Source organism: Arenibacter sp. S6351L, assembly GCF_023016025.1.
Taxonomy (GTDB): domain Bacteria; phylum Bacteroidota; class Bacteroidia; order Flavobacteriales; family Flavobacteriaceae; genus Arenibacter; species Arenibacter algicola_B.
Map to the genome: position 1 here is coordinate 1 of NZ_JALKBB010000001.1, position 230686 is coordinate 230686.

A 230686-nucleotide genomic window follows, 5' to 3' on the forward strand; every position below is an offset into this window, starting at 1 on the left:
GCACCGTCCTGTACAAAGGCATAGGTATACCCACCGTTCCCGCCAGTGGCTTGTACGGTCACCTGTGCGCCGATGTTACAGTTGGCATTGATATTTTTGGTCACTGTCAGGTCTAGGTCCGCCGCTGGCGATACAATGGTCACGGTGTTCGTGGTATCATCGCAGAAGGGGGTATCCGTAGCGGTAATTACCACATAGAAGTTCCCTGCAGGCAATCCTGATATACTGAGCACACCTGGTGCCACACCGGTATTTGTAATGGTGGTTGTAGTTCCATTGCTATTGAATACCTCATAGGAGTAGTTTCCGGTATAGTTGGTTACTTCTATTTCCATAACCCCATCGGAATCCCCAAAACAGGTAACCGGGGTAATGGCCGTGGCCACCACCTCTATAATGTCGTATGGAGCAATATTATAAGGAGCTGTGGTGAAATAACAACCGGTCACATTATCGGTCACCCTAAAGGTATAGTCCCCTGGTGTGGTCAATGTAAAGTCGGCCGTTTGGCTCACCAAGCTCTGTGTCGGGGCACTTCCCGTTGGCAAAAGCTCAAAGGTAAAGTCGCCCGAACCTCCCGTAACCGTCACCCTGGCCACCTCGTCATTGTTACAGGTAATGGCAGTCTGCTGACCAACGGTAACGGCTGTAATGGTGGGTAAAGGGTTTATGGTTATAGTATCGGTATCTGTACAACCGTTGGCATCACGTACTGTTACGGTGAAATTTTGAACTGCACCGGTATCGTTGATGTTAAAGGTATTGGTAGTAAAGAAGTTTACGCCATTTATGCTGTATGTATAAGGTGCTGTTCCAGTTGTTGGAATATCTGCTGTTATTACAGCTTGGGCTACAGAATTATCTGCGGCACAGGCAAAACTGGTGGCAGTTGCGTTGGCCACTAATGCACTAGGCTCATTGATAGTAAATGGAATATCTGTTTTACATAATCTAGCAGATGTGATCCTTACAATGTAATCGCCCTGATCTAATCCGGTAAATACGTTGGAAAACTGTGGGAGCAAAGTTTGTGGAATAGTTCCAGTACTGTCGAATAATTGATAGGTATAGGGTGGATTATCCATGCCCGGATCCAGTGTTACCACTATGGAGCCATCACTGGCACCATGGCAACTTATGTCATTTATTTCCCCAATGGCAGCAACTACGGCTGTAGGTACCTCCAAGGTGATATCGATAAATGAATCACAACCGGTAGCTAAATTGTCATAAACGTAAATTCTATAAGTTCCTGGGGTAAGGTTAGAGAAAGTATCTGGAATCTGTTTTGGTCTAATGATATTGTCCGAGGTATCCCTAAGCTCATATCTGTAATTGAATAGTGATCCGCCATATGCTTTTACCTTAATCTCACCATCATCCTGCAACAAGGCATTACACGATGGGGTTACCACAACTTCGGCCGACAGGGAGGTTGGGGTGTAAATATCTATATTTTCGATATTGCCACAACCATTGGCATCCCTTATTTCTACGGTATGGTTTCCTGAACTTAGTCCTGTGAAATCATAAGTTGCCGGGGCACCTGTAAAGGTCACTGCCTGAAATGCTCCTCCATCCAAACTTAGGAAATAAGGTTGCATGCCAGGGGTGTCCAAGGTAACTTGGATGGTAAAATTACCTTCGGTTGTAGCACATTGATCTGGTACAGTAAGACTAATTAACGGTGTGGGGTCTAAGTCAACGGTAACTAAATCTGATTGAATACAGTTGTTAGCATCTTTAACATATACAATATAATCACCATTTTCAACATTAGTGGATGTTGCCGAAATCCATCCAGCAGAAGCTGCTGTTGGTGCTGGATTTCCGTTCAATAAATACTGAAATTGATAAGGTGCTGTGCCAAATTTTACATTGGTTGTTATCACACCTGCATTTAGATTACAGTTATCATTCACAGGTGATGAAGCTGTAAATTGCATTAAATTAGGTGATTCAGTTATAGTAAAATTGTCTGAAGCAGCTGTACAACCTGGAAAAGTACCTCCTACTTCTGTGAACAATATATAATATACACCAGGAGCCAAGGTAGCAAAGTTGTTGACGCTTACTCCAGTTCCAACATTAGGAGGATTAACAGGAGATGAACCGCTATAGCCGGCACTTACGTTCGATTGCGCGTTAAATATCTCATAAGAAACATTCGTAGCATCTGCGGCATAATTGTCAAAACTAAAACTAACATTACCATCTGCATTTCCTTTACATGTTACATTTGCAATGTTATCAATGTTGGATGTTAAGTTAGAAGGAGTATCAATTGGGGTATCTGCAGTTTCGAAGTAATGACACATGGTGACGTTGTCGTAAACTACAAAAGTGTAGGTAACTCCTGGTATTAAACCTGTAAAAGTAGCTGTATCACCGCCTACTGAATCTGGACCTTGATAAGAAGATGAATATGGGGCTGAGTATGAATCAAGGATTCCAAATTCATAATCTCCACTACCAACGGCGGAAGCAACAGTAACGATAGCAGTTCCTCCCATAGCGCAGTTAGCGGTTAATGTTGATACATCAATGTCTAAGTCGTTTGGCGGGGAAGCTATGATTTCCGATTCCACGGAAAAACAACCATTCGCATCTTCAATAACAATTTGGTAGATACCAAATTCTAGTATATTAAAAGTATAGTCTTCGGCTGCTGTAGTAGTATAGCTGTCGGAATAACCATTGTTGCCTCTAAGATAATAAGTATATTCAGGGACTCCACCTGATACATTTGTAACCGTTATGGATCCTGCATCTGTTCCACCGCCTGCGTTACAGGTTATTGGAACAATGGTAGGAGGATCATAAGTTATTGGGGTTGGCTCATTAATGGTTATGGATCCCGTAAATTCACATTGTTTGTCGTCTTTTACAATATAGTTATAAGTACCAGCTGTTAAATTGGAATAAATTCTATTACTTGTGTAGGCACTTCCCTCAAAGCTTATTTCATAGGGTGCTGTTCCAAAATTGGTATCAATTGTAATAGTGACTTCACCATCACTACCTCCGTTACAAGTAACATCTTTTGCGATAGCACTCGCTTGAGGGGTCGTTACAGGCGTTACGGTAACGGTGTTACTCTCTGTAATACAACCCTGGGAATCGGTTATTCTAAACCTGTAGGTTCCAGCGCTTGGGGTCGTATAAGGAAATCCACCTGCATAGGCCGCATAAGCTCCACCGTTAAAGGCTACTTCATAGGTAAAGGCAGGATAACCTCCGTTAACGCTCACATTGATTTCAGCATTTGTACTAACGGAACAATCCAGGTCTTTGGTTAAAACTGCATTAGCTGTAAGCTCCGGTTCAATGGTAAATTGAACGGTATCTGTACACCCATTACTATCAATTACATTAAAGTCATAGGTAGCAGGTGTTAAGTCCACAAACGTATTGGAGGTTTGGGTAGGACCTGCGTTCAAACTGTAATAATAAGGAGCCAGCCCACCTGAAGCACCAACAACAATAGTTGCTAAGCCCGTGGAGGTATAGCATAAAGTGGACGCAGCAGTATCAATACTGGCTACTGGATTGGTAGGGGTAACAATATCAAAGGTATCTGTTACGGTACATCCACCGGCATCGGTAACGCTGATAATATAAGTGCCATCCTGACTTAAGCCGCCAAATGTATTTCCTCCCTGTGGTCCCAAAACAACAGTATCTGGTTGCTCAATTTGATATGTATATCCTCCCCATCCGTCTGTTGCGGTAATGGTTACCGATCCATCTGCGTCACATGTCTTTGGTGTTAAAACAAAGGTAAATGCCAAGGGGTCTGCAGGTTCGTTTACGGTCACAATGGCCGTATCGGTACAATTGGTGGTATCGTCCGTAACGGTAATGGTATAATCCCCGGCCAAAAGACCGCTAAAGTTCAATGGGTTGGTGTTTATTCCGGATTGTGGGGCAATGGCTGTTGGTCCTGTTACGGTAAAGCTATAATTGCCACTAAATCCGGTTATATTGTATTGTATGGCTCCATCCGAACTTCCCTGACAGGATACGTTCTGTGTCAAAGTACCCAGCACATTTATCTTGGCAACAGGGTTTAGGGTGTAGTTTTCGTCATATGAACATCCTTTGGCGTCAGTAATTCTAAACGTATAGGTGTCGGGAGCAAGTCCTGTAAATATACCTGTTGCATTGGAAGCGACTGCGACTGCCGGTGCAATAATTTCATAAGTGATTGCACCGCTACCTCCGGTTGGAGTTAGGGTGATATCAGAAGTCTCTGCTGGACAGTTGGCAGCCGTGGCACTGAATGAAATGTTTGTTGGTGGCGTTAACGGATCAATGGTTATAGGCCTAGTGGCGGTACATCCATTGGCATCCTTAACGGTAAGCGTATAATTTCCGTCCTTAAGTCCGGAAAAACTATTAGCTCCAAAATTAATGCCGTCTATACTATACGTATATGGAGAAGTGCCGCCAATTACGTTTTGGGCCTCCACACTGGCATCCTGTAGACAGGTATATTCTTGGATTATAGCTGCATCAAAAGTGATAGCTGCTGGCTCTCCCACGGTAACCAAATTGGTTACGGTACATTCCTTGGCGTCCTGAACAGTATAGGAGTAAGTTCCTGCTGCAAGGCCGGAATAAGTAGTATTGTTGCTAAGTCCTCCTCCATCAAAATTTACCAGATAAGGTGCCGTTCCAAAATTGTTATCCACTACAATTTCCACAACGCCATCACTACTTCCATTACAGCTTACATCGGTCACTGTTTCAGAGGCCTGTGGGCTGCTGGTAGGATCTATCGTAATCTCTGTTGTTTGGACAGTACAGCCTTCGTTGTCCGTAATTTCGAAGACATAGATTCCGGCTGTGGTTGCGGTGTAGTTAAAGGTGGTCACTCCGGCGCCCAAGGCAGTTGAAGCTCCATATCCCGCAGCATCAACATCTACTTTGTAACTATAATCTGGGTAACCTCCATTTATGATAATATCTATTATCGCATCAGGAGAAGTGGTACAATCCAATTCTTTTGTGACAGCGCTTGATACACTAAGCTGTGGCGCAATAGTTATAATATTTGTAGTAACATTACAACCATAGGCATCACGAACTTCAACGGAATAAGCCCCTGGCGCAAGATTGTTAAATACATTTCCATTTTGTGCCGGTGCGCCGTTAAGACTATAAGTATAAGGAGCAATTCCCCCAGCAGCAGTTGCGGTAAGGCTAACTCCTGTTCCGGGAACGTAACAAAGGTCTGTGGTTGCAGCCAAAGTTGCTGTAGGACTTGTGGGTGCAACTATATCAAAGGTATCTGTTACGGTACATCCACCGGCATCGGTAACGCTGATAATATAAGTGCCATTCTGACTTAAGCTGCCAAATGAATTGCTTCCCTGTGGTCCCAAAACAACAGTATCTGGTTGCTCAATTTGGTATGTATATCCTCCCCATCCGTCTGTTGCGGTAATGGTTACCGATCCATCTGCGTCACATGTCTTTGGTGTTAAAACAAAGGTAAACGCCAAGGGGTCTGCAGGCTCGTTTACGGTCACAGTGGCCGTATCGGTACAATTGGTGGTATCGTCAGTAACGGTAAGGGTATAATCCCCTGCCAAAAGACCGCTAAAGTTTAATGGGTTGGTATTTATTCCAGATTGTGGGGCAATGGCTGTTGGTCCTGTTACGGTAAAGCTATAATTGCCACTAAATCCGGATATATTGTATTGTATGGCTCCATCGGCACTTCCCTGGCAGGATACATTCTGGGTCAAAGTGCCCAATGCATCTATTTTTATTACTGGGTTAACCGTATAGTTTTCGTCGTACGAGCATCCTTTGGCATCTGTAACCCTAAAGGTATAAGTGTCCGGAATAAGATTATTAAATACTCCTGTTGCATTTGTTGCTATAGAGGCTGCAGGGGCAATGATTTCATAGGTGATAGCTCCACTTCCTCCTATTGCGGTTAAGGTGACATTTGATGTCTCGGACGGACAGTTGGCCGCGGTACTACTAAAAGTAATATCGGTTGGTGGATCTAAGGCTGGAACATTTACGGGAATGGCCGCAAAAGTACATCCACTGGCGTCACGAACGGTGATCGTATAATCTCCATCGGTAAGTCCGGTAAAGGTATCCCCAGCAACAAAATTTATTCCGTCTATACTAAAAGTATATCCAGGTGTTCCCCCAGTTATATTTTGGGCTTGTATACTGGCAGTTTGCAGACAGGTATATGGTTGTGTTAATACGGCATCCGCAGTAATGGCATTGGGCGCCGTTAAGGTTGCGCTACCGTTAAAAGTACAACCTTTACTGTCCCGAACTATATAATTATATGTTCCCGAAGCAAGTCCGGAGTATGTGGTCTGATTGCTAAGCCCTGCACCATTGAAGTTTACCTGATAAGGTGCAGTTCCAAAGTTGGGATCTATAACAATTTCAACACTACCGTTCCCGGCACCATCACAATTTGGATCCGTAATATTATTTGTTGCTACAGGATTGGTAATGGGATCCACAACAATAGTGGTTTGTGCTGTACAGCCTTCACTATCTGTAATTAGGAAGGTGAAGCTGCCATCAACGGCCGTGTTATAAGTTATGGTATTACCAACTATAGCGGTACTTGTTCCACCGTTTATTTGATAGCTATATGAGGCATATCCACCATTTATGGTAATATCAATTATTGCTTCAGGAGAGACAGAACAATCCAATTCTTTAGTAATAACATTGGACACTGTCAGCTGTGGCTCTATGGTTATTGTATTTGTAGTAACATTACAACCATAGGCATCACGTACTTCAACGGAATAGGCCCCTGGCGCAAGATTGTTAAAGACATTTCCATTTTGTGCCGGTGCGCCGTTAAGGCTATAGGTATAGGGTGCAATTCCACCTGCTGCTGCTGCAGTAAGGCTAACTCCCGTACCAGGAACATAACATAGGTCCGTTGTGGCGTCTAAAGTTGCAGTAGGATTTGCCGGGGCTAAAAGATCAAAGGTGTCGGTAACCGTACATCCTCCGGCATCGGTAACACTAATGGTATAGGTGCCTGTTTGATTAAGACCTGAAAATACATTGCTTCCCTGAGGGCCTAAATTGCTATTATCGGGCTGTTCAAGTTCATAGGAGTATCCTCCCCACCCATTGGTTGCAGTAATGGTAACCGATCCATCGGCGCTACAAGTTAAAGGAGTTGTGCTAAAGGTAATTCCTAAGGCTGTTGCCGGTTCACTTACAGTAATCGTGTTGGTATCGGTACAGTTAGTAGTTTCATCGGTAACTACTATGGTATAATCGCCAGCTACCAGACCGGTTAAATTAATTGTGCTGGCAGACTGTCCGGTAATTGCGGTTGCGCCATTAACAGAATAGCTATAGGTAGTGCTAAAATCGTTTATTTCAAAGTCTATGGCTCCATCGGCATTTCCTATACAGCTTACGTTGTTGATCAAAGTACCAACAGCGGTAATAGGATCAACTGGAGTAATGGTGTAGGTTTCGTCATAGGTACAACCCTTACTATCTGTAACCCTAAAGGTGTAGGTGTCCGGATCAAGGTTATTAAAGGTTGCCGTTTTACCAGCTATGGAATTTGATGCAATGGCCGATGGGGCAATTATCTCTATGGTCAATGGGTCAATACCGTTTACCGCCGTTACAGTAACATTGGATGTTTGTGTAGGGCAGTTTGGTGCTGTTGAGGTAAAGGTGAGGTCTGTTGGCTCATCAAGCGGATCAATTACTATGGTATTGGTAACAAAGGTACAAAGTGTTGCATCCCTAATTGTAATACTATAACTTCCACTCGTAAGATTGCTAAATGTTTCCGCACCTGGGCCCGAAACAAAGTTCACCCCGTCAATACTATAAGCATAGGGAGCAGTTCCACCAGTAACATTTTGTGCCTCTATGATACCTTCCTGCAAACAGGTATAGTCCTGTATTAAGGTCGCATTCCCCGAAATACCGTCGGTAGGACCGCTTATAGTGAAATTTTCTATATAGTCACAACTAACGGCTCCTTTTGTCTGTGTCAAGGTTACCGTATAATCGCCCTGGGGTAAATCGGTAAAGGTACCCGAAGCGTTGGATACTATTGTGTTATCGGGGTAAGTTAGTTTATAGGAAATTGTATAGCCATTGCTATTACTGACATTTACTGAAAAAGATCCATCATTGGCGCCAAAACAACTTTCATCCATTACTGTAGTTGTATATTCTACGGACGGAGCTATGGTTATGGTAGCTATGTTGGAAAAGGCAATACAGTTATTGCCATCTACAACAACGAATCCATAATCACCTTCTTCCCCTACACTGAAGGTAAAATCGGCGTCATTTTGATAAGCGGATGGAGGAATTGCTGCAACACTTGCATAAAGTGGAACACCGTTCTTACTCCAAATGGCGTAGTTATAGGCAGGATTGGGAAATCCGCCTGTAGTGGTCAGGGTAATTATTCCATCTTCACAACCAATGTTAGCGGTGGTAGCCGCGGTTAATACGGGGTCTGGAATTCTTGCCACTGTTACGTTTTGGGAATCCAAACAACCATCATCGGTTCTGGTAATTATGATATAATCTCCAGGATTTAAGTTTTCAAAAGAATAATTGTTGTCCGGCTGGGCGGTTTCATTGTCCAGTAGGGTACCTTGTCCCCCATTTGAACCGTCATCAATACGAATTTCATACTCATAATTGGCTTCTGCATTCAATGCCTGTATATTGATACTTCCCAGGTCATTACAGTTGGCAGGGGTGGAAGTAATATCGACCTGAAAATCCCTATCCCTGATACCTATGTCCGGGGTGCTGAATTCACAGGAACCATCTATTGGTTCCCCTGTAGTATTATCCAATTGCATAATTCCGACTCTATAAGCGCCATTGGTGTTAATGGTAAAGCTTGGGCCGTTATTGGCGCTATAAGGGACTACTATGGTGTTATTGGCAACATCATAAAGTTGATAACCATATCCCAAACCTAGATTGGTAATGGTGATATTTCCCGGGGTGGTACAAATAATATCGTTGGCATTGTACTGTACATCCAAATTGTTCTGGAAGACGTTAAAATAAAAGCGGCTAAAACAGCCATTCTGGTAATTGATTACCAATCTGAATTTTCCGGCAGAATTTGCTGTAAAGCTAGTACCAATAGACACCTGGTTCCAAGTACAGGTAGCATTTTTATTACCACAATCATCTCCGGCATCTGTACAACTACCCTCAACCAACTGTTCCCAAACCATGCTCTGGGCATCTGTAATATTAACTTGGATTAACTGAGTGTCGTTTACGCCACATAAGAATATCTTGGGTAACGGACTTCCATCAACGGAACAGTTAACAATTTCGCCCTGTACATCATTGGTAGGATCGGCATCATTGTTACTGTTATTGAAAAAATCAACAATAGGGTTTGTTTGCGTGGTACCAAAACGTTCTACGGTGAGTATCTCCTTAAAGCCCTTACAGGGGTCGGCTACAATTTTGTCTACAATATAGGTTCCAACGGCATTGACCATTAAAGTACTAGGGTCATTATCCGAATCCCCATCGGTTATTACAGTATCGGAGGCATCCAACTGTTGGTTTCCATTTTCATCCTTATACCATATATAATGGTCAAAGCCATTGCCGGCATCCAAAAGTACTTGATCCCCACAAAGTTGAACGGTTCTGGCAAAGTTACAATCGTCCAAATCATCCAATAAAAAGTTGGTGGCACCAGGAGTTACAAATCCACAATTATCAAAATCCGTAACACTGGGATCATCACTTATAACATTGTTATTTAATACCCCTCGATAAGTAGAATAAGCTAGGTTTTGGATAAGATCTGAACAGGCATCTATAAAGTCGTAACAGTTTTCTGCAACCTTAACGCGCATACGGATAGCATACTGTGGATCGTTTTTCTCCACCAAGTTGTTTGGAATGGAAAACAGAACCGTACGGGTAGGTTCGTCATAGGTATAGGTAACACCCGCCGGTAAGGTAAATCCTGATTCAATCAAGGTTACATTTATAGGTAGGATATCCTTGATCGTATAGCTGTCTCCATCATCATTTCCCACATTTTGGAATTCCAATACATAATCTAGGGTCTGTCCTAGATTTACCCCTTGCCCGGTTATATCATTTCCGGCAATATCTTCAACCCTTTTTATCAAATTCATTATGGGCTCAATAATTTCAACATCAAAAGAGGTGAAGAAGATATCGTATTTGTCTTGTGAAGAACTCGCCCTTAAGGTTGCCCCTGTTTCGTTGTTGGGAATAACGCCGTTAAGTGGATTGTTGATGTTAAAAAAGTCTACATCCCAACCCAGTGTATTTATGGAGTTGGGGGTTCTGTCCATCACTATGGCATTCGCCCTGGTAATATTACTATTAAAGAAGTTATTGGTAGGGTTTACCGTGTTCCCTAATGGGGTATATGTTAAGTTAGAGTTGGCCTTTATGGAAAGTCCGTCACCACCTATTCTGTTATCCCCTTCCAAGGTACCAACACCCAATTGTGCAATTACGGGAAATGGTGCTGGGAGCGTGGTAAATCCGTTTACCGGAATATCTACAGTTTCCCCTGATTTAATGCCGGCATATCCGTCAAAAGTGGTAATATATTTTCCTGGTAAATTGGGATCTTCAAAAACTACGACCATTTTCCAACCTCCGGAAACACCTCCGGAAATACTGCTTCCCGAGCTGGCCCTTATGTTGGCGGCAAAATATTCCCCATTGGGGTTGGCCATCCCGGCAACAATAGATGTAACATCTTTATAACAGGCGTATGGGCTGTAATAGCCAAAATCGGCATCCCCTGCGCCGTCAAATAATATTTCATCTGCAGTTAAGTCTTGATAAGCACCACCAGGGATTTTAAATTTAAGTGAGTTAAAGCCTGTCCTGTTGTTTGAACTGAAAACAGCAGACCAATATAGACCAGCATAGCGGACTTTGGCACAATCAGGATTGGGAACCGTTAGAATTGCGCTACTTGAACTAAAGGTGGACGCATCGCCATCGATATCAATGTATTGCATATCGAGGTCGTCATTATATTCAGAGGAATTTCCTGTTTCATTGTAGGGGTCATTTGGGGAAACAAAAGAATTTACCCAAACATATTTCCATTCTCTACATTCCCCCTTTTTATTTACTTTAACACATTGGTAGTCCCAATATCCATTGGCTTGCCTATTGACGATATTGTTTGCTATAAAGGTTATATCACCACGGAGTTCATTTTCATAACGAACGTCAAAAGTGTTTTTTACCTGTGAATAGGCAGAGATGACGCCTAATAGTAAAAAACAAGTTAACAGTAATTTTTTAATATTTTTTGATCCCATCAGGTAAATTAGTTTGGTATGGTATTCATTATTTAGGTTCTCAGGCCATTAATAATGTTTACTTTGAATGGGAGGTTTTTGGAAATTAAATTTTAGTTGTTGAAAAACTTCTTGATAAGTTTCTGAAAACCTGACATTCATAACAAATATTAATCTTAATACTGAGCTGGGAAATTTAATGTTGTAGCAGCGCTATATTCTGTTGTGAAACTCTTTTATAGTATGGTTAGCCATCTTTATAAAAGCAGCTTGTAAGAATGTAGTTATGAAGGAACTATCTATTATTACTAGTTAATGCCTAGCGTAGCTGGGATCAAAAATGACATAATGGATACTGTAGTATATCACAGTAGTGATAGCTATACCTTGGGGAGGTAAATTTTTAAGAATCCGTTTGTTGTCAAACGCAACAAACATTATTTCATCGCATTCACCCAAATAAGCTAGGGAATTTGGTAATTATTGAAAATGATTGGGAATGGAATTCAATAGCCCGGAATAAAAAGGGCACTACCTTATCAATCATTTAGCCGTGTAAGCTAGGCTTTTTCGGGAAGGTTCATCAAGTAACTTGGTATTGTATTTTTTCCGAAACTTACTAATCGTTTTTAGGGCATTGTTCGCAATCCGAAGTTTAATCTGATAGTTACCTGAATTGACCGGTTAATATATTTTTTAAGAGAAAGTTGAATTAGGTCATTTGATTTGGTGTTACCCGCATGATCCACATTTTATCGGTGTAAGTATCGTTTATCTTAGAGTAATAGGAAACCAATGCATTGTTCCAGGATTCGTGTCTCTTAAGATATACATATCTATAGTTATTTTCGGGGTTTATAAAATAACTGGCACTTAATCCTTGGGCATTCAACATTTTCACAAATTTATTGGCATTATTTGCATTGGCAAATACATTGGCAATGATGTAATAACCAGTTCCCAGACCATTTATCTTGTACACTTTGGCCGTAGGATCATTGGAGGTTACATTGTCTTTAACCACAACATTTTTCTGAAGTTTGTCCAGGGCATATTGTGTTGATTTTTCCTTGATCTTGTTTACGTTATCCACATAGGCCTTATCGGCATCAGTGTAGCGGGTGTTGTCCACATTCATAATCCACATATCCTTGGAATAGGTACCATTGATGTTGGATTTATGGGCGGCCAGTGCCTCTTGCCAGGTATCATACCTTTCTAGATAAACATATTTAAGACCATTGTTGGCATTTTCGAAATAGTCTGCCCTAACTCCGTTATTGGCAAGTTCCGTTACAAATTTATTGAGATACTTTTCACCTTTATAGACATTGGCTACAACATAGTAGCCGTCGGCTACCCCATCCAAATTCCTGAATTTTCTACTCTTAATATTATTTTGTTGGGCTACCCTTGTAAACTCGTCCTGTTCGGTGTCTTCACTTTTTACTTTTGGGGTAATTTTGGTTTCAACAGTCCTAGTGGCTATAGCATCCTTGGGTTTGGCCACAGGATTTATAACGTTCGGTTTATTTTCTGTTGGGTTGGGCTTGGAATTATTGACCAAGCCTCCGTTTTCATTATTAACGAGATACATTTTCTTGGCTTTTTCCTCAATGTCCGGACGCTTGCCCTGGGTTTCTTCGCGTACCATTTTCATTACCATTTCAAACCTGCGTTCCAAATCTTTCTGACGGTTGGTTTCTGATGAATCTTGACGGAACATTAACTCGGCCAAAATTTCATCATTTTCCGCCAAAGCTTTCTTTAGTTTTTCTATTTCCAGTTGTTGTGCGGTAAGGGTATCTTCCTGTTCTTCTTCATTTTCCGCAAGTTCCTCATAACCTTCTTCCAACATTACACGATCTTCTGTAAGATTTGGGGTTATGGAGTAGGCAAAGGATATCTCATGTGTTAATCCAAAATTGTCAAAATTGTTGGACAGGCCTTTTTCCATGGTATACCCTAAAGAGAGCCTGCGGTTTATGTTAAATCCAATACCGGCAGAAGCGCCATAGAAACTATCATATCCACCTTGTAGCCAACCTAATTTGGGCAAGTCCAGGATAAGACTACCACCTAGGACTATCTCTTCGGTTCCAATTTTACGTACTCGTGCCAGGGGCATTAAACGACCTGCTTCAAAAATGCCGGTACCGTTTTCAAACTGATGGGTATATTGTAAATGTCCGGAGAAGGTTTTATCGCCAAATTCGGTTATTGTCTCACTGGTCTTTAAATTATAGTCAAATAGGTTTTCAGCGAATACTCCAAAATCAAACTGGCCAAAAGAAATATTGAATCCTGGTTGAAAGGACAAAAGATTGGAATCCTGTAGCCCGTTTAAAGCGGGGTCATTGGGATCCAAGGCATTGGCTCTGTTCCTATCAAATCCACTGTTGTAATAAGCTAGGTTTGCTCCAAAGGTAAAATTGCTCTTATCACTTAATTTAATGCCATAGGCATAGTTGGCCATAACGCCGTAGTTGGATATTAGTCCTTCCCTTTGTGTATATAGGCTTAGTCCCAAACCACTGCGGTCATTGACACGACCACTGTAACTTAAGAAATAGTCTTGGTTGTTATCGTTAAAAGATACCGATTGGTTTCTGTGTAATAGATTTATATATGATTTGTCTTCCCTTACCGTAGAAAAGGTGGGGTTAATTAGAAATCTATTGAATTTTAGGAGGTTCTGTGAGGGAACATCGTAAGAAACAAACGGACTCTCTTCCTGCCCGGTAACCTTGGTTAGGCAGAGTAATAGAAAGATGATATATAAATAGTTTTTCTTAAACATGGTGCATTATCGTATTACTGTAATAGTACCTTTCTTTAAAGTTTCCTTGGCATTTTTAATGGTATAATAAAATACCATATTTTGTTTCGGGAATTTCATAGAAGCTTCCGGCCAGTTATTCTTGTATTGGTTCTGGCTAAGTACTTCCTCTCCTTTGTCGTTATAGATAATAACTGAAATATTGGGGTCTTTAGTATATGTATTCGGAATAATCCATTGGTCGTTGTAGCCGTCACCATTTGCAGTGATTACATTTGGGATACCAAAAGTGTCTTGATAGGAGGCAGAAAATGTTTTGGAAACCTCGCAATTGTTAACGGTTGCAGTTACCATATAACTTCCTTCCTGAGTAATGGAAACGGTGTCCGTATCACTCAACATAACGTTGTTTTGGTCGTACCATTTATAGCTTGTGGCCCCACTGGCAGAAATTATTTTGCTGCCGCCTTCGGGAAATACCACCTCGTTATTGGTTATGCTAAGGGCTATCAAGGAGTCGTCCAAAGGAGAAACAATGATCTCATTGGATCTAAGATCACAACCGTTTTTCTGTACTATTAGTTGATAGGTGCCTGGTGCGGTAACCGATAATGATTCGCTTACGGTATTTAAATTTACGCCATCTTTAAACCAATCAAAGCTTTCACCCGTTAGTGTTGTGGTTGTTGAAATGTCTATTGTCTCGCTGGAATTACATATTACTGTACCAGTGGATGATATTGTTAATGTTTCGTTGGTCAACAAACGTACAGGTAGTGCATTGGAAGTAGAAGTAAAACTGTCCAAGGTTCCTATAACTTTATATTCCCCGTTTTCACTAGTATTCGTTAAGCTGATATTACTTCCATTGGCAGAGGCAATGTTGGCTCCGTCCCTAGTCCACTGGTAGGAGAAATTGCTTTTTAAATCTGCGGTTACATTGGTTTTGGAACCATCCGATAGTACGGCGTTAATAGTACTTATTTCAATAGCTACGCTTGTATTAATACAATCGGTATATTCTGTAGTATAGTTGGTAATTAGCTCAAAGGAATCAGGGTTTACCACTGTTGTAGTTTCCGTGTTCTTGATGGCAGAGGTACAGGCACCACCACTTAATGTTACTTCTGCGTAGTAATTGCCGACAGCATTTGCTACATAGGAACTATTTGTTGCCCCCGCAATGATGGTGTTATCCTTATACCATTGGTAGGTTACGGATGCGGCATCGGAAGAAGCAGTTAAATTGGCAGTTGCTCCTGGTAAGATGACCATATTGGCCGGGTTGTCCCTAGAGACAGTAAAAAGACCGGCATTGGTAATGCTTACGCTGTTGGAGGTTTCTGTACAAATACCATCTCCCTGTATCTTTACAGAATAGTCACCTGGAAAATTGGGGTCATTTGTATCTATGGAATAGGTATAGGCACCTAGGGTGCTTGGTTGAATAATTGTTGTTCCCTTGTACCAGGTGTAGGCAAGGTCCGGATAGTTCATATTGGCCTCAAGTGGCGCATAACTTTGACCTGAACACAATGCAGTTTCGGCCGGTGGGTTCAGTGCCAAGCCTACGCTTGTACCAATTTCAACCTCAATGGAGAGCGACTGTGTATTGGCGGATCCTGAACAGGTGGAACCGTAATCCAGTTCTACAACGTAATAACCACTTTCCGAAACTTCAATGGATGATCCGCTTCCGCTGCTGGTGAAGGGTGATGTATTTTTATACCAATTATACCGATAAGTTTCTGGGTTGGGTACATTGTATACTTCCAAGGTAGTAGTTCCCCCGTTGCATAGTTGTATTTTCTGTGCAGGAGGAGCTCCTGAGTCGCCCACTTCTCTAATGGCGAGCGTAGAGTTGAAATCTATATAGTACATTTCAAAGGCTTCTGAAACAGGGCTTGTTTTGGCAGGACTGGTACTTCTTACCCTAAATCTGTAGGCATCTCCCCTTGTATCCGTGGGCAGTGCAAATGAAAATTCAAAGTCGAAGTCCGAATTCTTGTCCGCTACCCTGGCCAATTCCTTGGGACTCCCAAAGGAACCAGTGGCATCGGATAATTCCAATACAAATTCATTGTCACTGTTTACAGTAGGAAGCCAGGTGAAATTTATGTAGTATTCGTTAAAGGTTGCAGATGCACAGGCAGCGGTCCAAACTGAGTTGCCCGCTAAATTTGGGTTGTCAGCAGGAGTAGGTTTGTTCAGAGTCTGTGCTGAAATTGAGCTTGCACCCAACAGCATCAATGTTAGAACGAAAATTAGTAGGTTATTTTTTTTGTTCGGGTTCATGAGATGTTGTAGTTAGGGGTTACTACCAGCTTTTATTGTTGATAATTGTCAGATAACTTTTTTCAAGATTTGGCAATACATTGAGTTACAAAGTATTCAACTACAAATATGTTATATAATTATAATACAGGAAATTTAAAGTTGTAAGGGTATTTAAATCTGTTGTGAAACCCACTTTATTGTATGGTATACGTATTTTATCATCGGCCTTACCTGCATTTTCCCTACATTTGCGCATCAAAAAGGAGAATATGAGTGAAGCATTAAAATCGCTAAATTTTATTGAGCATATCGTTGAGGAGGATTTAGGAAACGGCTTTCCCAAGGATAAACTGAGATTTAGATTTCCACCCGAGCCCAATGGGTATCTTCATATTGGACATGCGAGCTCAATTTGCCTTAATTTCGGTTTAGGGTTGAGGTATGGGGCTCCGGTTAATTTACGTTTTGATGATACTAACCCGGCCAAGGAGGAACAAGAGTATGTTGATGCCATTAAGGAGGATGTAAAATGGCTTGGTTATGAATGGGACACGGAATGTTTTGCTTCGGATTACTTTCAACAGCTTCATGACTGGGCGATTGAGTTAATAAAAACGGGTAAGGCTTATGTAGATAGCCAAACTTCTGAGGATATTGCCGTCCAAAAGGGAACTCCCACGGAGGCGGGAACACCAAGCCCGTACCGGAACCGTTCCGTAGAGGAGAATCTACAGTTGTTTCAAGGGATGAAGGATGGCAAGTTTAAGGAAGGGGAGCATGTCCTAAGAGCAAAAGTGGATATGTCTTCTTCAAATATGTTGATGCGCGATCCTATTATGTACCGTATTTTGTACAGGGCTCACCACAGAACAAATACCGATTGGTGTATTTATCCTATGTACGATTGGACACATGGGGAGAGCGACTATATTGAGCAGGTTTCCCATTCGTTGTGTACGCTGGAATTTGCTATGCACCGGGAGCTATATGATTGGTTTTTGGACCAAGTGGTAGATAAAAATTTGGTACGGCCCAAACAAAGGGAGTTCGCCAGGAGAAATTTTAGCCATACCGTTGTAAGTAAGCGCAAGTTGCTTCAATTGGTAGAACAAGGCTTCGTGAAAGGTTGGGACGATCCCAGAATGCCTACAATTTCAGGACTGAGAAGAAGGGGCTATACTCCGGAATCCATCAGAAATTTTGCAGATACCATTGGTATTGCTAAAAGGGACAACGTTGTGGATGTTTCCTTGTTGGAATTTCATGTACGGGAACATTTGAATAAAATTGCTCCTAGGGTTATGGGCGTTTTAAATCCTTTGAAGGTTGTTTTGACCAATTACCCCGAAGGGGAGGAGGAATGGCTGGAAGCGGAAAATAACCCTGAGGATGAGGAAGCGGGGTATAGACAACTACCATTTTCAAGGGAATTGTATATTGAACAGGAAGATTTTAAGGAAGAGGCAAATAGAAAATTCTTTAGACTAAAGCTCGGTGGCGAGGTGCGTTTAAAGAATGGCTATATTATAAAGGCCGATTCCTGCACTAAAGATACCGATGGGAATATTATTGAGGTACAATGTACTTATGACCCTAAGAGTAAGAGTGGAAGCGGTTCGGAAGAGAGCCTAAGAAAAGTTAAGGGAACTTTGCATTGGGTTTCTGCCAAGCATGCCCTTAAGGCCGAAGTGAGGTTGTATGATCGTCTTTTTACGGATGAAACACCGGATGCACACAAGGACAAGAATTTCTTGGATTTTATTAACCCTGATTCCTTGCAGATTATTTCGGCTTTTGTTGAACCAAGTTTGGCCGATGCTAAAATTGGGGAGAGGTTTCAATTTCAACGCATGGGTTATTTTAATATTGATCTGGATAGCAAACCTGAGAAATTGGTTTTTAATAGAACGGTAGGTCTAAGGGATACTTGGGCCAAAATTCAAGAGAAAAACTAGTATAAATTAAGTTTATACATTTTGATATAACAATTGGTGTTTTCTATAAAAATTGAAGGCCACAGCTTGCGAATGCTGTGGTTTTTTTTTGGACCAAGGTAATTCCATAACAATTGGTATTTTGAGTTGCTGTAGGGCCTTTAATTAGTTTTTGGTTGGAATATTATCGATTTGGGCAGTTTGAATCAAAAGTTTGATGGATAGCGTCAATCAGTGATCTTTCTTTCCTTTAATTTTGAGTTTTACGTCCTTAGGAAAATTTCAGTGCTGAGAATTTCAATTTTAGAAATTTCCAAGGGGCATCTTAATTTATATTAATAACAATAAAAAAAATATTTATGTCAAACGATAGTGGAAATACTTTATTAGCATTATTAACAGGTGCTGCCATAGGTGCAGGAATTGGAATTTTGTATGCACCCGATAAAGGGACCAAAACTAGAAAAAAGATCAAGAAGAAGGCCATGGAGACAACCGATGATCTAACTAGTAGAATATCCCATGCCAAGGAAGAGCTTACCAAAACGGCGGAGGCCAAGAAAGTGGATTTTGAGCAAAAGTTGGAAGAGACGATTTCCAATATGAGCTACAAAGCAGATGACATAATAACTGCCTTGGAAAAGAAGTTGGCCGATCTTAAGAATAAGAATGCACAACTGCAAAAATAAGAGAGCATTATATGGCCTTAGAGGAAATTAGGGAAAATCTTTCTGAAGTTGATAGTGATATTCGGTCCTATTTAGAAAATACCGGGGAGTATTATAAACTCCAGGGGTTTAAAATAGGTATGCGGACTATGACCTCCTTTGCCAAGATGTTGATGTTGGGAAGTATTGCCTTGCTTGCTTTATTTATGCTGTCTTTCGCCGCGGCATATGGCATTGGGCTGTGGTTGGAAAACACTTTTTTGGGATTTTTGTTCGTGGGTCTGTTTTATATTTTTATTGCAATTATATTTTATTTGTATAGAGATATATTGGACAAACCTATGTTAAAGAAGTTTTCAGAATATTATTTTGATTGATGAGTTATGACAAAGCAGGTTTTTACTTCTTTTGAGGAAATAGATCAAAGGTTGACTATTTTAAAATTACAGAGGGAAATTGACAAGGAGCAGTTACGACTGCACGTCAATAGGACAAAGGCTAATTTTTATCCCACAAATTTGTTGGGTGGGCTTAGTGGAATTGCCCAGAAATTAATTATCTCCTTTGTGGCAAAGAAAATATTAAAAAGATTTAGCTAATTCCCTTTTTTCGGCTAAATAGAAAATCCTTTTACCATTTGCTTTAAACAAATCGTAAAAGGATTTTTATATAATGTGCTATTTAGACTATTTGGGGTCTTTCTTTTTATTTTGCGTTTTCATGGATTCGCCTATCATGTTACTGGCAGTAAAGGAGGCCACCATATTGTTTAGCATGTCGCTTCCGGCCTGTGGCGAATTCGGCAACAGTATTAAATTGGTGTTGGTAGCTTCCCCAATAGATTGTAGGGTATCATAATGTTGGGTAACTACAATGAGGGCAGAGGCTTCTTGGGAGTTTATACCCACTTTGTTCAATACCTCTACAGATTCCTCCAATCCACGTGCAATTTCCCTACGTTGATCGGCAATTCCTTGTCCTTGCAATCTTTTGCTTTCAGCTTCTGCCTTGGCCTTTTCAACGATTAGTATACGTGCCGCATCACCTTCAAACTGTGCTGCAATTTTTTCCCTTTCGGAGGCATTAATACGGTTCATGGCTTCTTTTACCTGTGCGTCCGGGTCAATATCCGTTACCAAGGTCTTTATAATATCATAGCCATAATCCAACATGGCATCTTGAAGCTCTGTTTTTACAGCTATGGCGATGTCGTCCTTTTTTACGAAAACATCATCCAACTTCATTTTAGGAACTTCGGCACGGACAACATCGAACACGTAGGAGGTTATTTGATCATGTGGATATTCCAATTGATAAAAGGCTTCATATACTTTGTTCTTTAGAACAACATATTGGACGGATATTTTAAGTTTTACAAATACATCGTCCAAAGTTTTGGTCTCAACAATGACATCCAATTGTTGAATTTTAAGCCCAACACGGGCTACAATGCGGTCTACCAGCGGAATTTTCATTCCTAAACCGGAAGTTCTCACGCTATTGAATTTCCCAAAGCGCTCAATAATAACTGCGGTTTGTTGCTTAACAGTAAAGAAAGAAGAAAAAAGAACTACAAAACCGAAAAGTAATAACGGTATAAGTAAAAATGAACCCATGATTTAGTGTTTAAGATTAGCTAATGAATTTACAAAAGACTTTGTAGATATGTGACAATTTTGTTAAATATGTTACAAATCTGATGATATACACTAAAATAGTGCTCTACTTATTTACTAAATAGATATTGGGCAGTCTTCTAAACTCGCTATTTTAAAGCGCTGCTATGGCCGTTTTTATTCTATTAATACAATCCGTTTTTCCTATTAGGGCCATAATGTCGAAAATATGTGGCCCCTTCATTTCACCAACAATAACCAAGCGTAGTGGTGGCATCACTTTTCCAAAGGATAGGTCATTTTCAGAAATCCATTGTTTTACTTGGGTTTCAAGATTTTTCGATTCAAAGTTAGCTGTACCTTCCAATAGGGATAGCAATTGGGTCATAATGGCAGCGGTATCTTCTTTCCACTGCTTTTTAACGGCTTTTTCATCATATTGAGTGGGAGCCAAAAAGAAGTAGTTTCCCAATTCCCAAAAATCGTTAACAAAAGTAGCGCGTTCCTTAATCAAGGAAACTACTTGCTTTACATAGTCTGCGTTATTCTTGTCCTCAGGCAAATTCAATTCCTTATTTCTAAGGTTCAACATAAATGCATTGGCTAGATCAGCATCGTCCTGGGTTTGCATGTAGTGCTGATTATACCATTTGGTTTTGTCTGGGTCAAAGCGTGCTCCCGATTTGTTTACTCTTTCCAAGCTGAAGGCGGAAACTAGTTCCTCAAGGGAGAATATCTCCTGTTCCGTACCGGGATTCCAGCCCAATAAGGCCAAGAAGTTGGTGACGGCTTCCGAAAAATACCCTGCCTCTCTGTATCCGACAGAATCGTTCCATGTAAGTGGAAAAACGGGAAAACCCATTTTCTCCCCATCACGTTTGCTAAGTTTTCCTTTGCCCACAGGTTTCATTATTAGAGGTAAATGGGCAAATTGGGGCGCTTCCCATCCAAAGGCATCGTATAGTTGCTGGTGGAGTGCCAAAGATGGCAACCATTCTTCACCGCGAATAACATGTGTAATGTCCATTAAATGGTCATCTACAATATTGGCCAAATGGTAGGTGGGCATGCCATCACTCTTAAACAATACCTTATCGTCCAAGGTATTGGTATCTATTTTAATATCGCCCCTTATTATATCGGTTAAATGTAATTCGGCATCTTGAGGTGTTTTAAAGCGTATAACATAATCTTCCCCAGCTTGTATTTTTGCATTTGTTTCCTCTGGGCTCAGGGCCAAAGAGTTGGAAAGCTTTAGTCTGTTGTGATAATTGTATATAAATGTTTTACCTTTTTCTTCATGGTCCTTTCTGTGAAAATCCAATTTTTCGCTGGTATCGAAGGCGTAATAGGCATGGCCTTTTTCAATAAGAATATCGGCATATTTTTTATATAGATCTTTTCTATCGCTTTGTCTGTAGGGCCCGTATCCACCATCTTTACCCGGGCCTTCATTGTAAGGTATATTACACCAATTTAAGGCATCTATAATATATTGTTCTGCCCCTTCAACATAACGATTTTGGTCTGTGTCCTCAATTCTTAGAATAAAGTCGCCCTTATGCTTTTTGGCGAATAAATAATTGAATAAAGCGGTTCTAACACCGCCAATATGTAAAGGTCCTGTTGGACTGGGAGCAAAGCGAACTCTTACTTTTTTGGTCATGAAGTATTATTTTTGCGCAAAGATACATAAAGCGTTCTATTTGGGGATTCGGTTTAAGGTCCTTTGGGACTAGGTGGCTTTTTTGTACCTTGGTTATAAAATGATCTATTTTGGATAATTATAGTAATATTTTAGAAAAGCTTAATTCCTTTATTGCAAAGTTCTATACCAAGATGTTGCTTAAGGGTGTGCTTCTTTTTTTGGCCTTTGGAGTGCTTTTCTTTTTGGTAATATTGGGAATAGAATATTTTTTGTGGTTGAATTCCGTTGGGAGGTTGGTGCTTTTGGTGCTGTTTGTCGGGGTTGAATTGTACCTTGTTTGGAAATTTATTATCACTCCATTATCCTTCTTATTAAGATGGAAACGAGGTTTAAGTAATAAGGAGGCTTCGCTTCTAATTGGAAGGCATTTTCCTGAGGTGGACGATAAGCTTTTTAACCTTTTGGATTTGGCGGATAGTAATTCTAAGTCTGAGTTGTTGTTGGCAAGTATACAACAGCGATCCACGGATTTGAGTGTAGTTCCTTTTGTTAAGGCTATTGATCTTAAAGATAATATAGGATACGCCAAATATTTATTGCTTCCTCTTTTTGTTTTTGGTATAATCTGGGTTTCTGGTGATGTAGTTTCGTATTTCAGTTCCTATAAAAGAGTGGTTAACTATGATCTTGCCTATGAACCGCCGGCACCTTTTACATTTAAACTTATTTCTTCTAATTTGGATGTTCTGGAGGGCGAGTCTTTAATGGTTTCAGTGACTACAGAAGGACGTATCAAGCCCGAAGGTGTGTCTATAGTAGTTAATGGCGAAGAGTTTCTCCTGCAGGTTAAGGATGGGTTTTACCAATATGTATTTACGCCGCCCTTGGAGAGTACTGCATTTTATTTTGTGGCGAATGGTTTTAGGTCTAGGGAGTATTTTTTAAATGTACTCGCTGCTCCTAGTATAGTAGATTTTGATATGATACTGGATTATCCTGAATATACCAAAAAGAATGATGAAGTGATAAGAAGTACTGGGAATGCTGTTTTTCCTGAAGGTACACGTGTTTCTTGGAGGATGAAGACTAGAACGACCGATGAGGTACTTTTTCATGTGGGGGATAGTGTTGAGAATTTTGATAGGGCGGGGGATACGTTTAGTTTTGATAAACGTATTTTTTCCGATTTAGATTATGAATTGTCTATTTCCAATGCTAACATTGATAACTACGAGAGTTTGGGATATCGCTTCATGGTGGTCAGGGATGCTTATCCCAGTGTACGGGTAGATCAGGTTCTAGATTCCTTAAATCCTAATTTGTCCTATTACGTAGGGGAGGCAACGGATGATTACCAATTGAGAACTGTGAGGTTGGTTTATTATAATAAAGGGCAGGATAATAAAAGGGTTTTGGTCCTGTCCAACCCTAATACCAATTATAATAAGTTTTATTACACCTTTCCTTCGGGCATGGATTTGGTGGAAGGTAAGACTTATGATTTCTATTTTGAAGTAGAGGATAATGACGCTATCCACCAGGGTAAAGTCACTAAAAGTCAGGTGTTTAGTTCCTCTTTGTTAAGTGCTAAACAGTTGAAAGAGAAGGAGTTGGAATTCCAAAAATCAATTTTAAAGAATTTGGATAGATCTTTGGAAATGTCAAAGGAGCAACAGAAGAGCTTAAAGGAGATTAACAGGCAGGAAAGGGAAAATAGTGTACTAAGCTTTTCAGATCAGAATCGGATTAAAGATTTCATAAAGCAGCAGGAGATCCAGGAGGATTTAATGAAGAAATTTAGTGGGCAATTGAAGGATAATCTTAAGAAGGCTGAAGAGGACAGTAAATTGAAAAAATTGTTGGAGGAGAGGTTGGAAAGGCAGGAACTGGAGGCAAGGAAGAATGAAAAGTTATTGGAGGAGTTGAATAAGTTGGCAGAAAAATTGGACAAAGATGAATTGGCCAAACGGTTGGAAGAGCTTGGAAAAAAGCAGAGGAATGCAGATCGTAATTTGGAACAGTTGTTAGAACTCACCAAGAGGTATTATGTGCAACAGAAGGCAGAACAGTTGGGTGATGAATTGGATAGGTTGTCCAAGGAGCAGAAAGCTTTGGTTGAGAAGGATTTGGGATTGGAATTGGAGCAAAGGAAACAGGATAGTTTAAGTTCCAAGTTTGAAGAAATTAGTAAGGAGGTGGAGGAATTGACGAAGGATATTGCTCGTTTAAGGAAACCTATGGATTTAAAGGTGGATATGGGCAAGGTGGAAGAGGTAAAGAAGGATCAAAAGGATGCTATGGAGGAGCTTTCCAAACAGTCTAGTGGCGATAAGTCCTCTTCTGATAAGGTTAAATCCAAACAAAAGTCTGCTGCCAAAAAAATGAAAGAACTTTCTGAAGATTTGATGTCTGCTGCTTCCGGTGGTGGAGGTGGTTCTTCTACTGCTGAGGATGCTGAGATGTTAAGGCAATTGTTGGATAATTTAATTACTTTCTCTTTTAAGCAGGAGGGATTGTATAAGAGCTTGGGTCAATCTGAAATGTCCGGTTCTTTAAATACCGCTAGTATTAAAAAGCAGCAGGAATTAAGGGAATTGTTTGGGCATGTGGACGATAGTTTGTTTGCTCTATCCTTGAGGCAGGCGGAACTTTCTGAATTTGTTAATGAGCAAATTACCGAAGTGTATTATAATTTGGATAAGGCCTTGGAGAGTATGGCAGAAAGTGAAATGTATCAAGGTGCTTCTTATCAAAAGTATGTTCTGAACGCTTCTAATAGCCTTAGTGAGTTTTTGGCCAATGTCCTGGAAAATTTGCAAGAAAGCATGAGTCCAAGTTCTGGGAAGGGGCAGGGAGAAGGCTTTCAATTGCCCGATATTATTATGGGACAGGAAAAGTTAGGTGAGAAAATGGGGGAAATGGGTAAGAAGGGAAAAGAAGGAGGTAGTCAAGGTGAAGGTAAGGAAGGTAAAGGGAGTGGGGAAAAGCAGGGAAAGGATGGTAGTAAGGGTAGTGATGGTGATGGTCAAGGTGGTGAGGAAGGCAGTAAAGGTGAGGATGGAAAGGGTAAAGGATCTGGTGGGTCTAAATCCGGTGGAGATGGAATGGGAACCCAAGGTGGCCCAGGAGGTAACCAAAGCGGACCTAGTGAGGAGGAATTGAAGGAAATCTATGAAATTTACAAGGAACAACAATATATACGTGAACAATTGGAGAGTCAATTGAAGAATCTTATTAATAGTGACGATCGTAGGTTAGGAGAAAAATTGGTTCAACAAATGGAGGATTTTCAGAACGATTTATTGAGAAATGGGGTTACCCAGCAAACAGTGAATAAGATGAACAACATTAATCGTGAAATGTTGAAATTGGACAATGCGGCCATGAAGCAGGGGAAGACCAAGGAAAGGGAAAGCAACAATAGTTATGATTCCTTTGAGAACCCTATTCTTACTAGGCCCTCAATATTAGATAATTATCGCAATGATGTGGAGATTTTAAATAGACAAGCATTACCTTTGCAGCAAAATTTTCAGATAAGGGTTAAGGAATATTTTAAAATTGATGATTGATTTTCACTATGAGACGGATTTTAGCATAGATGCTGAAACCAAGTTTGCCGATTGGATTAGTAGGATAGTGCTTTCTGAGGACGAAAGTTATAGTCAATTGGATTTTATTTTTTGCGATGATGAATATCTTCTAAAGATAAACCAAGACTATCTTAATCATGACACCTATACTGATATTATTACTTTTCCTTATGAGGATAGTAATGGAATAGCAGGTGACATCTTTATTTCTGTTGAACGTGTCAGGGATAATGCTTCTGAGTATGGTGTTGATTTTGATACTGAATTAAAACGAGTCATGGCTCATGGGGTGTTGCATCTTATAGGGTTTGGTGACAAGAGTGAAGAGGAGGCCTCGCAAATGAGGTTAAAGGAAGACGAAAAAATTAAATTGTTCCACGTGGAACATTGAAAAGTTATGTTTGAAAAGGAATATGATGTTATAGTGGTTGGTGCAGGTCATGCTGGAGCGGAAGCTGCTGCTGCTGCCGCCAATTTGGGTTCTAAAACCTTGTTGGTTACTATGAACTTGCAGACTATTGGACAGATGTCTTGTAATCCTGCCATGGGTGGAATTGCTAAGGGACAAATTGTTCGGGAGATAGATGCTCTTGGCGGATATAGTGGTATTGTTAGCGACAAGAGTGCCATACAGTTTAAAATGCTTAATAAAAGCAAAGGTCCAGCCATGTGGAGTCCTAGGACTCAAAATGACAGAATGCGGTTTGCTGAGGAATGGCGTATGGCCTTGGAGAATACTCCAAATGTTGATTTTTATCAGGAAATGGTTTCTGGTCTTTTAGTAGAAAATGGTCGTGCTGTTGGGGTGAAGACCTCTTTAGGAATTGACATTAGGTCCAAGTCCGTTGTTCTTACTAATGGAACTTTCTTAAATGGCTTAATTCATATAGGAGACAAACAATTTGGTGGTGGTAGAGCCGGGGAAAAAGCAGCAATTGGAATTACTGAACAATTGGTGGAGTTAGGATTTGAAAGTGGAAGAATGAAGACTGGAACACCCCCTAGGGTGGACGGGAGATCTTTGGATTATTCGGTTATGATTCCGCAACCTGGTGATCTAATCCCTGAAAAATTTTCCTATTCCGATACCAAGGCATTGTCCCATCAACGGGATTGTTATATGACCCATACAAGTCTTTTGGTGCACGATTTACTACGGGAAGGTTTTGATCGTTCTCCGATGTTCAACGGTAGGATTAAGAGTTTGGGGCCAAGATATTGTCCCTCTATTGAAGATAAGATCAATAGGTTTGCAGATAAGGATAGTCATCAGCTTTTTGTTGAACCTGAGGGTTGGAACACGGTAGAGGTTTATGTAAATGGTTTTTCAACTTCGCTTCCTGAGGATGTTCAGTATAAAGCTTTAAAATCTGTAAAAGGGTTTGAGAATGTAAAATTCTTTAGGCCTGGATATGCCATCGAATATGATTATTTTCCACCAACACAATTGAAGCATACCTTAGAAACCAAGCTTATTGAGAATCTTTATTTTGCAGGTCAAATTAATGGAACTACAGGGTATGAGGAGGCTGCTTCCCAAGGATTAATGGCTGGGATAAATGCTCATTTAAAAATAAATGAAAAGGAGGCTTTTATACTGAATAGGGATGAAGCTTACATTGGGGTATTGGTAGATGATCTTATTACAAAGGGTACGGAGGAGCCATATCGTATGTTTACTTCTAGGGCAGAATATAGGACGCTTTTGCGACAGGATAATGCTGATTTAAGACTTACACCTAGAAGTTTTGAAATGGGATTGGCTAAGAAGGATAGGTTGGAAAAGATGGAGGAGAAGGAGCGTAAATCAACTGCTTTTGTAGAATTTTTTAGGGAAACCAGTTTTAAGCCAGAAGAGATTAATCCTATTTTAGAGGAGTTGGATTCGTCAACTGTAAAGCAACCGGATAAGATGTTTAAAGTGTTTTCAAGACCCAAAGTAACCATGGAGCACATGATGCAATTGGAAGGCGTTTCTGAATTTGTTTCAGATAACAATTTGGATAGGGAGGTACTGGAACAGGCAGAAATTCAGGTTAAATATTCTGGGTATATTGCCAAGGAAAAGAACAATGCGGATAAATTGCAGCGACTGGAAAATATCAAAATTCCAAAGGGGTTTGATTATAGTAAGTTAAAATCACTTTCCTATGAGGCTCGGGAAAAGCTGAAGGCAATACAGCCAGTTACTATATCCCAAGCCTCTAGAATTAGTGGAGTTTCTCCTAGCGATATAAGCGTTTTACTGGTCTATATGGGCCGATAAATTTCTACTGGAATCTAAATGTTCCACGTGGAACATTTGTAAAGTACAGTCTGCTTTAGGACTATTTTAAAGCTTCGATTTTTGGATTTTAGAGAGAAGGTGTTTGCCGATTGATTTAGGCAAACACCTTTTTTATTTCCTGGTTTATGTTGTAGTCGGGTTACAAAGTTTCATAAATCTTTAAACAGGCAAAGGAATTTTGTGCTTAAAAATTCAAAGCCTTGTTATGCGGATTCTTGGGCAGCCTAGTTCTTATTTGTGGAATAAAATAGCGCATGAGGATTTGTGAATTTTTATTGATTTTGATTTTATGGTTTATTATTTTCTATGTATTAAAATTAAATTCTGACTTCAAGTTAGCTTTAAATTAATGGAGAAGATTAAATATGAGATTGTTTTTTTAGATCATGGGAATTTTAATCGGTTAGAATTATTCTGTAATTATTTGCAATTTATTTAACTGATAAATATAGATTGGTTGAATTTGGAGGTTACTTATAATTTAGAGTCTTATCATGTTTTTCGGGCTAGGGTAGGGCAGTCATTAAAACTAAAATCTTCCTATGATTTCACTTTCATGGACTACTGTTTTAAAGTATCTTCGTAGTTTATGAAAATTGTAATTATTCGCTTATCAAAACCATGAAATTTTATTTAGAAGCCAAGGACTATACACTCACAGGTGAGTCGTTTAAACTATTGCATGATCCTGTGCTGGATATGTTGGTTACTGAACCTCAACCGGAAAATCTTGAGAAATATTATGAAAGTGAAAATTATATTTCCCATACGGATTCTAAGAAATCCTTGGTGGATAAAATTTATCAAACAGTAAAGGGTTATAATCTAAAAAGTAAGCTTTCACTTATTGATTGCTATGTTTCTGTTGAAAAAACATTGCTTGATGTAGGAGCAGGTACTGGTGATTTTTTGGCCGTAGCTAAGAAATGTGGCTGGGAAGTTACAGGGGTTGAACCCAATGAATTGGCAAGGCTTAAAGCAAAGGAAAAAGGTGTAGAGCTATTGGAGGATATGAACTCTCTTCCTGCGGGTCAGAAATTTGATGTTATAACCCTTTGGCATGTTTTGGAGCATTTGCCAAATCTGGATGAACAGATTAGCAAGTTGGTAGGACTCCTATCTGATTCGGGAACGCTTATTGTTGCTGTTCCTAATTTCAAATCTTATGATGCGGCTTACTACAAACAATTTTGGGCAGCGTTCGATGTACCGAGACACCTTTGGCATTTTTCTAGAAATAGTGTTCAGAGGATCTTTGGGAATCATGGTATGAAAGTGGTAAATATTAAGCCAATGATGTTTGATGCTTTTTATGTTTCTCTGCTTTCTGAAAAGTATAAGACGGGGAGACAGAATTTTGTAAAGGCGCTTTGGTCTGGATTTAAGTCTAATTTGTTTGCATTTAAGTCCAAAGAGTATTCTTCCCTGATATATATAATTAAAAGGCCTAATACTGGTTTTAAGAGGTTCTGAGCAGGTTTAACCCGTGTTGCCTTCTCCTAGTATTGCCTTTTTTAGAAAGGCCCTGATAGTCTTATTGACCGCTTCATTTATGATAGACAATATTTATAAGTATGTAATGTGATATAGGTTTTGTTTATAGATAATAAAAAATGGTTTTCCAGTTCACTATTCTAAGAACAAGGGAGGTGTTCACCTAAAATCTTGTGTTATAATGTTTGACAACAATTTTTGACTTATTCTAAAAAACCTTTTCTATTTTTGCCCAAATTTAAATTAAAGAGAAAATGAAAAAATTAGTTTTGGCGCTGGTGTTTATCGGAACAATATCTTGCCAACAAGAAAAGATAGCTTTCGTTGATAATGTAAAGTTGATGGATACTTATCAAGAGAAAATTGATATTGAAGCTAAATTTAAAACGAGAACTGAAACTTTTGGTAAAAAGAGGGATAGCATTTCCCAAGCTTTTCAAGTGGAGGCCCAAGCATTCCAGGCTAAGGCTCAAAAAATGGCACAAGCCAAGGCGCAAGAAGAGTATGGTCAGTTGCAACAACGTAGTCAGTTTATAGGTCAACAGTTGCAACAGGAAGAGCAGCAATTGCAGATGCAGGGTCAAACGGAGATGGATAGCTTGGTATCTAGGGTAAAAAAGGAAATCAAAGCTTATGGGGAATCAAATGGCTATTCCTTTATTCTGACCGGAGGAGACGGGGGTAGTGTTCTTTACGGTAAAGAGGCACATAACGTTACCGACGCCATCGTTAAAATATTGAACGATAACTACAAGAAGTAATATATCATTCAATTGTCCTTAAGGACTATATTTCATGAAAAACCCTTCGGAATTAATTCCGAAGGGTTTTTTGTTACAGCAAGAATGTGCTTAGTATCTAATTATTTGCGTTTCCAAAGGCCTAATAAGCCATTTCTACAATTTTAGCTACATCGGAGGGGGAGAGAGCTTTATGCTCACCTAGGCCCAACCAACCTCTATCTGTAAATCTATTTGAAATGACTTTTGCGCTTCCATCAAATTCCTTCGTATAATCGGAAAGCTTGGTTTTTATTCCCAATTCATGAAAAAAGGACTCCGTTTTTTCAATACCCAAATTGGCTTTTTCCTCCAAAGTTCCTTCTGTGATATTCCAAACTCGCTCTGCATATTGGGCCAATTTTTCCTTTTTACCGTCAAAATTATAGCGATAATGACTTGGGGCAATCACGGCCAAAGTTCTGGCATGATCTATACCGTAGAGCGCCGTTAATTCATGCCCAATGGCATGCACTGCCCAGTCGGTAGGTACACCCAAGGGCAATAGACCGTTAAGGGCCATGGTGCAGCTCCACATGAAATTGGATGCCGCTGTATAATCCTTGGGATTTTTAATTATAATGGGTGCCACCTCTATCAAGGTCTGTAAAACACTCTCTGCCATGCGATCTTGAAGGGAGGCTCCTATGGGATAGGTCATATATTGCTCCAGTACATGGGTAAAGGCATCTGCTATTCCATTTGCTAATTGGCGCTCTGGAATTGAGGCTATTACTTGTGGATCTAGAATGGAAAATACAGGGAACAATCCAGGTCCGCCCATGGCCAACTTTTCCTTGGTTTCTGCCCTGGTAATCACCGCTCCTGAATTCATTTCAGAACCGGTTGCAGGTAAGGTCAGGACAGTTCCAAAAGGTAGACCTTCCAATGTTGGTGTTTTTTGTGTTAATAGATCCCAAGGAGTGTCACCTTTATAAAGTGCAGCTGCGGATAATAATTTGGTGCCGTCTATAACAGAACCTCCACCTACCGCAAGCAAAAAAGTAATATTCTCGGATTTTATTAACTGCAGGGCACGCAATAGAGTTTCATATTCCGGATTTGCGGGAATACCCCCAAATTCGATCACCTCAAAATTTTGCAATGTTTTTTTTACCTGGTCGTAAATACCATTTTTTTTAATGCTTCCTCCCCCATATAGCATTAATATTTTGGCATTGGTGGGAATTTCTTCGGTCAAGTTTTCTATTTGTCCTTTTCCAAACAAGATTTTAGTCGGATTTTTATATTTGAAATTATTCATATTGATAGCGTATAATGTTTAACATATATTTAAATACAGTGCAAAGATACAAGAAAATGAATGTTCATTCACTTTTTGATTGACTTTAACAAAACTATAAGATTAAGGACTTTAGGTTCTTTACAAAAACGGAATGTTGAATTTCATTTTCCAAAAATTGCTTAAGATGATCAAGGTTTATGGGTAAAGAATCCATTTGTTCAATAATTGCAAAATAGGTAAGTCCAGGCCTATATTTTTCAATTGGAACCACCTTAGGAAACTCTCCTTTGGTGTTTGGTGCCCCATTAATTTTAATTTTCTTTAAACTGAGGAGTCGGTTACCAACAATTCAACCATTATCAGCCGACCTTTTTCTGTCCTAAGGTGATATTATAATTTGATGTTTTTTAATGGCCTGTATTGAATGAGTAGACCGTTGAGTTGTTCTTAAATATAATTATAGGGTAGGTTTTTAACATAAAAAGCTTGCTAATTGAAGTAATTATCTGACAATTTGGTTTGCGCTATGAAATTTATGTTAAATTTTGTCGTATTACCTGATATTTCGATAGGTTCATCGTATTTTCGCATCCAATCCCCCTTAACATTTTTTTAAGAGCAATGTTGAAGCGAGTTTTTTGCTTTGATTTGGCTTTCAAGTACTTATTGAAGCGTTTACGTTTTAGTAGGATTTTTTTAACAAATTATTCAATATTAACCCCACAAACATTTATGAATTATGAAAACAAAAATTACTCTATTTTTATTAATTAACATTATTTTTTTCTATCAGGCCTACGCCCAGTGTACAGGTGTCGATTTTGAAGAAAGAAATGGAATTGCCATTTTGGAAATGGAAGCCAAATTGGCAGGTAGCTGGCGCAAGGAGTCAGTTCCGGATGCGTCTGCAAATTCGGCTATAGTATATAGGGGTAGTGACTCATTTGGAGCACCCGGTAGTTCTGTCATAACGTATAGTGTAAGGATTAATTCTCCGGGAACTTATAGGTTTATTTGGAGGAATAAAATCGGTGTAATCGCTAGTTCTAATCCCTCCACCGAACATAACGATTCCTGGTTGAAAATCAATGCCTCAGATTTTTATGGTTTAAAAGGCTCACATAGGGTTTACCCAGGGGGGTCAGGTAAATCTCCAGTCGCTAATGGCGCTACATCTGGTGGATATTTTAAAATTTTCACCAATGTTATTAATTGGAGTTGGTCTACTCAGACCAGTGATCACGATGATCATTTTATATATGCAACTTTTAATCAAGCTGGTGTTTATTCCATTCAAGTATCCGGTAGATCTTCCGGACATTCCATTGATAGAATGGTTCTGTACAAAGAGAGTAGCTATTCTGCATCCAGTGCCCAAAACTTATCCACTGCTCAGACAAATTGTAGTGGAGGTTCTACCCCTCCAACAACTCCTACCCCTCCAACAACACCACCGGCGAACAACACTTCACCAACTGTGAGTTTCTCGAACATCACTAACGGACAGAATTTTTCAGTAGGCAGTAGTTTATCTGTTGGGCTATCTGCAAATGATTCTGATGGAAGTATTTCCAAATATCAAATTTTTGTGAATAACACCCTAGTAGATACAGATGGGGCAAGTTACTCGCCCTATTTGCTTAGCGCGTTAACAGCAGGAAGCTATGCCGTAAAAGCCACAGTTACAGATAACAGTGGTGCAAGTACCTCGGCAACGGTTAACTTCACCGTGGGAGGAAGTACGACCCCTCCTCCTTCTCCAACCCCACCTGCAGGAAATAATCCACCTTCTGTTAGTTTTACTAATATCACCAATGGTCAGAATTTTGCTGTTAACAGCAATTTATCGGTGGGGTTAACGGCCAGTGATTCTGATGGTAGTATATCAAAGTATCAAATTTTTGTGAACAATTCATTAGTTGATACGGACGGATCATCATATACACCTCATCTGCTTAGCCAGTTAAGTGCCGGAAGCTACGCCATAAAGGCCACGGTTACCGATAATAGTGGTGCGATTACTTCGGCTACAGTAAATATTACTGTTGGCGGTAGTTCACCCGTACCTCCAACTCCAACCCCAACTCCTCCAACGGGTGGAAATAATGCTCCTTCTGTTGGCTTTACTACCTTATATAATGGGCAGCAAGTTACTCCAGGAAGTACAGTTTCTGTTGGAGTAAATGCTAGCGATACGGATGGAAGTATTGTTAAATATCAAATTTATGTAAACGGCATATTGGTGGATACGGATGGAGCTAGTTTTACACCTCATCACATAGTAGGAATTGCAGCTGGTAATCATGAGATAAAAGTGGTTGTGACCAACAATTCTGGGGCTACAGCTTCAAGTACAATAGTTATTGTAGCTGGTTCTGGGACACCAACAACACCCACCAATCCAACACCCACACCTTCTGCTATAAGCTTTAATTTAATCAATGCCTCCTCTAATGCAAGTATTGGTCCGCTTTCCAACGGTACCTCCCTGAGCTCAAATGATGCCCAAGGGGTTAATGTTAGGGCTAATGCACCAACAAATACTCAAAGTGTTGTCTTTACCCTTTCGGGTGCATTGTCTAGAAGCTGGACAGAATCTGCCGCGCCTTATGCTTTATTTGGTGATACAAATGGGGATTACGTTTCTGCTAACCTGCCTAACGGATCCTATAGTTTGAAAGCTGTTGCGTATTCGGGCAGTAATGGCTCTGGAAGTATTATTGCCAATACAACAATTAATTTTTCAATAGCTGCTAGCTCTGGGCTTACAGCTAAAACTATTGCCTACCCTAACCCTGTTAAAAGTGATGGCAGAATTAGTCTTAAATTACCTACAGGTACTTCAGGAGAATATACCTATTATGTGACCAATGCGATTGGTATTCAATTGGAACAGGGAGAGTTTACAACATCGCAATCACAAACCGATGTTGACTTGCAACTTTCCAATTTGGGAAGACAAATACCAGGAGTTTATTACTTGACACTTGTTTCTTCAGTTTCAAAACAGACTATTCCCATAGTACGGGAGTAAAAAATAGACATAAGTTAACTTATAAAATCAGCTTCAAATTGAAGCTGATTTTTTTTTGATTTCAGTACTTCTGTATTGCAATATGCAGAGTCCCTTCCTCAGATAACCAACCAATTAGTTTAATTTGCAATAAACAGATATTGTTATGGCCAATTCTTGTAATGAAATGGTTCGGCAATCGACCAAGCAATTCTAGGATTTTATTGTATGTTTATGAAATAACAAGAGCAATGCCCGAAACCTTAAAAATATTTACAACTGCAATTTTGGTGTTTGCCAATTCCTCTGAGGAGGAATTGAAACATAAGGCCATCCCCAAGGGTAGTGTATTATTTCAAGGGTTAACGGAACATGCAATAAGTACTGCAAAAAAAACAGGACTTCCTTATTTTCTTCTAACCGAAAAGGAGCAATACGGAAACTCTTTTGGAGAGAGGTTTGTAAATGCCATCAAATCCATTTTCGATAAGGGATTTGATAATGTCATTACCATAGGCAACGATACCCCCCAATTAAAGGTTTCCGATATCGTGAAAGCTTCGGGAAACCTGAGTGCAAATAAGTTTGTTTTGGGACCATCAAGTGACGGAGGATTTTATTTAATGGGACTACATAAATCTCAGTTTGATACCAAGGCTTTTGTTGAATTGCCTTGGAAAACCAATACACTTGCCAAAAAAATAACAACGGTAATTGAATCTTCCAACGTACGTGTAATTCAACTTCGAGTCTTGTTGGACTTGGATACTAATGCAGATTTAAAGAGGATTCTAAAAGGACTAAATAATGGTAGAGGAAAGATCTTTCAAATAATCCTTTCATTAGTTACATCGACCCAAAAAATTATTCTTCAGGCTTATATTCCATTAAGCTTTAGACTTAACAGCACTTATTTTAATAAGGGCTCCCCTTTCCACTTCATTAACTAGTATTGGTTAAGGAAATCAATTTCCAAATCACTTTCGACCTTATCGTTCATAATTTATATAACGGGACTCTACATTTGTATTGTTACTTACTATTGCAATATAATATTGCTGTAATGGAAGTGGGCCTAAAACGTTTTTAATCACTAACAACGGAAATCCTAACAACGAGTGGTTTCCAAAAAAATAACTATAATAAAAAATATATAATGGCAGATTCTTATTATGACCCGGCAGATTTACGCAAGTTTGGAAATATAACCGAATGGAGCGAGGAACTTGGGACCAAATTCTTCGATTACTACGGAAAAGTATTTGAGGAAGGAGCCCTTAGTGCTAGGGAAAAATCTCTAATCGCTTTGGCAGTGGCCCATGTGGTAAAGTGTCCCTATTGCATTGATGCCTATACCAAAGACGGTTTGCAAAAAGGAATAACCAAGGAGGAGATGATGGAAGCGGTACACGCAGGTGCGGCTATAGAAAGTGGCGCTACATTAGTACATGGAGTTCAAATGATGAATAAATACAATAAGCTATCCATGTAATTTAAGTGGCATTGCTACTAATCTCTTAAGTTTTTTTCTAGCGAGAATTTTGTAGGCTTTTGGGCTAAAATGCCACAAGTTTTGTAATCTTTTGAGGTGATGCCCTATTAACAAATGAATACTCAGTAAAAATGGCAACAAAATCTTTAAAGGCAAGGCACAATGCCCTTGTCACAGATAATAAACAATTGGAAATCCTTGAAGGCGGTATTTTCGAAAATGGGGAATTGCCCTTTTTTAAGGATAAAATTGCACAAATAGGGCAGTTTCCATTGCGCCCAAAAAAATTGGAAATCCTACAGATCAATGTTGGTTATATGTGCAACCAGGTTTGTGAACACTGTCATGTGGATGCAGGTCCTGATAGAAAGGAAATAATGACCAGGGAAACCATGGAGCAATGTTTGGAGGTTATTCGCAATACAGGTGCCCATACCTTGGATCTAACAGGTGGTGCCCCGGAAATGAATCCAAACTTTAGGTGGTTTGTGGAAGAGGCCGCCAAAGCGGGGATAAAGGATTTTATTGTACGCTCCAATCTTACCATAATTAGGGCGAACAAGAAATATTATGACCTTCCCCAATTTTTTAAGAAACACAATATCCACGTGATTTCCTCTATGCCACATTACACTCGTGGAAAGACAGACAAACAGCGGGGAGAAGGAGTGTTCGACAAGTCGATCAAAGCACTTCAGGAATTGAATGCCGTAGGATATGGTATGCCGGATAGTTCGTTGAGATTGGATCTGGTCTATAATCCGTCCGGTGCTTTTTTACCTGGAGATCAGGTAGCTATGGAGCGCGACTTTAAAAAGGCGCTTATCGAGGATTTTGAAATTCAGTTCCATAATCTCTTTGCCATTACAAATCTACCTATAGCTCGTTTTTTGGATTATTTGATCGCTTCTGGGAATTATGAAGATTATATGTATTCCCTAGTAGACGCCTATAATCCTTCGGCCGTTGCCAATGTAATGTGCACCAATACCATTTCAGTGAGTTGGGATGGATGGTTGTACGATTGCGACTTCAATCAGATGTTAGGCCTTAAAGTGGCTAGCAAAATTAAACACATTAAGGACTATAACGAAGAGGTTCTTACAGATAGGAACATCATAGTTTCGCAGCACTGTTTTGGGTGTACGGCAGGGGCGGGGAGTAGTTGTCAAGGGTCTGTTACTTAGAATCCATCCCATTTTTATGCTTAAAAGTCAATTTATAAATTAAATATAAATGGACCATTCGGTTTGTACCGGTTAAAGATTGTCCTTAAGATTGCTTTTTTTGTGTATTTTATCGATTTAAAGTTATTTTCAGCTTTATTTTTTAAATAAAAGTCCATAATTAGAGTTAGGGTAACAGACTTATAGGTCTGTTTATAGAAAACCAAATCTTATGGACAAACAATTGAAACGCATGGCTACCATGCAACGCATACAAACTACCGGCTTGGAAATTTTTTACCAAAAGGGCTATCATAATACCAGTATTGACGATATTTTAAAGGAACTCTCCCTCTCTAAAGGTGCGTTTTACTACCATTTTCAATCCAAGGAAGAATTTTTCATTAGTATTGTGCAAAACCTATTATTTAGAAAGGTTTATAGCAGTCTGATAGAACCCATTGAAGGTCAGGAAGATCCCTTGAATAAGATTGTAGCCTGTTTTGATGATGCATTGGAAACTGCAGAGCATAACTTTCTGGATTACGGATTTGTTTTGAGTAATTTTATTACCGAATTTAACGGGAAGAACCCTGATATAATGAATTACCTTCAGGACATTTTGAAAGTGTGGGAAGTTAATTTGGTAACTGCCCTTCAAAAGGGAAAAACGGATGGATATGTAGACCGGCATATAGATAGTGAAGCCGTGGCTACTTACCTAATTTCGTCCTATATCGGGATAAGGACCTTAATGGTTGAAGGTAATAGTAAAATGTTGCGATATAAGTATATTCAACAGCTTCGTCAATACTTTAAATTAATAGAGTACAAAGAGCCGGCATAGTTTGTTGTTTTCAGAAGCGACTAGATCCCGCTGCTCAAAATCACCCGACTAATTATCGTGATAATTGACCATTTATAATTTCCTCAATTTTGGAAAGAACATCCTCCGGTACAATGGTGCGCATTACATTTTCATACCCAGGGGGGTATTTTTTTCCATAGACCGAGGTGGGGATCAATGGAAATTGCTCCCTATCCGCCAACAATGCATTTTGTGGATCTTGTTTAAATGGATAGAATCCCGCATACGGATGGGTAACACCCCATAAAGTTAGGGTAGGGACTCCAAATAATGCTGCTAAATGGGCATTGCCACTATCCATGGCCAACATTAGATTTAACTGTGAGATTAATGCCAACTCCTCCTTGAAGGTCAATTTACCCACCAGATTGATACTATTCTCGTAAATACTATCCCATTTATCCAATATGATTTTTTCCCTTTTCCCTCCACCAAATAACAAAATTTTGTAGCCACCGGTTTCGTTAAGGATATGAACTACCTTTTCCATCAAATCCAAAGGATACATTTTGCCGTCAAAGGCTGCAAAAGGAGCAATGCCTAGCCATTTTCGTTCTTTGCCCTTCACCAATTCCATTGTGGAAGGGGCTATGGCCCTTTTAGGCAGTGGACTTGCATTTTCCAAATCTATGGGCATGCCCAGTTTCCCAAAAACATCTGCATAGCGTTGGTGGGTAGTTTTTAAGGGTTCAAAAACCTTATGGGACAAGGAGGTCAATGCTTTCTTTTCTGCTCTGCCCTTATCCACTTGGACAAACGGAATAGATCCCAGCCTAAAATACTGTCTAAGGATGTTGCTGCGCAGCACATTGTGCAGATCGGCAACCATATCTGTGTTTAGACATTTAAGTTCCTTATAGAGCTTCCAAAGGCCAAATATGCCTTTGTGCTTGCCTTTTACATCCGCTTCATATACGGTTACATTTTTGACTTCAGAAAAAAGAGGGCTAAAAAACGCTCTGGTAAGCACGGTAACTTTAACGTTGGGATATTGTTTCAACAAGGCCGATATTACAGGAACGGTCATGGCTACGTCTCCCATGGCTGACAATCGAATTACCAGAATATGTATTCCTTCCCCATCCGAAAAGGCGGGTTTTCCTGTACTATTTTTAGAGGTCTCCGTAGAGGTAATTGGAATTTCGGGCGCTATTTCCATTTATATATTCGATGATCCCTTAAAAAAGGGATGGCAAATTTTGGCGTTAGGGGGTTTTTCGGAGAACAGGATTTAGTTCATTATCATTGTACATTTTCATCTGCTTGTACACTTTCATGTATTTTTTGCCAGATTCAATATCCGCTAATAATTGATCTATAGCAGAGCAAAGGTCTTTCTTTTGTTCCAAAAGGACATTCAGTTTATTTTGGCATTTTTGGACATGATCTTGGGTGGCATCCGTTCTATTAACTTCTTCCTGCATATGATATATTTTCAGGGCCAAAATGGAAAGTCGGTCTATGGCCCAAGCGGGACTTTCCGTATTTATTGTGGCATTTTTATCTTTTTCTACCGATTGGTATTTATTTAGGAAGTAACTATCAATAAATTCTACCAGGTCCGTCCTATCCTGATTACTGGCATCAATCTGCCTTTTTAATTTTAACGCGGCCACCGGTTCAATATTGGGGTCACGTATAATGTCTTCATAATGCCATTGCACAGTATCTATCCAATTTTTACGGTATAGGAGATGGGATATATCGTCCTTTGGATAGGGGTTGTGGAACTCTTGGGATACATCATCTTTTTGATGATATTTTTCGATGCTTTCTTCAAATATTCTAAAGGCAAAATCGCTGAACATAATGACAATATTTTACGGCAAAGATACCGTTTATTTAAAAAACGGATTTTATTTATTAAGGGCTGTTTCTTGCTATTCCTTTTACCTATTTATTTTTGTTAAGGAAGATACTTTATTGGGTACTAATTACAGATTGGCAAAAGACCTCTGCCAAGTGTTATTTTACTTCATTAGGGCATTGGTCAGGAATACTATAAAGGGAACTATAACGGATGCCATTAACACAATTTCTCGGACACTATCCTTTTTTATAGACTGGACATAAGTGGTTATAAAAACCACTGCGGGGAAAAAAGTAATTAAAATAGGGTGGGTGTCTGGGGCGGATTTCAAAACTTTCACCAGCAAGCCAATAAAAAATAAAAGGACTATAAGGCGCATTGTCACTATTTTCCCTACTCCTACACTACCCAGTTTTAAAAAAGCTAAAAAACCGCAAAGCAAAACTATGGATACATAAAGAAATAAAAGAGTACTATTACTCCAGTCATAGAAATAAACGGCATTGAACTGAAAATCGAAATAATAATGATTCCATAAAAAATCCATATTGTTGCTCAAAGCCAGAACTGCCAACATAATTAGAACCATAGCAATTATTGCAGCGAATGGGACCAACCAATTTTTAATATTTTTTGGTTCATAAAAGTATATGGCAACAATGACGACCACGAGATACAATAGAGCCCAGTCATAGAATAAACTAGCTATCATTATCCAAAAAGTGGCATCGAAAATTTTTAATTTAATGTTTTTTAGACTACGGAAACTCAGGATTCTACGGATGGAGAGCAATAAAAAAAAACTACAGAGAATGGCATTGGGGTCTATAAGCACTTCCGGGAAAAGTACAATTAACAGGGTGTAAAATAGGATCGCCAAGGAATTTCCTCCAGTGATCTTATTTCTTAAGGCAATAAAATTAACCACAAAAATACTGAACGATAAGAACCCCAGAATCGCTGTTTGACCCAATAATTGTTCTGGTGAATAGGATTTTTGGAATATAAAAAAATGGACAAACCAGTAGAAAAAAAATAGGAATACCAGAAGTATTATATAATTTATTGGTTTTGTTCTTCCAAAAATGCTTGAAATCATCCTAGGTTTTTATATTTTTGCATGGTAAATATAATTAAGATGGATTCATTTTTTTACGGTATCGAGGATTTATTTGTAAATGTGCTTTTTGCTCCGTTCGACGCTTTGCGCGCTATGGAGAATTGGTGGGGGGCAAATACACTAAATTGGATTTTTATGCTTATCGGCGCTGCAGCCTTCGTTTATTGGATGTTGGAGTTGAAAAAATACAATGATAGCGGCGAAGAAAATAAGGACGCTACAGCTCATTCTTACTTATAGTATAATTTAAGGATAAGATTAATAGTTCAATAACTTCGAGGGTTCTAAAGAAATAGAGGATTTTCAGCCTAATTGGTAAGGTATTTCACACGGGTTTATATACCATGTGATGTATTAATCTAATTACCAATCTTAGTGTTTTACCTTTTATATTCGTTGTGTTTTTAATGTTGTAGCCCGCATAATCATTTTAGTATGTATACATGTATGATATTGTAATACATTATTACTTTCCAATAATGGTTTTTTGAGGCCATACCCAAAATGTAATTTTGATATAATTGGAATTCTATCATGAATAGGATATTTACGTAAAGATTCCAATTATATAGGATAAACTTAATTTAAAAACAATTCAGTCATTACCTTTCCAGGTCTATCAGGCATTGGAAAGCCTAATAATTCTGCGATTGTGCTTGGGATGTCAATTAATTCTCGTTTTATATCTATTACCGTGTTTTGTTTGAAATCCGGACCATGAGCATAAAATAGAATATGTCTACAGCCGTCACAATCATCACCATGTGAACTGAATCCTCCCAAATCATCTAGGTGTCGACCGTGGTCATTTGTGATAAATAAGCTTGTCTTACCCTGGTAAAAGGGATTATTTTCAAGGAATTGCCAAATTTGGTATATATATTCATCAGATGCCCTTAAGCCATCTAAATAGTCGTTCCAATTACCGGTGTGACCCGAGAAATCAGGTTCTCTTAGATTTATTAAGGTTAATTGTGGCTGGTCCTTAGATAATATTTCCGAAATCTTTTCAAATGTTACAGCATCTTCCCGGTAACCACTTCCTAGCCCATTTACACCACAATTTGTGTTAGGTTGATATTTATTTTTCCAATTAGAATCTACACAATTATTTAGGACTTCCAATTTATCCTTGCTGGAAATCATCCATGTAGAGGCTGCGTTAACATTTTTTGCTTTTCTAAAATTTTGAAATATTGATGAATATTTTGGAATTTCCTTCCCGCTATTATTTAGATCCTGGTAATGTCCAGTGGTAATAGCGGCGTGACCCGATATTGTCCAAGTAGGACCATTGTTGTAAAAGCTTGTATTTATTATTCCTTTGGATGCAAGTTGGCCGGAGATCTTAGGGATATATTGTTGCGTAATGTCCCCCCATGTTTCGGAGTAACGGGCCCCGTCCATTATTATTACAACAACGTTTTTTGTTTTATAGTTGTTTTGAGGGTAAATAGGAGTTGAATCATCTGTTTCAATAGAGGAATTAGAGCAGGCGGTAAAAACAATGAACAGCAATATAGTTGGCAGAAATCGATAGGCTAAATTCATTATTGGTTCGATTTTAATTGCATTTACAACGCTATAAAACAATTTACTTTTCCTCATTAACAATTCGAATACATTAAAATGTAGAATGCTATTATAAATTAAACGGTTTTACCCATTTATTATTTTTAGCATTAGTGTTTAATATAAGCAATGTCTAAATTTACTTAAAATTAAGCATGAATCAACAAATAGGAATTCGAAAAGTCTTAAAGATCGAATCCTAGGTCTTTACGATAGTACATCTTGTTGAAATGTAGCTTCTCCATGTTTTTATAGGATTTCTTCAGTGCTTCCTTATAGTTGGAACCATAAGAGGTAACTGCCAAAACCCTGCCGCCATTGGTCAAGACCCTGCCTTCTTTTAATTCGGTTCCGGCATGGAATACCACGGCATCTTCTATAGCATCAAAACCTGTTATTTCCATTCCCTTCCCATAAGCTTCCGGATAACCACCTGATACCGCCATTACTGTAGTAGCGGCGCGCTCATCTATTTCCAGGGCGATGCTATCCAAGCTTTGGTTTGCAACGGCTTCAAAAACTTCGACCAAATCATTTTTTATTCTTGGTATTACCACTTCGGTTTCAGGATCGCCCATTCGTACGTTGTATTCAATTACTTTTGGTTCGTCCCCTACTTTTATCAAACCAATGAACACAAATCCCTTATAAGGCAGATTATCCAATTTAAAGCCCTCTACGGTTGGTTTTACGATTCGCTCAAGTACTTTATCCATGAAAACCTTATCTGCGAAAGGAACTGGGGAAATGGCCCCCATACCCCCTGTATTCAATCCAGTATCGCCTTCTCCAATTCTTTTATAATCTTTTGCGGTAGGCAGGACTTTAAATCCTTTTCCATCAGTCAGCACAAAACAACTCAGTTCAATACCATCCAAAAATTCTTCAATGACCACAGTAGTACTGGCAGCTCCAAATTTGGAGTCGATCAACATGGTTTTCAGTTCGGCCTTGGCTTCCTGTAGGTCATTTAAAATCAATACTCCTTTCCCTGCAGCAAGTCCGTCCGCTTTTAAAACATACGGTGGTTTAAGGGTTTCCAAAAAAGCGTATCCTTTTTTCAAGGTTGCGGCGGTGAAACTTTCGTAGGCCGCGGTAGGGATGTTATGGCGCATCATAAACTCCTTGGCAAACTGCTTGCTTCCTTCCAGGGTAGCTGCTGCTTTTTGTGGGCCTATGACGGGGATATCTTTTAAATCGGTATCGTTGAGGAAAAAATCGTGCACCCCGTTCACCAATGGATCCTCGGGGCCTACAATGACCATTTCGATATTTTCCGAAAGCACACATTTTTTAATAGCTTCAAAATCGTTTACACCAATGGGTACATTTTGTGCTATGGCAGCGGTTCCCGCATTTCCGGGAGCCACATAAAGATTTTTAAGTTTTGGACTTTGCTTTAGCTTCCAAGCTAAGGTATGTTCGCGCCCTCCGGCACCAAGGATCAGGATGTTCATTCTTAAAAAATTTCCCCAAAAATACGGTTTGAAATGGATATAGGGTATACTTCTATTAAAATATATGGCACTATCAGTAATATTAAGGCCTAAAAAAACCCACCTAAAAGGGTGGGCTTGTTCTATTTTTTATTACGATCCGAAAAATCACGATGTTCAGTTTTTCTGAGTTCTTCCGAGGTAAGTGTCTTAAAGTAATCCCAAGTTTTCTTCATGCCTTCCTTTCTACTCACCTTAGGTTCCCAGCCTAAAATTTCTTTTGCTTTTGAAATATCGGGTTGACGCTGCATTGGGTCATCCTGAGGCAAAGGTTTGTATATTATTTTTTGGTCCGTTCCAGTTAAATTGATGATTTCTTCCGCAAACTCCTTGATGGTAATTTCATGTGGATTGCCAATGTTCACTGGAAGTGAATAGTTGCTCATCAATAGTCTATAAATCCCTTCAATTTCATCATCGACAAAACAGAAAGAACGGGTTTGGGAACCATCCCCAAATACCGTTAAATCTTCACCACGTAGAGCCTGTCCCATGAAAGCGGGAATAACCCTACCGTCATTCAATCTCATTCTAGGTCCATAGGTGTTAAAAATCCTAACAATTCGGGTTTCAACACCATGAAATCTATGGTAAGCCATGGTAATGGATTCCTGAAAACGTTTGGCTTCGTCATAGACCCCACGGGGCCCAATGGTATTTACATTACCATAGTACTCTTCTGTCTGGGGATGAACCAAGGGATCACCGTATATTTCAGAGGTAGAGGCAATAAGAATCCTAGCCTGTTTTTCCTTGGCCAATCCCAATAAATTGTGGGTTCCCAAGGCTCCTACCTTAAGGGTTTGAATAGGAATTTTTAAATAGTCGATTGGACTTGCTGGGGAGGCAAAATGCAAAATGTAATCCAACTCTCCCGGTATATGGACGAATTTCGTAACATCATGATGTTGAAATTCGAATTGCTCTAAAGGGAATAGATGTTCAATATTCTTTAGGTCGCCCGTGATCAGGTTATCCATGCCAATAACATAGAAACCTTCTTTAATCATCCTGTCGCAAAGGTGTGATCCTAGAAATCCGGCAGCGCCCGTTATAAGTACTTTTTTCATCTAATAGTTATTTTATGGTAAGATTGACAACAGACAAATTTAGAGGAATAAGGCAATGTTAAAAATAATTATGGTTTAATAACCAAAATATTGGGGTAAAGTGTGGTAAAACCATTAAAGCATTACAGATACGACCAATTAACTTAACCAGACAATATTAATTTTACAGTATTGTTTTATTTCTCAATATGCTTTTTTCTCTCCAGATATTGCATTCAGGACTGTTTGAACAATTATTTTAAGATCCATGAATAAGGACCAGTTTTCGATATAGAAAATATCAAATTTGGTTCGGTTTAAAATATCGATATCCGTTTCTATTTCACCTCTATATCCTCTTACCTGTGCCAAACCGGTGATTCCTGGTTTAACGAAGTGCCGTAGCATATATTTATCTACTTTATTGGCGAATTCATTGGTGTGTTTAACCATATGGGGTCTTGGACCAACAACGGACATATTTCCAAATAGGACATTGTAAAACTGAGGAAGTTCATCAATACTTGTTCTGCGGATAAATTTGCCCACCTTGGTAGTACGCATATCATTTTTAACAGCCATAAGGCTATCTGCATGTTCATTGGGGGCCATGGACCTAAATTTATAACAATAGAATTCCTTGTTGTCAATTCCATTCCTTTTTTGTCTAAAATATATAGGTCCTTTGGTTTCCAATCTAATAATTAGCGCTATTATAGGGGCCAACCATGAAAGAATACCAACAACCACTATTAATGAAAATACAATATCGAAACCTCTTTTTAGGGCAGAATTTAAGGGATTGTGAAGGGGAATGTCCCTTAGCGATAAGATTGGTATATAATCGTAGTATTCAAAGGTTAGTTTTTTGGAGAAAATGTTCTTATTGTCTGGTATAAATTTCAGGGTTTTTAAATTATTATCGGCAAAGTTGATGAATTCGGTTATTTGATTGTTCTTTAGTTCTGAAACTGAGCAATAAATTTCGTCGATATTATTCTCCACTATGTAAACGAACGTCTTATAGATATCAAAAAAGGGGTCAGAAGGGCAGAACTGTTTCATAAAATGATACCCGTACTCCCGACGATCTTTAAAAACGTCGATTAATTGATCGGTTTTTTTGTTCTTTCCAATGACCACTACATTTCTCATGTTCCCTTTTATCCTTTCCCGGTATTTCATTAAAAGGATATAGTTTAGGAACTTAATGGTAAATATGGCCAGCCCAACAAAAACAAAATATTCCCCTAGAGCCAATCGGCTCATATTGGGTTGCTTAAAGAAGCCAATAAAGGCATATAATATTAGAAAGAAAAAGACGAATTGGTTGAACAAAAGTTTTAGAAGGTATGATACTTTAGTGTATCTATAAACCACGTAAAAGTTATTTTTAAAAGACAGTATAATCCAAGCCAAGGTCAGATAGCTGTGAAATAGAATGGGATACTCAAAGTTTATCGGCAGAATGTAGGCAAAGACATTAATTACCAATAAATCCACCGTGTAGGATATGGGGGTAATGAGACTGGAATAACGGTGTTTTTTGGAAAACATTAATTATATGCCGTGTATTTGATATTGTAAGCTGATTACAAAGATAATTTTAAAAACTAATAAACTGATACAACTTAACTAAAGACTCAATTTTCAAAAAGTTCTTTTCTACTTTTGACGGAAAAATGGTCGACTTAATTTTTTGAGAAAGCCTCTTTTAATACCAATCGAATGAATTGGGTATTTCCTATCAGATAACGTTTCCACATCCGCTGGGGTTCTTGTGCGAACCTGTAGAACCATTCTAGGCCTACTTTTTGCATCCAAATTGGAGCGCGTTTTACCTTTCCGGCTATCACATCAAAACTGCCACCTACCCCCATTACGAAATTAACTTTTTGCAACAAGCCTTTATTTTCATACAGAAAATTTTCTTTTGTAGGAGAACTGATAGCCACAAACAAAATATTGGCACCGCTTTCCCCGATTTCTCGTGCTATGGATTCTTCTTCTTCCTTTTTAAAATATCCATTCCTATAACCAGCAATAATATTAGGAGAAAATTGATCTGAATAAATATCTACTACTTTTTTGACTACCTCCTCTTGTGCCCCAAAGAAAAATATTTTATATTTTTTTTGGTGAGCCAATTGCACTAGGTTTACCATCAGGTCTATTCCTGCAACACGCTCTTTCAAGGGTTTTCCTAGGACTTTGGAAGCCCATACCACTGCTTGGCCATCAGCATTGATTAGATCACTTTGATTCACGCTTTGACGCAATTTCAAATCGTTTTGCATGGCCACTATTTTTCCGGCATTTACTACTACGTGGTGCAATTGGTTTCCTTCAGAAATTGTATTGTCTACAATCTGTATTGTCTCCCGCATGGAAAGGTTGTGAATGGAAGTATTAAGAATGTTGATTACCTTCATCTAAGTCGAATTCTAATAAATAATAACTAAATGCGTAAAACATCCATGACTGTGCCCAACGAATGTAAGGAATCTTCGAAGTTACCCATTTCTTTTTTTGGTAGTAAAAATAACCTTTGGATGATTGCATATTTTTAGTTGTCCAAAGCAGTACCCTATCCGCCAATTCCCTATTTTCATGTAAAATGCCTAATTTGCTTAAGGTAACAATAAGTTGCGCGGGGGCATGGATATCTATGGGAAAGGTTTTGTTATTGTAGTATTTAGATACCCCTTCCTCTGTAAAAAAGGTATTCAAATAGTATATTAAACCTTTTTTAATATATTTTTCAAAGGTTTGATCACCCGATACAACTTGATACCTAAATATACACTCTAAGTTATAGCCGGTATGGAAATTATCAATCCATTGATGGAAAGGTAAAGTACCGTATGACCATGCTCCCTCCTTTGTCTGTCTTTTACAAACATATGATACTACTTTTTTAGCTGTATCCAATAAATTATCATCTTCGGTATAAGGATAGATCAAGGACAATAATTTAGCACCTAATAAACCGGCATTATAAACTTGAGTACTATCCAAGGGTGAATAAGAGAAAGTAAAATCTCCCTCCTCATCATAAGTTCTATTCAGATCTTTTAAAATAAATTCGGAACAGCTTAGAGCCGTATCCAATAGTTCTTTTCTATTAGTTAATTTATAGGCTTCAATAAGGGCTTCTCCAATAAATGACGTAGCGACTACCGTGGGTGTATACTTAGGTTGGAAAAATGCTCTAGCTTGCCAGTCAAAATTATATCCCCAACAGGCTCCTGCATAACCACTGGTTTTTAATTCGAGGATTTTGGTAGATAAAAAATTTATCTTTTCAAGATATTCCTCCTTCGGTTCAGTTTTATATAGATTACAGTAACCCGTTAAAAACAATCCTAGCCCTTTTGGATTATAGTCCTTTTTAATTCCAAACAAGGGTCTAAAATTAATAGGGTTCCTTTTAAAAAGTTGGATCCAAGCCAATCTCAAAAAGCTGGATTTCCCAAACGGTGTCCTCTGAATTATCCAACTATTGAGACCGTCATAAGGATCCCAGCCTTGAAACTTTTCAAATTCGCAGAAGTCTTTGAGTTTGTTAAAACTGGATTTAAAAGCCTTATTTTTCATTTGTACTATTAATACCTATAGGGTGGGATAAAAAAACATAAAAAAAGATAAAAAACACTACCCCCTGTTGTCGTGCCAATAAATCCTCAGTAATAAAAAATATGGAACAGATAGCAAGAAAAAGAAGAAATACATAATTACGTGCTTTCTGAGTAAATGGCAAATATAAAATTAAAATTAAAAGCATAAGTCCGATTGTGCCATTTGCACTAAGGGTATACAAATACTGGTTATGGGAAGAATATCGTTCTCCTGCACAATAGAAAAATTCATTTTTCACGTATTGATCATAGAGGGCATTTTTATAATCCCCATTGCTCACACCCAAGATTGGGGCATTTTTGAAAACATCTATAGAAGTCTTCCATTTGGCCAAACGTAAATTTAAGGCATTTCTTTCATCTTTTTTATCTGTTATTTTAAATTCAGTATGCTTAAATTTTTCTATTTTGGGATAATGAAAAGGATTCTTTATATAAAATATACTCATTAAGCATAACATTATGAAGGTACTTGCGATCAATGCTTTTCTGCTTCCATTTAGGATTTGAAGTATAAACAGATAAAAAATCAACAAAAAGACAATTATACCAATAAAGGAGTTTAGAAGAAAGATATTAAGGCTGGATAGGGCTGTAATTAGGCCCCATAAAATGTATCTTCTATTTTTGAAATACAAGTCATAAGCGAAAACAAGGCCTAAATTTAAAAACAAAGAAACATAGGTCGGATGCCAGTCCTTAAATACCCTGGTTAAGCCGTAATAAGTAAATTTATTGTAAATCGAAGGAGTCAAGAAGATTTCCATTTCCCTTGAAGCCAAATAATCTATAATGGCATATAAGTTTGCAAATAGAATGCAAGCAATTAGGGAGAAAATAAAACATTTTTTTATGTTGGAAACCATTTTGTAGGTCAACTTTACTCCAATGAAGGAAAGCGGTATTAGGAGATAGGAGATATTTCGTCCAATGAATTTAAATTGGCCGGTAACATTATTGGTGTAAACCAATCCAATCAAAAAAAGCGCAAAAAAGGCAAACAACAATATGGTGCCTTTCGGAATTTCATTTAAAGCGTTATATCCCTTAACGAAAAAGAGCCAATTCACAAATAGTAGTGCCACAATAATTCCTTCCAAATTATAGAATCCCGAAGGAATTATCGCAGCTAGTACTGATAGCAGCACATAGTGAATAGAGAATGCCTTTTTTTGTTTACAGTCTATCATCAATTTTTTGTGGCAACCCAGTTTTTAAACTATCCTGAATCTTAAATGTAACCAGGGTAGTGTTATAAATAGATTCAAAGCTTATAGGACTATTCTTTTCCGAAGTTAACGCATCGATAAACGCCAGTATTTCCTGCTTATGTCCTTTGCCAGCCAACTTTAATTTTTCAACCTTATTTCCACTATGGAAAACCCCATCTCTAAAATCATTGATAATTCCAACTTTCCCAGCACAAAATACCTCTATATGTTCTTTTGGCAAGGATTTATCACCATTGGCCACATATATTAGATTTCCAATGGAACCGTCACTAAACTTCACCAAAACGTTAATATTATCAGTAACCGTAATTAATGAATTTTCTGAAGTAATACAATCAGCAAAAACAGAAACAGGTTTTGCATCGGTGAAGAATTGCATTAAATCTATGAAATGGCACATTTCTCCAACTATTCTTCCTCCCCCTACGTCCTCTAATTGTGTCCAATGATCTTTTGGGATAAAACCGGCATTGATCCTAATATTGATCACGAAGGGCTCATCGGCTCCTTTAAAGCGTTTTTTAATTTCTTGGGCAATTGGGGAGAACCTTCGGTTAAATCCAACCATTAGCCTGGAAGTACTCCCGTTATATACCTTTTTAACCTCTTCCAGCTCTGCATAATTCATGGCAAGAGGCTTTTCTACAAAAATGTGTTTTTTCGCCTGAACTCCTTCAATAACGTATTTTGCATGTGAATTGTGAGGGGTAGCGATAAATATGGTATTGATTTCAGAATTGGAAAACACATCGGCCGCTTCGGAAGAAGCTTTATTGAATCCAAACTTTTCGGCCACATTCTTTGCTGTGATACCTTTGGTTGTAACTACAGTATCCAGTGAGCCATGCCCCGTTTTTACGTAGGGAATCAAATAACTCTGCGCAAAACTTCCTGCCCCTATAAAGCCAGCATTAATTTTGGATATAGGTGTAGCATTTAAATTATAAATTGTTTTTAATTTATCTTCATTATCATCGTATTTAAGCAGAATACCTATATGGGGTTCCTTTATTTTTCCCAATACTATATCATATGCCTTTTCAGCCTCTGCAATATCAAACACATGGGTAATTAGTGGTTTGAGATTAATGGTTTTTCTAGCCAATAATTGTAAAAATGCTTCCATGTTCCGTTGTTCGGTCCAACGTACATAGGCATAGGGATAATCGATTCCTTCTTCTTCATAACTTACGTCGTATCTTCCAGGACCGTAAGAACAAGAAAGTTTTAATTCCAGCTCTTTTCTATAGAAGTGCGGGTCTCTTGGGATATCCATTTTAACGGCACCAACAACTATTACTTTTCCTTTTTTCTTTGTAATTTCTGCTGAGAGCTCTATTGGGTCGTTTGTGGGAGCAGCGGCAGTAATAATAACACTGTCAAACCCATGTCCTTTTGTGAAATTTTCAACGGCTGCCATTAAATTTGCTTCATACCTGAGCATAGATACCATGGCTCCATTCTCCTTGGATATTTCTACCAGTTTTGGAGATAAGTCTATCCCAAATACATTGCATCCATTGGCGTTTAAAAGCTGACAGGTAATTTGCCCTAAAAGTCCTAAACCAATAACACAAATATTTTCGCCTAAGGTTGGGTTTGCTTGTCTCACCCCTTGCAACGCTATAGCCCCAAGTGTGGTAAAACTAGCCTCTTCAAAGGTTACACCATCGGGTATTTTGGCTACTAAATTTTGAGGGATTGCCACCACTTCTGCATGGGAGGCGTAATCTTGACCTGCACAGGCGACCCTATCTCCTGGTTTAAATACACCTTTTGTATCCATAGTTGCGTGTACCACGCCAGACGTACTATATCCTAGAGCCTTTAAGGAGTCTAATTTGGTTTTAACCTTATCAAGTGTGGCTTTCAAACCTTCCTTTTTAATATTTTGAAGCACTTGTGCTACCAAATCTGGACGTTGTCTGGCCTTCCCTAATAAATTAGCTTTTCCAACACTCACTGTACTTCTTTCTGTTCCTGCACTTATTAGTGAAAACTTATTCTCGACCAACACGGTACCTTTAGAAAGTGATGGTACAGGTACATCATCTACAAACAGTTCTCCAGTTTTAAAATTTTGTATGACTTGTTTCATTTATTAATTGGTCTTAATTATATTCATTTAACATTTTACTTATGGCATCCTTGCAGTCAAAATGGTTGGTAGTATTCTTAAACATTTCGGACACATATAAAGTCGTTAATGCTGTTTTTATTAAATCATTTATACTATAACGGAATTCAGTTTTATTATGATAAAGTTCCATAACATGTCTGTACATTTCATCATGCCCTTTGCTACGGAGGATTTTATTAAAATTCTCCTTTCTCCCATTGTTATGGATTATATATGTTCTTAAATAATCATCTATAAAATATGATTCATCTTTTGTTCTAATTTCTATTTTTTCCTGAACTCCCCTAAGAGCATTACCTTTATCAGAAACTGTAAGATTGACCAATGAGCCATTACTGTAAAGAATTGAGGTAGTGAAGGTTTCATCTTTGGTGTTGCTTTTTAGCATTGTAATTTCGGCGGGTATTTCATCTTCTAACCAATAATTACATAAATCAATCCAATGCGTTAAATTACCCGTTATTCTTGTTCCCTGATTTTGCCAAAAATACCAATGATTTTCACTAATTAAAATTTCTTTTACAGAAATATTGATAATAGCCCTTTGTCCATTAAGCCTTTTCTTTATTATTTGATTTATTTTTATGAATCTTCTATTGTACCCTATTTCAATATTTGCTCCTTTTCTATAAAGGTTTGCCAAATTCGTAATGTCTTTTAAAGTAACACAAGGGGGCTTTTCTATAAATATTAAACTTTTTGGATTTTGATGGTATATTTCTTCTGCAATTCGGGTGTGATCAGAATGATAGGTTGCAATAATGGCCATTGGTTTTGAGACTTTCCTCAAAACATGATAGCTGTCTTGAGGTACAATGCCATTATAACTATAACCATACTTTTTTTTATAAAATGATGAAATATTTGCAACGTAATCAACGCAAAATATTTTTTCAAGTTTTTTTATGTTAGGTGCTATATATACCCTAGAATAATCCCCAAGTCCATAGATAAATACTCCTTTTGCAAATATGGTCTCTTCAGAAAACAAAGGTGGCAATTCTTTGATTGCTAGTTGAATTGTTTTATTTGTGCTTAAGGTATTATCGTAATAAGGTAAAAATTGATTGAACATGTTATCTGGTGTATTCGATGCTTTTGGTTCATCATCCCACTCTATAAAATTATTTTTAACGATAAAATCATCAATATTTTCCGACGTTTGAGTACTATAATTTATATATATTTTGTCCTTATATTTTAGTCTTATAGTTGTATGGTATTTATTGAAAACAAATTGTTTGTCTCTTTTTGAATTAATTTTGGCAAAAGTTCTCGAAATACCTTCCGCCATAACAAAAAAAACTAATTTCCTAATTTTATTTTCAACTGCTGGGCGGTCATTGGATTGATTGATTTTGGATTGTTGCACTTCAATTATTTCATCGTAGACCAAATCGCTTAACTTATGAATCTCAATCATTGATTTTTTTGTTAATTATAGTCATAAAAATTTTATGAATATTTTTGTTAAATATTGATGCTGTATATCTTTCATTAAATCGATCAACACAGTTTTTGCTTAATGTTTTTAAATACTCTTTATCACTTAAAAGTGAAATTATTTTCATAGCTAATTGTTCGGGGTCGTTTTTCTGTATTATAATTCCGGTTTCATCATCGATGATTTCTGGTATTGCCCCCTCATTAGTTGTTATTACTGGTAATCCATTTTGTAATGCTTCCAATATAACCAATGGGAATGCATCGTTTAATGTAGGATGAACGAATATTTTTGTATTTTCCAGGAAGATGCTTTTCTCTTTTCCCAATTTTTTTCCATGGATAATCACATTTTGTTCTAGTTTATACTTTACAATTAAGCGTTTAACTTCTCCTAAAATTTGATTATTGACCGTATCGCCTACTACATTAACCTTTATGGTCGGGATTTGGTCTTTAACCAGTTTTATAGCCTGCAATAAGACAAATATTCCTTTGGATGGAAATAGATTGGACAAAAATAGTACATCATCTTTTTTTTCGGTAACAGGAAATGTTTGAATAGGATATTGATTTATAATACCATTGGGTAAAACATATATGGTCACATTTTTTAATTGCAAAGGGTGTAATTCACGTCTTACGAGGCCATCTGAAAGGTGTATTATTACGGAATTATTAAATACCCATTTATATATATTTATGACGAATGGATTTTTCTGGAGGTTATCGGATATTCCCTTACCATGCAAATGATATATAGGTTTAATCCTCAATAATTTAATTATAAAAACAAAAATTAGATCTCTGTAAAAAGTGTTATTTGCAGGTGATATGGTAAAGTATACAAATTGTGGTTTGATTTTAACTCCCTTCAACAAAAGTTCAAAGGCTATTTTTAATGTTCTTAAAACTTTTTTCAGATTGAGTTTTGATAATGTCGTAAGGTCTTCAGAAAATTTTAATTCTACGACATCCTTTAGGTATTCCTCATCAAATATTGATAAATTAAATATATGTTTATTGATAACGGACACTCCATGAACTGGAGGTGGAAACTGTATCAAAAAAAGAATTTTAGGCTTTTGATTTTCCATAAAATATATAGGTAAAATAAATGAGCCAAAAGCAAATTGCGGAATGGGGAACCTCTAGGATTACGTTAAAGGAGACCCATGCGATTAATCCAAATAGTGCATAGAAAAGAAATAGTTCCTCCCTGTCCTTGCTTTTGGGGATTATAAAAATTTGTTTTAAAAAGTTCTTTAAAGGGGAAAGTATTAAAAAAGCAGGAAGCAAGCCTATGTGATGTACTATGGTTAAAAATGAATTATGTGGAGGGGTAACCCATCTTTCAAATTCGTTATTAACGCCTGTAAGCATAAAAGTAGAGTTGATCTTATCTGCTAAAGTTTGGGCAAATTCAATGGTCATATAAGGCAACCCAAAACCATTCCCGAAAATCAAATAGTTTTTTGAAACCGAAGTTTCTAGAATATGATTCCAATACATTAATCGCCAACTTGCATTTGCATCTGTAAATTGGGGCAACTGTAATAAAAGCACCATAACAACGCCCAACACTCCAAGTGTTATGAACCTTATTTTTGGAGAAAATGAAATATAAAAATGTACGAGCACTATGGCAAACACTGCGAAAAATGAAGATGAATGCCCTAACAAAGCCGAAGTTAATAAGGTAAGGGAAAGTAATGCAATTTTTTTAAGTCCTTTGTAATACACTAATACATATCCACCGTATATTATAATCCCCATGACCCCAACTGCGGACAAATAGGAGAATCCTTTTAAAGGCGAGTAATTTGGTATTGTAATATAGAGGTAAGCAAAATATAGTAATTGAAGAATTATGGAAATCTTAGCTAGTTTTTTGATAAAGTTTATCGCAGCGATAATGTTCTCTTTTTTTTGAAATACCTTATTAGCTATAATATAGGAACAGGTAAGGTAAAAAAAAAGAAAGAATTGTCTCATAATCAATACAAAATATACTCCTTTCCATTTTAGAAACGTTACAGAATATATTAAATAAAGCAGTGCCAAAAGAATCAGTAAAAAAATGGAGGGAAATTTTGTTCGCAACGAGCTTTTATGAATAGAAAATAACGTCGCGACCACCAATAGAAAATCGTGTATAAAAATGGGCTCGATTACGGCCATTTTTGAAAATTTCCTATCAAAAAGCAAAAGTGCAATTATTAAAAAAATGAAAATTGCACTTTCAGGTTGTCTAATTATTTTTATTTTCCCTATTTCCAAACTCTATTATCCTAAATTACGGAACATTTCATTTAGTTCCTCTCTAAATTGTTTAACCTTCCTCTTCAATTGTAATCTAATTTCAGTATCGTTTATTAAGATTGCTTCAATATTTTTCGTTAATTCTTTACTTTTTAAATGGTTAATATCGTGAACGAAATTTTCAAATCCTAGCATTTTCATAACTCCTTGGGTTTTAAAGCCCTGATACCGGATAGCGATGATTGGTGTTCCTGCATTTGCAGCCAAAATACAAGAGTGGAGCCTAGTACCAATTAGCATTTTGCACTTTGCATATACCCCGACCATTTCATTTGCATTAAAATCATCTTTTAATACCAACGAATTGACACCTTTTATATTTAATTTTTTCTGTACAAGATAAATAAGATCTAAATCACTTTTACCATGATGTTTTACTGTTACTTGAGGTACAAAAACAGGAAATAAGTTGAATTTTTTAAAGGCTATTTCAATTGAGAGAACAAGGTTATGAATATATTTTTCTTTGGCATTTTTAGGATTCTTGTTTTCGGGAAACGTCCAATTTACAACCGTAACCCCCAATATCTCTTTCTCTTTTGTAATACTCAAATCAATATGAACATCCTTTTTCTCGATAAAGAAGGCACAATCCGGTACCAACGTAATATTTTTTAGTCTATACTTGTTAAGCAGCTTTAGGGACAATTCTTCCCTTACAACAACCTGATTGCATAAGGCAATATACTTCATGGCATATTTTTCACTTTTTCTACTGGCAAAACTACCTATGCTTTGGCCTAAGACCACAATTTGTTTTCCTAATTTGTAGGCAACACTTATAGGTTGTAGTGTACGCCATAAAAAAAGATTGCCTCTTAAATCTTCTTTATCATTAAATATAAACTGCCCACCTTTAACAATTACCAAATCTGCACTTTTAAGTAAACTGTATGCCTTATACTGCCTTCCTCCAAAAATTTTTCCTATAATTCCATATTTGGAAATTAGGAGTTGAAAATAATCTTTGCACAACCTTATGGCTGCAATGGCATTTACCATAATAGACGTTTCTCCACCTATATACGGTGTTGGCAAAATCCCTTGGATTATCTTAATATCATTTGTTTTCATTTTTCTATTATGATGCCAAAAGTGAGAATCTTTTTCTCTAAAGGTTGATAAAAGAGTAATTCGTGCATTAGGATAAAATTCTTTTAAACCATCAACTGTAGCCTGGGTAATTGCCAAGTCACCTTTATTGGAATCGGAATAACCATGTGTAATTACAATATTTTTTTTGCTCATAATCCTGTTTTTGGTCAAAAAAACAGAAACATCAATGTAATCAAGTTACCTCATAGTTATATTTGATTTTATAATGTAATTATATAATTAACTAATTCACATGGGCGTAACCTTAATTTAACATATAAAGACATGACAAATTTTTTTAATTTCAATGGCCTACTTTACTAAGTTAGGTGCATTCTTTAAAGCTTCATTAATTATATGCCCAACCTTATTTTTGACTTTAAAAACGCCAGCCTGTTCAAGCATTATTTGATAATCCTTAAAATAAATTTGTTCAAAAAGCATTATGTTTTTTGCGTCTTTAGCTAATTTTTTACTTGTTCTATCGTTCAAATAAATAAATTCGTTTAATGGGGCACTTTTAACGCCTGTTTCCGTTGATAATGGGAGGTAATGAACTGGTTGCCATGGCGGAGTAATTCTCCTTTTGAATTTTAGTTTATGCTTGGAAATATATTCAGGATCCAAAAGTGGAATATTATAAGAATAGATTCTGATGGGTCTAAGGTATGGATATACATAACCATGATTATCAATAATGGCAAGATCATCGGACCAAATATTGTTTTTGGACATATCCTTTAATATGGCATTCGTTTTTCCTGTTCCTCTCCACCCCATAAGGACATCAACTTTTCCATCTTTATAGATTGAAGAGGCATGGACAAATGTTGCGTTACAATTCAAAAGTAATAGTTGAAGAAGTGGTTCTATAATTTCATCCGTTATGTGTCTTCCTGGAGTTGTTCTTTTAAAGGGTATTCTACCTCTTTTAACTTTTGTGGGTATACCCACCGTTAAAGATTTTTCCGAATCCCGAATAAAATAATGCCCACTTTTTAAAACCAAAGTATTCTCGTCATAAAAGGCGTCTTTACCTAATTCTACAGTTTTTTTAATTTTGGGAATTACATCACTAACATTAATTTTTAAATGGTATTTTGGAGCTTCAATGGTATTGTCGAAGTTATGGTATATCATGTTTAAAAACGACTCACAGGAACTATTTACGGTTCCATAAACGGAAACATTTATTCTTTGAGCTACTGAAAATTCTTTTATTAACTTCATGCCAATTTTTTTAATTGATTAATTGCTATATCTACATTTTCTATTCCCTCGGCAATACTCAAGGTGAAAAACTTCAATTTATCACTTAGATTAAGATTTTGCTTTTCAAGCCAAATAGGATCTGTTTCCGTAATGTAGTTGATTCCCTCTTTTTCATGTTCGTTTATTTCGTTAATTATCATCTGCATATTTATGGCGTTAAGATTATTTAAGGAATTTTCGGCACCTCTTTTAAGATGAATTATAAAATCGGCCTTACCCTCGTATATATCCGGTCTTCCACTAATGGATCTATTGTAAAAAGTTGTCTTAAACCTTTTTGGTCTGCCGCTGCGAAATGGTTCTTCTATTGTTCGAATAATATTTCCATTTATAAAACAGTAATTGTCAGATAGTACATTAACATTATTTTTTCTTGTCAAATTTAGTATTAATGTAGATTTCCCAATTTTGCTTCCTGCTACAATAACAAAAGTTTTCTTATTGTACATAAATGAACTTGCATGCATTAAGGAGAAACCATCCTTTTGTGCATTATATTCCAAGGGTTCTATAATAGACTTTCGAATAATAGACATATAAAGTTCGGGAATGCCAACGACACTACCCCTATTTACAATAAATTTATACATACTTCTGACACAGGCCCTAGGAATATTTATTTTGGTAATTCTAGTTCTAACCAATTTTTCGGTTATAATTCTTTGGTATGAAAAAAGAGTTGTCTTAACTACTTCAACATTCTTACTTGGCCTATCAAATTCTACCAGCACAGTTTTTTTTGAGGGTTTAATTTCGCTAATTGACCAGTTTTTGAATAGTAATTTAATATAAAAAGACATTAATATTCCTCCCTTTACATGGATTTCTATATTGCCACTGCTCCATTGTGTTGAAAATATTCCTTTATATATACTCATGATTCCTTCAATTTAAAATAGATCAATACAGATATTCCATAAACCGAAAGTGCAAAAAAGTAAGAATAGAGTTGTGGGCCTAACAAATATTTGGACCCAATAAAAATTATAGTCAATAGGCCTAAGGGTAAAAGATGTTTCATTCTATCCGTTATGAAATTCTTTTCATTTAGGGATTTGATGTTTAAAATTGACAAGGTAATTTCACCGATCAACACTGAAATAGAGATATATGCCGGATTGTGTTTCATGAAAACTGAAAATAGTATGCCGGATATTACAGTAAGAAGCGCAGCGATAATTAAATTCCAACTATATGCCTTGTCTTGTTTTTGCAACAATAATCTGGTCCCTGAACTAGTCGTAAAAGATGATAGGAATCCTGCTAATCCAAGTATAATAAAAGTCGTGGTGTAGGATGAATATCTTTCACTAAATAGCAGTGATATTATTGCATTGGGATAAAAAAGCAATGTGTTAAAAAATACTAACCCGGCGACCATAGCAAAGGAGTCAACTTTAAGGGAAACGGAATCTTCCATAAGTTCTTTGAAAAATGTCTGTACAATAATTCTTCTTACTCCTTTGAAAATCATGTAAAATTTTAAAGCAATATAGGCAATGGCTATAGCCTCGTCATCATTAAAATATGATACCACATTGATTATACCAATACCAATAAAAAACATTGAAAAGCTGGCAATGCCTATGTCAATATTACCTAAATACTTTTTTAAACTCTTGAATTTAGGTCTTACAAAGTAATTGACCTTTAACGTAAAGGACACTAATAGTCCTGTAATAAAATATGAGAAAACAATACTTGTTACAAATAGGAATACAATATTATTGGTAAAATAAACTGATGCAATTACTAGAACAATCGATGGAATCAGGACTCTTATTAAAGATACAAAAGCACCCATAATCGGCATTCCTCTTCCGTACAGTGCATAATCGGCATTCAAAGCAATAATTGGAGCGAAAAAAAACACATAGTTTTTGGTATAAATATAACCTGATAAACCTACAACTATTAAAATGATCGAAAGAGTTACCCTTGCTGATTGTGCCTCAATCAACTCGGTTTTCCAATTCTCTAGCAAGGCAATATCCCTGGTTGACGATAATTGAAGCCCAAAGGCAATAATTGCAACAATAAGCAAAGTTAAAGAGTCAATTTCCCCTATCAAGGCAATAGTATCGTTTTGGATATATTTTGCTATATACTTTAAAGAAAGTAAGGTAGTTAAATGCCCAAGCCCTGTTAAAGAGGCTATTATTAATAGTCTTTTAATCATTTAATACACCACAAAAATCCAATACCATTTTGTCTTTTTTCAATTTTAATGTTTTAAATTCTTTATGGGCTACCAAAAACACAATAATGTCGGCTTTTTCAGCTGCGTCCTGATAAGAAGTAAGTTTAAAGACCTTATGTTCATGTATATTAGGCTCTACAATGAAATACTCCTCATTGTTGGCATTTTGTAGCACTTTTTGGGCAATATATTTTGCAGGAGATTCCCGTAAATCATCAATATTTGGCTTAAAGGCCAAACCCATAATGGCAATGCTTGGTTTTCTGCCTTGTTGTAGTTCAAATTGCAATTTGGCTGTTTGCACCTTTTCGGCGCACCAAAAGGATTTGTAGTTATTTATTTCCCTGGCTTTTCCAATAATTTGGGATTCCATGGGATATTCTGCAACGATAAAATAGGGATCTACCGCAATACAATGGCCCCCTACACCACAACCTGGTTGTAATATGTTCACCCTAGGATGTTTGTTGGCCAATGCAATTAATTCCCATACATTAATGTCGGCCTTATCACAGATAAGTGATAATTCGTTGGCAAAGGCAATTTGTACATCCCTGGAAGAATTTTCTACCAATTTGCACATTTCGGCCGTACGGGCGTTTGTTTTATGTAATTCTCCTTTAATAAATCGTTTATAAAAAGCCACTGCCTTTTCTGTGGAAGCCTGGTTAACACCACCTATAACCCTATCATTATGCACTAATTCATACATGACATTTCCAGGCAAAACCCGTTCGGGACAATAAGCTATAAATAATTTTCCTTCCAATTCTGGGCGTTGGCTATATATCAGTCCCATCATTTTTTCAGTGGTACCCACTGGAGAGGTAGATTCTATAATATACAGATCATTTTCTTTCAATAAAGGCAAAACAGCCTTGGTGGCAGCTTCTACAAATGAAATATCCGGTTCGTTTTTTCCTTTGAAAGGTGTAGGCACTACAATTAGGTAGGTATTGGCCTCCTTGGGGGAAATGGCCGCCTTTAAAAAGCCTCCTTTTACGGCATTGGCGACTGCCAAGTCCAACTCCGGTTCAATAATATGAATTTTTCCAGCATTTATAGTTTCCACCACCTTTGGATTAATGTCCACACCATGGACATGGGTGTTATTTTGGGCTATTAGTGCCGCTGTAGGGAGGCCAATATAGCCTAAACCCATCATTACTACTTCTGGTTTGTTCATATTAGAATTGTCTTGTTTCAAATGTGTATTTTGTCCTTTTGGATTTTAAACCTTTTTAAACTTGGCTCGGTCAATGCCTTTCCTATTAATAATTTAAGTGTTCTGTTCCGTTTTTAGTAGTAAATTTAACCTCAAAATATGGTCAACAATCCTTGTACAGGCTTTTCCGTCCCCATATGGATTATGTAATTTGCCCATTCTCTCATAAGCTTCGGTGTTGTTTAGAAGTTTGGAGGCCTCCTCAACAATTTTCCCTTTATCAGTGCCTACCAAAACTACGGTTCCAGCATTTACGGCTTCTGGACGCTCCGTAGTGTCCCGCATTACCAAAACGGGTTTACCCAAACTAGGTGCTTCTTCCTGTACTCCGCCACTATCGGTAATGATTAGATAGGATTTTTCCATCAGCCACACAAAGGCAGGATAGGAGAGGGGCGCAATTAGTGAAATATTATTGATATTTGCCAGAAGTTCATATACGGGCTTTTGTACATTTGGGTTTAGATGTACCGGATATACGATTTGTGTATCTGGATTTTCTAGGGCAATTTGTTTTAATGCTTCGCAAATGTTTATGAAACCTTGACCGTGATTTTCCCTTCTATGACCAGTAACTAATATCAATCTTTTATTGTCATCCAAAATAGTTTTTAACTGAGCAACCTCTGAATCCCTAAAAGTGTTGTTATTTACCTTGTTTACACTAAATAATAGGGCATCGATTACTGTATTTCCTGTTATAATAATACTTTTTCCCTGTTTATTCTCGCGTATCAAATTGTCCCTTGAGGTTGTCGTAGGCGCAAAATGTAAGTTGCTCAATACTCCAGTAACACTTCTGTTCATCTCCTCAGGGAATGGGGACTGCATGTTAAAGGTTCTTAGACCAGCTTCGATATGGCATACTTGCGCGCCCGCATAAAAAGCAGCCAAACTGGTAGCCATAGTTGTTGTTGTATCCCCATGAACATACACGTAATGGGGTTGAAACGCCTCTAAAACCGGTTTTAAGTTGGTGATTATATCGGCCGTAAGAGTAAATAAATTTTGATTGGGCTTCATTAGATCCAAGTCAAAATCTGGAATAATTTCAAAGAAATCCAATACTTGGTCCAACATTTCCCTGTGTTGTGCTGTAATACAGACTTTGGTCTCAAAATTATCTGGAAATTTTAGAAACTCTTTTACCAAAGGTGCCATTTTGATGGCTTCTGGCCGGGTACCAAAAATTATTAAGTTTTTTATTTTCATTCTTATAAATGATTTTAGCTACACACTTTGTAACACACTAAATTTCGGTCGGTTGGCAAAACTACGATAATTATTGTCCTTAACAATATTTGTAGTATTTTTCAATCCGTTTTCTTCAATTATGTTCTGTGCAAATCCAAACCAACTCATAGCTTGTCCGTCTGTATAGTGGTAAATGCCGTATTGCTCATTTTTATTCCGTATTAAATCCAATATGTATTTGGCTAGATTTGAGGCATTGGTCGGACAGCCCATTTCCTTGTCGGTAATACGTAATTCCCCCCCCTTTATTGCCTTTTCCAAAATGGTTTTGTAAAAGTTGTTACCAAATGTTTTGTGATACAACCAAGAGGTACGGACAATAAAATACTTGTCCAATATTTCCTGGATGTACTTTTCCCCCTCCCATTTTGAACGGCCGTATTCGTTGATGGGGTTGGGCAGGTCAAATACAGTATAAGGGGAGCCTTTTTCTCCGTCAAAGACATAGTCTGTAGAAATGTGTATTAGCGTTACTTTGTATCTACTACAGACTAGAGCTAGATCTTTAACAGCCTCTGCATTCACTTTAAAGGCCATTTCCGGGCTTTTCTCCGCATGTTCAACGTTGGTATAGGCGGCACAATTTATACAGTAGTCAAAATTGCCGTTTTCTATTATTTTATCCACTTGCACATAGTCCGTAATGTCCAAGGCTTCGGAATTGGCAAACACAAATACTAATTGTGGATACTCCATAGCTATGTCCTGAATACTAAGACCCAATTGTCCGGATGCTCCGGTAACCAGAATCCGTTTTATAGGTGTAAATCTTTCCATAGGGGCAATTGTAGGTCTTTTGGGGAAATAATCAAATCCATTCCCTTTGTTTCCCAATCTATTTTTAAATCGGGGTCGTTGTATTTAATACCCCTTTCAGCATCTTTGCAGTAATGGGAGTCACATTTATAGGAAAAAATTACATCATCTGTCATGGCCAAGAATCCATGTGCCATACCTTTTGGTATAAAAATTGATTTCTTGTTTTCCGATGATAATTTTAGTGTAAAATGCTGGCCAAATGTGATGCTTTCCTTTCTAAGATCTACAATAACATCTAACACCTCCCCTTTTAATACCTGCACTAATTTTGCTTGGGAATGTACTCCAGTTTGATAGTGCAAGCCTCTCAAAACTCGTTTTTTGGAAACTGAAATATTATCTTGAATAAAATTTATTGACTTGCCAATGGCTTGATCCAGAATGGTTTTATGATAGGATTCAAAAAATAACCCTCTCTCATCCACATGAATCTTGGGCTTTAAAATAAAACAGCCTTTTAGCTTTGTCTCTGTAATTTTCAATGTTTCTATTATTATGTTGTTATCCGGTTATGGAGTTATGTTGTATTTTTTAAATCGGTTGAACGGTGATACAGTTATACGGTTATTCCCTAATCAGACCAATCAGATATTTGCCATAGCCACTTTTTAATAAGGGTTTTGCCAACTCCCGAAGTTGTTCTTTAGAAATATACCCCATGGTATATGCTACTTCTTCTATAGACCCTATTTTAAGTCCCTGCCTGTCTTCAATGACCTCAACAAATTGGGAGGCCTGCATTAGGGAGGCAAAGGTACCCGTGTCCAACCAGGCCGTTCCCCGATCTAAAATACTCACCTTTAACTTTCCTTTTTCCAAATAGGCTTTGTTGATATCGGTTATTTCCAGTTCCCCTCTTTTGCTCGGTTTTATTTTTTTGGCAATGGCGACTACCTCATTATCGTAAAAATATATGCCAGGAACAGCATAATTGGATTTTGGATTAGTCGGTTTTTCCTCTATACTTATGGCCTTTCCTTCCTCATTAAACTCCACTACTCCATAACGTTCCGGATCCTGTACGTGGTAACCATAGATAATTCCACCATCCGGATCATTATTAGCTTGTAGTAGATCAGCCAGACCGGACCCATAAAAAATGTTATCGCCCAAAACCAGGGCTACTTTATCCTTTCCAAGGAATTCTTCGCCTATGATAAACGCCTCTGCCAATCCATTGGGATTCTCTTGAGAAGCAAATTTAAAATTGCAACCCAATTGGGATCCGTCGCCCAAAAGAGTTCTAAACTGGTCTTGGTCTTGGTATGTGGTTATGATCAAGATTTCCCTGATACCAGCTGACATTAGGGTGGCTAAAGGGTAATAGATCATCGGTTTGTCATATATGGGCATCAGCTGTTTGCTCATTGCCAAGGTAATGGGATATAATCTAGTTCCTGAGCCTCCTGCCAATATAATGCCTTTCATGATTTTGTGGTTATATAAGTTATGCAGTTAAAATGATATGGAGTTATCTTGTGAAAAGGTTATCGAGTTCAGTGTTTTCTACTTCATAACAGCGTAACTCCATCACCCCAAAACTTTATCACATTATTTATACTGTTTTTCATAATATTCTTGATACTTGCCCGAAGTTACGCTATTTAACCACGGTCCATTGGTCAAATACCAATCAATTGTCTTTGCTAGGCCTTCTTCAAAGGTAACGGAAGGTTCCCATCCTAATTCCTTCTTTATTTTAGATGCATCAATGGCATACCGTAGATCGTGACCTGGCCTGTCCTTGACATAAGTGATGAGTTTTTCACTTTCTCCAGCGGGCCTTCCCAATTTTTGGTCCATTTGCTTGCATAGCAATTTTACCAAATCGATATTCTTCCATTCATTAAAACCGCCAATATTATACGTTTCGGTATTTTTTCCGTTGTGAAATATTAAGTCGATTGCTCTTGCATGGTCCAACACATATAACCAATCCCTTGTGTAATTACCATCTCCATACACGGGTAAGGGTTGTTTTATGATGATATTGTTTAAAAATAATGGAATCAATTTTTCGGGAAACTGATTTGGGCCATAATTGTTGGAACAATTGCTGATTAAATAAGGTAGTCCATAGGTTTCCCCATAGGCCCTAACAAAATGATCCGAGCTCGCTTTTGAGGCTGAATAGGGAGAACTAGGATTGTAGGCCGTGGTTTCCGAAAACAATCCAGTGTTGCCTAAAGAACCATAGACTTCGTCCGTACTTATATGGTAGAATCGTTTGCCTCGAAAATCTTTTTCCCAGATGGATTTCGCTGCGCTCAAAAGATTTACCGTTCCCAGGACGTTCGTTTTTACAAAGGCCAAGGGGCCGGTTATTGATCTATCCACATGCGACTCTGCTGCTAAATGAACAACACCCTGAAATTGATACTTTATAAAAAGAGCATTAATAAAATCGGTATCGCATATATTTCCTTTAATAAAGGTATAATTGCGAGATGACTCTATATCCTTTAAATTCTCTAGATTACCGGCATAGGTTAGTGTATCCAAATTAAATACATGATAATTTGGATAGGAGTTTACCAATCTTCTAACCACATGGGAACCAATAAAACCGGCCCCACCGGTAACCAAGATATTCATGGATTATTCTTTTTTATAGTTCTTCAAATAAGTGTTTAAATCTAACAGACTTAATATTAATAAGGTAATCGCAATGAATCCGAGTGGAATCCAAAATTTATAACTATTGAAAATTCCTTTTACTTCAACACCCCTTCTAGGGAAGGCAGAGATTACATTTAGAATACTGGATTTATTGGCCCGTTCTTCATTGAGCAATACCAAGTTTTCTTTTAACTTATCCACTTGGTTGATCAAGGCCAATTCTTTGTTTTCCTGGCCTCCGTTTTCCCCTAAACTAATATTGGTACCCTGCTGTGGTTTTTCAGCTTCTTTTTCCATCACACGCTTGTAAAGATGTTGTAAGGAATCTACCTCCATTAATTGCTTTTTGTATAGGCTGTCCTGAAGGCTTATATTTTGGTCACTAATACTTTGTTGCAACTGAAAATATTCATTTCGGGAAATCGATTTGATAATTGACGGCTGTATAGCTTTGGCAACGGTGCTATTTGTTGCCGTAACAGATATGGTGTGGAATCTTGCATCCATGGAGTTGAAATTTTTCAAATAATTCTCCATGTCGATGGCCTTTTTGGTAGTCGAATCCAAACTACGCACAAATTTATCGAATAATTGTACCTTTTGGTTTTCGTCCGAATAGGACTCCACTACAAACTTTTTTAATTTTGAAGCTTCGGAGACACTAACATCCAAAGCCTCTGCCAAGGCGGTGGAGTCTTCTGCCTCCGCCAATTCATTGTAGAAATTTACGTTGTTGTACAATTGTTGAACACTGTTAAAATTAGGTTCAACTACCATCGTGGAAATAAATTTAGGCTCTTTTATCATGTCTAGGTATATGCCTAAGGCTAATCCAACTACAGCTGCAACCACAAATTTTATAAAATGTTTTTGTAAAAAAAGCAGGAACAGGATAATCGTATGGAAAATACCTCTAAAAATATTACCTATAAAACGGAAAAATTTCTTAAAACCATTTCCAATTAATTGAAACAGTTGCCCCAAATCTACTTCATCCGAAGAAGAGGAGCTGCTATTTGTCGGTTGTTGATTAGCCATAAACTAGGAATTAAATATTTGTGTTAGTATTTTATCGGTTATTAAATAGGTGGGTTTTACCCCTGTGGTCCCCAAACCACCGGATGCCAAGGTGCTCCCTGTTTCCAAAGGGTTATCGGAAGCATAATAGGCATAACGTACTTTAACATCTTCCCTAATGCTCTTTCTAATTTTGGATGCGGATTGTATTGCCTTCTGATAATGCACCCCTTCCATTTCCAACCCAATTACGTTCCAAGTGGATTCATGAAAGAATTTTAGGATGTCCCTATTTTGCAAAGAGGTTCCCAATACAGTCACCATGGCTCCTTGTAAAACTTTTAGTCCGTTGCCTTCAAAATCCTCTTTTCGTAATTCATTTACGAAGGGGTAATTGTCTGCGGTTCCTTCAAAAATATGGGCATCGGGAATCATTATATCCCCTTTTCCGCCTTCCAGAATTCCTGCTTTTCCCATAATGGTAATGGAGGTCACATTTAAAAATACCTCTTGGTTTTTTTTAATCTTGTATGGTTTCAGCAATTCATCAATGGTTTCATAAGCTTGCTCCCCAAAAGCGTAATCCATAACAAAGATAACAGGTTTTTCATTTTCTGGACAGTTTGTTGGCAATTGGTAACAACAGGCGTCTTTGCCCAATTTGGCCATGTCAAAAATTTGTATATCTATATTGGTGCCAGAAACGTCATCAATGGCGATCATCCCGTTCTTTTTCGCTTGGGCAATTACCTTTTCCCTTAAACCGGAATTTTTGGGAATGCTCAAAGCCTCATATATCTCCAATTTTGTCTTTCCTGCCAAGGTTTTGGACAATGCTTTTTTGGCGAACAATGAATTCATTACGCTGTGCATATTGGCACTTATGATATGGATGGGACGTTCCATAAGTCCGTTTTCCTTTAATGCCTCTTTAATCCTGTTGGCCCAACGTTCCCCATGAATGTGATGTCCCAAGCGCTCCCGTAACATGGGACTAAAGGTAATAGCTCTTTTGTTCCCTGTGGTTTCTTCCTCAATGGCCAGTTTGCCCAACCAATAGATAATCTTTAAAAAACGTTCCGGATCTGAAGCTGTTGAGAGTTTTTTGTGAATCCCCATTACCTCAATAAACGGTCTTCCCAAAACATTGGCCATATGTATTAGGGCGACTTCCCTTTCCCTTTGGCTAAGTTCCTCTTTGTTAGCAGCCTGTTCCAATTTTACCCAATCCCTTATAGTTTTGTCCGTGTCTTCTATAAGGACCTTTTTGCTAAGTTTCTCGGATTCGATGAACAAAAAGGTAAGATGGGTTAGTATATCGTAAATATCCGATCTGCCACGGGTAATCTCAATGTTCATCTGTTCATCATCTATCCTGTAACAGTTTCTCCGTCTTTTGGGTGGAATAATAGGCTTAAATTGGGAACCGGCATAGCCTTCATCCGAGGTGAGGTTTATAAACCGGCATTGTTCTATGCCTTCCGGCAATCTTTCCAAAACATACAACAGCCCATTAAGTTCTGCTTTTTCCTCAGCAATGGAACCGTATATTTCTGGGCGTAGTTGTAAAAGAGATTGTCTTAAGGTTGCTCCGGAAACACCTGACGGCTTGTAAAATCCACGGTTGAAAAGATGCCGCATTGTTATGTACAAGCGTTCAATGGCATTGGTGGAATCTTGTGCCCTAGTAGTGTTAACGGATTTACTCATAAGCAGATTTCGTGCAAAACTACAATTTATATTGTTTATTTTATTTCCGGTAGAGCTTTTCTCAGATTTCTTCCTAACGCTAAAATTATAAATTTAGACTTTTAGGTAATCAATAATTGTAAATATTAAAAAATAATGGCTGGTTTTATTATGAGTTCTTTATTTTAGACCAGCTTCTTAATCCATCGGCTACTTTTCGGTCATTGGATAAGCGCTGTACTTTGTTCTGACCTCCCAACTTTCCAATAGACTTCATAAATTCTTGAAATCCATCTTTTTTTATTTCGGTAATTTTTAAAGTTTGGAGAATTTTACCTTCAATTAAATCGAAATAATAAGTGTTTTGCTGCTGCAAAGCCTTATCCAAGATGCTGATGAATTTTTTAATGTCTGATGGGGGATGTTCAAATTCGATCAGCCATTCGTGATATGGAAGTTCTTTTTCTTCCGGATTAATTTGTGGGGCTACTGTAAATTCGTTTATGCTGGCATCTGTTCCCTCTATAGCCTGTTTCATTGCTTCTTCCACTTCCTTACCTATAACATGTTCCCCAAAGGCGGAGATAAAATGTTTAATTCTTCCGGAAACGATGATTTTAAAGGGCTTCAATGAAATAAACTGAACGGTATCCCCAAGATTGTAAGCCCATAAACCGGCGTTGGTAGATATGATCATTACGTAATTTACTCCCAGTTCAACATCGTTGAGGGTAATACGTTTGGGGTTTTCCACAAAGAATTCATCGGCCTTGACAAACTCATAGAAGATGCCCGAATTCAATAACAAAAGCATTCCATTTTCCTTTTGGGAATTTTGGTAGGCGAAAAATCCTTCACTGGCGGGGAATAGTTCTATACTGTCTACGCGTCGCCCGATGAGGTTCTCAAATTTTGCACGATAGGGCTCGTAGTTAACCCCTCCATAAATGAATAGCTGAAAATTTTTGAATAGATCTCCTATTTTTTTGTCCGTTTTCTTGTTCAGCTTTTCAAAATACATTTGAACCCAAGAGGGTATTCCCGCAATAACCGTCATATCCTGGTTGACCGTTTCCTCTACAATTTTATTTACTTTAGTGTCCCAATCTTCCAAGCAATTGGTTTCCCAGCTGGGCAATCTGTTTTTTTGGAGATAATTGGGAACATAATGGGCAGATATCCCCGATAATCTTCCGATTTTAATCCCATTTTTTTCGTTCATTTCGGGACTTCCCTGAAGAAAAATCATTTTTCCATCCACAAAATCTGCATTGCCCGTTTCATGAATATAATTTAGAATGGCATTTCGCGATGCTTCAACTTGGTACTTAATGGATTCATGGGTAATGGGAATGTATTTAACCCCAGAAGTGGTCCCGGAGGTTTTTGCGAAATAGGCAGGTTTATCCGGCCATAATACATCTCTCTGACCAGCTACCACCTTCTCCACATATCCCTTTAATTCTTCATAGTCCCTAATGGGGACGTTTTCAACAAATTGGGAATGGGTTTTTATCTGCGAAAAATTGTGATCCTTACCAAAGTCGGTATTGTTGGCTGTAGCTATGAGCGATTGGAATATCTTTTCCTGGGTTTGAATGGGATTATTTACCCATTCGGCAGTTTTTTTCGCGATTTTCTTGGCAAATATTTTTGCTGCAAATGATTTTAAACTCATTTGAAATTATTTAAAATCTATAAAATTTAATGGATCTATCGGGCTACCGTTGCTCCATAGCTCAAAGTGTAGGTGTGGTCCTGTGGTCAACTCCCCTGTATTTCCTACCGAAGCAATGACCTCTCCAGATCTCACTACATCACCCTGCCCCTTGTTTAAGGATCCATTGTGCTTGTAAACGCTTAATAGTCCGTCCATATGCTCCAAGATAATTACATAACCGGTTTCCGCTGTCCATTCGGCAAAAATTACGGTACCGTTGGCTACTGCCTTTATGGGACTGTCCATGGGAGCAACCACATCTACGGCAAAATGCTTGTTTTCGGTATTAAATTCTTGGGATATTGTTCCGGATAGGGGAGAAAAAAGTACCTGCCCGGGATTGTTAATGTTTCTTTCAAACAAATTGTATTTATCCTCCAAAGCTACCTGTTCCCTCAATAAGGAATCTTCCTTGATCGGAGTTAGATCTATAGTAGAAGGATCCAGTTTATACTGGTCGAATAGGGAGTCCCTATTAATTTCATTATTTTCGACATCACCCCTTAGTACTTTTCTTATATTTTCTAAATACCTGTTGGTATAATTTAGTGTAGCAACTAAAGAATCAGTCCTATAGGTAAGTTCGGTGGCTTGTCGCTTTAATTTAGTGGAAGAGTATCCCGGAATATATTCGCGCAATGGTGTAAAGGCTATTAGCAATATGGTGAATCCAATCAACCCAATAATGAACAGAGATCCAGTTACAAAAACATTCATCCTGCTCAGCTTAAATGAAATTTTTTCCTCAAAGGTACTTTCATTCAAAATCACCAGACGATACTTGTGTAAAAGTTTCTGCTTAATTTCCTTTCTTTTCTTTACCTTTTTGGCCATAATGAACAAAGATAGGGTTAGTATTTAACTTTAATTCCTTTATTGTAGATTTTGATTTCCCACAATTTTTTCACTGCAAAAGTATCTATTAGGAAAATATATTCTAAATTAGAATAATTAAAATATATTATAGACGTTAAAATTAACAGCATTCTAACATCTTTTTTAGTACCTTTGTTATTCTTAAATTATTATACCATGATAACTTTAAATACATTCTTAGCCATTGGGCCAATGCAAATCGCCTTGGTTGTGGCCATCGTCCTACTATTATTTGGAGGTAAAAAAATTCCGGAATTAATGCGTGGATTGGGAAGCGGCATTAAAGAATTTAAAGATGCTTCCAAGGAAGATGATAAATTGGAAGAGAAAAAGGAAAAATAGTTCATATTTTAAATATTTACAAAGAACATCTGCCATAGTGCAGGTGTTTTTTTGTTTATACACTGACCAAATTCACATTTCTTTTCAATCAATGCCGCTTGAAGGACTTGATAAGTGGATAATTTAATGCCCGAAATTTCTTGTAAAATATATAGCTGATCTATCGTGTAAGGGATGTCCCATTTTATTTCTTCATAAAAAGGAAAAATACCAATTGGAATTTTGGTTATACTTCCCAACTATATTTGTAGCGCTTGATTACCAAATCTTTAGTCTTAAAAAATGGGTCAACAATAGATGGAAACGGAACTAATTTATAATTTTCTTCTGTTTATTCGTGTTTAATATGCTGTGGTTTTTCCCGTTGAAAGCTAAATAAATCTCTGTAAATGGCTATTACACCATTGAAAACAGAGGATTCACAACAAATTATTTTTTCACGGCACTAACCGCTCTAGTTTTAGCGTTGGTAATAAAATATAAGGTATTTGTAATTCACTAGGGAAGTTAATTATGAATTTTACAAATGCCGCTATATTATTTGAATATTGGACCCCCAAGATTTTTTAATAGAATAAACATGAAACAACTTCTAACAGCCTGCTTGCTCCTTTTTGCTATTATTGGCAGTGCCCAAGGAATAAGGAATAACGTTGCCTCCGTTATGGATAAACGGTATTCCAATATAGATATAAGCGCCGGTAATGGATCCAATTCTTCCAACATTAGGGTTACCCCTGAATTTTTTAGAAAGAGGGCTGCTGCAAATCGTATAAAAAGCAGGACTTTTAAAAATATTAAAGGGGCAGATGAAGGCTTTTATATTGTCTCTGGTGTATTTTCCGATTTAGGAAATGCTCAAAATTTGGCTCAAAATTTAAAAAGAAAAGGTTTTGCAGCAGGTTATATTAGTAACCCCAGTAATGGTCTTAACTACGTCTATTTAAGTAGGTATGATACATTGGATAGCGCTATAGCTGCTTGCAATTCCAAGTTGAATGGTACCTATACTGATCCATTTTGGCTAATGAATGTGGATAATGGTGGTACATCAAAAAAGATAGGGATAAACGGCAATGGTACTGTTTCAAATTTGCCTTTACCTAATATAGCTTTGGACAAGAATTCAGATCAAGCGGTAAAGGATTATCCGAAAGGGGTTAGAGCTCTGGATCAAGATGAAAAACCCGAGCCAAAGACCAATAATACTGCGCCCAAGGAGGAATTATCCGTTGAAGAGGTTACTTATGAAATGCTAAGTCCTATTGCGGAGGAACCAATGGTAAAGAATAAAGAAAGGGGAAACAGTTTAAATGAAAATTTAAACCCCAATGCTGCAAGGCTTATAAATAAAGCTGATCAATATTTTGATAAAATGTGGTATGCTGAAGCTGCCGAACTATACGAGGAAGCACTTAAAAAAGACTCCAATAATTATTCCCTTGAAATACTTCAAAAGGCAGGAGATTCCCATTATTACAATACGAATATGGAAAGGGCCTATTATTATTACAATATCATATTTGAAAGATATGAAGAAGAAGTGTCGCCCGACCAAATTTTTAAATATGCCCATACCTTAAAGGGGACCGGTAAATATTCCAAATCCAAGAGAATGATGCGTCTCTATGACAAGGAGGTTCAAAAAGGTAATGTAGGTTCTAAAATGGATTTTAATGCAAGCCAAAAGGAAGCCGTCCTAGACAATATTCTTAATATGGAACTTAAATTTGGACTTAAAAACTTGGCAGTAAATACTAAGTATTCAGAGTTTTCGCCTATGTTTTACAATGATGACGAAATCGTATTTGCATCCGCTAAAGACTCCTCCATTTTTAATACCAGACGGTATAAATGGAATAATCAACCTTATTTGGATCTATACGTCTCCAAAGTAAATAAGGAATCCCAAGACCTTAAGGAAGCAATTAGGTTTTCGAAAAAAATAAATTCCAAGTATCACGAAGCTTCAGTAACCTTTACCCCGGATAATTCAACCATGTATTTCACAAGAAATAATTATGGTAAAAAACTAAAAAGGGACAAAAATGGGGTCAATCATTTAAAAATATATGTTTCCAATAAAGTTGATGGAGAATGGACCGAAGCTGAAGAAGTGCCCTTTAACAGCGATGATTATTCTACCGGGCATCCAGCATTAAGTCCGGATGGGAAAAAACTCTATTTTGTTTCGGATATGCCGGGAACCATTGGGGATACCGATATTTTTGTGGTAGATGTTTTGGATAATGGAAGTTACTCGGAGCCCAAAAATTTAGGTCCTGGTATTAATACGGAGCAGAAGGAAATGTTTCCATTTATCAATGATAAGAAGTTATACTTCGCTTCCAATGGCCATGTTGGACTAGGAGGATTGGATGTTTTTGAAGTGGCTTATGATGAGGAAGGTTTTAAAGAGGTAACCAATATGGGTCAGCCAATTAACAGTAATAAGGATGATTTTTCCTATATCGTAAATGAAGAAAACCAAAAAGGATATTTTGCCTCCAATAGACGTGGAGGTAAAGGGGATGATGATATTTATTCCTTTGAAAGACTCGTACTTGAAGAAGTAGTTAAGAATGCCATTTCGGGTGTAGTTACCGAGTTGATTACCGGCGATTTAATGCCCAAGGCCCTGGTCACCCTCTTGGATGAGAATAATATTAAATTAAAGGAAATGGTTACGGAAGATGACGGTTCCTTTGTCTTTGAAGATTTGGATTCCAATACCAAATACACGATCAAAACAACTAGGAGCGAATTCTTTGAAAATGTAGTTACAGCCGAAACCAAGAAAAATGAGGTGGTAAATGTGGATATTACCATGAAAAAGCTAAAAGAGCTCATTGTAATTGAAGACGGGATTAAAAAGCTTAAGACCGATATGATTTTCTTCGATTTTGATAAATCCTACATAAGAAAGGACGCATCGTTGGAACTTGATAAATTGGTGGAAGTGATGACCGAGTATAAGGATATGGTAATAAAGATTGAATCCCATACCGATTCCCGAGGTCCTGATGTCTACAATAAATATCTATCGGACAAAAGAGCCAAGTCTACGAAGGCCTATCTTATTTCCAAAGGCATTTCTGCAGACCGTATTGAAAGTGCCATTGGTTATGGTGAGGAGCGTTTGATCAACGAATGTGGAAATGGAGTTCGTTGTAGCAGGGAGAAACACGAACTTAATAGGCGTTCAGAATTTATAATTGTAAAGATGTAATTTCAAGACATACCCTAAATCAATAGGGTTATAGCCGCCTTTCCTTTATGGACAAGGCGGTTTTTTTATACTTTCAATTCAACAAATATACTGTTGAGTATTATTTTTGACTTAACCAAATTCCCGAGCTAGACCGTGCGAAGTCCATTTAGTAGATGTTTTTAATATTATACGGAGGACTTATCATAATGTAAGTGTTTGCCATATTAAGACTTTTTTTGAACATGTAGAAATCTATTGCTGTATATAGTTGTATCCCTTTGGTTCTAAGGTTGTGCTTAGTGGGTATGGCAGCCAACGTAGAAGTTATAATAAATAGTCAAATCCGTTTTCACAACGTTTAAGGGTCTATTTACAACAAAAAAGTCCGATGAAATACCTAATCGTTATATTTTGAGTTATATAAGTCTAATAACCAACCATATAACCAAACCAAATATTATGAAAAACGTTCTATTAGTTAGAGAAATTTATTTAGAGGCATTTAGAAACCTAGGTCACGCTTTTGTTAAATCCTTTTTTAAGGTGATGAGCTGGTTTTGTTTTGCTAGTTTCTTAATCGTACTCTATGCCTTTATATTCAGAATTACTACGGGCTTTGCATTTGATTAAAACCATAAAAACCAACCAAACCAGAAAACGCCCTCAAGGGCGTTTTTTTGTTTCCTATAGGCCTTCTTATCCCTTGCTTTGGCTTAGACCAATTTGAGAAGCGGGGTTCAAAGCTATTTTGATGCGTTTTATCGGTGTTTGTATTATTATGCGGTGCAAGTTTATGTCAAAAAAAATAGGGCCCGTAAAAGGGCCCTATACAGTATATTTATTTTTTACAATGTCATTATTTACTGTCCGAGAACTTCACTGTTTTTAAAATGGCTTCAAGCTGGAACATATCGTCCCTTTTTTCAGTAGCTGGAGCAAAAACAAAACCTTCAATGACCACTTTCCTATTGTTTTTGTCGTCGTTGATGATATAGGTAAGAAAAGGTCCCGCCATGGGATATCCGTTTATCTCCCATATGCCCTTAACTTCGGCAGCCTTTCTATTGGCAACTTCCACGGGGAAAACATAAGGAGCAAAGGCTTTTTCGGTCATCATATAGGTTATTTTTCCAGGTACATCGGGCCCCGGAATATATTGTTTTCCTATAGAATCCCGCATGGCCACAATATCCTTAACAAAGGTGGAGTCGTTTTTAAAATAATCATTGGGAATATCATATGCTATAATATTCATACTCCCTTTTTGAATCTGTCTATCGATCCATATAAAATTGTTCTCCTGCTTTCCTACCTTATAAATAGAGGGTAGGGACAGGGTTATGCCCAACTTATCGTTCAATACTGTTTCTTTACTAAGTGATTTTAAGAAACGCTTTTGTGACTCCTGGATTTCTACCTCCTTAAAAGCTTTGATAATCTCATCGGCTTTAGCATCCAAATTTGAAATAATTTCTTCATCCGTTCTTCCCTTGATGACACCAACTTTTTGGGGAGTGGCATAAACATCGGTTTTAATGTGGGCAAGGCTCAATGTATCTTTTTCAACAAAAAGCACCGAACGGGTTTGTAAAATGGTGCCAGAGAAGACTTTTTGGGGCATTTGATTGATAGTGAACAGGGGCTCCTCCCAAGAAAGGCCCAGAACAGGCGCTGCAAAATGCTGTCTTACCCGGTCCCCAACTTTCCCTTCCCATAGTTCATTGTCCATTACAACCGCCAAGGAATTTATGGCACCGATGGACTCTGGCAGATATTTCTTTTTCTCTTTTTCTTCACAAGAGACAATGATCAAAGAAAGTAATAATACTACTGCGGTAATTTTTTTCATATAGTTATTTATTTACGAAGAACAATCGCACAATTTTAACTTTGTGCCCGGTTTTATGTCATTACCACTAATACCGTTCCATTTTCGTAAATTATCTATACTAATTCCAGGATATTTTTTAGAAATGGTCCAAAGGGAGTCCCCACTTTTAACCGTATGTACCTTATTACCCGCCGCAGCCACTGAATTTGTTGAGCTCTTGCTGGTATTTGTTGAGCTTATCGATGATGGAATTTTTCTTGGATAAATAGTTAATCTTTGACCTATTCTAAGGTTGTTGCTTCGTAGACCGTTCCAATTTTTAATTTGGCTAACACCTACTCCGTACCTTTCTGCAATCTTTCCCAAGAAGTCGCCACTGCGAACCTTGTATGTAATTTGGTCTTTAGACTGTACTATTTGTGGTAAGGGCTCTTCTTTGGATTTTAGTTGATTCTGTACATGGGCATAGATTGCCTCCTCATTGGCGACAAATTTCCCCAATGCATCCACTGGGAGCCGCAGGGCATAATTCTTATCCTTGACATAGGGAATTACCTTTAACTTGTAAGCAGGATTCAAAAACATCAATTCCTCTTCGCTAACATCTACCAATTCCGAAATTTGATTAAAGGTAATAGTGCTCTTCACATGTATGGTATCGGTCTCAAAATAAGGACGATCAGTGACTTGTCTTGTAAATCCATGTTCTTCCGCATATTCAAAAATATACATGGTAGCCAAAAATGCCGGTACATATCCCGCTGTCTCCCTGGGAAGGTTTCTTCTTATATTCCAGTAATTCTTGTAGCCCCCAGATCTTCTTATAGCCTTGTTTACGTTACCAGGCCCAGAATTATATGCCGCTAGAGCCAAATCCCAATCGTTAAAAATACCATGTAGTTTTTTAAGATATAAACTGGCTGCCTTGGTAGAATTAATGGGATCGCTGCGTTCATCCACATAACTGCTTACATCCAAATCGTACATTTTCCCGGTACCGTACATAAATTGCCACAAACCGGTGGCGCCGACCCGCGAACGGGCTCTCGGATTTAGTGCAGATTCAACAATGGCCAAATATTTAAGTTCCAAGGGTACATTTTGATTGTCCAACTCCTGTTCGAACAAGGGGAAATAAAACTGGCTAATAGTCAACATTCTGCTCATCATATCCCTTTTACGGGTAAGAAAGTATCGTATTACATTTTCCAACGAGGGATTGTAAACAATGTTAAAGGGTGTTTTTTGATTTAGGAGCTTCAGTCTGGCCTTTAAGGTGTCCGTATCTACATTGAAATGATAAACAGAATCTATTTCCAGGGCAGTTATGTCCTGATAAATGGAATCGAATAAAGAGGAACTGTCGTACAATTCCTTCATCCATAGGCTATCGAACTTGGCAGTTTCTGGACGGTCCTTTAAATCATATTTTTTCTGACCTTTCACCAAAAGCAACGGATTGTCCTGAATATCATCCTTGGCTTCCATTGTTTCCATCTGCTCAACACCTTCCATATCCATGGCCGTAGTATCCACTGTAATTTCTTGTGTCTTCAAGACATTAAGGCCTTGCTTCGCAGCGGGTATTGAGTCAAATTCCTGTGCTACGCCTGTAACAAAGAAACCCATAGACAAGACTCCCAATAATATATATCTGGATGTATTCATAAGGTTTGTTTTTTTAAGCGGGGCAGACTAAAATCGTGATTTTTTTCTAAACTTTAAAATTTAATTTTTAAAAGCTGACCAAAAAACAGATAACCCATATTAAATAACGTCTTATTTATGCCAATATTGCTGCTATTCCGGGAAGGGTTTTGCCTTCAAGGCTTTCCAACATGGCTCCTCCGCCAGTGGAAACATAGCTTACCTTGTTTTCAAAACCAAATTGCTTGACCGCGGCAACAGAATCTCCGCCACCCACTAATGAAAAGGCACCTTTTTTTGTTGCTTCATCAATATAATTACCAATGGCAATAGTACCCTTGGCAAAGCTATCCATTTCAAAAACTCCAATAGGACCATTCCATAAAATGGTTTTCGATTTTAAGATTACCTCCTTAAATATTTCCAAGGTTTTGGGCCCTGCGTCCAAACCTTGCCAACCATCTGGAATCTCGTTGGAGTTGACCACTTTGGTGTTGGCATTGTTGTTAAAGTCGTCCGCTGCCAAAACATCTACTGGAATATGCACTTCTACTCCTTTTTTCTTGGCTTTGTCAAGAATTTCCAAGGCCAATTCCATTTTATCATCTTCACAGATAGAATTTCCAACCTTTCCTCCTTTGGCCTTAACAAAGGTATAAGTCATTCCACCACCAATAATAAGATGGTCTACCTTATCCAAAATGTTTTCGATGATCGTAATTTTTGAAGACACCTTTGCACCTCCCAAAATTGCGGTCACAGGTTTTTCTCCTGTTCGCATTACTTTTTCTATGGCTTCTATTTCTTTGGCCAACAAGAACCCAAAACATTTCTTTTCTGGAAAAAATTGGGCAACTATGGTAGTAGAGGCATGTGCTCTATGTGCAGTTCCAAAGGCGTCATTTACATAAATGTCCCCTAGTTTGGATAATTGTTCAGCGAAGTTTTTATCTCCTTTTTCCTCTTCGGCGTGAAACCTTAGGTTTTCCAACAAAAGAACTTCACCACTCTTTAATTCGGCCACAGCCTTTTCTGCTACTGGACCGATGCTTTCAGTTGCAAATTTAACCTTTACCCCAAGTACTTCGGATACCTTGTTACAGATATGCTTTAGTGATAAATCAGGATTTACTTTTCCGTCGGGTCTTCCTAAATGACTCATTAGTACGGCACTTCCGCCATCTTCCAGTACTTTAATGATAGTAGGCTTTGCAGCTTCAATTCTATTGTCGTCGGTTACATTAAAATCCGCATCCAATGGAACATTAAAATCTACCCTTATTAATGCTTTTTTACCTTTAAAATTAAAATCGTTGATGGTTTTCATTTGCCACTTTTTTTTAGAGAGTGACAAATGTAAAGATTTATAGGTAGTGTTTAAAGAGACTATTCCATTTATTTGCATGTCTTATGGCACAATGTTGATTTTAGAATTGTAAATAGTTGCATGTCAGGCAAAATGTGAAGTGGTATTTAGAAATGTCATGGCGTTTATTCCTATAATTTCCAAAGACCGTGCAGCAAGTAAATTTCGGATAAAAACCGCTATATTTGGGCCATGCTATTCAAGGATATTTTAGGACTTTCCCATATAAAGAATCATCTGGTATCCAGTGCCGATGCAGGTCGTATACCCCATGCCCAATTATTCGTTGGCCCAGAGGGCTGTGGTACTTTGCCCATGGCTTTGTGTTATGTGCAGTACTTGCTTTGTGGCAACAGTGAGGGCGAAAATATTAACGGCAATAGCGCCTGCAACACCAAATTTAACTCCTTGGCCCATCCGGATGTGCATTTTGCTTTTCCGGTATCCAATTCGGACAAAGTAAAAAGTCATGCCGTTAGTGATCATTATTTGGAGGAATGGCGCCAATTTATAAAGGAGCAGCCCTATGGAAATCTTTTTGATTGGTATAAATTAATAGGGATTGAAAATAAACAGGGACAGATCGGTGTGGATGAGGCTCAGGATGTGGTAAAGAAACTTTCCCTGAAATCATACGAAGGTGGATATAAGGCCCTCATTATTTGGATGGCCGAAAAAATGAATACCTCTACCGCCAACAAACTTCTGAAATTGATTGAGGAACCACCGGACAAAACGGTATTGATTTTAATTGCTGAAGATGAAGAACAAATTATTCAGACGATACGATCTAGGTGCCAAATATTGCATTTTCCCCGGCTGGCGGAAGAAGCCATTTCACAGGCCCTGATAGACAGGGGGGTTTCCAAGGAGGATGCCCATAGAATATCGCATGAAGCCAACGGCAATTTTAATAAGGCCCTCGATTTCATGAACAACGATTCCGAAGATTTGGTATTTGAGAAGTGGTTTGTGCAATGGGTCAGAAGCGCCTTTAAGGCCAAGGGCAACAAGGCCGCGATCCACGATCTTATTTCTTGGAGCGATGTGGTGGCAAAGACCGGTAGGGAGACCCAGAAAAAGTTCTTGAATTATTGCATGTCCGTCATGAGGCAGGCCCTTTTGATCAATTACAATACCCACGAATTGGCATTTATGAGGATTCATGTAGAGGGATTTCAATTAGAAAAGTTTGCGCCATTTATACATGAAAATAATATAGTTCCCATTGTGAAGGAATTGGAGGACGCTATTTATCACATTGAAAGGAATGGTAATTCCAAACTAATATTGATGGATTTATCTATAAAATTAACGCGATTATTACACAAAAAAGCCGCGTAAAGGAATTGTATAATCTTAAAGACATTAACATGGACAACGTATTGACCTATCCTACAGAATTACTTCTTCTTCTTTTTCTAATTATAACTTTTCTTCAAAGTGCATTGGATAAAATCCTGGACTGGAAGGGCAATTTATCATGGTTAAAAAGTCATTTTTCCCAAACGCCTTTTAAGAATATGGTACCCTTATTATTAGGTACGGTAATGGTAACGGAAATTGTGGCAGGGATTCTGTGTACAGTAGGATTTTATTTGCTCATGGCTCAAGGGGATGGCTCTATTGCCTTGGCCGGTGCTATTCTTGCATGTCTGGCCTTGTTGATGTTGCTATTGGGTCAGCGTATGGCAAAGGATTACGATGGGGCTAGAACCATAGCCATATATTTTATGCCGGCTATTTTCCTGGTGTTTTTGTTGCATTCCTAAAAAATTAAGGGCCAAGGGTTTCTTGTCTTGCCTATGCCAACACAGAATACAAAGCTATACCAATAAGCTGGGTTTATTTCTTTCATTTGGGCTACAGTTTCCTTTCATTTCCGGAAAAGTAAATAATTATAATGATTGAGCCGAACATACTGTACGGTCGGTTTTTTGCGCCAAAACGATGTGGTAATGAAATTAAAAATCCGATTTATGGAACTAATGGGTCGATTAAAAGTGGAAATTTATCAAAATCGGCCTGGCCAGAGCCGGCTTACCAACTGGCTAGTTTGTAGAACAGTATTTATTTCTAATTGAATTTTTTATAGTTTGGGCTGTTATAGGTAATTTTGAGCTAATGTTTGGCAGGGAAATTCCTGTTATAAAACGGCTATGATAAACTGGGACTGAAATGGATTTATCGGAAATTAAATCAAAATCGGTTGGACTGGTATTGTCCGGAGGGGGTGTAAAGGGTATGGCCCATATAGGGATGATCCAAGCCCTAAAAGAATTTGGCATTAGTACCCGGGCCGTTTCTGGCACCAGTGTTGGGGCCTTGGTCGGGGCCTTGTATGCCAACGGCAATTCTGTTTCGGAAATGCTACAGTTCTTTAAGGAAACACCTCTTTTCCGCTATCATTTTATGACGATTTTAAAGCCCGGCCTTCTGGATACAGAAAGGTATTTTGATCTTTTAGCGAGATATTTTCCCGGAAATGCCTTTGAGTCCTTGCAGCGCAAGCTTTATGTAGTGGCTACCGACTTGCAAAAAGGGGATGAAAAAATATTTTCTGAAGGGGAATTAATTAAACCTTTGTTGGCTTCTGCGGCATTGCCACCTGTTTTTAGTCCAGTGGCTATCAATGGCCGCTTATATGCCGATGGAGGTATAATGAACAATTTCCCCTATGATGAGGTTGCCGTTACATCAGATTTTGTGATTGGGAGTAATGTTTCCGGGATCAAGGAAATTCCTAAAGATGGAATAAAATCGTCCTTGCAGTTGGCCAATAGGACCACCTCTTTAATGATTTATGCCATTAACAGGAATAAAGTGAATAAATGTGACCTATTATTTGAGCCCAAAGCCTTGGAACTGATTGGAATATTGGACAAAAAAGGTATTGAAAAAGCCTATACCATTGGTTACGAACATGCCTCAAGAGTAATGGAACAGGTATTTAAGCAGTCTTAGTCGACTATTTAGTGCGGACCTGGAATTAAGCAAACAACCCTAAGTATTTACACATCGTCATAATCTACTGTTAGAGTAGGGGTTGTGGGGTGCGCCTGACAAGTCAGGATCAATCCTTCGGCAATTTCACTATCCGTTAAAATTTGGTTTTTTACCATGTCGGCCTTTCCTTCCTTGATACGGGCAATGCAACTACTACATACTCCCCCTTGACAGGAATATGGAGCATCTATATTCTCTTTTAAAACGGCATCCAGTACCAAGGTACCTTTGTCCATGGATATGGAGAATTCCTCATCGTCCACAATAACGGTAAGTTGGGTTTTCCCTTCCAATTTTTCAGGAAGCTCATCCTTTATTTCAGTGGAGGTAAACAATTCAAAATGAATCTTATCCTCAGAGATGCCCTTTTCCTTTAAATTTTCGGTCACCAACTGTATCATTGCCTCCGGACCACACAGATAGTAATCGTTAAACTCTAGATTTTTATGCTTGTTTTTAAGCACGTAATTCACCGTGGAGGCTTCTATACGTCCAAAAATGGATTCGTCCTCTTGGGTTTGACTCAAAATAAAATAGACATGAAACCTATTGGTATATTCCAACTGAAGCTTAACCAAATCAGTATAGAACATGGTTTCCTTATAGGATTTATTCCCATAGACCAACACAAAATTGTTTTTGGAATTGGATTCCAATACGGTTCTGGCAATACTCATTATCGGAGTAATACCGCTACCCGCGGCAAAGGCCACGATGTTTTTTGGATTCGGAGAGGGTTTAAAAACAAATCGGCCTTCCGGTGGCATTACCTCCAATACATCCCCTACCTTAAGTTTGTTGTGTGCAAAATCTGAAAATCCGCCCTTGTCCACTTTCTTTACACCAATCGTAATGCCCTCACACTTGGGAGAGGAACTAATAGAATAGGCCCTTCGCAATTCCTTGCCCTTTATTTCCTTTTTAATGGTGATGTACTGACCTGCCGTAAAGGCAAAGGTCTGAATCAGTTCTTTAGGAATAGCAAAAGTTATTGCAACTGAGTTTGGGGTAAGCGGTTTAATTTTTTGAACGGTAAGCGAATGAAAGTGGGCCATATTAAATCTTTGATGCAAAATTAAGCAAAGCAGGGAGGATTTAAAACGGGAAATTAAAAAAATACCAGCTGTTTGTAACAAATACCCTAAATTAGGCACTAATCTATCAGGTTTAACTATCCCAAAGCATGTTAAAGCACTTTCTTACGCTTGAATGGAAATCCTTTTTTAGATCTGCCTCTTTTAAAGCCAATCTTGCCATAAAGATTTTTATGGTTTTTGGGGCACTTTATTTTATGGCCGTATTCCTGGGTCTTGGAATAGGGGCTTTTTATATTATTGAAAAGCAAGGTTGGGGAGACCCCCTTTTGGTAGTTAATGGGTTCCTGATTTATTATTTGGTGGGAGATCTATATATCCGTTACATGCTTCAGAAAATGCCGATTACCAATATTAAGCCTTTGCTCTACCTTCCTATTAACAAAAGTAAGATAGTGGGGTATTCCTTGGGGAAAACGGTAGTTTCATTTTTTAATTGGTCGCATGCCTTTTTCTTTGTGCCTTTTTCTGTAGTACTATTGGTAGAGGGTTACTCGCCCATAGGTGTCATTGGTTGGCATTTGGGAATCATGGCGCTCTTTTTCTGCAATAATTTCATAAACGTACTGGTCAATAATAAAGACAATGTTTTTTATATGCTGCTGGGCCTTTTTTCTGTCCTAGGAATTTGCCAGTATTATGAACTTTTCAATATAACAACCTATACCTCCCCCTTTTTTAATATACTTTATAAGCTACCTTGGATGGCCTTTCTAACGTGGGGGTTGCTAATAGCACTGGCAACTTCTGCTTTTACCTATTTTAAAAGCAATATGTATCTGGATGCCGGGTTGGCAGGAAAGAAATCTATGGCCAAAACGGAGGACTATGCCTGGTTGAACCGTTTTGGGAACTTGGGCACTTTTCTAAAAAACGATATAAAATTGATCAGGAGGAACAAGCGGTCCAAAACCTCAGTAATCATGAGTTTTTTCTTTATTTTTTATGGACTGTTCTTTTTTACCGGTGCTGTAGAGGCTTACGATGGTCCAGTTTGGAAGATATTTGCAGGTATTTTTATTTCCGGAGGGTTCTTATTCAGTTTTGGTCAGTTCGTGCCCAGTTGGGACAGCGCCTACTATCCTTTAATGATGAGTCAGAATATTAGTTATAGGGAGTATTTAACTTCCAAATGGTATTTGATAATTATAGCTACCGCGGCAAGTACTATTCTAGCCTCCTTCTATTTATATTTTGGGTGGGATGCCTATTTGGCCGTGATTGTAGGGGCCATTTACAATATTGGCGTTAATTCCTATTTGGTTCTATGGGGTGGCGCCTATATTAAAACACCCATAGATTTAACATCCAATAAAAAAGCGTTTGGGGACAAGCAGGCTTTTAATTCAAAAACCTTGTTGTTGACATTACCTAAGCTAATATTGCCTTTGGGAGTTTATGCATTGGGCCATTATCTAATTAGTCCAACTGCGGGCTATATTTTTGTTGGGATGGCGGGGATTATCGGATTTGGATTTAAAAATAGAGTATTTGCTCTGATAGAAGGCATCTACAAAAAAGAAAAATATAAGACCATAGCGGCATACAAACAAAAAGCATAAAAGGATATATCTATGATTTCAGTCCAAAGTTTAACTAAAAAGTACGGGGAATCCATTGTTCTAAATATTGAAAATTTGGAAATTCCAAAAGGGCAAAGCTTTGGTTTGGTTGGAAATAATGGAGCTGGGAAGACTACTTTTTTTAGTTTAATGCTCGATTTAATTCAGCCGACTACCGGACATATCGTTAATAACGGGGTGCAGGTAGATTCCAGTGAGGAATGGAAACCTTTTACATCAGCTTTTATTGATGAAACATTTTTGATTGGATATTTGACCCCAGAGGAATATTTCTATTTTATCGGGGAACTAAGAGGCCGGAACAAGGCCGATGTAGATGCGCTTCTGGAGAGGTTCAAGGATTTTTTTCACGATGAAATTTTAGGTCAGAAAAAATACTTGAGGGACTTGTCCAAGGGAAATCAGAAGAAGGCCGGTATTGTTGCCTCTTTCATTGGTGATCCCGAAGTAATTATATTGGACGAACCTTTTGCCAACTTGGATCCAACCACCCAGATTAAGCTAAAAGGTATTATTAAGGATTTGGCGGCAAGCAATGAAGTTACCGTTTTGGTTTCCAGTCATGACCTTATTCATGTTACTGAGGTTTGCGAGCGGATTGTTGTGCTTAATAAGGGAGAGTTGGTAAGGGATATACAGACTTCTACGGAAACCCTTAAAGAGTTGGAAGTTTTTTTTGGAGGATAAATTGTTTTGGAGTCCATGACGGTGTTATGGATCAAGGCTATTTTCCCTATTTTTATTTAATATGGTTTCGTGCTCGTTTTATGATTGGCAAAAAGAAGTTGTTGTTTTTGCCAAGAATTTTGCCCCTGATCATTTCATTGGCTAGGTTAGGAATTATCCAATAACTAAAAATAATGCAGCTTTTGTCGACCAACTACATAATAATCCGGTCGTTTTTAAGTTAAGGATACGTACGAATACATAGAATTTTGAAGCTTCGCAATAGACTTATATTTTCAGTTGTTTTTGGAGGATTGGTTTTTAATGCCTGTTCCACCAAGAAAGATGCCTTTTTAAACCGTAATTGGCACGCCCTAAATACCAAGTATAATACCTTGTACAATGGTAACATTGCCTTTGAGGAAGGGCGAGAGGGTCTCAATGCCGTTTATCAGGATAATTATTGGGAAATTTTGCCCGTGGAAAGACTGGAGGTCACTGAAGATATAAAGCTGGATTCCGAAGACAACAATCCAAATTTCCTGATTGCAGAGGAAAAGGCCACCAAAGCCATACAAAAACACAGTATGGATATTAAGTATGAGGAGCGCAATCCCCAGACCGATGAGGCTTTTTTGCTTTTGGGCAAGGCCAGGTATTTTGACCAGCGTTATATGCCTGCCTTGGAATCCTTCAATTATATCCTAAATAAATATACACAGAGCGATAAGCTTAACGAGGCAACCATTTGGAGGGAAAAGGTTAATATTCGTTTAGAAAATGAAGAGCTTGCCCTAAAGAATTTAAAGCGTTTAATTAAGCAGGAATATTTAAGTGACCAAGAATATGCAGATGCCCGTGCCATGATGGGTCAGGCTTACATCAACCTTAAAATTCAGGATACCGCCATTCAGCAGTTAAAGATTGCATCGGTATACACCAAAAAAAATCCAGAAAAAGGCCGCTACTTGTATATTATTGGTCAATTGTACAATGAATTGGGGTATAAGGACAGTGCCAATTATGCCTTCGATAAGGTCATCGATCTAAATAGAAAATCGCCCAGGGTATATATGATCAATGCCCATTTACAAAAAATTCAGAACACCGAACTTACCGATGACAATAGGGAGGAGATGTACGAGTATCTTACGGAATTGGAGGAAGACCGGGAAAATAGGCCCTTCCTGAATAAAATATACCGTCAGGTGGCAGAATTCCATTTGGCAAATAAATCCGATAGCCTGGCCTTGGTGTATTATAACAAATCCTTGAGGGCCACCCAGAATATGCCCCAATTGAACGCCCTGAACTATGAGAATTTGGCAATTTATAATTTTGACCAGAATGAATACAAACCTTCCGGGGCTTATTATGACAGTGTATTGCAAAATTTAAATGAAAATACCAAGAAGTACAGGGAGGTTAAAAAGAAACTGGATAATCTGGAAGATGTTATTAAATATGAGGAGGTAGTACAGTACACGGATAGTGTAATTACCTTATATGAGTTTTCAATTGATGATAGGATATCCTATTTTGAGAAGTATATAGCCGAATTAAAATCAGTTGCTGAAAAAGAAAGAAAGAAAGAGGAAACTATGGCCAATGCCGGCTTTGCCGCCTTCAGTAAAACAAAGGGAGGAAAGGAGAACAAGGGCAAGTTTTATTTTTATAACATAACCACATTGGGTTATGGCAAGAACGATTTTAAGACTAGATGGGGGAAGAGAACCCTGGAAGATGACTGGCGCTGGTCTAACAAATCCAAAGCGCAAAATCTGGAGGTAAATGGTGAAAATCCGTCCAATACGGCAGCCAATAATGTTGCTGCAGTTGGGGAAGAGGAAAAATACAGCGTAGAGTTCTACCTTGGTCAAATACCTACAGACCCATTGCTGATAGACAGCTTAAGGACCGAGCGTAACTTCGCCAATTATCAATTGGGCTTGATCTATAAGGAAAAATTTAAGGAAAACCTTTTGGCTGCCGGTAAATTGGAGAGTGTCCTTAAATCTAATCCGGAGGAAAGACTAATAATTCCATCAAAATACAACCTGTACAAGATATACGAAGAGTCTGGAAGTTCGTTGGCAACGGATATGAAATATGACATTATTAGAAACCATCCCGAATCCAGATATGCAGAAATCCTTTTAAACCCACAGGCCGTTTTAACGGGAAGTGCCGATAGTCCGGATGCCAAGTACCAACGCCTGTACAAGATGTTCCAAAATCAGGAATTTTTACAAGTAATTACAGGGGCCGAAGAAAACATCAGTAAATATACCGGTGACCCCATTGTTCCAAAATTTGAAATGTTGAAGGCCAATGCCATTGGTAGGTTACAAGGGTTTGAGGATTTTAAGGAGGCATTGAATTATGTGGCCTTGAACTATCCCAATAATCCCGAAGGAAAAAAGGCGCAGAGCATGGTGGCGGAACAATTGCCAAAGTTGGAACCCAAGGTGTTTTCTACTGAAACTGAATCTACAGGTACAGGAAATTGGAAGGTGGTGTTTCCACTTAAAATTAGGGACGATAAAAAGGCCCTTAGGCTCAAGGAACTTTTAGAAAAATCCATTGAGGATCTAAGGTATAAGAATGTGGTCTCCAAGGATATCTATAATCTGGAGGATCAATTTGTAGTGGTTCATGGCTTTAAATCCAAGGACTTCGCTCTAGGCTATGCAGAATTGATAAAAAACAATAAGGATTACCGTATCGATGATGAGAATTTCGTAATTTTATCCAACAACTATAAAATAATTCAAGTACATAAGAATATAGCAGATTATAAAGCGCAACAGTAAACCCCAAAACCTTAGCAAAATGTTTTCAGATAACAAAAAACCTCGTGTTATGACAGAATTAGGCGGACAACCCAACAGAATTGAAAAAAACACCAAAATCAAAGGTGACATTGTCTCCGAAGCCGATTTTCGAATTGATGGAAAATTGGATGGTAACGTAAAAACTTCAGGAAAAGTGGTCATTGGAATCGATGGTTATATTCATGGTAAAGTGGAGTGTGTCAATGCTGATATTGAAGGTAATTTTAATGGAGAGTTAATCGTAGCCGACCTCTTATCCTTAAAGTCTTCTGCTGTAATTGAGGGCACTGTCATAGTATCCAAATTGGCGGTTGAGCCCGGTGCCACCTTCAACGCGTCCTGTACCATGAAGGGCAAGGAAGGAAAAGGGGCTGTAAATAGCCCAACAAAACATTCAGCAACCACCAATGAGCCAGCAAAAGCCTCCTAAAAATAATAATGGTTTAAAAAATGCGGCAATCCTTACAGGTGTTGCCATTGAAATGGGCGGAATAATTTTTTTGGCTGCCCAGGGAGGAAAGTGGTTGGATGAATATTTTGAAATGGAGTCCAAGACCTTTGTTATAGTGCTTACTCTACTAGGAGTGGCCGTTGCTATTTATTTGGTTTTGCAGCAATTGAAACGCATAAAGTATTAATGTCCAAGAATAAATTCCTTTTTTCCTTTTACTTTTCCTTGGTACTTTTGAGCCTGTTGGTTTTCTGCCTTCACCTCTTTATACTTTATTTGTTCGGATTTCCTTTATTGGACCATATGATCGTTTTGGCCTATTTGCTCAATGTGGTTCTGGCCTTGATCATATTTTCGGTACTGTACTGGTTTCGGGAGAAATGGAGAGATCAGATAGGATTTCTTTTTTTAGGGGGAAGCATGCTCAAGTTTTTATTTTTCTTTCTCGTTTTTTATCCCTTCTATAATGCAGATGGGAACATGGAATCTTTGGAGTTTACCACTTTTTTTGTTCCCTATTTGGTGTGCCTTCTTTTGGAGACATTCTTTACTGCCAGAATGCTAAATAGTTAGCTTCAATTTTGTTTTCCATATTACTTTTAAGTTATGGTCCAAAATAAACCGATTAATGCTTTTTTCTTTTTGAGATAAAAGCGTACATTTGCACGGATTTTTTGAGACCGATATTTTAAGCGATATGCAAAAACCATTTTACGTCAAAGTTCTTTTAGTTGTTACACTTCTTCTGGGTATCAATGCTTTCGCACAAGAAAAGGACCATTCGTCCAGCGAGGAAAAAGGAAGCCTAAAAACCGAAATCAAGGAATTTATTGGACATCACTTGTTGGATTCCCATGATTTCACTCTTTTTACCATAGATGAGGAAAAAAATGAACACGTAGGTTTTCCGCTACCCGTAATTTTATGGGATAACGGTCTAAAGGTGTTCTCATCTGCCAAATTTCACCATGGGGAATCTGTGGCGGAAGTGGATGGGAATTATTATGCCCTATACCACGGCAAAATAGTGAAGACCGATGCAGAAGGAACCATCAACTACGATGAAGATCATCATGCAACCAATGTAAAACCGTTGGATTTTTCCATTACAAAGAATGTTGTTTTTATATTTTTGGTTTCGGCCTTAATGTTGTTTATGTTCGGCAGAATGGCCAAGTCATACAAAACCAATGCTATGCCCAAAGGCATAGGCCGTATGTTGGAGCCTATTATTCTTTATATACGTGATGATATTGCTATTCCAAACATTGGGAAGAAACACTATAAGAAATACATGAGTTATTTGTTGACTGTGTTTTTCTTTATCTGGATCATTAACCTTTTGGGGCTTACCCCACTTGGTGTAAACGTTACCAACAATATTGCGGTAACCTTTGCTTTGGCCATCCTTACTTATTTGATTACCACCTTTACCGCTAATAAGAATTACTGGAAGCATATTTTCTGGATGCCGGATGTACCTGTTTTTATGAAGGTTGTTTTGGCACCGATTGAGCTTTTGGGAACTTTTATAAAGCCCTTCTCCCTTATGATTCGTTTGTATGCGAACATTACGGCGGGTCACGTGGTCTTAATGAGTATTTTGGGAATGATGTTTATCTTCAAAAACTGGATCGGAAGTCCATTGTCATTTGGTTTGGCATTTGCACTTTCTTTGTTGGAGTTGTTGGTAGCGGCCTTACAGGCCTATATATTTACGATGTTGTCCGCCCTGTATTTTGGTTCGGCCGTTGAAGAACATCACGATCACTAAGAGTAGAATGTTTAATAATTAATTATATATATTATGGAAATCCCAACTATTGTAGGAGCTGGTTTGATCGTTATCGGTGCTGGTTTAGGTATTGGTAAAATTGGTGGTTCTGCTATGGATGCCATTGCACGTCAGCCAGAGGCTTCAGGTAAGATTCAAACAGCAATGTTGATTGCTGCTGCACTTATCGAAGGTATTGGTTTTGCTGCGCTTTTCGCATCTTAGTCAAACAAAATAAGGAACGGCTATAACGGTTGGTTATAGCTGTTCCTTACAATTAAAAATTAAACGTTTACATTTCATATATTAGGACATGGAAAAATTAATAGAGCAGTTTTCATTTGGATTGTTTTTTTGGCAATTGTTATTATTTATAGCAGTGCTTTTATTGTTGCGTAAGTTTGCGTGGAAACCTATTCTTGATGCCGTTGAGGATCGTGAGTCTGGTATTAAAGACGCATTGGCTGCAGCAGAAAACGCCAAAAAGGAAATGCAAAATGTTACTGCCGATAGCGAACGTCTTTTACAGGAGGCAAGGGTAGAACGTGAGGCTATGATCAAAGAGGCCCGTGAAATGAAGGAGAAAATCGTTACGGATGCAAAGGACTTGGCGCAGGCCGAGGCCGATAAAATGATCAAGCAGGCGCAACTTGCCATTGAAAGTGAAAAGAAAGCAGCCGTAGCCGATATAAAGAACGAAGTGGCTACCCTATCCTTGGAGATTGCGGAAAAAGTAATTAAAGGACAGTTTTCCGATAAGGCCAAACAAATGAAGTTGGTCGAAGAAATGATCGGGGACATTAAGCTAAATTAGGAATAGGGATATGAACGAAGCTAGAGCAGCCGTACGTTACGCAAAGGCAATATTGGATCTGGCGGTAGATAATAAAGCTACCGAACAGGTGGAGAAGGATTTCCGTAGTATACTATCTACTATTGCTGATAGCAATGAACTTCAGGAAATGTTGGGGAGCCCTGTTTTAAAAGGCGAACTTAAAAAGAAGGCCTTATCCGAAATCTTCAGTGGAAGCAATAGCGTTACTGAGGGACTTATTTCCACATTAGTGGATAACAAGAGAATTTCAATTCTGAACGATGTTGCCGAGAAGTTCATCATTTTGAATGAGGCTCGTAAAGGTCAGGGTGTAGCTTTGGTAACCACCGCGGTTCCTTTAAGCGCCGATCTGGAGAAAAAGATATTGGGCAAGGTTGTTGAACTTACCGGAAATGAATCTACTATTGAGAACAAAGTGGATGACAGCATTATCGGAGGGTTTATTTTGCGTGTTGGGGATTTGCAGTATGATGCAAGCATAGCCAACAAATTAAGTAATTTGAAAAGAGAGTTTACAAATAGTCTATAAATAATTTTTTTGGACGATGTTGGGTTTCAATGTGGTCCTAATCTTATATCTATAACAAATGGCAGGAGTAAAAGCCGCTGAAGTATCAGCAATATTAAAGAAGCAGTTATCGGGGTTTGAAGCATCAGCTTCATTAAACGAGGTAGGTACCGTTCTACAAGTAGGTGATGGTATCGCTAGGGTTTATGGATTATCTAACGTCCAATACGGAGAATTGGTAGAATTTGAAGGTGGACTTCAGGGGATCGTTCTAAACTTGGAAGAGGATAACGTTGGTGTGGTATTGTTGAGCCCATCCAGAAATATTAAGGAAGGTTCTGTTGTAAAACGTACCCAGACCATTGCCTCCATTAAAGTTGGTGAAGGAATTATAGGTCGTGTTGTGGATACATTGGGAGCGCCAATAGATGGTAAGGGACCAATAACTGGGGATTTATATGAATTGCCATTGGAGCGTAAGGCACCTGGGGTTATTTTCCGTCAGCCGGTGACAGAGCCATTGCAAACTGGAATAAAGGCTATCGATGCCATGATTCCTGTTGGTAGGGGTCAGCGTGAGTTGGTTATTGGTGACCGTCAGACGGGTAAGACTACCGTTTGTGTGGATACCATTTTGAATCAAAAAGAATTTTACGATGCAGGGGAACCTGTATATTGTATATATGTTGCCATTGGCCAAAAGGCCTCTACGGTAGCAAACATTGCAAAAACTTTGGAAGATGCAGGGGCTTTGGCCTATACTACCATTGTAGCTGCAAATGCTTCCGACCCTGCTTCCATGCAGGTATATGCTCCCTTTGCAGGAGCTGCCATCGGTGAATATTTTAGGGATACTGGTAGACCAGCTTTGATTATCTATGATGATTTGTCAAAACAAGCAGTTGCCTATCGTGAGATATCTTTATTGTTAAGACGCCCACCGGGACGTGAGGCTTATCCTGGGGATGTATTTTACCTTCACTCCAGATTATTGGAGCGTGCTGCAAAAGTTATTGCAGATGATACTATAGCAAAGAATATGAACGATTTGCCAGAGGTATTGAAACCAATGGTAAAAGGTGGTGGATCTTTAACGGCTTTGCCTATTATCGAAACTCAGGCTGGGGATGTTTCCGCTTATATTCCTACCAACGTAATTTCTATTACGGATGGTCAGATTTTCTTGACCCAAGATCTTTTCAACCAAGGGGTTCGTCCTGCGATCAACGTAGGTATTTCAGTATCTCGTGTTGGGGGTAATGCCCAGATAAAGTCAATGAAAAAGGTAGCAGGTACCTTAAAATTGGATCAGGCACAATTCCGTGAATTGGAAGCTTTTGCCAAGTTCGGTTCAGATTTGGATGCCGCTACGTTGAATGTTATTGAAAAAGGACGTAGAAACGTTGAAATTCTTAAACAGGCACAGAACGATCCTTTTACTGTTGAAGATCAGGTGGCTATTATTTATGCAGGTTCCAAGAACTTGTTGAACAAGGTTCCTGTAGAGAAAATAAAAGAGTTTGAAAGGGACTATCTAGAGTTTTTGAATGCCAAGCATAGAGGAATTTTGGATCAGCTTAAGGCAGGAAAGTTAACAGATGAGGTAATAGATGTTTTGAGCTCTGTAGCCAAAGATCTATCCGCTAAATATTAATAAAGTATTTTCTCTGTCTTCTTGCGTCAAGAAGACAGAGAAAATTGAATAAATAAATGTCTAACACAGTATTCCTCTACTTGGGGAGCTTAAGTGGAGCCTATGGCCAATTTAAAAGAAATACGTAATAGAATTGCTTCGGTATCTTCAACGATGCAGATTACCAGTGCCATGAAAATGGTTTCTGCCGCTAAGTTGAAGAAGGCTCAGGATGCCATTACCGCAATGCGTCCATATTCCGATAAATTGTCGGAGCTTTTGCAAAGTCTTAGCGCAAGTCTAGATGCCGATTCCGGAAGCAAGTTTGCCGATAATCGTGAAGTAAAAAAGGTTTTGATCGTTGCCATAACCTCTAACCGGGGTTTATGTGGTGCCTTTAATACGAACATTTTAAAACAAAGCGTTCTTTTGGCCAACAGCACCTATGCTGGTAAACAGGTAGATTTTGTTGCCATTGGTAAAAAGGCCAATGATATTTTAAAGAAAAAGAACAAGGTTATTGCAAACCACAGTGCGGTTTTTGATGATTTGACCTTTGATAATGTGGCGGCCATTGCCGAGGATTTAATGGATCTGTTTACCACAGGGGCATACGATAAGATTGAAATTGTATATAACAAATTCAAGAATGCTGCTACACAAATAGTAATGACAGAGCAATTTTTGCCAATCGTTCCTATAGAAGGTGATGCCAATTCGGTGGCTGATTATATTTTTGAACCTTCCAAGGCGGAGATTGTGGAACAATTGATCCCAAAATCATTAAAAACCCAGTTGTACAAAGGGGTGCGCGATTCCTTTGCTAGTGAACATGGTGCTCGTATGACCGCTATGCACAAGGCAACGGACAACGCAACTGACTTAAGAAATCAGCTGAAACTTACATATAACAAAGCAAGACAAGCTGCCATCACCGGCGAAATTTTAGAGATTGTTGGTGGAGCGGAAGCGTTGAACAACTAAATGTTATTATTAGTCCTATCATTATTGATAGGTTTCAGAATATAGAACCCCACATTATTGTGGGGTTTTTATATTTATGGAGTTATTTGTCGCATAAGCTAATTTACTAACTTTGCCCGCATCGATTAAATGCCTAATTTTAAAGCTAATTCATAGATTTCTTTGAATCCACTTAAAAAACTATTTAAACAGACGTTTATCTATGGCTTAGCTACGGTCTTGCCCCGGATGCTATCGTTTCTTTTAACGCCTTTATATGTCACTGTTCTACCCACGGATGAATACGGGGAGGTTTCCATTATTTTTGCCTGGTTTGCTATTTTTAATGTGTTATTGGCTTATGGCATGGAAACGGCCTTTTTTCGTTTTTACAACGATACATCCCTAAATAAGAAAACAGTTGTTACCACTTCTTTAATTTCTATTGGGGCCTCTTCCTTTATTTTCATGCTCCTAGCTTTTATGTTTAAGGGGTCTATTTCATCAATAAGTGATATTGATCCACAATTTATCTCTTATGCGATATTGATTCTTGTACTGGATGCTTTGGTGATCATTCCATTTTCCTGGCTAAGGGCCAATGAAAAGCCTATGCGCTATGCCTTGGTCAAGATTGCAAATGTGGTAATTAACCTAGGCTTGAATTGTTTTTTCTTATTGATTCTTCCAATTCTTGCAGAAAGCAATCCAAATGCGTTTTTAAGTGGTCTTTACAAGCCTAACTTTGAAATCTCCTACATATTTATCTCTATGTTGATTGCTAGTGGCACAACCCTCCTTTTGATGTTGCGTCTCTATTTAAGAAGACCCTACGTATTCGATAGGTTTATATGGACCAACATGATGAAATACGCTGCTCCTGTTTTAGTAGCGGGTATTGCATTTACCATCAATGAAGTGTTTGATCGAATTATGTTGGATTGGCTCTTGCCAAACGATATTGCCGAGAGTGAGATTGGTAAATATTCTGCCTGCTACAAACTTACCTTATTCATGACGCTATTTGCCACGGCCTTTAGGATGGGTATAGAACCCTTTTTCTTTAGTCACTCCAAAAGTGATAACCCACAAAGGGCCTATGCGCAGATTACCAACTATTTTGTAATCCTTGGAAGCGTTATTTTACTTTCCGTTGTGGTCTATGCAGATGTCCTTAAACTATTCATTGTCCCCAATTCGGATTATTGGGAGGCCATGTCTGTAGTACCCATAATTATTTTGGCCAGTTTTTGTTTGGGAATCTACCACAACCTATCGGTATGGTACAAAGTAACCGACCGTACCAAGTTTGGAGCATATATTTCTTTGATCGGTGCCACGCTTACAATAATTATCAATTTTGCCTTTATTCCCTATTTTGGATATGTGGCCTCTGCCGTAGCAACTTTGGTAGCCTATGCATCTATGGTAATACTGTCCTTCTTTTTTGGCAGAATGTATTACCCTATACCATACAACCACAGAAAAATAATTTTCTACCTAGTGGTTTCCATCTCGTTTTCCATGCTATCTTTTTACGTTTTCGATCGTAATTTGATTATTGGCAGTATATTTTTCATTATATTTTTGGGCATGGTATATAGGCTTGAAAGTGATAAACTAAAACAAATATTTCTACGAAAATGACTATAAAAATCATCAATAAATCGGTACATCCCTTACCTAGCTACGAAACCTTGGCTTCTGCCGGGATGGATCTAAGGGCCAATCTTACAGAATCTATTGTATTGCAACCCATGGATAGAACCATTGTAAAGACTGGACTTTTCCTGGAGCTTCCAATTGGTTTTGAGGCGCAGGTTAGACCACGAAGCGGGTTGGCGGCGAAAAAAGGAATTACCGTTTTAAATGCTCCTGGCACGGTTGATGCTGATTACAGGGGGGAAGTAGGGGTAATATTGATAAATCTTTCCACCGAAGCTTTCACTATAGAAAATGGTGAACGTATTGCCCAATTGGTCATTGCCAAGCACGAAAGGGCGGAGTGGGACTTGGTTGAACAGCTTTCCGAAACCTCTAGGGGCGCAGGGGGATTTGGTAGTACCGGTGTAAAATAAAACCCCGGGATAAACAGGGAGGACTCTGGCATAATCACTAATTTTATGGAGGTTTTTAATGGTCTTTTTATTTTAAGATAGGAATCTATCGGAATAAAAGTGATTTTAAGGCAATCCAATGTTGAATTTTAAGTTGTTTAGGGCTTAAGGTCTGTTTTCCTATAAGAGTAAAATTGTAATATGAGAGGGAGGGTCTATATATTTATTTTTGCCCTGGGGTTATTTTTAATTCCAAGACCTAGTTGTGCCCAAGAAAATGAAATTAGGGAAGAAGAGAGTGCGGAGGTTTTTTTGGAGGAATATACCGATGAGTTTCAGGAGAAATTCTTTGAGGCATTAAAGCAAAAGGGAATTGAAAACTACGATAGGGCCGTTAATCTCCTTTTGGAATGTAAACAGTTAGACCCTAATAATTCCGTTTTGGACCATGAACTGTCCAAGGCCTATTTGGCTTCCAAACAAGTGGTTTTGGCACAGCAATACGGCATTTCAGCTTTGAATGCCAGACCGGATAATTTTTGGGTATTAAATACCTTGGTAGATATTACCCAGCGCCAAGGGTTGGGCCTAGAGGTGGTAAAGGATAAGATCCCTTACAATAATACCAAACTCCAGGAAAATCTGGCCGTAATCTATTTTAAACAGGAAAATTTTGAAAGCGCCCTGAAAATACTTAACGGTATGAAAAGCTCTGTATTTTCCAAGGATCTTACCTCAAGAATAAACAATTCCATCAAGAACAGGGAAAACACTGAAGTTCAGAAGGATACGATTATTGTAGAAGTTCAAAAGGAAAGCCCTATGGAAAATTATGTATCCAATATTTCCGGCTTTTTGGTAAAGAGCGACTTTAAAAATGCGGCATCCGTAAGTGAGGAGGCGTTGGAAAATTTCCCTGCACAACCCTATTTTTATTACACTTACGGACTTAGTTTAAATAAACTCAATAAACATAAGGAGGCCGTTGCTATTTTGGAATCGGGATTGGATTATTTATTGGATGATGTTGATCTTGCCAATAAAATGTACAAAGAATTAGTGGATGCTAACAATGCTTTGGGAAATTCTTCCAAAGCAAATATGTATCTTAGTAAATTAAAATCCGGGTCGTAAATCTATGGTATACAGTTTTAAAAGACTTCAAAAATGGGCTATACTTGGCATTTTTGTAGTATTGGTGTTTTCATGTAAGTCTACAAGCGTAATTAAAGGCGGTACAGTGGATGAGAATTTAACCGCGAAGGCGGTCATTAGAAACCACTACTACACCCATTTTAATTTTAAAACCCTAAGTGGAAAGATGAAGATAGATTATTCTGACGGGGAGAGCACACAAAGTGTAAGTGTAAGTTTTAGGATGGAAAAAGATAAGGCCATTTGGTTAAGTGCGCCCTTAGGAATCGTAAAAGCATACATTACTCCGGATAGGGTGTCGTTTTATAATAAGTTGGACAACGAATATTTTGATGGGAATTTCTCCTATTTGACTCAATTATTGGGAACCGACCTTAATTTTCAAAAAGTACAGAACCTTCTTTTGGGAGAGCCCCTTATTGATTTACGGGAAGAAAAGTATACGGTGGATATTGCTAACGACAACTATCAGTTGAAACCAAAAAAGGCTGGAGAGCTATTTAAAACACTGTTTCAAATAGAGCCCTTGAATTATAGAATGGCTATACAGCAGTTGTCGCAACCATGGGAGAAACGACTACTTGAAATCAACTATAAGAACTATCAAAAAGTGAATAAATGGATTTTGCCCGGGGAGATAGATATTCTGGCCGTTGACGGGAACAATACCAATAATATTACCGTAGAATTTAGGAATATGGAGTTCAATAGAGCATTGAATTTTCCGTATAATATACCAAATGGTTTCAAAGAAATAGTATTAAATTAATATGGGAAGTAAGCACTCTTATATAGTTTATTTTCTTTTAGTTATGTTCATTCATTTGAGCAATATAACAATGGCTCAGACCAATGAACAGAAGGCATTGGAATCCAAGCGGGAACAACTCCAAAAGGAAATATCGGAAATTAACAGATTGTTGTTCGCGGAAAAAAAGGAAAAGGGAAATGTCTTGGAGCAGATGGAGGCCATGGATCAAAAAATAAATGTTCGCCAACAATTGATCAGGGTTACCAATCAACAATCCAACCTGCTTAATAGGCAGATAAATACGAATGTAAGGAACATTGGAAAACTGCGTAATGATCTGGCTTTTCTTAAAGAGGAATACGGGAATATGATCCAAAAGTCCTATCAGAATAAATCCAGACAGAGTAGGTTAATGTTTCTTTTGTCCTCCGAGAATTTTCTACAGGCTTTTAAACGGTTTCAGTATATGAAGCAATATACCCAATATAGAAAGGAACAGGGGGAGCAAATTGTAGCCAAAACGGACGAGCTGACCCAATTGAACAAGGATCTTTCCGAACAGCGTAAGGAGAAGGACAAACTTGTGGCGGAAAATACCCAGATCAAAAATCAGTTGTATAAGGAAATACAGTCTCAAAAAGACTTGCTCAAGAGTATAAGGAAGAACGAAAGCAAATATGCCAAGGCCATTGAAAATAAAAAGAAGGAGGCCAAGAGGATCGATGAGCAAATAGAAAGATTAATTAGAAGCGCTATTGCAGCCTCCAATAGAGAGGCTAGTAAGTCTACCAACACCACGGCGACAAGTAGCAGTAAGTTTGTTTTGACTCCCGAGGCTACCATTGTGGCCAATAATTTTTCGGCCAACAAGGGCAAATTGATCTGGCCGGTTGAAAAGGGAATTAAAAGACAGGGCTTTGGTGTTTATAATGACGCCGTTTATCCTGGCATAAAGCACGAAAGTAATGGGGTAATTATTGCCACTGATGAAGGATCCAAGGCAAGGGCTATCTTTGAAGGGGAAGTTATCGCCATTCTGTCCGTTCCAGGGGGGAATAAGGGTGTACAGATTAAGCATGGAAACTATATAAGTACCTATTACAATCTTTCCAGAGTTTTCGTAAAGAAAGGGGATAAGGTAAACACTAAATCGGATTTGGGGGATATATACACCAGCAAGTCCAGCGGCACTACCCAATTAAAATTTTATCTGTACAAGGATACTACCCGACTTAATCCTGAGGAATGGATATATCAACTATAAAATAATTTGAAATTGAAAAATATAACCGATTTAAAAGGAGCATTTACTTTAAACAATGGTGTAGAGATGCCCTATTTTGGTTTAGGGGTTTATTTGAGTGAGGATGGAAAAGAAGTGACCAATGCCGTTAAATGGGCGTTACAGGACGGATATCGACATATAGACACGGCTTCGATCTACGGGAATGAAGAGGGTGTGGGTATAGGTATCAGGGAAAGTGGTGTTGACCGTAAGGATATATTTGTGGTGAGTAAGGTGTGGAATAGCGATCAAGGCTATGAAAGCACTATAAAAGCCTACGAGTCTAGTTTAAAGCGGTTGAATTTGGACTATTTAGATCTTTACCTGGTACATTGGCCTGTAAAGAGAAAATATAAGGATACTTGGCGTGCAATGGAATATTTGTACAAGCACAAAGGGGTAAGGGCTATCGGAGTAAGTAATTTTATGCAACACCATCTAGAAGACTTAATGACTTCCTCAGAAATTGTCCCAATGGTGAACCAAATGGAATTTCATCCTTATTTGGTACAGCAGGGGTTGATCGATTTTTGCAACAAAAATACCATTCAGTATGAAGCTTGGTCCCCTTTAATGCAGGGGCATATCTTTGAATTGGATATTATGAAGGATCTAGCTGCAAAATATAAAAAGACCATTGCCCAAATTGTACTTCGCTGGGATTTGCAAAAGGGGGTGATCACCATTCCAAAATCTTCCAAAAAGGATAGGATTAGGGCCAATGCAGATATTTTTGACTTTGAACTTGCTCCTGAGGATGTTAAAAAATTAGAGCAATTGGACCGCGGAAAAAGATTTGGTCCCGACCCCGATAATTTCGATTTTTAATCCATAAACAAGGCCTTCAGTTCCGTGGCATCTTTGGGTTTCATCTTGCCTGCAAGTACCAAGCTGAGCTGCTTTCTGCGCAGGGCAGCCTCATATCGTAGTATCTCCAAGTCAGTCTCTGGTCGTAATTCGGGAACCAATGTAGGCTTTCCACTATCGTCTACGGCCACAAAAGTGTAGATAGCCTCGTTTACCTTGGATTTCTCGCCATTAAACCGGTCTTCCATCCAAACATCTATAAACACCTCCATGGAGGTCCTGAAGGCTCTGGAAACAGCTGCCTCTACCGTAACAACGCTTCCTACGGGGACAGCTTGGTTAAAGGCTACATGGTTTACGGAAGCAGTAACGGTTATTCGTCTGCTGTGGCGCCTGGCAGCAATACTGGCGGCTCGGTCCATTCGGGCCAACAATTCTCCCCCAAACAAGTTGTTTAAAGGGTTAGTTTCACTTGGAAGGACCATATCGGTCATTAATGTGCGCGATTCACGGGGCGTCTTTGACTCCATACATTTCTTTTGGACAAAGATACATTGGTAATATTAAGCTAAAAAGGAGAGTAAGAATTATTTTACGGAACGCAACCAGGCCTCGGGCGATTCGGACAGTTTTATTTTCCTTAAGTAATTTAAGGCTTCCTTGGCATCGTCAAAACTGCCATAGGCTACCATGTGCAATCCATATTGGTTTACACCAAGATAAGAGGCATCGTATCCTTTTTCTTTAAGTTGAAGGACTTTCTTTTCGGCATTTTCCTGAATTCTAAAAGCACCGGCAATAACTTGGTGAACACCACTTTTTTTGTTGGTGATGGCATTCAAGGATACAGCTGGTAATTCTAGTGGAGCGGTATTGAAAAATGTAGCTTCCTGGATATTTTTGGAGACTTGCTGATGCGCTTCCTGCCTCACCAATTCTTGGTCGTACACTTTTTCATTATAAAGTCGATAACCGGTAAAACCTGTGGCAATGGCCAATAGTATTACGGCTGCATACTTTAAATAAGGCCTAAGAGTAGATTCTTTCCTGGCCTCAGGGGTAATCATAAATGGAATTTTTTCTTCCAGTTCAACTACTTCCTCCTTTAAAACTTCCCTAGAGATCGGGTTGGATACAAAAGTGGATAGCCCAAAGGATGAGGTTAGGTAATTTACCTGATATGAAGGCTGAAACTGGGTTTTTCCTTCTTTGTTCAGCCATAACTCACCAATGTTGGGAAGATTCAATCTATTTCCTTCCTTAAGAAGTTTCTTCCACTTTAGGGATACTGCGGCTATTTGCTTCTGCATGTCCTCATAGGACATCTTTTCGGCATCGGCCATGTAGGATACCAACAATCCGTCATTGGTAGTCAGTTGTTCGTTGAAAGATATTACTTTCGAAGGAGGGTAGAACGAATTCGTCGCATCATTGATAACAGCAGATTTCATCTGTGTCAAAAAGGCGCCAAATTCAGGCACCATTACACAATTGTATCTATAAAGCAATTCCGCTATGTAATGTTCGGTTCCCATAGGAACAAAGATTGGAAAAAATACACAAGTTCAAAACTCTTCACATAACTTTTTATTAACATTATATTTTGTGTATTTTGTGAACAACTAAGCCGCTTCCATAAATGTCTAGAGATGAAATAATTGCTATTCTTCGGTTACAGAACGTACCGAATATTGGTGACATAACAGCAAAAAAATTAATTTCCAGTTGTGGGAGTCCTTCAGCAATTTTTGATGAAAAAATGACTCGGTTGAAAAAAGTTGACGGTATTGGTTCGGGGATCCTGAAAGGACTTTTGGATAGGGAGCACTTGGAGGCTGCTGAGTTGGAGTATGAATTTATTAGAAGTCAGGAAATAAACCTTCATTATTTTATGGAGGAAAGCTATCCCGCTTATTTAAAACACTGTATAGATAGCCCTATTTTACTTTTTAGCCAAGGGAATATAGATTTGAACCGCCAGAAGATCATAAGTATTGTAGGCACTAGAAATATTACCAGTTATGGCACTGCATTTTGTGAGCAGTTCATTGAGGAATTGGCACCCCTGGATCCAATTATTGTGAGTGGGTTTGCCTATGGGGTGGATATCTGTGTACAAAGGGCGGCGGTAAAGCATGGTTTACAGACCATTGGATGCTTGGCCCATGGTTTGAATCAGATTTATCCAAAAATGCATGAAAAATATGTGCCTGATGTAAACAGGAACGGCGGTTTTTTTACTGAGTTTTGGAGTACGAGCCAACCCGATAGGGAAAATTTTTTAAAGCGAAATCGGATTATAGCAGGTATGGGAGAAGCTACCATTGTAGTGGAATCCGCTGAAAAAGGAGGTAGTCTGGTTACTGCAGATATCGCCAATGGCTATAATCGCGATGTTTTTGCCGTACCCGGAAGAACCCAGGATAAGTATAGCAGCGGATGCAATAATCTCATTAAACAGCAGAAAGCACAAATGCTTACATCGGCCGCCGACTTGATCTATATGTTGGGTTGGGAATTGGAAGAAAAAGAGCCCACTACCATTCAAAAGCAACTATTTGTAGAGCTGGACGATACCGAGAAGGCAATTTATGATTATTTACAACAGGGGGGCAAACAAATGTTGGACCATATTGCACTCGATTGTAAGTTGCCCATATATAAGGTTTCCTCTACCCTATTGAATATGGAAATGAAGGGAGTAGTGAGACCACTTCCTGGTAAATTGTTCGAGGCCATTTAAAATCATCATTAATGTGCTAATATTGAGGTTAATCAATGGATCAATGCTAATTATCAAGCTTCATTTAAGGGTATATTTTTTTAAATTTACCGACTAACTAGTTTGTAATAAGGCATTTTTAATTTAATAATGATGACTTTTGGGCATTACATCGCCCATGAACTACCCTTCAACCCATTTATCTTTTTGGGAAGATATCATGGAATGGAGTAAACCGACCAATGGGTATATTTTCAAAAAAATCAATACCCCACCTTCAACCTTACCCTTTCCAGCACCCCATCGGCCACTATCTTGGCTTTTTTGGCGCCAAAGGCCAAGGCTTCATCCAGTTCATTTAGGTTGTTCATATAATAATCGAACTTTTCCCTTGCCTCGCCAAAGCGTTCCAGGATAACTTCATATAGCGCTTGTTTGGCATGACCGTAGCCATAGTTGCCGTTTATATAATTGGACCGCATTTCGGCAACTTGATTTTCTGTAGCCAGAATATTGTACAGGGCAAACACATTATCCGTATCGGGGTCTTTTGGATCTTCCATAGGGGTACTATCCGTTTGTATACCCATAATCTGTTTGCGCAATTGTTTATCGGTTTGAAAAAGGCTTATCAAATTTCCTTTGCTTTTGCTCATTTTGGCGCCATCGGTGCCCGGGATATACATGGTCTCTTCCTGTACCTTTCCTTCCGGCATTACAAAGGTTTCTCCCAATTGGGCATGAAACCTTGAGGCTACGTCCCGCGTCATTTCCAAGTGCTGCATTTGATCCTTGCCAACAGGCACTATCTCAGCATCGTATAAAAGTATATCCGCAGCCATTAACATGGGATAGAAGAACAAACCTGCATTCACATCATCCAGCCTGTCCGCCTTATCTTTAAAAGAGTGTGCAAGGGTTAGTCTTTGGTAGGGAAAAAAACAGCTGAGGTACCAAGCTAGTTCCGCAGTTTGAGGTATATCACTCTGACGATAAAAGGCCGTTTTATTAATGTCCAAGCCAAATGCCAACCAGGTAGCCGCTACAGCATAAGTGTTGTACCGCAATTGCTCTCCATTCTTTATTTGGGTAAGTGAGTGCATATCCGCAATAAACAGAAAGGAGTCATTTGCTGGATTATTTGCCATTTCTATTGCTGGGATGATCGCTCCCAAAATGTTCCCTAGATGAGGGGTTCCAGTACTTTGTATACCGGTTAAGATTCTTGCCATTATTTTATTTTCAAAGAAGGACAAAGGTAAAAGAAATTCTAAAGAAGGACTAAAATTATTACTTTTGACCACATGCTATCATTTCTAAAAAAAATAGGCCATACGCTCTACAGAATTTGGTTCTATATTTTAGTGGTTTTACCCATTTTAATAATGTTTCCTTTCTTGGTGATTTTTACCCTTTCCGAGAAAACATACCCACAATTCTTTTGGATAGCGCGTAATATTTGGGCCAACACTATTCTTTATGGTATGGGGTGTTTTCCAGTAGTTAAATGGGAGCAAAGGCTTAAAAAGGGTGAAAGTTATATGTTGGTATCCAATCACACCAGTATGTTGGACATTATGTTGATGTTGAAAGTCAGTAAAAATCCTTTTGTTTTTATAGGGAAGAAGGAATTGGTGAATATACCCTTATTCGGGTTCTTCTATAAAAAGGTATGTATTTTGGTGGATAGGGAAAGTGCTAAAAGTAGGACAGCGGTTTATAGAAGAGCACAAAAAAGATTACAACAGGGCTTGAGTATTTGTATTTTCCCAGAGGGCGGGGTGCCCGATGAACATATTATTTTGGACGACTTTAAGGACGGCGCATTTAAAATGGCAATTGCGCATAACATTCCGGTCGTTCCCATGACCTTTTATGACAACAAAAAGCGGTTTTCCTTTACTTTTTATAGTGGTAGTCCGGGGCAGTTACGTGTTAGGGTACATAAATTTTTTGCCACCGATAACCTTAATGAATCAGATAAGATCAAGCTTCGGGAATCTGTCAGAGAGGTAATATTGAATGAGTTGAAGCATTCCTGTTAGCCTTGCAATTCCGCTAGGTTAATCAACAGCTTAAGGGATTAAAACTTCAAAGTAAATCCACTGTAGACACCCAAGGAATAAGGGTTAAAATTGCCCGACGTATTGGAAAAGGTATTCAATTGATATTTAAAGACCGGCTCTACATTAAATTTAAGCTTCGGGGTAAACTTATAATCAAGCCCAAGACCAACGTTAGTGCTAAAATTAACGGAATTGACATTATTGGCCTCCCCAAACTCTGTAGTTTGTCCACTGGATTCCAACACCACGGAATTATCCGTTAGAAAAAGGGAACTTACTCCCCCAATAATATTGACGCCAAATTTACGATCCAAGAGAGCATAATTTAGTTCCAAGGGTACCTCCAAATATCCCATTTGTTGCCCCATTGTTCCCAAACGGGTGGGATTTTTGCCAGTTACGTCCATAGCAAATACGGATCCGGGTTTGGGTATTACATTTTCGCTATTCGGATTATTCAAAATTATGGATTGGGAATCATTGGAATAATTAATATTACTTATTTGGTTCCCGGTGGAAGCATTAAATGAGGAGGTAAAGGAGACGTCGTTGGTATCATACCCATAATCTACCTTATGGATACCGGAACGCACGCTTAGTTTTTTAGAAATTTCATAGGCCACCGTAATACCGTAACTTAGGGTTACACCTCCCGTTTTGCTATTGGAAGCAAGAATAGAGTTGATTGGGGATCCTTCTCCCAAACCGTTAAAGTAAACAGGGGCTATACTGGGACCAGCGGACCACTTACCGTTGCGGGGTTCCTTAACTTCAACAATCTCATTTTCTTCTATGGCCTCTAAAATTGATTTTTTATTTGATGGAGGGTCTTCATAGGTCACCTCCGTAGTTTTCCCAATAGGGTTGTTCGCATTATTGTTTTCTTGAAGAACAATGGTTTCCTCAACGGGGATAGACAGCTCCTTAGGGACTAATGTGTCGTCTTCTTGTCCTTGTTGAACTGAATAGGCCGGGTTTTGGCCCGTTTTATTATCAAGACTCTTAGTGTCCCCACCATTTGCTACCAATTCCTTGGGGACTGGGTGGGTTGTAATAGCATTCTTTTGATCTTTTTGCGAGTCATTGGTTTTTTCGCTGCCTTCGGCAACTATACTTCCATTGTTCGGCAGAGGATTGGTAATTTTGTCCTTAGCCGTTTGGCGTCTTGTATCAATTTTATTTTCCTCCGTAGTTTTTCCTTCATTATTAGTGATGCTGGTAGCTTCCGTGGAAGGTTCCATAAAGCCATTGGGGTCTTTGGCACTTCGGGTTTTATTTTCTACATCCGTAATAATTATCGGTGCTACCTGTTCGGAAGTGGTAAAAGGATCAATAGCAAAAAATAGGATGGCAAGTATTGCTGCCGCTCCGCCAACTTTCCACCAAAGGGGTACAAGCTTGCGGGATCGTTTCTTATTATCCAAGGAAGCGGCTATGGAATTCCAGACTTTTTCGTCAGGAATTTCTTGGAAGTTGGCCAACTTCTCTTGAAATAATTTGTCTAAATTATTTTCACTCATGTTTTTAATTGTTCAGCGGGGATTATAATCATGAAGTTTTATCCTTCCATTATAATTCCAGCTTTATTTGCCTCAATTTTTTCTTTCAATATCATTCTTGCCCTGGCAAGATTGGATTTGGAAGTCCCAAGGGACGTTCCCAACATTTCACTGATCTCTTTGTGGCTATAGCCATCCAACACATAAAGGTTGAAGGTTAAGCGGTATTTATTGGGAAGCTCTTGCACATAACTTAGCAAGGTGGCCAAATCCAGGTTTAAATAGCCCGAATCTTCTGGCATTTCATCCTCTATATTATCTGTGACCAGTGTTAAGGTTTCCTCTTTCCTATATTTTTGTAGTACCGTATTTACAGTAATACGCCTTATCCAGCCTTCAAAAGAACCTTGGTGTTTAAACTGTTCAATTTTGCTGTAGATAGTCATAAAACTATCATGCAGATTGTCTTCAGCCTCCGTTTTATTGCGCGAGTATTTGAGACAAATTCCGAACAGTATCCGGGAATAGTCCCGGTACAACTGTTCTTGTGCTTGTCTGTTTCCCTTTTTGCAATTATTTATGAGCTCTACCAGATTACTCAAAATATGGATTGGGTTATTTACTAATTCTTTAAATTGGTCGTGCCCATATCACTTTCGGGTGCTAATGTGGCCGAACTATCTTCATTGACAGGCACAGTAATTTCTAAATATGTGGGCTCACCATTGGCGTCCTCACCTGTCCAATATCTGAATAAATACGGCTCATCATATAAGACCTCAAAATTAAATGTTGCCACAAGGTCTTCCCCAGTTCCGGTGCATTCCTCTTCATCTTCAATAACAGTACCAATGGTAACCACCTTTCTAGTTGTTAAATCTTCTTTAACTACGTCAAAACCTTCGAAAAAGGTACAATTATTCGGCCTAAAGTAAGTAACTTTTATTTTATAGATTTCACCGTAATCAAATGCCTCGGGCATTTCTACAGATTTTACCTGTAAAGCTTCAAAATGATAGTTAACATCATCATCTATATCGCAAGATGTGAATAATGTAAAAGAGGCAACAAGCAGCAAAAAGAATACTCGTTTCATGTTCTTAATATTTAATTTGTTTTATAATGGTTTTGGAAACCTTTGGCCCTAAATGGAGGAATTACATTTTCGAATTCCATTCGGCAAGACGGTTTCATAACAATTGCTTTTTGCTATAAGATGTAAAGTGGAAATAAAGGTTGCGTGTAGAAATAAAAAATCCCGATTTAATCGGGATTTTTAAGTTTATGACTTTACTGTTTTGATGGCTTCTTTAATTTTGCCTTCCAGTTCTTCGAGTAGTTCCGGATTGTCCAGCAGCAAGCTTTTTACAGCATCCCTACCTTGGCCCAGTTTGGTGTCGCCGTAACTAAACCAGGATCCGCTTTTCTTAATAATTTCAAATTCAACACCCAGGTCGATTATCTCCCCTACTTTGGAAATACCTTCCCCGTACATAATATCGAATTCAGCGGTTCTGAATGGAGGGGCAACCTTGTTCTTAACCACTTTAACGCGGGTCTTGTTTCCTTGAACGCCACCATCCGTATCCTTAATTTGGGTAGATCTTCTTATATCCAAACGTACGGAAGCGTAAAATTTAAGGGCGTTACCACCAGTGGTCGTTTCCGGATTACCAAACATTACCCCAATTTTTTCACGTAATTGGTTAATAAAGATTACGGTACAATTTGTTTTGCTGATAGAACCGGTAAGTTTTCGCAATGCCTGTGACATTAATCGGGCGTGAAGTCCCATTTTTGAGTCGCCCATTTCTCCTTCAATTTCACTTTTTGGGGTCAATGCAGCAACAGAATCGATAACAACGATGTCGATGGCACCAGAGCGAATTAGATTATCGGCAATCTCTAAAGCCTGTTCCCCGTGATCTGGTTGGGAAATGATAAGGTTATCAATATCTACCCCAAGCTTTTGGGCATAAAAACGGTCAAAGGCATGCTCCGCATCAATAAAAGCTGCGATACCTCCATTTTTCTGGGCCTCTGCCATGGCGTGGAGCGTAAGTGTAGTCTTACCCGAGGATTCAGGTCCATAAATTTCAATTACCCTACCTCGTGGATATCCTCCAACACCTAGTGCTACATCCAATCCCAAAGAACCCGAAGATATCACTTCTACGTCCTGTACTACACTATCGCCCATCTTCATTACGGCACCCTTGCCGTAAGTTTTATCCAATTTATCCAGGGTTAGTTTAAGTGCTTTTAATTTTGCGTCTTTTTCGGAACTCATTTTCATATCATATTAGGGATGCTAAAATACCAATTCTTTTTGCATTAAACCACCTATGGTGCGGATTTTATATGAAGAAATTAGAACATTATTTTATTTCAATTGAAATTATTTCTTGGTCCCATTTATTGTCCAATATCCTAATTTACAAGTGTTAACGGACTATGTTTCTCCAATTTTAGCAATATGGCTCTAATTGTGAGCAATTATTTATGGCTTTGGACGCAACCTTTTTTTGTTTGTTGCATCTAAGAGTTAACTAACTCAAATTAGGTTGCTTATTGTTCTGGTAAAACAATAAGGGTTGTGGGTCAATATTTTATTTTTATTCTATGAAAAAGAAAAAACAATATTGACCTTAAAAAGGGTCTTGATAACTTCAAGGTCCTTTTTTATTTTAAGTTTCCACCAAGTGTTAATGCTGTTTACATAAATTTTTTTGTTTATTGCTTTGTACAATCTGCTTTGCCAGAAACCAAAAAACAGATGTTAATCCTTTTAATCCCGACCTATAAATCCTATTTTTGCACTCGTAAAATAATTCTTTAACTTAAAATATTAGTATAGCATGCAACTGTACAATACCTTAAGTGCAAAGGAAAGAGAAGCCCTTATAGAGGAGGCGGGATTGGAACGCCTAACCATTTCTTTCTATCAATATGCACGTATTGGCAATCCGTCAATTTTTCGAAACCATTTATTTATTCATTGGAATGATCTTGATGTTCTAGGTCGTATTTATGTGGCCCATGAAGGCATCAATGCCCAATTATCTGTTCCTGCCGTAAATTTCAATGCCTTTAAGGCCCATTTGGATAGCATCACCTTTTTGGAAAATGTTAGGCTGAATATCGCTATTGAACAGGATAACAAATCATTTTTAAAACTAAAGGTGAAGGTTCGGGAAAAGATTGTTGCCGATGGTTTAAATGACGACTCCTTTGATGTCACCAATAAGGGAATCCATGTGGATGCCGTTAAGTTTAACGAACTTATTGAAGATTCCGAAACCATTTTGGTAGATATGCGCAATCACTATGAAAGTGAAATAGGACATTTTAAAAATGCCATTACCCCGGATGTGGATACCTTTAGGGATTCATTGGATATTATAGAGAAGGACCTCGCGGATCATAAGGAGGATAAAAAATTGGTCATGTATTGCACGGGGGGTATTAGGTGCGAAAAGGCCAGTGCCTATTATAAGCACAAGGGTTTTAAGAATGTATATCAGCTGGAAGGCGGTATTATAGAATATACCCGTCAAGTGAATAACCTTAATTTGGAGAATAAATTTTTAGGCAAGAATTTTGTTTTTGACCACCGTAGGGGGGAGCGGATTACGGATGATGTCATTGCTAATTGCCATCAATGTGGCAGCCCTTGTGACAACCATGTAAATTGCGCCAATGAGGCCTGCCATCTTCTTTTTATTCAGTGCGACGCCTGTGCGGAGTCTATGAACAACTGCTGTTCAGTGGATTGCAAGGAAATTCATGAACTACCTTTTGAGGAACAGAAAAAATTGAGGAAAGGAAAAGTGGTGAGTAACAAGATTTTTAAAAAGGGCAGATCTGAAGTTCTAAAGTATAAGAAGTAAGCCTTTTGTTGAGGTGCTAGGTCATAAAGGTTTATTTTTATCAATAACTGGGAGATTACTTTTTTTTATGCCGGATATAATTTTTTCTGAATTATAAGCCCAAATAAAACAGTGGTTTATTTAATGTAATTCAACAAAGAATAAGTTAAAAACCTCCTGTTTGGGACTATTTTTCCCTGTTTTAAGGGAGCATTAGGCCTCGAACGAAACTCTTTCTTTTCATCGCATTAAAAAAACACTATCTTTACGTTTAATAATTTTATGAACCTTTTTTAGTAAAAGTGTTACATTTTTACTAAACCAAGATACGAAATATGGGTTGTAGCAGTTGTTCAACCGGTAAGGACGGACAGCCTAAAGGATGCAAGAACAATGGTACTTGTGGCACCGATGGCTGTAATAAATTGACGGTATTTGATTGGCTTTCCAATATGTCACTGCCAAATGGGGAAAAACCATTTGATTGTGTGGAAGTCCGTTTTAAAAATAGTAGAAAAGAATTCTTTAGAAATTCCGAAAATCTTTCACTTTCCATTGGCGACATAGTGGCTACACAGGCCACTTCCGGTCATGATGTAGGTATGGTTACCCTTACGGGAGAATTGGTAAGGGTGCAAATGAAAAAAAAGAAGGAAGATTATAATAATCCGGAACTTCCCAAACTTTACCGAAAGGCTTCCCAAAAGGATATTGACATTTGGCAAAAATGTAGGGATAGGGAAGAAGAAATTAAGAAAAGGGCCAGGGAAATTGCCATTGTACTAAAGTTGCAGATGAAAATCTCCGATGTGGAATTTCAAGGAGATGGTTCCAAGGCTACTTTTTATTACACCGCAGAGGAACGAGTAGATTTTAGACAGCTGATCAAGGACATGGCCAAGGCTTTTGGTATCCGAATTGAAATGAGGCAAATTGGCTACCGTCAAGAAGCCCAACGTTTGGGAGGAATAGGTTCTTGCGGAAGGGAATTGTGCTGCTCTACATGGCTAACCGATTTTAGGTCGGTAAGCACTTCGGCGGCTCGCTATCAGCAGCTGTCGCTTAATCCTCAAAAATTGGCAGGACAATGTGGTAAACTCAAATGTTGCCTTAATTACGAATTGGACGTTTATTTGGACGCCTTAAAGGATTTTCCTGGGCAGGACACCAAACTATTTACAGAAAAAGGGATGGCTTTTTGCCAGAAGGTAGATATTTTCAAAGCTTCACTTTGGTTTTCCTATAAAGACGAACCGGCCAATTGGCATGTCTTGTCCAAAGACCAGGTTTTGGAGGTGTTGGAAAAAAACAAAAAGAGGGAAAAAGTAGCCAGTTTGGAGGAATATGCGGTGGACAATGTTCAAGAAGTTGAAAAGGTGTTTGAAAATGTAGTAGGGCAGGACAGCTTAACGCGATTCGACACTCCCAAGAAAAGAAGGTCCAACAGGAATAACAAGAAAAAGAAGCGAAGCAATTATAAAAAAAGGCCTACCAAAAATGCTTAAGAGTTTAGGTGTATTTTTTTTAGTAATTTTTATGGTTTCTTGCGATAAGCAAACCATAAAGTCCGATTATAGTCCAACACAGAATGGACGATGGAATAAGGATAGTGTAGTAAAATTTTCCTTCCAGGAACTGGATACCCTTCAAAAGTATAATATGTTCATCAATCTGAGAAATGATGGGACATACCCTTACAGCAACCTTTTTTTAATTGCGGAGTTAAAGTTTCCCAATGGCGATATGGTAAGGGATACCTTGGAATATGAAATGGCCAAACCTGACGGACAGTGGTTGGGAACGGGCTATGGCAGTTTAAAGGAAAACAAATTATGGTATAAGGAAAACGTCGTTTTTCCGTCTTCAGGCGTATATACCCTAGAAATTTCCCATGCCATGCGCAAAAATGGCCAAGTAGATGGAATTGTCGAATTGGAAGGTATTACCGATGTGGGGTACCTAATCGAAAAAAGTAATCAGTAGGCTTATGGCAACAGCTACCAAGAAGAAGAAAAAAAGCAGCAACAATTTTTTTAAATTCATTAAATGGTTTTGGGTACTGTTTTTTTTAGGCGCCCTATCCGTAGTTTTGATCTTCCTTTTGGCTTCTTGGGGAGCCTTCGGAGCCATGCCGGAATATGAGCGTTTGGAGAACCCACAGACCAACTTGGCCAGTGAAATTATTTCTTCCGATGGTGAGACCCTTGGTAAGTTTTATCTAGACGATAATAGAACTGATGTTGCTTATGAAGAATTGCCCAAAACTTTGGTGCAGGCTTTGGTAGCTACTGAAGATGCACGGTATTACGAACATTCGGGAATAGACGCCCGCGGTACTTTAAGGGCTTTTGTCTATTTGGGCAAAAAGGGAGGAGCCAGTACCATATCCCAACAATTGGCTAGGCAATTGTTTGTTGGGGTGCGTTCCAAAAACATTTTTGAAACTATTACCCAAAAAATAAAGGAATGGGTGCTTGCCATAAGATTGGAGCGCAGCTATACCAAGGAAGAAATCGTTAAGATGTATCTTAACATATACGATTTTAACTATAATGCCGATGGTATTAGATCTGCCTCCCGTATTTATTTTGGAAAAGAGCCCAAAAATCTAAAAATAGAAGAGTCTGCAGTTTTGGTGGGTATGCTTAAAAATTCTTCATATTACAACCCCATCCGGCGTGAAGAATTGGTTTTAAATCGTAGAAATACGGTCTTGTCCCAGATGGCTAAATATGATTTTATAACGGAACAGCAAAAGGATTCCTTGCAGGCCTTAAAAATGGATATCAATTTTAGTCCTGAATCGCACAGAGAAGGCTTGGCTACCTATTTTAGGATGTACCTTCAAGGGTTTATGAACAGATGGATTAAGGATAACCCCAAGCCGGCATTGAAGGGAGAAAGTGATAAATGGAATATTTATTTGGACGGGTTGCGTATCTACACCACTATAGATTCGCGCATGCAAAAAAATGCGGAGGATGCGGTAGCGGAACATATGAAAAGATTGCAAGCCGAGTTTTTTCATCAAAACACCCCTGACCGTAATAAAACGGCACCCTTTATTCAAGAGGTTGATGGGGAAATTGATCGGATTATGGAGAGGGCTATTAAATCCTCTCACAGATGGCACAACCTTGAGGATCAAGGGAAGAATGAAAAGGAAATAAGGGCTTCCTTTAACGAGCCGGTAGAGATGACGGTTTTTGATTGGAATAGCGAGACCAAGGAAAAGGATACGGTTATGACTCCTATGGATTCCATTAAATATTATAAATCCTTTTTGAAGACCGCTATGATGTCCATGGAGCCACAGACAGGACATGTAAAAGCCTGGGTAGGAGGTATAGATTATAAGCATTTTCAATATGACAACGTTATCCAAGGGGCTAGGCAGGTAGGATCTACGTTTAAACCTTTTGTTTATGCTGCCGCCATTGACCAATTGCGTCTTTCGCCCTGTGATATACTTCCGGACAATCAATATTGTATTGAGGCCAATAAACATGGAAATCCGGATCCTTGGTGTCCTAAAAATTCCGATGGTAAATATTCGGGGGAAATGCTAACCCTTAAAAACGCTTTGGCAAATTCAGTAAATACGATAACTGCTCAATTAATAGATAGGGTAGGCCCCAAAGCAGTGGTGTCCATAGCCAAAAATTTGGGAATTACAGGGGATATACCTGAAGTGCCTTCTATTGCCTTGGGAACTGCAGACCTTAATGTGTATGAGATGGTGGGGGCCTATGGTACCTTTGCCAATCAAGGAGTTTATGTTAAACCGGTCATGGTAACCAGGATCGAGGACAAGAATGGGACGGTATTGTACGAGTATGTACCGGAAACAAAAGATGTTTTGAGCAAGGATGTATCCTATGCTATGTTAGACCTTATGTCTGGGGTAACCCAAGGAGGATCTGGGACAAGATTAAGAACCACTGGAGCAGATAAATATAGAGCGGAATATAAGGAGATCATAACTGGTTATCCTTATGAATTTAAAAATCCTATTGCAGGTAAAACGGGTACTACCCAGAACCAAAGTGATGGATGGTTTATGGGAATGGTTCCTAATTTGGTAACGGGAGTTTGGGTAGGTGGAGATGATAAAGCGGTTCATTTTAGGACCATTACTTACGGACAGGGAGCTTCCATGGCTTTGCCAATTTGGGGCTTGTATATGAAAAAGAATTATGCCAACAAGGAATTGGGTATTTCCGATGGAGAATTTGAAAAGCCCGAAAATTTATCCATTAATGTAGATTGTTCCAAGACCTCTATGGAGGAGGATAATAAAATAGATTTAGAAGACGATTTGGATTTTTAGTACCATAAAAAATTAATGCCAAAAATGCCCTTGCTTTTATCTGAAAGTTAAGGGCATTTTTCGTTAAAAACCCGTATTTTAGAGAGAGCAAGGAAATAAGTTAAATTAAGTCGGTTTTATATGATACAAAAAACAGTTGCCAACGTGGAGGAGGCCTTACAGGGGGTAAAGAATGGAATGACTTTTATGCTCGGAGGATTTGGATTATGTGGTATCCCTGAAAATGCTATTGCGGCATTGGTAAAAATGGGGGTCAAGGATTTAACCTGTATTTCCAATAACGCCGGAGTGGACGATTTTGGTCTTGGTCTCTTGTTGCACAAAAGACAGATAAAGAAAATGATCTCTTCCTATGTAGGGGAGAATGATGAGTTTGAACGTCAAATGTTGAGCGGGGAATTGGACGTAGAATTAACCCCCCAAGGAACTTTAGCGGAAAAATGTAGGGCCGCACAGGCCGGTTTCCCCGCCTTTTATACTCCGGCCGGTTATGGAACCGAAGTAGCCGAAGGCAAAGAGACTAGGGAGTTTAATGGGAAGATGTATGTATTGGAAGAGGCCTTTAAGGCCGATTTTTCCTTTGTCAAGGCTTGGAAGGGCGATGAGGCAGGGAATCTAATATTTAAGGGAACCGCCCGCAATTTTAATCCGGCCATGTGCGGCGCTGCCAAGATTACGGTGGCTGAGGTAGAGGAGTTGGTTCCAGCAGGGCAGTTGGACCCCAACCAAATTCACGTTCCAGGAATTTTTATACAGCGTATTTTTCAAGGAAAAAATTACGAGAAAAGAATTGAGCAGTTGACAGTACGTAAAACTAATTAGTCGATTTGAAAATTATCTGATTTGAAAATTTGATAATATGAGGAATGATAAGGAGAATTTAATAGTTAAGAAAACTTTCGATTTTTCCTTACAAATTATTGAATATTGTGAAGAATTGAGAACTATAAATAAGTACGAAATGGCTTCTCAATTGTTTAAAAGTGCAACTTCTATTGGAGCAAATACATGGGAGGCTCAGAATGGAGAAAGTTCTGCCGATTTTATTCATAAGTTTAAAATTGCAGCTAAAGAGGCTGATGAAACTTTATATTGGATAGAACTTTGCCAAGCATCAAGACACTATCCAAATCCGCAAGAAGCCCTTTTTTCAGAGTTGGAATCTATTATTCGAATTATTTCGAAAATTATAGGCACAAGTAAACGTGCCAAATCATCAAATTAACTAATTATCAAATCAACATTATGTTGGATAAAAACGGAATAGCAAAACGCATTGCAAAGGAAGTAAAGGACGGATATTATGTAAACCTGGGAATAGGGATACCTACTTTGGTGGCCAATTTTGTCAGGGATGATATCAGTGTGGAATTTCAAAGTGAAAACGGGGTGTTGGGAATGGGGCCTTTTCCTTTTGAAGGGGAAGAGGATGCCGATATAATCAATGCAGGCAAACAGACCATCACAACACTGCCAGGAGCCTCGTTTTTCGACTCTGTAACGAGCTTTGGGATGATTCGTGGCCAACATGTAGACCTTACCATTTTGGGAGCCATGGAGGTTTCTGAGAATGGTGATATTGCCAATTGGAAAATTCCGGGAAAAATGGTCAAGGGAATGGGTGGGGCCATGGATCTGGTGGCTTCTGCTGAGAACATCATTGTTGCCATGATGCATACCAATAGGGCAGGCGAATCCAAGTTGTTAAAGAAATGCACTTTGCCATTAACCGGAGTTGGGTGTGTAAAAAAGATTGTGACCAATTTGGCCGTACTGGATGTGACTCCCAAGGGATTTAAATTGTTGGAAAGGGCGCCTGGTGTTAGCGTTGATGAGATAGTGAAGGCTACTGAAGGGAATTTAATAGTAGAAGGCGATATCCCAGAGATGGATATTTAACGGGTATGTTCAATTAAGTGTATCATATTTTATTGAATTTTTATTTTATAATACTCTTAAATGAACAGTCTCTATTTAACATTTTGGAAAGGGTATATATCGATCAAAATAACTATTTTTATATGCATACAACAATTACTGTATGTTTCACAACAATTTTTTAAATGTTGCGTTTATCTGAATTATATTGCAATTAATAACATAAGTTAAACCCCAAATTTAACAACTACTAAACCTAAATTATTATGGAAGCCCAAATTAACCACACCCGCACTCAAAAAGAAATTCAAGTTTATCGAAATGACTTTTTCACAGGCATTGTAAGATTGACAAAAAAATTATTTATGCTATAGCATAAATCAATAGTTTACAAAGGGAGCATACTTTATAGTATTGCTCCCTTTTTTGTTTTGGAACAAATGAAAAGTCGTATTTTTAAGGAGGAAAGCAAAGCAATGAAACTACATTTGAGGCCATGCTCCGTTACCGATTTGGGGGTTTTGGTTAATCTAGGCAGAAGTACCTTTATAGAGGCTTTTGAAAAGGACAATAAGCCGGAGGATTTTAAGGAATACCTGGATTCCGCTTTTGGCGAGGAAACGCTTTTGAAGGAACTCAAGGATATTAATTCATCCTTTTATTTTATTTATGAGGATTCCAGTTTAGTGGGATACATAAAATTAAACGAAAAGGAAGCCCAATCGGATATTAAGGATATTGATTCCATAGAGTTGGAACGGATCTACGTTCTGGCAGAATTTCAAGGTCAAGGAATTGGGGAGTGGATACTACGGCAGGTAATATCCATTGCAAAAGCCAAAAATAGGTTTTATTTGTGGCTTGGTGTTTGGGAGCACAATCCTAAGGCCATTAAATTTTATCAAAGATTGGGGTTCTATAAGTTTGGTAGCCATCCTTATTTTATTGGTAATGATGAGCAAACGGATTGGTTGATGCGGTTGGACCTTCAGGAGGGATTGTCGATATAAACCCTATATATTAAAGCTTGCATAGAATTGCTGTGGCCTTTTCCAAAGTTTCGTTGGTCTTCGCGAAACAGAATCGCATTAAGTGATTATCAATCCCCATAGTATTGAACCCGGAAATAGGAATACTGGCTATTTGGAATTCCTTTACCAGACGTTCCGCAAATACTTCATCCAGTTCAAGGGTAATGTCACTAAAATCCACCAATTGAAAATAGGTTCCTTGGCTGGGATGTATTTTAAATCTAGAATTGCTTAATCCGGAAAGAAAAAGATCGCGCTTATCCTGATAAAACTTGTTGAGACTAAGATAGTGTTCTGGTTCCTTTAAATAGGTGGCCAAAGCTTTTTGAACGGCATGGTCAGCACTAAATACATTAAACTGATGGGTTTTACGAAATTCGTGCATTAGTTCGGACGGGCCTGCACAATATCCCATTTTCCAGCCGGTTATATGAAAGGTTTTTCCGAAGGAACCACAGACAAAGGTACGGGTGGCGAGGTCGTCGAATTTTGAAGCGCTTTCATGCTCAAGGTCATCAAAAACAATATGTTCGTATACTTCATCGCTAATGACAATTATATCTGTTTTTTCAAGACTTTGCTGTAATTGAAGCATATCTTCTTTGGTGAATATGGTGCCACTAGGATTGTGAGGGGTGTTAATTATGACCATTTTGGTTTTAGAGGTAATCTTGGAACGGAATTCTTCCCAGTCCACCTTAAAATCGATATTGTTTAGTTGTACAAATACTGGAATGCCCCCATTGACTTCAATGGCGGGCTCATAACAGTCGTATGCAGGCTTAATGACTACAACCTCATCACCATGGCTTATAAATGCCGTAATGATGGTAAAAATGGCCTGTGTGGCACCGATGGTCACGGTTATTTCGCTGTCCGGATTGTAGTGTCTACCATAGAGTTGTTCAATTTTTTCTGCAATTATTTCGCGAAGTTCCAGGACACCTGCCATAGGGGCATATTGATTGTAGCCCTGTTTCATGGCCTGTGTTACCAAATCTATCAAGGAAGGATCGGGCTCAAAATTCGGGAAGCCCTGTGATAGATTTATGGCGTTGTGTTTTTGCGCCAATTGCCCCATGGTGGTAAAAATCGTAGTTTTTACATTGGGAAGCTTAGAGAATATTTTGTGGCTATATTTGGGCATTTGAGAGCGTTTTAATTTGTTATAGGTAGATTAGGATTGCTGCGTTTGTAAATGCTGAATTACCTGATCTAGACATTGATCCAATTCTTTCTTAATTTCCCTCTCCCAAAATCTGAAAACGGTATAGCCCAATTGTTGTAGCTCTTGGTTCACTTCCTTATCCCGTTGAATATTACGTTCAATTTTTGGAATCCAGAACTCTTTGTTCGTTTTAATTTTTTGTTTCCTTTCTTTCCAGTTATAACCATGCCAGTATTCCCCATCTATAAAAATAACGGTTTTGTATTTTTTTAGGACTATATCGGGTTTGCCTATCAACCTCTTGTAGTCAATTCTATACCGATATCCTTCGGCCCATAGAGCCTTTCTAAATTTCAATTCGGGTATAGTGTTTTTGCCACGGATCTTTCCCATCATCTTGGAGCGTTCCGGAGTGGTATAAAAACCGGACTCTTCATTAAAACGCGGAACTATTATCCGTTCTTCCTTATATTCCTTGTTCATACTTAAAGATACTTGATTTTTAAAATATGAATAAACAAAAACCCCATTCCTGAAAAGGGATGGGGTCTGTTTCTTTAGATTATAAATTATATTGTAATCCGTACTATCCTTTTATGCTGGCACTGAAAAACTCCCTGTTCATACGGGCAATGTTTTCCAGGGAAATTCCTTTCGGACATTCTACCTCACAAGCACCTGTATTGGTACAGTTTCCAAATCCTTCCAAATCCATTTGAGCAACCATATTTTTCACTCGGTCCGTAGCCTCAACCCGTCCTTGTGGAAGTAATGCGTATTGGGATACTTTGGCCCCAACAAATAACATGGCAGAGGAATTTTTACAACTTGCTACGCAGGCGCCACAACCAATACAGGTAGCGGCATCCATGGCGGTATCGGCCGAATGCTTATCTATTGGAATGGCATTGGCGTCTTGGGTATTTCCAGAGGTGTTGACCGATATATAACCACCAGCCTGTTGAATACGATCAAATGAACTGCGGTCTACGACCAAATCCTTGATAACCGGAAAGGCTTTTGCCCTAAACGGTTCAATGGTAATGGTATCACCATCCTTGAACATTCTCATATGCAACTGACATGTGGTAACCCCCCTATCCGGGCCATGGGCTTCCCCATTGATGTACATAGAGCACATACCGCAAATACCTTCGCGACAGTCATGATCAAAAGCAACAGGCTCTTCCCCTTTATTGGTTAGCTGTTCGTTTAAAACATCCATCATTTCCAAGAAAGACATGTGTTCTGAAATCTCAGTCACTTTATAATCGACCATTTTACCTTTGTCCTGTGGTCCTTTCTGTCTCCAAATTTTTAATGTAAGATTCATATCTTAAGTATTGAGTAATGAGTACTAAGTAGTGAGATTTCTAATATCTCACTTCTAATATCTCAATACTATTTATTTATAACTTCTTTGTTTTAATTCTATATCCTTAAATTCCAATTGCTCTTTGTGCAAAACGGCATCCGAAGGTTCCCCTTTGTATTCCCAGGCAGCTACGAACGCATAGTCCATATCGTTACGTTTTGCTTCCCCTTTTTGCTCTCCATCGATTTCTACCGACTCCTCACGGAAATGTCCACCACAGGATTCCTCGCGCATTAAGGCATCTTTGGCAAACAATTCTCCCAATTCCAAGAAATCTGCCACTCTTCCTGCTTTCTCCAATTCCGGATTCATCTCATTGGCGGAACCAGGGACTTTTACTTCCTTATAGAACTCTTCACGAATAGCCTTAATTTCTGCAATGGCTTCCTTGAGGCCTTGAGCGTTACGGGACATACCACATTTGTCCCACATAACTTTACCTAAACGTTTATGGAAATAATCTACTGAATGCGTTCCTTTATTATTGACAAAGAAATTAATCCTTTCGGTTACTTCTTTTTCCGCTGCGTCAAATTCGGGAGAGTCCGTTGGAATTTTACCTGTCCTAATTTCATGGGAAAGGTAATCACCTATAGTGTACGGCAATACAAAATAACCATCGGCCAAGCCTTGCATTAATGCAGATGCTCCCAAACGGTTGGCACCATGATCGGAGAAATTTGCCTCTCCAATACAATACAATCCTTCTACGGTAGTCATTAGGTTGTAATCTACCCAAACTCCGCCCATGGTATAGTGGGTTGCAGGATAAATCATCATTGGGGTCTTATATGGATTTTCATCTACGATTTTCTCGTACATCTGAAATAGGTTTCCATATTTTTCTTCTACTACTGCTTCGCCCAGTGCTGTAATTTTTTCTTTGGACGCATTTTGTATTCCGTGAATTTTAGCCTGTTCCAAACCGTATCTTTCTATAGCGGACTTAAAATCCAGATATACGGCTTCCCCAGTGGCGTTGACACCATATCCGGCATCACATCTTTCTTTCGCTGCTCTGGAAGCCACGTCACGTGGCACCAAGTTTCCAAAGGCGGGATATCTTCTTTCTAGATAGTAATCCCTTTGATCCTCGCTCAACTGGGTAGGTTTTAATTTGCCTTCCCTAATGGCCAATACATCTTCCATATTTTTAGGGACCCAAATACGTCCATCATTTCTTAATGATTCGGACATTAAGGTCAATTTGGACTGATAGTCTCCCGAGCGTGGGATACAGGTTGGGTGAATTTGGGTATAACAAGGGTTGGCGAAAAAGGCACCCTTTTTATGTATTTTCCATGCTGCTGTGGCGTTAGATCCCATGGCATTTGTAGAGAGGAAATATACATTTCCATAACCCCCGGATGCAATTACTACGGCGTGTGCGGAATGGCGCTCTATTTCCCCGGTAACCAAGTTACGGGCTATAATACCACGCGCCTTGCCATTAACCTTTACAACATCCAGCATTTCGTGCCTGTTGTACATTTCTATTTTCCCACGGGCAATCTGTCTGTTCATGGCAGAATATGCCCCTAACAATAATTGTTGTCCTGTTTGTCCTTTAGCGTAAAACGTACGGGAAACCAAAACACCACCAAAAGAACGGTTGTCCAATAATCCACCATAATCCCGAGCAAAAGGTACCCCTTGTGCTACACATTGATCAATGATATTGGCCGAAACCTCTGCCAAACGATATACGTTGGCCTCACGTGAACGGTAATCCCCTCCTTTTACAGTATCGTAAAACAAACGATAGGTAGAATCCCCATCCCCTTGATAGTTTTTTGCGGCATTAATACCCCCTTGAGCAGCAATGGAATGCGCCCTACGTGGGGAATCCTGATAGCAGAATGCTTTGACCCTATAACCTAGCTCGGCCAAGGTTGCAGCGGCAGAACCTCCTGCAAGGCCAGTACCAACAACAATAACGTCGATGTTTCGCTTATTCGCAGGATTTACCAAGTTTATTTTATCCTTATAGGTAGTCCATTTATCCTTTAATGGGCCTTTTGGTATTTTAGAATCCAATACAGACATAGAATTGTATTATTAATGGTTAAAATGGTGAAAAAGTGCAATGAAAATAAATCCTAACGGAATTAAAACAGCGTAAGCCTTTCCAAATCCTTTTAACCCTTTTACATATTTATTGTTGGCACCAACAGACTGAAATGCTGAACTAAAGCCGTGAAGTAGGTGCAATGAAAGAAAAATAAAACCTATACAATAAAGGGCAACCCTCCAAATAGGCTCAAATTTATGGACCAGTTCTTCGTAATAACGGTAACCCTCCCCATCGGCTAGTAGGCCGGTCATGTCTCCTTGAATATATTTTGTGTTTATTTCAGGAAACCAGAAATCCACGAAATGTATGATCAAGAAAACAAGGATGAAGCCACCGCTCCATATCATATTTCTGCTCATCCAAGTGGAATTGGCAGCACCGTTGTTTTTGGCATACTTTATGGCACGGGCATTTTTATTCTTTATTTCCAATACAAACCCCATAACAAAATGATAGACAACCCCAAAAAGCAGTACAGGTTGCAGCCCGTATTGTACCAAGGCATTGGTGCCCATAAAATGTGAGGTTTCATTAAAAGTATCCGGACTAAGAACAGACAGGATATTAATGGCAAAATGTTGAAGTATAAAGATCATTAAGAAAAAGGCGGAAAGGGCCATGGTGTACTTTCTGCCTATAGAAGAGTTTAAAAATCCACTCATTAGTTATTTGTTTTGATTACAAATTTACTCCACAAACGAGTTACCAACAAATTTTGTTGAATTTATGTACAGTATTTAGAACCAATTTAAAGAAATCCACAATTTTATTGAGGAAATACTATAAATCTTTTTTCATCCAACTTCAAAAATAGTTGGGTAAAGGAAATGTTTTCCTTGAGCAATCTTTTTAGATGACTTTTTATTTACCGCATATAAAATGCTGGTTTGTAGAAAAGTGCTGGTGTAAAATCTCAAACAATTGTTGTTTATTTTGAAGGTTTTTTCTTGTTAAAATATTTGATTCCCATTGGTTCGTCCATACTTTTATTGGTTTCCAAACGTTAGAAACTAACCGAATTATAAATTGGGATAACTGGATGGTATTCTGGAAGAACTGGTCTTTAAATATTAAATTCTCTTTAATTGCTTTTTTTATAACGGCAATATTGGGCCTTGTAAGTATGGGTGCTTTGGGAGGTTTGTTGTATTACCCGGTTTCTTTCCTGTTTGCCTCTTATCCCACTCTAAATGATTGGAGTGGCGATTGGGTGTGGCCCAGTGTTATTATGGTGGGCATGTTATGGTCCTTTGGTTTTGTGTTTGGCGCGGTGGCCTGGTACTACATCCAAAAAATAACCCAATCCAAAGTGCTGCTTGTAGGTGCATACTTACTTATACTTTGGTTATGGGCGGCATTGCTCTGGTGCTGGATGATTAAGGTGAATTTAGATCAACTAACCTAGTGGCATTAAGAGTTAATGGTGATGGACGATTAGAATTTTTTTATGATGCCTAGAAATATCCCAGCAAGCTTATTTTTCCAATTCTGCGACAAACATTTTTGATTGGGACTCAATTGTAGCCTGGGCCTCTAAAATGGCTTTATCCAAAATTACCGTATTTTCCGGGGAGGCCAAGTCTGTTGTAGATGCAATGGCCTTTAAATACCAATCTTCCCAAGCTTTTATTATATCTATCTCACTTTCCAAGAGGTTTCCGGCTTTGATGGATTTTTCACTGAGCAGAAATTCCTCAGAAAGGCGATTTGTTGCCGCATCCCGTACTATTTTAACGATATCCATTGCTGAATAAGAATCACCATTTACTAAGGTTAGGGCACTTGCCAAGGCTGCAATGCTTACATTTTTAAGTGTTTCTTGGGAGACCTTATCCAATCTATCGTTATCGGTATGATAAAACTGATCTGTAAAATGCCAAAACAATAATCCGGGTATATTGTTGTCCAAAAATGGGGTATGGTCACTACCACCTTCATAAGGATTGGTATTTACTTCCCAATGGGCAACCTTCCCCTGCTTCAAAAAATTATGGATCATATAGTCATTTAGGTAATGGGGCTTCATATCCTCCATGGTAAGCAGATTGCCGCCCCATTCTGTATGTTTGTCTTTCCCCCTGGTCCATATGGCACTTGGGTCCGGCATTTTTTCAATTAAAAACGAGCCCCCTGTAATAGCCGTGTTTTCTCCGACCATATCCAAGCTTAGCCCCCATTTTATGCCCTTGGCCCTTTTTTCATTTTCTTGAAGGTATCTTTTTGTAGATATAATTTCATCACCCCAAATAAAGGTCATGGTACGCTGTGCATCAATACTTTCATTTCTGATTAATTTGGCAGCTACTGTGGCCATTTCCAATTGGGCGCCCACTCCACTGGCATTATCGTTGGCACCAGGTTCCTGTATATGGGCGCTGAACACTAGGCGTTCTTCTGGCATTTCGGAGCCCTTTATATCGGCAACCAATGTTAGTTCTTCGGAAGGATAAATTTTGCTGGAAATATTTACCTTGGCATATACTTTTCCTTTTTCCAATGCCGCCTTTAGCCTTTCTTTGGCCCTATAGGAAAGGGCAATGCCCCAAGTGTTTTTGGGATCGAATTTCAAGCTTCGGAATTGAATGGAATTTACATTTTTTTCAGGGTTCAAATAGTCGGGATTATCATAGGTGACCATACCCAAAGCACCTTTTTTTAAAACCCCTTCCTTATAAATTTCGGTAGCCTGTGTTTCCGTAAAAATAATTTTTCCTTTTACAGAAATGCTTTGAAGATCATTTATGTCCTTAACATAAATAACTTCTGCAGTTGTTCCATTACTCGGAGTCGATATTGAATTTAAATAGACCATGTTCCTATTGGAGGTGTAGGATAGCAATGGGTTATTTTCCCCAATCAGGGTAACGTTTGCATCTACAATTTCCCAAGTGGGATGTTGCAAGGGCCTTTTTTCCAATCTGTAGGTAAACCGATCTGTTTTGGATGCGTTTTCCTCCAAGACATAACCTGCGGCTTTCAAGGATTCTGCCACTTTTTGGATGCTCTTATTAAAACCTTCATTGCCTACCACTCGCCAAAATTGTTCTATGAATGCGGTGGTTTCATAGGCCTGTTCCCCGCTAAGGTTGTTCCTGAGGATATCTAAATAATCGTCTGTTGTAACTGCAGAATTTTTTGTTTGTGCCCAGCTTAGGGTAACCGCACTTATCAATAAAAGAACTAGATTTTTAGTCATAACTATAGACAATATTTTAGGGACTTTATAGGGCACAATACACCACACTTTTATTATATAAAATCTAGGGACGAAGGTATGGTATTTTAAAGTTTCGATGGTTGGAAAGGAGTGGTTTTAAAAATCATTTAACGCTTTGTGGGGGGTAAAGCGTTTCCTATTTATTAAATTTGACGACAAAAGCAGAAAAATGAAATATCAGCAAATAGATAACAACTTGTTTGTAAAGAACCGCAAGAAATTTATGGCCCGGATGAAGCCAAAGAGTATTGCCGTTTTTAATTCCAATGACCTGTATCCCATGGGAGCCGATAGTACCATGCCTTTTGAACAGAATAGGGATTTGTTTTATTTAAGTGGTGCGGATCAAGAGGAGACCATTTTGTTGTTGTTCCCGGATGCTCATGAGAAAAAGCATAGAGAGGTCTTGTTCGTAAGGGAAACCAATGCACATATTGCAGTCTGGGAAGGAGAAAAATTAACCAAAGAAAAAGCTACGGAAGTATCTGGGATCGAAACCATTTATTGGTTGACAGATTTTGATAAGATCTTTTATGATCTTATGACCGAAGTGGAAACGGTATACTTTAATACCAACGAGCATTACCGCCAGGCCGTGGAGACCCAAACAAGGGAAGATAGGTTTATATTAAAATGCAAACAAGATTATCCTGCGCACCTATGGGCCAAAAGCAGTCCTATATTACAGGAAATTAGGGGGGTGAAGGAGCCGGAGGAAATTGCCATCATGCAGACGGCCTGTAATATTACCGAAAAGGGATTCAGGCGCCTATTGGGTTTTGTAAAACCTGGGGTTATGGAATATGAGATTGAAGCGGAGTTGTTGCACGAATTTATCCGTAATAGGTCCAAGGGCTTTGCCTATACCCCTATTATAGCATCTGGCAATAATGCCAATGTATTGCACTATATAGAAAATAACCGCGAATGTAAGGACGGGGATATGTTATTGATGGATGTTGCGGCAGAATACGCCAATTATTCCAGTGACCTTACACGTACCATTCCAGTAAACGGCAGGTTTACCCCTAGGCAGAAAGCGGTTTATGAAGCAGTGCTACGGGTAAAGAATGACGCCACGGCCATGTTGGTGCCCGGGACCATGTGGGGGGAATACCATAAGGAAGTAGGTAAATTAATGACATCCGAGCTATTGGGATTGGGCTTGCTGGATAAGGCCGATGTGCAAAATGAGGATAAAGATTGGCCGGCCTATAAAAAGTACTTTATGCACGGCACCAGCCATCATATTGGATTAAATACCCACGATTACGGCGCATTAAAAACGCCTATGGTGGCCAATATGGTCTATACTGTGGAGCCCGGAATTTATATTCCGGAGGAAAATATGGGTATCAGATTGGAAGATGATGTGGTTATCCAAGAAAAAGGGGCTCCCTTTAACCTAATGGCAAATATTCCTATAGAAATAGAGGAGATCGAGGAGTTGATGAATGCGGGGAAGTAAGCTTTGTAAATATTAAGTTTGAAAATTTTGTTTTAAACCACCACTACCTCTCCTTGGGAGAGGTCGGAACTGCCTTTTTTGGCAGTTTCGGGTGAGGTGATAAGTGGATTTTCTCTTTTTTCTGTCCTAATAATTACTTCTTTTCAGGAAGGGCTAATTGATTCTGATTATTAATGTGAATATGAGGAACTATTTTTATAGGACAAACTGAATTTTTATAAATGTCGTAAATATGCCGTAAAGAAACCGCTATCAAAACATGATTTCTTAAATATCTTTGAAGGGAATTAAAAAAATAGGAATGAGTATTATTGGGAGAACAATTTGTGAAGCGAGAAAGTCCAAAGGTTTAACTCAAGAAGAGTTAGCTGAATTAACAAAGATTAATTTAAGAACAATTCAACGGATTGAAAATAATGAAAACGAACCACGTGGTAAAACATTAAATCTAATTTGTGATGTACTGGAAATAAATATGGAAGATGTTTTTAATAGACAGAAACAAGAAGATATAACAAATTCAAATTTATTTCACGGATATAAATTAGCTTCAAAAGGAACTAGACTTTTAGCCAATCTAACTGAATTTTTCTTCTTTTTCATAATTATTGGTGTCTCGCTGATTATTTTCAAAATAATCACCAAAGACTTTAATCCCAATGGCCCAAAATTTGCATCACCTGAACATATTGCCATTTTTTCAATATTTATAGGAGCCGTATTCTATCCAATTTTTACAGGAAATTTAGGGCACAAGATTTATAACTTAAAGGTTATTTCGTCGGAATCAGGAAATGATTATGGCAAAGCGCACGAAGGAGCTATTAGAGAATTTTTAAAGTGGATGTTAAGCATTCTTATATTTCCAATGATCTGGATTCTTTGGGATGATAAAAATCAAAATTTATATGACAAATTAACTAAGACATTAGTGGTTGAAAAAAAATCGAATAGATAGATTAAAAAATAAGGTTGAACTCAAATATTGCCTAATTCTGGATAACCACAGGCAGATTTGGCTAATTTATAATTTTAAATTACATAAAATTGCTGTTTCAAACACTGCACTTTCAATTCACTAGTACAAATATCGCCATTAAATAACTACCACTTTTTTCCTTCCAATTACATTAAAAACTACAAAAGCAACCAAAGCAGGTGGTACCCAGCCCAGCCGGTATTGGCTCAAGGGTATCCATTCAAAAAAATCCTTTTTAGGAGCCAAATCCCCCAAACTGCCCAAAAAATCCGGGATGCTAAAAATGATAGTAGTGATTACTACAGACTTAAAAACCATAGGTGAAGCCCATTTTTGCGGCATTACATTCAGGACTATCAATATAATGGTGATGGGATATATAAACATAAGTGCCGGAAAAGCTACCGTAATAATATAGGCCACATTAAATTGTCCCATGGCAATCCCTAGTAGGCAACCAATTATTGCGGTTAGCAGATAGGCATGTTTGTATTTAGGGAGTCGGTCCTTGATAAAATCAGCGGTTCCTGTAACAATGCCTACGGCAGTGGTAAAACAGGCCAGACTTACTAAAATGCTCAGGAAAATATTGGCGTTATTGCCCAGGCTTTGTTTGCTTATTCCGGCAAGTAATTCTATTCTGGTGATATTCAATTCAAAATTAAGATGGTTCAGGGCCCCGGTAAGGATAAGGCCCGAGTAAATTATAAAGAGGGTCAAACCGGCCAGCCAGCCAGCATTGCGGACCAAAGTTTTTTTGTCTTCAAAGGATGTGTTCTGCTTTAAATTAATGGAGACAATGATGACACCGCCAACTACAATGGCCCCAATAGCATCAAATGTTTGATAGCCTTCCAAAATGCCATCGCTGAACGGACTGGTAATATCGGTGGTCCCAAAATTGAAGTCAAGCGTAAAAAGGCTTGTAACGATTATCAAAACCAAAATCAATATGATGGCAGGGGTAAGAAATTTACCCAATATGTCCAATAATTTGGATCGATTTATGACAAAAATAAAAACTAAAGTAAAGTAGACGATACTGCTAAGTAGGGCAGGAGTATTGAAAAACGGTTGCACTGCTATTTCATGGGTTACGGCGGCAGTACGTGGCGAGGGTAAGCTTATCGAAATTGCATAGATCAATAAAGAATAGACAAGACTAAAATTTGGCGAGACCTTTTTTCCAAAATCATAAATGGTACCCTGTAATTTGGCGTGGGCCAAAATTCCCAATATGGGCACTAAGACCGCAGACATTGCAAACCCCAATGCTACCAGCCACCACCAATTTCCGGACTGAAACCCCAATAGGGGTGGGAGAATTAAATTTCCTGCCCCAAAAAATAAGGAGAATAATGCAAAGGAGGTGACAAGGGTATCCTTAGTATTGGGCATTTAAGGCAATTTTGGCGAAAGATAGTTTAAAAACCGTTTAGTTTAAATGGGTATATAATCACCCAATAAGTGCAGTTGGTCGAAAAAATCAAATTTTGCTAAAAAAAAACGAAAAAAAAACAGGTTGTACTCAATAAATGGAAGGGTGTTGGCGTTAATTATCTGAAAGTCATTTAATAAGTGCTTTCACCTGATAACCTAAAGTTTAATTTTTGCATTTTACGGTCCCCTAAGCCTTACCAATGCCACCTAAAAAACCTGCATTATGAAGAAAGTTATGACAGACTATGGAACAAAACTCAGCGCTATCTGCTGCAGCATATTTGGACATCACTACATAGTATCCAAGAAGGTAACCTTACACATCAAGGAATATAAATGTGTTCATTGTAATAAAGAGGTAACTACGGATGTAAGTGGAAATCTATCCAACTTGACCCCGGAATTGCAGGATATCAACAATACCTTACAAGATATTTATCAGAAAAGACATAGGGCTACCCAACAGGTAGCCTAAACCATGCTTGGCAACTTAATTCCGACCTTAAGCGGTATCGGAGTTTTTGAAGTTATTCCCGTAAATTAATGAACGCCCATATTCTTGGCTGTCCAGCGCCCCACGACAGTTAAGTAAGGAACGTCCTAGGTTTTCGGGAATTCTTTTTTCCTAAATGATCCCAATAGATCCCTTTCCTTTATGAAAAGGAATTCCAACCCTGGGCAGTGATAGGAATTTTGGTGTTGCTTCTGGAAACCAAATGAACACCTTCATTCTTATCTGTCATATGGCCCACTACCGTAAAATGGGGATTACCCTTTATTTTTGGAAAGTCCTTTTGGTCTATGGTAAACAATAATTCATAATCTTCACCTCCGCTTAAGGCTACCAGTGTACTGTCCATTTTAAATTCTTCACATGCCGAAATTACCGTTGGATCCAACGGAATTTTATCTTCGAATAAATTACATCCCACCTCACTTTTATCGCATAAATGTAAAATTTCAGAGGAAAGTCCATCGCTGATATCGATCATAGAAGTGGGGAGAATCTCCAACTTTTCCAACAAGCCTTTTATATCCCTTCGGGCTTCGGGCTTCAATTGGCGTTCTACAATATAAGTGTATGGTGATAGGTCGGGTTGATTGTTTGGATTTACTTTGAAAACTTCCTTTTCCCTTTCCAAAACCTGTAAACCACAGTAGGCACCACCTAAATCCCCTGATACCACTAATAGGTCGTTGGGTTTGGCCCCACTTCTGTATACAATATTCTCTTCCTTGGCTTCTCCTATGGCGGTAACACTTACCAACATTCCTTTGGTAGAGGAGGTAGTATCCCCACCCACTAGGTCTACCTTATATATTTCACAGGCCAAGGCAACCCCGCTATAAAATTCTTCAAGAGCTTCTAAGGGAAATCTATTGGAAACGGCAATGGATACAGTTATTTGCGTGGCCGTGGCGTTCATGGCATAGATATCGGATAAATTTACCATGACCGACTTATAGCCCAAGTGTTTCAGGGGCATATAGCTGAGGTCGAAATGCACTCCTTCTATCAATAGATCCGTAGATATTACGGCTTTCTTGTCCTTGAAATCCAACACCGCGGCATCATCTCCAATTCCCTTAAGGGTAGATTTATGCTGTAAGGTAAAATCTTTGGTAAGATGTTTTATCAATTCAAACTCTCCCAATTGATCCAGTCCTGTCTTTTCTTGATTTTTGTCTTCTATCATGCGGCAAAAATAAGGAGTATATCCATTATATCACTAATAAAGGTTCTATAAGTAAGCAATAAAAAAGCCGGACTTTATAAGTATTTTTAAGGATACTTATAAAGTCCGGCCTATTAAATCAAATTATAACCCAGGGTCTATCCCACAGAATATCCCGCTCTATAATTACGTTTTACGTATTTGTTGGCAGCCTCAAAGTTGGTAACCCTCATATTTTCAGCATCCCATAACAAGCGTTTTCTTCCGTTGTATTTTGAGCCTCCCCAGAAACTGCCCTTATCGGCATTAGGGTCTACTTCAAAATAGGCTTTTAACGCTAAGTTACCAATTAGTATACTTTCGGTAAAAGGACCGGCATAATCAAATGAAGAACTGGTTTCGGCATTGCCATAACCCGCCATACAGGCGTTTACCCATTGTAGATAGTGGCCTTCCGGAACTCTCGCAATAGTCTCTGCAACTTCAAATTGTTCGTTTAGCGATAAAGGAAGGAGTCTTGGATTGGCGCCATAACAGTCGGCCAATAATTTGCCTTTGGTACCAATAAATAGTACTCCACCATCCCAGTTGCCCAAAGCTTCGTCGTCGCCCATTTCATCTGGTCTTTCTGGTAGAAGTCCACCATCCATCCAAGTAACTTTTACGTTGCCTTTGCCATCGGTTCTTGGATAGCTCAGGTGTATTTTACTGGAATTCGGAAAACTCTTAGGATAATCGGCTGTTTCAAATTTCCCTTTAAAGGAATCTGAAACGCTGCACTCAACCTGGTTAGGATAAAGTATAGGCAGTATTCGGTATACGGGATCCATTATGTGGCAGGCCATATCTCCAAGTGCACCAGTTCCAAAATCGGACCAACCCCTCCAATCAAAAGGAAGATAGGCATCGTTATAATCGCGCATTTCGGCGGTACCTAACCAAAGGTCCCAATTTAACCCTTTGGGTATTTTATCTTTTTTGGTTGGTGTTTGAAGTGCTTGTGGCCAAATAGCCCTATTGGTCCAACATTTTACAGTATGTACTTCACCTATGATACCTGTATCATAAAGTTCTTTCATTTTTCGTACGCCATCACCTGAGCCACCTTGGTTCCCCATTTGGGTAACTACCTTGAATTTTTTTGCTGCCTCGGTAAGCATTCTAGCTTCCCAGATATCGTGTGTCAATGGTTTTTGAACGTAGACATGCTTGCCCATGGACATGGCCATATAGGCAGCTACAGCATGATTGTGGTCTGGAGTTGATACCGATACGGCATCAATATTGTCCTTTTCATTTTCCAACATTTTTCTAAAGTCGGCATAGTATTTTGCCTTTGGGAACGATTTCCTGGACTCAACAGCCTGTCTGTCATCTACATCACAAAGCCCTACAATATTAACATTGGGACTTTCTGCAAAGGAAGCAATATCACTTCTACCTTTACCACCGGCACCAATGCCGGCAATATTAAGTTTGTCACTTGGGGCAACATAACCAGGACCTCCCAATACGTGTCTTGGGACAATCATAAATCCGGCAGTTGCCAAGCCGGTACCTTTAATAAAATCTCTTCGCGAATTGTTACTAAATGCGGTCTTTTTTTTGGACATAATTTTTGAAAGTTTTTCTATTTTTTTAAAATGGATTTGAATTTAAATTAATTTTTTGTAATCTGCATAAAGATGTTTTAATAAATTTCTATATATTTTGTTAATTTATCAGTTATTGCCTCAAAACTATTTTGGGTTTGAGGGGTTTTCATGGATTTTGCGTATTGATAATTAGTGGCTTAGCTCAATAATATTGGGATAGGAACACATTTATTGACGTAAATTTATTTTGTTTTTTAATCGTTTAAGCAAGTATCAATTTATTTATATCCTATAATCTTATTTTACTTAAAAGTTTTATATAACTAAGAAATGAAAAATACTACGTTCTCCCACCTGCCCATTATCTTGTTTTTGATAGTTGTTAATTTCTCATGTGAGCGTAAATCAAACTATGATCGACCAATAGATACTTGGGTGTTTAGATCGGTTATGGATAAACAGCCAAGGATGTTGACGGTTGCCCTGAATAAGGATTTGTATACCTGTTACAACCTACAGTCCGGAAATTTATACAAAGTGTGGAAAGGCGGGGTTAATTATGAGGGAGCCGTATATACTACAGCACACGGTATTCAGCCTACAAGTTTTGGTTTTGCCTATGTGCAGGATGATTCCCAACAAACTCAATGGAGGATTAAAAGCCAAGAGGGGGTAGAAATTCCAAAAATCAATTATTTGGGTTATTCCATGATCAACGGTCAAGTAGGAATAAACCTTGAATTGATATCAAAATCTGGAAAATCGGTTAAAATTCGTGAAATTCCGGAGTACGCTTTTGAAGAAGGTCGTTCGGGATTGGTTAGGACCTTTACTATTCTTGAAGGTTCGTCCAAAGACCTGATAGCCGTATTGAATTATGGTACTGACGATAAGTTGATATTTAAGGAAACCGTGAACGGGGGAAAAAGGAGTGAAAATAACAATGGGTTGGAGCTTGCCCAAAATACTGTGGTTAAGACGTATTTTAATCCTGTTCCGGCAGATTGGACAGCCCCAATTGCGGATGATTTAGGAATGATCGCCGTTGGAAGGAAAATAGTTGAAGGGAGCGATTGTAGTGCCTGTCATCTTCAAAACGAAAACTTGGTAGGTCCCGCATATGATTCCATTGCTAAGAGATACCCTTTTAATTGGGCCACTGTTGATGCCTTGGCGGATAAAGTTAGACTTGGCGGAACCGGGAATTGGGGCACTATCGCCATGTCGGCCCATCCTGATATATCTAGGTCCGAAGCACAGAATATGGCCTATTATATTTTGTCTTTGGATGGTGAGCCCGAACCCGAGGAAAGGGTTGTGGATATTGCATTGAATACACCCGACATCACTTTTGCCTTGGACAATGAAGATCGAAGGGGTGGAGATAAAAAGGTAAAGCAGGCCGGAGCAGCAGTAAGTTTATATTTGGTAAATGACAGTGGGGATCTGTATGAAGACCTTACCAAGAACACCTTGCCAATATTAAACGGAATTGCACCTGCAATTCATTTACCAACTTCAGGGGTTTTGGGAGAAATCAATGAACATTTCTATATGGAGTTTAAAGGGTTTATAAAATCTAATGAAAAGGTAAAAAAAACATTTAGACTAATAAGTGATGATGGTTCGGTATTGAAGCTTAATGGTTCCGAAATAATTGATAACAGAGGAGATCACGGTGCTGAGGCCGTAAACGCATCGGCGGTATTGGAAAAGGGGTGGAATGAATTCTTGTTGCAATTTCAACAGGGCGGCGGAGGTTATGGCCTTTCGCTTCAATGGTCTAATGATGGGGAGCAGTTTACAGTGGTCCCGGATTCCGTATTTTGTCACGACAGCAGTGCTTTTCGAAAATTATTGCCTTATGTTTCAAAAAAGGCGAGTACGGTTCCTGGAGACCAAATGCCTTTGAATGCGGTCCACCCGTCTTTCGATATGTTTCAGGCCAAACCCTCGGAATTTCATCCTAGGATAGGGGGTATCGACTTTATAGACAAGGATAAAATGGTCATCTGTACCTGGGACGCCTCAGGCTCCGTGTATATTTTGAAAAACTACAATACGGAAGACCCTGAATCTATAGAAGTAAAGCAAATAGCCAAGGGATTGGCCGAGCCTTTGGGAATTAAAATGGTAGATGGGGAACTATACGTTCTGCAAAAACAGGAACTTACCAAATTGATAGATACCGATGGTGATGAGGTAATAGACGAATACCAAAAAGTTTGTGATTCCTGGAACGTTACCTCTCATTATCATGAATTTGCCTTTGGATTGGTCTATAAAGAGGGGAGTTTTTATGCCACCTTGGCAACAGATTTGGGCTCTGAATTTAAAGAAGTAAAGGATAGGGGAAAGGTAGTGAGAATTAGTAAGGATGGTAGTGAGGTTGAAGTGATAGCCGAAGGTTTTAGAACCCCCAATGGTATTGCAGAAGGACCCGATGGCGCCCTTTATGTGGCGGACAACCAGGGCAATTGGATACCTACAAGTAAGATTGTACGGGTGGAAAAGGGTAAATTTTATGGATTTAAACATGCTGATTGGGAGCGGGTAAAGGATTATAAGGAAGATCCTCCTTTGGTTTGGCTTCCACATGGCGAAATTAGCAATTCCCCTAGTCAACCCGCAATTCTTAATTTAGGGCCCTATAAGGATCAAATGATTCACGGGGATGTTACCCACGGAGGCATTAAAAGGGTGTTTATTGATGAGGTTGACGGTGTAAAACAGGGTGCTGTCTTCCGTTTTATTCAGGGATTGGACGCCGGTATCAATAGGATGGTCTGGGGCCCTGATGGTAACCTGTATGCCGGCGGGGTGGGATCCGGTGGCAATTGGAGGCATGAGGGGCGACTTTGGTATGCCCTACATCGCTTTAAATACAATGAAAAAGCTATTTTTGAAATGTTGGCGGTCAGGGCGAAAAGCAACGGTATGGAAATTGAATTTACTGAGCCGATAGCTTCTGATGAATTGGTGAATGCCGATGCTTTTGAGGTGCAACAATTTTATTATGAAGCAACGGAGGACTACGGTGGACCAAAATTGGGTGTGGAAGGACTTCCGATTAAATTGGTGAACCTTTCTGCAGATAGGAAAAAAGTATTTTTGGAGATTGGCGGTTTTAAAGAAAACAGGGTGGTATACATACACATAACAAAGCCTTTTAAAAGTGAAAATAACCTATCACTTTGGTCAACGGAAACTTGGTACACCATGACCCAAAAACCTGTGGATAGCCCTGGAATTAAAAATCCTTAAATCTTGGTGCCTTATAGTACCCTAGGATTTTAAGCCATTCATTGGGAGCTATTTGGCCCATACCCGGTGCAAGATCCGGTCAATGGGTTTTTACTGTTGGTCCAAAGGATAATCCGTATAGATATTTATTGGATTCCTAATGGGTTGCACTTGTTAATTTTTTCTTTGGACAATCCTTAGGTACGGGCCATAATGTAAGCTTCCAAAACATAGTTTCCTTAAAAAATCTAAGCCATGTTTCCAAGAACGATCCACTTGGAATAAGAGGTCCACTTTAATCATCCTTTCGTCCATAAGAAATTTTGATTTGGCTATTCGTTATATTAATGTTAGGAAATATGGTAAAACCCTACTTATGTACTATATTTGTAAACTATTTAGATTAAATCCAATTAAGAATGATTAAAGTATCTGAAACAGCTAAGCAGAGGGTAATGGCCCTAATGGCCGAAGGAGGCTTTGATGCCAGCAAGGATTACGTGCGGGTAGGTGTTAAAAGCGGAGGTTGCAGTGGATTGTCCTATGAGCTAGATTTTGATAATAAGACCACGGAAACCGATAAAATTTTCGAGGATAACGCAGTGCGGATTGTAGTGGATAAAAAAAGTTTTCTTTATCTAGTTGGTACCGTACTGGAATATTCCGGGGGACTCAATGGCAAAGGATTTGTATTTAATAATCCCAATGCCCAAAGGACTTGTGGATGTGGAGAGAGTTTCTCTCTTTAAGGGAGTAATGATGTAAAAGTATAAATGTACCAATGAGTACATTAGAGATGATAAGTAATTAACCAATTGTTACATTGAGCAATTGTTAAATTAGGAAGAATGGCATATACAGAGGAAGAATTAAAGAAGGAACTGGAAACCAAAGAGTATGAATATGGTTTCTACACAGATATTGAATCGGATACGTTTCCCATTGGTTTAAATGAGGAAATTGTAATAGCTATTTCCAAAAAGAAGGAAGAACCGGAATGGATGACCCTGTGGCGTTTGGAATCCTTTAAAATCTGGAAGGAAATGGTGGAGCCCGAATGGGCCAATGTTAAATATAAAAAACCAGATTTTCAGGCTATTTCCTATTATTCCGCACCTAATAAGAAACCGAAGTACGATAGTTTGGACGAGGTAGATCCGGAATTGCTGGACACTTTCAAAAAATTGGGTATTTCTTTGGACGAACAGAAGAAATTAGCGGGAGTGGCTGTGGATATCGTAATGGATTCGGTATCGGTTGCTACCACCTTTAAGAAGACACTGGCCGAAAAGGGAATCATATTTTGTTCCATTTCAGAGGCCATTAAGGAGCACCCTGAACTGGTCAAAAAATATATAGGTTCTGTAGTTCCGCAAAAGGACAACTTTTATGCGGCCCTTAACTCAGCGGTTTTTTCCGATGGGTCTTTCTGTTATATCCCAAAAGGCGTTCGCTGCCCTATGGAACTTTCCACCTATTTTAGAATCAATCAGGCTGGAACCGGGCAGTTCGAAAGAACCCTTGTAATTGCTGATGAAGGAAGTTATGTAAGTTACTTGGAAGGATGTACCGCTCCTTCGCGTGATGAAAATCAATTGCATGCCGCAGTGGTAGAGTTGATAGCTTTGGATGACGCCGAAATTAAGTATTCAACTGTTCAAAACTGGTTCCCTGGAAATAAAGAGGGTCAAGGTGGTGTTTTCAATTTTGTAACCAAAAGAGGATTGTGCGAAAAGAATGCAAAAATTTCTTGGACACAGGTCGAAACTGGTTCTGCAGTCACTTGGAAATATCCATCCTGTATTCTTAAAGGGGACAATTCCATTGGGGAATTCTATTCTATAGCCGTAACCAACAATTATCAACAGGCGGATACGGGTACCAAAATGATCCACTTAGGGAAAAATACCAGAAGTACTATTATTTCCAAGGGTATCTCGGCCGGGAAGTCCCAAAACAGTTATCGTGGATTGGTACAGGTAAATAGTAGGGCGGATAATGCCAGAAACTTTTCCCAATGTGATTCCTTGCTAATGGGGAACGAATGTGGGGCACATACTTTTCCATATATAGAAGTAAAAAACAAGTCCGCACAAATAGAACATGAGGCCACAACCAGTAAGATCGGCGAGGATCAGATATTCTATTGCAATCAACGGGGAATAGATACGGAAAAGGCAATTGCCTTGATCGTAAACGGTTTTAGTAAGGAAGTACTGAATAAATTGCCAATGGAATTTGCGGTGGAAGCCCAAAAATTATTGGAAATAAGTTTAGAAGGATCTGTAGGATAAAGGAAATAGTTTCTAAAGTCCTGTCTTCGTCAAGGAGGGGTCTTTAAGAAATTGTATAAACGCCACCGTTTCTTTAAACGTATAAAGAAGATTTTAATAAAATGCCGAAGGCGCCCAATTATTTAAAATAATTAGAATTAAGAACAATGCTGAAAATTAACAACTTACACGCTAGAGTAGAGGATAAGGAGATATTAAAGGGAATAAACCTAACGGTGAATGCAGGGGAAGTACATGCCATTATGGGGCCAAACGGTTCAGGGAAAAGTACCTTGGCGGCCGTAATTGCCGGGAAGGAAGAATTTGAAGTTACCGAAGGAGAGGTATTTTTGGAAGGTGAAAATTTAGAAGACACCTCACCTGAAGATAGGGCACATAAGGGAATATTTTTATCCTTTCAATATCCAGTGGAAATTCCGGGTGTTTCTGTGACCAACTTCATGAAAACAGCTATCAATGAGTCTAGAAAGGCTAAAGGACTGGAAGATATGCCAGCCAAGGATATGTTGAAATTGATCCGTGAGAAGTCGGAAATGTTGGAAATTGACAGAAAATTTTTGTCACGCTCACTTAATGAAGGCTTTTCCGGTGGGGAGAAAAAGCGAAACGAGATTTTTCAAATGGCTATGTTGGAGCCTAAATTGGCCATTTTGGATGAAACGGATTCCGGTTTGGATATTGATGCCTTGCGTATTGTAGCCAATGGGGTAAATAAATTAAAGAGTAAGGATAATGCCGTTATTGTAATTACTCACTACCAGCGTCTATTAGAATACATTGTACCTGATTTTGTACATGTATTACATAACGGAAAGATCGTTAAATCGGGCACTAAGGACCTTGCTTTGGAATTGGAAGAAAAAGGATATGATTGGTTGAAACAGGAAACTGTGATATAGTTTTAATGTTCAATGTTGAAAGTTTAAAAGTCAAAATTGCATTCTGAATGTGTATTTGAGATGGCCAAAATAAATTCGTTTGAAGAAATAAATGCTTGGAAAGAGAGTAGGGATTTCAATAAGGCAATTTATGGTTTGACGAATAAGGGTGATTTTGAAAAAGATATTGATTTAAAGAGACAAATTAGGAGAGCTTCGGTATCTACAAGTTCCAATATTGCGGAAGGGTTTGAAAGAAATACAAATAAGGAATTTATTCACTTTCTATACATTTCAAAAGCCTCTGCGGGAGAGGTGAGATCGCAGTTGTATTTAGCATTGGATTTGGGGTATATGGAGGAGAAGGAGTTTATTTTATTAAAGGAAAAAATTGAGAATATATCTAAAATGTTAAGTGGGTTTATTAAGTATTTGTCTAATTAGACAAGGCACTTTATAACATTTGACATTTAGACATTACAACTTGTAAAAATGGATTTAAAAGAAAAATTGGTTTCCTCATTCTTGGCATTTGAAAACAGTGTGGATGTAGATCATCCGGTACACGATATACGTTCTGAGGCCATCAAGAATTTTGAGACAAAGGGTTTTCCCACTAAAAAGGAGGAGGCCTGGAAATATACTTCCCTAAATACGCTTCAAAAAATAGATTTCAGCATCTTTCCAAAAAAGGAAAGCATGTTGGAATACAGGGATGTAAAAAAGTACTTTCTACATGAAATAGACACCTTTAAAATTGTCTTTGTAGATGGGGTATATAGTTCTTTTTTGTCGGAGACTACCCATGATGGAGTGGATGTATGCCTAATGAGTTCGGCCTTGAACAAGCCCATGTACAAGCAAATAATAGATGTTTATTTTAATAAAATAGCATCCAAGGACGATTCGTTGACTACCTTGAATACAGCTTTTAGCAGGGAAGGGGCCTATATTTATATTCCCAAAAACAAGATTCCAAAAAAACCGATAGAAATTGTTCATTTTTCAACCGGGAATGAGGCCGCACTTTTGTTGCAGCCTAGAAATTTGATCATCGCAGAGGAAAATGCAGAAATGCAGATTATAGAGCGCCATCAGAGTCTAACGGCCAATGAGGTGTTTACCAACTCGGTAACTGAAATTTTTGCGGCCAAGAATGCCAATGTAGATTACTATAAGGTGCAGAACGATTTAACAACTTCCTCCTTGATAGACAATACTTATATAGATCAGAAAGACGGCAGTGTTGTAAAGGTTCATACCTTTTCCTTTGGGGGCAAATTAACCCGAAACAACCTTAATTTTTATCAAAATGGGGAACGTATAGATTCTACCATGAAGGGGGTTACCATTATTGAGGAAAAACAACATGTGGATCACCATACCTTGGTGCATCATATACAGCCCAATTGTGAGAGCCATCAGGATTATAAAGGGATATATGGCGAAAATTCCACTGGCGTTTTCAACGGTAAGATTATAGTGGACAAAATTGCCCAAAAGACCAATGCCTTTCAACAGAACAATAATATTTTGGTAAGTGACAAGGCTACAATTAATACAAAACCTCAACTGGAGATTTTCGCAGACGATGTAAAATGTTCACATGGTTGTACCATTGGGCAATTGGATGAGGAGGCTTTATTTTACCTACAGTCTCGGGGAATTCCGAAAAAAGAAGCGCGGGCATTGCTTATGTACGCCTTTGCCAATAACGTTTTGGAAAGTGTACGAATTCCGGAATTAAAGGTTAGGATCAACAAATTAATTGCCAACAAATTGGGAGTTCGTTTAGGATTTGACCTTTAGTAAGTTTCTATTCAACGTAATTTCCAGCATTGAATTTTTAACATGATACAAACTGTTTTCGATATATTGAGCATACGTAAGGACTTTCCTATCTTAAATAGGAAGGTAAACGGCTATCCCTTGGTATATCTGGACAATGCCGCTACGTCCCAGACCCCGCAAAAGGTTATAGATACCATTGTGGATTATTATAGCAACTACAATGCTAATATCCACAGAGGGGTTCATACACTGTCCCAAGAGGCAACGGACGTTTACGAACAGGCAAGGCAGAAAATACAAAAGCATTTTAATGCCGCTAAGTCCCAAGAAATTATTTTTACCTCCGGAACTACCCATGGCATAAACTTAGTAGCCAATGGTTTTACCACTTTATTGGAAAAAGGAGATGAAATTATAGTTTCCGCATTGGAACACCACTCCAACATTGTGCCTTGGCAAATGCTCTGTGAACGTACTGGTGCTGTTTTAAAAGTGATTCCAATGAACTTGGAAGGCAAATTGGTTATGGAGGAATACCATAAATTACTTTCCAACCGTACCAAACTGGTATTCTGCAACCATGTTTCAAATGCCTTGGGGACCATTAATCCAATAGAAAAAATTATAACAGCTGCACACAATGTAGGTGCTGCCGTCTTAATAGATGGTGCTCAAGCGGCACCACATATAAAAGCGGATGTTCAGAAACTGGATGTAGATTTTTACGTTGTTTCGGCACATAAAATGTGTGGTCCCACTGGAGTAGGAATGCTTTACGGGAAGGAGGAGTGGCTAAATAAACTGCCACCTTACCAAGGAGGGGGTGAAATGATTGCAGAGGTAAGCTTTGAAAAAACTACCTATGCCGATCTTCCCCATAAGTTCGAGGCAGGTACCCCCAATATTTGTGGTGGTATTGCTTTTGGTGCTGCTCTGGATTATATGAACGCCATTGGATTTGATGCCATTGCCCAATACGAACACGAACTTTTGCAATATGCGACCCAAGAACTTCTGGCCATTGATGGATTAAGAATTTATGGAGATACAAAAGAAAAAACAGCCGTGATTTCCTTTAATATTGAAGGACTTCATCCTTATGATATTGGCAGTATATTGGATAAACTTGGTGTTGCTGTAAGAACAGGACATCATTGTGCCCAGCCCATCATGGATTTTTACAAAATTCCTGGTACTGTACGGGCAAGTTTTAGTTTCTACAATACCAAGGAAGAAGTAGATATATTGGTGTCTAGTGTAAGACGTGCAAAAACAATGCTGTCATAACTTCATTTAGTTAATTTTCAATCTTTTAAATAGTTGATATGCAAAATTACTTATTGTATTTTTGTTTCGAATTGTTACCATTATACAATGGGCACAAAATTTTGATATGAGTATAAAAGAAATACAGGAAGAGATAGTTGATGAATTCTCTATGTTTGAGGATTGGATGCAGCGCTATGAGTATATGATAGAGCTCGGAAAGTCACTGCCAATGATCAAGGAACAGTATAAGACCGACGACAATATTATTAAGGGCTGTCAGAGCAAGGTTTGGGTACATGCAGAACTGGAAGGTGATAGATTAGTTTTTACTGCGGATAGCGATGCCATTATTACAAAAGGTATCATTGCTATTTTGATCAGGGCTTTTAGTAACCAAAAACCTAAGGATATCATTGATGCAGATACCAGTTTTATAGATGAGATCGGATTAAAGGAGCATTTGTCACCTACGAGGGCAAATGGCCTGGTAAGTATGATCAAACAATTGAAATTGTATGCTGTGGCATACCAAACACAATTAAATTAATTGGTCCTGCCTCAAGGATTGTTGCACTAACCCCTTTTGCAGGCCATAAATATTTAAAACAATGAGTGAAGAACTAGAAACTATAGACACCCAGGAATTGGGAGAAAAAATAGTGAGGGTACTTAAAACAATTTATGACCCCGAAATACCTGTGGATATTTATGAATTAGGGTTAATTTATGATGTTTTCGTCAATGAGGACAATGAAGTTAAAATTCTAATGACCTTGACCTCACCTAACTGTCCGGTTGCCGAGTCGCTCCCAATGGAAGTGGAGGAAAAGGTAAAATCTATAGATGAGCTAAAAGATGTTGAGGTGGAAATTACTTTTGATCCCCCTTGGACCCAGGAATTAATGAGTGAAGAAGCCAAATTGGAACTAGGGATGCTATAGTTTTGGCTTCCAGTGACACTTATTAATTATTGTAATATCTATTATGCCGATTGGATGTGATATTGTAAAACCGAAAATTTATGTCTGAAATTATAAATCGTGTCTCCCAAAGTAAACTGGTGACCTTTAATCTAGAGGACTTATACCCAAAAGGGGAAAGGATACTTATGGATATTAAGGATTGGTTGTACGAAGGCTTAATACTGCGTGAAAAGGAATTTCGTGCACAATTGGAGGAACATGATTGGACTAAATACAAGGATGCATATGTGGCATTAACATGCTCTTCCGAGGCCATTATTCCTGGTTGGGCGTATATGCTTATTGCTACCAAACTACAACCTTATTCCAAGCAAATTATTATTGGGGATTTGGAGATGTTGGAATCCTCACTCTATCAGTCTATAATAGAAAATCTGGATGTGTCCGAATTTGTGGACAAACCAGTGATCATCAAAGGCTGTTCCAACAAACCTGTTCCGGCTAATGCCTATTTGTGGGCTACGACCAAAATTCAATCTGTAGCCAAAAGTGTAATGTACGGGGAAGCCTGTTCTTCGGTACCCTTGTTCAAAGCAAAATAACGATAGATATAGTTCCCTCCTTTTCCAACATTCCTTATTTTTGCACCACTATAAATAAACACTAATTATTATGAAGAAAATTGTACTAGCAATAGTCGCTTTGTTGGCTATGAACATTACTGTTGCCCAGACTTTGGAGGAGTTAAAGGCGGAAAAGGCAAGTAAAAAAGATTCCATTGCGGCAATACAAGGAAGGGTAGACGCCATTCAAGGAAAAATAAATGCCATACCCGGATGGAAAAAAGGCGCTTTTGGAACCATTGGTGCCAGTCTTTCCGGATTTAACAATTGGTATTCCAAAGGCACTCCAAATTCTAGTGCAGGGAATATAGGTATTACTACCAATGCCTTTGCCAATCTTAATCAACCTAAGTTTTTCTGGAGAAATTCATTGAACATTAATCTTGGGTGGGTAAAAATTGATGACAAGGATATTGATACCGATGATGATAGCTTTCGGTCCGCTACAGATGTCTTTAATATAACTTCGTTGTACGGCCAAAAATTGAGTGATAAGTTCGCTATATCTACTTTGGGGGAATATAGGACCACGATTATAGATAATTTTAATGATCCTGGTTATTTGGATATTGGGGTTGGAGCAACTTGGACCCCTATTACCGATTTGGTGGTGGTTATTCACCCCTTAAACTACAACTTTGTGTTCAGTACTGGAGATACTGTTTTTGAATCTTCTTTGGGTGCAAAAATTGTGGCCGACTATACCAGGAAATTGGGCAAAGTAAACTTTAAGACTAATTTGTCCATGTTTCAAAGTTATAAGAGTGCGGATTATTCCAACTGGACCTGGACCAACTCCTTTGGATATACCTTATGGAAAGGTATTGGTCTAGGGTTCGAATTTGGTCTAAGAAACAACAGACAGGAAGCCTTAAGCTATGCCATTGATAATCTTGATGTGGGTGACCCTACGCCTACTTTCGATTCTATAGACAACGATTTACAGACCTATTGGCTGTTCGGTCTAAATTATTCGTTCTAAAAGACAATATTGATTGGTAAAAAAAATAAAAGGCCCTCATAGAGGGCCTTTTTTGCAAAGTAGGGTTTGTCAATTTTGGTTAGGCGATATATATTTTAATTTTCAAAAAGTTCGCGTGTTTTTTTTCGGGTTACCTGAAGGTGCATATCATGTGCTTTTAGATGCATAATCAAATAACGATAAGGCTAATATAGTGGGGAGTAAGTTAATGGATAAATATATGTTGTGAATGGAGTGCATAATGTGGCATATCACTATGTTAATGGGGTTAGAAAAATTAATTCTGGAATTTCGGGATTCGAAAGGGAGGATATTTAATTTGTGTTGAAATGAATCAATTGCATTGGCAATTCAATATCGGGCTGTTATACTTCTAAGATTTGAGTATTTGGGCCGTGGAAAAATTGATATTTTCTCTTAGGGGGATTGTAATTACATCAAAATTGGATATCTTGTAGGTATAAACCCTTGGAGATGAAAGCGTTCATTCTCCCCCTTTGTTTACTTCTAACCTCTCTACTTCTTTCCCAAAAGAATGAGGATAATTTTGAATTGGGTTTTTACTCCGTTAAAAATTATAGCCATGAGGATTATCAGGCGCATTATCAAAATTGGTTTATTACTCAGGATAAGGAGGGTTTCATTTATGCTGCAAATGGAGAGGGGATTCTAGAGTATGACGGGGCTGTTTGGAGATTTATTACATCGCCGGGATTAAACGCGGTACGTGCCGTGGTGGTTGATGGGAACAATACAAAGTGGGTTGGAGGAGATAGGGAAATGGGTTATCTGGAACCTGACTCCTTGGGTTTTCTTGTCTATCGTTCCTTAAAAGCACAAATTCCTAAATCACATCCTTTAAATGCCACGGTTTGGCGCATATTCCCAGATGAAGATCGAGTATTATTTGTGTCCGACGACGAGATTTATAGTTGGCAGGATGGTAAAATGAAAATTATACCACATCCAGGGGTAATACACAGAGAGTTCCAAGTAAATGGACAAGTCTATGTTAGGATAACGGATCAGGGAATATATAAACTTCAAGGGGATTCCTTGGCCATCATTCCCGGGGGTAGAGTTTTTAAAGATTTAAAAGTAATTGTTGCTTTGTCCTATAAAGGAAATCAGGTGCTCTTTGCAACAAGGGAAGGAGGTCTATTTATCTATACCGGTAAGGAAGTATTAAAGATGGAAAGTGAGATAGACCATTATCTCAATGTGAATCTGTTATACGCAGGCCAGCAGATGCCCGATTCTATATACGCCTTTTCGACTCTAAAGGGAGGCGTGATACTAATGAGTCAGGATGGTAAACGGATTAGGACGATAACAACGGACGACGGAATTCTAAATAATCAAGTCCATGGATTGGTCGTCGACAGTCGTAAAGCCTTATGGTTGGCTTTGCAAACAGGAATTTCAAAAATTGAACCTCATTTACCTTATAGTTTTTTTGACAAAAGACTGGGCTTGAAGGGCACTGTTTCTGCCATAACAAGTTATAAAGGTGAATTGTACGTTGGCACCTATAACGGACTTTTTAAGCTAGGGAGGAATATGGAGAATCGTTCTCTTGAATTTAAGAGAATAGAAGAAATAGGAACAGGTTGTTTTTCTTTACTTTCTCTTGGGGATGATCTTTTGGCTGGTACCGCAGACGGTACTTTTTTAATTTCGAACAAGGTAGTTTCCAAAATTGCATATTTGCCGGGAACACGGGTATTACATCAATCAACAAGCGATCCCAACCGGGTTTTTGTAGGCCAGATGTACGGTCTTTCCACCATATATAATATAAACGGACTATGGCAGAAGGAAATAGATATCGATCAAATTGTAGAGGATATAAAGTTTATTGATGAAGATAATAGTGGTGCTATTTGGCTCGGAACTACCTTGAACAAGGTTATTAAACTTACATTGCCCAATCCAGTCTATCCGGCTGAACTGAGTTGGGAAGATATTAAGGTTGATCGATATCAGGACGGCCTCCCTGAAGGGCCCATTAATATGTATTTAATTGAAAATGAAATATTGGTAACTTCCAATGGAGCGGGTGGACCTTTATTTAAATTGAATGTTGATTCGGAATTATTTTTGCCTGAGGCACATTACGGGAAAAAGTTTGGCCTGGATTCGATTTATGTATATCCAAGGGCTTATCAGAAAAAGGGTGAACATATTATTTTGGAGGCCAATCCTGTAGAAGGTAGGCGATATCGATTTTCAGCTTCAGCTGATGGCCAAGGCCATTACTCGGTCAGGAGGATTTATGATGAGCGTTTTAGAAGTACCACGGAATTCAATGCTTTTTGGGATTCCGATAATGTTCTTTGGCTGGGAGGGGAAGAAATAACCAAGTATGACCTAAATAGCACATTTGATTTTCAGTTGCCATTCAAAACTCATATACGACGAGTAACCTTAGGGCAGGATTCTGCTATTTTTGGGGGTAGTAATATGGCATTAAGACCACAACTACCTTATTCCAATAAGAGCCTTCGTTTCGAATTTGCCGCAATGAGTTCTGAGGAGAATAGATACCAATATCAACTCGTAGGTTTCGAGGACAAATGGTCCGATTGGTCCACTGAGACACAGAAGGATTATACCAATCTTAGGGAAGGTGATTATCTTTTTAAGGCAAGAGCACAGGATATTTATGGCGGTCTAAGTTCCGTTGGGTCGTTTTATTTTGAAATATTTCCTCCATGGTACCGGACATGGGCGGCATATCTAATCTATTTGCTGGCATTTATAATATGTTTATGGACTATGCTAAAATTGCGATCTAGACAATTAAAAGCTAAAAACATAGCGTTGGAAAAGCTCATTGCACTTAGAACTTCTGAAGTTAGGCATCAAGCAAATCAATTAAAGGTTCAAGCTGAAAAATTACAGGAATTGGACAAGGCTAAATCACGATTCTTTGCCAATATTTCACATGAATTCCGTACGCCACTGACCCTTATAAAAGGCCCTATAGAGCAGTTGGAACAGAATTTTGACCAAAAATTAAGTATGGAAACGGTAAGAATGATCCGTAGGAATGCGAATCGCCTGCTGAACATGGTTAACCAACTATTGGACCTGTCAAAAATTGACGAAGGGAGTTTAAAACTGTCGCCTACCGAAGGGGATGTCTTTAAATGTCTTAGGGCGGTAGTCTCGTCCTTCAATTCTCATGCAGCTCAACGCAGTATCGACTATAGAGTAAGAATACCAACTAATATGCTTTGGGCTTCATTTGATCGTGATAAACTGGAAAACATAGTGTACAATCTTTTGGGAAATGCCTTTAAGTTTTCTGAGAACGGTTCTGAAATATCCTTTGTTGCAGATTTTTATTCAAATAATCTCCAAATACAAGTATCCGATACCGGCTTAGGAATTCCAGAAGAAAGGTTGCCATTTATTTTTGATCGATTTTATCAGGTCGATAACAGCGCCACAAAGGAGAAGGAAGGTTCTGGAATTGGACTATCCCTTTCCAAAGATCTTATAGACCTAATGGGGGGAACTATTACCGTTTCCAGTAAAGAAAATAAAGGAACCTTCTTTACAGTCCTGATACCCTTACAGGAAATAAAAACAAGGTCAATGAAAGTCGAATTGGCCGCGGAAGCTAAAGGTATTTATCCAAATATGCCAAATGTATATGACCTATGCCCCGGCGATCAAAGGAATCTACCAAGAATCTTGCTTGTCGAGGATAACAGTGATATGAGACAATTTATAAAAGGGCAGCTTATTGGGACTTATAGGGTAATTGAAGCGGTTAACGGTGAAGCGGGATTGCAATGTGCACTAAAAGATCCTCCAGATTTGATTGTTACCGATCTGATGATGCCGCGGATGGATGGTATTGAACTTTGCCGAAAATTAAAGACAGATTTGCACACCAGTCATATACCAGTAATTATGCTTACCGCAAAGGCCGGAAGCGAAAACAAAATTGAAGGTTTGGTAATTGGTGCAGACGATTACCTAACGAAACCCTTTGATGGAAAGGAACTTTTGGTGAGGATTAAGAATCTGATAGAGCAGCGCAAATACCTTAGGGAGCTCTTTAGTAATAAGGATATAGGGATAGAGCCTAAAAAAGTAACCGTTACTTCAGTAGATCAAAAATTTTTGGAAGAGGTCCTAGCTTTGTTGGAGGATAAATTTTCAGAACCGGATTTTGGAGTTCTGGAAATGCAAGTTGCGCTGGCCATGAGCAAGACTCAATTGCATAGAAAAATTAAGGCCCTTACCAATGAGTCGCCTGGGGAACTGCTGCGCAACTTCAGGTTGAAAAGGGCAGCCCAATTGTTGCGACAAAAAGTGGATAGTGTTACTCAGATAGCCTATATGGTTGGCTTTAATAACCTCTCTTATTTTGCCAAATGTTTTAAAGGATTATATGGTGTTCCGCCTTCGGCCTTTTAAATGCTTTGGCCAGCTTATAATTGTCTTGTATTGGTATTCATAACCTTCCCGTGTTTCCATCGAAATACAATTCGTCCCCTTCACTAACAATACAAGCTCTTTTAACGGATTATAAGTCTCCTTTTCAGTTAAAGCAACAATTATAGGTTGGAACTATGCTGTTAGAATATGGAACATTTATGTTAGTTAGCCAATAATGGTTGTAATAGCTTTGGATAGAACAAGAAATATTCCCCCTCAAGTTTGTTTAACTCTAAAACTGTTATTATGAAAACAACAAGAGCGTTTGGGACATTTGTATTTACAAAAATTGTTAAATGGATAAAATCTATATGGATTTTACAGTTGATATTGGTAATCATTTTAACTTGTACGGCCCTTAGCTGTATTAAATCTGATACCGATTTTCCAGTGGATCTCACTGGCAAGATAAAGGGGACTGTAAAGGATGAACTAGGTAATCCATATCCCAAAACTAAGGTATCATTTACCAATGGATCTGATACAGTAGAGATGGTTACTGATATGAAGGGCAATTTTTCTGGGGAAACCAAGGATTTAGGCCAGTACAGTGTCAGTATTATTCCTCCTTTATCCACAGAATTGGTAACGGCCATTCCAATTTCGGTTAATCTTCGGTATCATCAAGTGGCGAATGTAGATTTTGTCGTTAAACCCACACATGTTACTGCCCATCTAAACTTTGGGAGCGTTCAATTACTGGAGGAAATTGTTGACAAGGAGGGTAATACCCCAACAGATCCCAATGAGCCCCTTTTTGCAGCGAATATATTTGATGATCCCATTGGTCTGCTCACACCAATAATGGCTCCGGACGATCATCAGATCACTCTATCAGAATTTCAAACCGCGAAGGGGAATTTGGTGGTGCACTGTAATGGCAATTCATCTAAGGTAGAGGTAAATCTTGAGGGAATGATTCCCAACGGCACTTATACCTTTTGGTTGGCCTATCTTAACAAAACCAGATCTGTAGGTGAGCAAATCGATTTTATGAACGATTTTGTGAATTTCAATAATCCGCCTATAGGTCCGGATACGGGGACGGGCAATATTGCCGTTGCTGATGATAACGGAATGCTTAAAGCTACTTTGGAACACGGTTCTTGTATCCTAACGGATGAAGCGGCACTGGTTATACCCGTGTTATACCACATCAATGGAAAAACCTTTGGAGGTGGACATGTCCCCGATCCCGAGGAAATGGTACATATGCTGGTTTATTTTCAGTAGAATTAGTCTTCGCAATAGAAAATGTTCCCAAAAATGTTAGGTAACTATTAAAACAATGAAATCATGAAAACAGGATGTAAGCTTTTAAACGGAATATTTGAAAATGCAAGTAACCATCTTTGTGGTATAGTAGTAATTTTGACCTTCTTGATAGCCATGTCGGGCTGTAGTAAAAGTGATGATGGAGCCTCGGTGGCTGCTATAAATAAGGTGACTATAAAAAGTAAGACACCCAATACACCGGCTTCCTTAAAATTCGATGAAGAGGTTATCATTATTTATGATTACGAAATCGCCGATCCAAATGGTGGTAGAATATGGGTTCAGCCCTATACTGGCGGGAGCATTTCCCCCAAGTATAGCTATACGTCATCTCCATTACTTATTGGCAAGGGTACAAGAACGGTTATGATTTCTATTACGTCCGGCACTAATACCGTAGTAGTGGATCAATTAATGCTCGAAATAGCATCAGCGGACGGTAAACAGACCATTTCGGAAACCTTTGAGGCTGTTAACTATTCCTTTTCAAATTAGGGGATAAAAAAAATGTAAATAAAAAAGCCCCTCTTTGGAGGGGCAATTTTTTAGTTAAGTAGGTCTTTCAGTAAAATTTGGTTTATTATTTTAAAGCGTTACTTTAAGGTTAAGTGCTGATTTGGGGAAAAAGCACTTCGAATTAAGTTTTGTGTTTGATTTGGGGTGAAACACTATCACTTAAATACAATGTAAAGATAGGAGGATTGGGCAGTTCTACTTAATTTTTGTTGTGAACACACTCCATTATGTTGTGAAAAAAACCAACGGTATCCTTTCTTCGATAAACAGCATAATAATTATTTTCTACATCTTCTTTTTCGCCAATTAATTAATTTGGAATCAGCCATTTCGCCTTTGATGTTAGGATCATAGAGACAGAATGTTGGGTGGACCAATAGATTAGGGTTACTTTGATGGTACTGTTGTTCCAAAACAGATTATCTTTGTCCGCATTTGTTGGGGTAAAATTATGGAAAAGAGCATGTTGGAGCAAAATATCAACGACGAAGAAAGCCAAGGCGGGAATCAAATTTCCTATAGGCCTGAGATTCGTGTAATAGCTGAGGATTATGAAATTCCGCAGTTAAATAGGAAAAGAAGAATATCGGTACTCCTGCCAGGTAGCTATGGGGCCAGCTCAAAAAGTTATCCAGTATTGTATTTACATGATGGCCAAAATCTATTTGATGGTGGTGGACCTTATGGGAACTGGGCCATTGATGAAAAGCTTTCGGAATTGGCAAGAAAGGGAATGGGGGAAGTTATTGTAGTGGCCATAGACCATGCGGATGAGGAAAGGGTATTGGAATTTTCTCCCTTTAAGGAAACCAAATGGGGTAAAGGGGACGGCAAAAAGTACCTTAAGTTTTTGGTGGAAACCCTAAAACCTCATATTGATAAAAATTTTAGGACCTTAAAAGAAAGGGAGAATACTGGAGTTGGTGGAAGTTCCATGGGCGGACTAATTAGTATATATGCTGGGCTAAGATATCCTTCAGTGTTTGGTAAATTGATGATTTTTTCTCCTTCGCTCTGGATTACCCCCAAAATTTATTTTGATGCTATAGCATTTCATCAACCTTATCCAACCGATATCTATTTATATGCCGGTGGTTCCGAAAGTGTGAATATGGTGGGGAATGTGAAAAGATTGAAACAAGTTCTAGAGGATAAGAACAAAGAGGGCACTATTGTAAATATTGAATTGCATATTGATCCCCAAGGGAAACATGAGGAATGGTTTTGGAGTCAAGAATTCCCGGCAGCCATAGAATTTCTTTATTTTAGAAAATAAACTTAAAACAGTTTTATGATCAGCATTACAAAGGATAGAAGTCTTTTTTTGGAAACCCTTATAGTACCGTTTGTACAAGGCGAAAATTTAGAAACGGGCATTACTGCATTGGCTGAGGATCTACAGCTCCCCAAGACACTGTTACTGGAACAAATTAAGGGCGAAAAAAAGGAAGTCTCCTTGTTTTATCCCATTGGCCATAAACGTGTAAAAAGGGTATACTGCTTGGGTTTGGGAACAAAACCAACCTTAAAAGTGATAATAGAAGCTTTTAAACGCTTCCTTCAAATCGAAGCTGCCAAATTGCCGTCCAATTTGAGTATTGATATTAGCAACGGCAATTTTGACCCTGAATTTATACCTGTTTTGGCCGAAGGTGTAGTCAGTGGCTTAATGTTGGGTACTTATAAAAAAGGCTTGTATCAAACATCGGAAACGAAAACGCAGAAATGGGAATCTGACCAATTAAAATTGGGCTTTTGTTTACCAGGAGGTTTTGAAGAAATTGTTGAAAGGGCAACTGTGAAGGGCAAGGCTACCGCGGAAACCCAGCTTAAGATATTAAGGTTGGTAAACGCTCCTAGCAATAAGCTTACCCCTATTAAATTGGGTCAGGAAGCAGTGTTGTCCGGTAAGGAATTTGGTTATAAGGTGGAAGTCCACGATGAAAAGGCCATTGAGAAATTGGGATTATTTGCGTTAAAGGCTGTTGGTCAAGGGAGTGAAACACCTGCCAGGTTTATTGTAATGGAATATAAGCCAAATGCAATTGGTTCAATAGTGCCCAAAGTGGGCTTGGTGGGCAAAGGTGTTACTTTTGACACAGGAGGACTATCTATAAAAGGCTCTTCCAATATGCATTATATGAAAAGCGATATGGGTGGAGCGGCAGCAGTTCTTGGAACGATTGAGTTGACGGCCAAACTTAAATTGCCTGTGCATCTTATTGCTGTAATTCCCACCACAGAAAACTGTGTTGATGCCAAAGCTTTAAAACCGGGAGATGTTATTGGGTCTTACGCAGAAAAAACGATTGAGATTATTGATACAGATGCAGAAGGACGCTTAATATTGGCAGACGGAATTGCCTACCTAAATAAGAACTATAGTCCGGATGTAATGATTGATGTGGCTACCCTTACTGGTAGTTGTGTACAAACCTTGGGCTATGAAGCTGGCGGGTTATTTACGAACAATGATGACCTTGCCCTTGGACTAACAACTGCGGGGGATGGGTGCGGGGAACGTTTGTGGCGACTTCCTTTGTGGGATTCCTACGAGGGAGATATAAAATCCGATATTGCCGATGTAAAAAATTACAGTGGTAAGCCTATAGCCGGGGCTATAAGTGCTGCTAAATTTTTAGAATTTTTTACCGATAAACATCCAAGATGGGCCCACTTGGACATTGCTGGGGTGGCCTTTGGGGATGCGGAATTCTATACCCAGAAAACGGCAACTGCTTTTGGGGTTAGACTGCTGACCGATTTTATAGCCGGTTTGGATAAATAGTTTCAAATAGGCTCATAAATTCCCCCAACACCCTGTTCGGGTTTTGGTTGCTGGAATAATGGGTTATAATCAGGACAAGAATCCTTTTAAAACAAATTGAGAGTTTTTTATAGTGTTTCTAACGCTGATTGGTGATTAATAGGTATTTTACAGCTAATAAGTTATACCTCAAGACCATGACAGGAAAAGCCGATCAAACCACCTTTTTGTGTATTAGCAGTTTTTTTAAGGGAGAAGATTTTTTAAGATCTTGTAAGGCTTTGGGCAACAAGGTGTTACTTGTCACCTCCAAGGGATTGGAACACAAAAAGTGGCCTCGCGAATCTATTGATGAAATTTTCTACATGCAGGAAAAGCGGGAAGGGGTATGGAATATGGACGATTTAATTTCTGGCCTCGCTTTTTTAATGCGTAATCAAAAAATAGACAGGATCGTAGCCTTGGACGATTTTGATGTGGAGAAAGCCACCTTGGTAAGGGAACATTTTAGAATTCCCGGTATGGGACAAACCACAGGTAGGTATTTTAGGGATAAATTGGCTATGAGAATGAAAGCGGCGGAGTCCAATATTCCCGTTCCGGCATTCACCCCATTGTTCAACAATAGGGATATAGACGAATATACAAGAAGGGTAGCTGCGCCATGGTTAATTAAGCCGAGATCGGAAGCCTCTGCAACGGGGATACGTAAAATATTCTCGAATGAAGAACTATGGGCAGTGTTGGAGTCTTTGGGCGATCGTAGACATGAGTACCTATTGGAGCAATTTGCTCCGGGCGACGTGTATCACGTAGATTCTTTATCAGTGGATGGTAAGATTGTTTTTACACAGGCTTCCCAATATTTAAGTACGCCTATGGACGTGGCGCACGGTCACGGTATCTTTAGATCCATTACCCTTAAGATGGATTCTCCAGATGCCTTGGGTTTAATGGAAATTAATGAAGAAGTCCTGAAGGCCTTCGGGATGCGATTTAGCGCCTCGCACAGCGAGTATATTAAATCTCGGGACACTGGGAAGTTTTATTTTTTAGAAACGGCCTCAAGGGTCGGTGGGGCCCATTTGGCAGAAATGGTGTCCTTTGCTTCTGGAATTAATTTGTGGGCAGAATGGGCAGTGATCGAAGATGCCATGGCAAAGGGAAAACCTTATAAGCTGCCTGCGGTAAAAAACCAATATGCGGGTATTGTGGTTTCCTTATGTCGTTTTCAATACCCTGACTATTCCTGTTTTACAGATCAGGAAATATGCTGGCAATTACAAAAGGAGTACCATATAGGCCATATTGTACAATCGGAGAGTCAGGAACGGGTGCTGGAATTGCTAAACGAGCATACCAGACGTATCCAAATAGACTTTCACGCAAGTACCTAATATGTCTTGGGAAGAGCTCTAAGGAGGTGAAAAATTTGAATGTACCTCTAGTCCTCAAAGAAACCTACGCTGGCACCCACCCAGTCCTTATCCTTGTTAAAGCGCACCCCGACCATTTCACCCTTGCTTATACGCACTAGATTGTTGACTACTCTGGCCTTTTTTTCGCCCTTTTCCCATATCATCAACATTCTGATTTCACATTTGGCCGGACCAGTTGGGGTCTTTATTGCCGGTGTATAAGTCACTTTTTTCTGTAAGATGTAGTTTTCCCTGTCTTGTACAGCATCAAGATCTTGTTTGGTGACATTGATGAGTACCCCCGATCCGGCAAACGAAAATAATGGTTTTAATACATAGTTTTCCAAGTCCCCGGGATACTTTTCCAGTTGGTGTAAGAAATGGCATGCGGGAACATAAGGGCTGTTGATCAAGGGCATGGTAAATTTACTTATCCTAAAAAACCAATTGGGGTGCCCTATCCATTCCACATTGTATTCCTTGGTAAAATCGAATTGCCTCTGAAGATCGTCCCTTTTGAACAGCTCGTCAAAAATAACCCGGTTATAAATCCTGCGTACTTGTATTTTTAGTCCATTTTGATCGGTGTAAAAAACATTTTTCCCTTCGGTAATCAATTCGCTTATACAAATTATCTTTATTCCCAAATGGTGGGCCGTCCCCAAAAAATCTATTTGGGTGGCTTGTTTATGGGGTTCAATTTCCAAAAGAATAACATTTTCCGGGGAACAATCACCTACAATGATCTCCCTCAATTTCTTAACATATTCTGTAGAGGAAATGTTGTTTAAATGATGATAGTTGGATGGTATATCAAAGTGATCCCTATATCCCTTGGCCATGAGTTCCTGAAAAAAATATAGAGTGGGAAAGCCTTGTACTTCCACCATTTGTGGCATTAATTTCCCTTCCGCATCCAAACATATTCCAAAGTCCATTTGAAGAAAAGTGGTATGTTTATCTTCCCCTGGTACCAATCGGGACGCATCCTGAAGGGCGTTTTGGGTCAGTTCTTTAAAATTGGGACTGCAGATTACATTGTTCACCTCATCGCAGGCTTCCAATAATCTATGCTTTAGGTATTTGGGTATAAAGATGGGGGTCTCGGCTATCCGAAAGGAAGGTTTGTGGTTATATGCTGAATGGATCCCTTCTAAAAATGCCTTGTATTTATCATCCGTGAATGCGGCATTGTACTGCTGACGAAGATGTTCTACCATGAAAACCTATTTTAAGAGAGTTGTTTGGATAATCCAATCTTTTTAATGGCATTTTCTATAAATCCCGGTATTATGGAATTGTAGGTAGATTCCAAATTATCCGTATCCCTTATATGGGTCATCATATTGTCATATTTTCTTTTCCCGTAGGTGGCTACTACCTTCTCTTCGTTTTCTGGTTTGGCAAAGTGCGCTTCCATACTCACCGGTTCGGCCTCGGGATGAAACTGGACACCAACAAATTCTTCAGAAAAACGTACCGCCATTATGGCCCTCTCATATTCCACATGTGTTCTGATTTTCTCCAAAGCCAATATTTTAGCGCCTTTTTCCTCAAAAACCTTCAATCGTGGTTGAATTAGTTGCCAATCCCTGGAATCCACTGCAAAGAACGGATCGGGTAATTTGGAAAACAATTCATCGGCCTTACCATGTTTGGTCTTATGGATGGGTAAAACCCCAAAAGATGGTGATTTTCGTTTTGTAATTTTTCCTAGGCCAAAATGGTGACATACCATCTGATAGGAATGGCAAATAAAGAAAACGTATTTTTTGGGATAGCCACCAGTAGCATTGTGTTCCCATAATTGGTCTATAAGGGAATAGTATTTTTTATCCCAGATGCCGTCTCCTTCCAAAGGATTTCCGGGCCCTCCGGAAGATATGTAAATATCATAACCGGTATCGGGAGCTTCATTTTTAGTCCTAACGTCAAAAAATTGGTAATCGGCTACTGCGCTGAATTTATCCAATATTTCCCGTATACATCTGAGTCCTTGATTGGGAATTCCATTATATAGGTCTAAAACGGCAATCTTTTTTTTTCTATCCAACATTTTTCTTGTTCATTTAAATCCCTGCAACCGTCTCCTTCAAAATAAAATCGACTACATCATTAAGGTTTTTGGTTTTTTCAAAAACGGCCAATTGTCTGTCCGCCCCGGTCCCTTCATTCAAAATTTTATGGATTTTATTGATTTCATCCCTGCTTCCAAGTTCATCTACCACATCATCTACAAATTCCAGTAGCTCCAAAATTAATTCTTTTGTTGGAACTTCTATAGATTTTCCAAAGTCGATCATCTTGCCTTCAATCCCATATCTTGAGGCCCTCCATTTGTTTTCGTTGATCAATGCCCTTTTGTAAATGATAAAGTTGAGGTTGCTTCTTCTTAAAATATAAAGCTTGGCCACCAAAGCCTGAATCAATGCCGTTATAGTGACGGTTTCATCTACTGTTAAGGGGACATCACAGATCCTAAATTCAATAGTCGGGTAAAAGGGGTGCACCCTTACATCCCACCATATTTTCTTGGCGTTGTCAATGCACTTTGTCTGAACCAAGAGATTAACATAGCGCTCGTATTCTCCAGCACCGGTAAAGAAATCCGGAATACCGGTACGTGGAAATTTATCGAACACCTTGGTTCGGAAAGATTTAAAGCCTGTATTCCTACCCTCCCAAAATGGAGAGTTGGTAGAAAGGGCGTAAATATGGGGTAAAAAATATCGTACGGAATTATAGATATGAATTGCCATTTCCCTATCCTCAATGCCCACGTGGACATGCAGGCCAAAAATAAGATTGGATCTGGCGGCATCCTGCAATTCCTGTACAATTTCATCATATCTCGGGTGCACGGTGATTAATTGCTTTTCCCATTCCGAGAATGGGTGGGTACCTGCTGCGGCTATGCGTAGGCCTAGACCGGAGGCAACCTCCGATATTGTTTTTCGCAAATGTGTTACTTGGGACCGAACCTCTTTAATGTCCTTGCAAATGACCGTACCCACTTCTACTACGGCTTGGTGCATTTCTGCCTTTACTTGTCCTTCCAAGATCTCATCGGCAATTTCCACAATTTTTTGCTCATGGGAAGTCAGTTCACGAGTATTGGGATCTATTACTTGATATTCTTCTTCTACTCCTAATGTAAAATCCATTGGTCTCCAGGTATTACAGTTTGGGCATTGTCAAAACTATTTTGACTTGCTTTTGGTTGTTGTGGCCTTTTTGACCGGTTTTTTGGTGGTGGCCGTTGTTGCTTTGACCTTTGTTATCGATGTTTTTTTGGCTGCAGTTGTTTTTTTGCCCGTTGTTGTCTTAGCTGGGGTTGCCTTTTTTGCTTTGGTCGCTACTGCTTTTGCCGGAGCTTTTTTTACCGCCGGGGCTGTAGCTGCAAGCGTTTTTGCTTTTGTCTGGGCTTTTTTTGTAACAGGGGTTTTGATTGCTGGGGCAGCCTTTTTTGCGGGAGCTTTTTTGGCTGCTGGTTTTTTTGTGGTCGGGGCAACCGCATTCTTGACAAATGTTCCCCAGGTAAGATTCATCTGACCTGGTTTGTGCTCCTGTGCTCTTTTTATGGCCATATTTGCCGCGGTCTCCACAACCCATTCAAAATTTTCTTGCCCAACGGAATTAATATCGGCATCCGGAGCAGGATTGCAAAAATCTATTGCGTAAGGTATACCGTCCCTTACAGCGAATTCTACGGTGTTGAAATCATACCCTAAAGCTGCATTTAGTTTTATGGTGTAGTCCTTGACCGTATCCAAAAGTTTTTTGCTTAAGGGAGGTCCGTCATGTACATATCTTAAATGGTGGGGGTTACGGGGTTCGTATTGCATAATACGTACCTCATTGCCGCCAAGGCAATAGCAGCGGAAATATTCGTTAAAGACGATTTCCTCTTGTAGCATCATTATAAGTTGTCCAGTTTCGCTATGATTCTTAAAAAACTCATCCGCATTATTAAGTTTATAGACATTTTTCCATCCGCCTCCAGCAAAGGGCTTCATATAGGCGGGAAAACCGATATGTTCAAAAATGCCATCCCAATCCATTGGATACTTTAAATTTCGGAACGAATTTTCCGTAGTATCATCTGGCCTGTCCTTTGAAGGAAGAAGCACGGTTTTTGGTACTGGAACCCCTGTTTTTATGGCTAGAGCATTATTAAAAAATTTTTCATCGGCGCTCCACCAAAAGGGATTGTTGAGAACTGCGGTACCCGATATGGCTGCGTTTTTTAGGTATGCCCTATAAAAGGGAACATCCTGGGAAATACGATCTATGATAACGGCATATTCCGTAGGGTCGGCCTGCATTACCTTGTCTATCATGACCGCTTCGGCCATTATCCCATTTATTTTTTTTTCGTTTATTCTATCAATAAAGGCTTGGGGAAAGGTATTTTCCTGGCCGAATAGTATTCCAATTTTTTTCATACTGTTTATGGTATTAAAGTTTACATTAAGGATAAATAATGGGGGAACATTTCGCGCCATATAGGCCAGTCGTGACTTGCGTTGGGCCTATTGTCCAACCAATGATCAATACCTTTATTACTTAATATTGCCGACATTTCTAGATTGGCACCCAAACAAATATCATGTTCGCTGGTACCTAAAATTATCTTCATATTGTACAGGTCGGGATGATTCATATTGGGCAGGTAATCCACTGGATTATTAAAATAAACATTATCGTCGTAATACCCATCCAATTGGTCCCTAATATCGAATGCCCCGCTCATGGTGAAGAGGTGGCTAACCTTTTCGGGATGTCTAAAGGCAAAATTTGCTGCGTGGTAGCCTCCAAAACTACATCCTGAAACGGCTACCTTGCCATTAGGGGATTCGTGTTGTACTTTGGCAACTACTTCCTCTAAAATCATTTTGTCGTACCAAATATGGTTTTTAACACGGTCTGCGGGATGTACGGATCTATTGTACCAACTGTATTCGTCAATACTATCCAAGCAATATACTTTTAGCTTGCCTTGTTCTATAAACCAGGAAATGGAGTCGATTAAATGAAAATTCTTGCTTTCGTAATACCTCCCTCTGGTAGTCGGAAAAATTAACAATGGATAGCCCCAATGACCATAAACTATCATTTCCATTTCCTTGCTCAGATTCGGGGAATACCATTTATGATAGTTCTCTTCCAAGATGTAGTTGTTAATGGTTGGGGAAGTATCTCCTTGTCTTAAAGTTAGCCAAAATTATGATGCCAACAAATCTGTTTTAAGGAAAGATCGGTATTTATGGATGTGCCTTAAGGATAGTTTTTCCCAACGGCAATGGGAAATGTTCCAAAGGTATTGATATTCAATGCCTTTGGATTTATGTCAGAAATGAAAATTAGTATTTATTAAATGAAAATTTTTGATTTACAGCCATTATCGCTGCCACCTAATACTCATCCAAATGTTCCGGATATAGAAAGTTGTTATACGGAAATCTGGTTATGTGAATGTCCCGGACCTCGTCATAAACGCGCTTTCTGAATTCTTCCAAATTTTCCTTGTTCAAAGCCGAAATAAATAGGGCCCTATCTCCAACTCTACGCATCCAGGTATTCTTCCACTCTTCAATAGTGAAATGTTTATTGGTTTTTTCTGTAATCAAATCATCATCGTCAATAGTCTTGTGTTCGTATTGATCTATCTTGTTAAAAACCATGATGGTTTTTTTATCCGAACTTTTTATTTCGGTAAGAATTTGGTTTACAGAATCTATATGCTCTTCAAAATTGGGATGGGAAATATCTACTACATGTAATAACAGGTCTGCTTCGCGCACTTCATCCAAAGTACTTTTAAAACTTTCTACCAATTGTGTGGGCAGTTTTCTAATGAATCCTACAGTATCGCTCAATAAAAAAGGAAGGTTGCCTATTACCACTTTCCTGACCGTGGTGTCCAAGGTGGCAAATAGCTTGTTCTCGGCAAAGACATCGCTTTTACTAATAACGTTCATCAGGGTAGATTTACCAACGTTTGTATACCCAACCAAGGCTACACGGACAAGTGCCCCGCGATTACCTCTTTGGGTTTCCATCTGCTTATCTACCTTCAATAATTTTTTCTTTAGTAGTGAAATTCGGTCACGAACAATACGTCTATCAGTTTCAATCTCCGTTTCACCTGGTCCACGCATTCCAATACCCCCTTTTTGTCGTTCCAAGTGGGTCCAAAGTCCGGTAAGTCTGGGGAGTAAATATTCGTATTGGGCCAGTTCCACTTGTGTACGGGCATAACTGGTCTGTGCCCTTTGGGCAAAAATGTCCAGGATTAAACTGGTACGGTCCAAGATTTTACATTTTAATTGCCTTTCAATGTTTCGCTGTTGCCCCGGTGTGAGCTCATCATCGAAAATAACGGATCCAATATCGTTGCTCTTTACATAGGCCTCCACTTCCAACATTTTTCCACTACCAATGTAGGTTTTGGGGTTGGGCAAGTCTATTCGTTGAACAAAGCGTTTACAAACCTCACCGCCCGCAGTGTAGGTAAGGAATTCCAGTTCATCCAGATATTCGTTTACCTTTTCCTCATTCTGGTCCTTGTTCATTACCCCAATGAGTACTGCCTTTTCATATTCTATGGTCTTCTTCTCTAGCATATACTTATTTAAAGTACAAATCTAATCAATACTTGCCAAGGGTTTTTCGTATTTTAGCAATCGATTAAATATTTTGGATGAAATTTTCATTTTTTAAGAAAAAATCGATCAATACCCTCCACACTGTGGCTTTCTATAATCTAGAAAACCTATTTGATGCCAAAAATGACTTAAACACCTTGGATGATGATTTTACGCCACATGGGTCTAAAAAGTGGACACCAAAGCGCTATCAAAATAAGTTGTCAAGACTGGCCAAAACTATAAGCCAAATTGGGCGTGAAGCTACTGGGTTTCCCCCTGTCCTGGTTGGGGTAGCAGAGGTTGAAAATGGAAAGGTAGTTCAGGATTTGTTGTCTACAGACCCTTTAAATGGGTACAACTATCATTATGTTCATTATGATTCCCCGGATGAGAGGGGAATAGATAACGCCTTGCTTTACAATAGGGATAACTTTGAAGTAATTAGATCGGAAGCTATTCCATTAATAATACATAATGATAACGGCCAGCGTGATACCACAAGGGATATTTTATATATAAATGGAGTTCTAAATGGAGAAGAGGTCCATATTTTTGTAAACCATTGGCCTTCCAGAAGGAGTGGGGAGGTCGAGACCGATTATAAGCGTATTGCTGCAGCGAAAACCATTATTGGTTTTATGGAGGACTTGGAGCAAAGTATTGAAAATCCCAATTATATTGTAATGGGCGATTTTAATGATGGTCCTTCATCTGCCAGTCTCCAGACCTTGATGAGTAGGGATAGTTTGCATAATCCTATGGAGAGATTAAAATCCCCGGATAGGGGAAGTGCCAACTATAAGAGGTCTTGGAGTCTTTTTGATCAAATTATCGTGTCCCATAATTTTTTTAATTACGAACGGGGCACCCACAGTTTTGCCGAGGCCAATATTTTTGATGAAGCCTTTCTCACGGAATATAAAGGAAAGTACAAAGGTAACCCACATAGAACCTATGTGGGAAGGAGATATATGGGAGGTTTTAGTGATCATTTTCCAGTTTACGTACAATTTAAGTTCAATATTTAATTTATTCTTTCCTTAAAGAGAACCGTTCATAACGTTTTTTTGACTGTTCACAACAAAGTCATGCGTTTCATCGAATAAAAAGGTGTGTTAATCGATAATATTTGCCTGTTATAGTATATTTGTAGTCCAAATCTTACTATAAACTTTATCATGGCTTACGCAAACCACTTTTTGTTAAAGATTAGCAAGTGTTTACTTCCAGTAGCTTTTTGTCTTGCTACCTATAACTCGTTTGCACAAACCGAGAAACAAATCCATATCATTAAGGGTAAGTACCGTAGCTCAAAATTAGGCGTGTTTACCAATGACCTTAAAAAGAATTTTGACAAGGAGAACAATAACTTGTTACAGACTGCTAAGACCAAGGGCTGGAAATTAACTGAAAGATTGGCAGACGGAAATTTTAGCGAACTTACTGCTATTGGCGATGATGGAACCCCTCTTTATTACAGTACCTTCAGCACAGAATTAAATAGTGCTACCAGGGCCAATGTCTTGCATGATAATGGATTGTTGGATTTAGGTATTAACGGAGAGAACATGTTGGTAGGCATATGGGACGGGGGAGCTGTCTTAACAAACCACAAAGAATTTGGCAGTAGGGTACAGACTTTGGATGAGAGTGAAATTGTAGATTCGCATGCCACCAGGGTCGCCGGTATTTTGGTTGCGCAAGGATTGGATAAAAAGTCAAAAGGAGTGGCCTACAAGGCAAAGGCCGTTTCCAACGACTGGAGAAGGGATAAAATTGAAGTTGCGGAAATGGCGGCTGATGGTTTGTTATTGTCCAACCATTCCTACGGTATTATGTCCGACCGTGTGCCGGATTGGTATTTTGGATCTTATATCCAAGTTTCCAGGGATTGGGACAAAATTATGTATAACGCTCCCTATTATTTAATGGTTACCGCTGCAGGGAACTCCCAAAAAAGTAAAGATAATGAGGCTCCTATTTTTGGATCGGCTTCCAATGGTTATGATTTGATGTTGGGATTTGCAACCTCTAAAAACGGCGTTACCGTTGCTGCGGCAGATATTGAGACCAATGATCAAGGGCAATTGTTAAAAGCATCAGTAACTACTTATTCCAGTTTCGGACCTGTTGATGATGGTCGTATTAAGCCGGACATTGCGGCTTATGGCACCAATATTTATACTACTGGTATTACAAATGACACCAAGTATGAGACTGCTAATGGAACATCGGTAGCTGCACCGGGTGTAACCGGATCTATGTTGTTGATCCAGGAATATCACGAACAAATGGAAGGTAGTTTTATGAGGGCGGCCACTTTAAAAGGATTGGTACTGCATACTGCGGACGATGTTGATGCTCCTGGTCCAGACTATAAAATGGGTTGGGGAGTTATTAATTCAAAATCGGCCGTAGAGGCAATAGTAAACAAAGGATTCTCCTCTATGATTTCGGAAGAAACACTTACAGAAGGTGAAACCAAAACCTATAAGGTTGTTGCCAATGGAACAGAACCTTTATCAGCCTCTATTTCTTGGACAGACCCCACTACAGGAGCGGTAAATTCTGGAACTTTAAATGATATGTCAGCAGCCTTGATCAACGATTTGGATATTAGGATCACCAAGGATGGCAAAACCTTTTTACCTTGGAAACTTAATGCAGCCAAGGCAGATGCTCCAGCAGTTAATGGAGACAATAGAGTAGATCCATTTGAAAAAATAGATATTCAGAATGCCGAGGGGGATTATACTATTACAGTAACCCATAAAAACACCCTTAACCAAGGGCCACAGAATTTTTCAATTATTGTTACTGGGATTGCCCTTACCGACTGTGTACTTGTTACCCCTGAAGATATTGAACTGACCAATTCCAATGAAACTGCGGTAACACTGAACTGGACAGCCAATACAGATGCTCTTTTTCAAATAGAATACAAAGAGAAAGGAAGTAACGAATGGAATGTGGAAACAACCTTCGATAACTTTATTAGCTTAAATAATTTAGTTGAGGGAATGGAATATAGTCTAAGGTTGAAGACCTATTGTTCCGAAAATATAAGTTCAGATTATAGTGAAGAATACGAATTTACCTTTAAGGGAACCGAAACCGAACTTTTGGACTATATGGAATATGAAACCTTAACTTTGGAGGTGCAGTTTTCTATTTTCCCCAATCCGGTACAGACTTCAATGACCATTAATGGTGATATTTCCGAAGATGCCATGTATAAAATAGTTTCCCTTAACGGGATCGTGGTAAAATCTGGTAAGGCGGAGCAAAAGCAGATTTATATTGCCGATCTAACTACCGGCCTATACGTGCTAACCTTAGCCGATCTGGAAGGCTCAAAATCTATTAAATTCTACAAGTCCTAGTCTTAAGTTTCAATAGCAAAAGCGCTATATTCTTTTAATTTCACTTTCATCCAATAGTTCATCATTCCGCAAGCGTAAAAATACTTGCGCTGTTGTAATCACATCCAATTCACAGTATTTTACGATCCGATCCAAACCCTTTTCTTCATAGTAAACGGTTTTTACCATACTGCCGTCTATATCCTCTTTTGGAGAGGGAATGCCTAGGATATTGGCCATTAGCTTAAGGGAGGTATAATGCTTGTAGTCCCCAAACTTCCATAGCTCCATAGTGTCCAAATGAGCTATTTCCCATGGCTTTTTGCCAAAAAGGTCCAACTTGTTGGGCAAATCTACCTTGTTGATGATCATGCGCCTGGCGATATAGGGAAAATCGAATTCCTTGCCATTGTGCCCGCACAATAGGTGGTGGGGGCGATTGAAATGGGTATCCAACAAATTCTTAAAATCTTTGAGAATCTTAGGCTCTTCCCCATAAAATGAGGTAACCCTAAAAGTCCGATTGTCTCCTTTGTAATTAAAGTATCCAACGGAAATTGTAACTATCTTTCCAAATTCTGCCCAAATTCCGGCCCGGTCATAGTATTCTTCCGCTGTATATTCGTCTTTTCGTTGGTAGTGCGACTTATGCTCCCAAAGTTCTTTTTTGGTGTCGTCCAGCTTATTAAAATTCTCTTCTTCCGGAACCGTTTCAATGTCCAAAAAGAGTATGTGTTCCAGGTTAATTTTATGTAGCATCCAAAGTTTCTTAAAACCTAAAAGGCTTGATTATTATTTTGATAAAAGAAGGGGGAATAATAAATATACAAACAAATTTAAAACTGTTGTGAAGGGTATTTTATTTATTGGTTGAACTCAATTCTTGTCGTAGGCAGTTAGAAGTAAAGCAATGCACGAACCGACCATACGGTTGGTGAACGACTAAGAATTACCGGTACGGATTGGCGATACTTCCATAAAGAACACAGATATATCGATGTAAGTCAGCAAAGGCTTATAAATATGGCTCTAAGGGAGGATGTACCGACCGAAGAGTCTGTGAATATCAAAAGAGGGTCTGTTGTTTTACAGGGCTTTCATGTTCCAAAAGCCATTTTTTACGATGTAATCCTCCGGCGTATCCAGTTAAGGAACCATCGCTGCCAATGACCCTGTGGCATGGTACTACTATCCATAACGGATTTTGGCCATTTGCCGAAGCTACGGCCCTAATGGCTTTAACATCGCCCAAAGTTTTGGACAGCTCCAGATAAGAAACTGTTTTACCATAGGGTATTTTTTGTAGGGCTAGCCAAACCTTTTTTTGAAAATCTGTTCCTTCGGGGTTGAGCGTTAAGCTAAATTCCTTTCTTGTACCTTCAAAATATTCCCGAAGCTGATAAACGGCATCTTCAAGCAATTCAGGAATAATATCCGATAGTTTTTCCTCACTATCGAACACTGTGATAGAAGTTAATCCGTCTTCATCGCCTTCAATTTTTGCAATACCCAAGGGCGTATTTATATATACGGACTCCATTATTCCTTATTTCTGTTTCCTTGAATAATTCCAAGACGTTTGGCTCTTTCGTTCCAATTTTTACGCGCCAGGTGTTGTAGGTTTTCTACATTATCGCTTTCGTCCATTATTTCAAGGCCCAATAAGGTCTCCAATATGTCTTCCATAGTTACAACCCCGCTAACGGAACCATATTCATCCACAACAAGGGCTATATGCTCCCTTTTGGAAATAAAGGTTTCAAATAACTCAGGAATCGGAGTTTGTCGGTTACTTACCAATATCTCCCTTTTAATACTGGAAAGTGGTGCGCTGCCATTTTTTTTAATTATTTCCTCCAAGATCATGTCTTTCAGGACGAATCCAGTGATATTATCCATTTTTTTACTGAATACGGGAATTCTGGAAAATGGCATATTGGGGTTGGCATTATAGAATTCCTTGATGGTGGTGGATTCCGAGGCAATTTTTACCACCGCCCTTGGGGTCATAATGTCCTTTACCTTAATTTCGTCAAAGTTGAGGAGGTTTCTGATTATGGTGGATTCCGATTCTTGAAATACACCTTCCTCATGGGCAATATCGGTCATGGCGCTAAAATCTTCCCGACTAAATACACTCCCATGAACACCTTTTTTTCCGACCAGTCGTGTAAAAAGCTGCAATAGCCAGAGAATTCCGGTCCAACGAAGGGCCCACACCATTATTTTTAGGGTAGTTGTTGCAGCGTGCGCCAATTGCTTCCAATAGGTAGCGCCTATGGTCTTGGGGATTATTTCCGAGGCCACCAAAATTAGAATGGTCATGATGGTAGAAACCAATCCCACCATGGCGGCTTCTGTAAATTCTATACCTAAAATAGATTTTACGGTATTTCCGTATAATTCAGCATAAGCAACTTTTGCCTGCACTCCCACTAGAATTGCCCCAACAGTGTGCGCTATGGTGTTTAAGGTGAGAATGGCAATGAGGGGCTTGTCCACATCTTTTTTTAACGTTTCCAGCTCAAGGGCAAAGGATTTGCCTTCCTTTTTCTTTAAATTGATAAAGGTTTGTGGAACACTCAATAATACCGCTTCCAAAATAGAGCATAGAAAGGATACGAGGATGGATATAAGTGCATAAAATATAAGTAACCCCATATAAATGTATAAAATACTAAAGTACTAATAAATTCAGAAATTCTTAACTCAATCGATTATGGCGTCGTAAAATACCTGCTGTACCGCAGAGCGGATATTGTATTTGTATATATTACTATGTGTTCTGCTGGGATATACACGGTTGGATAAAAATATGTAAACCAATTGGGTTTGTGGATCGGCCCATACAAATGTTCCTGTAAACCCACTGTGTCCAAAACTATCCGGACTGGCACCTGGGGCAGGATAGGAATCCGCTAAGGTAAGTTCATGATTATTCAAATCGGGTTTATCGAATATTAGTCCCCTTCTGTTTTCATTTTCTGGATATTGTACTTTGGTAAATTCCTTCACCGTGGCTTCGGACAAATACCGCTTACCTCCATAACTACCATAATTCATATACATCTGCATCATTTTCGCCAAATCTGTGGCCGAAGCAAATAGCCCTGCGTTTCCAGACACCCCACCCATAAGGGCTGCGTTTTCGTCGTGGACCCAATCTTTGGTGAGTTCATGTCTAAATAAGGTGTCGATTTCCGTGGGGACTATTTTATTTTGATAATTTTTGGTTTTGGGATTAAATCCCAAAGTAGTTGCTCCCAAAGGCGCATAAAAGTTTTGGGTTACATAGGTCTCGTAATCTGTATTAGTCAATCGTGAAATGATTTCGGGATAAAGTAAAAATGTAAGTCCTGAATATTTGTATTTTTTAATGTCCGATACTTTGGAGCTGTTGATCTTACGATATATTTTGTTCTTAAACCTATCCTTGATATAGATATTATCATAGGCTCTAGTGCTGAACCTACGACTAGGTTCGTTTCTTACAAAACGATTTTTTACCGAACCATTCTTCTTCATCACCTCTTGAAGGAAAATTATATAGGGAACCAATCCTGCCTGATGCGCAAAAACTTCCCTTATGGTCAGCTCCTTTTTATCCTTTCTGTTTTTCCATTTAGGCCATAAGGTACTGAAGGGCGCATCCAAATCCAGTTTTCCTTCGTCATGTAATTTCATCAAGGCTGGTAGCGGCCCCATTATTTTGGTTACGGATGCCAGATCATAGATATCTGTTAGGCCTAAGGGCTGAACACTGTCATAAGTATGAAATCCGTAGGCTTTATGAAAAATAATCTTGTTGTTTTTGGCCACCAAGACCTGTGCTCCCGGGAAGGCCTCTTCTTTAATGGCAAAGGTCATTATAGAATCTACTTTGGAATGGATAAACAATGAATCCATTCCTACAGCAGACGGATTATCATAGCTAAGTGTCTCCAGATTAGTTGTTTGTGCGGTTATTAGCTGTGCATTAAAAAATATACTTAACAGTATAATAATTGGAGCAGAAGTACTTTTTTTCATAGCAGATGAATTACCAACCCACATATTTTGGCGGTGCAATATTATTGAGATTTAAATATACAATTAATTGTCCCCGATGATGGGTTACATGGTCCTGTAACAGATTTAATATTTGTAATTTGGATTTTTCACCGGCAAAGAATTCAACCTTTTCCGAAAGTACATTGGAAGGAATGTTTTTCAAAATAGCGCTGACCCCATCAAATCCGTCAATCAGTAATTTTATGGTTTCCTCTTTTGTTAATTTGGAATTATTACCTCTGTTCTTGTCGCTCAATTGCCTACCAAAATAAGTACTGCTTAACCAATCCATATTACTTTTTATATGCAGTAATTGATCTTGAAAACCTTTTTGTCTTTCAGTAGGCTTAAAATCATATTTCTCTGCAGGCATGGCTTCTGCTATATCCACTAAATAGGTTTTGGAATTTTCCCATTTTTCCAAAAACGTTGGAATCAAAAGGTCTTGGGACTGTAGTGGGTTCATAAAAAGAACGATAAGAATAAAAAGTAAATCTTTCATATGGCAATAACATAAGTTTAGCGCTATAATAACTTTTTGTAAGGCCTTAGGTGATATGTTGTTGATCCAATTTATCCCAATACACGGACTACATCCTTGGCAAAGTAGCTGGCAATGATATTGGCGCCGGCCCTTTTTATGGCGGTCAACTGCTCCATCATCACGGCATCGTGATCCAGCCATCCTTTTTCGGCAGCGGCCTTTACCATGGCATATTCCCCTGATACTTGGTATACCGCTACGGGAACGTCCACCTCATTTTTGATCTCCCTTACAATATCCAAATAGCAAAGACCAGGTTTTACCATAACGATATCCGCACCCTCATCGATATCCATTTCAGTTTCCTTAATGGCCTCAAACCTATTGGCATAATCCATTTGATAGGTTTTTTTATCGCCAAAACCGGGGGCTGAATCCAAGGCATCCCTAAAGGGACCATAAAATGCACTGGCATATTTGGCACTATAGCTCATAATTCCTGTGTCTATAAACCCTTCATCTTCCAAGGCTTCCCTAATACTCAATATCCTGCCGTCCATCATATCGCTGGGCGCTACAAAATCGGCCCCTGCTTGGGCATGGCTTACACTCATATTGGCCAAAACCTCCACGGTATCGTCGTTGATGATCTGTCCGTCCTCCACTATACCATCATGGCCATAGGATGAATAGGGGTCCAATGCCACGTCGGTCATTACCAGCATCTCGGGACAGGCATTTTTAACCGTTTTTATGGCCCTTTGCATTAAACCCTTGGGGTTTACCGCTTCTTTGCCTTTATTGTCCTTTAAATGGTCTGGCACTTTAACAAAGAGAAGTACCGATTTTAACCCCATAGCCCAAAGTTCCTTGACTTCCTTTTCCAATAAGTCCAAGCTATATCTGTAGTAATTGGGCATGGATGCAATTTCTTCCTTGACCCCATTTCCTTCCACAACAAAAAGTGGTACTAAAAAATCATTTGGAGAGATAATGGTTTCTCTGACCAATGACCTTATGGCCTCATTGGTACGCAGTCTTCTATTTCTTTTAAGTGGATACATTGCTAGTTTGTTTTAAAATTCAAAGATAGTGGAACAAGTCCTAAATTGTATAATTGGATTAAGTTAATCCTTGTATTATTCCGCCAAGCCCAAATACATCCAAAGTCCGTTTTCCTTTACAAAGTCCGACTTTTCATGAATGACCTCGACCTTGCCGTTTTCAAAAAAATATGCGTTAAAGGTAACGGTACCCCTTTGGTCGTTTATTCCTCCTTTTTCCTTATCCAAAATCTCCAATCTGATCCAGCTTACGGATTTTGCCCAAGCTTCAATAGATTTCTTTTCTTTAATGGGTCTGGTGGAGGAGTGGTGACTATCCATTAAATAGTTGCCATTGCCCAAAACAAAGGCCGAATAGCGGGAACGCATCAATTGTTCTGCGGTAGTTGCGGTTGAAAGGTTTTTGTGTGGCTTTCCACAGCAATTTGCATAAGACTTATTGGATCCACAGGGACAATTCATGGTTATTTGTTAATATGATTTTTTCTTTAGTGATTATGGTTCTATTGATTTATAAAGACTAATTCGTATCCTCGTTATTGCCTTTTTCCCGATGCTGTGTTATAATCGCTTTAAGTCGCTCCTTACGGGTTTCCTTTTCCTTTTTGAGTTTGTTTTTCTTTCTATTGAGGAGTTTGGTGTGTTTTGCCTTGTTGGCGGTATTTTTTTCTTTGCCTTTTTTACTCATAATCCTATGTTAAGGTTTGCTATACCCATTCCTTGGGTTTGGCAAGAACATGTAATAAACGCTCTTCTTCACTTCCCTTTTCTGGGTGATGGTCATATACCCATTGTACATGGGGAGGTAGGCTCATTAATATACTTTCTATTCGGCCATTGGTCTTTAAGCCGAAGAGAGTACCCTTGTCATGAACCAGGTTAAACTCTACATAACGTCCCCTCCGAATTTCTTGCCAATCCCGCTGTTCTTTAGAGTAGGACAAGTCTTTTCGTTTTTCTACAATGGGGATATAGGCCTCTAAAAAACTATTGCCTACTTCGGTTTCAAAATTGTACCAATCTTCCATGGACATCTCTGTGTTGGCTTTACAGTAATCATAAAACAATCCGCCTATCCCACGGGCTTCGTTCCTATGGGTATTCCAAAAATAATCATCGCACTTTGTCTTGTACGTACTGTAGAATTCCGGATTATGTTTGTCACAGGCATTTTTGCAGATGGTATGAAAGTGTTTGGCATCCTCATCAAACAAATAGTAGGGGGTAAGATCTTGTCCGCCACCAAACCATTGATCTACCAATTTACCTTCCTTGTTGTACATTTCAAAATAGCGCCAATTGGCATGTACTGTAGGAACCATGGGATTCTTTGGGTGGATAACTAGACTAAGACCACAGGCAAAAAAATCGGCATCCTTAACGCCAAAATAATTTTGCATGCTTTGTGGCAAGGCTCCGTGAACGGCAGAAATGTTTACACCGCCTTTTTCAAAAACAGCCCCATTTTCTATGACCCGTGATCGGCCACCGCCCCCTTCCGGTCGCTCCCAAATGTCTTCCCTAAACTTGGCTTCACCATCTACGGCTTCCAATTTGGCAGTAATCCTATCCTGTAGTTGTTGTATGTACGCGTAAAATTTATCTTTCATGTGTCTTTTTTTGTTCTTAGACCTACAAGGTTTTGTAAACCTTGCAGGTCCTGTTTTGCATTCTGTTGGTTGCCTATCCTGCAAGGTCTTCGCGACCTTGTAGGTATTGTTTCTTTTCTTTGTTATCAGCCATTCGCTACTTATGCTTCATGTTTTTAGACCTACATGGTTTTGGAAACCTTGCAGGTCCTGTTTTGCGTTCTGTTAATTGCCTATCCTGCAAGGTCTTCCTGACCTTGTAGGTTTTGCTCCATTGCCTTGGAACAATCATTTTTTTCAGTTATTATCTCAGACCTACAAAGTTTTGGAAACCTTGCAAGTCCTGCCAGCGGCTCAACCTTGCAGATCATTAATCCCAGTTCAATTTGTCAAGACCTAAGCTTCTTTTTTGATTATGCAAATATTCAAAATTCCCTAGATCATCAAAAAGATTTATTGCCTCTTCCTTTGCTATTGGCACTGAATCGGTACTGTTCTGAATGGAAATAGTGGTCTGATAAGACGAATATTGGTATGTTTTATAATCTTTGGTAGTTCCATGACTTTCCGGGTTTGTATTGATATAGATTATCAGGTTCCTTAAATAATTAGTGTCACCTATTTTAATCCTTCTAAAATGTTTTTCAAAGAGACTACCCGTTCTATTGTGCATCTTATTAAATGCTTTGGCATAGGCATTGAAAAGATTTGAAAATGATTGTGTGACCATTTTTTCTTCTTCAATGACCTGGATTGCCATATGGTAATGGTTGTCCATTAGACAATATGCAAGGATAGAAACTTTGTTGGACAAATACTTGTTAATCAACTTTAGAAAGTAGCTTTTGTTTTCGTTGGATTTAAATATTGGGCCACCGTTTATTCCCCGGTTGTAAATATGATAGTAGTGGTCCTTTTCGAGTTTTTCGAGTTTCATTTTTTTTCTTGTTTTAGACCTACAAGGTTTTGTGAACCTTGCAGGTCTTGGTTTTCGTTTTGTTGATAACCTAACCTGCAAGGTCTGCCCGACCTTGTAGGTATTGTTTCTTTTCTTTGGTATCGGCCATTCGTTATTTATGCTTCATGTTTTCAGACCTACAAGGTTTTTGAAACCTTGCAGGTCTTGCCAGCGGCTCAACCTTGCAGGTTTTGGTTTTGGTTCTGTTGGTTACCTATCCTGCAAGGTCTTCCCGACCTTGTAGGTATTGTTTCTTTTCTTTGCTATCAGCCATTCGCTACTTATGCTTCATGTTTTTAGACCTACAAGGTTTTGTGAACCTTGCAGGTCTTGGTTTTCGTTTTGTTGATAACCTAACCTGCAAGGTCTGCCCGACCATGTAGGTATTGTTCCTGTGCTATCAGCCATTCACTATTTATGCTCCATGTTTTCAGACCTACAAGGTTTTGTAAACCTTGCAGGTCTTGCATTGGATTCTGTTGAAAACCTAACCTGCAAGGTCTTCCCGACCTTGTAGGTTTTGTTCCATTGCCTTGGAACAATCATTTTTTCAGTTATTACCTCAGACCTACAAGGTTTTTGAAACCTTGTAGGTCCTATGCTATCCATTTTCTTTTTCCAATTTCAGTAGTTCTACCGTCCTTATAGTCGCAGCGGTAACGGATAATGGTAGCACTAGGATTACCCCAATTACCGGAATAAAAAGAAAGAACATAAAGACAATTCCGTTTCCTATGGCAACGCCCTTGTTCTTTCGTACAAAATTTAGACTTTCGGCGTATTTAAAATGTCGCTCCAAAGTATAGTCCATATTTCCAAAACCAGCATAATAGGCCTGTATTAGAAATATTAGCACAGTTGAAACCAATCCAATTACCGGAATTAGACCAATTAATAAAAGAGGGATGGTCAACAAAATTTCCATGATCAAGTTTCTTAGGTTGATACGGATTCCGCGCCATAATTGTTCCCCGAAAGTAGTATCTCTATGTTTTTCTGCCGAGTTTCCCAATAAGTGTGCTTCAATTTTTTCTGAAACTGGGCTCATAAAAGGCGCGGAGAGTGCCATGACAATATGTTTGTACAATATAAAGCCAAACACTATAATTAGAAGACCGCCAAAGATTTCACTGATCAGGTTTACTGTTTGCTTTCCCCAGTCCCAGGTCCACCATTGCGAAAGAAATCCGCCTATATCGTCGGATAGCCCATAAGCAGAGGTAAAAATTATAATGGCTATTACTACACTTATAAATATGGGAATCCAAAAATATCGCCAAAGCCCCAATTGGGAAAGGATTTTAAAGGTGCCAAAATAGGCTTTAATACCGCTCAGTATATGTTGGGTCATACTATTGATTTTGCGTAAGCGATTGTAGTGACATCCTTTTATTTTTATCGATAGGAACGCTTCTAGGGGCGTAATTTTAGTGTTTTAAACCGTGCCCCGATATAATGCTTCCATAAAAATAAAAGATATAACGGAAAGCGCGACCCTTTTTTCCTGAAAGGAAGAAAAAAAGGGATACGCCCTTCTAATTCTGTCGGTACTCCTTTACCGCATCTATAAAGGCCTTGGCGTTGTCCAAGGGAACATTGGGCAAAATACCGTGGCCAAGATTTACTACATATTTATCCTTGCCAAATTCATTGATCATTTGAGTTACCATTTTTTTGATTACTGCCGGAGGAGAAAGCAATCTTGCTGGGTCAAAATTCCCCTGAAGGGTTATATTGCCTCCTGAAAGGTAACGTGCATTACGTGCGGAACAGGTCCAGTCCACTCCAAGGGCAGCGGCTCCTGATTTGGCCATATCGCCCAAGGCGAACCAGCATCCTTTACCAAAAACGATTACGGGAGCCTCGTCCTTAAGGGCATCTATAATCTGTTGTATATATTGGAACGAAAATTCCTGGTAATCTACTGGTGACAACATACCTCCCCAAGAATCGAATACCTGCACGGCATCTACACCGGCATTAACTTTTGCCTTTAGATAGGCAATGGTAGTATCGGTGATTTTTTGCAGTAGCTGATGTGCCGCAACTGGATCGGTAAAACAGAATTCCTTGGCCTTGTCAAAGGTTTTGCTACCCTGGCCTTGTACTACATAGCATAAAATGGTCCAAGGTGAGCCTGCAAAGCCGATTAAGGGGATATCATTGTTCAAAAGTTCCTTTGTCGCTTTTATGGCCTGCATCACATAGTCCAATTCCACGCTTACGTCTGGGACAATAACTTCGTCCACACCTTTCTGGTCCGTAACCGGATTTGGCAAATAAGGGCCGAAATTTGGTTTCATCTGCACTTCAATGTTCATGGCTTGGGGGATTACCAAAATATCGCTGAACAAAATTGCGGCATCCATGCCGTATCGGCGTATGGGCTGTACCGTAATTTCACTGGCCAATTCCGGCGTACGGCAGCGGGTAAAGAAGTCGTACTTATCACGGATTGCCATAAATTCCGGTAGATATCTTCCTGCCTGGCGCATCATCCAAACTGGTGGGCGCTCTACGGTTTCTCCTTTTAATGCTCTTAAGAATAAATCGTTTTTAATGCTCATAATATTTAGGTGTTCTTCTTGCCTACCCATTTTAAACTGCCCCTTGATTATATTCCGTTAAGGGATAGTTGTTGTGTATGCCGGTTTAATTGCTTTTTATTTTTAAAGTATCTATAACCCTTTCCAAGACACTTTCTATCGTTGGTTTTTGGGCAATAATTATATTTTTGGTGTGTTTTTCGGCTTCCGAGGCGGTGGTAGTACCAATACAAAATGCAACACTTTTCTTTAAATTATTTCTGGCTATAAAGCTTTCAATACCGCTGGGACTAAAAAACAGAATACCATCAAAATCGGTGTCAAAGGTAAGATGATTTGGGGTATTTTGATATACGGTCTGTTCCTTAAATGCCACCTTGTGTTTTGTTAGGTAGGAGGGAATTTCATCCCGACGTTTATTACCGCACAAAAACAAAAAAGTTTCATTTGAGTGCTTATTTACCAAAATCTCGGCCAATTCTGCCCCATAATTTGTCATTTCCATGACATTTATGCCATTTTTCTCTAAAACCGACCTTGTTTTTTCGCCAACACAAAAAGCAGAATAAGAATTGTTTTTGACGTTTAGGGGACCGATTATCTTTAGAAAAGCCTTTACGGTATTTTGGCTGGTAAATATGATATTTTTGAAAACTGGGTCTATATTGGGTGTTAAGTATTCAATTTTGATGGCATCATACTCTTCTACTTTAATATTGGCATTGGTCAGAATTGCTTTTTGGGAGGCTGTCAAGATTTTTGTAGAAAGAACGGTCATGCTCATGATACTTTGGTTTGTAATTCCCAAGCTGGGGTCATGCCAATTCCTTTTTTATATCCACCATCAATTCCTTGCCGCCATTTGCCAAAATCTTTAGGGCGCACAACTTACCAAAGTGGAGGTATTCCTGGGCGGAAATAGACTTCTTGACCCTTAATTTCTGTTTGCCATCCAAGGAAAGTAGTACACCTTCAAAATGGAGGCTATCTTGTTCTATTTTGGCTAAAGCCCCTATGGGTGCCGTGCAACCCCCTTCTAAAATTTGTAGAAACTCCCTTTCTACATGGGTGCAAATATCGGTGGTGGAATCGTTTAATTTGCGAACCGCCTCTGTTGAAAAGGTATCGCTTTCCATGCTAACGACAACCATGGCTCCTTGTGCCGGTGCGGGTACCATCCAATCCAGGTCTATGTGGTTTGGTGGTAGTACCTCTATACGTTCCAAACCTGCCTTGGCAAAGATGGCCCCGTTCCAAGGGTTGTCCTGAAGTTTTTGAAGGCGGGTGTTTACATTTCCCCGAATATCCACAACCTTGTGAGATGGGTATTTATGCAACCATTGCGCCTGTCTTCGTAAGCTTCCGGTGGCAATGGTACCAATGGATTTTAAAAAATCCAAATCTTTGTAAACTAATATATCTTGGGTATTTGCTCTTGGTAGTACCGCGCTCTGTATAATTCCCTTCGGAAGTCGGGTAGGTACGTCTTTCATGGAATGCACGGCGATATCAACGGTGCCATTGATCATGGCGATGTCCAATGTTTTCGTAAATATTCCGGTGATGCCAAGTTCATAAAGCGGCTTATCCAAAAGAAGGTCTCCGGTAGATTTTACAGAAATTATTTCGGTGTTAAAGCCTAAAGCCTCTAATTGGTCCTGAACGGTGTGGGCTTGCCAGAGTGCTAACTGACTATCACGGGTACCAATGCGTATTGTTTTACTCATTTAGACTCCAATTCTAGTTGAAAAACTCGTTGTATAAGCTCTAAACTGGTATCGGAATCTATTTCGGTATCTTTAAGATGATTGGCAAATTGCTTGGTAATTTTCTGAATGATGCGTTCCGAGATAATATCGGCTTGTACAGAATTGAAATCGGAAAGCTTTTTGCTTTGGAAGTCCAATTCTTCATCCTTCATGGTCTTCAATTTTTTCTTAAGCGCCTTAATAACTGGGGCAAACTTTCTAGTTTCCAACCATTTTATAAATTCTTCCTTTACTTCTTCAATAATGGCCTCGGCCTGAGGTACGGATTCTTTTCTTTTCTCCAAGGTGTCATCCGTCATTTGGGATAAATGATCTAAATGTATTACGGTAACATTCTCCAAATCCGTGACATTATCCGATACATTTTTTGGAATTGAAAGGTCCAATATCAACAAAGGTTTCTTTGTGTAGATCAATTCTTTGGAAATAGTGGGCGATTGTGCCCCGGTGGCCACGATAAGCACATCGGTGTTTCTGATTTCGGTCTGTAGGTCCCCGTAATTTTTGACTATCAGATTAAATTTGCCAGCTATTCGCTCAGCCTTGTCCTTGGTACGGTTAATAAGGGTGATGTGCGAATTTTTGGTATGCTTAATTAAATTTTCACAAGTATTTCTGCCAATTTTCCCGGTGCCGAACAACAGAATATTTTTTTCTGATATATCGGGTACGGTATTAATGATGTATTGTACCGAGGCAAAGGCTACCGAGGTGGCGCCCGAAGAAATATTGGTTTCGTTCTTTATTCTTTTGCTGGCTTGGATAACGGAATTGCATAAACGCTCCAAGAACGGATTGGCTATATGCTGCTTTTTTGAGCGATTGAAGCTTTGTCGTAATTGACTAATAATTTCGAAATCCCCTAAAATTTGGCTGTCCAATCCTGTGCCCATCCTAAAAAGATGGTTTATAGCATCGTTATTTTTATACACATAGGCTACTTCCTGAAATTCCTCCACGGTGCCATGTGTATTATCGCACAATAATTTTATTAACTGGTAAGGATGCTGGGCAAATCCATGCAATTCGGTACGGTTACAGGTAGAAGTTACCAAGAGACCGTCCAGTCCTATTAGTTTGGCTTGCTCCAATATGCGATCTATGGTGTTTTCATCCAAGCTAAATTTACCGCGCACTTCGGCATCTGCCTTTTTGTAGTTAAGGCCAATGGTATAAAATGAATTATTTTTGGAAATGTGATAATCTTTCATAGGTACTCTTGAGAGCGTCACAAAAATAAGAGCATCAAACTTATAAAAGTAACGCTAGAGGAACAATAAATATCGTTTGTGGTTTTTTAACGCTGTTTTGGGTATGAAAACCCTTGAAATAGTATATTTTAGCGGTGTTAAGGGAATTCTTGTCATTGGTAATTTAGAATGTTTCTAAATAGATAAATTTAATATAATGTCGACATGGAGGAAGAAAATATCGCTCAAGGGTCTTTCGAGGAAGTATTTATTGAAGACGGGTTCTATGTGTTGAAAATTCAAAACGATGGTATTCATAACCAGACGGTTACCCGAGAAATAGACAGTTCCTTTATTCAGTTTCATTTCTGTTTAAAGGGCAGTGCCAAGTTTGTATTTAATGAAGGAAGGTATGCCTTGGAGGTCAATGAAGACAACTCGCTCCTCTTGTACAATACTCAGGTAGATCTACCTCTTAATCTTGTTTTAAATACCAATTCCTGGATGGTCTCCATTATAATGACCATCCGGAAATTCCATTCCCTGTTTTCCAAGGAAGCCGATTATATACCTTTTTTAAGCTCGGATAACAAAGATAAAAAGTACTATTCTCAAGAGGCTGTATCCCCCGCGATAGCGGTAGTTCTGAGTCAGGTAATGAACTATAACCTTCATCGTTCCATAAAGGAGTTGTATATAAAGGGGAAGGTTTATGAACTAATTTCTCTCTATTTTAATAAGAGTGAGGATGCCGATGTGGAACAATGTCCCTTTTTGGTGGACGAGGACAACGTTAAGCGCATTCGGAATGCCAAGGAAATAATTATTTCTAGAATGGCCGAACCACCTAGTCTACAAGAGCTGTCCGAAGAAATTGGGCTTAGCCTTAAAAAATTGAAAGAAGGCTTCAAGCAGATATATGGGGATTCCGTATACAGTTTTTTATTCGATTACAAGATGGAATATGCCCGTAAAATGTTGGAATCTGGCAAGCACAATGTCAATGAGGTTGGGCTGAAGGTAGGCTATAGTACTTCCAGTCACTTTATTGCAGCATTTAAGAAAAAGTATAGTACCACTCCAAAGAAATACCTGATGTCTTTGGCCAGCGGTTAAGTTGGTTGTGTTCCTCAGCTTGTATTATTCATTATATTTTTATGTTTTCGGATCTGCAATGCTGCTTATTCCGCTCAAAAGACGGGAATTTTTATTTCTAACAAGTAGGGGTATTATTGTGAGAACTCTAGTATATTTTGGAATTATTGATAAATTATGTGTTTTGTTGCGGTAAATTTTAGATATTTAGAACTTCAAATTGATAATCGATAACTTTTATGCACTTATATAAATGTACTATTGCCTTAATTGCGCTAGTAGTTGTGATTGGATGTGGTAGCACCAAAATACAGGAAGAGGTAACCTTAAATCCTAATCTTCACAATACACCTGTACAGATTCCAGAAAAAATAATTTCCGCCAACACATTGGCCAAGGATAGGGTTTTGGTGTTTTCCAAAACCAATGGTTTCCGTCATAAGTCCATTGAAAAGGGGGTAGCCACTTTTGTAAAATTAGGTGTAGCCAATAATTTTGCGGTAACCCATACTGAGGATTCTCTTCAATTTAATAGCGAAAATCTTAAGAAGTTTAAATTAGTGGTCTTTTTAAGTACTACTATGGATGTGTTGGGCGACGAGCAACAATCGGCCTTTGAGAAATATATACAAGCTGGCGGAAGTTTTATGGGTGTTCACGCTGCGGCGGATACGGAATATGAATGGCCATGGTATAACAAATTAGTGGGGGCTTATTTTTTGAGTCACCCCAAACAACAAACAGCTAGGATAGACGTGGTAGACCACAACCATCCTGCAACCAAACATTTGGCCGATATCTGGACGCATTTTGATGAATGGTACAACTATAAAAATATTAATCCAGAGGTTCATGTGCTCATGAAACTGGATGAAAGCTCTTATGAGGGGGGTAAGAATGGTGATAACCACCCTATTGCATGGTACCATGAGTATGACGGCGGACGTGCCTTTTATACTGGCTTGGGACATACTGAGGAAGCTTTTGACGACCTTAATTTCCGTCAACATTTGGTGGGCGGAATTGAATATTGCCTAAAGAGGAATTAACTCTTGGGTATTTGCAAAACAAAGTTAACCACCAATACTTTGTAATTTTAATAACCACCAACCTTTACTGTAGTCCTGCAAGGTTCTATCGACACCCAATCAACCAACGCTAAATTTATTTAGTGTGTCGGCAGCAATCTCGCAGGACTTTTTTTGTTTAATTTTTACTGAATCCCTTTTAGCGGATGATTTAGGAAAGGAGTTGGGTTGTAAGGTATTTGCCCATGTAGCACTTTAGAACAGGAACTGCCCCTATATTTAACGTGAATTAAATAATGAAGGCATATAAAATCCAATTATTGAGGTAATTAATGACTTTCCAAAAAGACCGGATAGTCGGTTTGATCTGGTTTTGGGCAACTAAGCGATAAAATAGTGGTATTTCATAGGATTTGTTGCGTTTTATATCGAAGTATCATGGCTCACCTAGTTGTTCAGATTTAACAAGAACCGACCAAGTGGTTGGATTTGAAATTTTGCACAAAACTGCAAGAGGAGTCCAAATATGAAAGTTAATAACCAGGTTAAAGAGGCCAACCCTAGTTCTTTTTGGGGCTTTTTGGAAAATGTACTTCTACCTTGTCGTGCATGGTATATAGTCTAAACTGGTCTCCATCCGGAACTAGGATGCCACTGGATCTGTTCCCTTCCATTATCGGATTTTGGGGATATTTTTTCCAATGTACCAAGTCTTTTGATGCAGCCACATTGGTGGACCAAAGGCTCCAGTCTTTAAAAGGGGTGCCATGGTAATAAGCATAATACCATCCTTTGTATTTAATGATCTGGTTTACGGCCACGCCGTATTGATCATACTCTTCAGGACCCATTGTTATTACAGGTTCATCCTGTACATTGGTCCATACTTTTAGATCTTTGGAGGTGGCAAGCCAAATGCCCAAGTCGTTGCGCTCATAGAACAAATACCATATGTTGTTTTCCCTCCAGACCGTAGGGGTGCCATAAGGGCCTTTGCTCAAAGGGGAGCCATCGGCGTTGCGCATATCCAGGGAACCATGGTCCGTCCAATGAATGCGATCGGTAGAGGTTAACCTATGGGCTACATCGTTTTTGCCTTCGGCAAACATGTGATAGGTATCGCCTACCTTTATTACCATCATGTCCTCGGTCCAACTCTCATTAAAAACGGGGTTACTTTTATGGCGCTTCCAGGTAATACCGTCCAAAGAGGTGGCATAACCAAGGGAAAGCGATTCCTTTTCCGTTTGAAAGCCCGTATACCACATATGGTAGGTATCCTCTTCCTTTAGGATATACCCGCGTTCACGAATTTTTTGGTCCCAAGTATCCGAACCTGTACCGGTAAAAATTGGATTCTCTGCTGAGGTTTGAAATTGTGTTAATTCGGAAGGAAAGGGTACGGAATCTTTGGGTGTAATAATGGCAACTTGCTCTATGGTCACATTTTCCCCGGTTTTTTGGTGTTTTTTACAAGCAAGAAGCAATATTGTAGAGGATATAAGAAGAAGGAGGTATGTTTTCATGGTCCGGTTATTATTAGTATAGAGGGTTTGCTGTGTTTTTTTGGAACAAGTAAGATAATAATTCCTTTTTATGCGCTGTTGATTAATGGCAAAAAATAGACTGTCCAAATGATAGAGCGTGTGAGGGATAGCAGTGAAAAGCCCGCAGGCAAAAGCCGAGGACTTGTAACGGATAGCCCGTCCCGCTAGGGACACACCCAAACATTTTACTCACTAAGAGGGATTTGAATGCTCCGACGCTTGCCCGTTCCGTTAAGGCGGTCGTTGAAATGTTAACAGTAGTTTCCTTCCAATGCCTCATTGGCCTGCCTTTGTCGGCAGACAGGCTTGCCCTGAGGTAATTGACTTAATGGTTAAAATTGTAACAGTTTTTGATAGAATTTGCCAGATAATGTAGTTTCATGTGTGTTATCTTGCTGTTGGTCCAAACCGTTGATTATATGTTGTTTCAGCCGTGTTTTGACCTCGGGAATATTCCATTGAATAAAAGGGCTGGAAAAGAACTTTAACCCGAAATTTTTTTGTGTACAACCATAGAAGGTTACAAATCCGTAAAAATGAAATTGGCCACCGTATTGATATTCCTCTTTTTTATTACGCAGTTTGCCTTTGCGCAACGCCCTGCCCAGGGTCCTATGTCCAAAAAGCGGTTTAATCCGGAGAAAGTGGGATATAAATTGATATGGGAAGATCAGTTTAAGGGCAAATCTTTGGATACTACAAAATGGGCCGTGAGAGGAGTGGGACCAAGGGCCATAGCTTATGTGTCCGAGGAGGCTGTAAAAGTGGAAAACGGGTATTTAAAATTATATGCCCTTAAAAAGGGAGACTCCCTTTTGGGCAGTGCTGTAGGTACCCAAGGTAAGTTTATGTCCAAATATGGCTATTATGAATGTAGGGCCAAATTGCAAAAGTCAGAGGGTGTATGGGCTGCTTTTTGGATGCAGTCTCCAGGAATTAGCAAGGGGGAGGATCCGTCCAAATTTGGGGCGGAAATAGATATAATGGAGTTTTTTAAAAAATTGGGGACCGATATAGTTTCCCATAATGTGCATTGGGCCTACGGACCCAATCAACAATCTACCAAGGGTATGCAGAGTTATCGCAGAGGGGTAAGTTTGGGGTTTCATACTTTTGGTTTGGAATGGTTCCCGGACAAGTATATTTTTTATGTGGACGGGTTTAAGTATTACGAAGTTACTACCGGTATATCCAATATTGAGGAATATATGATCTTGAGCATGGAATACCCAGGCAAAAAGGAGGAGATATTAAGAACCATTTTTCCAGATGTTTTTATGGTCGACTATGTTAAGGTTTACCAAAAGAAGGAAGGCTATTAAGTATGACCAAATGAGTTTAATTAAATTTGCAAATTATCATAACCCTAAGTTTTTAATATTGAATAAGAACCCATGAAAATAGCCCTACTACAAGAGTCAGACGTAAATCCTGATATGGAGCAACAACTGGCCGGATTGTTCCGCCAGTTAAATGCCGATATAAAACAGATAGACCTTAAGCAGGTACTTGATCCGGACAACCCGATTAGTCTGGTGTATTGCAAGGAAAACAATAAAGTATTGGGAATGGCTTTAATGTGCACCTATACCGTTATATCCGGCATTAAGGGCTGGGTTGAGGATGTGGTTGTAGATGTGGAGCACCGGGGCCAGGGCATTGGCAGAAAACTAATGGAAAAATTGGTGGAATTGGGTAAGGAAAATGGCCTTACCGAAATCCTTCTTTTTAGCGCAGATAAGCGAATTGAAGCCATTAATCTGTATAAAAGTTTGGGCTTTAAGGAAAAAGAAAGCCGTATTTATGTCCTTAAAACCGAGGCTTTGATCAAGAAAGGCTAAACTGCGCTGGATAACAAAAAATAGACAATTGCACTTATTAGGGCTGCTATAGGTAATGTCAGTATCCAAGAAAGTACAATATTGCGGACTACTTTTATATCTGACTTTTTGGTTACACTACCAATTCCAAAAATTGAGCCTACTGAAACATGGGTCGTAGAAACGGGAAGGCCATGTATACTTGCGGTGGTTACCAAAAGACCTGTAATAAGGTTGGCCGTAAATCCTTGCCCATGATTCATTGGCGTTATTTTTTTGCTTACGGTTTCGCCAACTTTTTTTGCGTTCAATAGCCCCCCAATTGCCATTGCCAAGGCCACGGCAACCATGCCCCATTCTATAGATAGGGTGTTTATTACAATGAGCAAACCTACCAATTTAGGGGTGTCGTTCAACCCTCTGGCAAAACTAACTACCCCTGCACTTAAAAAATGGGCAGCATCCAATAGTTTTTGGGCATTTAAACCCAAAAAGGCTCCTTGATACCGTTCAATGCATTTTTGTTCTTTATCTATATTAATAGATTTGTATGAGGTAATGGAGTTAGATACAGGATTTACCTTGTTCAAATTGTTTACAATAGGTACGTATTCTTGGCCAATGCAAATGCAGATTTGTTTGTTGACTCCAAAGAAAACACGTAATCGTCTAAAAAGGAGATAGACTACTATACTGGCGATGGCAGCCATCAATGGACTCAAAATTAGGGGCATTATAAATGTGCTACCTAGCAGACTAAAATTAAATGTACTTCCCACAGCCACTATTCCACTACCGAAAAGTCCACCTACCAAACTATGCGTAGTTGAAATAGGCATCCCTATTTTTGTGGCCAAGAACACCGTTATTCCCGCGCCTAGGGCTATTGAGACTGCAAATTCAGGGGTCTGTATCAAAGCATCCGGGACCAAGCCCTTGCCTGAGAAGTTTTTGACCAGGGAACTAGCTAAGAAAATCGCGGTAACAGAACCAAGAAATGTCGTTAGTGTTGCCCAATTTATGGCCCGACTGTAATTTGTGGTTCCACTGCCAAAGAGGGTGGCCACACCTTTAAAATTATCATTGGCCCCGTTGCTATATGCCAGAAAGCATGCCACTACAAAAAGAAGTACAAAAATCATAGATAATAATCTTAGGGTATAGGAATAATTGAATCCGCCGGCATAAATAAATAGACGGTGGGGATTTGCATTAATTACATGAATAATCTTAAAATATAAAGTTGTGTTGCCATAACGGAGTCAATAGGAAAGGCTTTTTTACCATTTAAGACACTAGCTATTTTACAGAGGAAGTATTTATTAAAGCAGTGGGCTCCGAGAACGTGGTATCAGATCATGGAACATAGTAACTTCTTCAGTGTAGGGTGGAATCAAATTACAGGAATTTAATCCTTATTTTATAAACTTTTCATTTTCAAGGGGCCAGGGTTTTTAATTAGGGTTAAAATTGTAACAGTATTTGAGAAAATCTTAGATATTATGTTTACGGATATGTTCTATATTGCTGTATCCCTATGATTGTTGTACTTAGGTGTATAATAATGTTGTTGTAATAACTCCGGCTACGGAGGATTTTTTATGGATAAAATAGTCAATGTAAAAATCTAATAATCAATAATTATGAAGAAGAAAAAATCTAAAAAGGCTGTGGATTCGCGCAGATCATTTATTAAAAAGGGTGCTATGGCATCCTCCATCTTTTTTGTGCCTAGGCATGTTCTTGGGGGTGTTGGGTATACTGCTCCCAGTGACCGATTGAATATTGCGGCCATAGGTGCGGGGGGAAAAGGTGCCAGTGATATTCGTAATGCTTCCGTAGGAGGTAGGGAAAAAGTGGTTGCCTTATGTGATGTGGACTTCTCCGGATCGGCAAAAAAATCAGTTGAACTTTTCCCAAAAGCCAAGCTTTATGCAGATTTTAGGGAGATGTTGGACAAAGAAAAGGGGATCGATGCCGTTACCATTTCCACCCCGGATCACGTTCATGGACCGGCAGCTGCATATGCCATGGAGCGGGGGGTACATGTATATGTACAAAAACCTATGACACACAATATACGGGAGGCGAGAATGCTGACCGAGATGGCTAGAAGCAAAAAAATAGTGACCCAAATGGGGAACCAGGGAGGTTCCAATCCGTTATTGGGCATGGTTCAAAAATGGGTAGATTCTGGGGACCTTGGTAAGATATCCAAGGTACAGGTATGGACCAATAGGCCAGTTTGGCCACAGGGAGGAGCATTTCCTAAGCCAGATCCGAGTGCCAAACCAAAGGACCTTAACTGGGACTTATGGCTAGGGCCATCGGAATTTAAGCCATACACCCCTAATTTGCATCCGTTTGGATGGAGAGGATGGTGGGAATACGGTACAGGGGCTTTGGGAGATGTAGGATGTCATTTGATCGATATTCCTTTTAGAACCTTGGGGCTTAAATATCCAACAGATGCGGAATGTAGCGTGGGGGCGGTATATACCAATATGTGGAATGCAGATTATCATCCAGAAGGATGTCCGGCTTCATCATTTATAACATTACACTTTGGAGCTACGGAAAAGAGTCAATCACCAATAGAAATGACCTGGAGCGATGGAGGTATAAGACCTGCACACCCAGAAATTATCCCGGCTGATCACGAAATTGGAGGTAATGGAAGTCAGAACGGGGTATTGATCATAGGTGAAAAGGGAATTATTTCTACCAATATCAACGATAGTTCCCCTTTGATGCCAAAATTGTATATGAACGATGGCTCAACGGATTTTGGTCCGGAAGTGGAACCAAATGATGAACCCGAATACGGACATCAACGTCTATGGATAGATGCCTGTAAGGCCGGTTTTGGCAGCAAGGAACATCTTGGGCTAACATCTTCCTTTGACTATGCAGGTCCTATGACAGAGACTGTTCTAATGGGGAACCTTGCCATTCGTAGCTATTTGTTGCAAAGAGAAAATGAGAAAGGCAAGATGGAGTTCTTTGCCCGTAAGAAATTGCTTTGGGACGGAGAGAATATGCGTATTACCAACCTTGAGGAGGCAAACCAGTTTGTAACGAGAAATTACAGACCTGGCTTTGTAGTATAAGTTGGAATAACACGGAATTAAACACCCTTAAAACCGCAACTTATAAGGTTTTAAGGGTGTTTTATATTTTATAATTAACTAAAATTTTTAATCCCATACGGATTGGCGGCATAACGGCTTTAGGTATTTTGCTATATTTGGCCCTTAAAAAAGATTAACTATGAAGAACACACTTTTTGTTTTGGCCTTAATGCTTTTTATTTCTTGTTCTAACGACAAGAAAACAGAGGAGGACATTGATTATGTTGCCAAGAACGAGGCGGATATCCAGGCCTATGTTGAGGAGAACAACTTAACCGCCATAAGAAGTAATTCAGGACTTTATTACGTAATTGAAGAAGAAGGGACGGGAGCACAGGCAGTGGCCAGTTCCAATGTAACTGTGGCCTATAAAGGGTATTTTCTTAATGGATCGGTCTTCGATCAAAGTGATGAAGAGGGTATTACTATTGGCTTAAACCAGGTAATAGCAGGTTGGACAGAGGGCATTGCCTATTTTAAGGAAGGTGGTAATGGAATACTTTTGGTGCCTGCCCATTTGGGTTACGGTAGCAGGGATTATAGTGGGATTCCTGGTGGATCCGTACTTGTTTTTGAGGTCACTTTGATTTCTGTGAATTAATCGACACCTAGTTTTTTGCTTTTCCTTTGGCTTGTGGCCAGTTGTATGAATAATTACAAAAACCGACCGAAAGGTTGGTTTTTGTTTGTTGTCGATGCTGGAATATTGATAGGTTGGCAGATTATGTGTATAATTCGCCGATGATTTACCTGCTTCAGAGCTGTAATCAGCTCAATATGATATTAAACCGACCAACTGGTTTGTAAACGAACCGCAGAAAAGAAATAATTCTTTCCTATATCTCTCCATAAAAGTGGATACTTACTTAAAATTCTTCTTCATTATCCATCATGTCCTTATATTTAGAGTTTCGAAATAATCCCTGGATAGTTAAAGCATCCCTGTCTAAAAAGTTTGCCGAAAAGTGAAGCTAAAACGGAGAAGAAAACTCATTACTTATCTGAATATTTTGGACCAGCCTATTCGGTTTAATCCTTTTGTATTCAGTCGCACCTTTTTATTATGGGCATTCCTCGGTTTATTAGGGGGATTGATTGCTGGCTTATATTGGATTGTGCTGGAATTCTTGACCCACAAAATGGCATTTTTTGCAGGTTGGCAGGTAATCCCCCTTATGTCGATCGCTGGTTTATTGGCCGGTTTGGTGATTCATTTTATTGGTGATCCTGGTGAAATCCACCTCATTGTAAACAACATTCGTTTTAATAAGGGGAAGTTAGATCCCAAGAATAATCCATCAATGATATTATCGTCCTTGCTTTGTGTAGCCTCTGGCGGTAGTCTGGGCCCAGAAGCCCCTTTGGTGCAGGTTACCGGGTCAACGGGTACTTGGCTTGGAAAAATATTCCGGTTAAAGGGCGAAGAATTACGTTCCTTGAGTATTGCGGGCATGGCTTCGGGTTTTACGGCCTTGTTTGGCGCCCCATTGGGAGGCAGTTTATTCTCTCTGGAAATTCTGCACCATAAACATGCTGTAGAATACTATAAGGCTATTATTCCTGCCTTGGTAGCAAGTAGTTTTAGTTACGTGGTTTTCGCTTTGGTCATTCATTTGGGCATTGGTCCTATTTGGAATTTATCCGAATATGAATATTCAGGCGTGTTCGATTTCCTCTATGCCGTAATATTTGCCGTAGGTGGCACTCTTGTGGCTTGGGGATTTATATACTGCACCAAATTCTTTAAAATGATTTTTGAAAAGCGACCGATTCCTATTTATTTAAAAACTTTGATTGGGGGATTGCTTTTAGGGATTATAGCCTATTTTTTTCCTTTGACGAGATATTTTGGCCATCATGAAATTAATGAACTGCTTACTCAGGATCTATCACTGAATGCGCTTGTGGCGATTTTGGTTTTTAAAATTGTAGCTATTGCCATTACTGTTACCTCTGGTTGGCGGGGTGGTTTTATTATACCCTTGTTTTTTGTTGGGGTTAGTTTAGGAATGATACTTTCTATTTTATTCCCTTCCATTAATCCAATTTTGGCTATAATAAGTTGTATGGCGGCCATAAATGCCTGTGTCACCAGAACACCTATGAGTACGACTATTCTTTTGGCTACTTTAACCGGGTTTGGGTATTTTATCCCTATACTCTTTGCTAGTTTAACGGGATATTTTTTGGCTCCTAGAATACCATTTATAGGTTCACAAATGGAATAATAAATTAAGTGATTGTGTAAAATGGGATTGAACATAGAGCCTCGAATTGAAGAGATATCGAAAAAAAAATTGATCGGTAACCGATTGGTCATGAGCTTATCGGAGGATAGGACGAAGGAACTTTGGCGGGGATTTATGACCAGAAGAAAGGAAATTGGGAATCCTGTGACCACCGATTTGATAAGTATGCAGGTATATGACCGGCTGTTGAGTTTTTCGGAATTTAATGATACCACCCAATTTGAAAAGTGGGCCGTTGTTGAGGTGGAGGATTATAAGGACTTGCCAAATGATATGGAGTCCTATACCTTGTTAGGAGGGTTATATGCCGTATTTGTTCATAAGGGTTTACCTAGTGACTTTCCAAAAATGGCACAGTATATTTATGGGGAATGGTTGCCAAAATCGGATTACGAGTTGGATCATAGGGAGCATTTCGAGATTATGGGCGATAAATACAGGAATAACGACTTAAATTCGGAAGAAGAGGTCTGGGTGCCCATTAAAAGAAAAAATTAAGAATAGGTAGATATGGAAAAAAAGTCGTTTTTAGGTTTATGGGCAATAATTTTGCTATTTCAATTTTCACTTGCCCAGGAGGACACTGCTATTTCTTGGTGGAATCCTGCAGATTCCAATTCCCTGGTCGTTGAAGGGCAAGCTTGGCCAGATCAGGTGGCTTCACGGTACCACAGATTGCCAAAGCAGGCCGAGGGAAAAGTTCGGGCTGCTGTTTGGAACCTATCCAAACATTCAGCAGGCCTGTCTTTACGGTTTAGAAGTGACGCCGAATCTATTACGGTTCGCTATAAGGTGAAAGGAAATCATGCCATGCCCCATATGCCAGCAACCGGGGTTAGTGGGGTGGATCTATATGCCAAGACCAGTGATGGGGATTGGAGATGGTACAGAGGAAAGTATTCCTTTGCCGATACCGTACAATATCGCTATTCCAACATTGACCCAAAAGAGGAATACCATACTAAGGGTAGGGAGTATCAGTTGTATTTGCCTTTGTACAATGAAGTGGAGTGGTTGGAAATTGGAGTACCAGTGGAGGCTGTTTTGGAACCTTTGCCATTAAGAAGGGAGAAACCTGTGGTAGTTTATGGCACCTCCATTGCACATGGGGCCTGCGCCTCTCGCCCAGGAATGGCATGGACCTCTATCTTGGGAAGAAAATTGGATAGACCACTTATTAATTTAGCCTTTTCGGGAAATGGTAGAATGGAGGAAGAGGTAATTAATTTTATTACGGAAATTGATGCCAAAATCTATGTGTTGGATTGTTTGCCGAATTTGGGCGCCACCAAAGATCGTTCGTTGGACGAGGTACGGCAACTTCTTATTTCCGGGGTGAAACAGTTAAGGACAAGGCGTCCCTCAGCGCCAATTTTGTTGGTGGAGCACGACGGTTATTCTGATGGTGCCGTAGACAGTGAACGTTTTAAAACCTATACCGATTTAAATAGAATTACCAAGGAGGCATTTGCTCAATTGGAGGACGAGGGTATAAAGGATATTCATTTATTGACCAAGGAAGAATTGAATCTGTCCATGGAGAGTTTTGTAGATGGTACCCATCCCACCGATTTGGGGATGATGGAATATGCCGTGGCATATGAAAAAGCCTTACGCGAGATCTTGAAGGAGCCTATAGGGGGTATATCCACAACTATTCCGGTAACCCAAGCCAGGGAGCCCGAAATGTACCCTTGGGAAGGCCGTCATCAGGAATTGTTAAAAATGAATCGGGAAAGTGCCCCAAAAATATGTTTTTTCGGAAATAGTATAACCCATTATTGGGGAGGTAGCCCAAAAGCCTCTTTAAGCAATGGAGCCGATTCCTGGAAGGCCAATTTGGACGAATTGCAGGTACGCAATTTTGGGTTTGGTTGGGATAGGGTAGAAAACGTGCTCTGGAGAATATATCACGATGAATTGGATGGCTTTGAAGCTGAGCAAATAGTCCTGATGATCGGCACCAACAATGAACACCTCAATACGGATGAAGAGATTCTCAGTGGATTGGAAATGGTAATCAGTGCCATAAAGGAAAGACAGCCTAATGCGCGACTGTTATTGCTGGGGTTGTTTCCCAGGGTGAACAAGGAGGAACGTATGAGGATTTTAAACACGGGAATAGCTGCATTGGCAACCTCTAAAAATGTGGATTATGCAGATATTGGCGGGGTGCTATTGGGCAAGGATCAGAAAATAGATGCCAGTCTTTTCTCGGATGGTTTGCATCCCAATGCAAAAGGATACCGAAAAGTAGGCAAATTATTAAAACAAACCTTGGAGAAAAATGCGAATTAGAAATTTGAAAAGAACCGTTCCCATCTTATTGAGCATATTGTCATTATCCTGTAATTTAAAGACCGACGGAAACTCCTTAAATGCCACTTTGGAAAAGGAGGAAATGAAGGAAGCTAAAAAATCTTCCAAGGCACCCATTATGGGTTGGGCCAGTTGGAACAATTATAGGGTGAATATTAATGAAGAGATTATAAAATCCCAGGCAGATGCCATGGTGTCCTCAGGTTTAAAGGATGCCGGTTATTCCTTCATCAATATAGACGATGGCTTTTATGGGGGACGGGATGAAAATGGAAACCTCTTGGTGCATAAGGAACGCTTTCCTTCCGGAATGAAATCATTGGCAGAATATATTCATGCAAAAGGGCTAAAAGCAGGAATCTATTCCGATGCGGGGATCAATACCTGTGCCTCCTATTGGGATAAAGACACCATTGGCTCCGGAATGGGGCTTTATGGACATGATCGGAAGGACTTGACCTTATATCTTAAGGAATGGAAATATGACTTTATTAAAGTGGATTGGTGCGGCGGAGAATGGTTGGGATTGGACGAGGAAATCAGATATTCAGAGATTGGAAAGATAATAAGGGAGATTAACCCCAATACAGTTTTCAATGTATGTAGATGGAAGTTTCCAGGTAAATGGGTAACACAGATAGCAGATTCATGGAGAATTTCCGGAGATATCAGCAATAGGTTCGAATCTATTCTTAGGATAATTGATTTAAATGCCGATTTGTGGACCTACAGTTCTGCCGGACATTATAATGATATGGATATGCTTCAAGTTGGAAGAGGAATGACCCTGGAGGAGGATAGGACCCATTTTTCCATGTGGTGCTTAATGCATTCCCCACTTTTGTTGGGCAATGATCTAACTACTATGTCCAATGAAACATTGAAACTGGTGGGTAATAGTGAAATGATAGCGCTCAATCAAAGTCCCTATGTTTATCAGGCAAGGCGTTTGGTAGATTATGGGGAATTAGAGGTTTGGGCAAAACCACTTATAGATACTATGAGCGGCGAAATAGCCGTAGGATTGCTTAATAGGTCCAATAGCCCGGCGAACATAACTTTTAACCTATCGGATATAGGAATTAAGGCTTCTGAAGGATATACCATTCGGGATATATGGGCCGATAAAGACTATAAAACCGCCACGGAAGAAACAATTCAGATGGAAGTTCCCAGCCACGGGATTGTGGTTCTAAAGATTAAAGGTGAGGCCGTTCCCTTTAACATTTTCCAGTTCAAGGAAAATAATTGGTAGCCTTATAAGGGTCGTGCCACCATAATCCCCGTATTACTTTTTATGCCCTTTAGGTATTCGGCTAAGGGTAGTTTGGAAACTTCTACCTCCATGGATCCTGTGGAAGCGTGCAACAGATGTATTCTGCCATCGGCTTCCCGACTTGCAATTCCAGTATGTGTAATATCTAGTCCTTTAATGGAAGTGGTCAGCGCAATTATATCGCCAGTTTGAATTAAATGCTCATTAGCTTTTATTTGATCCTGAGGAAGGATACAGATGGACTGCAATTTCAGAAATTCCTCTGAAGCCTGTATTTTTTTATAATTTTCATCATCTTTGAGAAATGGATACAGTTCTCTATGTGTGCTCATAAAATTGATGGCCTTACTACTTACCACACCTCCAATTTCCGAGGTCATATCCTTTAATAAGCCCTTATGCTCATTGTTGGCGATCCATTCTGAAAAATAATGCAGCCGTGACGGGTAACCATTGAGCTCTCCATTTTTATACCGAATGGTTTCTAAATGGTCTAAAAAGCTATCAAAGTCCTTTTCGTTGTTTTGTAACATTAGACTAAAAGCCAAAACATTCTCTACAAAGGTAGTGCAGTCCAACCCCTGAAAGTTAATGACCAAGGATTCAGTTTCTCCTATTTCCAGAGTTTTGGCCACATAGGGAGTTCCGATAAACGTTTTGCCCACTGCAACCATAGTTGTTCCAATATCTTCAGTATTAATATTAGAAATTGTCTTTATTTTGGTGTTAAAGGCTTCCCTATCCTGAGGAGAACAAATTAGATTTTGGGCAGATCCATGGGGAATAAGGCAGAGGAACAAGAGACTAAGGAAAATAGTTTTCATTTAAATGGATAATTTAAATTTTATTAAATAACTGTTTGTATATAAATTAGTTAAAATATATTGTACTTAACGGGTTTAAATTTTTATGTCTTTCAGGGTATCTGATTTTGGTAGAAATATTTTCTTTTAGCAGGATTATATTAGGCGTCTGGTTTCCTTTGTAAAATTCAATAATGAAATTAATTAAAATCTACCATGATTCGTCTTCCATTAAACTTCATTGGCTATAAAATATGCATTTTTGTGGTTGTTGGTTTCTATAATGGTTAATGTTGACTCTATCTGGATAATAGCAACCTTTCTAATGGGAAAATCCGGTATATCCTGATGGATTGTTCACTATGGCACGTTGCCTGTCTTTTAAATTATACTCTTCGGTCGTTAATTGTAACATTTCTTCTTCTGTATTAATATCGGTAATGTTGAACCCTTTGTTAATGTAGTAGGGTTTGCTCTGAATATGATCAGTATCTGTGAATACTAACATGAACATTTTTAAATTGTTACTATAGCTTTCCCTATCTTTTACTTTAAAGTAGTAACTATGATAATTTGTGGATGGATAATACATTTTTTGGTCCTTGACGAATTCAATGGAATGCTGTTCAGGGTTTAATTCCAGGGTATTGTGTAGAATGGATTCTGCAATGGCTTTTTGGTTTCTATAATTGGAAGGGAAAAAATTGAGTTTTCCAATTTGTTGTAATTTTTTAAATAGCAGTAAACGGGTTTCTGGATTCTCGGACAGGGAGATTATTAAACTTTTCGGTATTTTATTTTCCCCGCCAATTGGATTTTCTTCATTTTTTACCAGCAGCGAAATATATGAAGTTTGGATTTGTGGATCGTTTACCGTGGATAAACGTTGAAAGAACATAGCTACTTCCGTTTCTTTGATGAATGGGTAAAGTAGCACTGCATAATCTTCCAGGATATCGTAATAGTTATCACGTGGGCTGCTTGGGGACTCCTCGTTCAATTGGTCCATAGAAAGGCCAAGTTGCCGTTTTAATTGGATCTTCGCATCATTTAAAATCTGGTTCTTGTATTTCTTGTAACTCTTGGGTTTGATCAATCCACGTGCTTTAAGCTTTGCAAGCATTGAGAAAATTGGGGATTTATATTCTTCAATGGCACTGTAGTCCAATATTTCGGGGAATAATTTGCGGGCAAGGGGCAGGCTATCCAAATAGGGCTGGAATATATTTTGAATCTCCTGTTTGCTGGATACTAGGGGCAAATCGGTGGACATAAGGCGCAAGAGCAGTTCTAATGAACTTTCATTTTGTTTTTTGCTTATGGCCTGTAGGATTTTCGTTTGCGCTTTGGAGTTGTTGTAAGACCTTTCGTAGTAGTTGTCAAAAAAGTTGGTAGCATCCACGTCTGGCATTTCGGCCAGTTTCTGGATTATATGAGCCTGTAGGTATTTTTGATTGTCTTTAAAGTCGAACTCCGATATATAGTATTTAAGGGAATCGGCATGTTTTTTATTAAATTTTAAAAACGTATACCCGTCATGGACTATACTGTCGTTCTGTCTGATAGCCTTGAAAAAATCGGAGGTTTTATCACTTAAGATAGAGGAACCGACCACGGTATCGTAGGGTGTGAAATTGTAAAAGAAATCCGTGACGAATTTACTTGGTGGTCTAACAGTGTCTATTAATGCCTTTATTTCGTAAAGCAATCCCCCCTTAACGATGTTTTTTATCAGTATTCCTCTAGTACTTGCCGTATCTGTCAGGGTTAGGTTTAGTTCATGATATTTTTCATTGTACGGGGGGCGTTCCTCCCTAATAATGTTAAAAGTATTCTGACGGTACAATTTTCTCCTGAGCAGCCAAACGGAATCTATATTGGGAAACATTAGAAAATCATGGGCCTTGTTTACAGTTACCAAGATGGCCTCATTATTTTTGTCCTGATAAACAGATTTCTTGGTGTAGGCGTTGTAGGGTTTGGGTTTCTTGTGCCTTTCGTAATAATTATTACTGTTTTCTACAAATTTTGGTGGATCAACGGGACTAATCGTAGAAAAAAACATAGCGGTATCCTGTATTTTTGTAAACTCTTCGGTATAATTGGGTTCCCTGATCTTAAATGAATCGAAATAGTGCTGGGCCTCGGTACTGTCTTTGGTTACAGTGCCCAAGAGATAATAGTTGTTTCCCCAAATAATGGTCTTTAAATAAAGTTTTTGTAAACCGCTGGGATCGAACTTGGCAGAAGAGGTCAGGCTTTGGTCATCGAAAGCACCATATTCGGGATCCAATTTAAGATCTTGATAAAATCTGGATTGAATTTGTTTTAGCTCAAAGGTGTCTTGCTCAATAAAATTGAAATCGTTGAGGGTGGCTTTTTTTAGAAAGAAATAGGAGGAGGTTTCTGGATTCACTGCCTCAATAAAGCGATTGCCTTTTCTTTTGCGATTGGTAAAATTGTAAATCCCAGGCATTTCAACTTCGAAGTCATCGAATTCCGAAAAAAGTACCGTTCGTTTTTTTTCTAATGATTTGAAGCTGATGCTGTTAAAAATTGTATCCGAATGTTTTACCACATAATCCCCTTGGCCGCTCATTTTAAAAATTAGTATTTCCAAAGGGGTAATGTAGATATGATACCTCTGAAAATCACCGTTTTTCAATTGATTTTTTATGTCCAGACCGGGATATGTCCCGTTTTCTATTTTCGTCTTTTCAAGGATCTTTCCGGGAATATTTTCGAACAGTAGTTTGTCCACATCATCCATGGAGTAGGTGTAGTCCTTTTTTAAATAGGTAAAAGTGGGAATGCGGTTCACCATGAGGTAGCTGCCATTGGCCAAATCGGGTGAAATATAGGTGGTATTGGTATATTCTGCTATTGGATATAGCTGGTTGGGCAAAAGAAGGCTAAAAAGGCCATCATCAGGAGTTCTCTTACTATAAACATTACTGAGAGTTTTGGCTTCCAAAGAATCTTTTAAGGCCCGTCCTTTGTTTGAAAATCGGGAGGAGAGTGCCTTAACTTCGTATCCCTTGTTTCTAAGGAGTTGAATTACCCCATTTTTTCCAGGGAGGTGGGCTGCCCCAATCCCCGCAAATACTGTGGCCGTATGCATTAAGGAATCCAACCGTGCCGTCATATTTTTGTTACGGGCATAAAGCATGTTCTCCAAATAATACTCGGTATACATGGCCTGGTCAAGGGAATCGATAAGATTGATATTGCGCTCCCTATAGGCATCCTGCAAAAGAGACATTACATCTTGGGTCTGCATCTTTTTTTGAAGCCATTCGTCCGGTTTGGGTTTCATGGCATTCATGTTGGCCCTGCCCACCAGGGCAGTGGATTCCTCCAGGTCCTCCAGAGCCCTAATAGGCTTTGAATATTTTTTCCCCGCCTGGTAAATGAACATGTCCAGATAGGTTTCTTCCTCAAAGTTTTGGGAACTTTCATTGGTTCGGTAAAGGATATTGTTTACAAGACGATCATCCAAAGAAAGGTATGAGGACACTATTTCCTTGGTAGGGTTTTTTATGGAAAAGGGATAGATATAAAAACCTTTGGTCACAAATCCGGTGCCATAGCCTATACTGCTACCACGCATTTTGCCGTAATCTTCCAACCAGGTATCCGGATCGGATTCCAAGGCCACTATTTCACTTTTGTCCAAGGCTTCGTAAAAAACATCGTCCAACCTAAAGGCAATTTTTTGGCTTACATGCATGGTTCCGTATAAATAGGACGATTCCTTTAGGTTATTCCCGGATATTTCCCAAAGAAGACTGTTCTCCTCCTGGGCAAAAATTCCCTGGGAAATCATAAGAAATAGAAAACCTAAGTAAATACGCATACCAGAATCCAAATTTTAGTTAAAAATGCTTCAAAAAACATTAGGAATAAAAGCTTAGGGCATAATTAACGTTTTATTTGTATTCAACTACCATGTTTCATGCCACACCTTATGCAAGGTGGTCTATTTTTGGAAAGGTTTGGTTGTAAGGTCGTCCTTAAGGTACAAACGTGTATGTGGCAGACTTTCCGGATAATTTTCTTGTAAAAAACCAATCAGTTTTTCCCTTACCAAAACCCTTAAATCCCATGCAGTGGCCGAGTCAACAGCACTCATTAACGCTCTGATTTCTACACTCTGGGCCTTGGCATCCGTCACCTGTAGTACATTTACTTTTCCATCCCATAGATCTGTGGAAGATAGAACCCTAGTGAGTTCTTCCCTTAGTTTATCGAAGGGAACTCGATAATCCGTATGTATAAAAACGGTTCCCATTATATCTGCGGATGTTTTGGTCCAATTCTGAAAAGGCTTCTCTATAAAATAGGTCGTTGGGACTATAAGTCTCCTTTTGTCCCAAATTTTTATCACTACATAAGTCAGGGTAATCTCTTCTATGCGGCCCCACTCACCCTCTACAATCACTACGTCGTCAAACTTTATAGGTTGGGTAAAGGCTATCTGTATACCGGCCAGTATACTTCCAATTAGTTTTTGTGCGGAAAAACCTATGATAATACCCGCTACCCCTGCAGAGGCAAAAAGACTTACCCCAACTTCCCGGATACTTTCGAAACTCATTAAAGCTGCACCCAAGGCCAATACCACTACTACTACAATGAAAATTCGTTCTAGAATATTGAATTGGGTGTAAATTTTCCGAGCTTTTAAATTGTCGGATGTTTCTACATCATAGTTCTTGATAATTAAATTTTTGGCCACCTTTAAAGCCACCAAAATCAACCAGGTTATCGAAAAAATGATTAGCAGAGTGCTAGACTTTTTTATAACAAAGCTATAGTCGTTTAGGTACAATAGGGTATGAAGCGATTTTGAACGAATTAAAAAGGACAGGAAGAGTATGAAAAGTGGCACACTTACTCTTTTCATGGCATCCTTGGGGATGAGATATTTTGGATTACTTCCCAGTTTGCGCAAAGTAAAATAAGTGCTGATGTAAAGAATAGCCAGAAGGATAAAAGTGCCCGTAGCGTAAAGGAGGGTTTGGTTGTCTATGTTTCGAAATATGTTTTCCATAAAGATCTGGCTTAAGTTCAAAAAGGACTTTAACTTACTAAAATCTATTCAATATAAAAATTTCGGGACAGTATAATACTCCTATTAACTTTAAACAACCTCTAAAGGGACTTATTAAAAGCTGGGAGGTTCCCAATTAATAAGCAAACCTGGGGCATTGGAAATAAAATACTACACGGTATTAAAAAAGGTATTATATGCCCATGTCCTATAAATTGGTCCTGTCTATGTAGGTATAGATAAACTATTTATAGGAATTAAATTATAGTTGCTCTGCATGTGTTATTTTTGTTGCACAGGTAAATTGATAAAAAAGGAAGAATGAAAGGAGTTTTGTTGGTAAACTTAGGTTCCCCGGATAGTCCCACAGCTAAGGATGTTAAACCTTATTTGGATGAATTTTTAATGGACGAAAGGGTTATAGATGTCCCCAATTGGTTAAGGAATATTATAGTGCGGGGGATTATTCTACAGACTAGACCTAAAAAATCGGCCGAAGCCTATCAAAAGATATGGTGGGAAGAGGGATCTCCCTTAATAGTGATCTCCGAACGATTTGCCGATAAGGTAAAAAAGCAAAGCGAAATTCCGGTAGCCTTGGGGATGCGTTATGGGAGTATGACGATTAAGAACGCCTTGGTGGAGCTGTCCGAAAAAGGGGTGGACGAGGTGCTGTTGGTGCCATTATATCCACATTATGCTATGTCTTCCTATGAAACCGTGGTGGTAAAGGCCATGGAGGTAAAGGATGAATTTTTCCCTAAGATTAAAATAACGACGCTTCCGGCGTTCTATAATAACAAGGATTATATTGAGGTACTTTCAGAAAGTATTGCAGCAGGGTTGAAAGGTTTTGAATACGATCATATTTTGTTTTCATATCACGGTATTCCCGAAAGGCATATTAGAAAGTCCGACCCCACAAAATTTCATTGCAAGATAGATGAAAGTTGTTGCAAGACCAATTCCGTGGCGCACCATACCTGCTATCGACATCAGTGTTATGAGATGACCGAGAAAGTAAAGGAGAAACTTGGTCTTTCCAATGATAAGGTGAGTCTTTCCTTTCAGTCCCGCCTGCCAAATGATCCCTGGTTAAAGCCCTATACCGACTTTGAATTTGAGCGTTTTGGGAAAGAGGGTATTAAGCGTTTGGTGGTAATTACCCCGGCCTTTGTTGCGGATTGTCTGGAAACCTTGGAGGAGATTGCCATGGAAGGAAAACATCAGTTCCAGGAAGCTGGTGGGGAAGATTACAAACATATTCCCTGTCTCAACGATAACGAGGCATGGGTGAATTTAATGGTGAAATGGATCGGGGATTGGCAGACTAAGGAAACACTTCCTGCGTAATGGCCAGGGTTTCCTCAGAACAGTTGGGCAGTGAACCTATAGGGAAATTGCTGGTAAAACAGGCGGTACCAGCTTCTATAGGCATTTTGGTCATGTCACTTAACGTTCTGGTCGATTCTATTTTTGTTGGCAACTGGATCGGATCTATTGCTATAGCGGCTATCAATGTAGTACTTCCGGTTTCCTTTTTTATAGCGGCCCTCGGTATGGCCATTGGTATCGGAGGTTCCAGCATTATTTCTCGTGCCTTGGGCGGAAGTAATAAGGAAAAGGCCCTAAAGACCTTTGGAAATCAAATTAGCTTAACTCTTCTGGTCACCATTGTTATGGTGATATTGGGCCTGTATTATGTAAATAGTCTTATTCCGGCCTTTGGAGGTAAAGGGGATATTTTTGTACCGGCAAAGATATATTATACCATTGTGCTATACGGGGTGCCATTCTTGGCCCTATGTATGATGGGGAATACCGTAATTAGGGCAGAAGGCAAGCCTAGGTTTGCCATGAACGCTATGATAATCCCTTCGGTGGGGAATCTCTTGATGGACTATATTTTTATCTATGTCTTCGATTGGGGAATGGAGGGGGCAGCATGGGCAACCACCATTGGGTATATTCTTTGTTTTGCCTATATCCTATATTTTTTTCTGTCCAAAAATTCCGAGCTTAAATTGAAATGGTCCCACTTCGGATTGGATACCCCTATATTGAAAGAAATAGGGGCTTTAGGTTTCGTTACCTTGTCCAGGCAGGCTGTAATAAGTTTAATTTATTTGTTGATGAACAATATCCTCTTCGGTTTGGGAGGGGAGGCCATGATCGCAGTCTATGCCATTATAGCTCGGATGCTTATGTTTGCCCTCTTCCCTGTTTTTGGGGTTACACAGGGATTTCTGCCCATTGCGGGATTTAATTACGGCGCAAAAAAATACCAAAGGGTACGAGAATCGATCAACACCGCTATCCTTTATGCCGCTGGCTTGGCATTTGTGGTGTTTGTGGGGCTTATGATTTTTCCTGCGGAGATTGCCGCCTTATTTCTAAGTAACAGGCCAGATATGTCGACCTCAGAACTGGCCATGAATTCTTATGTTTTGGAACACACCCCCTCGGCCATGCGCTGGGTCTTTGCCGCGACACCAATTATAGCCGTTCAATTGATAGGTGCAGCTTATTTTCAGGCTATTGGGAAGGCCATACCGGCCCTATTGTTGACCTTGAGCCGGCAAGGCTTCTTTTTTATACCGCTCATTTTAATTTTACCAAATTACTTGGGGGAACTGGGAGTTTGGATTTCCTTTCCCATTGCAGATGTCTTGGCCACGCTGGTTACAGGCTTTTTTTTAAGGAAAGAGGTGAGAGCGACCTTAGTGGAAAAACCATAGTAATACAGGCTATAAGAATTCAACATTCTAAAGTCCAAGAAGAAGATATTTAAACCGAAACCAATATAGAATCTGGGGTTTTAATAGTTCAAAGCTTAAAAAAGGGGTTGGAGTTCCTATTGCTATACCCATGGAATAATATTACCGATAGTAGAACAGCACTACACGCCAATGCCGTATAGGCCAGAATTTCCATGCTGTCTTGATGCCTAATATAAATTGCGAACATTGCCCACACCCCAACAGCTGCAAATTCGCGCATGTTTCTTTTGTATATGATGACCAGGTTTATCAAAGTGGCAACCACCATGAGAACAATGGTCCATTGCACTTCTGTAAGAAAACCACCGCTCCAACCTATTTTGGTTAGATAAAGGGCAATATTGGCTATAGTGGCAACGGTAATCCATCCGCTGTAAAGACAAATCGGCCACCAGGAAAAGGCTATTATTCCCTTGGGGGCATCCCATAGTTCCATATTGGTATTGATAATAATTCTTAGTAAGGAGATTAGGATTCCGGCCATGATAATTACGGTTAAGCCCATGTACTCATATGCAAAGGCAATCACCCACATCCCATTCAATACATTGGCAAAGGCAAACCAATATCCCGTCTGCTCTATATAAGCAAGTTCTTTCTCATCAAAAAAAACAACTTTAATTTGAAATAGGGCATAGGCCAACAGGCCTAAAAAAATAAGGCCCCAAATGGCAAATGCATAGCTGGCAGGAGTGAAAAGATTGGTGTAACGCTGACTTAATTCCCCTATAGTGGTATCGTTAATGCGGACAGCCTGCGAAACATAATTTACGGCTATGACCAAAATCACCGAGAGAAGATTTATAATGGATAACTTTTTTTGCATTTACCCAAATTACGTAACTTTTGCAGGGATTAAAGTCTTATTGCTTAAAAAATTAATCCATTCTCATAAATCTTATTCTGATTGTAAGGCATATTGCATTTTTTACCATTTCAAATACAGAGGACATTTATCCGAAAGCGAATAAAATTGGGATATTTATTATTTGGTATCAACCCCTGTATTAGGGGTGTAAACCAGTAAGGGTACCAAAGATTAGTTTTTCAGAAATCCGTCTACTATCTTTACGGAACAATAGACCTTGTATGACCGACTATTACAACTATATTAAATCCCTGCACCTCATTTTTGTAGTTACCTGGTTTGCGGGATTGTTCTACATACCTCGTTTGTTTATCTATCATATTGAAGCCGATCAAAAAACGTCACCGGAGCGGGAAATCCTAACCCACCAACTAAAGTTGATGACCAAGAGGTTGTGGTTTATCATTACATGGCCGTCCGCCGTTTTAGCTACCTTTTTTGCCATATGGCTATTGTTTTTGTATCCGGCCTGGTTGCAACAGCCATGGATGCACATAAAACTAGCCTTTGTACTGCTACTAATAGCCTATCATTTAAAAAATCATCAGATCTTTAAACAGTTGCAGCGAGATGAGGTGAAATACACCTCCAAATTTATGCGCATTTGGAACGAAGGGGCTACCTTAATTCTATTTGCTGTGGTTTTCTTGGTGATTTTAAAGGGCACCTTCAATTGGATTTTTGGTGTTGTCGGTATTGTTGTACTGGGAGTGCTTTTAATGTTGGGGATAAGGCTTTACAAGCGGATCCGGGAAAAAAATCCCGAAGCCTAGGGGAATCCTTAACCTAACTTGGCAACTATTTTTGGCGTGATAATTGTTACCTTTAGGAATTAAAATACATTTCAATTGCTGAGAAACATTTCCTTGCGTTCCCGAATTTTTATCTCCATGATTTTTTGGGTGGTGATTGCATTTGTTTTGATTGCGGCCGTCACAATATACCAATACAGCGAGCAAAATAGGGATTACCATGCCGAACGTATGGAGCGTAAGGAGGAACAGATAAAACAGAGTATTGATCTGGCACTTCAAAAGACTACCTTTCCCGTAACAACAGAAAACTTAGGCCATATTTTCCGGGATGAGATCTATGAGATTGCCTTGGTACAGAATATTAATTTTAATATTTATGATCTCCAAGGCCAACTAATTAAAAGCTCTAGGCCCAAGTTTGAAGTAGATTCCATTTCCACATGTTTGGATGCAGAGGTGTTGAACAATTTGGCTTCCTCGCCCAACAAAAGGTACGTGGAACAAAAATCGGCCGCAGGCTATAGTTATCAGGCGTCCTATACCTACATAAGCGACAAAAGATTTAAGAATGTGGGGATTTTGAACCTGCCATATTTTGAAGACAACTCATTTAACGACAAGGAATTAAAGGAGATATTGTTAAGGCTTACAGGAGCTTATTTACTTTTGATGCTCTTGGCTATTGGTCTTGCTTATTTTATTTCCAAGTATATCACCAGGTCCTTGCAAACCATTTCCGACAGATTAAATCAGACCGACCTTACCAAGAGGAACGAAAAGATTATAGTGGAGAATCCGAGCGAAGAAATTGGGAAATTGATTACCTCGTATAACGAAATGATAGACGAGCTGGAAATTAGTGCTGCAAAACTGGCCAAAGGGGAAAGGGAGCAGGCATGGCGGGAAATGGCAAAACAAGTAGCTCATGAAATTAAAAATCCACTTACGCCTATGCGTCTTAGCGTGCAGAATTTTGAGCGTAAGTTCGACCCCAACGATCCCGACATTATAAAAAAAGTTTCGGAATATTCAAAAACATTGATTCAGCAGATTGATACTATGAGTAGTATCGCCTCTGCTTTTTCCAACTTTGCCAATATGCCTGCCCAGCAGAACGAGACCCTGAATGTGGTGAAGATCGTAAAAATGGCAGTGGATATTTTTGATGAAAACTATATTCATTTTTCCTCCGAGGAAGAGGAAATAATAGCCAAATTAGATCGTACTCAATTAATAAGGGTAGTTACCAATCTAGTCAAAAATGCCACTCAGGCAATTGTGAATGTTGATGCTCCCCAGGTTTTGGTAACCGTTTCCAAAGATGGGGATTTTGTAAAAATGACCGTAGAGGATAATGGTATGGGAATCTCAATGCAATCAAAGGATAGGGTGTTCGAACCTAAATTCACAACCAAGACCAGCGGAATGGGCCTTGGTCTGGGGATGGTAAAAAATATTGTGGAAACCTACAAAGGAACTATCAACTTTACTTCCGAACCCGGTAAGGGAACCGTTTTTACGGTGCGGTTTCCCATGTCCAATGAAGGCGTAAATATATAGGCCCATATGGACAGGAAAGGCGATATTGAATATTCTGACAATTTGAGATGAAAATTAATTTTAAAGCAATGAAATACGAAAATTTACTTATCACTACAGACAAAGAGGTAGCCATTATTACCATAAATAGGCCTACTAAATTAAATGCCCTTAATAAGGCAACCATTGAAGAACTGCACTTTGCCTTTAAAGATTTGGAAAAGGATAAAAAGGTAAAGGTGATTATATTAACGGGTAGCGGTGAAAAGGCGTTCGTGGCAGGGGCCGATATTTCCGAGTTCGCTAATTTTTCTGAAAAAGAGGGTGCTAAATTGGCCGCTAAGGGCCAAAAAAGATTGTTTGATTTTGTAGAAAACCTATCCACACCGGTCATTGCGGCTGTCAACGGATTTGCCTTGGGAGGTGGCTTGGAATTGGCTATGGCCTGTCATTTCAGGGTGGCCAGCCATAATGCAAGAATGGGCCTTCCCGAGGTTTCCCTAGGTGTTATACCGGGCTATGGGGGTACACAGAGACTGCCACAGCTTATAGGGAAGGGCAGGGCCATGGAAATGATCTTAACAGCGGGCATGATCGATGCTTCCAAAGCATTGGAGTTCGGTTTGGTCAACTATGTGGTGGAGCAGGAACATCTTATGGATCTATGTATGAAATTTGCTGGTAAGATATCGAATAATTCACCTGTAGCCATTAGTTATGCAATAAAAGCGGTAAATGCTGGTTTTAACAATAGTATTAACGGGTTCAAAGCGGAAATAGAGGCTTTTGGCAGTTGTTTTGGTACTTCTGATTTTAAGGAGGGAACCACTGCTTTTTTGGAAAAAAGAAAGGCCAATTTTCCGGGAGCTTAAAAGATACCCTAAATAGCTTGTTATGAATATTGGGAAAAATCTTGTATTACCATGTTTGTTTTTGTCCTTCTTTTTCCTGACTCAGGCCCAGCAATTGCCTGTTAAATATAGTTTCGGGGAAAAATATAACGATAGGTATAAATATTCAAACCTGCTGGAAATTTCGGATGACGGAATGGGAGGTTCTATTTTGGTACGATCCTATTACACCGGTATAATCCTGAAGCCCAAAGGGTATTATATTGAACATTACAATAAGGATTTGGAACTGGTAGGGGAGTATAATTACAAGCTAAAGGGCCTCGACTTTGTTAATGCCTTTGTAAAGAACGGACAACTTAATATCTTGTTCTTGGATTATAATCTTGGCAAGGGTGCCTATGATTATGTAGTGCACAGAAGTCCAATAGACAATTTTAATTTTGTAGAGGAGACCATTCTTTCCATACCCTCCCAGCAAGTAAATGATCCTTTGGACCATAATTACTATAGAAGGAATTTTTCATCAGGTTTTACTACTACGGCTTTTCTTAATGAGGACAAATCCGCTATCGCTATCAGTACCCATTATAAAAAAGGAAAAGAGGAAAAACATTTTGTATATCTCTTTAACAGCAGCTTAAACAAACTTATAGAATATGATTTTTCCGCAGAAATAGAAGAAAAGAACTACGCCTTTGAAAACATGGTTACTTCAAAAGATTTAAACCAAGTCTATCTGGTTGGTAAGGCGTATTATAAAAAGAAGCGTTTCGCGGCTACGGAACGTAAATTTCAATACGAATTATTGAAGGTTGCCAAGAATGGGGCCATTACACAGACTTTTGATGACCCTGGTAAATTTTCTGAAGCCCTAAAACCCATTATTGTAAACGATAAATTAATCTGCGTTGGATTTTATGCAGATAGAAAGGATAATAGATATAATGGTTTGGCCTATTTTGAACTGGATAGGAACTCCTTAGGCATCAAGGCAAAGAAATACAATGCGTTTTCACAACAGTTTATGGACGACAAGTTTGGTAGGGAAGGCGATACGGAAATCAAAAATTTGGTCTTTAAGAATGTCAGCATTACCGAGGATAATTCCATTCTTTTTAATGCGGAGGAATATTTTGTTACCTCCAGTGTGCAGCAGGACCCAACCGGTTCCCGGGTAAAAATAGAAAGGTTTCATTACAACGATATTGTCAGTGCCAAATTAAATTCGGAAGGAGATATCATATGGGCAAGAAATATTAATAAGTCGGAGGTGACCCAGGGAGATGGTGCGTACGCGTCATACAGTTCTTGTGCCAATGGTGACAATACTTATTATTTGATCAGCACGGCATCAGAAAATCCACAATTGTTAAGTGGTGAAAGGCTAGTGTTTAAGCAAGGCCTAAGCCGTAACAGAAATGTATTTATGATCCAATTGGACAAAGAGGGGAAGATAAGCTATGAAAAGGTAATAGATGATCACGAAGCACGCCTTCCGTTAATGGTTTCCATGCCGTTAATAGACAAGGAAAACAGTAATATGCTTTATTATGCCAAAAGGGGATCTAAAAAACAATTGGTAAAAGTAGAGATCAACACCCCATAAAGACCCTAGGATCAGGGTTGCCATCCCGAATAGCTTAATATACTATGGTTCCAGGGTCATTGGTTTATTGTCAAAACTGGAGTAACGCTTTGCACCAGGGGGCAAGGGGCCTCTAACCTGTTGCCAATAATCTGTTCCGTATTCCTTATCTATGCCCAAGTATAAACTATCCAGTTGTTCTCCGGTAGGTTCAGTGGATCCGAGTTTTCTATAAAAATCACCAATCTTTTTTGCTATCTGTCCTTTTTCTGATTGCTGGTAAGCGGCCAATTCTGCGACTGACTTTTCAAATTCGGCTTTGGTCATGGGCATCAAAGGTGGTTGGGAAAGGCTTTTGGCCAATTCAGGATTTGTGTCCATCAAGGAGGAATTTATGGAATCCCGTGGGTGCAATATAATGCTGCCTTCCAATAAGTTGTATTTATCAACAATAGCTTGGGCTTCTTCAATGGTAAAATTGGTGCCATCGTCCACATCCTTTTCTTGTTGGGCAAATAAATTATAACAGGTGGAAATAAATAATACTATTATAAATCTGGTTGATCTAGGTTTCATCTGCACAAAATTTATGACAACAATATAGTTATTTAGATAGATTCAACGATTATTATTAAAAATGTCTTGGAGGATTAAATTCCATTTCGAAGTGTATAAATTAACGTTTTTTGAGTCAGTAATTGGATAAATTCCATAAATTTGGAATAAATCCATTTATTTTGAAACCAAATAATTATATCAAGGGTCGTGGTGCCCAACAAAATACGAACAATAGGTTTGCCGAATTCTCCAATGAATTAAGGGACGATTTTTTGGAATTCTGCCGTATTGAAGGGGAAATATCGGATCGTAACAAGACTCAGTACCTTCCCATCTTTCCAAAGACGATTGTAAACAAAGTAGATAGTCCCGATGTGGGCATGAATTATTCCCTGAATCCTTATCAGGGTTGCGAACATGGATGTATTTATTGTTATGCTAGAAATACCCATGAATATTGGGGTTATAGTGCTGGACTCGATTTTGAACGCAAGATTTTAGTAAAAAAGGACGCGCCGGCCTTATTGGAGGCTAAATTGAAAAGCCGAAGTTGGAAGGCTGCTACCATTGTCCTATCGGGCAATACGGACTGTTACCAACCGGCAGAACATCAATTCAGGATTACCAGGGCTTGTTTGGAAGTGTTTCTAAAATACCGGCATCCGGTAGGCATTATTACCAAAAATGCGCTGGTATTAAGAGATTTGGATATCCTGACTCAATTGGCTGCGGATAATTTGATAGGGGTAAATATTTCTGTAACCTCCTTGTCCGAAGAAACCCGGCGCATCTTGGAGCCTAGGACCGCTACTATTAAAAAGCGTTTGGAGACCATCCGCCATTTGTCCGAAAATCATATTCCCGTAAATGCAATGTTGGCCCCTATTATACCTGGGATAAACAGTCATGAAATTCTTAATTTGGCCAAAGCCGTTTCTGATGCAGGTGCTCTTTCCTTTGGGTTCACCGTGGTTAGGCTTAATGGTGCCATAGGCCAAATATTTGAGGATTGGATAAGAAAGACATTGCCCGACAGGGCCAATAAAGTATTGCAGCAGATAGCGGACTGCCATGGAGGTTCCCTAAACGACAGTCGATTTGGTATACGTAATAGAGGCGAAGGCAAAATTGCACAGCAAATTAAGGATATGGCTCATTTGGCGCGACAAAAATATTTTAAGGACAAAGTCTTTCCAAATCTTAATACAGGCCTTTATGAAAGCTATAAGGCAGGTCAGTTAAAGTTATTTTAGCACATGGTCTTTGTTTATCCCGAGTAGTATATTGGATACAAGGATTTGTATGGAGCAAAGCCGTATAAATAGTCGATTAAAAATATACTGAAAGGTATTTGTCAGAAACATTAGGCATTACCGTTCCATTCCTTATAGAATTGCTCTAGATATTCCAACATGAATTGGTGCCTTTTTTCAGCTAGTTTCTTGCCAGATTCCGTATTCATCTTGTCTTTTAAGAGCAGTAATTTTTCATAAAAATGATTTATAGAAGGTGCCTTGGATTTTTTGTACTCCTCCTTGGTCATTTGTAGGTTGGGAGCAATTTCGGGGTTATAAAGTTCCCTGTTCTTAAATCCGCCATAGTTAAAGGCACGGGCAATTCCAATGGCGCCAATGGCATCTAAACGATCGGCATCCTGTACCACCTGCAGTTCTTTGGAAGTAAAAAGAGTTTTTGAGTCCAAGCTGGATTTATAGGAGATGTTTTCAATAATTTTTACCACATGGTCCACTATCTTTTTATCTACCTCTAAGGAGGTTAGGAATTCATATGCCATTTTTGGCCCAACGGTTTCGTCCCCTCCATTAAACTTTGCATCTGCAATATCGTGCAGCAGTGCCCCCAAACTAACTACAAGCACATCTACCTTTTCATCTTTGGCTATAAGAAGGGTATTCTTAAAGACCCGTTGGATATGAAACCAATCATGCCCACCTTCAGCTCCCTTCAGCGTTTCTTTCACGAAAGCAATAGTTTCTTCTATAATCTGCGTATTGGTCATGCGGATGGAGTTATGGCCTGGGTTATGGTTTTTTCAACTTTTTCAATGAGCACCTCCGAATCTCCGGTATTTTCCATTGGTTTGTGCACCTGGAAAGTAATATGGTTACAAAGTCCATAGGGAAATTTACCATATTTCAACATTTTCCAGGAATTGTTGATGCTAATTGGGATAATTAGAGCGGAAGGTGCCTTTTTTAGAAGAACCTTTAATCCGGTGGTGTGGAATTTTTTGGGTTGTCCGGTCTTACTTCTGGTGCCCTCAGGGAATATTACGGCTGAACGTTTATGCTTTTCAATATAACTCCCCAATTTTGCTATTTCGGTTAAGGACTGCCTACTATCCTTTCTATTTATGAGTACCGAACCGCCATGCCTAAGGTTATAAGACACGCTTGGTATTCCTTTGCCCAATTCCATCTTACTCACAAATTTGGGGTGATGTTTTCGCATGTGCCAAATAATAGGGGGAATATCATGCATACTTTGATGGTTGAGCACAATAATGGCCGGTCTATCTGTTGGTATATTTTGTGGATTGTTAAAGGTATAACGGGTGCCAAGCACATGGGTACAGCGCAGCAGGCAGAGGTTCAACAGGGCCACACTTTTTCTGTGGGCGTTATAGCCGAACCAATTGAAGCAGACCCATTGAACGGGATGGAACACAAGCAATGTTAACCCAAATAATATGAGATAAAGGGCCGACAAGGGAAATGCCAATACTTTTTGCATGCTACAAAAATAAAAAACCGCTCTTTTACAAAGCGGTTTCATTCAAGAATATTTACTGAATATTAATGGGGTAATGCCACATTAACAAAATTCATTGTAAGCTTCCATTAAATTCTCTGCAATTACCTCTGCAGGCCTACCTTCAATATGATGACGTTCTATCATATGTACCAGTTCCCCGTCCTTGAACAATGCCATACTGGGCGAAGATGGTGGGAAAGGAACCATTGCATTCCTTGCGGCATTCACAGCCTCAGTGTCTACACCGGCAAAAACGGTCACCAAATGGTTTGGCTTTTTTGAATTCTGAAGGCTCATTTTGGCTGCAGGTCTTGCATTGGCAGCGGCACAACCGCAAACCGAATTGACCACTACCAAGGTAGTTCCTTCCTTACTAAGGGCACTTTCAACCGCATCGGCTGTATATAGTTCTTCAAAACCCGCTACTGCTAGGTCTTGTCTCATAGGTTTTACTAATTCTGCAGGATACATAGTATATATTTTTATTCGATTATTGATAAAGTTTTCAAAGATAACCATTTTAGGGCATCCTAACTAAATACCTTAACTTTTCATTAAACCTTCTATTGTACCTTAAAATTATATCTTTGCCAAAATTTGAAATAAAGATGATTAAATGGTTTGCCGCAATATTGGGGTATTATGTCTTTAGGTTCCCTGGGGCTATACTGGGATTTATTATTGGTAGCTTTTTCGATAATTTGAAAAGCTCTGGCAGTGGGGGAGGCCGTTCTGTTTTTAGGGATATTACACAGCAGAATGTATCTCCGGCAGATTTTGAGATCAATTTGCTCTCCCTTTGTTCCATTGTCATAAAGGCCGATGGTTCCGTTAGCCAGACCGAAATGGATTATGTGAGGCGATATTTTGTCAGCACCTATGGCAAGGATAAGGCCAATGCCATTTTTAGGACCTTTAATGAGGTTGTTAAAAAAAGGGAAGTCTCCGCAGAACGTATATGCAACTATCTAAATCAGCGTACTAGATATGAGGTAAGGCTTCAATTATTGCATTTTTTGTTTGGAATAGCCCAAGCGGATGGCACTTTACGCCAAGCGGAAATCGATAAAATTTCGGAAATAGCAGGATATTTCAGGGTGAGCCATATCGATTTTGAAAGTATTAAGGCCATGTTCATCAAATCGGCCGATAATGCCTACAAAATATTGGAAATTGAAAAATCGGTGACCGACGAGGAAGTTAAAAAGGCCTATAGGACCATGGCCAAAAAGTATCATCCGGATAGGGTAAATACCGAAAACGAAGCTATTAAAAAAGGGGCCGAGGAGAAGTTCAAGGAAGTGCAGAAAGCCTACGAGATTATTCAACAAGAAAGAGGTCTTTAAGACACTAATTAAATAAATCTAAATTTTATTCTGGACTATGGGGAATTTTTGGTTTTACATTCAGATGGGATTGGAGCATGTTTTGGATTTGGATGCTTATGACCATATTTTGTTCTTGGCAGCCCTAGCAGTTCCATTTACCTTTGCACACTGGAAAAAAATATTGGTGCTTGCCACTATTTTTACAATTGCCCATTGCGCTTCCCTTGCTCTTTCGGTGTATGGGATATTGCTAGTTGACGTTGGGTTGATAGAGTTTCTTATTCCTATTACTATTTTCTTTACTGCCATACACAATCTATTCCATGCCAATAAACCCGCAGAACATAGGGATATGGTCCTTTATAGTGTAGCAACCGGATTTTTTGGCCTAGTTCATGGTTTTGGGTTCTCCAATTACTTTAAGATGTTGATGGCCGGGGAAGAGGAAAAAATCTCCCCCTTATTGGGTTTTGCGACCGGGATAGAATTTTCCCAAATATTAATTCTACTGGCGGTATTGTGCGCCAATTATATTGTAAGATCTTTATTTGCGGTGAAACAAACGCTTTTTACTCAGGTAATGTCGATTATTATCCTAATTATTACAATACCTATGTTGTTTGCAACGTTTCCATGGTAGAGTTTAGCTAAATCTTAACCTTTTAGGATTGTATGGGTTATGGGTAGCGGCTATCTTGGTAAGGAAAAGTTATTTTATTCCCAATTCGCTAATATTTTCAATAAAAAGTTCCCTTACCTTTGCATAAGCAAACCATTGGGTTGGCCACTAAGGGGTCTAGAGACATTTTAAAAGGGAAATAGGCTCATGAATTAATGGGAAAAATCAACGGATGAAGGAACGTAAACAGGAAAAGTACGATAAGGCGTACTTGCGAATGGCCAGTGAATGGGGCAAACTCTCCTTTTGCAAACGCAAGCAGGTAGGGGCAATAATCGTGAAGGATAGGATGATAATTTCTGACGGTTACAATGGGACTCCAACCGGATTTGAAAATATTTGCGAGGACGAAGAAGGATATACCAAATGGTATGTTCTTCATGCCGAAGCCAATGCCATATCCAAAGTAGCCTCTTCCACTCAGTCCTGCGAGGGTGCCACCTTGTATATAACATTGTCTCCTTGCAAGGAATGTAGTAAGTTAATACATCAGTCTGGCATAAAACGTGTAGTATATCAGACAGCTTATAAAGATAACTCTGGGTTGCAATTTCTTGAAAAAGCCGGAGTGCAGCTCGTTCACATGCCCAGCATTGTGAACGTGTAAATGCCATTTGAATCATGAAAAGTAAAAATTCCTACATATGGCCTACAATAATTGCCCTGGCTTTGGCCGCGGGTATATTCGTGGGTGGAAAATTGAATTTCAATGATTCTCCTGAGAAGCTTTTCACTACCAATTCTAAAAAGGACAAACTTAATAGACTAATAGATTATATAGATTACGAGTATGTAGATGACATCAATACGGATAGTATTGTAGATGTCACTGTAAACAATATTTTGGAGAAATTGGATCCACATTCAGTCTACATCCCGAAGCAGGAGATGGATAAGGTTTCCGAGAATATGAAAGGTGATTTTGTGGGGATAGGCGTTAATTTCTATATGTATAAAGATACTATTTCCGTAATTAGGACTATCGAGGACGGGCCAAGTTTTCTTAAGGGCCTGCAAGCTGGAGACAGGATATTAATGGCGGATAACGATACTTTGTTCGGAGAGAATATCCCCAATAATCTGGTTGTTGAAAAGCTAAAAGGCAAAAAGGGATCCCCGGTAAGATTACAGGTATATAGGAAGGACGACAATAGGACCTTTAGTGTAAATATCAAAAGAGATGTGGTTCCCATAAAAAGTGTAGAGGCCTACTATATGCTCACCAAGGATATGGGCTATATCAAAGTAAATCGTTTTGCCGAATCAACTTATAAAGAATTTAAGGCGGCCTTAAGGAAATTGGAGGCCCAAGGGGCAAAGAAATTAACCTTGGATCTTAGGGATAACCCTGGCGGATATCTGGGGATTGCCGAACAAATGGCAGATGAATTTCTGGCCGACGGAAAATTGATATTATTCACCAAAAACAAAAAGGGCAAGATAGATAAGGTCTTTGCCACCAAGAAGGGCGATTTTGAGGATAAGCCCGTGTACGTATTAATTAATGAGCGTTCCGCCTCTGCCAGCGAGATCATAGCCGGATCCTTACAGGATAATGATATCGGCACTATTGTTGGGCGTAGGTCCTTTGGCAAGGGTCTGGTGCAGCGCGAAATGGATTTAGGGGACGGTTCTGCCGTACGCTTAACCGTATCCCGATATTATACCCCCACTGGACGTTCCATTCAGAAATCTTACGACAAGGGGAACAAGGATTATTATCAGAAATTTACCGATCGCTTCCATAACGGGGAACTGATTTCGGTAGACAGTATTAAAGTGGCCGATTCGCTAAAGTTTAAGACTCCAAATGGCAAGGTGGTCTATGGTGGTGGAGGTATTATCCCTGATGTATTTGTGCCCATTGGCTCCAATGAATCGGAGTATTTTGAGAGCATGGAAAGTTTGGGCTTCCTGTCCTATTTTGTATTTGAGCATTTGGATGGCAACAGGGCCCAGTATAAAGGGTATTCCAAGGAAGAATTTATAAATAACTTTAGGGTAGATGATATCCTTTTCGAGGTCTTTATAGATTATTGTCTGGCTAGAAATATTAAGTTGGATTTCTATGCTTTCGAGGATAAGATAAAACTATATATTAAGGCCACCTTGGCAGAACAATTGTTCGATCCCAATGTCTATGCCAAAATAAAAAGTGGCGGGGATGATATGTTGAAGAAGGTGCTGGAATTGGATAAACCAACTATTAGGCAACAGGGAGCGGATAAAATTGAAGCCACTAACTAATCCTGCTCAATTTTTTTCTGGATTTTTTTAGAAGTACTATAAATCAGTAAAAGTACTATGGCACATAGGGCGGCCAATATTCCTATTAAGGCAATTATGCTATTTCCTTGAAAAGGATCCTTAAAATCCACCAAGGTTACATTATAGGCTATTAGGCCCAATCCAAGTACAATAAGTATTACTATTACAATTTTGTTCATCTGATCGATTGCTTAAAAGATTAAAATAACTGGTTGATATTAGAGGTAAATAGCTTCACAGCGATGGCCAAAAGAATAACACCAAATATTTTTCGGATTACATTAAGTCCGTTTTTGCCTAAAATATGCTCTATTCTTCTAGAGGACTTCAGTACAAAGTATACAAAAATAACATTTATAACTATGGCAACAATGATATTCTCCACGTAGTATTCGGCCCTTAATGAAAGTAAGGTGGTTACTGTACCGGCACCGGCAATTAAGGGGAATGCAATAGGTACTATGGAGGCGCTTTCGGGTTGATCGTCCCTGTACAAGGTAATTCCCAAAATCATTTCTATGGCCAAAAAGAAGATTACAAAAGACCCGGCGACGGCAAAAGAGTTGACATCGATCCCTATTAGATTTAGAATTTCCTCCCCAACAAACAAAAAGGCCACCATTATACAGGCCGAAACAACAGACGCTTTCCCAGATTGGATATGTCCTACTTTGTTCCTTAGGGATATGATGATGGGGATGCTCCCTATTATATCTATTACTGCAAAAAGAACCATACTGGCAGTAACTATTTCCCGAAAATTAAAATTGAATTCCATAATCAAAAAAATATAATCCTAGTTTCTAACATACGTGTTTCGCCTTTTCTCGCTAAGACGCGGCAAATTTACGTTTAATTAGGGGTATTTGGATTTATTTAAAGGAAAATATATCCCTTAAAGAATTATATTTGTTGCCTAATAAAATGGTATGTTCCAACTGGGAAAAACAATAGTATCGGAGGAAATTATTGAGAACGATTTCGTTTGTAATTTAAGTGCCTGTAAAGGGGCGTGTTGTGTTGATGGTGAAGCCGGAGCTCCCCTTGAAGATAAGGAAACGGAGATTTTGGTGGACATCTATAGCAAGGTAAAACCGTTTTTACGGCCCGAAGGTATTGCTGAAATAGAAAAGCAGGGAGCCTTTATTCGCGGAGAGGATGGTGAATGGGAAACGCCCTTGGTGAATGGCAGTGAATGTGCTTATGTTGTTTTTGATGACAAAGGAATTACAAAATGCGGCCTGGAAGAGGCATATAATCAAGGCGCTACCAAATGGAAAAAGCCTGTTTCCTGTCATTTATACCCCATACGCGTACGCGAGTATTCGGAACTTACAGCAGTGAATTATCATAAATGGGAAATTTGTGACCCTGCATGTTCCTTGGGCAATGAGCTTAAGGTGCCAATTTACAAATTTGTAAAGGAGGCCTTGATTCGCAAGTTTGGAAAAAAATGGTATGCAGAATTGGAGCAAATTGCATTAGAGCATACTAATGGGTAGGGATGTGTAGTACCACTTTGGTGCCCAAGGCCACATTATTGGAATCATACAAGTCTATTATTTCTACCTGAAAGGAATTTTCGAAGTCTTTGGAGAAATTGGCCAATCTTTCCTTGGTAATATCGATGCCTATGGATTTTCGCTTTAAAATCTTGCTTTCCTTTATTCTTTCGGAGGCCTCCCTCCCAACACCGTTATCGGTGATGCTTATTTGAATGAATTTCTCATTTTCCCGGCTTACGTGCAAATGGATCTTTTTTTCTCCTTCTTTTGAGGAAAGCCCGTGCCAGAGCGCATTTTCCAGAAATGGTTGTAGAATTAACGAAGGTATCTTAACCGTATGCTCATCAATGGATTCGTCTACCCGTACTGTAAAATTTATCTCGTGCGAAAATCTAATATTTTCAATGTTCATGTATAGGTCGATGGTCTCCAGTTCATCGGCCAGGGATATTTCTTTTAATGAGGAAGCTTCAAGAATTTTGCGGACCAACTTGGAAAATTTATTAAGATAATGTACCGCATTCTTCTTTTCATTATTAATGATATATAGTTTAATTGAATTTAGGGAATTGAACAAAAAATGTGGGTTCATCTGGCTGCGCAACATACTTTGCTCCAACGTTAGGATCTGTTTTTCATTTTTTAGCTCTTTCTGTCTATATAGTATGTAAAGTATAAAGGTTAAAAGGGCCATCCCCAATGCTCCAATGATCAAGGTATTTGTTTTCTTGCGTAGCCGTAGGTTCATGAATTCGTTTTCCCTGGCCAAGGCCTCTATTTGATTGGTTTTTTTTTCGGTTTCATATTTTATGATCAAATCGTTGATATAACGGCGATTGACCTCACTATTAATTTCTTCGTTAAATTTTTCCGCCATTTGGTAGTACTCCAAGGCATTTTGGTATTCCCCTTCGTAGGTATATAATTTGGATAGGTAATTATACGCATGGGCAATATAACTCGGCAAATGATGTTTTTTGGACATTTCCAATCCGGTCACGAGGTATTTTTCCGATTCTGTATATTGTTTTAACTCCATCAGTGCCCAGCCAATGTTGATATTTATGGCAGCTATGATAGACATGTCCCCCAAGGTTTCTGCAGCCAACAGGTTGGGTTCAAGAATTTCCAATGCCTGTGTTAATTTGTTTTGCTTTATGTAGATCTGGGCAATACTATTTTTACAAATAACCCTGCCCTTATCGCTATCAATTTCATTATTGTAATCCAAGGAGGTTCTGTAGTAATGTAGTGCCTCTTCCAATTCACCCTTGTATTCCAGGCATTCCCCAATATTTTGATAGTTAATGGCAAGGCCCAACTTATTTCCAAGCTCCTTTTCCAATGCCATCGACTTCTTAAATTGTGCAATGGCTATATCGTATTGTTTCAGGATGGAATATAGGTTGCCTATGCTGTTTAGGGAAACGTTTATGCTTCGTTTTAGACCGTCGGAAGGATTTTCCTCAGACTCCGCCAATTCCAAAGCTTCCTGATTGTAATCCAAAGCTATTTTAATGGCATCGCTCCTCCTATAAACTACGCCCAACATATTTAAACTGTATACCCGGAATTCTAGGTTGTTGGCGTCCACGGCAGCCTGCAATGCCTTTTCATGGAGTGCAACGGCCTTGGAATAATTGGAAATATCCCTGTATTTTCTCCCAAGCTGGTTTAAGGCGTAAGACTGTCCTATTAAGTATTTTTTTCTGGCAGACTCCATATCAAAAAAGCGCATGTAAGTAGTATCACTTCTTTTGGGCTTTAATATGGAATCCAATTCCTGATAGGTTACCGGGGAAGCCTTTATAAGGCTGTCCGTTATCCTTTTAAATTCTTCTGAAACTTCCTGCGCATTGGCCAGGGAAAGGGAAAGGGTGGTAAAAATTAAAAAAAAAAAGAAACTACCTATATTTAAGAATGGAAGTCGACCAAAGATACAAGTAATTGAGGAGGGAAAATTCATAATGATAGATCATATTAAATCTAGAAAGTCGGACTTTTTTTGTCTTGAAACAGGTATTTTATGGTTGGATTGTAAAATTACGTAACCGTCTGTTTTAAGAAATTCCTTTATTTTATTAAGGTTGATGATAAAGGAATTGTGAATTCTAAAAAAAGTATCCTTGGGCAGTATCTGATTTACCTCCTTCAATTTTTTAGTGAGCAAAATTTTTTGTCCGTCACTTAAAAACAAGGTACTGTAATTACCATCTGATTCTGCAAAAAGGATTTCATCACTTTGTAAAAATAATAATTTCCCGTCTGTATTTATAGTTATCTTTTTTTGAAGTGAATCCGAATTGAATTTCAACAATATTTTCTCCAGCTTTTCCGCAGTATAATTTTTGCTGTTGAACTTTTTTATTTTTGCGATGGTGGCATTTAAATCATCCGTATCTATTGGTTTTAGAAGATAATCTATTGCCTCGTTCTTTAAGGCTTTTATCGCATATTGGTTATAGGCAGTGGTAATGACCACTGGAAATTCCTTGTTCTGTAATTTCTGAATAAATTGAAATCCGTCCATTGTGGGCATTTCTATATCCAGGAACAAACAATCCGGAGGGTATTGTTCCAAATATTTTAACGCCTCAAAAGGATCTGTGAAGGAGGCGACCACTTTAATTTCATCACTAAAGTTGGTCAGCTCCCAAGAAAGACTCTGTAGGGCTTTAATTTCGTCGTCTACTAAAACTGCTTCTAACATAGTATAGGAAAGATACTCAAAATTAGAAATATTGTTGGTTAAGCTTTTAATATTTTGTGTCAATGGAATTGAATTGAGTATAGTTGGTGGTTATTGGATTAAGATTGGGCCTTTGGGGAAAGATGGGCTTAGTCTTATAGTTTTTATGTTGAATAGAAATATAGGCATCTTGAATTTGTCCAATGTCATTTATACAGGAAATTTTACCATTTACACAATTACGGGGTATATGCTCTTACATTTCATATACATTTGGTTAACCAAATAATTCCTACAAGGGAATCATGTTTAACCTAATAGTGCCAAAACGCAAGTGATGAATAAATGTATCGTTTTCTTTATCGTTTTAGTTTTAGTCCTTGTTGTAGCTGTTGTTACGGACAATGAGAGGGCAACTTCACATGAAAACAATTTAGTGGAACATAAGGTAGATACCAATAAAAATAGTTCACTTGTTGAAAATAAGGCAGTAGCAGGCAGACGGTATTAAGAATTTAGTTTTGTACATAATAATCCATAAATTATAAATAATAATCACAAGCATTCAATGACCATAATTATTAATAAGCAAAATTAACTGCCAAAAAAAGTGCGGTCCTGTAGGATTTTTTTAATTACGAACATGTCATTGTTGTGAAATTATCCGAAGGATGTTGATGTAAATTTGAAAAACGCAATCAACTTGTAGGTTTTGGAATTCGCATAGTCTTTAGGTTTCGGGGGAACTACCTAAACGTGTGGTTCCGATTCTCGTAATTCATAAACTCATTGCATCTTAAGGATCGCACCGATTTGGTGGTTATTTTTACTTTTTTTATTGAATTTTGGGGTAAAGAAAAGAGACTCCAAGGCCATAGTTCTTATGCAGCCTATATTCCTAAAGCATATTTTTCATTGATTTCTTCTCGGATATATCTTATCTTGTATATAACCAATCAAGATAGAACTAACCGTGGGCAAGAAAAAATTAGTAAAATTTATCTTCACGATGTTCATTGGTGCAATTTATTTTAATTGTGCCCAGTTACTATATTCCCAAGACCAAATCAAATTTAGACAGCTTTCCGTTAATGACGGTCTTTCACAGAATAGTGCCGTATCCATTGCTCAGGACAGTATAGGATTTCTGTGGATTGCCACGCAGGATGGTCTTAACAAGTATGATGGTAGTACCTTCAGTATTTATCCTTTTACCTTTGCCGATGTTACAAGGGCCACACATAGTTATTTAGGGAAGGTCTATGTGGATAGAAAGGGTCATGTCTGGGCCATTCCCAATGATAGAATTCCTTATAAGCTGGAAACCCAGTCCAATATTTTTGTTCCACTTCAAGGAATTAACGACGCAAGTTCAATTTTCATGGATAAGGATTTTAATCTGTGGATAGGCACCTACTCCAAGGGACTTTATTTAAAAAAGGCGGATAAGGAAGGGGTTAGACAAATGCTTTCCCCCAACATTGCTGGTGGCCCTATTTATAACATAATCCAAAATGAAAAAGGTGTCCTATTGTTGTGCATGGACAATGAAATTGTGGAATATGATTACAACAAGGTACGCTTGCAAAAGGTAAAGGCCCAAACAGCCAATGGAAATCGGATAGTTGCTAATTTCAGTGATATAGTTACTGATATCAGGTCTAGGGAATGGATAGGTACTTTTGGCGCCGGACTTTATTTTAGGAACTCCGGGGAGAGCGTATTTAACCGTTTGGAAGATTTGGACCTTAAAGATAGTTTGCCAAGGGATTTGAATATAACCGACCTGCATTTGGATGCAATGGATAGACTATGGATAGCCACTTATGGACAGGGACTCTATCTAGTTAATTTAAAGCAACTTTCAATTACACATTTTAGTACAACCAAGCACAACCCCACTGCCCTTCAATACAATGACATACTAAGTATTTATGAGGATTATTCCGGAACTCTTTGGTTTGGAACAGATGGGGCCGGAATTAGTTATTACGATCAGTATTTGGAGAAATTTAATTCTTTTACGGATTATCAAACACCAGAGAATGTTAGTATAGATGTTGTTAGGTCTATTGTGGTAGATAGGGAGAAATCGGTTTGGGTAGGTACTTCTGGCAAAGGTTTAACACAGTATATCCCAGAGGCCGATAGTTGGCGGACCTTTAAGGCGGGAACAGAAAATGAAAATACCATTTCTTCCAATCGAGTCATGAGTTTAATGATAGATAAAGAGGATAATTTATGGATAGGGACCCAGGACGGTGGCCTAAATATGCGAGATTCCAAAGGTAAGTTTTTGCATTTTTCGGAAACAACCGAAAGTTCTCTTTCGGCAAATACCATTTGGTCCATTTATCAAGATGAGGAGAATCGGATCTGGCTGGGCACTCGGGATCAAGGCCTTATTCAATTTGATAAGGTTAGGGGTGAACTAAGAAAGTATGATTACGATCCAATTCTTCAAAATGGCATACCCAGCAATAATATTAGGGCAATTACCTCCGATGGCAAAGGAAATTTGTGGATTGGTACCGAGGGCCATGGAATTGCATTGTTCAATATTAAGGAGCAGACATTTACAACCCATCAATATGCAACCAATGGAAATTCCTTAACAAGCAATAGGATAAAAAGTCTATACTATGCTCCCAATGATATACTCTGGATCGGCACCAATGGTTCTGGACTTAATGCGTACGATATTGAAAATAATATGTTCTATGAGTATAGTGTAAGGGATGGACTTGCCAATAATGTAATATACGGGATACTGCCAGATGATGAAGGGGCCTTATGGTTAAGCTCCAATAAGGGAATAACTAAATTTACCCCTGCGGCTAATTTGGAGGCTGCACCCAGTATTGTGAACTACAACAATTACGAAGGCTTGGCAACAGAATTTAATACCGGTGCGTATTTTAAGGATGGGGATGGCAATCTTTATTTTGGTGGTTTGGACGGATTCTATTGGTTTAAACCTAACAATATTAAGGAAAATACCATAGTTCCAAAGGTTGCGATTACTGGTTTTGATGTGTATAATACATCTTTCCCAATTTCGGATGGACTGGCTCTGAAAGCTAATCAGAATACTCTATCCTTTAGTTTTTCCAGCCTACAATATTCACTTCCAGAGAAAAACCAGTACCAATATAAATTGGTGAATTTTGATAGTGATTGGGTGTATTCAGGGCAAAAGAACTTCGCGCGTTATACCCGATTGCCCCCGGGCGAATATGAATTTCAAGTTAAGGCCAGTAATTATGATGGGGTTTGGAATCATGATCCGGTCAGCTTTTCTTTTTCCATTATGTCCCCATGGTATTTGACGCCTATGGCCAAATTTTCTTATGTCTTCTTGTTTTTATTGCTCGCTTATGGCGTTTATAGTTACTTAAAATGGCAGTGGCAATTGCAATTGAACCTACGATTAAAAATGGAAGAAACCGAACGGTTTAAAAAGTTAAATCGTTTTAAATCAAAGCTATATACCGATATTTCACATGAATTCCGCACTCCGCTGACCTTAATTTCTGGACCTGTGGATTCGAAATTGTCCCAGGGTGGGCTGTCAGATATGGATTTTGCCAATTTTTCCATGATCAAGAGGAATATCAACCGTTTAATGGCCTTGGTAGATCAACTGCTACATTTGGCAAAGTTGGAAAAGGGAAAATTGAAACTAAAGATTTCTAAAGGTGATATGGGCCTCTTTTTAGGGATGCTTACCTCTTCTTTTAGGTATAGGGCCGGTATCAAGAGAATTGATTATAAGGTAGAAATAGAGGAGTTGAGACCTGTTTGGTTTGATGAAGATGCCTTGGAAAAAATTATTACCAATCTTCTTTCCAATGCTTTTAAATATGTGAGTGAAGGCGGAATGTGCCAGTTTATTGCCAGAAGGCAAGAAGGTAAAGTGCAGATCAGTGTCAAAAATACGGTAGCCCAATATTCAGAGGTGGATCTTGATAATCTCTTTACCCGATTTTACCAGCAAAATGAATATTCGGAAGGTGCCGGTGTTGGTCTTTCGGTTGTGAAGGAATTGGTGAGTTTGTATCAAGGTTCAATAACCGTCCAAATGGAGGAAGCAAAGCTTATCCACTTTTCGGTGAGTTTGCCCTTGATGAAGTCCCATTTTGAAAACTTGGAAGTTGTAGAATTAGGGAAGGAGGAGGGTGAGCCCCACTTAAATCTGGATCAGAACGACTATACTACCCCTATGCCGGGTGCAGCACATGACGGCGGGCCTAGTTCCCTGCCTATTGTATTAATTGTTGAGGATCATAAAGAGATACGGGAGTTTCTAAATGCCGCATGGAAAACTAGGTATACGGTTGTGGAGGCAATCAATGGTGTAGAAGGAATTAATAGCGCTTTGGAAGTGGTTCCGGATATTATTATATCGGATGTACGCATGCCCCTTTGTGACGGGATTGAACTTTGTAATACATTAAAGACCGATGAACGAACAAGCCATATCCCCATTATTTTGCTGACGGCGGGTGTTGGTGAAGATCAAGAGCTCCTCGGCCTGCAATCCGGGGCAGATGATTTTATTACCAAGCCCTTTAAATTAAAAATCCTTCAAGCAAGGGTAGACAACCTTGTTGGAAACCGAAAAATGCTGCGGAACCGATATAGCCATGAATTAATATTGGAGGCTAAAGACATAGCAATTACTCCTACGGATGAAGTGTTTCTAAATAAATTACAAAGCGTGTTGGACGACCATCTTGCAGACCCCCACTTTAATGCTGAGGCTTTTTGTGACAAGTTGGCCATGAGTCGTATGCAGCTTCATAGGAAACTTTTGGCCTATACCGGACTTTCCACTACTGCTTTTATTAGATCACAGCGATTAAAACAGGCCGTTCATCTTTTGAGGACCTCGGATGCATCGATCAGTGAAATAGCCTATGCAGTAGGTTTCAATACTCCTTCCTATTTTATCAAGTGCTTTAAGGAAACCTACAATAAGACACCCACGGAGTATCAGGATACCTGAGAATTGTAGTAACGGAATGCCAATGTTACATCTGTTGCACACTTTGTTACATATTGGATATTCCCTCTGGATTATCTAAGATATATTTGGAAAGTAGATGATGGCCCAGCTAACTTCGGGTAATGAGGTTTGGGGAGGCTAAGATTTATGATAGTTAGGATTTACCATGAACAATATAATTTCCATTTGGATATAACCACGTGCGAAGTATTAAAATACAATATTAACTCAAACTCCACCACCATGACAATTTCAAATATTAAAGCCGTAAGCCTAGTTTTTTTAGCAATGATTGCTATTTCGATATTTATGATCTTGGCCGCTTTGTCTCTCTAATTTTTTTAAACTTAAATTGAAATAGACAAAAGGCAATTTTCGGATACATGACCAAACAAACCAATGGTTGGTTTTTGGTAATGATGTGGATAAACCAAAGAGTATGTTTTTTATATACTTTTTGGTTTATTTTTTTGGGATAATATTTTCAAGGAAAGCGTTTGTCTTTTTTTCATTTTGCTTTGTACTATAAAGGTAATGAACATCACTTGCGAAGTAACATTTCAACATTTTGTGTTAAAAACTTTGTGGTTAATAATGCTTATTTGGCTTTAGTTATTGGGGGTATTTTGCAATCTTTGTTATCTCCTATCGAGGGCAAATTTTCGCCTAAGTTTAAGAAACCCTATAAATCAAAAAAAAGATATGTCAGCAGCTATAGAGCCGATTCTGAAAGAAAACCTTAACCGATTTGTTATTTTCCCTATTAAACACCATGATTTGTGGGATTGGTACAAAAAATGTGAGGCTAGTTTTTGGACTGCTGAAGAAATTGACCTGCATACGGATCTTAATGATTGGACCAACAAATTGAATAGTGATGAACGTTATTTCATAAAGCATATTCTAGCGTTCTTTGCTGCTTCTGATGGTATTGTTAATGAGAATCTAGCAGAGAATTTCGTAAGTGAAGTTCAATATGCCGAAGCAAAGTTCTTCTACGGTTTTCAGATAATGATGGAAAATATTCATTCTGAAACCTATTCCCTTTTGATCGATACTTACGTAAAGGATGAAAAAGAGAAAGATTTACTTTTTAATGCCATAGAGAATTTTCCGGCAATAAAGAAAAAGGCAGATTGGGCTTTGAAGTGGATAGAGTCTCCCAGTTTTGCGGAACGTTTAATTGCCTTTGCTGCAGTTGAAGGTATTTTCTTCTCCGGGGCATTTTGCTCTATATTTTGGCTTAAGAAAAGAGGGCTGATGCCTGGGCTTACTTTTTCCAATGAATTAATATCCAGGGATGAGGGGATGCACTGTGATTATGCAGTTCATCTTCACAACAATCATCTAATAAACAAGGTTCCCAAAGCTCGGATTACCGAAATTTTGGTGGACGCTTTGAACATAGAAAGGGAATTCATTACAGAATCACTTCCAGCTAGTTTAATAGGAATGAATTCTAAGTTGATGACACAGTACCTAGAGTTTGTAACGGATCGTTTGTTGGTGGAATTGGAATGTGATAAGGTGTATAACTCTACCAATCCGTTCGACTTTATGGACATGATTTCCCTGCAAGGTAAAACCAATTTCTTTGAAAAAAGAGTGGCCGAGTATCAAAAGGCCGGGGTCTCTAACAACAAGGATAAGGATGACGATTCACAGAAAATCAGCTTCGACGCGGATTTTTAAGATATAATAGTATTATTCAAATCCCCTTTGGGTTATAAGGGGATTTTTATGCGATGAATTTGATATGTTAATGTTTTTAACATATTGGGCCATAACCCAAAACTAAGTATCATTTAAAAAAATTGTAGCAACATGTATGTAGTAAAAAGAGACGGAAGAAAAGAGCTGATGATGTTCGATAAGATCACAGCTAGAGTAAGAAAATTGTGTTATGGCCTAAACGATCTGGTTGATCCGCTAAAGGTTGCCATGCGCGTAATTGAAGGGCTTTATGATGGGGTAACCACATCTGAGCTGGACAATCTAGCTGCGGAGATTGCAGCTACAATGACCACTTCCCATCCGGATTATGCAAAATTGGCGGCGCGTATTTCTGTTTCCAACCTACATAAGAACACTAAGAAATCCTTTTCAGAAACGATGAAGGATCTCTATGAATATGTAAATCCTAGAACAGGAAAAAAGGCCCCTTTACTATCCGATGAGGTTTATAAGGTTGTTGCCGAGAATGCGGACAGGTTGGATTCTACCATTATTTATAACCGGGATTTTGGCTACGATTATTTCGGATTTAAGACTTTGGAACGTTCCTATCTTTTGAAACTGAACGGGAAGATTGCCGAAAGGCCACAGCATATGCTTATGAGGGTATCTATCGGGATCCATTTGAACGATCTTGATTCGGCTTTGGAGACCTATGAGTTGATGTCCAAAAAATACTTTACCCACGCTACACCTACCTTATTTAATTCAGGTACCCCAAAACCTCAAATGTCCTCCTGTTTCCTTTTGGCAATGAAGGACGATAGTATTGATGGTATTTATGATACGCTAAAACAAACTGCAAAAATTTCGCAATCCGCTGGGGGGATAGGTCTTTCCATACACAATGTACGGGCTACAGGTTCTTATATTGCCGGTACCAATGGGACTTCCAATGGTATTGTGCCAATGTTGCAGGTTTTTAATGATACCGCACGTTACGTAGATCAGGGTGGAGGAAAGCGTAAGGGTAGTTTTGCAATCTATGTTGAACCATGGCATGCGGACATATATGATTTCTTGGATTTGAAGAAAAATCACGGAAAAGAGGAAATGAGGGCCAGAGACCTTTTTTATGCCATGTGGATTCCGGATTTATTTATGAAAAGGGTAGAGGCCAATGAGAATTGGACCCTGATGTGTCCTAACGAATGTCCTGGACTATTTAATCATCACAGTGAGGAATTTGAGAATTTGTATATTAAATACGAAGCTGAAAAAAAGGGGCGTAAAACGGTTAAGGCCAGAGAGCTTTGGGAGAAGATTTTGGAATCCCAAATAGAGACAGGTACTCCGTACATGCTTTACAAGGATGCTGCCAACCGGAAAAGTAACCAACAGAATTTAGGTACTATTCGCTCTTCCAACCTTTGTACGGAAATAATGGAATACACTTCCCCGGATGAGGTGGCGGTCTGTAATTTAGCTTCCATTGCGCTTCCGATGTTTATTAAGAATGGGGAGTTTGATCATAAGGAGTTGTTTAGGGTCACAAAACGGGTTACCAAAAATTTAAATAAGGTCATAGACAGAAATTATTACCCCATCAAGGAGGCCGAAAATTCCAATATGCGCCATAGGCCTGTTGGTTTGGGGGTTCAAGGTTTGGCCGATGCGTTTATCATGTTGAGGTTACCTTTCACAAGTGATGCTGCCAAGGAATTAAATCAAGAAATATTTGAGACTTTGTATTTTGCTGCCGTTACGGCTTCCATGGAAATGGCAAAAGAGGAGGGGGTTTACTCAACTTATGAAGGATCCCCAATATCCAAAGGAGAATTCCAGCACAATTTGTGGGGTGTTAAGGATGAAGAGTTGTCCGGTAGATGGGATTGGGCAAAATTACGAAAAGAAGTAAAAAAGAACGGAGTTCGCAATTCCTTGTTGGTAGCTCCTATGCCTACGGCCTCTACGTCGCAAATATTGGGCAACAATGAGTGTTTTGAACCTTATACTTCCAACATTTACACCCGTAGGGTTTTGTCCGGGGAGTTTATTGTAGTGAACAAACACTTATTGGAAGATTTGGTAAGTCTTGGACTTTGGAACGAAAATATGAAGCAGGAATTGATGCGTGCCAATGGTTCTGTTCAGCATATTGATAACATTCCTGCGGAAATTAAGGAATTGTACAAAACGGTTTGGGAATTAAGTATGAAGGATATAATTGACATGTCCAGACAACGTGGTTATTTCATAGACCAGAGTCAGTCCCTGAACTTGTTCATGGAGAACGCAAATTATTCCAAATTAACTTCAATGCATTTTTATGCCTGGAAAAGTGGACTTAAGACCGGAATGTACTACCTAAGGACCAAAGCGGCGGCAGATGCCATTAAATTCACTTTGGATAATTCAAAGAAACAGGAAGTACCAGTGGTTGAGGCGCCAATGGAGGCCACAATAGTAGCTCCTGCTGTAGCAAAGACTATAAAGGTGGAGGCCACTTCTGCCAACACACAGGAGGTGGATGTTAAACCTATGACAGCCGCTGAGATGAAGGAATTGATAGCCAAGGCAAAGGAGGGCCAGGCAGATGATGATTGTTTAATGTGCGGCTCCTAAATGGCTTATGGGGCATAGTTAAGAAACAAAAAAATCCCCGAAGGTCTCTTCGGGGATTTTTTTTGTCTATAGTAAAAGGGAAATGTATAAGTTAATCCTTTCCAATGACTATGGATTAGGAATTCCTATCTATTGGATATATAAGGTTTAAGTATAAACGCACATAGGAACGCTATACAATAAATTACCAGAATTGTGATGTAATTATCCATCTTGCCCCGTATTAAATAACTTATAATTATATACGATGGAAATTGAAAAATGGATTATAATTAGTTCAAAAACAAGAATATAGCGTGATATGCCATTTTCATTTTTTAAAATGATGGTGATATATTATTCGACCTAGGACGAATAGTATCAAGTATATCGCTATGGTGTATAAATAAAGTTCCATCTTGTTTCTTTGACGGGAAAACAAGATGGAAACTTTCTAAATGCAACGTTAAATTAACTGCTTAAGTGTCTTAAAAGGAATTTCGACTACAAAAAATTGTCTTCTGATTTATAGGCGTTTATTACCGCCATTTCACCTTCTTTGTCCGGTCTGGAATTACCGTGCTCCATGCCCAGAACCCCTTTAAATCCTTTACTGTGTATATACTTGAATACATTTTTGTAATTGATTTCTCCCGTAGTAGGTTCTTTTCTACCCGGATTGTCCCCTATTTGGATATAGTCGATCTCATCCCAAGTAAGTTCCATATTGTGGATTAGATGACCTTCGGTTTTCTGCATATGGTAAATGTCGAACAATATTTTACAGGAAGGACTGTCCACACCCTTGCAGATCATATA

General features: G+C 38.9%; 189 protein-coding genes (1 of these 189 cut by a window edge). 98 read left to right on the forward strand and 91 right to left on the reverse strand.

Annotated elements, in window-relative coordinates; genetic code table 11:
* From MWU82_RS00005 to MWU82_RS00015, 3 genes are all read right to left on the reverse strand, one after another.
* A partial coding sequence (locus MWU82_RS00005) for a hypothetical protein (RefSeq protein ID WP_247094813.1) occupies positions 1 to 11348 on the reverse strand: 11348 nt, incomplete at its 3' end.
* 691 nt (positions 11349 to 12039) lie between these two features.
* Positions 12040 to 14127 (reverse strand): PorP/SprF family type IX secretion system membrane protein, encoded by a 2088-nt coding sequence (locus MWU82_RS00010; RefSeq protein WP_247094814.1) that lies wholly within the window; start codon positions 14125 to 14127, stop codon positions 12040 to 12042.
* Between the two features lie 6 nt (positions 14128 to 14133).
* Positions 14134 to 16401, reverse strand: coding sequence for a gliding motility-associated C-terminal domain-containing protein (locus MWU82_RS00015; RefSeq protein WP_247094815.1), 2268 nt, complete (start codon positions 16399 to 16401; stop codon positions 14134 to 14136).
* A 251-nt stretch (positions 16402 to 16652) separates the two neighbouring features.
* On the opposite strand from MWU82_RS00015, the gene MWU82_RS00020 reads away from it, so the two are divergent.
* The 4 genes from MWU82_RS00020 to MWU82_RS00035 all read left to right on the forward strand — a co-directional run bounded on the left by MWU82_RS00020 (position 16653) and on the right by MWU82_RS00035 (position 19584).
* Positions 16653 to 18338 carry a glutamine--tRNA ligase/YqeY domain fusion protein gene (locus tag MWU82_RS00020; protein ID WP_247094816.1) on the forward strand — a complete coding sequence of 562 codons (1686 nt, stop codon included), beginning with the start codon at positions 16653 to 16655 and terminating at the stop codon, positions 18336 to 18338.
* A gap of 338 nt (positions 18339 to 18676) precedes the next feature.
* The gene (locus MWU82_RS00025) at positions 18677 to 19006 is read left to right on the forward strand and encodes a YtxH domain-containing protein (protein WP_215947537.1); all 330 of its coding nucleotides are present in this window, start codon (positions 18677 to 18679) and stop codon (positions 19004 to 19006) included.
* A gap of 11 nt (positions 19007 to 19017) precedes the next feature.
* The gene (locus tag MWU82_RS00030) at positions 19018 to 19362 is read left to right on the forward strand and encodes a phage holin family protein (protein ID WP_215947538.1); all 345 of its coding nucleotides are present in this window, start codon (positions 19018 to 19020) and stop codon (positions 19360 to 19362) included.
* Positions 19363 to 19368: 6 nt separating this feature from the next.
* Entirely contained in the window at positions 19369 to 19584 is a 216-nt protein-coding gene (locus MWU82_RS00035; RefSeq protein ID WP_215947539.1) for a DUF6327 family protein, read from the forward strand.
* Positions 19585 to 19671: 87 nt separating this feature from the next.
* Here the strand turns inward: MWU82_RS00035 and MWU82_RS00040 are convergent, their stop codons facing one another.
* Positions 19672 to 20601, reverse strand: coding sequence for an SPFH domain-containing protein (locus MWU82_RS00040; RefSeq protein WP_247094817.1), 930 nt, complete (start codon positions 20599 to 20601; stop codon positions 19672 to 19674).
* A gap of 154 nt (positions 20602 to 20755) precedes the next feature.
* The gene (gltX, locus tag MWU82_RS00045) at positions 20756 to 22267 is read right to left on the reverse strand and encodes a glutamate--tRNA ligase (protein ID WP_247094818.1); all 1512 of its coding nucleotides are present in this window, start codon (positions 22265 to 22267) and stop codon (positions 20756 to 20758) included.
* 110 nt (positions 22268 to 22377) lie between these two features.
* On the opposite strand from gltX, the gene MWU82_RS00050 reads away from it, so the two are divergent.
* The 5 genes from MWU82_RS00050 (at position 22378) to MWU82_RS00070 (ending at position 30384) form a co-directional block, all read left to right on the forward strand.
* Positions 22378 to 25821 (forward strand): hypothetical protein, encoded by a 3444-nt coding sequence (locus MWU82_RS00050; protein ID WP_247094819.1) that lies wholly within the window; start codon positions 22378 to 22380, stop codon positions 25819 to 25821.
* Complete coding sequence (gene ybeY / locus MWU82_RS00055) at positions 25814 to 26233, forward strand: rRNA maturation RNase YbeY (RefSeq protein ID WP_215947543.1); 420 nt, start codon at positions 25814 to 25816, stop codon at positions 26231 to 26233. The genes MWU82_RS00050 and ybeY overlap by 8 nt, the downstream gene beginning before the upstream one ends.
* Before the next feature lie 6 nt (positions 26234 to 26239).
* Complete coding sequence (gene mnmG / locus MWU82_RS00060) at positions 26240 to 28108, forward strand: tRNA uridine-5-carboxymethylaminomethyl(34) synthesis enzyme MnmG (RefSeq protein WP_247094820.1); 1869 nt, start codon at positions 26240 to 26242, stop codon at positions 28106 to 28108.
* A gap of 642 nt (positions 28109 to 28750) precedes the next feature.
* Positions 28751 to 29602, forward strand: coding sequence for a class I SAM-dependent methyltransferase (locus MWU82_RS00065; RefSeq protein WP_247094821.1), 852 nt, complete (start codon positions 28751 to 28753; stop codon positions 29600 to 29602).
* Positions 29603 to 29877: 275 nt separating this feature from the next.
* A complete protein-coding gene (locus MWU82_RS00070; protein ID WP_215947546.1) occupies positions 29878 to 30384 on the forward strand; it encodes an OmpH family outer membrane protein in 507 nt (168 codons plus the stop codon).
* Between the two features lie 121 nt (positions 30385 to 30505).
* Here MWU82_RS00070 and MWU82_RS00075 read toward each other — a convergent pair whose 3' ends face one another.
* A complete protein-coding gene (locus MWU82_RS00075; protein ID WP_247094822.1) occupies positions 30506 to 31666 on the reverse strand; it encodes an iron-containing alcohol dehydrogenase in 1161 nt (386 codons plus the stop codon).
* 721 nt (positions 31667 to 32387) lie between these two features.
* Here MWU82_RS00075 and MWU82_RS00080 point away from each other — a divergent pair.
* The 5 genes from MWU82_RS00080 to MWU82_RS00100 all read left to right on the forward strand — a co-directional run bounded on the left by MWU82_RS00080 (position 32388) and on the right by MWU82_RS00100 (position 38166).
* Entirely contained in the window at positions 32388 to 34682 is a 2295-nt protein-coding gene (locus MWU82_RS00080) for an Ig-like domain-containing protein (protein WP_247094823.1), read from the forward strand.
* 230 nt (positions 34683 to 34912) lie between these two features.
* The gene (locus MWU82_RS00085) at positions 34913 to 35611 is read left to right on the forward strand and encodes a DUF2064 domain-containing protein (RefSeq protein ID WP_247094824.1); all 699 of its coding nucleotides are present in this window, start codon (positions 34913 to 34915) and stop codon (positions 35609 to 35611) included.
* Positions 35612 to 35817: 206 nt separating this feature from the next.
* On the forward strand, positions 35818 to 36153 hold the full coding sequence (locus MWU82_RS00090; protein ID WP_072860116.1) for an arsenosugar biosynthesis-associated peroxidase-like protein: 336 nt from the start codon (positions 35818 to 35820) through the stop codon (positions 36151 to 36153).
* Between the two features lie 131 nt (positions 36154 to 36284).
* Positions 36285 to 37340 carry an arsenosugar biosynthesis radical SAM (seleno)protein ArsS gene (arsS, locus tag MWU82_RS00095; RefSeq protein WP_215947550.1) on the forward strand — a complete coding sequence of 352 codons (1056 nt, stop codon included), beginning with the start codon at positions 36285 to 36287 and terminating at the stop codon, positions 37338 to 37340.
* Positions 37341 to 37551: 211 nt separating this feature from the next.
* Positions 37552 to 38166, forward strand: coding sequence for a TetR/AcrR family transcriptional regulator (locus tag MWU82_RS00100; RefSeq protein WP_215947551.1), 615 nt, complete (start codon positions 37552 to 37554; stop codon positions 38164 to 38166).
* A gap of 52 nt (positions 38167 to 38218) precedes the next feature.
* On the opposite strand, the gene MWU82_RS00105 is transcribed toward MWU82_RS00100, so the two are convergent.
* The 3 genes from MWU82_RS00105 to MWU82_RS00115 all read right to left on the reverse strand — a co-directional run bounded on the left by MWU82_RS00105 (position 38219) and on the right by MWU82_RS00115 (position 41096).
* Positions 38219 to 39346, reverse strand: coding sequence for a glycosyltransferase family 9 protein (locus MWU82_RS00105; RefSeq protein WP_348646969.1), 1128 nt, complete (start codon positions 39344 to 39346; stop codon positions 38219 to 38221).
* A 46-nt stretch (positions 39347 to 39392) separates the two neighbouring features.
* Positions 39393 to 39995 (reverse strand): DUF4254 domain-containing protein, encoded by a 603-nt coding sequence (locus MWU82_RS00110; RefSeq protein ID WP_215947552.1) that lies wholly within the window; start codon positions 39993 to 39995, stop codon positions 39393 to 39395.
* A 162-nt stretch (positions 39996 to 40157) separates the two neighbouring features.
* A complete protein-coding gene (locus MWU82_RS00115; RefSeq protein WP_247094825.1) occupies positions 40158 to 41096 on the reverse strand; it encodes a hypothetical protein in 939 nt (312 codons plus the stop codon).
* Positions 41097 to 41135: 39 nt separating this feature from the next.
* Here MWU82_RS00115 and MWU82_RS00120 point away from each other — a divergent pair, with 39 nt between their 5' ends.
* Positions 41136 to 41357 carry a uracil phosphoribosyltransferase gene (locus MWU82_RS00120; RefSeq protein ID WP_215947554.1) on the forward strand — a complete coding sequence of 74 codons (222 nt, stop codon included), beginning with the start codon at positions 41136 to 41138 and terminating at the stop codon, positions 41355 to 41357.
* Between the two features lie 339 nt (positions 41358 to 41696).
* On the opposite strand, the gene MWU82_RS00125 is transcribed toward MWU82_RS00120, so the two are convergent.
* The 25 genes from MWU82_RS00125 to MWU82_RS00245 form a co-directional block, all read right to left on the reverse strand.
* The gene (locus tag MWU82_RS00125; RefSeq protein ID WP_247094826.1) at positions 41697 to 42725 is read right to left on the reverse strand and encodes an alkaline phosphatase family protein; all 1029 of its coding nucleotides are present in this window, start codon (positions 42723 to 42725) and stop codon (positions 41697 to 41699) included.
* A 149-nt stretch (positions 42726 to 42874) separates the two neighbouring features.
* A complete protein-coding gene (gene purD / locus MWU82_RS00130) occupies positions 42875 to 44146 on the reverse strand; it encodes a phosphoribosylamine--glycine ligase (protein WP_247094827.1) in 1272 nt (423 codons plus the stop codon).
* 122 nt (positions 44147 to 44268) lie between these two features.
* Positions 44269 to 45255: a UDP-glucuronic acid decarboxylase family protein gene (locus MWU82_RS00135; protein ID WP_247094828.1), complete on the reverse strand. Its 987-nt coding sequence runs from the start codon at positions 45253 to 45255 to the stop codon at positions 44269 to 44271.
* Positions 45256 to 45438: 183 nt separating this feature from the next.
* Positions 45439 to 46791: an exopolysaccharide biosynthesis polyprenyl glycosylphosphotransferase gene (locus MWU82_RS00140; protein WP_247094829.1), complete on the reverse strand. Its 1353-nt coding sequence runs from the start codon at positions 46789 to 46791 to the stop codon at positions 45439 to 45441.
* A 134-nt stretch (positions 46792 to 46925) separates the two neighbouring features.
* On the reverse strand, positions 46926 to 47666 hold the full coding sequence (locus MWU82_RS00145) for a WecB/TagA/CpsF family glycosyltransferase (protein WP_247094830.1): 741 nt from the start codon (positions 47664 to 47666) through the stop codon (positions 46926 to 46928).
* Complete coding sequence (locus MWU82_RS00150) at positions 47644 to 48639, reverse strand: delta-aminolevulinic acid dehydratase (protein ID WP_247094831.1); 996 nt, start codon at positions 48637 to 48639, stop codon at positions 47644 to 47646. Before MWU82_RS00150 ends, MWU82_RS00145 begins: the two co-directional genes overlap by 23 nt.
* Before the next feature lie 181 nt (positions 48640 to 48820).
* On the reverse strand, positions 48821 to 50062 hold the full coding sequence (locus MWU82_RS00155) for an O-antigen ligase family protein (protein ID WP_348646970.1): 1242 nt from the start codon (positions 50060 to 50062) through the stop codon (positions 48821 to 48823).
* Complete coding sequence (locus tag MWU82_RS00160; RefSeq protein ID WP_247094832.1) at positions 50049 to 52202, reverse strand: bi-domain-containing oxidoreductase; 2154 nt, start codon at positions 52200 to 52202, stop codon at positions 50049 to 50051. Before MWU82_RS00160 ends, MWU82_RS00155 begins: the two co-directional genes overlap by 14 nt.
* Positions 52203 to 52215: 13 nt before the next feature.
* Complete coding sequence (locus MWU82_RS00165; RefSeq protein ID WP_247094833.1) at positions 52216 to 53667, reverse strand: hypothetical protein; 1452 nt, start codon at positions 53665 to 53667, stop codon at positions 52216 to 52218.
* Positions 53660 to 54784 (reverse strand): glycosyltransferase family 4 protein, encoded by a 1125-nt coding sequence (locus MWU82_RS00170; protein ID WP_247094834.1) that lies wholly within the window; start codon positions 54782 to 54784, stop codon positions 53660 to 53662. The genes MWU82_RS00165 and MWU82_RS00170 overlap by 8 nt, the downstream gene beginning before the upstream one ends.
* Complete coding sequence (locus MWU82_RS00175; RefSeq protein ID WP_247094835.1) at positions 54765 to 55682, reverse strand: hypothetical protein; 918 nt, start codon at positions 55680 to 55682, stop codon at positions 54765 to 54767. The genes MWU82_RS00170 and MWU82_RS00175 overlap by 20 nt, the downstream gene beginning before the upstream one ends.
* 291 nt (positions 55683 to 55973) lie before the next feature.
* Complete coding sequence (locus tag MWU82_RS00180) at positions 55974 to 57257, reverse strand: polysaccharide pyruvyl transferase family protein (RefSeq protein ID WP_247094836.1); 1284 nt, start codon at positions 57255 to 57257, stop codon at positions 55974 to 55976.
* Positions 57258 to 57416: 159 nt separating this feature from the next.
* Positions 57417 to 58334 (reverse strand): hypothetical protein, encoded by a 918-nt coding sequence (locus MWU82_RS00185; protein ID WP_247094837.1) that lies wholly within the window; start codon positions 58332 to 58334, stop codon positions 57417 to 57419.
* Positions 58331 to 59254, reverse strand: coding sequence for a hypothetical protein (locus MWU82_RS00190; RefSeq protein ID WP_247094838.1), 924 nt, complete (start codon positions 59252 to 59254; stop codon positions 58331 to 58333). Before MWU82_RS00190 ends, MWU82_RS00185 begins: the two co-directional genes overlap by 4 nt.
* Positions 59251 to 60555, reverse strand: a complete 1305-nt coding sequence (locus MWU82_RS00195) for a hypothetical protein (RefSeq protein ID WP_247094839.1) — start codon at positions 60553 to 60555, stop codon at positions 59251 to 59253. The genes MWU82_RS00190 and MWU82_RS00195 overlap by 4 nt, the downstream gene beginning before the upstream one ends.
* A complete protein-coding gene (gene wecC / locus MWU82_RS00200; protein WP_247094840.1) occupies positions 60548 to 61762 on the reverse strand; it encodes a UDP-N-acetyl-D-mannosamine dehydrogenase in 1215 nt (404 codons plus the stop codon). Before wecC ends, MWU82_RS00195 begins: the two co-directional genes overlap by 8 nt.
* 93 nt (positions 61763 to 61855) lie before the next feature.
* Positions 61856 to 63013, reverse strand: coding sequence for a UDP-N-acetylglucosamine 2-epimerase (non-hydrolyzing) (gene wecB, locus MWU82_RS00205; RefSeq protein ID WP_247094841.1), 1158 nt, complete (start codon positions 63011 to 63013; stop codon positions 61856 to 61858).
* An 18-nt stretch (positions 63014 to 63031) separates the two neighbouring features.
* The gene (rfbD, locus tag MWU82_RS00210; protein WP_247094842.1) at positions 63032 to 63832 is read right to left on the reverse strand and encodes a dTDP-4-dehydrorhamnose reductase; all 801 of its coding nucleotides are present in this window, start codon (positions 63830 to 63832) and stop codon (positions 63032 to 63034) included.
* Positions 63811 to 64356 (reverse strand): dTDP-4-dehydrorhamnose 3,5-epimerase, encoded by a 546-nt coding sequence (rfbC, locus tag MWU82_RS00215; RefSeq protein ID WP_247094843.1) that lies wholly within the window; start codon positions 64354 to 64356, stop codon positions 63811 to 63813. The genes rfbD and rfbC overlap by 22 nt, the downstream gene beginning before the upstream one ends.
* A gap of 82 nt (positions 64357 to 64438) precedes the next feature.
* A complete protein-coding gene (gene rfbA / locus MWU82_RS00220) occupies positions 64439 to 65302 on the reverse strand; it encodes a glucose-1-phosphate thymidylyltransferase RfbA (protein WP_247094844.1) in 864 nt (287 codons plus the stop codon).
* 123 nt (positions 65303 to 65425) lie between these two features.
* Positions 65426 to 66469: a dTDP-glucose 4,6-dehydratase gene (gene rfbB, locus MWU82_RS00225; protein WP_247094845.1), complete on the reverse strand. Its 1044-nt coding sequence runs from the start codon at positions 66467 to 66469 to the stop codon at positions 65426 to 65428.
* A 3-nt stretch (positions 66470 to 66472) separates the two neighbouring features.
* Entirely contained in the window at positions 66473 to 67531 is a 1059-nt protein-coding gene (locus MWU82_RS00230; RefSeq protein WP_247094846.1) for a hypothetical protein, read from the reverse strand.
* Positions 67532 to 67534: 3 nt separating this feature from the next.
* Complete coding sequence (locus MWU82_RS00235; RefSeq protein WP_247094847.1) at positions 67535 to 69220, reverse strand: hypothetical protein; 1686 nt, start codon at positions 69218 to 69220, stop codon at positions 67535 to 67537.
* Between the two features lie 148 nt (positions 69221 to 69368).
* Entirely contained in the window at positions 69369 to 70877 is a 1509-nt protein-coding gene (locus tag MWU82_RS00240) for a GH3 auxin-responsive promoter family protein (protein WP_215947577.1), read from the reverse strand.
* 6 nt (positions 70878 to 70883) lie between these two features.
* Positions 70884 to 71753 (reverse strand): M23 family metallopeptidase, encoded by an 870-nt coding sequence (locus tag MWU82_RS00245; protein WP_215947578.1) that lies wholly within the window; start codon positions 71751 to 71753, stop codon positions 70884 to 70886.
* 198 nt (positions 71754 to 71951) lie between these two features.
* On the opposite strand from MWU82_RS00245, the gene MWU82_RS00250 reads away from it, so the two are divergent.
* Positions 71952 to 72137 (forward strand): twin-arginine translocase TatA/TatE family subunit, encoded by a 186-nt coding sequence (locus tag MWU82_RS00250; RefSeq protein ID WP_031446154.1) that lies wholly within the window; start codon positions 71952 to 71954, stop codon positions 72135 to 72137.
* An 8-nt stretch (positions 72138 to 72145) separates the two neighbouring features.
* On the opposite strand, the gene MWU82_RS00255 is transcribed toward MWU82_RS00250, so the two are convergent.
* Positions 72146 to 72376, reverse strand: a complete 231-nt coding sequence (locus MWU82_RS00255; RefSeq protein ID WP_247094848.1) for a hypothetical protein — start codon at positions 72374 to 72376, stop codon at positions 72146 to 72148.
* Positions 72377 to 72717: 341 nt separating this feature from the next.
* Here MWU82_RS00255 and MWU82_RS00260 point away from each other — a divergent pair, with 341 nt between their 5' ends.
* Both MWU82_RS00260 and MWU82_RS24355 read left to right on the forward strand, forming a co-directional pair.
* A complete protein-coding gene (locus MWU82_RS00260; RefSeq protein WP_247094849.1) occupies positions 72718 to 75366 on the forward strand; it encodes an OmpA family protein in 2649 nt (882 codons plus the stop codon).
* A 441-nt stretch (positions 75367 to 75807) separates the two neighbouring features.
* On the forward strand, positions 75808 to 75978 hold the full coding sequence (locus tag MWU82_RS24355) for a DUF6747 family protein (protein ID WP_348646971.1): 171 nt from the start codon (positions 75808 to 75810) through the stop codon (positions 75976 to 75978).
* A 226-nt stretch (positions 75979 to 76204) separates the two neighbouring features.
* On the opposite strand, the gene MWU82_RS00265 is transcribed toward MWU82_RS24355, so the two are convergent.
* The 3 genes from MWU82_RS00265 to MWU82_RS00275 form a co-directional block, all read right to left on the reverse strand.
* Positions 76205 to 77197: a DUF4837 family protein gene (locus MWU82_RS00265; RefSeq protein WP_215947580.1), complete on the reverse strand. Its 993-nt coding sequence runs from the start codon at positions 77195 to 77197 to the stop codon at positions 76205 to 76207.
* A 12-nt stretch (positions 77198 to 77209) separates the two neighbouring features.
* Complete coding sequence (locus MWU82_RS00270) at positions 77210 to 78847, reverse strand: lytic transglycosylase domain-containing protein (RefSeq protein ID WP_247094850.1); 1638 nt, start codon at positions 78845 to 78847, stop codon at positions 77210 to 77212.
* Between the two features lie 115 nt (positions 78848 to 78962).
* Positions 78963 to 80153: a phosphoglycerate kinase gene (locus tag MWU82_RS00275; protein ID WP_247094851.1), complete on the reverse strand. Its 1191-nt coding sequence runs from the start codon at positions 80151 to 80153 to the stop codon at positions 78963 to 78965.
* A 231-nt stretch (positions 80154 to 80384) separates the two neighbouring features.
* Between MWU82_RS00275 and MWU82_RS00280 the strand changes: the two genes are divergently transcribed.
* From MWU82_RS00280 to MWU82_RS00290, 3 genes are all read left to right on the forward strand, one after another.
* Complete coding sequence (locus MWU82_RS00280; RefSeq protein ID WP_215947582.1) at positions 80385 to 81536, forward strand: DNA polymerase III subunit delta'; 1152 nt, start codon at positions 80385 to 80387, stop codon at positions 81534 to 81536.
* A 29-nt stretch (positions 81537 to 81565) separates the two neighbouring features.
* A complete protein-coding gene (locus MWU82_RS00285) occupies positions 81566 to 81964 on the forward strand; it encodes a DoxX family protein (RefSeq protein ID WP_215947583.1) in 399 nt (132 codons plus the stop codon).
* A 406-nt stretch (positions 81965 to 82370) separates the two neighbouring features.
* Entirely contained in the window at positions 82371 to 83156 is a 786-nt protein-coding gene (locus tag MWU82_RS00290; RefSeq protein WP_215947584.1) for a patatin-like phospholipase family protein, read from the forward strand.
* 47 nt (positions 83157 to 83203) lie between these two features.
* On the opposite strand, the gene MWU82_RS00295 is transcribed toward MWU82_RS00290, so the two are convergent.
* Positions 83204 to 84253 (reverse strand): ferredoxin--NADP reductase, encoded by a 1050-nt coding sequence (locus MWU82_RS00295; protein WP_215947585.1) that lies wholly within the window; start codon positions 84251 to 84253, stop codon positions 83204 to 83206.
* A gap of 128 nt (positions 84254 to 84381) precedes the next feature.
* On the opposite strand from MWU82_RS00295, the gene MWU82_RS00300 reads away from it, so the two are divergent.
* The 18 genes from MWU82_RS00300 to MWU82_RS00385 all read left to right on the forward strand — a co-directional run bounded on the left by MWU82_RS00300 (position 84382) and on the right by MWU82_RS00385 (position 101615).
* On the forward strand, positions 84382 to 85854 hold the full coding sequence (locus MWU82_RS00300) for a DUF5687 family protein (RefSeq protein ID WP_247094852.1): 1473 nt from the start codon (positions 84382 to 84384) through the stop codon (positions 85852 to 85854).
* A gap of 12 nt (positions 85855 to 85866) precedes the next feature.
* Complete coding sequence (locus MWU82_RS00305) at positions 85867 to 86562, forward strand: ABC transporter ATP-binding protein (RefSeq protein ID WP_215947587.1); 696 nt, start codon at positions 85867 to 85869, stop codon at positions 86560 to 86562.
* 248 nt (positions 86563 to 86810) lie between these two features.
* Entirely contained in the window at positions 86811 to 89354 is a 2544-nt protein-coding gene (locus tag MWU82_RS00310; RefSeq protein ID WP_247094853.1) for a hypothetical protein, read from the forward strand.
* A 19-nt stretch (positions 89355 to 89373) separates the two neighbouring features.
* Positions 89374 to 89805, forward strand: a complete 432-nt coding sequence (locus tag MWU82_RS00315; RefSeq protein ID WP_215947589.1) for a polymer-forming cytoskeletal protein — start codon at positions 89374 to 89376, stop codon at positions 89803 to 89805.
* The gene (locus MWU82_RS00320; protein ID WP_072860080.1) at positions 89783 to 90013 is read left to right on the forward strand and encodes an AtpZ/AtpI family protein; all 231 of its coding nucleotides are present in this window, start codon (positions 89783 to 89785) and stop codon (positions 90011 to 90013) included. The genes MWU82_RS00315 and MWU82_RS00320 overlap by 23 nt, the downstream gene beginning before the upstream one ends.
* Complete coding sequence (locus tag MWU82_RS00325) at positions 90013 to 90399, forward strand: DUF6168 family protein (protein WP_215947590.1); 387 nt, start codon at positions 90013 to 90015, stop codon at positions 90397 to 90399. Before MWU82_RS00320 ends, MWU82_RS00325 begins: the two co-directional genes overlap by 1 nt.
* A gap of 124 nt (positions 90400 to 90523) precedes the next feature.
* A complete protein-coding gene (gene atpB / locus MWU82_RS00330) occupies positions 90524 to 91600 on the forward strand; it encodes a F0F1 ATP synthase subunit A (RefSeq protein WP_215947967.1) in 1077 nt (358 codons plus the stop codon).
* 33 nt (positions 91601 to 91633) lie between these two features.
* Positions 91634 to 91825: an ATP synthase F0 subunit C gene (gene atpE, locus MWU82_RS00335; RefSeq protein WP_031446173.1), complete on the forward strand. Its 192-nt coding sequence runs from the start codon at positions 91634 to 91636 to the stop codon at positions 91823 to 91825.
* Positions 91826 to 91913: 88 nt separating this feature from the next.
* Entirely contained in the window at positions 91914 to 92414 is a 501-nt protein-coding gene (locus tag MWU82_RS00340; protein WP_215947591.1) for a F0F1 ATP synthase subunit B, read from the forward strand.
* Positions 92415 to 92424: 10 nt separating this feature from the next.
* Positions 92425 to 92964: an ATP synthase F1 subunit delta gene (atpH, locus tag MWU82_RS00345; RefSeq protein ID WP_215947592.1), complete on the forward strand. Its 540-nt coding sequence runs from the start codon at positions 92425 to 92427 to the stop codon at positions 92962 to 92964.
* Between the two features lie 58 nt (positions 92965 to 93022).
* A complete protein-coding gene (gene atpA / locus MWU82_RS00350; RefSeq protein WP_215947593.1) occupies positions 93023 to 94597 on the forward strand; it encodes a F0F1 ATP synthase subunit alpha in 1575 nt (524 codons plus the stop codon).
* Between the two features lie 102 nt (positions 94598 to 94699).
* The gene (gene atpG, locus MWU82_RS00355) at positions 94700 to 95560 is read left to right on the forward strand and encodes an ATP synthase F1 subunit gamma (RefSeq protein ID WP_215947594.1); all 861 of its coding nucleotides are present in this window, start codon (positions 94700 to 94702) and stop codon (positions 95558 to 95560) included.
* Positions 95561 to 95722: 162 nt separating this feature from the next.
* Positions 95723 to 97186: an oligosaccharide flippase family protein gene (locus MWU82_RS00360; RefSeq protein ID WP_215947595.1), complete on the forward strand. Its 1464-nt coding sequence runs from the start codon at positions 95723 to 95725 to the stop codon at positions 97184 to 97186.
* Positions 97183 to 97617: a dUTP diphosphatase gene (gene dut, locus MWU82_RS00365; RefSeq protein ID WP_215947596.1), complete on the forward strand. Its 435-nt coding sequence runs from the start codon at positions 97183 to 97185 to the stop codon at positions 97615 to 97617. The genes MWU82_RS00360 and dut overlap by 4 nt, the downstream gene beginning before the upstream one ends.
* Before the next feature lie 180 nt (positions 97618 to 97797).
* Positions 97798 to 98730, forward strand: coding sequence for a hypothetical protein (locus MWU82_RS00370; protein WP_247094854.1), 933 nt, complete (start codon positions 97798 to 97800; stop codon positions 98728 to 98730).
* Between the two features lie 4 nt (positions 98731 to 98734).
* Positions 98735 to 99520, forward strand: a complete 786-nt coding sequence (locus MWU82_RS00375) for a DUF4292 domain-containing protein (protein ID WP_247094855.1) — start codon at positions 98735 to 98737, stop codon at positions 99518 to 99520.
* A 43-nt stretch (positions 99521 to 99563) separates the two neighbouring features.
* Entirely contained in the window at positions 99564 to 100766 is a 1203-nt protein-coding gene (locus tag MWU82_RS00380) for a peptidoglycan DD-metalloendopeptidase family protein (protein ID WP_247094856.1), read from the forward strand.
* A 12-nt stretch (positions 100767 to 100778) separates the two neighbouring features.
* Positions 100779 to 101615 (forward strand): aldo/keto reductase, encoded by an 837-nt coding sequence (locus tag MWU82_RS00385; RefSeq protein ID WP_281502386.1) that lies wholly within the window; start codon positions 100779 to 100781, stop codon positions 101613 to 101615.
* On the opposite strand, the gene MWU82_RS00390 is transcribed toward MWU82_RS00385, so the two are convergent.
* Together MWU82_RS00390 and MWU82_RS00395 are read right to left on the reverse strand one after the other, a co-directional pair.
* Positions 101612 to 102124, reverse strand: a complete 513-nt coding sequence (locus tag MWU82_RS00390) for an acyl-CoA thioesterase (protein WP_215947600.1) — start codon at positions 102122 to 102124, stop codon at positions 101612 to 101614. The two genes, MWU82_RS00385 and MWU82_RS00390, sit on opposite strands and share 4 nt — an antisense overlap.
* A gap of 57 nt (positions 102125 to 102181) precedes the next feature.
* Positions 102182 to 103129 carry an SPOR domain-containing protein gene (locus tag MWU82_RS00395; RefSeq protein WP_215947601.1) on the reverse strand — a complete coding sequence of 316 codons (948 nt, stop codon included), beginning with the start codon at positions 103127 to 103129 and terminating at the stop codon, positions 102182 to 102184.
* 104 nt (positions 103130 to 103233) lie between these two features.
* Here MWU82_RS00395 and dprA point away from each other — a divergent pair, with 104 nt between their 5' ends.
* The gene (gene dprA / locus MWU82_RS00400; RefSeq protein ID WP_247094857.1) at positions 103234 to 104337 is read left to right on the forward strand and encodes a DNA-processing protein DprA; all 1104 of its coding nucleotides are present in this window, start codon (positions 103234 to 103236) and stop codon (positions 104335 to 104337) included.
* Positions 104338 to 104579: 242 nt separating this feature from the next.
* Here the strand turns inward: dprA and trpS are convergent, their stop codons facing one another.
* Positions 104580 to 105548, reverse strand: coding sequence for a tryptophan--tRNA ligase (trpS, locus tag MWU82_RS00405; RefSeq protein ID WP_247094858.1), 969 nt, complete (start codon positions 105546 to 105548; stop codon positions 104580 to 104582).
* 72 nt (positions 105549 to 105620) lie between these two features.
* On the opposite strand from trpS, the gene MWU82_RS00410 reads away from it, so the two are divergent.
* Entirely contained in the window at positions 105621 to 106361 is a 741-nt protein-coding gene (locus tag MWU82_RS00410) for a lysophospholipid acyltransferase family protein (RefSeq protein ID WP_247094859.1), read from the forward strand.
* 38 nt (positions 106362 to 106399) lie between these two features.
* On the opposite strand, the gene MWU82_RS00415 is transcribed toward MWU82_RS00410, so the two are convergent.
* From MWU82_RS00415 to recA, 4 genes are all read right to left on the reverse strand, one after another.
* Entirely contained in the window at positions 106400 to 107902 is a 1503-nt protein-coding gene (locus MWU82_RS00415) for an outer membrane beta-barrel protein (protein WP_247094860.1), read from the reverse strand.
* 38 nt (positions 107903 to 107940) lie between these two features.
* Positions 107941 to 108483 (reverse strand): RNA polymerase sigma factor, encoded by a 543-nt coding sequence (locus tag MWU82_RS00420; protein ID WP_247094861.1) that lies wholly within the window; start codon positions 108481 to 108483, stop codon positions 107941 to 107943.
* Between the two features lie 20 nt (positions 108484 to 108503).
* The gene (locus MWU82_RS00425; RefSeq protein WP_215947606.1) at positions 108504 to 108977 is read right to left on the reverse strand and encodes a hypothetical protein; all 474 of its coding nucleotides are present in this window, start codon (positions 108975 to 108977) and stop codon (positions 108504 to 108506) included.
* A 186-nt stretch (positions 108978 to 109163) separates the two neighbouring features.
* Positions 109164 to 110171, reverse strand: a complete 1008-nt coding sequence (gene recA / locus MWU82_RS00430) for a recombinase RecA (protein ID WP_215947607.1) — start codon at positions 110169 to 110171, stop codon at positions 109164 to 109166.
* A gap of 568 nt (positions 110172 to 110739) precedes the next feature.
* Between recA and MWU82_RS00435 the strand changes: the two genes are divergently transcribed.
* From MWU82_RS00435 to MWU82_RS00470, 8 genes are all read left to right on the forward strand, one after another.
* On the forward strand, positions 110740 to 111771 hold the full coding sequence (locus tag MWU82_RS00435; RefSeq protein ID WP_215947608.1) for a rhodanese-related sulfurtransferase: 1032 nt from the start codon (positions 110740 to 110742) through the stop codon (positions 111769 to 111771).
* Between the two features lie 314 nt (positions 111772 to 112085).
* Positions 112086 to 113255, forward strand: coding sequence for a regulatory iron-sulfur-containing complex subunit RicT (ricT, locus tag MWU82_RS00440; RefSeq protein ID WP_215947609.1), 1170 nt, complete (start codon positions 112086 to 112088; stop codon positions 113253 to 113255).
* On the forward strand, positions 113248 to 113733 hold the full coding sequence (locus MWU82_RS00445) for a gliding motility lipoprotein GldH (protein WP_215947610.1): 486 nt from the start codon (positions 113248 to 113250) through the stop codon (positions 113731 to 113733). Before ricT ends, MWU82_RS00445 begins: the two co-directional genes overlap by 8 nt.
* A 4-nt stretch (positions 113734 to 113737) precedes the next feature.
* A complete protein-coding gene (locus MWU82_RS00450; RefSeq protein WP_247094862.1) occupies positions 113738 to 116080 on the forward strand; it encodes a transglycosylase domain-containing protein in 2343 nt (780 codons plus the stop codon).
* Between the two features lie 120 nt (positions 116081 to 116200).
* Positions 116201 to 116902 (forward strand): CoA transferase subunit A, encoded by a 702-nt coding sequence (locus MWU82_RS00455; RefSeq protein ID WP_215947612.1) that lies wholly within the window; start codon positions 116201 to 116203, stop codon positions 116900 to 116902.
* 37 nt (positions 116903 to 116939) lie between these two features.
* On the forward strand, positions 116940 to 117305 hold the full coding sequence (locus MWU82_RS00460) for a four helix bundle protein (RefSeq protein ID WP_247094863.1): 366 nt from the start codon (positions 116940 to 116942) through the stop codon (positions 117303 to 117305).
* Between the two features lie 20 nt (positions 117306 to 117325).
* Positions 117326 to 117979, forward strand: a complete 654-nt coding sequence (locus tag MWU82_RS00465) for a CoA transferase subunit B (RefSeq protein WP_215947614.1) — start codon at positions 117326 to 117328, stop codon at positions 117977 to 117979.
* A 419-nt stretch (positions 117980 to 118398) separates the two neighbouring features.
* On the forward strand, positions 118399 to 118968 hold the full coding sequence (locus MWU82_RS00470) for a GNAT family N-acetyltransferase (protein WP_247094864.1): 570 nt from the start codon (positions 118399 to 118401) through the stop codon (positions 118966 to 118968).
* Positions 118969 to 118978: 10 nt separating this feature from the next.
* Here the strand turns inward: MWU82_RS00470 and MWU82_RS00475 are convergent, their stop codons facing one another.
* The 5 genes from MWU82_RS00475 to MWU82_RS00495 all read right to left on the reverse strand — a co-directional run bounded on the left by MWU82_RS00475 (position 118979) and on the right by MWU82_RS00495 (position 124268).
* Positions 118979 to 120136 (reverse strand): methionine aminotransferase, encoded by a 1158-nt coding sequence (locus tag MWU82_RS00475; RefSeq protein WP_247094865.1) that lies wholly within the window; start codon positions 120134 to 120136, stop codon positions 118979 to 118981.
* Positions 120137 to 120166: 30 nt separating this feature from the next.
* On the reverse strand, positions 120167 to 120640 hold the full coding sequence (locus tag MWU82_RS00480) for a very short patch repair endonuclease (RefSeq protein ID WP_215947616.1): 474 nt from the start codon (positions 120638 to 120640) through the stop codon (positions 120167 to 120169).
* Between the two features lie 103 nt (positions 120641 to 120743).
* Entirely contained in the window at positions 120744 to 121490 is a 747-nt protein-coding gene (locus MWU82_RS00485; protein ID WP_215947617.1) for a succinate dehydrogenase/fumarate reductase iron-sulfur subunit, read from the reverse strand.
* 72 nt (positions 121491 to 121562) lie between these two features.
* A complete protein-coding gene (locus MWU82_RS00490) occupies positions 121563 to 123578 on the reverse strand; it encodes a fumarate reductase/succinate dehydrogenase flavoprotein subunit (protein ID WP_247094866.1) in 2016 nt (671 codons plus the stop codon).
* Positions 123579 to 123590: 12 nt separating this feature from the next.
* Positions 123591 to 124268, reverse strand: a complete 678-nt coding sequence (locus tag MWU82_RS00495; RefSeq protein ID WP_247094867.1) for a succinate dehydrogenase cytochrome b subunit — start codon at positions 124266 to 124268, stop codon at positions 123591 to 123593.
* Between the two features lie 377 nt (positions 124269 to 124645).
* On the opposite strand from MWU82_RS00495, the gene MWU82_RS00500 reads away from it, so the two are divergent.
* On the forward strand, positions 124646 to 125011 hold the full coding sequence (locus MWU82_RS00500) for a hypothetical protein (RefSeq protein WP_215947620.1): 366 nt from the start codon (positions 124646 to 124648) through the stop codon (positions 125009 to 125011).
* A 69-nt stretch (positions 125012 to 125080) separates the two neighbouring features.
* Here MWU82_RS00500 and MWU82_RS00505 read toward each other — a convergent pair whose 3' ends face one another.
* Positions 125081 to 126802 (reverse strand): M28 family peptidase, encoded by a 1722-nt coding sequence (locus MWU82_RS00505; RefSeq protein WP_215947621.1) that lies wholly within the window; start codon positions 126800 to 126802, stop codon positions 125081 to 125083.
* Positions 126803 to 126992: 190 nt separating this feature from the next.
* Between MWU82_RS00505 and MWU82_RS00510 the strand changes: the two genes are divergently transcribed.
* Together MWU82_RS00510 and MWU82_RS00515 are read left to right on the forward strand one after the other, a co-directional pair.
* Positions 126993 to 128291, forward strand: a complete 1299-nt coding sequence (locus MWU82_RS00510) for an aminopeptidase P family protein (protein ID WP_247094868.1) — start codon at positions 126993 to 126995, stop codon at positions 128289 to 128291.
* A gap of 301 nt (positions 128292 to 128592) precedes the next feature.
* Complete coding sequence (locus MWU82_RS00515) at positions 128593 to 129249, forward strand: helix-turn-helix domain-containing protein (protein WP_247094869.1); 657 nt, start codon at positions 128593 to 128595, stop codon at positions 129247 to 129249.
* 138 nt (positions 129250 to 129387) lie between these two features.
* Here MWU82_RS00515 and brnQ read toward each other — a convergent pair whose 3' ends face one another.
* Positions 129388 to 130668 (reverse strand): branched-chain amino acid transport system II carrier protein, encoded by a 1281-nt coding sequence (brnQ, locus tag MWU82_RS00520; RefSeq protein WP_247094870.1) that lies wholly within the window; start codon positions 130666 to 130668, stop codon positions 129388 to 129390.
* 265 nt (positions 130669 to 130933) lie between these two features.
* On the opposite strand from brnQ, the gene MWU82_RS00525 reads away from it, so the two are divergent.
* Positions 130934 to 131185: a hypothetical protein gene (locus MWU82_RS00525; RefSeq protein ID WP_215947624.1), complete on the forward strand. Its 252-nt coding sequence runs from the start codon at positions 130934 to 130936 to the stop codon at positions 131183 to 131185.
* A 178-nt stretch (positions 131186 to 131363) separates the two neighbouring features.
* Here MWU82_RS00525 and thiL read toward each other — a convergent pair whose 3' ends face one another.
* Together thiL and MWU82_RS00535 are read right to left on the reverse strand one after the other, a co-directional pair.
* A complete protein-coding gene (gene thiL, locus MWU82_RS00530; protein WP_215947625.1) occupies positions 131364 to 132407 on the reverse strand; it encodes a thiamine-phosphate kinase in 1044 nt (347 codons plus the stop codon).
* A gap of 137 nt (positions 132408 to 132544) precedes the next feature.
* Positions 132545 to 133999 carry a Gfo/Idh/MocA family oxidoreductase gene (locus MWU82_RS00535; RefSeq protein WP_215947626.1) on the reverse strand — a complete coding sequence of 485 codons (1455 nt, stop codon included), beginning with the start codon at positions 133997 to 133999 and terminating at the stop codon, positions 132545 to 132547.
* A 312-nt stretch (positions 134000 to 134311) separates the two neighbouring features.
* Between MWU82_RS00535 and MWU82_RS00540 the strand changes: the two genes are divergently transcribed.
* From MWU82_RS00540 to MWU82_RS00620, 17 genes are all read left to right on the forward strand, one after another.
* Positions 134312 to 137245 (forward strand): PA14 domain-containing protein, encoded by a 2934-nt coding sequence (locus MWU82_RS00540; protein ID WP_247094871.1) that lies wholly within the window; start codon positions 134312 to 134314, stop codon positions 137243 to 137245.
* A 398-nt stretch (positions 137246 to 137643) separates the two neighbouring features.
* Positions 137644 to 137973 (forward strand): iron-sulfur cluster assembly accessory protein, encoded by a 330-nt coding sequence (locus MWU82_RS00545; RefSeq protein ID WP_093977833.1) that lies wholly within the window; start codon positions 137644 to 137646, stop codon positions 137971 to 137973.
* 99 nt (positions 137974 to 138072) lie between these two features.
* Positions 138073 to 139518, forward strand: a complete 1446-nt coding sequence (sufB, locus tag MWU82_RS00550; RefSeq protein ID WP_215947628.1) for a Fe-S cluster assembly protein SufB — start codon at positions 138073 to 138075, stop codon at positions 139516 to 139518.
* 146 nt (positions 139519 to 139664) lie between these two features.
* Positions 139665 to 140417 carry a Fe-S cluster assembly ATPase SufC gene (gene sufC, locus MWU82_RS00555; protein WP_111622859.1) on the forward strand — a complete coding sequence of 251 codons (753 nt, stop codon included), beginning with the start codon at positions 139665 to 139667 and terminating at the stop codon, positions 140415 to 140417.
* A 60-nt stretch (positions 140418 to 140477) separates the two neighbouring features.
* Positions 140478 to 140840, forward strand: coding sequence for a four helix bundle protein (locus tag MWU82_RS00560; protein WP_215947629.1), 363 nt, complete (start codon positions 140478 to 140480; stop codon positions 140838 to 140840).
* A gap of 48 nt (positions 140841 to 140888) precedes the next feature.
* Complete coding sequence (sufD, locus tag MWU82_RS00565) at positions 140889 to 142205, forward strand: Fe-S cluster assembly protein SufD (RefSeq protein ID WP_215947630.1); 1317 nt, start codon at positions 140889 to 140891, stop codon at positions 142203 to 142205.
* A gap of 42 nt (positions 142206 to 142247) precedes the next feature.
* Positions 142248 to 143474: a cysteine desulfurase gene (locus tag MWU82_RS00570; RefSeq protein WP_215947631.1), complete on the forward strand. Its 1227-nt coding sequence runs from the start codon at positions 142248 to 142250 to the stop codon at positions 143472 to 143474.
* A 106-nt stretch (positions 143475 to 143580) separates the two neighbouring features.
* Positions 143581 to 144003, forward strand: a complete 423-nt coding sequence (locus tag MWU82_RS00575) for a SufE family protein (protein ID WP_215947632.1) — start codon at positions 143581 to 143583, stop codon at positions 144001 to 144003.
* Positions 144004 to 144064: 61 nt separating this feature from the next.
* On the forward strand, positions 144065 to 144397 hold the full coding sequence (locus MWU82_RS00580) for an SUF system Fe-S cluster assembly protein (RefSeq protein ID WP_031446224.1): 333 nt from the start codon (positions 144065 to 144067) through the stop codon (positions 144395 to 144397).
* A gap of 80 nt (positions 144398 to 144477) precedes the next feature.
* Entirely contained in the window at positions 144478 to 144981 is a 504-nt protein-coding gene (locus MWU82_RS00585) for a DUF2480 family protein (protein WP_247094872.1), read from the forward strand.
* 70 nt (positions 144982 to 145051) lie between these two features.
* The gene (locus MWU82_RS00590) at positions 145052 to 145984 is read left to right on the forward strand and encodes a DUF3078 domain-containing protein (protein WP_215947634.1); all 933 of its coding nucleotides are present in this window, start codon (positions 145052 to 145054) and stop codon (positions 145982 to 145984) included.
* 474 nt (positions 145985 to 146458) lie between these two features.
* On the forward strand, positions 146459 to 150418 hold the full coding sequence (locus tag MWU82_RS00595) for an ATP-binding protein (protein WP_247094873.1): 3960 nt from the start codon (positions 146459 to 146461) through the stop codon (positions 150416 to 150418).
* 267 nt (positions 150419 to 150685) lie between these two features.
* Entirely contained in the window at positions 150686 to 151672 is a 987-nt protein-coding gene (locus tag MWU82_RS00600; protein ID WP_247094874.1) for a carboxypeptidase-like regulatory domain-containing protein, read from the forward strand.
* A gap of 63 nt (positions 151673 to 151735) precedes the next feature.
* Positions 151736 to 152209, forward strand: a complete 474-nt coding sequence (locus MWU82_RS00605; RefSeq protein ID WP_247094875.1) for a hypothetical protein — start codon at positions 151736 to 151738, stop codon at positions 152207 to 152209.
* A gap of 472 nt (positions 152210 to 152681) precedes the next feature.
* Positions 152682 to 153506 carry an alpha/beta hydrolase-fold protein gene (locus MWU82_RS00610; RefSeq protein WP_247094876.1) on the forward strand — a complete coding sequence of 275 codons (825 nt, stop codon included), beginning with the start codon at positions 152682 to 152684 and terminating at the stop codon, positions 153504 to 153506.
* 15 nt (positions 153507 to 153521) lie between these two features.
* Complete coding sequence (locus MWU82_RS00615) at positions 153522 to 155018, forward strand: leucyl aminopeptidase family protein (RefSeq protein WP_247094877.1); 1497 nt, start codon at positions 153522 to 153524, stop codon at positions 155016 to 155018.
* Positions 155019 to 155194: 176 nt separating this feature from the next.
* Positions 155195 to 156394, forward strand: coding sequence for an ATPase (locus MWU82_RS00620; protein ID WP_215947640.1), 1200 nt, complete (start codon positions 155195 to 155197; stop codon positions 156392 to 156394).
* A gap of 47 nt (positions 156395 to 156441) precedes the next feature.
* Here MWU82_RS00620 and MWU82_RS00625 read toward each other — a convergent pair whose 3' ends face one another.
* The 6 genes from MWU82_RS00625 to hflX all read right to left on the reverse strand — a co-directional run bounded on the left by MWU82_RS00625 (position 156442) and on the right by hflX (position 163041).
* Positions 156442 to 157635, reverse strand: a complete 1194-nt coding sequence (locus tag MWU82_RS00625) for a hypothetical protein (RefSeq protein ID WP_247094878.1) — start codon at positions 157633 to 157635, stop codon at positions 156442 to 156444.
* A gap of 11 nt (positions 157636 to 157646) precedes the next feature.
* Positions 157647 to 158471 carry a GMP synthase gene (locus MWU82_RS00630; RefSeq protein WP_247094879.1) on the reverse strand — a complete coding sequence of 275 codons (825 nt, stop codon included), beginning with the start codon at positions 158469 to 158471 and terminating at the stop codon, positions 157647 to 157649.
* A gap of 13 nt (positions 158472 to 158484) precedes the next feature.
* Positions 158485 to 159579, reverse strand: a complete 1095-nt coding sequence (locus MWU82_RS00635) for a carboxylate-amine ligase (RefSeq protein WP_215947643.1) — start codon at positions 159577 to 159579, stop codon at positions 158485 to 158487.
* A gap of 36 nt (positions 159580 to 159615) precedes the next feature.
* Entirely contained in the window at positions 159616 to 160860 is a 1245-nt protein-coding gene (locus MWU82_RS00640; protein ID WP_247094880.1) for a hypothetical protein, read from the reverse strand.
* 20 nt (positions 160861 to 160880) lie between these two features.
* The gene (locus MWU82_RS00645; protein WP_247094881.1) at positions 160881 to 161585 is read right to left on the reverse strand and encodes an alpha/beta fold hydrolase; all 705 of its coding nucleotides are present in this window, start codon (positions 161583 to 161585) and stop codon (positions 160881 to 160883) included.
* Positions 161586 to 161829: 244 nt separating this feature from the next.
* Positions 161830 to 163041 (reverse strand): GTPase HflX, encoded by a 1212-nt coding sequence (hflX, locus tag MWU82_RS00650; RefSeq protein ID WP_031446235.1) that lies wholly within the window; start codon positions 163039 to 163041, stop codon positions 161830 to 161832.
* Positions 163042 to 163118: 77 nt separating this feature from the next.
* On the opposite strand from hflX, the gene MWU82_RS00655 reads away from it, so the two are divergent.
* Together MWU82_RS00655 and MWU82_RS00660 are read left to right on the forward strand one after the other, a co-directional pair.
* Complete coding sequence (locus tag MWU82_RS00655) at positions 163119 to 164093, forward strand: endonuclease/exonuclease/phosphatase family protein (RefSeq protein ID WP_247094882.1); 975 nt, start codon at positions 163119 to 163121, stop codon at positions 164091 to 164093.
* Between the two features lie 150 nt (positions 164094 to 164243).
* Positions 164244 to 166448 carry a S8 family serine peptidase gene (locus MWU82_RS00660; protein ID WP_247094883.1) on the forward strand — a complete coding sequence of 735 codons (2205 nt, stop codon included), beginning with the start codon at positions 164244 to 164246 and terminating at the stop codon, positions 166446 to 166448.
* Positions 166449 to 166472: 24 nt separating this feature from the next.
* On the opposite strand, the gene MWU82_RS00665 is transcribed toward MWU82_RS00660, so the two are convergent.
* The 15 genes from MWU82_RS00665 to hemA form a co-directional block, all read right to left on the reverse strand.
* Positions 166473 to 167186, reverse strand: a complete 714-nt coding sequence (locus MWU82_RS00665; RefSeq protein ID WP_247094884.1) for a 3'-5' exonuclease — start codon at positions 167184 to 167186, stop codon at positions 166473 to 166475.
* A 307-nt stretch (positions 167187 to 167493) separates the two neighbouring features.
* Positions 167494 to 167967, reverse strand: a complete 474-nt coding sequence (locus MWU82_RS00670; RefSeq protein ID WP_215947648.1) for a methylated-DNA--[protein]-cysteine S-methyltransferase — start codon at positions 167965 to 167967, stop codon at positions 167494 to 167496.
* Entirely contained in the window at positions 167967 to 169088 is a 1122-nt protein-coding gene (locus tag MWU82_RS00675) for a hemolysin family protein (protein WP_215947649.1), read from the reverse strand. The genes MWU82_RS00670 and MWU82_RS00675 overlap by 1 nt, the downstream gene beginning before the upstream one ends.
* A gap of 48 nt (positions 169089 to 169136) precedes the next feature.
* Positions 169137 to 170456 carry a serine hydrolase gene (locus MWU82_RS00680; RefSeq protein WP_247094885.1) on the reverse strand — a complete coding sequence of 440 codons (1320 nt, stop codon included), beginning with the start codon at positions 170454 to 170456 and terminating at the stop codon, positions 169137 to 169139.
* Positions 170457 to 170466: 10 nt separating this feature from the next.
* A complete protein-coding gene (locus MWU82_RS00685; RefSeq protein ID WP_247094886.1) occupies positions 170467 to 170979 on the reverse strand; it encodes a DinB family protein in 513 nt (170 codons plus the stop codon).
* Between the two features lie 71 nt (positions 170980 to 171050).
* Entirely contained in the window at positions 171051 to 172025 is a 975-nt protein-coding gene (gene hemB / locus MWU82_RS00690) for a porphobilinogen synthase (RefSeq protein WP_215947652.1), read from the reverse strand.
* A 75-nt stretch (positions 172026 to 172100) separates the two neighbouring features.
* Positions 172101 to 172487 (reverse strand): YchJ family metal-binding protein, encoded by a 387-nt coding sequence (locus tag MWU82_RS00695; RefSeq protein ID WP_247094887.1) that lies wholly within the window; start codon positions 172485 to 172487, stop codon positions 172101 to 172103.
* Between the two features lie 58 nt (positions 172488 to 172545).
* Positions 172546 to 172713 (reverse strand): hypothetical protein, encoded by a 168-nt coding sequence (locus MWU82_RS00700; protein ID WP_215947654.1) that lies wholly within the window; start codon positions 172711 to 172713, stop codon positions 172546 to 172548.
* A gap of 19 nt (positions 172714 to 172732) precedes the next feature.
* Positions 172733 to 173635: an oxygen-dependent coproporphyrinogen oxidase gene (gene hemF / locus MWU82_RS00705; protein ID WP_247094888.1), complete on the reverse strand. Its 903-nt coding sequence runs from the start codon at positions 173633 to 173635 to the stop codon at positions 172733 to 172735.
* A gap of 349 nt (positions 173636 to 173984) precedes the next feature.
* A complete protein-coding gene (locus MWU82_RS00710) occupies positions 173985 to 174551 on the reverse strand; it encodes a transposase (protein ID WP_215947657.1) in 567 nt (188 codons plus the stop codon).
* Positions 174552 to 175173: 622 nt separating this feature from the next.
* A complete protein-coding gene (locus MWU82_RS00715) occupies positions 175174 to 175923 on the reverse strand; it encodes an EI24 domain-containing protein (protein WP_247094889.1) in 750 nt (249 codons plus the stop codon).
* 184 nt (positions 175924 to 176107) lie between these two features.
* Positions 176108 to 177139 carry a uroporphyrinogen decarboxylase gene (gene hemE / locus MWU82_RS00720; protein WP_111622992.1) on the reverse strand — a complete coding sequence of 344 codons (1032 nt, stop codon included), beginning with the start codon at positions 177137 to 177139 and terminating at the stop codon, positions 176108 to 176110.
* An 85-nt stretch (positions 177140 to 177224) separates the two neighbouring features.
* Positions 177225 to 177902 (reverse strand): uroporphyrinogen-III synthase, encoded by a 678-nt coding sequence (locus tag MWU82_RS00725; protein WP_247094890.1) that lies wholly within the window; start codon positions 177900 to 177902, stop codon positions 177225 to 177227.
* Positions 177903 to 177933: 31 nt separating this feature from the next.
* A complete protein-coding gene (gene hemC / locus MWU82_RS00730) occupies positions 177934 to 178845 on the reverse strand; it encodes a hydroxymethylbilane synthase (protein ID WP_247094891.1) in 912 nt (303 codons plus the stop codon).
* Positions 178842 to 180098: a glutamyl-tRNA reductase gene (gene hemA, locus MWU82_RS00735; protein WP_247094892.1), complete on the reverse strand. Its 1257-nt coding sequence runs from the start codon at positions 180096 to 180098 to the stop codon at positions 178842 to 178844. The genes hemC and hemA overlap by 4 nt, the downstream gene beginning before the upstream one ends.
* Positions 180099 to 180302: 204 nt before the next feature.
* On the opposite strand from hemA, the gene MWU82_RS00740 reads away from it, so the two are divergent.
* Together MWU82_RS00740 and MWU82_RS00745 are read left to right on the forward strand one after the other, a co-directional pair.
* The gene (locus MWU82_RS00740; protein WP_111622886.1) at positions 180303 to 181193 is read left to right on the forward strand and encodes an AraC family transcriptional regulator; all 891 of its coding nucleotides are present in this window, start codon (positions 180303 to 180305) and stop codon (positions 181191 to 181193) included.
* 218 nt (positions 181194 to 181411) lie between these two features.
* On the forward strand, positions 181412 to 182221 hold the full coding sequence (locus MWU82_RS00745) for a ThuA domain-containing protein (RefSeq protein ID WP_111622887.1): 810 nt from the start codon (positions 181412 to 181414) through the stop codon (positions 182219 to 182221).
* A 539-nt stretch (positions 182222 to 182760) separates the two neighbouring features.
* Here MWU82_RS00745 and MWU82_RS00750 read toward each other — a convergent pair.
* The gene (locus tag MWU82_RS00750; RefSeq protein WP_247094893.1) at positions 182761 to 183726 is read right to left on the reverse strand and encodes a hypothetical protein; all 966 of its coding nucleotides are present in this window, start codon (positions 183724 to 183726) and stop codon (positions 182761 to 182763) included.
* A gap of 557 nt (positions 183727 to 184283) precedes the next feature.
* Here MWU82_RS00750 and MWU82_RS00755 point away from each other — a divergent pair.
* Both MWU82_RS00755 and MWU82_RS00760 read left to right on the forward strand, forming a co-directional pair.
* The gene (locus MWU82_RS00755; protein ID WP_247094894.1) at positions 184284 to 185069 is read left to right on the forward strand and encodes a glycoside hydrolase family 16 protein; all 786 of its coding nucleotides are present in this window, start codon (positions 184284 to 184286) and stop codon (positions 185067 to 185069) included.
* Positions 185070 to 185141: 72 nt separating this feature from the next.
* Positions 185142 to 185588: a GNAT family N-acetyltransferase gene (locus MWU82_RS00760; RefSeq protein WP_215947663.1), complete on the forward strand. Its 447-nt coding sequence runs from the start codon at positions 185142 to 185144 to the stop codon at positions 185586 to 185588.
* Here the strand turns inward: MWU82_RS00760 and MWU82_RS00765 are convergent.
* On the reverse strand, positions 185585 to 186709 hold the full coding sequence (locus tag MWU82_RS00765; protein WP_247094895.1) for an inorganic phosphate transporter: 1125 nt from the start codon (positions 186707 to 186709) through the stop codon (positions 185585 to 185587). The genes MWU82_RS00760 and MWU82_RS00765 overlap by 4 nt on opposite strands.
* Before the next feature lie 501 nt (positions 186710 to 187210).
* Between MWU82_RS00765 and MWU82_RS00770 the strand changes: the two genes are divergently transcribed.
* The 6 genes from MWU82_RS00770 (at position 187211) to MWU82_RS00795 (ending at position 194521) form a co-directional block, all read left to right on the forward strand.
* Positions 187211 to 188677 (forward strand): Gfo/Idh/MocA family oxidoreductase, encoded by a 1467-nt coding sequence (locus MWU82_RS00770; protein ID WP_247094896.1) that lies wholly within the window; start codon positions 187211 to 187213, stop codon positions 188675 to 188677.
* Between the two features lie 160 nt (positions 188678 to 188837).
* Positions 188838 to 189299, forward strand: coding sequence for an FKBP-type peptidyl-prolyl cis-trans isomerase (locus MWU82_RS00775; RefSeq protein ID WP_215947666.1), 462 nt, complete (start codon positions 188838 to 188840; stop codon positions 189297 to 189299).
* Between the two features lie 364 nt (positions 189300 to 189663).
* The gene (locus tag MWU82_RS00780; RefSeq protein ID WP_247094897.1) at positions 189664 to 190926 is read left to right on the forward strand and encodes a chloride channel protein; all 1263 of its coding nucleotides are present in this window, start codon (positions 189664 to 189666) and stop codon (positions 190924 to 190926) included.
* 21 nt (positions 190927 to 190947) lie between these two features.
* On the forward strand, positions 190948 to 191445 hold the full coding sequence (locus MWU82_RS00785) for a GyrI-like domain-containing protein (protein WP_247094898.1): 498 nt from the start codon (positions 190948 to 190950) through the stop codon (positions 191443 to 191445).
* 12 nt (positions 191446 to 191457) lie between these two features.
* A complete protein-coding gene (locus tag MWU82_RS00790) occupies positions 191458 to 193245 on the forward strand; it encodes an SGNH/GDSL hydrolase family protein (protein ID WP_247094899.1) in 1788 nt (595 codons plus the stop codon).
* Positions 193235 to 194521 (forward strand): glycoside hydrolase family 27 protein, encoded by a 1287-nt coding sequence (locus tag MWU82_RS00795; RefSeq protein ID WP_247094900.1) that lies wholly within the window; start codon positions 193235 to 193237, stop codon positions 194519 to 194521. Before MWU82_RS00790 ends, MWU82_RS00795 begins: the two co-directional genes overlap by 11 nt.
* Before the next feature lie 2 nt (positions 194522 to 194523).
* On the opposite strand, the gene MWU82_RS00800 is transcribed toward MWU82_RS00795, so the two are convergent.
* The 3 genes from MWU82_RS00800 to MWU82_RS00810 all read right to left on the reverse strand — a co-directional run bounded on the left by MWU82_RS00800 (position 194524) and on the right by MWU82_RS00810 (position 200398).
* Positions 194524 to 195366, reverse strand: coding sequence for an N-acetylmuramoyl-L-alanine amidase-like domain-containing protein (locus MWU82_RS00800; protein ID WP_247094901.1), 843 nt, complete (start codon positions 195364 to 195366; stop codon positions 194524 to 194526).
* A 301-nt stretch (positions 195367 to 195667) separates the two neighbouring features.
* The gene (locus MWU82_RS00805) at positions 195668 to 199201 is read right to left on the reverse strand and encodes a TraB/GumN family protein (protein WP_247094902.1); all 3534 of its coding nucleotides are present in this window, start codon (positions 199199 to 199201) and stop codon (positions 195668 to 195670) included.
* Between the two features lie 123 nt (positions 199202 to 199324).
* Positions 199325 to 200398, reverse strand: a complete 1074-nt coding sequence (locus MWU82_RS00810) for a mechanosensitive ion channel domain-containing protein (protein ID WP_215947671.1) — start codon at positions 200396 to 200398, stop codon at positions 199325 to 199327.
* Positions 200399 to 200719: 321 nt separating this feature from the next.
* Here MWU82_RS00810 and hemH point away from each other — a divergent pair, with 321 nt between their 5' ends.
* Together hemH and MWU82_RS00820 are read left to right on the forward strand one after the other, a co-directional pair.
* Positions 200720 to 201751 carry a ferrochelatase gene (gene hemH, locus MWU82_RS00815; protein WP_247094903.1) on the forward strand — a complete coding sequence of 344 codons (1032 nt, stop codon included), beginning with the start codon at positions 200720 to 200722 and terminating at the stop codon, positions 201749 to 201751.
* A complete protein-coding gene (locus MWU82_RS00820; protein ID WP_247094904.1) occupies positions 201751 to 203136 on the forward strand; it encodes an MATE family efflux transporter in 1386 nt (461 codons plus the stop codon). The genes hemH and MWU82_RS00820 overlap by 1 nt, the downstream gene beginning before the upstream one ends.
* 88 nt (positions 203137 to 203224) lie before the next feature.
* On the opposite strand, the gene MWU82_RS00825 is transcribed toward MWU82_RS00820, so the two are convergent.
* Positions 203225 to 204004 carry a tryptophan-rich sensory protein gene (locus MWU82_RS00825; RefSeq protein WP_247094905.1) on the reverse strand — a complete coding sequence of 260 codons (780 nt, stop codon included), beginning with the start codon at positions 204002 to 204004 and terminating at the stop codon, positions 203225 to 203227.
* A gap of 263 nt (positions 204005 to 204267) precedes the next feature.
* Here MWU82_RS00825 and MWU82_RS00830 point away from each other — a divergent pair, with 263 nt between their 5' ends.
* The 4 genes from MWU82_RS00830 (at position 204268) to MWU82_RS00845 (ending at position 208800) form a co-directional block, all read left to right on the forward strand.
* On the forward strand, positions 204268 to 204819 hold the full coding sequence (locus MWU82_RS00830) for a CopD family protein (protein WP_215947674.1): 552 nt from the start codon (positions 204268 to 204270) through the stop codon (positions 204817 to 204819).
* Positions 204820 to 204936: 117 nt separating this feature from the next.
* Positions 204937 to 206361: an ATP-binding protein gene (locus MWU82_RS00835; protein ID WP_247095026.1), complete on the forward strand. Its 1425-nt coding sequence runs from the start codon at positions 204937 to 204939 to the stop codon at positions 206359 to 206361.
* A gap of 68 nt (positions 206362 to 206429) precedes the next feature.
* Complete coding sequence (locus MWU82_RS00840) at positions 206430 to 207212, forward strand: enoyl-CoA hydratase-related protein (RefSeq protein ID WP_247094906.1); 783 nt, start codon at positions 206430 to 206432, stop codon at positions 207210 to 207212.
* 22 nt (positions 207213 to 207234) lie between these two features.
* Positions 207235 to 208800 (forward strand): hypothetical protein, encoded by a 1566-nt coding sequence (locus MWU82_RS00845; RefSeq protein WP_247094907.1) that lies wholly within the window; start codon positions 207235 to 207237, stop codon positions 208798 to 208800.
* Positions 208801 to 208842: 42 nt separating this feature from the next.
* Here MWU82_RS00845 and MWU82_RS00850 read toward each other — a convergent pair whose 3' ends face one another.
* Positions 208843 to 209355: a hypothetical protein gene (locus MWU82_RS00850; RefSeq protein WP_247094908.1), complete on the reverse strand. Its 513-nt coding sequence runs from the start codon at positions 209353 to 209355 to the stop codon at positions 208843 to 208845.
* A gap of 161 nt (positions 209356 to 209516) precedes the next feature.
* Here MWU82_RS00850 and MWU82_RS00855 point away from each other — a divergent pair, with 161 nt between their 5' ends.
* Positions 209517 to 210590 carry a PA0069 family radical SAM protein gene (locus MWU82_RS00855; RefSeq protein ID WP_247094909.1) on the forward strand — a complete coding sequence of 358 codons (1074 nt, stop codon included), beginning with the start codon at positions 209517 to 209519 and terminating at the stop codon, positions 210588 to 210590.
* 110 nt (positions 210591 to 210700) lie between these two features.
* Here MWU82_RS00855 and MWU82_RS00860 read toward each other — a convergent pair whose 3' ends face one another.
* From MWU82_RS00860 to MWU82_RS00870, 3 genes are all read right to left on the reverse strand, one after another.
* A complete protein-coding gene (locus tag MWU82_RS00860) occupies positions 210701 to 211357 on the reverse strand; it encodes an HD domain-containing protein (RefSeq protein ID WP_247094910.1) in 657 nt (218 codons plus the stop codon).
* Positions 211354 to 212091 (reverse strand): lysophospholipid acyltransferase family protein, encoded by a 738-nt coding sequence (locus MWU82_RS00865; RefSeq protein ID WP_215947679.1) that lies wholly within the window; start codon positions 212089 to 212091, stop codon positions 211354 to 211356. Before MWU82_RS00865 ends, MWU82_RS00860 begins: the two co-directional genes overlap by 4 nt.
* Before the next feature lie 81 nt (positions 212092 to 212172).
* Positions 212173 to 212583: a BrxA/BrxB family bacilliredoxin gene (locus MWU82_RS00870; protein ID WP_215947680.1), complete on the reverse strand. Its 411-nt coding sequence runs from the start codon at positions 212581 to 212583 to the stop codon at positions 212173 to 212175.
* A 137-nt stretch (positions 212584 to 212720) separates the two neighbouring features.
* Here MWU82_RS00870 and MWU82_RS00875 point away from each other — a divergent pair, with 137 nt between their 5' ends.
* The 4 genes from MWU82_RS00875 (at position 212721) to MWU82_RS00890 (ending at position 216366) form a co-directional block, all read left to right on the forward strand.
* Complete coding sequence (locus tag MWU82_RS00875) at positions 212721 to 213458, forward strand: TerB family tellurite resistance protein (protein ID WP_215947681.1); 738 nt, start codon at positions 212721 to 212723, stop codon at positions 213456 to 213458.
* Between the two features lie 37 nt (positions 213459 to 213495).
* The gene (locus tag MWU82_RS00880) at positions 213496 to 214080 is read left to right on the forward strand and encodes a HupE/UreJ family protein (protein WP_247094911.1); all 585 of its coding nucleotides are present in this window, start codon (positions 213496 to 213498) and stop codon (positions 214078 to 214080) included.
* A 211-nt stretch (positions 214081 to 214291) separates the two neighbouring features.
* A complete protein-coding gene (locus MWU82_RS00885; protein WP_215947683.1) occupies positions 214292 to 214726 on the forward strand; it encodes a dCMP deaminase family protein in 435 nt (144 codons plus the stop codon).
* 14 nt (positions 214727 to 214740) lie between these two features.
* Complete coding sequence (locus MWU82_RS00890; protein ID WP_247094912.1) at positions 214741 to 216366, forward strand: S41 family peptidase; 1626 nt, start codon at positions 214741 to 214743, stop codon at positions 216364 to 216366.
* Here the strand turns inward: MWU82_RS00890 and MWU82_RS00895 are convergent.
* On the reverse strand, positions 216363 to 216566 hold the full coding sequence (locus tag MWU82_RS00895) for a hypothetical protein (protein ID WP_111622909.1): 204 nt from the start codon (positions 216564 to 216566) through the stop codon (positions 216363 to 216365). The two genes, MWU82_RS00890 and MWU82_RS00895, sit on opposite strands and share 4 nt — an antisense overlap.
* A 20-nt stretch (positions 216567 to 216586) precedes the next feature.
* Entirely contained in the window at positions 216587 to 217165 is a 579-nt protein-coding gene (locus MWU82_RS00900; protein ID WP_111622910.1) for a MarC family protein, read from the reverse strand.
* Between the two features lie 151 nt (positions 217166 to 217316).
* On the opposite strand from MWU82_RS00900, the gene MWU82_RS00905 reads away from it, so the two are divergent.
* Positions 217317 to 217889, forward strand: a complete 573-nt coding sequence (locus MWU82_RS00905) for a DUF3109 family protein (protein ID WP_215947686.1) — start codon at positions 217317 to 217319, stop codon at positions 217887 to 217889.
* On the opposite strand, the gene MWU82_RS00910 is transcribed toward MWU82_RS00905, so the two are convergent.
* Both MWU82_RS00910 and MWU82_RS00915 read right to left on the reverse strand, forming a co-directional pair.
* Positions 217879 to 219858, reverse strand: a complete 1980-nt coding sequence (locus tag MWU82_RS00910; RefSeq protein WP_247094913.1) for a tetratricopeptide repeat protein — start codon at positions 219856 to 219858, stop codon at positions 217879 to 217881. The genes MWU82_RS00905 and MWU82_RS00910 overlap by 11 nt on opposite strands.
* A gap of 9 nt (positions 219859 to 219867) precedes the next feature.
* Positions 219868 to 220602, reverse strand: coding sequence for a LytTR family DNA-binding domain-containing protein (locus tag MWU82_RS00915; protein WP_072859978.1), 735 nt, complete (start codon positions 220600 to 220602; stop codon positions 219868 to 219870).
* Positions 220603 to 220918: 316 nt separating this feature from the next.
* Between MWU82_RS00915 and MWU82_RS00920 the strand changes: the two genes are divergently transcribed.
* The 4 genes from MWU82_RS00920 to MWU82_RS00935 all read left to right on the forward strand — a co-directional run bounded on the left by MWU82_RS00920 (position 220919) and on the right by MWU82_RS00935 (position 229888).
* Positions 220919 to 221092, forward strand: a complete 174-nt coding sequence (locus tag MWU82_RS00920; RefSeq protein WP_215947688.1) for a hypothetical protein — start codon at positions 220919 to 220921, stop codon at positions 221090 to 221092.
* Positions 221093 to 221590: 498 nt separating this feature from the next.
* Positions 221591 to 225589, forward strand: coding sequence for a two-component regulator propeller domain-containing protein (locus tag MWU82_RS00925; protein ID WP_247094914.1), 3999 nt, complete (start codon positions 221591 to 221593; stop codon positions 225587 to 225589).
* 702 nt (positions 225590 to 226291) lie between these two features.
* The gene (locus MWU82_RS00930) at positions 226292 to 227281 is read left to right on the forward strand and encodes a ribonucleotide-diphosphate reductase subunit beta (RefSeq protein ID WP_215947691.1); all 990 of its coding nucleotides are present in this window, start codon (positions 226292 to 226294) and stop codon (positions 227279 to 227281) included.
* A gap of 132 nt (positions 227282 to 227413) precedes the next feature.
* Positions 227414 to 229888 (forward strand): ribonucleoside-diphosphate reductase subunit alpha, encoded by a 2475-nt coding sequence (locus MWU82_RS00935; protein ID WP_215947692.1) that lies wholly within the window; start codon positions 227414 to 227416, stop codon positions 229886 to 229888.
* A 483-nt stretch (positions 229889 to 230371) separates the two neighbouring features.
* Here the strand turns inward: MWU82_RS00935 and MWU82_RS00940 are convergent, their stop codons facing one another.
* A protein-coding gene (locus tag MWU82_RS00940; protein ID WP_247094915.1) for a TIM barrel protein crosses the window boundary here: on the reverse strand, positions 230372 to 230686 show its 3' end. 600 nt of this gene lie beyond the right edge of the window; only the last 315 of its 915 coding nucleotides appear in the window; its start codon lies beyond the right edge, outside the window; it ends in the stop codon at positions 230372 to 230374.

What these genes read in the sequence shown, in the direction of transcription:
- MWU82_RS00135 (WP_247094828.1), bottom strand. Translation starts at nt 45,255, where the DNA reads ATGAAAAAAGTACTTATAACGGGCGCTGCCGGATTTCTAGGATCACAC.
- atpG (WP_215947594.1), top strand. Translation starts at nt 94,700, where the DNA reads ATGGCCAATTTAAAAGAAATACGTAATAGAATTGCTTCGGTATCTTCA.
- MWU82_RS00870 (WP_215947680.1), bottom strand. Translation starts at nt 212,583, where the DNA reads ATGTATCCTGCAGAATTAGTAAAACCTATGAGACAAGACCTAGCAGTA.
- MWU82_RS00080 (WP_247094823.1), top strand. Translation starts at nt 32,388, where the DNA reads ATGAAAACAAAAATTACTCTATTTTTATTAATTAACATTATTTTTTTC.
- MWU82_RS00435 (WP_215947608.1), top strand. Translation starts at nt 110,740, where the DNA reads ATGCAACTGTACAATACCTTAAGTGCAAAGGAAAGAGAAGCCCTTATA.
- MWU82_RS00305 (WP_215947587.1), top strand. Translation starts at nt 85,867, where the DNA reads ATGATTTCAGTCCAAAGTTTAACTAAAAAGTACGGGGAATCCATTGTT.
- MWU82_RS00820 (WP_247094904.1), top strand. Translation starts at nt 201,751, where the DNA reads ATGGCCAGGGTTTCCTCAGAACAGTTGGGCAGTGAACCTATAGGGAAA.
- MWU82_RS00795 (WP_247094900.1), top strand. Translation starts at nt 193,235, where the DNA reads ATGCGAATTAGAAATTTGAAAAGAACCGTTCCCATCTTATTGAGCATA.
- MWU82_RS00875 (WP_215947681.1), top strand. Translation starts at nt 212,721, where the DNA reads ATGATTAAATGGTTTGCCGCAATATTGGGGTATTATGTCTTTAGGTTC.
- MWU82_RS00615 (WP_247094877.1), top strand. Translation starts at nt 153,522, where the DNA reads ATGATCAGCATTACAAAGGATAGAAGTCTTTTTTTGGAAACCCTTATA.
- MWU82_RS00275 (WP_247094851.1), bottom strand. Translation starts at nt 80,153, where the DNA reads ATGAAAACCATCAACGATTTTAATTTTAAAGGTAAAAAAGCATTAATA.
- MWU82_RS00380 (WP_247094856.1), top strand. Translation starts at nt 99,564, where the DNA reads ATGTTCATTCATTTGAGCAATATAACAATGGCTCAGACCAATGAACAG.
- MWU82_RS00375 (WP_247094855.1), top strand. Translation starts at nt 98,735, where the DNA reads ATGGTATACAGTTTTAAAAGACTTCAAAAATGGGCTATACTTGGCATT.
- MWU82_RS00510 (WP_247094868.1), top strand. Translation starts at nt 126,993, where the DNA reads ATGAAATATCAGCAAATAGATAACAACTTGTTTGTAAAGAACCGCAAG.
- MWU82_RS00495 (WP_247094867.1), bottom strand. Translation starts at nt 124,268, where the DNA reads ATGAGTGGATTTTTAAACTCTTCTATAGGCAGAAAGTACACCATGGCC.
- sufB (WP_215947628.1), top strand. Translation starts at nt 138,073, where the DNA reads ATGGCATATACAGAGGAAGAATTAAAGAAGGAACTGGAAACCAAAGAG.
- MWU82_RS00395 (WP_215947601.1), bottom strand. Translation starts at nt 103,129, where the DNA reads ATGGGAACCGAACATTACATAGCGGAATTGCTTTATAGATACAATTGT.
- MWU82_RS00685 (WP_247094886.1), bottom strand. Translation starts at nt 170,979, where the DNA reads ATGAAAGATTTACTTTTTATTCTTATCGTTCTTTTTATGAACCCACTA.
- MWU82_RS00315 (WP_215947589.1), top strand. Translation starts at nt 89,374, where the DNA reads ATGTTTTCAGATAACAAAAAACCTCGTGTTATGACAGAATTAGGCGGA.
- MWU82_RS00715 (WP_247094889.1), bottom strand. Translation starts at nt 175,923, where the DNA reads ATGACCCAACATATACTGAGCGGTATTAAAGCCTATTTTGGCACCTTT.
- MWU82_RS00040 (WP_247094817.1), bottom strand. Translation starts at nt 20,601, where the DNA reads ATGGGTTCATTTTTACTTATACCGTTATTACTTTTCGGTTTTGTAGTT.
- MWU82_RS00910 (WP_247094913.1), bottom strand. Translation starts at nt 219,858, where the DNA reads ATGAATTTTCCCTCCTCAATTACTTGTATCTTTGGTCGACTTCCATTC.
- MWU82_RS00235 (WP_247094847.1), bottom strand. Translation starts at nt 69,220, where the DNA reads ATGAGTAAATCCGTTAACACTACTAGGGCACAAGATTCCACCAATGCC.
- rfbB (WP_247094845.1), bottom strand. Translation starts at nt 66,469, where the DNA reads ATGAATATCTTGGTTACCGGTGGGGCCGGTTTTATTGGTTCCCATGTG.
- MWU82_RS00680 (WP_247094885.1), bottom strand. Translation starts at nt 170,456, where the DNA reads ATGAAAAAAAGTACTTCTGCTCCAATTATTATACTGTTAAGTATATTT.
- MWU82_RS00090 (WP_072860116.1), top strand. Translation starts at nt 35,818, where the DNA reads ATGGCAGATTCTTATTATGACCCGGCAGATTTACGCAAGTTTGGAAAT.
- dprA (WP_247094857.1), top strand. Translation starts at nt 103,234, where the DNA reads ATGTCTAGAGATGAAATAATTGCTATTCTTCGGTTACAGAACGTACCG.
- purD (WP_247094827.1), bottom strand. Translation starts at nt 44,146, where the DNA reads ATGAACATCCTGATCCTTGGTGCCGGAGGGCGCGAACATACCTTAGCT.
- hemE (WP_111622992.1), bottom strand. Translation starts at nt 177,139, where the DNA reads ATGAGCATTAAAAACGATTTATTCTTAAGAGCATTAAAAGGAGAAACC.
- MWU82_RS00485 (WP_215947617.1), bottom strand. Translation starts at nt 121,490, where the DNA reads ATGAATCTTACATTAAAAATTTGGAGACAGAAAGGACCACAGGACAAA.
- dut (WP_215947596.1), top strand. Translation starts at nt 97,183, where the DNA reads ATGACTATAAAAATCATCAATAAATCGGTACATCCCTTACCTAGCTAC.
- MWU82_RS00540 (WP_247094871.1), top strand. Translation starts at nt 134,312, where the DNA reads ATGAAAAATACTACGTTCTCCCACCTGCCCATTATCTTGTTTTTGATA.
- MWU82_RS00800 (WP_247094901.1), bottom strand. Translation starts at nt 195,366, where the DNA reads ATGAAAACTATTTTCCTTAGTCTCTTGTTCCTCTGCCTTATTCCCCAT.
- mnmG (WP_247094820.1), top strand. Translation starts at nt 26,240, where the DNA reads ATGTTTGAAAAGGAATATGATGTTATAGTGGTTGGTGCAGGTCATGCT.
- MWU82_RS00570 (WP_215947631.1), top strand. Translation starts at nt 142,248, where the DNA reads ATGATACAAACTGTTTTCGATATATTGAGCATACGTAAGGACTTTCCT.
- MWU82_RS00835 (WP_247095026.1), top strand. Translation starts at nt 204,937, where the DNA reads ATGATTTTTTGGGTGGTGATTGCATTTGTTTTGATTGCGGCCGTCACA.
- MWU82_RS00895 (WP_111622909.1), bottom strand. Translation starts at nt 216,566, where the DNA reads ATGAACAAAATTGTAATAGTAATACTTATTGTACTTGGATTGGGCCTA.
- MWU82_RS00175 (WP_247094835.1), bottom strand. Translation starts at nt 55,682, where the DNA reads ATGAGACAATTCTTTCTTTTTTTTTACCTTACCTGTTCCTATATTATA.
- MWU82_RS00015 (WP_247094815.1), bottom strand. Translation starts at nt 16,401, where the DNA reads ATGAACCCGAACAAAAAAAATAACCTACTAATTTTCGTTCTAACATTG.
- MWU82_RS00470 (WP_247094864.1), top strand. Translation starts at nt 118,399, where the DNA reads ATGAAAAGTCGTATTTTTAAGGAGGAAAGCAAAGCAATGAAACTACAT.
- MWU82_RS00290 (WP_215947584.1), top strand. Translation starts at nt 82,371, where the DNA reads ATGGATTTATCGGAAATTAAATCAAAATCGGTTGGACTGGTATTGTCC.
- MWU82_RS00125 (WP_247094826.1), bottom strand. Translation starts at nt 42,725, where the DNA reads ATGAGGAAAAGTAAATTGTTTTATAGCGTTGTAAATGCAATTAAAATC.
- MWU82_RS00635 (WP_215947643.1), bottom strand. Translation starts at nt 159,579, where the DNA reads ATGGATTTTACATTAGGAGTAGAAGAAGAATATCAAGTAATAGATCCC.
- MWU82_RS00425 (WP_215947606.1), bottom strand. Translation starts at nt 108,977, where the DNA reads ATGAAACGAGTATTCTTTTTGCTGCTTGTTGCCTCTTTTACATTATTC.
- MWU82_RS00825 (WP_247094905.1), bottom strand. Translation starts at nt 204,004, where the DNA reads ATGCAAAAAAAGTTATCCATTATAAATCTTCTCTCGGTGATTTTGGTC.
- MWU82_RS00480 (WP_215947616.1), bottom strand. Translation starts at nt 120,640, where the DNA reads ATGAACAAGGAATATAAGGAAGAACGGATAATAGTTCCGCGTTTTAAT.
- MWU82_RS00115 (WP_247094825.1), bottom strand. Translation starts at nt 41,096, where the DNA reads ATGATTTCAAGCATTTTTGGAAGAACAAAACCAATAAATTATATAATA.
- MWU82_RS00885 (WP_215947683.1), top strand. Translation starts at nt 214,292, where the DNA reads ATGAAGGAACGTAAACAGGAAAAGTACGATAAGGCGTACTTGCGAATG.
- MWU82_RS00545 (WP_093977833.1), top strand. Translation starts at nt 137,644, where the DNA reads ATGATTAAAGTATCTGAAACAGCTAAGCAGAGGGTAATGGCCCTAATG.
- MWU82_RS00450 (WP_247094862.1), top strand. Translation starts at nt 113,738, where the DNA reads ATGGCAACAGCTACCAAGAAGAAGAAAAAAAGCAGCAACAATTTTTTT.
- MWU82_RS00475 (WP_247094865.1), bottom strand. Translation starts at nt 120,136, where the DNA reads ATGCCCAAATATAGCCACAAAATATTCTCTAAGCTTCCCAATGTAAAA.
- MWU82_RS00900 (WP_111622910.1), bottom strand. Translation starts at nt 217,165, where the DNA reads ATGGAATTCAATTTTAATTTTCGGGAAATAGTTACTGCCAGTATGGTT.
- MWU82_RS00915 (WP_072859978.1), bottom strand. Translation starts at nt 220,602, where the DNA reads ATGTTAGAAGCAGTTTTAGTAGACGACGAAATTAAAGCCCTACAGAGT.
- thiL (WP_215947625.1), bottom strand. Translation starts at nt 132,407, where the DNA reads ATGATAGAAGACAAAAATCAAGAAAAGACAGGACTGGATCAATTGGGA.
- trpS (WP_247094858.1), bottom strand. Translation starts at nt 105,548, where the DNA reads ATGGCAAGAATCTTAACCGGTATACAAAGTACTGGAACCCCTCATCTA.
- MWU82_RS00655 (WP_247094882.1), top strand. Translation starts at nt 163,119, where the DNA reads ATGAAATTTTCATTTTTTAAGAAAAAATCGATCAATACCCTCCACACT.
- MWU82_RS00665 (WP_247094884.1), bottom strand. Translation starts at nt 167,186, where the DNA reads ATGCTACATAAAATTAACCTGGAACACATACTCTTTTTGGACATTGAA.
- MWU82_RS00760 (WP_215947663.1), top strand. Translation starts at nt 185,142, where the DNA reads ATGAAAATAGCCCTACTACAAGAGTCAGACGTAAATCCTGATATGGAG.
- MWU82_RS00180 (WP_247094836.1), bottom strand. Translation starts at nt 57,257, where the DNA reads ATGAGCAAAAAAAATATTGTAATTACACATGGTTATTCCGATTCCAAT.
- MWU82_RS00935 (WP_215947692.1), top strand. Translation starts at nt 227,414, where the DNA reads ATGTATGTAGTAAAAAGAGACGGAAGAAAAGAGCTGATGATGTTCGAT.
- MWU82_RS00745 (WP_111622887.1), top strand. Translation starts at nt 181,412, where the DNA reads ATGCACTTATATAAATGTACTATTGCCTTAATTGCGCTAGTAGTTGTG.
- gltX (WP_247094818.1), bottom strand. Translation starts at nt 22,267, where the DNA reads ATGACCAAAAAAGTAAGAGTTCGCTTTGCTCCCAGTCCAACAGGACCT.
- MWU82_RS00755 (WP_247094894.1), top strand. Translation starts at nt 184,284, where the DNA reads ATGAAATTGGCCACCGTATTGATATTCCTCTTTTTTATTACGCAGTTT.
- MWU82_RS00160 (WP_247094832.1), bottom strand. Translation starts at nt 52,202, where the DNA reads ATGAAACAAGTCATACAAAATTTTAAAACTGGAGAACTGTTTGTAGAT.
- MWU82_RS00880 (WP_247094911.1), top strand. Translation starts at nt 213,496, where the DNA reads ATGGGGAATTTTTGGTTTTACATTCAGATGGGATTGGAGCATGTTTTG.
- MWU82_RS00750 (WP_247094893.1), bottom strand. Translation starts at nt 183,726, where the DNA reads ATGAAAACATACCTCCTTCTTCTTATATCCTCTACAATATTGCTTCTT.
- MWU82_RS00140 (WP_247094829.1), bottom strand. Translation starts at nt 46,791, where the DNA reads ATGTTTTCCAAAAAACACCGTTATTCCAGTCTCATTACCCCCATATCC.
- MWU82_RS00320 (WP_072860080.1), top strand. Translation starts at nt 89,783, where the DNA reads ATGAGCCAGCAAAAGCCTCCTAAAAATAATAATGGTTTAAAAAATGCG.
- MWU82_RS00925 (WP_247094914.1), top strand. Translation starts at nt 221,591, where the DNA reads ATGTTCATTGGTGCAATTTATTTTAATTGTGCCCAGTTACTATATTCC.
- MWU82_RS00595 (WP_247094873.1), top strand. Translation starts at nt 146,459, where the DNA reads ATGAAAGCGTTCATTCTCCCCCTTTGTTTACTTCTAACCTCTCTACTT.
- atpH (WP_215947592.1), top strand. Translation starts at nt 92,425, where the DNA reads ATGAACGAAGCTAGAGCAGCCGTACGTTACGCAAAGGCAATATTGGAT.
- MWU82_RS00270 (WP_247094850.1), bottom strand. Translation starts at nt 78,847, where the DNA reads ATGAATACATCCAGATATATATTATTGGGAGTCTTGTCTATGGGTTTC.
- MWU82_RS00840 (WP_247094906.1), top strand. Translation starts at nt 206,430, where the DNA reads ATGAAATACGAAAATTTACTTATCACTACAGACAAAGAGGTAGCCATT.
- hemC (WP_247094891.1), bottom strand. Translation starts at nt 178,845, where the DNA reads ATGAGTAAAACAATACGCATTGGTACCCGTGATAGTCAGTTAGCACTC.
- hflX (WP_031446235.1), bottom strand. Translation starts at nt 163,041, where the DNA reads ATGCTAGAGAAGAAGACCATAGAATATGAAAAGGCAGTACTCATTGGG.
- rfbD (WP_247094842.1), bottom strand. Translation starts at nt 63,832, where the DNA reads ATGGAAAGATTTACACCTATAAAACGGATTCTGGTTACCGGAGCATCC.
- MWU82_RS00190 (WP_247094838.1), bottom strand. Translation starts at nt 59,254, where the DNA reads ATGAGTATATATAAAGGAATATTTTCAACACAATGGAGCAGTGGCAAT.
- MWU82_RS00265 (WP_215947580.1), bottom strand. Translation starts at nt 77,197, where the DNA reads ATGAAAAAAATTACCGCAGTAGTATTATTACTTTCTTTGATCATTGTC.
- MWU82_RS00830 (WP_215947674.1), top strand. Translation starts at nt 204,268, where the DNA reads ATGACCGACTATTACAACTATATTAAATCCCTGCACCTCATTTTTGTA.
- atpB (WP_215947967.1), top strand. Translation starts at nt 90,524, where the DNA reads ATGCAAAAACCATTTTACGTCAAAGTTCTTTTAGTTGTTACACTTCTT.
- MWU82_RS00120 (WP_215947554.1), top strand. Translation starts at nt 41,136, where the DNA reads ATGGATTCATTTTTTTACGGTATCGAGGATTTATTTGTAAATGTGCTT.
- MWU82_RS00920 (WP_215947688.1), top strand. Translation starts at nt 220,919, where the DNA reads ATGAATAAATGTATCGTTTTCTTTATCGTTTTAGTTTTAGTCCTTGTT.
- arsS (WP_215947550.1), top strand. Translation starts at nt 36,285, where the DNA reads ATGGCAACAAAATCTTTAAAGGCAAGGCACAATGCCCTTGTCACAGAT.
- MWU82_RS24355 (WP_348646971.1), top strand. Translation starts at nt 75,808, where the DNA reads ATGAAAAACGTTCTATTAGTTAGAGAAATTTATTTAGAGGCATTTAGA.
- MWU82_RS00030 (WP_215947538.1), top strand. Translation starts at nt 19,018, where the DNA reads ATGGCCTTAGAGGAAATTAGGGAAAATCTTTCTGAAGTTGATAGTGAT.
- MWU82_RS00170 (WP_247094834.1), bottom strand. Translation starts at nt 54,784, where the DNA reads ATGGAAAATCAAAAGCCTAAAATTCTTTTTTTGATACAGTTTCCACCT.
- atpA (WP_215947593.1), top strand. Translation starts at nt 93,023, where the DNA reads ATGGCAGGAGTAAAAGCCGCTGAAGTATCAGCAATATTAAAGAAGCAG.
- MWU82_RS00670 (WP_215947648.1), bottom strand. Translation starts at nt 167,967, where the DNA reads ATGGAGTCCGTATATATAAATACGCCCTTGGGTATTGCAAAAATTGAA.
- MWU82_RS00455 (WP_215947612.1), top strand. Translation starts at nt 116,201, where the DNA reads ATGATACAAAAAACAGTTGCCAACGTGGAGGAGGCCTTACAGGGGGTA.
- MWU82_RS00850 (WP_247094908.1), bottom strand. Translation starts at nt 209,355, where the DNA reads ATGAAACCTAGATCAACCAGATTTATAATAGTATTATTTATTTCCACC.
- MWU82_RS00860 (WP_247094910.1), bottom strand. Translation starts at nt 211,357, where the DNA reads ATGACCAATACGCAGATTATAGAAGAAACTATTGCTTTCGTGAAAGAA.
- MWU82_RS00300 (WP_247094852.1), top strand. Translation starts at nt 84,382, where the DNA reads ATGTTAAAGCACTTTCTTACGCTTGAATGGAAATCCTTTTTTAGATCT.
- MWU82_RS00865 (WP_215947679.1), bottom strand. Translation starts at nt 212,091, where the DNA reads ATGCAAAAAGTATTGGCATTTCCCTTGTCGGCCCTTTATCTCATATTA.
- atpE (WP_031446173.1), top strand. Translation starts at nt 91,634, where the DNA reads ATGGAAATCCCAACTATTGTAGGAGCTGGTTTGATCGTTATCGGTGCT.
- MWU82_RS00695 (WP_247094887.1), bottom strand. Translation starts at nt 172,487, where the DNA reads ATGAATTGTCCCTGTGGATCCAATAAGTCTTATGCAAATTGCTGTGGA.
- MWU82_RS00165 (WP_247094833.1), bottom strand. Translation starts at nt 53,667, where the DNA reads ATGATTGAGATTCATAAGTTAAGCGATTTGGTCTACGATGAAATAATT.
- MWU82_RS00810 (WP_215947671.1), bottom strand. Translation starts at nt 200,398, where the DNA reads ATGGAAAACATATTTCGAAACATAGACAACCAAACCCTCCTTTACGCT.
- ricT (WP_215947609.1), top strand. Translation starts at nt 112,086, where the DNA reads ATGGGTTGTAGCAGTTGTTCAACCGGTAAGGACGGACAGCCTAAAGGA.
- MWU82_RS00765 (WP_247094895.1), bottom strand. Translation starts at nt 186,709, where the DNA reads ATGATTTTTGTACTTCTTTTTGTAGTGGCATGCTTTCTGGCATATAGC.
- MWU82_RS00285 (WP_215947583.1), top strand. Translation starts at nt 81,566, where the DNA reads ATGGACAACGTATTGACCTATCCTACAGAATTACTTCTTCTTCTTTTT.
- MWU82_RS00245 (WP_215947578.1), bottom strand. Translation starts at nt 71,753, where the DNA reads ATGGCCAAAAAGGTAAAGAAAAGAAAGGAAATTAAGCAGAAACTTTTA.
- wecB (WP_247094841.1), bottom strand. Translation starts at nt 63,013, where the DNA reads ATGAAAATAAAAAACTTAATAATTTTTGGTACCCGGCCAGAAGCCATC.
- hemF (WP_247094888.1), bottom strand. Translation starts at nt 173,635, where the DNA reads ATGAAAGATAAATTTTACGCGTACATACAACAACTACAGGATAGGATT.
- MWU82_RS00790 (WP_247094899.1), top strand. Translation starts at nt 191,458, where the DNA reads ATGGAAAAAAAGTCGTTTTTAGGTTTATGGGCAATAATTTTGCTATTT.
- MWU82_RS00620 (WP_215947640.1), top strand. Translation starts at nt 155,195, where the DNA reads ATGACAGGAAAAGCCGATCAAACCACCTTTTTGTGTATTAGCAGTTTT.
- ybeY (WP_215947543.1), top strand. Translation starts at nt 25,814, where the DNA reads ATGATTGATTTTCACTATGAGACGGATTTTAGCATAGATGCTGAAACC.
- MWU82_RS00710 (WP_215947657.1), bottom strand. Translation starts at nt 174,551, where the DNA reads ATGAAACTCGAAAAACTCGAAAAGGACCACTACTATCATATTTACAAC.
- MWU82_RS00035 (WP_215947539.1), top strand. Translation starts at nt 19,369, where the DNA reads ATGACAAAGCAGGTTTTTACTTCTTTTGAGGAAATAGATCAAAGGTTG.
- MWU82_RS00260 (WP_247094849.1), top strand. Translation starts at nt 72,718, where the DNA reads ATGAAACAACTTCTAACAGCCTGCTTGCTCCTTTTTGCTATTATTGGC.
- MWU82_RS00085 (WP_247094824.1), top strand. Translation starts at nt 34,913, where the DNA reads ATGCCCGAAACCTTAAAAATATTTACAACTGCAATTTTGGTGTTTGCC.
- MWU82_RS00105 (WP_348646969.1), bottom strand. Translation starts at nt 39,346, where the DNA reads ATGGAAATAGCGCCCGAAATTCCAATTACCTCTACGGAGACCTCTAAA.
- MWU82_RS00020 (WP_247094816.1), top strand. Translation starts at nt 16,653, where the DNA reads ATGAGTGAAGCATTAAAATCGCTAAATTTTATTGAGCATATCGTTGAG.
- hemH (WP_247094903.1), top strand. Translation starts at nt 200,720, where the DNA reads ATGAAAGGAGTTTTGTTGGTAAACTTAGGTTCCCCGGATAGTCCCACA.
- MWU82_RS00240 (WP_215947577.1), bottom strand. Translation starts at nt 70,877, where the DNA reads ATGAGTTTAAAATCATTTGCAGCAAAAATATTTGCCAAGAAAATCGCG.
- MWU82_RS00930 (WP_215947691.1), top strand. Translation starts at nt 226,292, where the DNA reads ATGTCAGCAGCTATAGAGCCGATTCTGAAAGAAAACCTTAACCGATTT.
- sufC (WP_111622859.1), top strand. Translation starts at nt 139,665, where the DNA reads ATGCTGAAAATTAACAACTTACACGCTAGAGTAGAGGATAAGGAGATA.
- brnQ (WP_247094870.1), bottom strand. Translation starts at nt 130,668, where the DNA reads ATGCCCAATACTAAGGATACCCTTGTCACCTCCTTTGCATTATTCTCC.
- MWU82_RS00675 (WP_215947649.1), bottom strand. Translation starts at nt 169,088, where the DNA reads ATGGGGTTACTTATATTTTATGCACTTATATCCATCCTCGTATCCTTT.
- MWU82_RS00905 (WP_215947686.1), top strand. Translation starts at nt 217,317, where the DNA reads ATGTTCCAACTGGGAAAAACAATAGTATCGGAGGAAATTATTGAGAAC.
- recA (WP_215947607.1), bottom strand. Translation starts at nt 110,171, where the DNA reads ATGAGTTCCGAAAAAGACGCAAAATTAAAAGCACTTAAACTAACCCTG.
- MWU82_RS00010 (WP_247094814.1), bottom strand. Translation starts at nt 14,127, where the DNA reads ATGTTTAAGAAAAACTATTTATATATCATCTTTCTATTACTCTGCCTA.
- MWU82_RS00460 (WP_247094863.1), top strand. Translation starts at nt 116,940, where the DNA reads ATGAGGAATGATAAGGAGAATTTAATAGTTAAGAAAACTTTCGATTTT.
- MWU82_RS00075 (WP_247094822.1), bottom strand. Translation starts at nt 31,666, where the DNA reads ATGAATAATTTCAAATATAAAAATCCGACTAAAATCTTGTTTGGAAAA.
- MWU82_RS00700 (WP_215947654.1), bottom strand. Translation starts at nt 172,713, where the DNA reads ATGAGTAAAAAAGGCAAAGAAAAAAATACCGCCAACAAGGCAAAACAC.
- MWU82_RS00390 (WP_215947600.1), bottom strand. Translation starts at nt 102,124, where the DNA reads ATGGAGTCAAAGACGCCCCGTGAATCGCGCACATTAATGACCGATATG.
- MWU82_RS00560 (WP_215947629.1), top strand. Translation starts at nt 140,478, where the DNA reads ATGGCCAAAATAAATTCGTTTGAAGAAATAAATGCTTGGAAAGAGAGT.
- MWU82_RS00725 (WP_247094890.1), bottom strand. Translation starts at nt 177,902, where the DNA reads ATGAGCATGACCGTTCTTTCTACAAAAATCTTGACAGCCTCCCAAAAA.
- MWU82_RS00465 (WP_215947614.1), top strand. Translation starts at nt 117,326, where the DNA reads ATGTTGGATAAAAACGGAATAGCAAAACGCATTGCAAAGGAAGTAAAG.
- MWU82_RS00660 (WP_247094883.1), top strand. Translation starts at nt 164,244, where the DNA reads ATGGCTTACGCAAACCACTTTTTGTTAAAGATTAGCAAGTGTTTACTT.
- MWU82_RS00445 (WP_215947610.1), top strand. Translation starts at nt 113,248, where the DNA reads ATGCTTAAGAGTTTAGGTGTATTTTTTTTAGTAATTTTTATGGTTTCT.
- MWU82_RS00605 (WP_247094875.1), top strand. Translation starts at nt 151,736, where the DNA reads ATGAAAACAGGATGTAAGCTTTTAAACGGAATATTTGAAAATGCAAGT.
- sufD (WP_215947630.1), top strand. Translation starts at nt 140,889, where the DNA reads ATGGATTTAAAAGAAAAATTGGTTTCCTCATTCTTGGCATTTGAAAAC.
- hemA (WP_247094892.1), bottom strand. Translation starts at nt 180,098, where the DNA reads ATGAAAGATTATCACATTTCCAAAAATAATTCATTTTATACCATTGGC.
- MWU82_RS00195 (WP_247094839.1), bottom strand. Translation starts at nt 60,555, where the DNA reads ATGATTAAAAGACTATTAATAATAGCCTCTTTAACAGGGCTTGGGCAT.
- MWU82_RS00890 (WP_247094912.1), top strand. Translation starts at nt 214,741, where the DNA reads ATGAAAAGTAAAAATTCCTACATATGGCCTACAATAATTGCCCTGGCT.
- MWU82_RS00295 (WP_215947585.1), bottom strand. Translation starts at nt 84,253, where the DNA reads ATGGCCCACTTTCATTCGCTTACCGTTCAAAAAATTAAACCGCTTACC.
- MWU82_RS00100 (WP_215947551.1), top strand. Translation starts at nt 37,552, where the DNA reads ATGGACAAACAATTGAAACGCATGGCTACCATGCAACGCATACAAACT.
- MWU82_RS00230 (WP_247094846.1), bottom strand. Translation starts at nt 67,531, where the DNA reads ATGGCTAATCAACAACCGACAAATAGCAGCTCCTCTTCTTCGGATGAA.
- MWU82_RS00775 (WP_215947666.1), top strand. Translation starts at nt 188,838, where the DNA reads ATGAAGAACACACTTTTTGTTTTGGCCTTAATGCTTTTTATTTCTTGT.
- MWU82_RS00630 (WP_247094879.1), bottom strand. Translation starts at nt 158,471, where the DNA reads ATGTTGGATAGAAAAAAAAAGATTGCCGTTTTAGACCTATATAATGGA.
- MWU82_RS00155 (WP_348646970.1), bottom strand. Translation starts at nt 50,062, where the DNA reads ATGATAGACTGTAAACAAAAAAAGGCATTCTCTATTCACTATGTGCTG.
- wecC (WP_247094840.1), bottom strand. Translation starts at nt 61,762, where the DNA reads ATGAACAAACCAGAAGTAGTAATGATGGGTTTAGGCTATATTGGCCTC.
- MWU82_RS00535 (WP_215947626.1), bottom strand. Translation starts at nt 133,999, where the DNA reads ATGTCCAAAAAAAAGACCGCATTTAGTAACAATTCGCGAAGAGATTTT.
- MWU82_RS00525 (WP_215947624.1), top strand. Translation starts at nt 130,934, where the DNA reads ATGAAGAAAGTTATGACAGACTATGGAACAAAACTCAGCGCTATCTGC.
- MWU82_RS00625 (WP_247094878.1), bottom strand. Translation starts at nt 157,635, where the DNA reads ATGGTAGAACATCTTCGTCAGCAGTACAATGCCGCATTCACGGATGAT.
- MWU82_RS00500 (WP_215947620.1), top strand. Translation starts at nt 124,646, where the DNA reads ATGGTATTCTGGAAGAACTGGTCTTTAAATATTAAATTCTCTTTAATT.
- MWU82_RS00610 (WP_247094876.1), top strand. Translation starts at nt 152,682, where the DNA reads ATGGAAAAGAGCATGTTGGAGCAAAATATCAACGACGAAGAAAGCCAA.
- MWU82_RS00505 (WP_215947621.1), bottom strand. Translation starts at nt 126,802, where the DNA reads ATGACTAAAAATCTAGTTCTTTTATTGATAAGTGCGGTTACCCTAAGC.
- MWU82_RS00490 (WP_247094866.1), bottom strand. Translation starts at nt 123,578, where the DNA reads ATGTCTGTATTGGATTCTAAAATACCAAAAGGCCCATTAAAGGATAAA.
- MWU82_RS00250 (WP_031446154.1), top strand. Translation starts at nt 71,952, where the DNA reads ATGATAACTTTAAATACATTCTTAGCCATTGGGCCAATGCAAATCGCC.
- MWU82_RS00580 (WP_031446224.1), top strand. Translation starts at nt 144,065, where the DNA reads ATGAGTGAAGAACTAGAAACTATAGACACCCAGGAATTGGGAGAAAAA.
- MWU82_RS00070 (WP_215947546.1), top strand. Translation starts at nt 29,878, where the DNA reads ATGAAAAAATTAGTTTTGGCGCTGGTGTTTATCGGAACAATATCTTGC.
- MWU82_RS00370 (WP_247094854.1), top strand. Translation starts at nt 97,798, where the DNA reads ATGAGAGGGAGGGTCTATATATTTATTTTTGCCCTGGGGTTATTTTTA.
- MWU82_RS00325 (WP_215947590.1), top strand. Translation starts at nt 90,013, where the DNA reads ATGTCCAAGAATAAATTCCTTTTTTCCTTTTACTTTTCCTTGGTACTT.
- MWU82_RS00585 (WP_247094872.1), top strand. Translation starts at nt 144,478, where the DNA reads ATGTCTGAAATTATAAATCGTGTCTCCCAAAGTAAACTGGTGACCTTT.
- MWU82_RS00185 (WP_247094837.1), bottom strand. Translation starts at nt 58,334, where the DNA reads ATGAAGTTAATAAAAGAATTTTCAGTAGCTCAAAGAATAAATGTTTCC.
- MWU82_RS00065 (WP_247094821.1), top strand. Translation starts at nt 28,751, where the DNA reads ATGAAATTTTATTTAGAAGCCAAGGACTATACACTCACAGGTGAGTCG.
- MWU82_RS00515 (WP_247094869.1), top strand. Translation starts at nt 128,593, where the DNA reads ATGAGTATTATTGGGAGAACAATTTGTGAAGCGAGAAAGTCCAAAGGT.
- MWU82_RS00590 (WP_215947634.1), top strand. Translation starts at nt 145,052, where the DNA reads ATGAAGAAAATTGTACTAGCAATAGTCGCTTTGTTGGCTATGAACATT.
- MWU82_RS00640 (WP_247094880.1), bottom strand. Translation starts at nt 160,860, where the DNA reads ATGAAAAAAATTGGAATACTATTCGGCCAGGAAAATACCTTTCCCCAA.
- MWU82_RS00740 (WP_111622886.1), top strand. Translation starts at nt 180,303, where the DNA reads ATGGAGGAAGAAAATATCGCTCAAGGGTCTTTCGAGGAAGTATTTATT.
- MWU82_RS00575 (WP_215947632.1), top strand. Translation starts at nt 143,581, where the DNA reads ATGAGTATAAAAGAAATACAGGAAGAGATAGTTGATGAATTCTCTATG.
- MWU82_RS00340 (WP_215947591.1), top strand. Translation starts at nt 91,914, where the DNA reads ATGGAAAAATTAATAGAGCAGTTTTCATTTGGATTGTTTTTTTGGCAA.
- MWU82_RS00110 (WP_215947552.1), bottom strand. Translation starts at nt 39,995, where the DNA reads ATGTTCAGCGATTTTGCCTTTAGAATATTTGAAGAAAGCATCGAAAAA.
- MWU82_RS00845 (WP_247094907.1), top strand. Translation starts at nt 207,235, where the DNA reads ATGAATATTGGGAAAAATCTTGTATTACCATGTTTGTTTTTGTCCTTC.
- hemB (WP_215947652.1), bottom strand. Translation starts at nt 172,025, where the DNA reads ATGTATCCACTTAAAAGAAATAGAAGACTGCGTACCAATGAGGCCATA.
- MWU82_RS00410 (WP_247094859.1), top strand. Translation starts at nt 105,621, where the DNA reads ATGCTATCATTTCTAAAAAAAATAGGCCATACGCTCTACAGAATTTGG.
- MWU82_RS00025 (WP_215947537.1), top strand. Translation starts at nt 18,677, where the DNA reads ATGTCAAACGATAGTGGAAATACTTTATTAGCATTATTAACAGGTGCT.
- MWU82_RS00770 (WP_247094896.1), top strand. Translation starts at nt 187,211, where the DNA reads ATGAAGAAGAAAAAATCTAAAAAGGCTGTGGATTCGCGCAGATCATTT.
- MWU82_RS00785 (WP_247094898.1), top strand. Translation starts at nt 190,948, where the DNA reads ATGGGATTGAACATAGAGCCTCGAATTGAAGAGATATCGAAAAAAAAA.
- MWU82_RS00280 (WP_215947582.1), top strand. Translation starts at nt 80,385, where the DNA reads ATGCTATTCAAGGATATTTTAGGACTTTCCCATATAAAGAATCATCTG.
- MWU82_RS00415 (WP_247094860.1), bottom strand. Translation starts at nt 107,902, where the DNA reads ATGAGTGAAAATAATTTAGACAAATTATTTCAAGAGAAGTTGGCCAAC.
- MWU82_RS00145 (WP_247094830.1), bottom strand. Translation starts at nt 47,666, where the DNA reads ATGAAGGTAATCAACATTCTTAATACTTCCATTCACAACCTTTCCATG.
- rfbA (WP_247094844.1), bottom strand. Translation starts at nt 65,302, where the DNA reads ATGAAAGGCATTATATTGGCAGGAGGCTCAGGAACTAGATTATATCCC.
- MWU82_RS00600 (WP_247094874.1), top strand. Translation starts at nt 150,686, where the DNA reads ATGAAAACAACAAGAGCGTTTGGGACATTTGTATTTACAAAAATTGTT.
- MWU82_RS00805 (WP_247094902.1), bottom strand. Translation starts at nt 199,201, where the DNA reads ATGCGTATTTACTTAGGTTTTCTATTTCTTATGATTTCCCAGGGAATT.